Source organism: Pseudomonas sp. CCI4.2 (assembly GCF_034350045.1).
Lineage (GTDB): Bacteria > Pseudomonadota > Gammaproteobacteria > Pseudomonadales > Pseudomonadaceae > Aquipseudomonas.
Window position 1 is genome coordinate 1,615,558 of sequence record NZ_CP133781.1, and the last position, 229,476, is coordinate 1,845,033.

Annotated in this window: 214 protein-coding genes, 1 tRNA gene, 1 other RNA gene and 5 pseudogenes (1 of these 221 only partly in view); 109 read left to right on the top strand and 112 right to left on the bottom strand. The window is 56.4% G+C overall.

Annotated elements, in window-relative coordinates:
* The 4 genes in view from RHM65_RS07150 to lptM are tightly spaced (at most 13 nt apart) and all read right to left on the bottom strand, a layout consistent with a single transcriptional unit that may run on beyond the window.
* Positions 1–108, bottom strand: partial view of a DUF484 family protein gene (locus RHM65_RS07150; protein ID WP_322166630.1) — the start only. Its footprint begins 630 nt before the window's first position; 108 of the gene's 738 nt are visible here — the first part of the coding sequence; it begins with the start codon at positions 106–108; its stop codon lies off the left edge, out of view.
* 13 nt (positions 109–121) lie between these two features.
* Positions 122–952 (bottom strand): diaminopimelate epimerase, encoded by an 831-nt coding sequence (dapF, locus tag RHM65_RS07155; protein WP_322166629.1) that lies wholly within the window; start codon positions 950–952, stop codon positions 122–124.
* Positions 953–957: 5 nt separating this feature from the next.
* Positions 958–2,205: a diaminopimelate decarboxylase gene (gene lysA, locus RHM65_RS07160; protein ID WP_322184577.1), complete on the bottom strand. Its 1,248-nt coding sequence runs from the start codon at positions 2,203–2,205 to the stop codon at positions 958–960.
* 9 nt (positions 2,206–2,214) lie between these two features.
* Positions 2,215–2,370 carry an LPS translocon maturation chaperone LptM gene (gene lptM, locus RHM65_RS07165; RefSeq protein WP_322166627.1) on the bottom strand — a complete coding sequence of 52 codons (156 nt, stop codon included), beginning with the start codon at positions 2,368–2,370 and terminating at the stop codon, positions 2,215–2,217.
* Between the two features lie 237 nt (positions 2,371–2,607).
* On the opposite strand from lptM, the gene cyaY reads away from it, so the two are divergent.
* Both cyaY and RHM65_RS07175 read left to right on the top strand, forming a co-directional pair.
* Complete coding sequence (gene cyaY, locus RHM65_RS07170) at positions 2,608–2,940, top strand: iron donor protein CyaY (protein ID WP_322166626.1); 333 nt, start codon at positions 2,608–2,610, stop codon at positions 2,938–2,940.
* Between the two features lie 2 nt (positions 2,941–2,942).
* Positions 2,943–3,182 carry a DUF1289 domain-containing protein gene (locus RHM65_RS07175; protein ID WP_322166625.1) on the top strand — a complete coding sequence of 80 codons (240 nt, stop codon included), beginning with the start codon at positions 2,943–2,945 and terminating at the stop codon, positions 3,180–3,182.
* Positions 3,183–3,294: 112 nt separating this feature from the next.
* Here the strand turns inward: RHM65_RS07175 and RHM65_RS07180 are convergent, their stop codons facing one another.
* The 4 genes from RHM65_RS07180 to argH all read right to left on the bottom strand — a co-directional run bounded on the left by RHM65_RS07180 (position 3,295) and on the right by argH (position 8,602).
* A complete protein-coding gene (locus RHM65_RS07180; protein WP_322166624.1) occupies positions 3,295–6,144 on the bottom strand; it encodes a class I adenylate cyclase in 2,850 nt (949 codons plus the stop codon).
* 195 nt (positions 6,145–6,339) lie between these two features.
* Entirely contained in the window at positions 6,340–6,585 is a 246-nt protein-coding gene (locus tag RHM65_RS07185; protein WP_322166623.1) for a TIGR02647 family protein, read from the bottom strand.
* A gap of 210 nt (positions 6,586–6,795) precedes the next feature.
* Positions 6,796–7,083 (bottom strand): hypothetical protein, encoded by a 288-nt coding sequence (locus RHM65_RS07190; RefSeq protein WP_322166622.1) that lies wholly within the window; start codon positions 7,081–7,083, stop codon positions 6,796–6,798.
* 124 nt (positions 7,084–7,207) lie between these two features.
* On the bottom strand, positions 7,208–8,602 hold the full coding sequence (argH, locus tag RHM65_RS07195; RefSeq protein WP_322166621.1) for an argininosuccinate lyase: 1,395 nt from the start codon (positions 8,600–8,602) through the stop codon (positions 7,208–7,210).
* 142 nt (positions 8,603–8,744) lie between these two features.
* On the opposite strand from argH, the gene RHM65_RS07200 reads away from it, so the two are divergent.
* The 8 genes from RHM65_RS07200 (at position 8,745) to rsd (ending at position 16,318) form a co-directional block, all read left to right on the top strand.
* On the top strand, positions 8,745–9,827 hold the full coding sequence (locus RHM65_RS07200) for a sensor histidine kinase (RefSeq protein ID WP_322166620.1): 1,083 nt from the start codon (positions 8,745–8,747) through the stop codon (positions 9,825–9,827).
* A complete protein-coding gene (locus RHM65_RS07205; RefSeq protein ID WP_322166619.1) occupies positions 9,824–10,570 on the top strand; it encodes a LytTR family DNA-binding domain-containing protein in 747 nt (248 codons plus the stop codon). Before RHM65_RS07200 ends, RHM65_RS07205 begins: the two co-directional genes overlap by 4 nt.
* A 162-nt stretch (positions 10,571–10,732) precedes the next feature.
* On the top strand, positions 10,733–11,674 hold the full coding sequence (hemC, locus tag RHM65_RS07210) for a hydroxymethylbilane synthase (protein ID WP_322166618.1): 942 nt from the start codon (positions 10,733–10,735) through the stop codon (positions 11,672–11,674).
* A complete protein-coding gene (locus RHM65_RS07215) occupies positions 11,671–12,444 on the top strand; it encodes a uroporphyrinogen-III synthase (RefSeq protein WP_322184578.1) in 774 nt (257 codons plus the stop codon). Before hemC ends, RHM65_RS07215 begins: the two co-directional genes overlap by 4 nt.
* A gap of 69 nt (positions 12,445–12,513) precedes the next feature.
* Positions 12,514–13,635 (top strand): uroporphyrinogen-III C-methyltransferase, encoded by a 1,122-nt coding sequence (locus tag RHM65_RS07220; RefSeq protein WP_322184579.1) that lies wholly within the window; start codon positions 12,514–12,516, stop codon positions 13,633–13,635.
* Positions 13,632–14,870: a heme biosynthesis protein HemY gene (locus RHM65_RS07225; protein ID WP_322166614.1), complete on the top strand. Its 1,239-nt coding sequence runs from the start codon at positions 13,632–13,634 to the stop codon at positions 14,868–14,870. Before RHM65_RS07220 ends, RHM65_RS07225 begins: the two co-directional genes overlap by 4 nt.
* Before the next feature lie 246 nt (positions 14,871–15,116).
* Positions 15,117–15,629 (top strand): disulfide bond formation protein B, encoded by a 513-nt coding sequence (locus tag RHM65_RS07230; protein ID WP_322166613.1) that lies wholly within the window; start codon positions 15,117–15,119, stop codon positions 15,627–15,629.
* Between the two features lie 215 nt (positions 15,630–15,844).
* On the top strand, positions 15,845–16,318 hold the full coding sequence (gene rsd, locus RHM65_RS07235) for a sigma D regulator (RefSeq protein WP_322171268.1): 474 nt from the start codon (positions 15,845–15,847) through the stop codon (positions 16,316–16,318).
* 63 nt (positions 16,319–16,381) lie between these two features.
* On the opposite strand, the gene RHM65_RS07240 is transcribed toward rsd, so the two are convergent.
* Positions 16,382–17,059, bottom strand: coding sequence for an FKBP-type peptidyl-prolyl cis-trans isomerase (locus tag RHM65_RS07240; protein ID WP_322166612.1), 678 nt, complete (start codon positions 17,057–17,059; stop codon positions 16,382–16,384).
* A 215-nt stretch (positions 17,060–17,274) separates the two neighbouring features.
* Here RHM65_RS07240 and RHM65_RS07245 point away from each other — a divergent pair, with 215 nt between their 5' ends.
* A complete protein-coding gene (locus RHM65_RS07245) occupies positions 17,275–18,162 on the top strand; it encodes an AlgP family protein (RefSeq protein ID WP_322166611.1) in 888 nt (295 codons plus the stop codon).
* Here the strand turns inward: RHM65_RS07245 and RHM65_RS07250 are convergent.
* The gene (locus RHM65_RS07250; RefSeq protein ID WP_322171265.1) at positions 18,159–18,623 is read right to left on the bottom strand and encodes a TIGR02444 family protein; all 465 of its coding nucleotides are present in this window, start codon (positions 18,621–18,623) and stop codon (positions 18,159–18,161) included. The two genes, RHM65_RS07245 and RHM65_RS07250, sit on opposite strands and share 4 nt — an antisense overlap.
* A 46-nt stretch (positions 18,624–18,669) precedes the next feature.
* Between RHM65_RS07250 and RHM65_RS07255 the strand changes: the two genes are divergently transcribed.
* Together RHM65_RS07255 and RHM65_RS07260 are read left to right on the top strand one after the other, a co-directional pair.
* Entirely contained in the window at positions 18,670–20,583 is a 1,914-nt protein-coding gene (locus tag RHM65_RS07255; protein ID WP_322166610.1) for an ATP-binding cassette domain-containing protein, read from the top strand.
* Positions 20,584–20,610: 27 nt separating this feature from the next.
* Complete coding sequence (locus tag RHM65_RS07260; protein WP_322166609.1) at positions 20,611–21,243, top strand: LysE family transporter; 633 nt, start codon at positions 20,611–20,613, stop codon at positions 21,241–21,243.
* A 548-nt stretch (positions 21,244–21,791) separates the two neighbouring features.
* On the opposite strand, the gene RHM65_RS07265 is transcribed toward RHM65_RS07260, so the two are convergent.
* From RHM65_RS07265 to RHM65_RS07280, 4 genes are read right to left on the bottom strand one after another with little or no spacing between them, the layout of a single operon-like run.
* Complete coding sequence (locus RHM65_RS07265) at positions 21,792–22,532, bottom strand: penicillin-binding protein activator LpoB (protein ID WP_322166608.1); 741 nt, start codon at positions 22,530–22,532, stop codon at positions 21,792–21,794.
* Between the two features lie 3 nt (positions 22,533–22,535).
* Positions 22,536–23,126 carry a penicillin-binding protein activator LpoB gene (lpoB, locus tag RHM65_RS07270; protein ID WP_322166607.1) on the bottom strand — a complete coding sequence of 197 codons (591 nt, stop codon included), beginning with the start codon at positions 23,124–23,126 and terminating at the stop codon, positions 22,536–22,538.
* A gap of 44 nt (positions 23,127–23,170) precedes the next feature.
* On the bottom strand, positions 23,171–23,545 hold the full coding sequence (locus RHM65_RS07275; RefSeq protein WP_322166606.1) for a YcfL family protein: 375 nt from the start codon (positions 23,543–23,545) through the stop codon (positions 23,171–23,173).
* 13 nt (positions 23,546–23,558) lie between these two features.
* Complete coding sequence (locus RHM65_RS07280) at positions 23,559–24,950, bottom strand: hypothetical protein (RefSeq protein WP_322184580.1); 1,392 nt, start codon at positions 24,948–24,950, stop codon at positions 23,559–23,561.
* A 172-nt stretch (positions 24,951–25,122) separates the two neighbouring features.
* Between RHM65_RS07280 and RHM65_RS07285 the strand changes: the two genes are divergently transcribed.
* On the top strand, positions 25,123–25,578 hold the full coding sequence (locus RHM65_RS07285; RefSeq protein ID WP_322166604.1) for a YaiI/YqxD family protein: 456 nt from the start codon (positions 25,123–25,125) through the stop codon (positions 25,576–25,578).
* 69 nt (positions 25,579–25,647) lie between these two features.
* Here RHM65_RS07285 and elbB read toward each other — a convergent pair whose 3' ends face one another.
* Positions 25,648–26,328: an isoprenoid biosynthesis glyoxalase ElbB gene (gene elbB, locus RHM65_RS07290; protein ID WP_322166603.1), complete on the bottom strand. Its 681-nt coding sequence runs from the start codon at positions 26,326–26,328 to the stop codon at positions 25,648–25,650.
* Between the two features lie 167 nt (positions 26,329–26,495).
* Here elbB and RHM65_RS07295 point away from each other — a divergent pair, with 167 nt between their 5' ends.
* A complete protein-coding gene (locus RHM65_RS07295) occupies positions 26,496–27,743 on the top strand; it encodes a sterol desaturase family protein (protein WP_322184581.1) in 1,248 nt (415 codons plus the stop codon).
* Here the strand turns inward: RHM65_RS07295 and RHM65_RS07300 are convergent.
* A complete protein-coding gene (locus tag RHM65_RS07300) occupies positions 27,721–28,344 on the bottom strand; it encodes a DedA family protein (RefSeq protein WP_322171263.1) in 624 nt (207 codons plus the stop codon). The genes RHM65_RS07295 and RHM65_RS07300 overlap by 23 nt on opposite strands.
* Positions 28,345–28,550: 206 nt before the next feature.
* Between RHM65_RS07300 and hemB the strand changes: the two genes are divergently transcribed.
* Entirely contained in the window at positions 28,551–29,561 is a 1,011-nt protein-coding gene (hemB, locus tag RHM65_RS07305) for a porphobilinogen synthase (protein WP_322166601.1), read from the top strand.
* 17 nt (positions 29,562–29,578) lie between these two features.
* Positions 29,579–31,792 carry a polyphosphate kinase 1 gene (gene ppk1, locus RHM65_RS07310; RefSeq protein ID WP_322166600.1) on the top strand — a complete coding sequence of 738 codons (2,214 nt, stop codon included), beginning with the start codon at positions 29,579–29,581 and terminating at the stop codon, positions 31,790–31,792.
* Here the strand turns inward: ppk1 and ppx are convergent.
* The gene (gene ppx / locus RHM65_RS07315; protein ID WP_322166599.1) at positions 31,779–33,281 is read right to left on the bottom strand and encodes an exopolyphosphatase; all 1,503 of its coding nucleotides are present in this window, start codon (positions 33,279–33,281) and stop codon (positions 31,779–31,781) included. The genes ppk1 and ppx overlap by 14 nt on opposite strands.
* Positions 33,282–33,882: 601 nt before the next feature.
* Between ppx and RHM65_RS07320 the strand changes: the two genes are divergently transcribed.
* Genes RHM65_RS07320 through RHM65_RS07340 form a run of 5 tightly spaced genes read left to right on the top strand, consistent with a single transcriptional unit; the run spans position 33,883 to position 37,335 of the window.
* Entirely contained in the window at positions 33,883–35,043 is a 1,161-nt protein-coding gene (locus RHM65_RS07320) for a DUF2515 family protein (RefSeq protein WP_322166598.1), read from the top strand.
* Positions 35,040–35,636, top strand: coding sequence for a hypothetical protein (locus tag RHM65_RS07325; protein ID WP_322166597.1), 597 nt, complete (start codon positions 35,040–35,042; stop codon positions 35,634–35,636). Before RHM65_RS07320 ends, RHM65_RS07325 begins: the two co-directional genes overlap by 4 nt.
* Positions 35,633–36,337: a hypothetical protein gene (locus RHM65_RS07330; protein ID WP_322184582.1), complete on the top strand. Its 705-nt coding sequence runs from the start codon at positions 35,633–35,635 to the stop codon at positions 36,335–36,337. The genes RHM65_RS07325 and RHM65_RS07330 overlap by 4 nt, the downstream gene beginning before the upstream one ends.
* A 15-nt stretch (positions 36,338–36,352) precedes the next feature.
* Positions 36,353–36,859: an Hcp family type VI secretion system effector gene (locus tag RHM65_RS07335; RefSeq protein WP_322166595.1), complete on the top strand. Its 507-nt coding sequence runs from the start codon at positions 36,353–36,355 to the stop codon at positions 36,857–36,859.
* The gene (locus RHM65_RS07340) at positions 36,856–37,335 is read left to right on the top strand and encodes a hypothetical protein (protein ID WP_322184583.1); all 480 of its coding nucleotides are present in this window, start codon (positions 36,856–36,858) and stop codon (positions 37,333–37,335) included. The genes RHM65_RS07335 and RHM65_RS07340 overlap by 4 nt, the downstream gene beginning before the upstream one ends.
* Positions 37,336–37,404: 69 nt before the next feature.
* Here the strand turns inward: RHM65_RS07340 and RHM65_RS07345 are convergent, their stop codons facing one another.
* Genes RHM65_RS07345 through RHM65_RS07360 form a run of 4 tightly spaced genes read right to left on the bottom strand, consistent with a single transcriptional unit; the run spans position 37,405 to position 40,242 of the window.
* Positions 37,405–38,142, bottom strand: a complete 738-nt coding sequence (locus RHM65_RS07345; RefSeq protein ID WP_322184584.1) for an amino acid ABC transporter ATP-binding protein — start codon at positions 38,140–38,142, stop codon at positions 37,405–37,407.
* On the bottom strand, positions 38,129–38,779 hold the full coding sequence (locus RHM65_RS07350) for an amino acid ABC transporter permease (RefSeq protein ID WP_322171260.1): 651 nt from the start codon (positions 38,777–38,779) through the stop codon (positions 38,129–38,131). Before RHM65_RS07350 ends, RHM65_RS07345 begins: the two co-directional genes overlap by 14 nt.
* Positions 38,776–39,441, bottom strand: a complete 666-nt coding sequence (locus tag RHM65_RS07355; protein WP_322184585.1) for an amino acid ABC transporter permease — start codon at positions 39,439–39,441, stop codon at positions 38,776–38,778. Before RHM65_RS07355 ends, RHM65_RS07350 begins: the two co-directional genes overlap by 4 nt.
* Before the next feature lie 15 nt (positions 39,442–39,456).
* Positions 39,457–40,242 carry a transporter substrate-binding domain-containing protein gene (locus RHM65_RS07360; RefSeq protein ID WP_322166591.1) on the bottom strand — a complete coding sequence of 262 codons (786 nt, stop codon included), beginning with the start codon at positions 40,240–40,242 and terminating at the stop codon, positions 39,457–39,459.
* A 311-nt stretch (positions 40,243–40,553) separates the two neighbouring features.
* Between RHM65_RS07360 and trxA the strand changes: the two genes are divergently transcribed.
* The 5 genes from trxA to RHM65_RS07385 all read left to right on the top strand — a co-directional run bounded on the left by trxA (position 40,554) and on the right by RHM65_RS07385 (position 46,906).
* Positions 40,554–40,883, top strand: a complete 330-nt coding sequence (trxA, locus tag RHM65_RS07365; protein WP_322166590.1) for a thioredoxin TrxA — start codon at positions 40,554–40,556, stop codon at positions 40,881–40,883.
* 230 nt (positions 40,884–41,113) lie between these two features.
* Positions 41,114–42,373, top strand: coding sequence for a transcription termination factor Rho (rho, locus tag RHM65_RS07370; protein ID WP_322166589.1), 1,260 nt, complete (start codon positions 41,114–41,116; stop codon positions 42,371–42,373).
* 77 nt (positions 42,374–42,450) lie between these two features.
* Positions 42,451–44,409: an acyltransferase family protein gene (locus RHM65_RS07375; protein WP_322184586.1), complete on the top strand. Its 1,959-nt coding sequence runs from the start codon at positions 42,451–42,453 to the stop codon at positions 44,407–44,409.
* 62 nt (positions 44,410–44,471) lie between these two features.
* Entirely contained in the window at positions 44,472–45,938 is a 1,467-nt protein-coding gene (ubiD, locus tag RHM65_RS07380; protein WP_322184587.1) for a 4-hydroxy-3-polyprenylbenzoate decarboxylase, read from the top strand.
* Positions 45,938–46,906 carry a CDP-6-deoxy-delta-3,4-glucoseen reductase gene (locus RHM65_RS07385; protein ID WP_322166586.1) on the top strand — a complete coding sequence of 323 codons (969 nt, stop codon included), beginning with the start codon at positions 45,938–45,940 and terminating at the stop codon, positions 46,904–46,906. Before ubiD ends, RHM65_RS07385 begins: the two co-directional genes overlap by 1 nt.
* Positions 46,907–46,913: 7 nt before the next feature.
* On the opposite strand, the gene RHM65_RS07390 is transcribed toward RHM65_RS07385, so the two are convergent.
* Positions 46,914–47,402 (bottom strand): sn-glycerol-3-phosphate transporter, encoded by a 489-nt coding sequence (locus RHM65_RS07390; protein WP_322166585.1) that lies wholly within the window; start codon positions 47,400–47,402, stop codon positions 46,914–46,916.
* Positions 47,403–47,708: 306 nt separating this feature from the next.
* On the opposite strand from RHM65_RS07390, the gene RHM65_RS07395 reads away from it, so the two are divergent.
* Positions 47,709–48,389: a gamma-glutamylcyclotransferase gene (locus RHM65_RS07395; RefSeq protein WP_322166584.1), complete on the top strand. Its 681-nt coding sequence runs from the start codon at positions 47,709–47,711 to the stop codon at positions 48,387–48,389.
* A 58-nt stretch (positions 48,390–48,447) separates the two neighbouring features.
* On the opposite strand, the gene RHM65_RS07400 is transcribed toward RHM65_RS07395, so the two are convergent.
* Positions 48,448–49,425 carry an NADPH:quinone oxidoreductase family protein gene (locus RHM65_RS07400; protein WP_322184588.1) on the bottom strand — a complete coding sequence of 326 codons (978 nt, stop codon included), beginning with the start codon at positions 49,423–49,425 and terminating at the stop codon, positions 48,448–48,450.
* A gap of 131 nt (positions 49,426–49,556) precedes the next feature.
* Here RHM65_RS07400 and RHM65_RS07405 point away from each other — a divergent pair, with 131 nt between their 5' ends.
* Entirely contained in the window at positions 49,557–49,964 is a 408-nt protein-coding gene (locus RHM65_RS07405) for a flagellar basal body-associated protein FliL (protein ID WP_322166582.1), read from the top strand.
* A 9-nt stretch (positions 49,965–49,973) separates the two neighbouring features.
* Here RHM65_RS07405 and RHM65_RS07410 read toward each other — a convergent pair whose 3' ends face one another.
* The 5 genes from RHM65_RS07410 to RHM65_RS07430 form a co-directional block, all read right to left on the bottom strand.
* Positions 49,974–50,423 (bottom strand): EVE domain-containing protein, encoded by a 450-nt coding sequence (locus RHM65_RS07410; RefSeq protein WP_322166581.1) that lies wholly within the window; start codon positions 50,421–50,423, stop codon positions 49,974–49,976.
* Positions 50,424–50,801: 378 nt separating this feature from the next.
* A complete protein-coding gene (locus RHM65_RS07415) occupies positions 50,802–51,422 on the bottom strand; it encodes a 5-formyltetrahydrofolate cyclo-ligase (protein ID WP_322166580.1) in 621 nt (206 codons plus the stop codon).
* An 86-nt stretch (positions 51,423–51,508) separates the two neighbouring features.
* Positions 51,509–51,687, bottom strand: a non-coding RNA gene (gene ssrS / locus RHM65_RS07420) — 6S RNA.
* Between the two features lie 32 nt (positions 51,688–51,719).
* Complete coding sequence (locus RHM65_RS07425) at positions 51,720–52,037, bottom strand: cell division protein ZapA (RefSeq protein WP_322184589.1); 318 nt, start codon at positions 52,035–52,037, stop codon at positions 51,720–51,722.
* A complete protein-coding gene (locus tag RHM65_RS07430) occupies positions 52,034–52,243 on the bottom strand; it encodes a TIGR02449 family protein (RefSeq protein ID WP_322166578.1) in 210 nt (69 codons plus the stop codon). The genes RHM65_RS07425 and RHM65_RS07430 overlap by 4 nt, the downstream gene beginning before the upstream one ends.
* 182 nt (positions 52,244–52,425) lie before the next feature.
* On the opposite strand from RHM65_RS07430, the gene RHM65_RS07435 reads away from it, so the two are divergent.
* The 8 genes from RHM65_RS07435 to gcvH all read left to right on the top strand — a co-directional run bounded on the left by RHM65_RS07435 (position 52,426) and on the right by gcvH (position 61,541).
* A complete protein-coding gene (locus tag RHM65_RS07435; RefSeq protein ID WP_322166577.1) occupies positions 52,426–52,980 on the top strand; it encodes a YecA family protein in 555 nt (184 codons plus the stop codon).
* Between the two features lie 82 nt (positions 52,981–53,062).
* Positions 53,063–54,397, top strand: a complete 1,335-nt coding sequence (pepP, locus tag RHM65_RS07440; protein ID WP_322166576.1) for a Xaa-Pro aminopeptidase — start codon at positions 53,063–53,065, stop codon at positions 54,395–54,397.
* The gene (gene ubiH, locus RHM65_RS07445; protein WP_322166575.1) at positions 54,394–55,581 is read left to right on the top strand and encodes a 2-octaprenyl-6-methoxyphenyl hydroxylase; all 1,188 of its coding nucleotides are present in this window, start codon (positions 54,394–54,396) and stop codon (positions 55,579–55,581) included. Before pepP ends, ubiH begins: the two co-directional genes overlap by 4 nt.
* A gap of 52 nt (positions 55,582–55,633) precedes the next feature.
* Positions 55,634–56,854, top strand: a complete 1,221-nt coding sequence (locus RHM65_RS07450; RefSeq protein ID WP_322166574.1) for a 2-octaprenyl-3-methyl-6-methoxy-1,4-benzoquinol hydroxylase — start codon at positions 55,634–55,636, stop codon at positions 56,852–56,854.
* Between the two features lie 221 nt (positions 56,855–57,075).
* Positions 57,076–58,077 carry an extracellular solute-binding protein gene (locus RHM65_RS07455; RefSeq protein ID WP_322184590.1) on the top strand — a complete coding sequence of 334 codons (1,002 nt, stop codon included), beginning with the start codon at positions 57,076–57,078 and terminating at the stop codon, positions 58,075–58,077.
* A gap of 181 nt (positions 58,078–58,258) precedes the next feature.
* Positions 58,259–59,875 carry an iron ABC transporter permease gene (locus RHM65_RS07460; protein WP_322184591.1) on the top strand — a complete coding sequence of 539 codons (1,617 nt, stop codon included), beginning with the start codon at positions 58,259–58,261 and terminating at the stop codon, positions 59,873–59,875.
* A gap of 154 nt (positions 59,876–60,029) precedes the next feature.
* On the top strand, positions 60,030–61,112 hold the full coding sequence (gene gcvT / locus RHM65_RS07465; RefSeq protein ID WP_322166571.1) for a glycine cleavage system aminomethyltransferase GcvT: 1,083 nt from the start codon (positions 60,030–60,032) through the stop codon (positions 61,110–61,112).
* 45 nt (positions 61,113–61,157) lie between these two features.
* A complete protein-coding gene (gcvH, locus tag RHM65_RS07470; protein ID WP_322166570.1) occupies positions 61,158–61,541 on the top strand; it encodes a glycine cleavage system protein GcvH in 384 nt (127 codons plus the stop codon).
* A 75-nt stretch (positions 61,542–61,616) separates the two neighbouring features.
* Here the strand turns inward: gcvH and RHM65_RS07475 are convergent, their stop codons facing one another.
* The 5 genes from RHM65_RS07475 to RHM65_RS07495 form a co-directional block, all read right to left on the bottom strand.
* Complete coding sequence (locus RHM65_RS07475; protein ID WP_322166569.1) at positions 61,617–61,937, bottom strand: DUF2388 domain-containing protein; 321 nt, start codon at positions 61,935–61,937, stop codon at positions 61,617–61,619.
* 71 nt (positions 61,938–62,008) lie between these two features.
* Positions 62,009–62,458: an NfeD family protein gene (locus tag RHM65_RS07480; protein WP_322166568.1), complete on the bottom strand. Its 450-nt coding sequence runs from the start codon at positions 62,456–62,458 to the stop codon at positions 62,009–62,011.
* A gap of 9 nt (positions 62,459–62,467) precedes the next feature.
* Entirely contained in the window at positions 62,468–63,388 is a 921-nt protein-coding gene (locus tag RHM65_RS07485) for an SPFH domain-containing protein (RefSeq protein WP_322166567.1), read from the bottom strand.
* A 136-nt stretch (positions 63,389–63,524) separates the two neighbouring features.
* Positions 63,525–65,309, bottom strand: coding sequence for a GspE/PulE family protein (locus RHM65_RS07490; protein WP_322166566.1), 1,785 nt, complete (start codon positions 65,307–65,309; stop codon positions 63,525–63,527).
* Between the two features lie 116 nt (positions 65,310–65,425).
* Positions 65,426–65,773, bottom strand: a complete 348-nt coding sequence (locus RHM65_RS07495) for a hypothetical protein (protein ID WP_322166565.1) — start codon at positions 65,771–65,773, stop codon at positions 65,426–65,428.
* A 129-nt stretch (positions 65,774–65,902) separates the two neighbouring features.
* Here RHM65_RS07495 and RHM65_RS07500 point away from each other — a divergent pair, with 129 nt between their 5' ends.
* Complete coding sequence (locus RHM65_RS07500; protein WP_322166564.1) at positions 65,903–66,373, top strand: Lrp/AsnC family transcriptional regulator; 471 nt, start codon at positions 65,903–65,905, stop codon at positions 66,371–66,373.
* A 297-nt stretch (positions 66,374–66,670) separates the two neighbouring features.
* On the opposite strand, the gene RHM65_RS07505 is transcribed toward RHM65_RS07500, so the two are convergent.
* On the bottom strand, positions 66,671–68,038 hold the full coding sequence (locus RHM65_RS07505; RefSeq protein ID WP_322166563.1) for an inorganic triphosphatase: 1,368 nt from the start codon (positions 68,036–68,038) through the stop codon (positions 66,671–66,673).
* Between the two features lie 161 nt (positions 68,039–68,199).
* Here RHM65_RS07505 and argE point away from each other — a divergent pair, with 161 nt between their 5' ends.
* Positions 68,200–69,357, top strand: coding sequence for an acetylornithine deacetylase (argE, locus tag RHM65_RS07510; RefSeq protein WP_322184592.1), 1,158 nt, complete (start codon positions 68,200–68,202; stop codon positions 69,355–69,357).
* A gap of 131 nt (positions 69,358–69,488) precedes the next feature.
* Positions 69,489–70,787, top strand: a complete 1,299-nt coding sequence (gene argA, locus RHM65_RS07515) for an amino-acid N-acetyltransferase (RefSeq protein ID WP_322166562.1) — start codon at positions 69,489–69,491, stop codon at positions 70,785–70,787.
* Between the two features lie 93 nt (positions 70,788–70,880).
* Here argA and gshA read toward each other — a convergent pair whose 3' ends face one another.
* The 3 genes from gshA to RHM65_RS07530 all read right to left on the bottom strand — a co-directional run bounded on the left by gshA (position 70,881) and on the right by RHM65_RS07530 (position 75,375).
* A complete protein-coding gene (gshA, locus tag RHM65_RS07520) occupies positions 70,881–72,467 on the bottom strand; it encodes a glutamate--cysteine ligase (protein ID WP_322184593.1) in 1,587 nt (528 codons plus the stop codon).
* Between the two features lie 200 nt (positions 72,468–72,667).
* Positions 72,668–73,051, bottom strand: a complete 384-nt coding sequence (locus RHM65_RS07525) for a PaaI family thioesterase (RefSeq protein ID WP_322166560.1) — start codon at positions 73,049–73,051, stop codon at positions 72,668–72,670.
* Positions 73,051–75,375: a Tex family protein gene (locus tag RHM65_RS07530; RefSeq protein WP_322166558.1), complete on the bottom strand. Its 2,325-nt coding sequence runs from the start codon at positions 75,373–75,375 to the stop codon at positions 73,051–73,053. The genes RHM65_RS07525 and RHM65_RS07530 overlap by 1 nt, the downstream gene beginning before the upstream one ends.
* A 240-nt stretch (positions 75,376–75,615) precedes the next feature.
* Between RHM65_RS07530 and ompR the strand changes: the two genes are divergently transcribed.
* Both ompR and RHM65_RS07540 read left to right on the top strand, forming a co-directional pair.
* Entirely contained in the window at positions 75,616–76,356 is a 741-nt protein-coding gene (ompR, locus tag RHM65_RS07535) for a two-component system response regulator OmpR (RefSeq protein WP_322166557.1), read from the top strand.
* Positions 76,357–76,529: 173 nt separating this feature from the next.
* Positions 76,530–77,843 (top strand): ATP-binding protein, encoded by a 1,314-nt coding sequence (locus RHM65_RS07540; protein WP_322166556.1) that lies wholly within the window; start codon positions 76,530–76,532, stop codon positions 77,841–77,843.
* A gap of 125 nt (positions 77,844–77,968) precedes the next feature.
* On the opposite strand, the gene rimK is transcribed toward RHM65_RS07540, so the two are convergent.
* The 3 genes from rimK to RHM65_RS07555 are packed head-to-tail and all read right to left on the bottom strand — an operon-like array spanning position 77,969 to position 80,152.
* On the bottom strand, positions 77,969–78,874 hold the full coding sequence (gene rimK / locus RHM65_RS07545) for a 30S ribosomal protein S6--L-glutamate ligase (protein WP_297835389.1): 906 nt from the start codon (positions 78,872–78,874) through the stop codon (positions 77,969–77,971).
* Complete coding sequence (locus tag RHM65_RS07550) at positions 78,871–79,353, bottom strand: ATP-dependent zinc protease (protein WP_322166555.1); 483 nt, start codon at positions 79,351–79,353, stop codon at positions 78,871–78,873. The genes rimK and RHM65_RS07550 overlap by 4 nt, the downstream gene beginning before the upstream one ends.
* Positions 79,354–79,369: 16 nt before the next feature.
* On the bottom strand, positions 79,370–80,152 hold the full coding sequence (locus RHM65_RS07555; RefSeq protein ID WP_322184594.1) for an EAL domain-containing protein: 783 nt from the start codon (positions 80,150–80,152) through the stop codon (positions 79,370–79,372).
* A gap of 121 nt (positions 80,153–80,273) precedes the next feature.
* Between RHM65_RS07555 and RHM65_RS07560 the strand changes: the two genes are divergently transcribed.
* Positions 80,274–80,681, top strand: coding sequence for an RNA-binding S4 domain-containing protein (locus tag RHM65_RS07560; RefSeq protein WP_322166553.1), 408 nt, complete (start codon positions 80,274–80,276; stop codon positions 80,679–80,681).
* Here RHM65_RS07560 and RHM65_RS07565 read toward each other — a convergent pair.
* Positions 80,678–81,493, bottom strand: a complete 816-nt coding sequence (locus tag RHM65_RS07565; protein ID WP_322184595.1) for a phosphatase PAP2 family protein — start codon at positions 81,491–81,493, stop codon at positions 80,678–80,680. The genes RHM65_RS07560 and RHM65_RS07565 overlap by 4 nt on opposite strands.
* A gap of 109 nt (positions 81,494–81,602) precedes the next feature.
* Here RHM65_RS07565 and hslO point away from each other — a divergent pair, with 109 nt between their 5' ends.
* Both hslO and RHM65_RS07575 read left to right on the top strand, forming a co-directional pair.
* Positions 81,603–82,505 carry an Hsp33 family molecular chaperone HslO gene (gene hslO, locus RHM65_RS07570; protein ID WP_322166551.1) on the top strand — a complete coding sequence of 301 codons (903 nt, stop codon included), beginning with the start codon at positions 81,603–81,605 and terminating at the stop codon, positions 82,503–82,505.
* A 175-nt stretch (positions 82,506–82,680) separates the two neighbouring features.
* On the top strand, positions 82,681–84,225 hold the full coding sequence (locus RHM65_RS07575; protein ID WP_322184596.1) for a phosphoenolpyruvate carboxykinase: 1,545 nt from the start codon (positions 82,681–82,683) through the stop codon (positions 84,223–84,225).
* Between the two features lie 106 nt (positions 84,226–84,331).
* Here RHM65_RS07575 and RHM65_RS07580 read toward each other — a convergent pair whose 3' ends face one another.
* Together RHM65_RS07580 and RHM65_RS07585 are read right to left on the bottom strand one after the other, a co-directional pair.
* Complete coding sequence (locus tag RHM65_RS07580) at positions 84,332–85,462, bottom strand: hypothetical protein (RefSeq protein ID WP_322166549.1); 1,131 nt, start codon at positions 85,460–85,462, stop codon at positions 84,332–84,334.
* 209 nt (positions 85,463–85,671) lie between these two features.
* Positions 85,672–86,415, bottom strand: coding sequence for a hypothetical protein (locus RHM65_RS07585; protein WP_322166548.1), 744 nt, complete (start codon positions 86,413–86,415; stop codon positions 85,672–85,674).
* Positions 86,416–86,619: 204 nt separating this feature from the next.
* Here RHM65_RS07585 and RHM65_RS07590 point away from each other — a divergent pair, with 204 nt between their 5' ends.
* Together RHM65_RS07590 and RHM65_RS07595 are read left to right on the top strand one after the other, a co-directional pair.
* Entirely contained in the window at positions 86,620–88,554 is a 1,935-nt protein-coding gene (locus tag RHM65_RS07590; RefSeq protein ID WP_322184597.1) for a RecQ family ATP-dependent DNA helicase, read from the top strand.
* A gap of 31 nt (positions 88,555–88,585) precedes the next feature.
* Entirely contained in the window at positions 88,586–89,017 is a 432-nt protein-coding gene (locus RHM65_RS07595) for a thioesterase family protein (protein ID WP_322166546.1), read from the top strand.
* Positions 89,018–89,121: 104 nt separating this feature from the next.
* Here the strand turns inward: RHM65_RS07595 and RHM65_RS07600 are convergent, their stop codons facing one another.
* From RHM65_RS07600 to RHM65_RS07610, 3 genes are all read right to left on the bottom strand, one after another.
* A complete protein-coding gene (locus tag RHM65_RS07600) occupies positions 89,122–91,458 on the bottom strand; it encodes an FdhF/YdeP family oxidoreductase (RefSeq protein ID WP_322184598.1) in 2,337 nt (778 codons plus the stop codon).
* The gene (gene fdhD / locus RHM65_RS07605) at positions 91,455–92,294 is read right to left on the bottom strand and encodes a formate dehydrogenase accessory sulfurtransferase FdhD (protein ID WP_322166544.1); all 840 of its coding nucleotides are present in this window, start codon (positions 92,292–92,294) and stop codon (positions 91,455–91,457) included. The genes RHM65_RS07600 and fdhD overlap by 4 nt, the downstream gene beginning before the upstream one ends.
* 94 nt (positions 92,295–92,388) lie before the next feature.
* The gene (locus RHM65_RS07610; protein ID WP_322166543.1) at positions 92,389–93,276 is read right to left on the bottom strand and encodes a LysR family transcriptional regulator; all 888 of its coding nucleotides are present in this window, start codon (positions 93,274–93,276) and stop codon (positions 92,389–92,391) included.
* A gap of 162 nt (positions 93,277–93,438) precedes the next feature.
* Here RHM65_RS07610 and lysM point away from each other — a divergent pair, with 162 nt between their 5' ends.
* Complete coding sequence (gene lysM, locus RHM65_RS07615; RefSeq protein ID WP_322166542.1) at positions 93,439–93,885, top strand: peptidoglycan-binding protein LysM; 447 nt, start codon at positions 93,439–93,441, stop codon at positions 93,883–93,885.
* 147 nt (positions 93,886–94,032) lie between these two features.
* Here lysM and yrfG read toward each other — a convergent pair whose 3' ends face one another.
* A complete protein-coding gene (yrfG, locus tag RHM65_RS07620; RefSeq protein ID WP_322166541.1) occupies positions 94,033–94,695 on the bottom strand; it encodes a GMP/IMP nucleotidase in 663 nt (220 codons plus the stop codon).
* Positions 94,696–94,794: 99 nt separating this feature from the next.
* Between yrfG and nudE the strand changes: the two genes are divergently transcribed.
* Both nudE and cysQ read left to right on the top strand, forming a co-directional pair.
* Complete coding sequence (nudE, locus tag RHM65_RS07625; protein WP_322166540.1) at positions 94,795–95,361, top strand: ADP compounds hydrolase NudE; 567 nt, start codon at positions 94,795–94,797, stop codon at positions 95,359–95,361.
* Entirely contained in the window at positions 95,358–96,206 is an 849-nt protein-coding gene (gene cysQ, locus RHM65_RS07630; protein WP_322166539.1) for a 3'(2'),5'-bisphosphate nucleotidase CysQ, read from the top strand. Before nudE ends, cysQ begins: the two co-directional genes overlap by 4 nt.
* A gap of 55 nt (positions 96,207–96,261) precedes the next feature.
* Here cysQ and RHM65_RS07635 read toward each other — a convergent pair whose 3' ends face one another.
* Positions 96,262–97,425, bottom strand: a complete 1,164-nt coding sequence (locus tag RHM65_RS07635; RefSeq protein ID WP_322184599.1) for an MFS transporter — start codon at positions 97,423–97,425, stop codon at positions 96,262–96,264.
* A 225-nt stretch (positions 97,426–97,650) separates the two neighbouring features.
* Between RHM65_RS07635 and RHM65_RS07640 the strand changes: the two genes are divergently transcribed.
* The 3 genes from RHM65_RS07640 (at position 97,651) to RHM65_RS07650 (ending at position 99,426) form a co-directional block, all read left to right on the top strand.
* The gene (locus tag RHM65_RS07640) at positions 97,651–98,490 is read left to right on the top strand and encodes a DMT family transporter (RefSeq protein ID WP_322171257.1); all 840 of its coding nucleotides are present in this window, start codon (positions 97,651–97,653) and stop codon (positions 98,488–98,490) included.
* 10 nt (positions 98,491–98,500) lie between these two features.
* Positions 98,501–98,887: an MAPEG family protein gene (locus tag RHM65_RS07645; RefSeq protein ID WP_322166537.1), complete on the top strand. Its 387-nt coding sequence runs from the start codon at positions 98,501–98,503 to the stop codon at positions 98,885–98,887.
* An 86-nt stretch (positions 98,888–98,973) separates the two neighbouring features.
* Complete coding sequence (locus tag RHM65_RS07650) at positions 98,974–99,426, top strand: cytochrome c (RefSeq protein WP_322171254.1); 453 nt, start codon at positions 98,974–98,976, stop codon at positions 99,424–99,426.
* Positions 99,427–99,537: 111 nt separating this feature from the next.
* Here RHM65_RS07650 and RHM65_RS07655 read toward each other — a convergent pair whose 3' ends face one another.
* From RHM65_RS07655 to RHM65_RS07670, 4 genes are all read right to left on the bottom strand, one after another.
* Positions 99,538–99,948, bottom strand: coding sequence for a DUF1090 domain-containing protein (locus tag RHM65_RS07655; RefSeq protein WP_322184600.1), 411 nt, complete (start codon positions 99,946–99,948; stop codon positions 99,538–99,540).
* A 39-nt stretch (positions 99,949–99,987) separates the two neighbouring features.
* Positions 99,988–101,664 carry an NAD-dependent DNA ligase LigB gene (ligB, locus tag RHM65_RS07660; RefSeq protein ID WP_322184601.1) on the bottom strand — a complete coding sequence of 559 codons (1,677 nt, stop codon included), beginning with the start codon at positions 101,662–101,664 and terminating at the stop codon, positions 99,988–99,990.
* Positions 101,665–101,859: 195 nt separating this feature from the next.
* Complete coding sequence (gene metK / locus RHM65_RS07665; RefSeq protein ID WP_322166533.1) at positions 101,860–103,050, bottom strand: methionine adenosyltransferase; 1,191 nt, start codon at positions 103,048–103,050, stop codon at positions 101,860–101,862.
* Positions 103,047–104,066: a metalloregulator ArsR/SmtB family transcription factor gene (locus tag RHM65_RS07670; protein ID WP_322166532.1), complete on the bottom strand. Its 1,020-nt coding sequence runs from the start codon at positions 104,064–104,066 to the stop codon at positions 103,047–103,049. Before RHM65_RS07670 ends, metK begins: the two co-directional genes overlap by 4 nt.
* 245 nt (positions 104,067–104,311) lie before the next feature.
* Here RHM65_RS07670 and tkt point away from each other — a divergent pair, with 245 nt between their 5' ends.
* From tkt to fba, 7 genes are all read left to right on the top strand, one after another.
* The gene (gene tkt, locus RHM65_RS07675; protein ID WP_322184602.1) at positions 104,312–106,309 is read left to right on the top strand and encodes a transketolase; all 1,998 of its coding nucleotides are present in this window, start codon (positions 104,312–104,314) and stop codon (positions 106,307–106,309) included.
* 144 nt (positions 106,310–106,453) lie between these two features.
* Positions 106,454–107,509, top strand: a complete 1,056-nt coding sequence (gene epd, locus RHM65_RS07680; RefSeq protein WP_322184603.1) for an erythrose-4-phosphate dehydrogenase — start codon at positions 106,454–106,456, stop codon at positions 107,507–107,509.
* A 15-nt stretch (positions 107,510–107,524) separates the two neighbouring features.
* Complete coding sequence (locus RHM65_RS07685) at positions 107,525–108,688, top strand: phosphoglycerate kinase (RefSeq protein WP_322166529.1); 1,164 nt, start codon at positions 107,525–107,527, stop codon at positions 108,686–108,688.
* A gap of 29 nt (positions 108,689–108,717) precedes the next feature.
* Positions 108,718–108,942 carry a hypothetical protein gene (locus tag RHM65_RS07690; protein WP_322166528.1) on the top strand — a complete coding sequence of 75 codons (225 nt, stop codon included), beginning with the start codon at positions 108,718–108,720 and terminating at the stop codon, positions 108,940–108,942.
* Between the two features lie 98 nt (positions 108,943–109,040).
* Entirely contained in the window at positions 109,041–109,238 is a 198-nt protein-coding gene (locus RHM65_RS07695) for a hypothetical protein (protein WP_322166527.1), read from the top strand.
* Between the two features lie 53 nt (positions 109,239–109,291).
* On the top strand, positions 109,292–109,618 hold the full coding sequence (locus RHM65_RS07700) for an MliC family protein (RefSeq protein ID WP_322166526.1): 327 nt from the start codon (positions 109,292–109,294) through the stop codon (positions 109,616–109,618).
* A 125-nt stretch (positions 109,619–109,743) separates the two neighbouring features.
* The gene (gene fba / locus RHM65_RS07705; RefSeq protein ID WP_299828244.1) at positions 109,744–110,808 is read left to right on the top strand and encodes a class II fructose-bisphosphate aldolase; all 1,065 of its coding nucleotides are present in this window, start codon (positions 109,744–109,746) and stop codon (positions 110,806–110,808) included.
* A 63-nt stretch (positions 110,809–110,871) separates the two neighbouring features.
* Here fba and RHM65_RS07710 read toward each other — a convergent pair whose 3' ends face one another.
* The 4 genes from RHM65_RS07710 to choX all read right to left on the bottom strand — a co-directional run bounded on the left by RHM65_RS07710 (position 110,872) and on the right by choX (position 114,552).
* Positions 110,872–111,342, bottom strand: coding sequence for a thioesterase family protein (locus tag RHM65_RS07710; protein ID WP_322166525.1), 471 nt, complete (start codon positions 111,340–111,342; stop codon positions 110,872–110,874).
* Between the two features lie 154 nt (positions 111,343–111,496).
* Positions 111,497–112,462, bottom strand: a complete 966-nt coding sequence (locus tag RHM65_RS07715) for an L-carnitine dehydrogenase (protein ID WP_322166524.1) — start codon at positions 112,460–112,462, stop codon at positions 111,497–111,499.
* Between the two features lie 158 nt (positions 112,463–112,620).
* Positions 112,621–113,508 (bottom strand): 3-keto-5-aminohexanoate cleavage protein, encoded by an 888-nt coding sequence (locus RHM65_RS07720; protein ID WP_322166523.1) that lies wholly within the window; start codon positions 113,506–113,508, stop codon positions 112,621–112,623.
* Positions 113,509–113,604: 96 nt separating this feature from the next.
* A complete protein-coding gene (gene choX / locus RHM65_RS07725) occupies positions 113,605–114,552 on the bottom strand; it encodes a choline ABC transporter substrate-binding protein (RefSeq protein WP_322166522.1) in 948 nt (315 codons plus the stop codon).
* A 194-nt stretch (positions 114,553–114,746) separates the two neighbouring features.
* Between choX and RHM65_RS07730 the strand changes: the two genes are divergently transcribed.
* Positions 114,747–115,691 carry a GlxA family transcriptional regulator gene (locus RHM65_RS07730; protein ID WP_322184604.1) on the top strand — a complete coding sequence of 315 codons (945 nt, stop codon included), beginning with the start codon at positions 114,747–114,749 and terminating at the stop codon, positions 115,689–115,691.
* Positions 115,692–115,836: 145 nt separating this feature from the next.
* Here RHM65_RS07730 and rfbD read toward each other — a convergent pair whose 3' ends face one another.
* The 4 genes from rfbD to rfbB are packed head-to-tail and all read right to left on the bottom strand — an operon-like array spanning position 115,837 to position 119,223.
* Positions 115,837–116,730, bottom strand: a complete 894-nt coding sequence (rfbD, locus tag RHM65_RS07735; protein ID WP_322184605.1) for a dTDP-4-dehydrorhamnose reductase — start codon at positions 116,728–116,730, stop codon at positions 115,837–115,839.
* Complete coding sequence (gene rfbC, locus RHM65_RS07740; protein ID WP_322166519.1) at positions 116,727–117,272, bottom strand: dTDP-4-dehydrorhamnose 3,5-epimerase; 546 nt, start codon at positions 117,270–117,272, stop codon at positions 116,727–116,729. The genes rfbD and rfbC overlap by 4 nt, the downstream gene beginning before the upstream one ends.
* Positions 117,269–118,144 (bottom strand): glucose-1-phosphate thymidylyltransferase RfbA, encoded by an 876-nt coding sequence (gene rfbA / locus RHM65_RS07745; RefSeq protein WP_322166518.1) that lies wholly within the window; start codon positions 118,142–118,144, stop codon positions 117,269–117,271. The genes rfbC and rfbA overlap by 4 nt, the downstream gene beginning before the upstream one ends.
* On the bottom strand, positions 118,141–119,223 hold the full coding sequence (gene rfbB, locus RHM65_RS07750; protein WP_322184606.1) for a dTDP-glucose 4,6-dehydratase: 1,083 nt from the start codon (positions 119,221–119,223) through the stop codon (positions 118,141–118,143). Before rfbB ends, rfbA begins: the two co-directional genes overlap by 4 nt.
* A 311-nt stretch (positions 119,224–119,534) precedes the next feature.
* On the opposite strand from rfbB, the gene RHM65_RS07755 reads away from it, so the two are divergent.
* The 7 genes from RHM65_RS07755 (at position 119,535) to RHM65_RS07785 (ending at position 128,496) form a co-directional block, all read left to right on the top strand.
* Positions 119,535–122,447, top strand: coding sequence for an aminotransferase (locus tag RHM65_RS07755; RefSeq protein ID WP_322184607.1), 2,913 nt, complete (start codon positions 119,535–119,537; stop codon positions 122,445–122,447).
* 196 nt (positions 122,448–122,643) lie between these two features.
* The gene (gene aguB / locus RHM65_RS07760; RefSeq protein WP_322166515.1) at positions 122,644–123,522 is read left to right on the top strand and encodes an N-carbamoylputrescine amidase; all 879 of its coding nucleotides are present in this window, start codon (positions 122,644–122,646) and stop codon (positions 123,520–123,522) included.
* 5 nt (positions 123,523–123,527) lie between these two features.
* Positions 123,528–124,634, top strand: a complete 1,107-nt coding sequence (aguA, locus tag RHM65_RS07765; protein WP_322184608.1) for an agmatine deiminase — start codon at positions 123,528–123,530, stop codon at positions 124,632–124,634.
* Positions 124,635–124,776: 142 nt separating this feature from the next.
* The gene (locus tag RHM65_RS07770; RefSeq protein ID WP_322166513.1) at positions 124,777–124,980 is read left to right on the top strand and encodes a hypothetical protein; all 204 of its coding nucleotides are present in this window, start codon (positions 124,777–124,779) and stop codon (positions 124,978–124,980) included.
* 208 nt (positions 124,981–125,188) lie between these two features.
* Positions 125,189–126,460, top strand: a complete 1,272-nt coding sequence (locus RHM65_RS07775) for an OprD family porin (protein WP_322166512.1) — start codon at positions 125,189–125,191, stop codon at positions 126,458–126,460.
* 165 nt (positions 126,461–126,625) lie between these two features.
* Entirely contained in the window at positions 126,626–127,408 is a 783-nt protein-coding gene (locus RHM65_RS07780; protein ID WP_322166511.1) for a helix-turn-helix transcriptional regulator, read from the top strand.
* A gap of 128 nt (positions 127,409–127,536) precedes the next feature.
* Positions 127,537–128,496, top strand: a complete 960-nt coding sequence (locus RHM65_RS07785) for a zinc-binding alcohol dehydrogenase family protein (RefSeq protein WP_322166510.1) — start codon at positions 127,537–127,539, stop codon at positions 128,494–128,496.
* A gap of 65 nt (positions 128,497–128,561) precedes the next feature.
* Here RHM65_RS07785 and RHM65_RS07790 read toward each other — a convergent pair whose 3' ends face one another.
* The 5 genes from RHM65_RS07790 to RHM65_RS07810 form a co-directional block, all read right to left on the bottom strand.
* On the bottom strand, positions 128,562–129,035 hold the full coding sequence (locus RHM65_RS07790) for a DUF805 domain-containing protein (protein WP_322166509.1): 474 nt from the start codon (positions 129,033–129,035) through the stop codon (positions 128,562–128,564).
* Between the two features lie 120 nt (positions 129,036–129,155).
* Positions 129,156–130,208, bottom strand: coding sequence for an ABC transporter ATP-binding protein (locus RHM65_RS07795; protein WP_322166508.1), 1,053 nt, complete (start codon positions 130,206–130,208; stop codon positions 129,156–129,158).
* Entirely contained in the window at positions 130,205–131,707 is a 1,503-nt protein-coding gene (locus RHM65_RS07800; RefSeq protein ID WP_416194828.1) for an ABC transporter permease, read from the bottom strand. The genes RHM65_RS07795 and RHM65_RS07800 overlap by 4 nt, the downstream gene beginning before the upstream one ends.
* Before the next feature lie 130 nt (positions 131,708–131,837).
* Positions 131,838–132,854, bottom strand: a complete 1,017-nt coding sequence (locus RHM65_RS07805) for an iron ABC transporter substrate-binding protein (RefSeq protein WP_322166507.1) — start codon at positions 132,852–132,854, stop codon at positions 131,838–131,840.
* Between the two features lie 429 nt (positions 132,855–133,283).
* Positions 133,284–133,556: a hypothetical protein gene (locus tag RHM65_RS07810; protein ID WP_322166506.1), complete on the bottom strand. Its 273-nt coding sequence runs from the start codon at positions 133,554–133,556 to the stop codon at positions 133,284–133,286.
* Between the two features lie 294 nt (positions 133,557–133,850).
* Between RHM65_RS07810 and RHM65_RS07815 the strand changes: the two genes are divergently transcribed.
* The 5 genes from RHM65_RS07815 to RHM65_RS07835 all read left to right on the top strand — a co-directional run bounded on the left by RHM65_RS07815 (position 133,851) and on the right by RHM65_RS07835 (position 138,259).
* A complete protein-coding gene (locus RHM65_RS07815; protein WP_322184609.1) occupies positions 133,851–134,231 on the top strand; it encodes a hypothetical protein in 381 nt (126 codons plus the stop codon).
* A 218-nt stretch (positions 134,232–134,449) separates the two neighbouring features.
* Positions 134,450–134,791 (top strand): hypothetical protein, encoded by a 342-nt coding sequence (locus RHM65_RS07820; RefSeq protein WP_322184610.1) that lies wholly within the window; start codon positions 134,450–134,452, stop codon positions 134,789–134,791.
* A 566-nt stretch (positions 134,792–135,357) separates the two neighbouring features.
* Positions 135,358–135,597 (top strand): type II toxin-antitoxin system RelB/DinJ family antitoxin, encoded by a 240-nt coding sequence (locus RHM65_RS07825; RefSeq protein WP_322166503.1) that lies wholly within the window; start codon positions 135,358–135,360, stop codon positions 135,595–135,597.
* Positions 135,587–135,874 carry a type II toxin-antitoxin system RelE/ParE family toxin gene (locus tag RHM65_RS07830; protein ID WP_322166502.1) on the top strand — a complete coding sequence of 96 codons (288 nt, stop codon included), beginning with the start codon at positions 135,587–135,589 and terminating at the stop codon, positions 135,872–135,874. Before RHM65_RS07825 ends, RHM65_RS07830 begins: the two co-directional genes overlap by 11 nt.
* A gap of 858 nt (positions 135,875–136,732) precedes the next feature.
* Positions 136,733–138,259 carry a hypothetical protein gene (locus RHM65_RS07835; protein WP_322184611.1) on the top strand — a complete coding sequence of 509 codons (1,527 nt, stop codon included), beginning with the start codon at positions 136,733–136,735 and terminating at the stop codon, positions 138,257–138,259.
* Positions 138,260–138,373: 114 nt separating this feature from the next.
* Here the strand turns inward: RHM65_RS07835 and RHM65_RS25295 are convergent, their stop codons facing one another.
* Together RHM65_RS25295 and RHM65_RS07840 are read right to left on the bottom strand one after the other, a co-directional pair.
* Positions 138,374–138,598 carry a restriction endonuclease gene (locus RHM65_RS25295; RefSeq protein ID WP_369124689.1) on the bottom strand — a complete coding sequence of 75 codons (225 nt, stop codon included), beginning with the start codon at positions 138,596–138,598 and terminating at the stop codon, positions 138,374–138,376.
* A complete protein-coding gene (locus RHM65_RS07840) occupies positions 138,598–139,320 on the bottom strand; it encodes a restriction endonuclease (protein ID WP_322184612.1) in 723 nt (240 codons plus the stop codon). Before RHM65_RS07840 ends, RHM65_RS25295 begins: the two co-directional genes overlap by 1 nt.
* Positions 139,321–139,394: 74 nt before the next feature.
* On the opposite strand from RHM65_RS07840, the gene RHM65_RS07845 reads away from it, so the two are divergent.
* Positions 139,395–140,291 (top strand): hypothetical protein, encoded by an 897-nt coding sequence (locus tag RHM65_RS07845; protein ID WP_322166499.1) that lies wholly within the window; start codon positions 139,395–139,397, stop codon positions 140,289–140,291.
* A 9-nt stretch (positions 140,292–140,300) separates the two neighbouring features.
* On the opposite strand, the pseudogene RHM65_RS07850 reads toward RHM65_RS07845, so the two are convergent.
* A pseudogene (locus RHM65_RS07850) lies at positions 140,301–140,732 on the bottom strand (tyrosine-type recombinase/integrase); the annotation flags it as partial.
* Positions 140,729–140,908 (bottom strand): annotated as a pseudogene (locus tag RHM65_RS07855) (terminase); the annotation flags it as partial. The pseudogenes RHM65_RS07855 and RHM65_RS07850, both read right to left, overlap by 4 nt.
* A 7-nt stretch (positions 140,909–140,915) precedes the next feature.
* Here RHM65_RS07855 and RHM65_RS07860 point away from each other — a divergent pair.
* Both RHM65_RS07860 and RHM65_RS07865 read left to right on the top strand, forming a co-directional pair.
* Positions 140,916–141,107: pseudogene (locus RHM65_RS07860) on the top strand (tyrosine-type recombinase/integrase); the annotation flags it as partial.
* A gap of 555 nt (positions 141,108–141,662) precedes the next feature.
* A complete protein-coding gene (locus tag RHM65_RS07865; RefSeq protein WP_322184613.1) occupies positions 141,663–142,607 on the top strand; it encodes a hypothetical protein in 945 nt (314 codons plus the stop codon).
* Positions 142,608–143,652: 1,045 nt separating this feature from the next.
* Here RHM65_RS07865 and RHM65_RS07870 read toward each other — a convergent pair.
* The gene (locus RHM65_RS07870; protein ID WP_322184615.1) at positions 143,653–144,135 is read right to left on the bottom strand and encodes a helix-turn-helix transcriptional regulator; all 483 of its coding nucleotides are present in this window, start codon (positions 144,133–144,135) and stop codon (positions 143,653–143,655) included.
* Between the two features lie 68 nt (positions 144,136–144,203).
* Here RHM65_RS07870 and RHM65_RS07875 point away from each other — a divergent pair, with 68 nt between their 5' ends.
* Both RHM65_RS07875 and RHM65_RS07880 read left to right on the top strand, forming a co-directional pair.
* Complete coding sequence (locus tag RHM65_RS07875; RefSeq protein ID WP_322184617.1) at positions 144,204–144,596, top strand: hypothetical protein; 393 nt, start codon at positions 144,204–144,206, stop codon at positions 144,594–144,596.
* A gap of 190 nt (positions 144,597–144,786) precedes the next feature.
* Positions 144,787–145,290 (top strand): FxLYD domain-containing protein, encoded by a 504-nt coding sequence (locus RHM65_RS07880; protein WP_322184618.1) that lies wholly within the window; start codon positions 144,787–144,789, stop codon positions 145,288–145,290.
* Between the two features lie 72 nt (positions 145,291–145,362).
* On the opposite strand, the gene RHM65_RS07885 is transcribed toward RHM65_RS07880, so the two are convergent.
* Complete coding sequence (locus RHM65_RS07885) at positions 145,363–145,932, bottom strand: recombinase family protein (RefSeq protein WP_322184619.1); 570 nt, start codon at positions 145,930–145,932, stop codon at positions 145,363–145,365.
* Positions 145,933–146,118: 186 nt separating this feature from the next.
* On the opposite strand from RHM65_RS07885, the gene RHM65_RS07890 reads away from it, so the two are divergent.
* Positions 146,119–147,237 carry an HNH endonuclease gene (locus RHM65_RS07890; RefSeq protein ID WP_322184620.1) on the top strand — a complete coding sequence of 373 codons (1,119 nt, stop codon included), beginning with the start codon at positions 146,119–146,121 and terminating at the stop codon, positions 147,235–147,237.
* 258 nt (positions 147,238–147,495) lie between these two features.
* On the opposite strand, the gene RHM65_RS07895 is transcribed toward RHM65_RS07890, so the two are convergent.
* The 5 genes from RHM65_RS07895 to gbcA form a co-directional block, all read right to left on the bottom strand.
* Positions 147,496–149,454: a site-specific integrase gene (locus RHM65_RS07895; protein WP_322184621.1), complete on the bottom strand. Its 1,959-nt coding sequence runs from the start codon at positions 149,452–149,454 to the stop codon at positions 147,496–147,498.
* Between the two features lie 83 nt (positions 149,455–149,537).
* Positions 149,538–149,613: transfer RNA gene (locus tag RHM65_RS07900), tRNA-Thr, on the bottom strand.
* Positions 149,614–150,043: 430 nt separating this feature from the next.
* Positions 150,044–151,192 (bottom strand): methyltransferase, encoded by a 1,149-nt coding sequence (locus RHM65_RS07905; protein ID WP_416194737.1) that lies wholly within the window; start codon positions 151,190–151,192, stop codon positions 150,044–150,046.
* A 59-nt stretch (positions 151,193–151,251) separates the two neighbouring features.
* Positions 151,252–152,016, bottom strand: coding sequence for a transporter substrate-binding domain-containing protein (locus RHM65_RS07910; RefSeq protein ID WP_322184622.1), 765 nt, complete (start codon positions 152,014–152,016; stop codon positions 151,252–151,254).
* A gap of 524 nt (positions 152,017–152,540) precedes the next feature.
* Positions 152,541–153,839, bottom strand: coding sequence for a glycine-betaine demethylase subunit GbcA (gbcA, locus tag RHM65_RS07915; RefSeq protein WP_322184623.1), 1,299 nt, complete (start codon positions 153,837–153,839; stop codon positions 152,541–152,543).
* Positions 153,840–154,188: 349 nt separating this feature from the next.
* On the opposite strand from gbcA, the gene gbcB reads away from it, so the two are divergent.
* Entirely contained in the window at positions 154,189–155,289 is a 1,101-nt protein-coding gene (gene gbcB, locus RHM65_RS07920) for a glycine-betaine demethylase subunit GbcB (RefSeq protein WP_322184624.1), read from the top strand.
* A 98-nt stretch (positions 155,290–155,387) separates the two neighbouring features.
* Here the strand turns inward: gbcB and RHM65_RS07925 are convergent, their stop codons facing one another.
* Positions 155,388–157,013, bottom strand: coding sequence for a methyl-accepting chemotaxis protein (locus tag RHM65_RS07925; protein WP_322184626.1), 1,626 nt, complete (start codon positions 157,011–157,013; stop codon positions 155,388–155,390).
* 243 nt (positions 157,014–157,256) lie between these two features.
* Between RHM65_RS07925 and RHM65_RS07930 the strand changes: the two genes are divergently transcribed.
* Positions 157,257–157,490 carry a hypothetical protein gene (locus tag RHM65_RS07930; RefSeq protein WP_322166493.1) on the top strand — a complete coding sequence of 78 codons (234 nt, stop codon included), beginning with the start codon at positions 157,257–157,259 and terminating at the stop codon, positions 157,488–157,490.
* The gene (locus tag RHM65_RS07935) at positions 157,487–157,789 is read left to right on the top strand and encodes a cell division protein ZapA (RefSeq protein ID WP_322166492.1); all 303 of its coding nucleotides are present in this window, start codon (positions 157,487–157,489) and stop codon (positions 157,787–157,789) included. The genes RHM65_RS07930 and RHM65_RS07935 overlap by 4 nt, the downstream gene beginning before the upstream one ends.
* A gap of 133 nt (positions 157,790–157,922) precedes the next feature.
* Here the strand turns inward: RHM65_RS07935 and RHM65_RS07940 are convergent, their stop codons facing one another.
* On the bottom strand, positions 157,923–158,966 hold the full coding sequence (locus tag RHM65_RS07940) for a low specificity L-threonine aldolase (protein ID WP_322166491.1): 1,044 nt from the start codon (positions 158,964–158,966) through the stop codon (positions 157,923–157,925).
* A 94-nt stretch (positions 158,967–159,060) separates the two neighbouring features.
* Here RHM65_RS07940 and RHM65_RS07945 point away from each other — a divergent pair, with 94 nt between their 5' ends.
* The 8 genes from RHM65_RS07945 (at position 159,061) to fdhA (ending at position 169,564) form a co-directional block, all read left to right on the top strand.
* Positions 159,061–159,789, top strand: coding sequence for a TraX family protein (locus tag RHM65_RS07945; RefSeq protein ID WP_322166490.1), 729 nt, complete (start codon positions 159,061–159,063; stop codon positions 159,787–159,789).
* A 767-nt stretch (positions 159,790–160,556) separates the two neighbouring features.
* On the top strand, positions 160,557–161,810 hold the full coding sequence (gene glyA / locus RHM65_RS07950; protein WP_322184628.1) for a serine hydroxymethyltransferase: 1,254 nt from the start codon (positions 160,557–160,559) through the stop codon (positions 161,808–161,810).
* 15 nt (positions 161,811–161,825) lie between these two features.
* Positions 161,826–163,076: a sarcosine oxidase subunit beta family protein gene (locus RHM65_RS07955; RefSeq protein ID WP_299833178.1), complete on the top strand. Its 1,251-nt coding sequence runs from the start codon at positions 161,826–161,828 to the stop codon at positions 163,074–163,076.
* 14 nt (positions 163,077–163,090) lie between these two features.
* Positions 163,091–163,405, top strand: coding sequence for a sarcosine oxidase subunit delta (locus RHM65_RS07960; protein ID WP_322166486.1), 315 nt, complete (start codon positions 163,091–163,093; stop codon positions 163,403–163,405).
* Entirely contained in the window at positions 163,402–166,419 is a 3,018-nt protein-coding gene (locus RHM65_RS07965) for a sarcosine oxidase subunit alpha (RefSeq protein ID WP_322184631.1), read from the top strand. The genes RHM65_RS07960 and RHM65_RS07965 overlap by 4 nt, the downstream gene beginning before the upstream one ends.
* 192 nt (positions 166,420–166,611) lie before the next feature.
* Positions 166,612–167,244, top strand: coding sequence for a sarcosine oxidase subunit gamma (locus tag RHM65_RS07970; protein ID WP_322166484.1), 633 nt, complete (start codon positions 166,612–166,614; stop codon positions 167,242–167,244).
* Between the two features lie 116 nt (positions 167,245–167,360).
* Complete coding sequence (gene purU, locus RHM65_RS07975) at positions 167,361–168,218, top strand: formyltetrahydrofolate deformylase (protein ID WP_322166483.1); 858 nt, start codon at positions 167,361–167,363, stop codon at positions 168,216–168,218.
* A 146-nt stretch (positions 168,219–168,364) separates the two neighbouring features.
* Complete coding sequence (fdhA, locus tag RHM65_RS07980; RefSeq protein ID WP_322166482.1) at positions 168,365–169,564, top strand: formaldehyde dehydrogenase, glutathione-independent; 1,200 nt, start codon at positions 168,365–168,367, stop codon at positions 169,562–169,564.
* 80 nt (positions 169,565–169,644) lie between these two features.
* On the opposite strand, the gene RHM65_RS07985 is transcribed toward fdhA, so the two are convergent.
* The 3 genes from RHM65_RS07985 to RHM65_RS07995 all read right to left on the bottom strand — a co-directional run bounded on the left by RHM65_RS07985 (position 169,645) and on the right by RHM65_RS07995 (position 171,785).
* Complete coding sequence (locus RHM65_RS07985) at positions 169,645–170,319, bottom strand: anti-sigma factor domain-containing protein (RefSeq protein WP_322184633.1); 675 nt, start codon at positions 170,317–170,319, stop codon at positions 169,645–169,647.
* Positions 170,316–170,954, bottom strand: a complete 639-nt coding sequence (locus RHM65_RS07990) for a sigma-70 family RNA polymerase sigma factor (protein WP_416194826.1) — start codon at positions 170,952–170,954, stop codon at positions 170,316–170,318. The genes RHM65_RS07985 and RHM65_RS07990 overlap by 4 nt, the downstream gene beginning before the upstream one ends.
* A gap of 240 nt (positions 170,955–171,194) precedes the next feature.
* Positions 171,195–171,785: a fasciclin domain-containing protein gene (locus RHM65_RS07995; RefSeq protein ID WP_322166479.1), complete on the bottom strand. Its 591-nt coding sequence runs from the start codon at positions 171,783–171,785 to the stop codon at positions 171,195–171,197.
* 222 nt (positions 171,786–172,007) lie between these two features.
* On the opposite strand from RHM65_RS07995, the gene RHM65_RS08000 reads away from it, so the two are divergent.
* Both RHM65_RS08000 and RHM65_RS08005 read left to right on the top strand, forming a co-directional pair.
* The gene (locus tag RHM65_RS08000) at positions 172,008–172,538 is read left to right on the top strand and encodes a DUF2780 domain-containing protein (protein WP_322184635.1); all 531 of its coding nucleotides are present in this window, start codon (positions 172,008–172,010) and stop codon (positions 172,536–172,538) included.
* A gap of 144 nt (positions 172,539–172,682) precedes the next feature.
* On the top strand, positions 172,683–173,183 hold the full coding sequence (locus tag RHM65_RS08005; protein ID WP_322166477.1) for an ATP-dependent zinc protease: 501 nt from the start codon (positions 172,683–172,685) through the stop codon (positions 173,181–173,183).
* Positions 173,184–173,387: 204 nt separating this feature from the next.
* On the opposite strand, the gene RHM65_RS08010 is transcribed toward RHM65_RS08005, so the two are convergent.
* The 4 genes from RHM65_RS08010 to RHM65_RS08025 form a co-directional block, all read right to left on the bottom strand.
* Positions 173,388–174,017, bottom strand: coding sequence for a glutathione S-transferase family protein (locus tag RHM65_RS08010; protein ID WP_322184638.1), 630 nt, complete (start codon positions 174,015–174,017; stop codon positions 173,388–173,390).
* 81 nt (positions 174,018–174,098) lie between these two features.
* Complete coding sequence (locus RHM65_RS08015) at positions 174,099–174,647, bottom strand: hypothetical protein (RefSeq protein ID WP_322184640.1); 549 nt, start codon at positions 174,645–174,647, stop codon at positions 174,099–174,101.
* A gap of 515 nt (positions 174,648–175,162) precedes the next feature.
* Positions 175,163–175,831, bottom strand: coding sequence for a hypothetical protein (locus RHM65_RS08020; protein WP_322184642.1), 669 nt, complete (start codon positions 175,829–175,831; stop codon positions 175,163–175,165).
* Positions 175,828–176,505, bottom strand: a complete 678-nt coding sequence (locus RHM65_RS08025) for a hypothetical protein (protein ID WP_322184644.1) — start codon at positions 176,503–176,505, stop codon at positions 175,828–175,830. The genes RHM65_RS08020 and RHM65_RS08025 overlap by 4 nt, the downstream gene beginning before the upstream one ends.
* Before the next feature lie 232 nt (positions 176,506–176,737).
* Here RHM65_RS08025 and RHM65_RS08030 point away from each other — a divergent pair, with 232 nt between their 5' ends.
* Positions 176,738–177,730, top strand: coding sequence for an IS5 family transposase (locus tag RHM65_RS08030; RefSeq protein WP_322165339.1), 993 nt, complete (start codon positions 176,738–176,740; stop codon positions 177,728–177,730).
* 367 nt (positions 177,731–178,097) lie between these two features.
* On the opposite strand, the gene RHM65_RS08035 is transcribed toward RHM65_RS08030, so the two are convergent.
* The 11 genes and pseudogenes from RHM65_RS08035 to RHM65_RS08085 all read right to left on the bottom strand — a co-directional run.
* The gene (locus tag RHM65_RS08035; RefSeq protein WP_322184646.1) at positions 178,098–179,168 is read right to left on the bottom strand and encodes a hypothetical protein; all 1,071 of its coding nucleotides are present in this window, start codon (positions 179,166–179,168) and stop codon (positions 178,098–178,100) included.
* Positions 179,165–179,770, bottom strand: a complete 606-nt coding sequence (locus RHM65_RS08040) for a hypothetical protein (RefSeq protein WP_322184648.1) — start codon at positions 179,768–179,770, stop codon at positions 179,165–179,167. Before RHM65_RS08040 ends, RHM65_RS08035 begins: the two co-directional genes overlap by 4 nt.
* A gap of 458 nt (positions 179,771–180,228) precedes the next feature.
* The gene (locus tag RHM65_RS08045; RefSeq protein WP_322184650.1) at positions 180,229–180,897 is read right to left on the bottom strand and encodes a hypothetical protein; all 669 of its coding nucleotides are present in this window, start codon (positions 180,895–180,897) and stop codon (positions 180,229–180,231) included.
* Entirely contained in the window at positions 180,894–181,571 is a 678-nt protein-coding gene (locus RHM65_RS08050) for a hypothetical protein (protein WP_322184652.1), read from the bottom strand. Before RHM65_RS08050 ends, RHM65_RS08045 begins: the two co-directional genes overlap by 4 nt.
* Before the next feature lie 386 nt (positions 181,572–181,957).
* Complete coding sequence (locus tag RHM65_RS08055) at positions 181,958–185,653, bottom strand: hypothetical protein (RefSeq protein ID WP_322184654.1); 3,696 nt, start codon at positions 185,651–185,653, stop codon at positions 181,958–181,960.
* Position 185,654: 1 nt separating this feature from the next.
* Positions 185,655–186,206 (bottom strand): DUF4123 domain-containing protein, encoded by a 552-nt coding sequence (locus RHM65_RS08060; RefSeq protein ID WP_322184656.1) that lies wholly within the window; start codon positions 186,204–186,206, stop codon positions 185,655–185,657.
* A complete protein-coding gene (gene tssI, locus RHM65_RS08065) occupies positions 186,203–188,344 on the bottom strand; it encodes a type VI secretion system tip protein TssI/VgrG (protein WP_322184659.1) in 2,142 nt (713 codons plus the stop codon). Before tssI ends, RHM65_RS08060 begins: the two co-directional genes overlap by 4 nt.
* Before the next feature lie 177 nt (positions 188,345–188,521).
* Positions 188,522–188,719, bottom strand: a complete 198-nt coding sequence (locus tag RHM65_RS08070) for a hypothetical protein (protein ID WP_322166467.1) — start codon at positions 188,717–188,719, stop codon at positions 188,522–188,524.
* The gene (locus RHM65_RS08075) at positions 188,716–189,855 is read right to left on the bottom strand and encodes a PepSY domain-containing protein (protein WP_322166466.1); all 1,140 of its coding nucleotides are present in this window, start codon (positions 189,853–189,855) and stop codon (positions 188,716–188,718) included. The genes RHM65_RS08070 and RHM65_RS08075 overlap by 4 nt, the downstream gene beginning before the upstream one ends.
* Positions 189,856–189,929: 74 nt before the next feature.
* Positions 189,930–190,201: pseudogene (locus tag RHM65_RS08080) on the bottom strand (TonB-dependent siderophore receptor); the annotation flags it as partial.
* Between the two features lie 5 nt (positions 190,202–190,206).
* Positions 190,207–190,332: pseudogene (locus RHM65_RS08085) on the bottom strand (RNA polymerase subunit sigma); the annotation flags it as partial.
* 245 nt (positions 190,333–190,577) lie between these two features.
* On the opposite strand from RHM65_RS08085, the gene RHM65_RS08090 reads away from it, so the two are divergent.
* On the top strand, positions 190,578–192,806 hold the full coding sequence (locus RHM65_RS08090) for a TonB-dependent siderophore receptor (protein WP_322184661.1): 2,229 nt from the start codon (positions 190,578–190,580) through the stop codon (positions 192,804–192,806).
* A gap of 454 nt (positions 192,807–193,260) precedes the next feature.
* On the opposite strand, the gene RHM65_RS08095 is transcribed toward RHM65_RS08090, so the two are convergent.
* Positions 193,261–193,968 (bottom strand): 3'-5' exonuclease, encoded by a 708-nt coding sequence (locus RHM65_RS08095; protein WP_322166464.1) that lies wholly within the window; start codon positions 193,966–193,968, stop codon positions 193,261–193,263.
* Positions 193,965–195,899 (bottom strand): putative nucleotidyltransferase substrate binding domain-containing protein, encoded by a 1,935-nt coding sequence (locus RHM65_RS08100; protein ID WP_322184663.1) that lies wholly within the window; start codon positions 195,897–195,899, stop codon positions 193,965–193,967. The genes RHM65_RS08095 and RHM65_RS08100 overlap by 4 nt, the downstream gene beginning before the upstream one ends.
* Before the next feature lie 249 nt (positions 195,900–196,148).
* Here RHM65_RS08100 and RHM65_RS08105 point away from each other — a divergent pair, with 249 nt between their 5' ends.
* Complete coding sequence (locus RHM65_RS08105; RefSeq protein ID WP_322166462.1) at positions 196,149–196,595, top strand: response regulator; 447 nt, start codon at positions 196,149–196,151, stop codon at positions 196,593–196,595.
* 103 nt (positions 196,596–196,698) lie between these two features.
* Here the strand turns inward: RHM65_RS08105 and RHM65_RS08110 are convergent, their stop codons facing one another.
* On the bottom strand, positions 196,699–198,876 hold the full coding sequence (locus RHM65_RS08110; RefSeq protein WP_322184665.1) for a malate synthase G: 2,178 nt from the start codon (positions 198,874–198,876) through the stop codon (positions 196,699–196,701).
* A 312-nt stretch (positions 198,877–199,188) separates the two neighbouring features.
* On the opposite strand from RHM65_RS08110, the gene RHM65_RS08115 reads away from it, so the two are divergent.
* Positions 199,189–199,707 (top strand): glycine cleavage system protein R, encoded by a 519-nt coding sequence (locus RHM65_RS08115; protein ID WP_322184667.1) that lies wholly within the window; start codon positions 199,189–199,191, stop codon positions 199,705–199,707.
* 379 nt (positions 199,708–200,086) lie between these two features.
* Here RHM65_RS08115 and rarD read toward each other — a convergent pair whose 3' ends face one another.
* The 3 genes from rarD to RHM65_RS08130 all read right to left on the bottom strand — a co-directional run bounded on the left by rarD (position 200,087) and on the right by RHM65_RS08130 (position 202,936).
* Positions 200,087–200,986, bottom strand: coding sequence for an EamA family transporter RarD (gene rarD, locus RHM65_RS08120; RefSeq protein ID WP_322184669.1), 900 nt, complete (start codon positions 200,984–200,986; stop codon positions 200,087–200,089).
* A gap of 85 nt (positions 200,987–201,071) precedes the next feature.
* Positions 201,072–202,046, bottom strand: a complete 975-nt coding sequence (locus tag RHM65_RS08125; RefSeq protein WP_322184671.1) for a serine/threonine protein kinase — start codon at positions 202,044–202,046, stop codon at positions 201,072–201,074.
* Positions 202,047–202,201: 155 nt separating this feature from the next.
* On the bottom strand, positions 202,202–202,936 hold the full coding sequence (locus tag RHM65_RS08130) for a ComF family protein (RefSeq protein ID WP_322184674.1): 735 nt from the start codon (positions 202,934–202,936) through the stop codon (positions 202,202–202,204).
* Positions 202,937–203,036: 100 nt separating this feature from the next.
* Here RHM65_RS08130 and bioB point away from each other — a divergent pair, with 100 nt between their 5' ends.
* From bioB to RHM65_RS08180, 10 genes are all read left to right on the top strand, one after another.
* Positions 203,037–204,095 carry a biotin synthase BioB gene (gene bioB / locus RHM65_RS08135; protein ID WP_322184676.1) on the top strand — a complete coding sequence of 353 codons (1,059 nt, stop codon included), beginning with the start codon at positions 203,037–203,039 and terminating at the stop codon, positions 204,093–204,095.
* 121 nt (positions 204,096–204,216) lie between these two features.
* A complete protein-coding gene (bioF, locus tag RHM65_RS08140) occupies positions 204,217–205,407 on the top strand; it encodes an 8-amino-7-oxononanoate synthase (RefSeq protein ID WP_322184678.1) in 1,191 nt (396 codons plus the stop codon).
* A complete protein-coding gene (locus tag RHM65_RS08145; RefSeq protein ID WP_322184680.1) occupies positions 205,400–206,146 on the top strand; it encodes an alpha/beta fold hydrolase in 747 nt (248 codons plus the stop codon). Before bioF ends, RHM65_RS08145 begins: the two co-directional genes overlap by 8 nt.
* Complete coding sequence (gene bioC / locus RHM65_RS08150; protein ID WP_322184682.1) at positions 206,139–206,960, top strand: malonyl-ACP O-methyltransferase BioC; 822 nt, start codon at positions 206,139–206,141, stop codon at positions 206,958–206,960. Before RHM65_RS08145 ends, bioC begins: the two co-directional genes overlap by 8 nt.
* 15 nt (positions 206,961–206,975) lie before the next feature.
* Positions 206,976–207,656, top strand: coding sequence for a dethiobiotin synthase (gene bioD, locus RHM65_RS08155; protein ID WP_322166452.1), 681 nt, complete (start codon positions 206,976–206,978; stop codon positions 207,654–207,656).
* Between the two features lie 936 nt (positions 207,657–208,592).
* A complete protein-coding gene (locus RHM65_RS08160) occupies positions 208,593–208,928 on the top strand; it encodes a pyrroloquinoline quinone biosynthesis protein PqqE (RefSeq protein WP_322184684.1) in 336 nt (111 codons plus the stop codon).
* A 257-nt stretch (positions 208,929–209,185) separates the two neighbouring features.
* Positions 209,186–210,991 (top strand): phenylacyl-CoA dehydrogenase, encoded by a 1,806-nt coding sequence (locus RHM65_RS08165; RefSeq protein ID WP_322166450.1) that lies wholly within the window; start codon positions 209,186–209,188, stop codon positions 210,989–210,991.
* Between the two features lie 215 nt (positions 210,992–211,206).
* A complete protein-coding gene (locus tag RHM65_RS08170) occupies positions 211,207–212,496 on the top strand; it encodes a diguanylate cyclase (RefSeq protein ID WP_416194736.1) in 1,290 nt (429 codons plus the stop codon).
* Between the two features lie 89 nt (positions 212,497–212,585).
* Entirely contained in the window at positions 212,586–214,382 is a 1,797-nt protein-coding gene (locus RHM65_RS08175; protein ID WP_322166449.1) for an acyl-CoA dehydrogenase C-terminal domain-containing protein, read from the top strand.
* A 124-nt stretch (positions 214,383–214,506) separates the two neighbouring features.
* Positions 214,507–216,285 carry an acyl-CoA dehydrogenase C-terminal domain-containing protein gene (locus RHM65_RS08180; protein ID WP_322166448.1) on the top strand — a complete coding sequence of 593 codons (1,779 nt, stop codon included), beginning with the start codon at positions 214,507–214,509 and terminating at the stop codon, positions 216,283–216,285.
* A gap of 251 nt (positions 216,286–216,536) precedes the next feature.
* On the opposite strand, the gene RHM65_RS08185 is transcribed toward RHM65_RS08180, so the two are convergent.
* On the bottom strand, positions 216,537–217,454 hold the full coding sequence (locus tag RHM65_RS08185) for a LysR family transcriptional regulator (protein WP_322166447.1): 918 nt from the start codon (positions 217,452–217,454) through the stop codon (positions 216,537–216,539).
* Positions 217,455–217,557: 103 nt separating this feature from the next.
* Between RHM65_RS08185 and RHM65_RS08190 the strand changes: the two genes are divergently transcribed.
* From RHM65_RS08190 to RHM65_RS08200, 3 genes are all read left to right on the top strand, one after another.
* A complete protein-coding gene (locus RHM65_RS08190; protein WP_322166446.1) occupies positions 217,558–218,256 on the top strand; it encodes an MOSC domain-containing protein in 699 nt (232 codons plus the stop codon).
* Entirely contained in the window at positions 218,253–218,882 is a 630-nt protein-coding gene (locus RHM65_RS08195) for an aminotransferase class III-fold pyridoxal phosphate-dependent enzyme (RefSeq protein ID WP_322166445.1), read from the top strand. The genes RHM65_RS08190 and RHM65_RS08195 overlap by 4 nt, the downstream gene beginning before the upstream one ends.
* 84 nt (positions 218,883–218,966) lie before the next feature.
* Complete coding sequence (locus RHM65_RS08200) at positions 218,967–219,128, top strand: YqaE/Pmp3 family membrane protein (RefSeq protein ID WP_322166444.1); 162 nt, start codon at positions 218,967–218,969, stop codon at positions 219,126–219,128.
* 22 nt (positions 219,129–219,150) lie between these two features.
* On the opposite strand, the gene RHM65_RS08205 is transcribed toward RHM65_RS08200, so the two are convergent.
* The 9 genes from RHM65_RS08205 to RHM65_RS08245 form a co-directional block, all read right to left on the bottom strand.
* Positions 219,151–220,995, bottom strand: coding sequence for a S9 family peptidase (locus RHM65_RS08205; RefSeq protein WP_322166443.1), 1,845 nt, complete (start codon positions 220,993–220,995; stop codon positions 219,151–219,153).
* Complete coding sequence (pqqE, locus tag RHM65_RS08210) at positions 220,961–222,097, bottom strand: pyrroloquinoline quinone biosynthesis protein PqqE (protein WP_322171245.1); 1,137 nt, start codon at positions 222,095–222,097, stop codon at positions 220,961–220,963. Before pqqE ends, RHM65_RS08205 begins: the two co-directional genes overlap by 35 nt.
* A 7-nt stretch (positions 222,098–222,104) precedes the next feature.
* On the bottom strand, positions 222,105–222,380 hold the full coding sequence (gene pqqD / locus RHM65_RS08215) for a pyrroloquinoline quinone biosynthesis peptide chaperone PqqD (protein WP_322184686.1): 276 nt from the start codon (positions 222,378–222,380) through the stop codon (positions 222,105–222,107).
* Positions 222,377–223,132, bottom strand: a complete 756-nt coding sequence (gene pqqC / locus RHM65_RS08220) for a pyrroloquinoline-quinone synthase PqqC (protein ID WP_322166441.1) — start codon at positions 223,130–223,132, stop codon at positions 222,377–222,379. The genes pqqD and pqqC overlap by 4 nt, the downstream gene beginning before the upstream one ends.
* Before the next feature lie 8 nt (positions 223,133–223,140).
* Positions 223,141–224,052, bottom strand: a complete 912-nt coding sequence (gene pqqB / locus RHM65_RS08225; RefSeq protein ID WP_322166440.1) for a pyrroloquinoline quinone biosynthesis protein PqqB — start codon at positions 224,050–224,052, stop codon at positions 223,141–223,143.
* A gap of 56 nt (positions 224,053–224,108) precedes the next feature.
* Positions 224,109–224,183 carry a pyrroloquinoline quinone precursor peptide PqqA gene (pqqA, locus tag RHM65_RS08230; RefSeq protein WP_003422658.1) on the bottom strand — a complete coding sequence of 25 codons (75 nt, stop codon included), beginning with the start codon at positions 224,181–224,183 and terminating at the stop codon, positions 224,109–224,111.
* Between the two features lie 208 nt (positions 224,184–224,391).
* The gene (gene pqqF, locus RHM65_RS08235; RefSeq protein ID WP_322184688.1) at positions 224,392–226,725 is read right to left on the bottom strand and encodes a pyrroloquinoline quinone biosynthesis protein PqqF; all 2,334 of its coding nucleotides are present in this window, start codon (positions 226,723–226,725) and stop codon (positions 224,392–224,394) included.
* 65 nt (positions 226,726–226,790) lie between these two features.
* Positions 226,791–227,591: a carbon-nitrogen hydrolase family protein gene (locus RHM65_RS08240; RefSeq protein ID WP_322166438.1), complete on the bottom strand. Its 801-nt coding sequence runs from the start codon at positions 227,589–227,591 to the stop codon at positions 226,791–226,793.
* A gap of 11 nt (positions 227,592–227,602) precedes the next feature.
* Positions 227,603–229,282, bottom strand: coding sequence for a flavin monoamine oxidase family protein (locus RHM65_RS08245; RefSeq protein ID WP_322166437.1), 1,680 nt, complete (start codon positions 229,280–229,282; stop codon positions 227,603–227,605).
* Positions 229,283–229,476: the final 194 nt, after the last annotated feature.

Sequence of the window (229,476 nt, forward strand, 5' to 3'; positions counted from 1 at the left end):
GTGTTGACGCAAATATGCGGCGATGGCCTCCGCTTCAAGGGCTGGCGCTGCGGCTTCGGAAGAGGCTTTGCTGGGCTTTTCGGCTGAAATCTGAGGCTGATCGGTCATCGTATTTGCTCACTCATAGACGAACCTGTCCTTCATAAACCCGCACTGCCGGACCGGTCATCTTCACGGAGTGGCCTGGGCCATCCCATTCAATGGACAGGCGCCCGCCAGGCAGGTCGATCAACAGGGGCGAGTCCATCCAGCCCTGACTGATGGCCGCTACCGCTGCTGCGCAAGCGCCGGTTCCGCAGGCCTGGGTTTCCCCAGCACCCCGTTCCCAGACGCGTAATTGCGCGCGTTGGCGATCGACCACGTGCAAGAAGCCAACATTGACCCGGGCCGGGAAGCGCGGGTGATGTTCCAGCTTCGGCCCGAGTACGTGCACCGGAGCGTTATTGATGTCATCGACACGCAACACCGCGTGCGGATTGCCCATCGATACTGCGGCAAGCTCAACGATTTGACCATCGACTTCAACTGCATAGCTCAGCGCCTGCTCAGACGCCTGAAACGGAATCTGCTCTGGAATCAATTGGGGCGGCCCCATGTCGACACTGATCTGCCCGTCGCTACGGATATCCAGCTCAATGATCCCGCTTTTGGTTTCGACGCGAATCTGCCGTTTGGCGGTCAGCCGTTTGTCGAGCACGAAGCGGGCGAAACAACGCGCGCCGTTGCCGCATTGCTCGACCTCGGAACCGTCGGAATTGAAAATCCGGTAGCGAAAGTCCACCTCGGGATTGCTCGGCGCCTCGACCAGCAAAAGCTGATCGAAGCCGATCCCGGTGTGACGATCACCCCATTGTTTGGCGTGCTTGGGCAAGATGTGCGCGTGCTGACTGACAAGGTCCAAAACCATGAAGTCGTTGCCCAGGCCATGCATCTTGGTAAAACGCAGCAGCATGGGGGTTACTCCGGCAGCAGGCTTTCGCCGGCGAACAGCTCTGCAACGGTTTCGCGGCGGCGCACTTCAAAGGCTTCGCTGCCATCGACCAGTACTTCAGCGGTACGGCCACGGGTGTTGTAGTTTGAACTCATCACAAAACCGTAAGCGCCCGCCGAATGCACGGCCAGCAGATCGCCTTCGGCCAGCGCCAATTGGCGGCCCTTGGCCAGAAAGTCGCCGGTTTCGCAGATAGGTCCAACGATGTCGTAAGTGCGCGGCTGCGTATCGCGGGGGCGCACGGCCGTCACGTTCATCCAGGCTTGATACAGCGCCGGGCGGATCAAATCGTTCATCGCCGCATCGACAATGGCGAAATCCTTGTGCTCGGTGTGCTTGAGGTATTCCACTTGCGTTAGCAGCACGCCAGCGTTGGCCACGATAAAGCGACCGGGTTCGAACACCAGCCCCAAGTCGCGACCGTCAAGGCGCTCGCGCACGGCAGCAATGTATTCGCTGGCCAAGGGCGGCTCTTCGTCGCGATAACGAACACCCAGACCGCCGCCGAGATCGACGTGGTGCAGATGAATGCCGCAATCGCCGAGGCGATCGATCAGTGCCAGCAAGCGATCGAGCGCATCAATAAACGGTGGCAGGCTGGTCAGTTGCGAACCGATGTGACAATCGACGCCGATGATTTCAAGGTTTGGCAACTGCGCGGCGCGAAGGTAGACGTCTTCGGCGTCAGCGATGGCGATGCCGAATTTGTTTTCCTTGAGACCGGTGGAAATATACGGATGCGTGCCTGCATCGACGTCCGGATTGACGCGCAGCGATATGGGCGCGCGAACGCCCAGCTCGGCGGCGACGATTTGCAGACGTTCGAGTTCGTCAGTGGATTCAACGTTGAAGCAGTGCACGCCCACTTCCAGCGCACGACGCATGTCCTGGCGAGTTTTGCCGACGCCGGAAAACACGACTCTGTCGGGGCTGCCGCCGGCGGCCAATACACGTTCCAACTCACCAATGGACACGATGTCGAAACCAGCGCCAAGGCGCGCCAGGACATTGAGTACACCCAAGTTGGAGTTGGCTTTTACCGCGAAGCACACCAAGTGCGGCATGCCGCTTAATGCGTCGGTGTACGCGGTGTATTGCGCTTCGATGTGCGCACGGGAGTAAACGTAAGTCGGCGTGCCAAAGCGTTCGGCAATGGCAGACAACGCTACACCCTCCGCGAACAGCTCACCGTCGCGGTAGTTGAAGGCGTCCATGGGTGTTCCCTAGTAAGTAGAGTGCTTGTGCGATTGCGATGATTTGGCTTGATCATCAGGGTTTTGGCTGTCATCAGGCAGATACAATGGCCCTTTTTGACCACAGGCAGAGACGAGACAAGCAACCGCGAGGAGCGCAGCAAGGGACGAGATCAGGCGCTTCATGGCGAAATCCTTTGTAAAAGCATTAATTGCGCCCGAGTATACCGACCACCCAGCGCCTTGCCTATGTAGCGTACGACCCGTCCGACGGGGCTTCAAACGGGATCGCGGGGAATAGACTGGCGCGGTCGCGCTGTCGACCTAGCTGCCTGCTATTGGGCGGGTATGTTTTGCATTTGTCTCAAAGCGACCGTATCTTGCGTCGCTGCGCGTTGGTAGACACTTTCTGAGGTTCCCGTAATGAGTTTGACTGAAGCCCGCTTTCACGATCTGGTTGATGCCACCCAGCAAGCGCTGGAGGATATTTTCGATGAGAGCGATATGGATCTGGACCTGGAAGCCTCGGCGGGCGTGCTGACCGTGAAGTTTGAAAACGGTACGCAGCTCATCTTTAGCCGTCAGGAACCGCTGCGTCAGCTGTGGTTGGCAGCGAAATCCGGTGGTTTCCATTTCGACTACGACGAAGAAGAAAAGCGTTGGGCGTGCGATACCAGCGAAGAGTTGCTCAGTGAAATGCTCCATCGCCTGTGCTTGCAGCAGGGTGGTGTTGCGCTGGATTTCGACGAGATTTGATCGTGACCACGAGTAACCCAGCGCCGGTCAAACCGGCCAAGCCGCTGTTCAGCAACGTCAGCCCTGCCGTGCCGTCGCCGTGCATTAGCATTTGTCGCCTGGATGAGCAGAAAGTGTGCAGCGGTTGCTGGCGTCACGTGGAAGACATCCGCGAATGGCGCTCGGCGGACGACAATCGCCGCCGCCAGATCTGCGCGACGGCCGAGCAGCGCAAGTTGAACAGTGAGCAACGTTTCGAGTAGTCCAGATTTAGCGCCGGGCCGGTTTTCTGTGGGATGTGTAAGGTGCAAATTCAGCGCCGGGCTCTGTAGGAGCCAACGTGCTGGCGAAGCGTCTGCCGCAAACACAGGTTTCTCAAGCCGAATCCATCGCGTCGTTCAGCGAGCTTTCCAGGTCGGCCTTGTAGCGTAAAAACAAAATGCTCTGCCCGCGCACGTCGCCCAGCAGGCCGGAGAGGTCGAGGTCGGTGATGTAGCAGCGATAGCGTTCGCCTTCGCTGCGTTGTTGCAGGATTTGCTCGGCAACGACGGTGAATAACTGCTCGCCATACTCCAACTCGGAAAACTCTCGCTGGTTGCAATACAAGGTAACGCTCAACTGCCCCGGCGTGGCTTCTTCGATAATTGCTTGCACTTCATAGAACGGTTTGTCGGCGGGCGTCGCGGGCGCCGTGCGAGGTTCTATGCGTCGGGCGCGGCCGGGGCCGTTGGGCGATATCTGGTAGTACAACGTCTCCAGCGTTAAAGGCTCAAGCGGATTGTCCAGCGGTAGCAGCGCGCCGCGTCGATAGACCAAAGACTGGAAGAAGCGTTGTAACGGCAATAACAGGCAAGGCTCGTCAAAGTAGGGCAAGCGCTGGTGCCAAAGGGCGTTGTGTTCATCGAGCACATACAGATCAGCGTAGGGTTCGCTGATGCGGTAGAACACCTGAATGCACTCTGGCTGGCCGTGAGGCAGGATCAACGCCAAATCATGGTCGTTGAGCGCGTACGGGTCCACATGCAGCGGGCTGTAACTGGGCAGCTCTTCGCTCAAGTAATCGAGCAGCGCAGGAAGACTGGACAGCGGTACATGGTTGATCTGGCCGGGGACGATTTCCAGTACGTGGTACTGCTGCTGAACCTGAATCAGGTAACGGTGGTTCAAGCGTCGAGCCAACAACAATTGTGCGGTTTTCACCAGCTCTTCGACCCGAAGGGCAATGGCGGGCGCGCGGTTATGGCAGAAGCAACGCACCCGCACTCTCGGCTGCTGTGCTCCCTCGGGCAAGTTGCTGAGAACATTGCTTAGGCAGTCGAGCAGCGCGTGGGGCCCGTCATATCGACTGACCACTATTTCATTCCAGCTGTTAAGCGTGATCTGGTCGAAGGTCAGCACCAGGTTTTCGCGAACCCCGGCATAGCTCAGCGAGTCGGTGCGCTCGGTGGTCATCAGAATATTCAGGTCGCGATGATGCTTGAGCGGATCGATGCCGACATTGACCAGCAGCAAGACCTCGCTCGGCACGCTGGGGCGCAATAAATGCTCCTCGCTGACGAGGCCAAGGGGCAGGGGAATCGCCTGTTGCAGGCTGCCGATCAGGTTGAACAGCTCCAATTCGGTTAAATCGCTGGTGCCAGGGTGCAGTGCCAGGCGCGTGGTGTGGTCGATCACGTTGTTGCGGTGACACCACGTCAGCAATTCGAGCAATTCCCGGCTGCGCTTGATCGGTGAAAAGTGCTCACACTCGTGCGCGCCAAGGCTGCCGTTGTAGAGCGCCCACTGAGTTTTGCCGGGTTCACGTTTATTCGGCGATTGCACCAGGGTCAGTGTGTCTTCTGCCAAATCCGGTGCGATTCCTGGATTGATGAACTCAACTTTGCCGGCCTTGCGCTCGAACGCTGCATAAAGGCGTCGCCCGAGCACATTCAGGTCACGTTTGTTGATCAGGCTGACGGCTTTTTGCTTGCGGGCAAACTCGGTGAGGAATCGATAGCTGTGGTTCAGCTCGTTGACCAGCGCTCGGCGTTCGGTGGCGACTTGTCTCACTTTCCACTGGCTGCGGCTGTCGAGCAGCGCGAGCTGTCGTTCGTCCCACTTCCATTCCTTGGTCAGACGTTCCAGCAGCAAGCGCTGCCAACTGGTGGTGCGCTGTCGTGGCAAGCCGGTGAGTTTCTTGTTGACCTTCAAATAAAGGCTGCGTCGCACCAACTCCAGGCGCTCGGGCTCACATCGTGCGTTGAGGTATTCCTCAATGCGTCGGTAAACCATCATGTACGGGTCTAACTCATCAAGATTGAGCGTGTTGGCAAACACTGCGTGCTTGAAACGCAGGCTCAGGCACTGCACGTGCGGCTGCTCGCTGGCGTAGACCTCGGTCAGCAGAAGTTTCAGCACCGACTTGTAGGGCGATTCGATCCCTTTGAACAGTTGCCAGAGCCCCGCGCCGATGAACTCGCCGGGCGGGATGTGTGCCAGATGGCCAAGGTCGAGGATTTCATCCGCGCGAATGAACCGCTTGGAGATCAGCGTGTGGGTGTATGCGCTGTAATGGGGTTCTTCATAGATGGGCACCAACCACCACAGCGGCGTACGGCCAGCCAGCCAGATAGCGGTGCGGTAAAACTCATCCAACAGCAAATAATGCTGGGTAGTGCCGCAATCTTCCGAGCTCAGTTGCGCATCACGCTCGCCAAGCACAAAACGTTTGGGATCAATGAGAAAAAAATGCGCTTCGGCGCCTTGGCTAAGGGCCCAGGTTTCCAGCGCCTGGCATTTTTTTCGCAATTCGGCGATAGCATCCGGGCTCAGCTCCGAGTCGTGACAGACCCAGACATCCATATCACTCTGCTCGGCCTGGGCTAGTGTGCCGAGACTGCCCATCAAAAACAGGCCGTGAATCGGCTGCGGCAAATCACCGTGGCGTTGCTTGTAGGAAAAGGACCGGGTCAACCGTTGAGCTTCAGCCAGCGCCTGGGCGTTCGGGTCATAGCCGGAAACTCCAGCAGGTGTGCTGCCGGACACATAACCAGGCAACAGGGGATGGTTGACGTGGAAGAACAGCGGCAGCAGCGTCAATACCGCTTGTTGGCGCGTCGACAGACCTTCCATGGCCCGGCCCAGCCGCCCATCGTTGACGGTCAGAAAGCGGTTGCGCAGCTGGCTGAGAACCTTGCGGTCAATGCCTTCATTCAAGTCGGGGCGGATTTCAAAGGTACGCGTCATCGCAGCTAACCGGCGGGCGAGTTCAAAAGGAGTGTTCAAAGCGGCGAGCGCTGACATCCGACATCCCAGCACTTTTTAGCTGCGTGAATAATTGGCGCCAAAATAGTATCGGCAGCCAACGCAAAAAATGAAGGCCTGAAGGAATGGCTCGCGATACCTTTTGGAAGGTGAATTCCCGCGAGCCCGGCGAGAGTCTCAGGCAGTTTCGGTGACGTTGAGAATGGTCAGCAGTGATTGGGCATGCTCGGCAGCTTCAAGACCCAGACTGGTCAGGTAACCACCATCGAACTGAGTGATCAGCCCTTTATCGAACAAGCGCTGTGCGGCGGCGATCGCTTTGGGAGCTGCTATGTGATGGACTTTGAGGCCCTCAAGGGTATTGCCCAGATTGAACAGTGCGAGGATTTCCAGTTCGGCAACCAACTCAGGGGTATACGACATAGACACTCCAGACATTTCCAGTGATGCGCCGCTCTGGTGTTTGGGTCTGTCTTGAGTCAAGGCACAGGAACGAGCTGTCCTGCGCTTATTTGAGTTCTTGAGGACCCATAAAGCCGGCGTGGCGCGACAGCCCCGGGGGGTGATACGGCAGCGGGGCTTTTGCAGTGTAGACAGGGTGCAGAACTTTTGCAGCAGATCTTTAACCGGTTGTCATTTGGTCTCGGGAGGTAGCGTAGGAAGCGCTCGGAGTGCCTGTTCATACCATTCGGTATTGAAGGGCCGATCGTCTTCGAGCAGGGCATCAATTTCGACCGCTAGCACATGGGCCATCAATTGCAGAATCTCTTCACGCTCATAGCCCACCAACGTCAGCTTGTTGTAGGTCGCTTTGGCAGCCGGTGGGTTATCGCTTTCAATCTGGTTTTCGATGGCTTGGACCAAGGTCGACTCAGCAAACTCTTCTTCGTCGTCGTCAATAATGTCGGTTTTGTCGGTCATGCTGATTTCCTGAAAAAATAGCCACATACGGGCAACAACAATCGTCGGTAGGAGCGGTCTTGTTCGCGAAGCGGCGTACGTGATGCGACGCGGGCATCTTCGCCAACACGTTGGCTCTACAGGTTTAGCGGGAGGCCAGCAGTGCTTCGCCGCGAACCACTGCCGCTTTGACCTGCGTCGGCGCGGTGCCGCCGATGTGGTTGCGCGCGTTGACCGAGCCTTCGAGGGTCAGCACGGCGAACACATCCTGATCGATTTGATCGCTGAAGGTGCGCAGTTCTTCCAGGCTCATTTCGGCCAGGTCCTTGCCGCTTTCCACGCCATATTTCACCGCGTGGCCAACGATTTCGTGGCAGTCGCGAAACGGCAGGCCGCGACGCACCAGGTAATCGGCGAGGTCAGTGGCGGTGGAGAAACCACGTAAGGCCGCTTCGCGCATGATCGCGTGTTTGGGTTTGATCGCCGGAATCATGTCGGCAAACGCACGCAACGAATCGCGCAGGGTGTCGGCGGCGTCGAACAGCGGCTCCTTGTCTTCCTGATTGTCCTTGTTGTAGGCCAAAGGCTGGCCCTTCATCAAGGTCAGCAGGCCCATCAAGGCACCAAATACCCGGCCACTTTTGCCGCGTACCAGTTCTGGCACGTCAGGGTTTTTCTTTTGCGGCATGATCGAACTGCCTGTGCAGAAGCGATCTGGCAGGTCAATGAACTGAAACTGTGCGCTGGTCCACAACACCAGTTCTTCGGAGAAGCGCGACAAGTGCATCATCGCCACGCTGGCAGCCGAACAAAACTCGATGGCGAAGTCACGGTCGGAAACGCTGTCCAGTGAATTGCCGCCGACGGCATCAAAACCGAGCAGCTTGCACACAAGTTCACGATCAATCGGGTAAGTCGTACCCGCCAGTGCAGCGCTGCCCAGCGGCAAGCGATTGAGGCGTTTGCGGCAGTCGACCAGGCGTTCGTAATCGCGGCTGAGCATCTCGAACCACGCCAACATGTGGTGACCAAATGTCACCGGTTGCGCGGTTTGCAAGTGGGTGAAACCAGGCATGATGGTCTCGGCTTCGCGTTTAGCTTGCCCTAGCAGACCCTGCTGCAGGCGAGTGATCTCAGCCAGGATCAGGTCGATTTCATCGCGCAACCACAGGCGAATATCGGTCGCGACCTGGTCGTTACGGCTGCGTCCGGTGTGCAGCTTTTTGCCGGTGACGCCGATGCGGTCGGTCAAACGCGCTTCGATATTCATGTGCACATCTTCCAGATCGATGCGCCAGTCAAAGTTGCCGGCCTCGATTTCGGTCTGGATGTTGTTCAAGCCATCAATGATGGAGTCGCGTTCTGCGTCGGTCAGAACGCCGACGTGGGCCAGCATCGTTGCGTGGGCAATGGAGCCCATGATGTCGTGGCGATAGAGGCGTTGATCAAAAGTGACGGAGGCGGTGAAGCGGGCGACAAACGCGTCGACAGGTTCACTGAAGCGGCCGCCCCAGGACTGATTGGTCTTGTCGGTGCTCATGGATTCGCTCGATAGTCAGTTGTCTGGTATTTAAAAGTGGGAATGGCCGAGGTTGAGGCGGCGCTGGCGATAATAACAGGGTTGCTGTTTTTTTATTCCTGTGCAGCTTGCCGCTGAGTGTGGCGGCGCAGAGACTGAACCGATGCGAAATGAACGGTTGAAAACGGGTGCTGCACCAGTACCTGAAAAAGAATTTTTCTTGCCGGAACTGTGCGTGCCCCAAGCATTGTTGGTGCTGGTGGTACTGGCTGAGCTATTGGTCATGGTTCTGGTGTTGGTCGAGCCCATGGTTGCGGGGTTCAACTGGGTGCGACTGGCGCTGATTTCAATGTTTGTGCAGTGGATCGTTCTGCTTTCAGCCGCTGTGATGTGTGGTCTGCGTCCTTGGTTGGCGCGTTTGCCGGCAGGCGTCGCAGGTATGTTGTGTTGTGCATTGGTGGTGGGTTTGACCCTGGCATGCACGGCGGTGACAGAGTATTGCGAACTGGCAGGAACGGCGACGGTCGGAGTTAGGGTAGAGAGGTATTTTCGCTATGCGCTGATTGCGCTAATCATGTCGGCACTGATGTTGCGTTATTTTTATCTGCAGAGTCAGTGGCGCAAGCAGCAGCAAGCGGAATTGCGCGCCAGGATCGAATCACTGCAAGCTCGAATCCGGCCGCACTTTCTCTTCAATACGCTTAACAGTATCGCCAGCTTGGTCGCCAGCGACCCGATCAAGGCCGAGCAGGCGGTGTTGGATCTTTCCGATTTGTTTCGTGCGAGCCTCGCCAAACCTGGAAATCTTGTTACATGGCGTGACGAACTTGAATTGGCGAAACGTTATCTTTCGATTGAGCAATATCGTCTCGGCGAGCGTCTACAGTTGGACTGGGTGGTGAGTGCGATTCCGGACGACTTGCCAATTCCACAGCTAACCTTACAGCCGTTACTTGAAAACGCCTTGCTTTACGGCATTGCACCGAGGATTGAAGGCGGTGTAGTTCGGGTAGAAGCAACCTATAAAGAGGGGGAGTTCGTATTGTGCGTCAGCAATCCGTATGACGAAGTCGCCAAAAAGCAGACTTCCAACGGCACCCATCAGGCACTCGTGAACATTGGTGCGCGAATTGCGGCACTTTTTGGCCCGCGCGCCAGTCTGAGCGTGGAACGCCGTGACGGTCGTCACTTCACCTGTCTACGCTATCCTTGTGCGAGACTCACGCAGGAAGCCAAAGCAATATGAATGTCCTGATCGTTGATGACGAACCCCTGGCCCGTGAGCGACTGAGTCGCCTGGTCAGCGAACTCGAGGGCTACAGAGTCCTCGAACCCAGCGCTACCAATGGCGAAGAAGCCTTGGCGCTGATCGATAGCCTTAAACCGGATGTAGTGCTGCTCGATATCCGTATGCCGGGTCTGGACGGTCTGCAAGTCGCCGCAAAACTGTGCGAACGCGAGACGCCGCCCGCCGTAGTTTTCTGCACCGCCCACGACGAATTTGCGCTGGAGGCATTTCAGGTCAGCGCGGTGGGGTATTTGGTAAAACCGGTGCGCGCCGAGCATTTGCTTGAGGCGTTGAAGAAAGCTGAGCGTCCCAATCGCGTTCAACTGGCGGCCATGACCCGTCCTGCTGCTGAAACGGGCAGCGGTCCGCGCACCCATATCAGTGCACGGACCCGTAAGGGTATTGAGCTAATACCGCTGAATCAGGTGATATTTTTTATCGCCGATCACAAGTACGTGACCCTGCGCCATGAAGGCGGCGAGGTGCTGCTGGATGAGCCGCTCAAGGCGCTTGAAGATGAGTTCGGCGATCGATTTGTGCGCATCCATCGCAATGCGCTGGTCGCCCGCGATCGCATCGAGCGTCTGCAGCGTACGCCGTTGGGTCATTTTCAGCTGTTTCTGCGTGGTCTTAACGGCGACGCGCTGATCGTGAGCCGGCGCCATGTGGCAGGCGTGCGCAAAATGATGCAACAGCTATAGGTTTTGCGCGGGTTACACAATAAACCGTGTTGAGGCCTTGCCAACAAGTCGGCCCCTACAGAGGTTCGCATATCTGTAGGCGCTAACTTCTGAGCCAGGTCAGGCCCGCGAGTGCGCACAGCTGTTATTATCCGTCGCATCTATTCAAGTACGGATCGATCCATGTCCATTCGCGAAATTCGCATCGCTACCCGCAAAAGTGCGTTGGCCTTATGGCAGGCCGAATACGTCAAAGCCCGTCTGGAAGAATCCCATCCGGGATTGATCGTGACGTTGGTGCCCATGGTCAGCCGTGCTGACAAGTTGCTCGACTCGCCCTTGTCCAAAATTGGTGGCAAGGGATTGTTCGTCAAGGAGCTGGAAACAGCCATGCTTGAGGGCAACGCCGATATCGCCGTGCACTCGATGAAAGACGTTCCGATGGACTTCCCTGAGGGCCTGGGTCTGTTCTGCATCTGCGAGCGTGAAGATGCCCGCGACGCGTTTGTTTCCAACACCTTCGCCAGTCTGGATAGGTTGCCTGCGGGCAGCGTTGTCGGCACATCGAGCTTGCGTCGTCAGGCGCAACTGCTGTCACGACGGCCAGACCTGCAGATTCGTTTCCTGCGCGGTAACGTCAACACCCGCTTGGCAAAACTGGATGCGGGTGAGTACGACGCGATTATTCTTGCGGCGGCTGGCTTGATTCGATTGGGCTTTGAAGGGCGTATCACTGCGCCAATAAGTATCGAAGACGGATTACCGTCAGGTGGTCAAGGCGCGGTGGCAATCGAATGCCGCACGGCTGATAGCGAAATTCAAGCCTTGCTCGCGCCTCTCAATCACGCTGATACCTCGGTGCGGGTGACCGCAGAACGAGCGTTGAACAAGCACCTAAATGGGGGCTGCCAAGTGCCCATCGCCTGTTACGCGGTGCTGGAAGGTGAGCAGATCTGGCTGCGCGCAATGGTCGGCGATCCAGAAGGCGGCCTTCTTCTAAACGCGGATGCCCGCGGCCCTCGGGCTAACCCTGAAGCATTGGGTGTCCAGGTTGCCGAAGCGTTGTTGGCCCAAGGTGCACAAGCTATCTTGCAAAAAGTCTACGGCGAGGCGGGCGCAGAGTGACGGGTTGGCGACTGCTGCTGACGCGTCCCGCGCAGGAGTCAGCCGCGCTGGCGACTTTGCTGAGTGACGTTGGCGTCTATAGCAGCAGCCTGCCTTTGCTGGACATTGAACCGTTGGCACTCACCGGTGCGCAGCGCTCAATGATTTTCGATCTGGACCTCTATTCCGTTGTCATCGTCGTCAGCAAGCCGGCTGCACGTTTGGGTTTGGCGTTGATTGACGAAATATGGCCGCAACCGCCCATTCAGCAGTGGTTCACTGTCGGCGCTGCAACGGCGCATATTCTGCAAGACTATGGCCTGGACGTCGCCTATCCCGAGGGCGGTGATGACAGCGAAGCCTTGCTCGCATTGGCGCCGTTGCAGGAAGCCATGGCCTTGCCTGGCGCGCGGGTATTAATCCTGCGCGGCGAAGGTGGCCGGGAACTGCTGGCCGACCGATTACGTGCGCTAGGTGCCAGTGTCGATTATCTTCCCTTGTATCGGCGCACCTTACCCAATTACGCCGCGTCTGAGCTGCCACGCCGTATCGAAGCGGAACGCTTGAACGGTGTGGTGGTCAGCAGTGGACAGGGTTTTGAACACTTGCGCGTATTGGCGGGCGATGCTTGGTCGGATGTGGCACGGTTACCTTTGTTTGTACCGAGTCCCCGGGTCGCTGAATTGGCGTCAGCGGCGGGGGCTCAGACAGTTATTGATTGTCGCGGCGCTAATGCCGCGGCTTTGCTGGCGGCGTTACGGGCTCAGCCTGAACCTGCCCTCCAGGCGTAGCGATGATGACCTCATTCAGAGCAGCGTCGTCTTCGATGTGATGTGCGCCCTAATGCAAAGGATGGATACGTGAGCGAAACAGTCTTGCCCATAGAACAATTTGAACCGGTGATTGAAGCGTCTGCGCCAACCCCGAACACTCCCTCGAAAAACCGTGGCGGCGGTCTGGTGATCCTGGCGTTGCTGCTGGGTGTGGCTGGCATCGCCGTGGGTGGCTGGGGGGTGTGGCAGGTGCGCAGCCTCCAAGCAGGTCATCAGCAGCAGTTGACCCAATTACAGGACATAGGCACACAGACGCAAACGCTGAAACAGAGCGAGCAGCAATTGGCCACACGTCTGGCGCAATTACCACCTCCGACAGAGCTGGAAGAGCGTCGGCGTCTGGTTGCGCAGCTTCAGGGCGATCAGCAGCGATTGAGTGAGCGTCTGGAGACCGTGCTGGGTGCAAGCCGCCAGGATTGGCGATTGGCCGAGGCCGAGCATTTATTGCGTTTGGCCAGCCTGCGCTTGTCGGCGTTGCAGGATATCAACAGCGCGTTGGCCTTGGTTCAGGGTGCCGATCAGATTCTGCAAGAGCAGGACGACCCAGGTTCGTTTGCCGCCCGCGAGCAATTGGCTAAAAGTCTCGCCGCATTGCGCAGCGTTGAGCAACCGGATCGTACCGGACTGTTCTTGCAGCTGGGGGCCTTGCGGGATCAAGTTGCTCAGCTCAACACCTTGGCGCCGGAGTATCAGGACAAAGGTGAGTCATTGCTCGGCTTGACCGCTGCCGGTGACGCCACCGACAGCCATTGGGCCCAATGGTGGGATCAGATCTCCCATTACATCCGTATCGATTTCAATGCCGACAAAAACATCCGTCCGCTGTTGGCCGGGCAGAGCCTCACACAGGTTCGGCTGGCCTTGAGTCTGACGCTGGAACAGGCGCAATGGGCCGCGCTGAATGGCGAACCCAAGGTTTATGCCCAAGCCATCGGCGAGGCGCGCGATGTCCTGCAAAACAACTTCAACAAGGACAACCCACAAAGCAAAGTGCTCGATGAGCGTCTGCAAGCCCTGACAACGCAACCGGTGTCAGTGGTCACCCCTGATTTGGCGCAAAGCCTGAGTTCGGTGCAGGCCTACCTTGAGCGACGGCACCTCGCTGCAGACAAACCTGCCGCGCAAGCCAAGCAGGAGACCAGCCCATGAAACGTGTGTACCTGATCCTGTTTGCGGTGATCGTCGTCGCGGCGCTGATCGGAGTCGCCATTTCCGAGCACTCGGGCTACGTATTGATTGCCTATCAAAACTTCCGCTACGAATCGAGCCTGTGGGCGACGTTGGGTTTACTGCTGGTTATTTGGCTGGCGGTGTTTGCCGTTCGGGTTCTATTAAGCCTGGTAACAACCTCCAGTGGCGTGGTCAATCCATGGTCACGGCGCAACCGTAGTCGTCGAGTGCAGCAGGCTATTGAGCAAGGTCAATTGGACCTTGCTGAAGGCCGCTGGGCCAACGCGCACCGTCATTTGCAACGAGCGGCTGAAGCTGAGCGTCAACCGCTGCTGTACTACCTTGGCGCAGCGCGTGCGGCGAATGAACTCGGTCGCTACGAAGACTGTGACAGCCTGCTTGAGCGTGCACTGGAACGACAGCCACACGCCGAACTGGCCATTGCGTTAAGTCACGCGCAGTTGCAATTGGACCGTGGAGACAACGTCGGCGCTCGGGCGACGCTGGAAGCCATGCATGAGCGTCACCCTCATAACCCGCAGGTCTTGCGCCAACTGCAGCGGCTGTATCAGCAGCAAAGCGACTGGGCAGCGCTGATTCGGCTGATGCCTGAGTTGCGCAAAGACAAGGTGCTGCCGGCGGCAGACCTGGTTGAGCTGGAACGCCGGGCCTGGGGCGAAAACCTGACGCTCGCCGCGCATCGTGAGCAGGAAGGCGAAGCAGGACTCCAGTCGCTCAACAACGCCTGGAAGCAGCTTTCTTCCGCCCAACGGCAAGAGCCGCCCTTGGTGCTGGCTTATGCCGAGCAACTTCGCCAACTGGGCGCCGACGGCGAAGCAGAGGAAGTGTTGCGAGGGGCCGTCAAACGCGATTACAACAGCCACTTGGCGCGCTTCTACGGATTATTGCGCGGTAATGACCCTGCTCGGCAGTTACAAACTGCCGAAGGCTGGCTCAAGCAGCACCCTGCCGATCCGAGCCTGTTGTTGACACTCGGGCGTCTATGCCTGCAAAGCAGTTTGTGGGGTAAAGCACGGGATTATTTGGAAGACAGCTTACGCTTGCAGCGTAACCCTGAGGCGTGCGCTGAGTTGGCGAGACTCTTGGCGCAATTGGGCGAAACCGACCGCAGTAATGAATTGTTCCAGGAAGGTCTTGGGCTGCTTGATGAGCGTTTGCTGGCAAGGCCACTTCCCGTGTTGGCGAGGGCGTAACAGGTTCGCGGGTCTCATGAATGCGGCCCGCCACGTCCCGTGATGGCTAAGCTTATTACCCGATTTGTAGGACTGTTCCTATCGGTGAGTAGCCGAAAAGAACGGTTTCCTTTTTTCGCAATAAAGTCCTACCCGTCGCGTCATTAGGGCCCTACGGCATTGCAGACGTATCGGCCCGTTGCTGCCTTGAAACGTTCAGATGCTTTCTCTACCGTAGGTGCCCTCGCATTCTGTAACGGATCTGCCATGCAACTGGCCCGCTCGCGTCCCCTGTTTTTCCTGGCTTTCATCGCCTGTGCGTTTGTTATCTGTATGGCGCTGTATCTGGAGTATGAAGAGGGGCTAACACCCTGTGCTTTATGCATCCTGCAACGCATCTTTGTGGTCGCTTTCGGCATCATGTCGTTGGTTGCTTACTTGCATGCGCCTGGTCAGCTCGTTTGGCGGATTTACTCTTCGATGCTGCTGCTGTTTGCTCTGGCGGGCGCCGTGACGGCGGGACGTCAGGTGTGGTTGCAAACGCTGCCCCCTCAAGACTTATTGTCATGCGTGCCTGGTTTCGAATATTTGTTTGAAACGATGGCTGTCAACGAAGCCATATCGCGCCTTTTCATGGGCGGCATCAATTGCGATGAGGTCAGCTGGACGCTGCTTGAGATGAGTGTTCCCGAATGGAGTTTGCTGGCATTTGCCGGCTTGATTATGTTCGCGACCTATCAGTTGTTCCAGCGTGAGCCTGCCCGTCTGGACCCTGAATAATCGGATCTTCACGCCCGCCCGGATTAAACACTTGTATGAACTTTCTCTCCTGCGTACCTTGATGGGGTTGGTGTGCGGGCATAATCTGGTCCGCACGCGTTATCGGAAATATGCCGTTTTTGTAGCTTCATCAGGCCCGTCTCTTACCCAGAGGCGTACTAGAAGTCTGGGGAGCGGTGCAGAGCCGCATGACCCTGAAGGGAAGAGAGAACATCATGCTGGAAAGTTGCAAAAATGCTCAGGAGCGCTGGGGTGGGGTTCATAAGCTGATTGATCGCTGGCTTGAAGACCGCCAAAAGCTTGTACGTGACTACGACGCGCTCGGCGATACGCCGGTAGCTCTGGCCGCAGACCGCGAAGCCCTTCAAGACTTCTGCAGAGTGTTGGTCGATTACGTTTCGGCTGGGCATTTTGAAGTCTATGAACAATTGACCAGTGAAGCGAAAGCCTTCAATGATGAGCGCGGCCTGGACTTGGCCAAGCAAATCTACCCGCGAATCGACGTCATCACCGAGTTCGCGCTGGCCTTCAACGACCGCTGTGACAAAGGTGACTGCTCTGATGCTGATCTCGTTGCCGCAGAGTTCAAGAAGCTGGGCAACATGCTCCATGAACGCTTCGAACTCGAAGATTGCTTGATCGAAGTGCTGCACAATTCCCACAAAACGCCTGACGCTGCCCAGGCCTGATACCTGCAATTTCCGGGCGCGCTTCCTGCGCCCCGGATGTTGAAGGTCCGCCCGACGGATGTGTTATCGGGCAACGTCCAGCAATTCAATCTCGAATACCAGCGGTGTGTACGGGTCGATAAGATCACCCGCACCTTCGGCGCCATACGCTTGGGCGGACGGAATCACCAGTCGCCATTTCGCCCCCACCTGCATCCCCTGTAGAGCACTGGTCCAGCCAGCGATCACGCTGTCCAGGCGAAACCATTGTGGCTGAGTGTTTTGATCGAAGATGGTCCCATCAGGCAGTCGGCCCACGTAACGTACTTGCACACGATCCGATGCGGTGGGTTTCACCCCGGTGCCTGCCTTAAGCTCAGTCATCAACACGCCGTCTGCGAGTACCTGAACACCCGGTTTGGCTTTTTCGAGCGCCAGGAAACGCTGTTCAGTGCTCATAGCTGCTTCGCTTTGTGGCTCCGGCGCAGGCGCCTCTTCGGACTGCGTTACTGCGGCGTCGTGATCCCGGAGAATCTGTTCGATGCGTTCGTCTTTGAGCGCCAGCGGTTTGCCCTGATAGGCTTGCTGCAGGCCATCGATCAACGCCTGAATCTGCAGGTCAGGCACTTCCTGGCGAAGTCGCTGGCCGAGGCTCGCTCCGAGGCTATACGCGAGATCATGATCGCTCGCGGGAGCGGCAGTTTCGGCAGCTTGAGCGAGCGGTAGCAGAAGAAACAGAGACATTAATAGGTAGCGCGACATGGTCCACTCCAGCCTGGGGAGCGGCGATTATGCCAGCGCAGACGCCGTGACGCTGCCTCGCGTGAAAGGGAATTTCACGGAACTGTCATGGGTACTGCTCTCAATCAGTTCGGCGCTGTGCAAACGATGGCATGTTGTTGCTGTCAACATCACCTAGCGGCGTGTCATGCAGAGGTCTAGTATGAGCCCCAATCAAGCCAGCCAGGAGGTTAGTCATGTCGGCGAAAAAGAAGTCAGTAGAAGCCAAATTAGTACATACGCCGTTGCATTTGCTTCAACAGCTTTCGAACAGTCTGCTCGAACATTTGGAAAACGCCTGCTCCCAAGCAATGACCGAAGCTGAAAAAATGCTCGCGAAATTGGAAAAGCAGCGCGGCAAAGCCCAGGAAAAACTGCACAACGCCCGTATCAAGTTGCAAGATGCCGCCACTGCCGGAAAAGCCAAGGCACAAGCTAAAGCCAAGCAGGGCGTGTCCGAACTCGAAGAGCTGCTCGACGCGCTCAAGTCCCGTCAGACCGAAACCCGCACCTACATTCTGCAACTCAAGCGTGATGCTCAAGAAAGCCTGAAACTGGCCCAGGGCATCGGTCGTGTAAAAGACGCAGCGGGCAAGACATTGAGCCTGCGCGCAGCTAAGCCAGTGGCGGTTAAAGCCCCTGCTCCGGTTGTTGCCGCCAAGCCTGCTAAAGCGGCTGCCGCCAAAGTACCTGCTGCCAAGCCGGTGGCGAAAGCCGCTGTCGCCAAGCCTGCTGCGAAAGCCGCTTCGAAAGCGCCAGTTGCAGCAAGCGGTGCTAAGTCTGCGGTGACCAAAGCGCCGGCTAAAGCAGCTGTCGCCAAACCCGCTGCAAAACCTGCGGTTAAGCCGGCAGCAAAAGCGCCTGCTAAAGCACCGGTTAAAGTGGCTGCCGCCAAAGCCCCGGCCAAGTCCGCCGCAAAACCAGCCGCTAAACCTGCGCCAGTGAAAGCCGCCGCGAAATCGGCCGCCAAGCCAGCGGTTAAGCCGGCAACCCCGCCAGCCTCCACCGCCTCGACTGCAGCCGCTCCTGCGGCGTCAACTCCAGCGGTAACGGCAACGCCTGCTACCCCAACCAGCGCTTCTTAACGCTGGTCCACCGCGACGCGCAGCACCCGCAGCGCGTCGCGGTTTTCTCTGGCTGCGTCGGCGGCAAGCCCCTCCAGCCAAGCGACTAGATCCTCAGCAACACCCACTGGCCAACCCTGAGTCAGTATTTCCAGTCGCGCCAACAACGTGCGCTCGGCGTCCAGTTCCAGACCCTTTACCTGCTGCCGCAGGGCTCCCCATTCAGCATCATCGGCCGCCGCCATTCGCCATTGCGTGCGCAATGCCCTGAGCGGTTGCACCACCGCGTCGTGCCAAGGCGTGGCCAATTGTCTGATTTCGCTCAAACGCTCAACCGAGCAAATCACTCCGCGTTGCCCTAACCATGCGCCACATATCAGCGTGCAAACATTGGCCCCGCTGGCTTGCAGGCGCAAACAGGCCTGTTCAACGCCCGGTTGGGTATAGAGATTGAAGGTGAAACTCCACAGATCAGAAGGCATAGTCATCTACTTGTTTCGGACGAAGCTGGTAGACTCCGCCGCCATTATGATTCGACTTCAAAACCTAACTTTACAGCGTGGCCCGCAACGTCTGCTAGAAGACGCCGAGTTAACGCTGCACGCCGGCCATAAAGCCGGTTTGATCGGTGCCAATGGCGCCGGAAAATCCAGCCTGTTCGCTTTGATGCGGGGTGAATTGACCCCCGACTCTGGTGATTGCCTGCTGCCCGCCGATTGGCGCATCGCACACATGCGCCAGGAGATCGAGACCCTCGAACGCCTGGCGGTGGATTATGTGCTCGACGGGGACTTGCGTCTGCGTCAGGCACAAAGCGATTTGGCCGCCGCCGAGTTGGCTCAGGACGGCTCCGCTCAAGCACGGTTTCACGCCGAGCTGGACGCTGCCGATGGCTACACGGCTGACGCCCGCGCCCGCAAGTTGCTCGCCGGCCTGGGCTTCACCAACGAACAGATGGATCGACAGGTCGGAGACTTTTCCGGCGGCTGGCGGATGCGTCTGAACCTGGCCCAGGCACTGATGTGCCCATCGGACCTGTTGCTGCTCGATGAGCCCACCAACCACTTGGACCTCGATGCCATTCTTTGGCTTGAGGACTGGCTCAAGAGCTACACCGGCACCTTGCTGTTGATCTCCCACGACCGGGATTTCCTCGACGCAGTGGTTGATCACATCGCCCACGTCGAACAGAAAAAAATCATTCTCTATCGTGGCGGCTATAGCGCTTTCGAGCGCGCCCGAGCTGAACGTCTGGCCCAGCAGCAGCAGGCGTACGACAAGCAGCAAGTGGCACGCGCTCACATGGAGAAATTCATTGCGCGCTTCAGGGCCCAGGCGACCAAAGCTCGTCAGGCTCAAAGCCGGATGAAAGCCCTTGAACGCATGGAGGAGCTGTCGGCGGCCCACGTCGACTCGCCGTTTGACTTCACCTTCCGTGAGTCCGACAAAATCTCCAGTCCGCTGCTGGATATGTCCGATGCCCGTTTGGGTTATGGCGAAAGAGCCGTACTGGAAAAGGTCAAATTACAGCTGACACCGGGCGCCCGGATCGGTTTGCTGGGCCCCAACGGTGCGGGTAAATCGACCCTGATCAAAAACCTCGCCGGTGAGCTTGAGCCGTTAAGTGGTCGATTGGTTCGTGGCGAAAACCTGATCGTGGGCTATTTTGCCCAGCATCAGTTGGACTCCCTCGATTCCAAAGCTAGCCCATTGCTGCACTTGCAACGTATCGCGCCCACCGAGCGTGAACAGACCTTGCGTGACTTCCTCGGGGGTTTCGACTTCCGGGGGCCGCGCCTGGACGAGCCGGTATTGAATTTTTCCGGTGGCGAAAAAGCACGATTGGCCTTGGCGTTGATCGCCTGGGGCAAGCCGAACCTGCTGCTGCTCGACGAACCAACCAATCACTTGGACCTGGAAATGCGCCTGGCACTGACCATGGCCCTTCAAGAGTTCAGTGGCGCGGTGTTGGTGGTTTCTCACGACCGACACCTGCTCAAGAGCACCACCGACGACTTCTTGCTGGTGGCTGATGGTCTGGTGCAGACCTTCGACGGCGACCTTGAAGATTACGCTCGCTGGCTGGTGGACTATCGTCTGCGCAATGCACCGGTTAACAACACGCCGGTCAACCCTGATAAGACCGACAAAAAAGCCCAACGCCAACAAGCGGCGGCCTTGCGTCAACAGCTGGCGCCGCACAAGCGCGAGGCCGACAAGCTCGAACGCGACCTCGGTACGCTGCATGAAAAGTTGTCCACGGTCGAAGCGGGACTGGCCGATAGCACAAACTACGACGCGGCGAACAAAGATAAGCTGCGCGACTTGTTGGCGGATCAGGCAAAGCTGAAAATTCGCGAAGCAGAATTGGAAGAAACCTGGATGGAAGCGCTGGAACTGCTGGAAAGCATGCAAGCGGAGCTGGAAGCGCTATCCTCTTAGCCGCGTTCAAAATTCCCGAGGTGAGTGATGTTGCTTGAAACGTGGCTGGCGTTCTTCGCCGCTTGTTGGGTCATCAGCTTGTCTCCAGGTGCGGGCGCCATTGCGTCAATGTCTTGTGGTTTGCGTTACGGCTTTTGGCGCGGTTACTGGAACGCCCTCGGTCTGCAAGTCGCCTTGGTGCTGCAAATCGCGATTGTCGCCGCAGGGCTGGGCGCTGTTCTTGCCACGTCGGCGTTGGCGTTCAGTTTGATCAAATGGTTTGGCGTCTTTTACCTGGTGTACCTCGCCGTCAAACAATGGCGTGCGCTGGCGATGGACTTGGCTGCCGATGATGCAGTTCGCCCAATCGGTCGACCACTCAGTTTGGTGATGCGCGGATTTCTGGTGAACATCAGCAACCCGAAAGCGCTGGTATTCATGCTGGCTATCCTGCCGCAGTTCATCGACCCACTTCGGCCTTTGCTCGCGCAATACCTGATCATCGCCGTGACCATGGTCGCGGTGGATTTGACCGTCATGGCGGGGTATACCGGCTTGGCTTCGCGGGTATTAAGGTTGTTGCGCACGCCTAAACAACAACGCCGGATGAACCGCACCTTCGCCGGATTGTTCGTGGGCGCTGCGGCATTTTTGGCAACGATCCATCGCGCAACGGTTTGACCCGCTGACATGTGCGGGCGTCTGTAGCCGCCCGCGTGTTGGCGAAGGCCCTTCGGACCTATCGCAGCCGTCGGCAGCGCCTACGAATGTGCGAACAGCGACATCCGTGGGACCGAATTTATTCGGGAAGGCACCGGTTCAAACAGCGCAGCCTCCCGCTGAATATCGCAATCCCTGTAGGAGGGTCCGCCACGTCTTCGACGCTGCGCTGTCGCGCAGCAAACTGGTTGGCACTTTGTGTGGTTTGAGGTTGCAGCGTGTCAGGACAGAAGCCTTTCCGAATAAATTCGGTCCCACGGTTTTTGGCGCTGCACAGATTTCTGTAGGAGCTGCCGAAGGCTGCGATAGGTCCGAAGGACCTTCGCCAACAAGTTGGCTCTAGAGATAGTCGCCCGCTTATAGACCGCCTGTGAATTGAATATCAAATTGCGCAAAGAGGCCCCGTGAAACCATGCGGCCGAACGCAGGTGTTGCGCAGGGGAGTGACGAGGTAAGGATGCCGAGTAAGCCGTGCGCGGCCAGGGACGGCCGCTCACGGCGCCCAGAAATCAGCGCAATATCGTCGGCGCTTCATCCCGGGGCAAGTTGTTGCGTGGCGACGGCGTTTCGCTGCTGCCATTGAAGCCCATCAGTTGTTCTTTCAATTGCCGAGCAACGTCTAGGCCGATGGATTTCGATACGTCCCGGACCACATGCCCGCGATTAAGCGTGACGTGCTGGTCATAACCATTGACCAGTTTGGTGTCTTGACCTTCGCCCATGGCGGTGAAGGCCGAGGTGATCTCGAAGGTACGGGTGTTGATCAGGCTGAAGCTGCCCACCAATGTCAGCCCCAAGACCGCCGTATGGCTGTCGGTATTGGCCAGCGCGGAGATGTCCTGGCGGAAATCGATGTCGGACACCGTGCCAAATAGCACGAAATCTGCGCCTTTGAAGTTGCCGTTTTTGATCCGTTTGATCACGTCATAAACGTCTTCTTGGGACTTGGCGGTGTAGGGCGTGCCCTGAACCAGTTGGAACATCCCTGACTTCAAAATCTCGCCCTTGATGTCGCCGCTGAATTTCCGTAGCTCGCCCTGTTCGATGTAGCTGGTGCTGCTTTCGTACTCGTTGTAACTCGCCGAACCGCTGGCTTGATAGGCGTTGGCCTGGACATTGGTTTGCGCGGAAACGGTATGAATGTACTGCTCCACTCGCTGCTCGAACGCCAAATCAGTGACAGCGATTTTTGGGGCTGCCTGCACGCCAACGGCGCAGATCAAGCCGAGAATGCCAATCCATGCACGCATTGTTTAACGCTCCGTGGTTTTGCGGATTTCTTTTTCGTCCATCCATTCGGCCAAACCGCTGTCAACGTCGACCAATTGCAGGCTGAACTTATAAAACACGTCTTTGACGTCGCTGCTGCGTTTGACGATCGAGCTGATCGAGCCTTCCAAGCGGTATTTGGCGGCGACCATGTTCCCAGTCTTGTTGACCGTCGATGGCTTATACAAACCGCTCTGGTTTTGCAGCTTGAGCTGATCGACCTGGCTTTGCATGTCGGTGTTGTCGCTGGCGAAGCGGGCGGTACCGGTTTTCATCAGCTGGGTCTTGATCGATGTCGTGATCTCGCGGGTATCGATGTACTCGCTGGTTTTGTTCTTCACGTCGTACACCTGCACCACTGGGCGACCTTGCAGAACGCCGGACTGTGCCAAGGAACGGGTCATGCTTTCAGCGATGGTTTGCAGGTCGGTGGAGCCGAACTCGTTGGTCACCAACTCGACAGCCTTGGTGTCGCCGTAGCTGATGTTTTTCCCGCCGAGAACCGGAGAGTTAGAGGCGCAGCCGCCGATCAGCAACGCAGCAAGGGCAACCAGTGAAAAGCGTGCAAGAAGCATCGTAGGACTCTCTGGGGTGGATCGAGCTAATAGGGGTTCTTTGTTCAAGGCGTTTTCACTTCGATCCGGAAATCAGTGGCCCTGGGCACGGGGGCGATGCTGGTCAGGAAGCTGGTTTGCGAACCGTACAAGGTCAGGCTTTTCCAGGTTTCTTCATCGGCCACAGGGAAACCGTCGTTGCCCAGCCAGGCGAAGCGGTAATACAGCGTTGTGTTGCTGGAGCTGGTGTTGCTCAGCGCTGCTTTAACGGTAAGAAAACCGTTCTCGCGGGCGACGCGCATAGCGCCGACGTCGATGTCTTTCAGTTTGCCCATGGCCATTACTTTACTGGCGGCACTCCCCGGCGCTGGCGCAGGTGGCGGCGTGGCGCAACCGATCAGCAAAGCAGCAGCCATCAGGCCAAAAATCTTGATGCGCATACAGGCGCTCCTTTTAAGGTTGTTTGATGCTGGCCAGCGCTTGCGGCGTGTCTGTTGGGACGACGTGCGAGGCCAAGCCGCTGGTGTAAACCTGAGTGCCGATCACCCGGAGGGCGATGACCTGGTAGCGCTGATCGATTTTTATCTGTACTTGTCGGCCACCCTGAGCTGCCGGCAGGCTGATTTGGTGATCGCCCTGTTTCAGGCGCAAGCGCACCACTTGAGTGGTATCAGGCAAGGTGCGCCAGGTGCGGGTGTCCGCGCCTTCGGTTACGGCGGAGGCGATACCCAGTACCAGTCCCGCCATCGGGCTGGCTTTGTTCAATTGGGCTTGAGCAACGCTACGGCTAATGGCACGCACGGAAGTGCGCAGGATGATCCCAGGCATGTCGTCACGCAGCGCACGACGCGACATCGCGGCGGTGCTGTTGAGCAGCGTCAGATTGAGTGGTTGGCCATCGAGCCCAATTTGGCTGAACGCGGCGGTCGAAAGGTCCGGCTTGATGATCGGAAATGACAGAGCCGTGATCACCAGACCGTTGTTGATCGGCAAGGGTAGTGGGATACGGACCGAGTCGCGGGCTGGGGCGAATCCACTTTGCACTACGATCAGAACGTCGCTGTCGGTGCTGGCGGCGCTGTCGAGATTAAGCAGGGCTTGGTCGAGCAGCGCAGTATGAGGCCGCAGTTCGGCGGCTTGACGATAACCGGGTGCGGCGAGGCCTCGTTCTCCCAGTGCTTCGTAGACGTAGCCCGCCAGGTAATGACTGAATGCGCTCTGATAGCTGTTCTTCAGGCCGACAACGTCCGGCGCATTCAAGCTTTCTACCGGGTAGCCCTTAAGGTCTTTGAACTCGGTTTTGACGCCGCGCGCTTGGGCGTCTTGTTCACTCTTGGCGTATTCCTTGTCGCGCAACTCGGCGATCACGGCCTCACGTTCGTGGGTCTTCTTGATCTCAGTGCGGGCTGCATCGAAGTCGTTTTGGGCTAGCAGATTGAGCGCCATCTGAGTGGTCAACATGACTTTTTCGTAGTCGTAGCCTTCGTAACGGCGGACTTTGTCGTTGACCAAGTAGCTACCGAACTGGCTCAGGTACTTATCGGTATCGAGTTTGACCGACTCTTCCCAGGCGAACACCACACGGTCGGCTGCGTGCCAAGCCGTTTGACTGCCCGCTAGATCGCCCTTAGAACGCAGCAACTCGCCTTTTTCGAAGTAATACAACAAGTCTTTATCTTCGCCGGTGTTGTTCTTTTCCAGCGTCAAGAGCGCGCCATCAACGTTGCCGGTGGCCAGTTGTTGGTTGGTTTCTTTGAGTTCGGTGTCGTAGCTACGGAAGGCGGCGCAGCCAGCCAGTTGCATCATGGCGATTAACGCCAACGCAGTCTTTGCACGAAATGCCATGAGTTCTGTTCATCCCTGAAGGACAACCGGCATAGAAGTGCCGATTGGAAAAGACATTTTGGTGCGGGGCCGGAGTATAGGCTTCGGTGCTGGCAAAACAATGGCTTAATAACAGTATTGGTAATGCTTTTGGGTGCGGCACATACTCGCACTCTCCATTTGGAAGTACCGTATGCGCGTTTGGATAGATGCCGATGCCTGCCCTAGGCCAGCGAAAGATCAGGTCATCAAGTTCGCCTTGAAGCGTCAGTTTGAGGTGCTACTGGTGGCGGGGCAAAGCCAGATCAAGCCGAGTTACAGCTGCGTTAAATTGATCGTGGTCCCTAGCGGGCCGGACGCGGCAGACGATTATCTGGTCGAACACTCCGTGCCTGGAGATCTGGTGATCTGTAGCGACGTGCCGTTAGCGGATCGCCTGATCAAAAAGGGTGTCGCCGCGCTGGACCCTCGGGGTCGCGAGTTCGACCCGCAGAACATGGGCGACCGTCTGGCGGTACGAAATTTGTTCACCGACCTGCGTGATCAAGGCCAGATGAGCGGCGGCCCGGCACCCCATGGCGACCGCGAAAAACAGGCGTTTGCCAATGCGCTGGACAGGATACTTACTCGGTTGTCGAGACCTCTGTAAGAGCCAACTTGTCGGCGAAAGCGTGATGCGGTGAAACTGAAAAACACCGCTTCGCTAACAGATTGGCTCTTATAAAGTTGCGGTTTCTTCGCGGTCCTGCATCAGTTCAATCACCCGGTCGACCAATTTGTTAATGCCTGACGCCGCCTCACTGATTGACTGGGCGATCATGTAGGCCGGGGTGCTGACCAGTTTGCGTGCATGGTCTTCAACGATTTCGCCGACGGTGCATTCCTTGTGGTTGCCGCCCATTTTGCCGATAGCTTTGGCGGTTGCTGGATCGTTACCAACGGTGCAGGTAACGCCAGGGCCATAGATTTTCGCCGCTAGGGCAGGGGACACGCAGATCAACCCCACCGGCTTACGCGATTCGGCAAACGCTTCGGCCAGCATCAATAAGTCGGGATCAAGACTGCAATTAGCGCCTTCGACGGCGAAGTTGGACAGGTTCTTGGCGGCGCCGAAGCCACCCGGAATAATGAGTGCGTCAAACTCATCGGCGTCTGCTTCACGGATATCCTTGATCGCGCCACGGGCGATGCGGGCGGACTCGACGAGCACGTTACGCGACTCAGGCATTTCCTCCCCGGTCAGGTGATTGATTACGTGGTGCTGCGCGATGTTGGGGGCGAAACATTGCACCTCTACGCCGCGTTGGTCCAGCCGCAGGAGGGTAAGGACGCTCTCGTGGATCTCGGCTCCGTCCTGGACGCCGCAGCCCGAAAGAATAACCGCCACTTTTTTTTGCATGGGTTTGCTCCTGTTGAGGGCACCGATGGAGTCATCCATACGCCGACCGGTTGCTGAGTTGTCCGACAAGAATGTCGTTAAATGTCCACTAATTTGTCATTCGCTGCCATAGGGTTTTTGCCAAACCCGACCTAATCTTTGGTGATCGGTCCCATAAGTGCTACCCCATGAATTTCATTTTGTACGCCGTTCCATTCTTCTTTGTGTTGATCGCCGTGGAGCTGCTGACTGAACGTTGGCGCAAGGTGAATACCTATCGCCTGTCGGATTCCATCAACAGCCTGAGCACTGGCGTGTTGTCCACCACCACCGGATTGCTGACCAAAGGCGTCGGCTTGATGACGTACGCCTTTGCGCTCGATCACCTGGCGCTGTTGCGGCTTTCGCCAGACAGCGTTTGGGTGTGGGTCTTCGCGTTTGTGCTGTATGACCTCTGTTATTACTGGTTGCACCGAATGGGCCACGAGCGAAACGTGCTGTGGGCAGCGCATTGCGTTCATCACCAAAGCGAGGACTACAACCTCTCCACCGCATTGCGCCAGACCAGTACCGGTTTTCTGCTGAGCTGGATTTTCTACCTGCCGCTGGCACTGGTGGGCGTTCCCCTGCTGGTCTTTATCAGCGTAGCAGCGCTCAATTTGCTGTATCAATTCTGGGTCCACACTCGCCATATTCCGAAGTTGGGCTGGTTGGAATGGGTGGAATGGGTGTTCGTCACCCCCTCCAATCACCGCGCCCATCATGCACAGAACGCTATTTACATCGATCGCAATTACGGCGGAGTGTTCATTGTGTGGGACCGACTGTTTGGCTCGTTTCAGGAGGAATTGGACAGCAATCCGCCGATTTTCGGGGTAACTACGCCGCTGGCGAGCTGGAATCCGTTATGGGCCAATCTGCAGTTTTATGCGCAATTGGCTGCCGACGCACGGCGGACTGAACAAGGCTGGGACAAGCTGCGGATCTGGTTCATGCGCACCGGCTGGCGACCGGCGGATGTCGCTGCGAAATACCCGACAACCCAATCTGACTTGAGCCAATTCCGTAAATTCGAGATACCACTGAGCCCGTCGCAGCAGGTGTACATCGCTCTGCAATTCGTCGTTCATGCCGCGCTGGGCAGCTATTTGCTGAACATGGGCGACAGTTTGTCGGTACCTGCCTTGGTGTTGGGCTGGGTGTGGGTCGCGTTTGGTTTGTTTGTGTTGGGTGTTGCGCTGGAGAACCGGCCCTGGGCGATCAAGCTGGAATCTGCGCGGCTGGCACTGAACATCCCGCTGATGGGGTTAGCGCCGATGGTCGGGATGTGGTCGGTGAGTTCGTTGGGCTGGGTGGCGTTGCTGACTTATGTGTTGCTGAGCGCAATGGGGCTTTATTGCGCTCGTGGGCATTTCATTCGTCTGGCAGGTTCTTGACCTCGACCATTGCCGCGTCGCGCTTGGACGATTCCAATTCTCGGGCGATACGAGCGGCCTTGATCCGGCGTCGCAACCACAAGGCACCGCCGAGGATCAACAGAGCGCCTAACACCCACAGTTCGTACTTCTTTACGTTGCCCAGCAAACCTTCGAGCAATGCGCCAAAGTGATAAGCGGCGGCGCCCAATGCGGCGGCCCAGACGGCGGCACCCAGCCCATTGAGCAATAAATAACGTCCTGGCGGATAACCGGACAGACCGATAGCCACCGGCATCACGGTGCGCAGTCCATACACAAAGCGAAAACTCAGCACCCAGATGTCGGGGTGTTTGCGGATGTGCTCCAGTGCCTTGTCGCCCAATAGCTGCCAGCGAGGCTTGCGTGCCAGCAACTTGCGGCCGTGCTTGCGCCCCAGGAAATACCAAAGCTGATCGCCCGCGTAGCTGCCAAAGAAGGCAACCACCACCACCAGATTGATGTCCATGTATCCGCGGAACGCAAGGAAGCCGGCGAGGACAAGAATCGTCTCACCTTCAAAAAAGGTTCCTAGAAAGAGGGCAAAGTAGCCAAATTCCTGCAGTAGATGTTGGAGCATTATATGGATGCTAGCGAAATGAACGCGCAGCCTAACTCGCCGAAGCCATTCAGGAAAGTGTGGATATGTGTCTCAGCGTTAAGATTTCCTACAATAGTCATCGGCTGCGTCCCACGGTCGCAGGGTTGGCCATAGTTGTCACGCAGCGGTCATAATGGCCGCTTATAACTGTCACGCTTGCCCGCCAACGCGGGCTCAGGAGTCTTGCCGTGAGCTTTACCCCCGCCAGCCGCTTGTTTCCTTCCACTCGCCTGCGTCGTAATCGCCGCGACGATTTTTCTCGTCGCCTTGTCCGTGAAAACGTACTGACTGTCGACGATCTGATTCTTCCAGTGTTTGTACTCGACGGCGAAAACCGTCGCGAGACGATTGCGTCGATGCCGGGCGTCGAGCGTCTGAGCATTGATTTGCTGCTGATAGAAGCTCAAGCATGGGTGGCGCTGGGTATTCCCGCGCTGGCCTTGTTCCCGGTGACGCCGCCTGAGAAAAAGACCCTGGACGGTGCCGAGGCTTGGAATCCTGAAGGCATTGCTCAGCGCGCTACTCGTGCCCTGCGTGACCGCTTCCCCGAATTGGGCGTCATTACTGACGTTGCTCTGGACCCGTTTACCACGCATGGCCAAGACGGCATCCTGGATGAGCACGGCTACGTGCAGAACGACATCACTGTCGACGCCTTGGTCAAGCAAGCCTTGTCCCACGCCGCCGCCGGTGCGCAAGTGGTCGCGCCTTCGGACATGATGGACGGTCGGATTCAGGCCATCCGTGAAGCGTTGGAGTTGGCTGATCACGTTAACGTGCGGATCATGGCTTATTCAGCCAAGTACGCCAGCGCCTACTACGGTCCGTTTCGTGATGCGGTAGGTTCGGCACTGAATCTGGGCAAGGCCAATAAGGCGTCCTATCAAATGGACCCGGCCAACGGCAATGAAGCGCTGCACGAAGTGGCTGCTGACTTGTCTGAGGGGGCGGACATGGTCATGGTCAAGCCGGGCATGCCTTACCTGGATATTCTTTTCCGGGTGAAGGAGGAATTCAAAGTGCCGACCTTTGTTTATCAGGTCAGCGGTGAATACGCGATGCACATGGCGGCCATAAATAATGGCTGGCTGAGTGAGGGGGTGATACTGGAATCCCTCACCGCCTTTAAACGTGCAGGCGCTGACGGCATTCTTACGTATTTCGCCGTTCGTGCTGCTCAACTGCTAAAAGGGCAGTAGCCCAAACAGGAACACCCATGAATACCGAAGGACTCACCGAAGCAGCTGTTCAGATCGCCGTTCAGGAGACTCAGCCTGTGGTTGAGCCGAGCATTGAAGTGGTGCCGGTCCCCGATGCGGTACTACCCGTGCCAGTTGCGCATCCTGTCGTCCAGAATCTGGACGACAGCAGCCTGTATATCCACCGCGAACTGTCGCAATTGCAGTTCAACATTCGCGTGTTGGAACAGGCACTGGACGAGTCTTACCCATTGCTGGAACGGCTGAAATTTCTGCTGATTTTCTCCAGCAACCTCGATGAGTTCTTCGAAATTCGTGTCGCAGGCTTGAAGAAGCAAATCACCTTCGCCCGCGAACAAGCAGGCGCTGATGGTTTGCAACCGCACCAGGCCTTGGCGCGGATCAGCGAATTGGTACACGGTCACGTGGACCGCCAATACGCGATTCTTAACGATATTTTGTTGCCGGAACTGGAAAAACATCAGGTTCGCTTCATTCGTCGTCGTTACTGGACCGCCAAGCTTAAAGCCTGGGTCCGTCGCTATTTCCGTGACGAGATTGCACCGATCATCACCCCGATCGGCCTTGATCCGACACACCCGTTCCCGTTGCTGGTGAACAAAAGCCTGAACTTTATCGTTGAACTGGAGGGGGTTGATGCCTTTGGTCGCGACTCCGGTCTGGCGATTATTCCGGCGCCGCGCTTGCTCCCGCGCATTATCAAAGTGCCAGAGGATATCGGCGGCGCAGGGGATAACTATGTGTTCCTGTCGTCAATGATCCATGCGCATGCCGATGATTTGTTCCAGGGCATGAAGGTTAAGGGCTGCTATCAGTTCCGTCTGACTCGAAACGCTGACTTGGCCGTTGATACCGAAGATGTAGAAGATTTGGCCCGCGCGCTGCGTGGCGAGTTGTTCTCGCGTCGTTACGGTGATGCCGTCAGGTTGGAAGTGGCGGACACCTGCCCGAAACACTTGTCTGACTATTTGCTCAAACAGTTCAACCTGAGCGAAACCGAACTGTATCAAGTCAATGGACCGGTCAACCTCACGCGGTTGTTCAGCATTACCGGCCTGGACAGCCACCCCGAGCTGCAATACACGCCGTTCACCCCAGCCATTCCGAAGTTGCTGCAAAACAGCGAGAACATTTTCAACGTCATCAGCAAGCAGGATATTTTACTGCTGCATCCGTTTGAGTCCTTCACGCCTGTGGTGGATTTACTGCGCCAGGCAGCTAAAGACCCGCATGTGCTCGCGGTTAGACAAACCCTGTACCGCAGCGGCGCCAACTCCGAAATCGTCGATGCCTTGGTAGATGCTGCCCGTAACGGTAAAGAAGTCACGGTGGTGATCGAACTGCGTGCCCGGTTCGATGAAGAGTCCAACCTGCAACTGGCCAGCCGTCTCCAAGCGGCAGGTGCAGTGGTAATCTACGGCGTGGTCGGGTTCAAGACCCACGCCAAGATGATGCTGATTCTGCGCCGTGAGGCCGGTGAAATTGTGCGCTATGCGCATTTAGGGACCGGCAACTACCATGCGGGTAACGCTCGTTTGTATACCGATTACAGCCTGCTGACTTCCGACGACGCCCTGTGCGAAGACGTTGGCAAACTGTTCAGTCAGTTGATCGGCATGGGTAAAACATTGCGCATGAAGAAGCTGCTGCATGCGCCGTTTACCCTCAAGAAAGGCATGCTCGACATGATTGCCCGAGAAACGCAGTTCGCCCTCGATGGCAAGTCGGCGCACATCATTGCCAAATTCAACTCGCTGACCGACCCGAAGGTTATCCGTGCGTTGTACAAGGCGAGCCAATCGGGCGTGCGTATCGACTTAGTGGTTCGCGGCATGTGCTGTTTGCGGCCAGGCATCGCGGGTGTCTCGCACAACATTCAAGTGCGCTCGATCATCGGTCGCTTCCTGGAGCACACGCGGGTTTTCTACTTCCTCAATGGCGGTGAAGAGCAGATGTTCTTGTCGAGCGCCGACTGGATGGAGCGCAACCTCGACAAACGCGTCGAGACGTGCTTCCCGGTTGAGGGCAAAAAGTTGATTCTGCGGGTCAAGAAGGAGTTGGAGAGTTACCTGACGGATAACACCCACGCGTGGATTCTGCATTCAGACGGTCGCTACACACGTAGCACGCCGACCGGTAACCAGAACCCGCGCAGTGCTCAGGCGACGCTGTTGGAGCGCCTGAGCAACCCGGTACTCAGCGTACGCTGAAGACGATACCGACTCGGGCCAGCCACTCCGCTTCCAGCGCGAAGTCGGCCTGAGTCAGTTGGTTGTTTTCGAGCCAGCCGTCCGGGAACAGTACGTCTAGGCTCTGGTCGTTGGCGTGCAGCACCACCTGTGGCATCGTTTGGGTGCCACGGATGTGGTGGAACAGAATCGCAAAGCGCAACAACACGCACAGGCGAATCAGCTTGATGCCTTCCTCGCCAAAATCGGCAAACTTGTCCTTGGGAATATTCCGGCGGTGGCCTCGCACCAGCAGCGCCAGCATTTGCTGGTCTTCGCGGGAAAAACCGGCCAAATCCGAGTGCTCGATCAAGTAAGCACCGTGCTTGTGGTAATGATAGTGAGCGATGTCCAGGCCCACTTCATGGACCTTGGCGGCCCAGCGCAATAACTCGCGATACAGTTCATCTTCCAGCCCCCACGCCACGGCCACTTGTTCAAGTGAGTGCAACGCTTTAGCTTCAACGCGGGCCGCTTGTTCAAGATCGACGTGATAGCGCTCCATCAGCGAGCTGAGCGTACGCTCACGGACGTCCTCATGATGATGGCGGCCCATGAGGTCATAAAGTACGCCTTCACGCAGCGCGCCCTCACAGTGATCCATGCGGGTGAGTTCCAGTGCGTCGAAAATGGCCTCGAGAATCGCCAAACCTGCCGGGAAAATAGCCCGACGGTCGGGCTTGATGCCTTCGAAGTCGATTTTATCGACGTCACCCAGTTTAAACATTCGGCGTTTGAGCCAGGCCAAGCCTTCGGCATTTACTTCACCAGTGCCGTGGCCCCCGGCTTTAAGGGCCAGGCCGATCGCGCGGATGGTGCCAGACGAGCCAATGGCTTCATCCCAACTCAGGCGATGCAGTGCGTGTTCGATGCTCATGATCTCCAGACGCGCTGCGGTGTAAGCCTGTGCGTAGCGTGCTGGCGTGATTTTGCCGTCTTTGAAATACCGTTGGGTGAAGCTGACGCAGCCCATTTGCAGGCTTTCGCGCAGCAGCGGTTCGAAGCGCTGGCCGATGATGAATTCAGTGCTGCCGCCGCCGATATCAGCCACCAGCCTTTTGCCGGGCGCATCAGCCAGCGTGTGCGAGACGCCGAGGTAAATCAGGCGGGCCTCTTCACGCCCTGAGATCACCTCCACCGGGTGGCCGAGAATCTCTTCGGCCCGGCGAATGAACTCCACCCGATTACGTGCTTCACGCAGGGCGTTGGTGCCGACGATGCGGACGGCGCCGGGCTCCATGCCACTGATCAGCTGGGCAAACTGCTTGAGGCAGTCAAGGCCGCGCTGCATGGATTCTTCGGTGAGCTGACGTTCTTCAGTGATCCCTGCGGCCAACTGAACCTTCTCGCCGAGCCGCTCTAGAATGCGGATCTCGCCCAGGTTGGCTTTGGCCACGACCATGTGAAAGCTGTTGGAGCCCAAGTCGATGGCGGCGATCAAAGAATGATTTTTTCTAGGGGACAGCGGCATGATTAAAGAGTCTCGGTCGAAAACCCCGTCATCGTGCCACGATCCTTCCCCGCCGCCAACGCGAAGCGTCGTGTGGTGCCGTGTAGAAGCCAACTTGTTGGCGATAAATCAGGCAGCGCGGTTTTCCTGTACCGCGTTAATTCTCGAGCCAACCCGTTGGCTTTCCTTCAGGTAGCGCATAACCTATTGAATACAAACTAATTTTTTAGGAGCTGCCGCAGGCTGCGATAAGATTTTTCAGTGCCTACCATTTCGTGCCTGCCGACATTCTGTGTGGGAGTTGGCGCCAAGTCGTCGACAGCCGTGCTGTCGCGCTGCAAACACCGGGCATCTGTAGGCGCGCGCTTGCCCGCGATCGGCTGCGCCCGAAAAGAACTTCAGGTATGAAACCAAAAAAATTGTGCGGCAGACAGTTGCTCCTACAGCACCGTTTTTGCTGCGCGACGGACCACCGGTTTCGTGCATTTCCGATTTTTTTGCTTCTGCGATTTGTAGGATCTTGGCTGTAAGGCTTGTAGGGCGTTTCTGATTGCCCTTTTCGCCGGTTTTTTGCTGGGTTTTGGCTGATAGGGTGGCGAAATTCTAGCCAGGAGCCAGCCCCATGACCCAGTGTTTCAAAGACCACGAATGCGACACGCAGCTGTTGAACCACCCCACCAAACCGATCGAAGAGTGCGAGACGCACAGGATCGAGTTGTACGGGGTCATGCAGGACGTCGTTGACGTGCCGTTTTTGACTTGCTCGGGAATCTGGCGAGTCTTCCAGCGCGAAGCCGAAGAAATCGTCGCCCCCGGCGGCGTCCTGATCGCCGACCCCATCGAACGCAACCGCGTGATCAACGCCGCCTATGCCCGGTTGTGGCTGCACGACAACCGCTTTCAGTGGGCCGGGCTGGCAGCCTTTGCCTCCAAGCAAGTCGGTTGCGGGTTGTTGCATGCGGCCGATATGACTGACGTCATTCAAGCTGAGCGCGACGCCAGGCAGCGCTTGATCGACTCCAATGCGGCATCGAATCCCGGTTTCCTCGGGGCTCATATTTTCAACGATACGGATCAGCAGGCACTGGAGGATTACCGAGCCGCCCGCAGCAATAATCCCGTTCCCCTGGGCGACCTTGGCCTGGGCGGGGAACCCTCATCCTTGATGCAGCAACAGTTCCAGCACGTCTACGAAATGATGGCGCTGGGCAACACCACCTTGTTTCTGGATATCTTCCCATTGCATGCGTTTTACAAAAAGCGTGGGCTTGAGGAGCTAAGGACTTGTCTTAAAGAGCGGGCGGGGATTTATGGTCATCCGAAGTTTCCGGTGATGTGGTTGGTGGAGCAGGAAAGGCTTCGATTTGGGCGACCACATGATGAGATCCTTGAGGCCTTCAAGGCAATAGAAAAGGGAGATATTGCCGAGAGCGTGAGGCAATTAGCGGTACATGAGCAGCTCAATATCCTCCAGCCGACCATCTACGAAGACCCACAACTTAAACTGCTACTGCGCGGTAACCATGTCTCCTACGTGACCGGTTTTCCATCGGGGGTGGCTCAAGCGATTGAGCTGACCCTGGCGAGCCAATGCCAGCCGGTCGAGGATGGACGCACCCTCGAATTCAGCAGCAACCCGTTTGCAGACTTGTCAGCTTACGAGCAGCGCATAGCCTTCGTGATGCAAGCAGCGGAACGTTTCGATGAGATGCTGGGCGACGAAAATCGACCCTTGCTGGAACAGTCAATAAAAGATATCGCCGAAGGATCGGGTGTCCGATGAAACGGCGATATTGGTTTTGCCTGGCACTACTAGCGGTATGGGGAGCCAATGTCGCGCGGTCGTTGTACGAACGGGAGATCGCCCTGGTGATAGGTGGAACCTACGAAGACATGCGAAAGCTTTCGTCAGCCCGCTTTACTTCACCTTATCCCGGCGGGGGGATATGGCCGGCCGTACCACATTCCGACGTGCAATTACGATTCACCGACCCGCAATATGGATTTATTACTCCAAAGAGCGCTGAGCTTTTAGTTGTATTCAAGGACAACATTATTCAGAGTTTGGTTATATCTCCGCAGACCGAACCCTTGTTGCTCGATGATGCACTAAAAGTCGTGATGGATCTGGAAGCGCAATGGCGTCAGAGTGGTTGGGTGGGCAGTAACCAGGAAAAGAATCCAGACTTTGCCGATACACCTGAATGGCGCGCTAAGTTGCGCGATGTGAACAAGGGTGGAACCACTTATTGGCAGGCCGGTGAAAAGTATCAGGCCATGTTAGATATGGGGCGTTTCAAGTACGATAAATATCCTAACGAAGAGCGTTATAAGATAGTTCTAAATGTTGCCAAGCCTTGGTTGCCTTTCCCATGAGCTGGTGTCGTTGGGCCTTACTTATAGTTGTGGCGCTATTAGCCGCATACGTTTTGCGTTCATGGTACGAGCGAGAGATCGCCTTGGTGATAGGTGGAACCTACGAGGAGATGCGACAACAGTCGTCAGCCCGCTTTACTTCACCTTATCCCGGTGGGGGGATATGGCCGGCCGTACCACATTCCGACGTGCAATTACGATTCACCGACCCGCAATTTGGATTTATTACTCCAAAGAGCGCTGAACTTTTAGTTGTATTCAAGGACGACATTGTTCAGAGCCTAACTATACATCCGCACATTGAACCGTTATTGCTCGATGATGCATTGAAGGTTGTCTTGGAACTTCAGGACCAATGGCGACGCGGCGGGTGGATAGATAGAAATCACAAAAAATATCCACCCTTTGCCGACACGCCCCAATGGCGTGCTCGATTGCGCGATGCCAACAAGGGAGGCACAACTTATTGGTATGCCGGCGACAAGTATCAGGCCACGCTCACAGTGCATCGTTTTGAAGACCGCAAACACCCCGAAGAAGAGCGCTATAAGATCACCCTTGAAGTTGCCAAGCCTTGGACCCCTTACCCCTTACCCATGACTCGGCCTCATTGGCGCTACCTAATAGATTCAACTGAATTTGTCACAGTCAATTGGCAAGTTTCACCTCAACTAACCCAATCTAAAAATAAATCTGTCTAGCCAAGGAGTACCCCCATGTCCATGCCGACCTACTTAACCATTATCGGCGAAAAACAAAAATTGATTACTGGAGGCTGTTCGTCGTTAGAATCAATTGGCAATAACTACCAGCTCGGACGAGAAGATCAAATTCTTGTGGAGTCATTTGATCAACATTTTGGTCGTCCCCAAGGGGCGCAATCCGGCCATCGGGTTCATGGGCCTTTCATCATTACCAAGATGCTCGACAAGTCGACCCCGTTACTGTTCGAAGCGTGGCGCACGGGTGAAACACTTAGCCTATGCACATTGGATTGGTATCGAGTTTCACCCGGCGGCTTTCAAGAACACTATTTCACCATGGTATACACAGACGCCCTCATTACCGATATTCATATTTCAATGCCGCGTTGGCGCGATCCTGCAGTGGCTCATATCACTCCCTTGGAAACTGTTACGTTTACGTATCGGACCATCGCCTCGACTCATGAAACCTGTGGAACGATGGGTTCCGACTACTGGGATGAGGGGACTTCGGCATGAAGTTGGTGCATCGTCGCACACTCCAAATGGATGAGAAAAAATACGTCCATCCTCCCGCTGAAGCACTGGTGATAGTCAAAAGACTGTTAGCGGGGCATCGGGAAATCGAAGGTCTGGCCGAATTACGGCGCGCGTCGATGGTCTATCACGATCGTTATGTCTGGGAACAAGTCGAGCGCGGCGAGTGGGTGCTGACCAAGCCTGAGGCGCGCACGTTTGACTGGGGCGATTTCGAGCCGCACGCTCGCCATCAAAGAATGCTGGCAGCATTAGAGAATCCCCCACCGCAAATAATCCCCCCCAAATTGATATTTCGTCTGTTTGATACAGAAACAGAAGAATTTATTGTTAGCCAAAACTATTTTGGCGAATTTGAGGGGGAGTCAGGCCCGCGACGAGTCGATGCTCAAGGGTTTGGCACTTTCCCGGTGGCATCGAAAAGAGCGAGGCTGTCAGTGCTGTTAGGAAACCGCTAACAACGGCATGTTATTAGATGACATGGCCTGAGGGGATTGATTTATTTTCAGCGCTTCATCGAAGTTCACTCAGTCCCCGTGCTCTACCGAGCCAATAAAGTTAGCCAATTCCGGCGTACGTGGGTTAGCAAAAAGAATCTTCGGATCACCGGTTTCGTGAACCTTGCCCTCATGCATGAACACCAACTTATCGCCCACTTCCCGGGCAAAGCGCATTTCGTGGGTGACCATGATCAGGGTCATGCCGTCTTTGGCCAGTTGGCGCACGACGCTCAGCACTTCGTTGACCAGTTCGGGGTCGAGGGCGGAGGTGATTTCATCGCACAGCAGCACTTTGGGTGACATGGCCAACGCCCGAGCAATCGCCACGCGCTGTTGCTGACCGCCGGACAAGCGATCAGGGAAGGCATCGAATTTTTCCCCCAGCCCCACGCGCTCCAGCATCTGCCGCGCAAGGTGCGCCGCTTTGGCTTTGGGCACCTTCTGCACCACCTGCGGCGCGAGCATGACATTCTCGCCCACGCTCAAATGCGGGAACAGGTTGAATTGCTGAAACACCATGCCGACTTTCTGCCGCAAGCTGCGCAGGTCGGCGCGGGCGGCGTCGAGGTACTCGCCATCGACTTCAATGACGCCGTCGTTGATCGACTCCAGGCCATTGAGCGTGCGCAGCAAGGTGCTTTTACCCGAACCACTGCGGCCGATGATCGCCACCACCTGACCTTCTTCAACGGTTAGGTCGATACCTTTGAGCACATGGTGGTCGCCGTAGTATTTGTGCAGGGCGGAAATTCTAAGCAACGGCATGCAGTCTCCTTTCCAGATAGCGGGCACTGAGCGACAAGGGGTAACAGAGCAGGAAATAGCCGAGGGCGACGAAGCCATAGACCAAGAACGGTTGAAAGGTAGCGTTGGCTAGCATGCCGCCGGTTTTGGTCAGCTCCGTGAAGCCAATGATCGAGGTCACAGCGGTGCCTTTGATCACTTGCACCGAGAATCCAACGGTGGGTGCCACCGCAATGCGCAGGGCTTGGGGCAAAATCACGTAACGCAATTGCTCAAAAGGCGACAGCGCCAGGCTGGCAGAGGCCTCCCACTGACCATGAGCAATTGACTCAACACAGCCGCGCCAGATTTCAGCCAAATACGCGCTGGTAAACAGGGTCAGTGCCAGCGCGGCAGCGAACCAAGGCGAGATATCGATGCCCAGTAACGCGACACCGAAGAACACCAGAAACAGCTGCATCAGCAACGGCGTGCCCTGAAACAACTCGATGTACACCCGCGCCAGCCAGCGCGGCGCGCTCAACGTCGAAATCCGCAGGGTCATTACCAGCAACCCGATAACACCGCCGCCGACGAATGCCACCAGCGACAGCGCCACGGTCCATTGCAGGCCGATAAGCAAGTTGCGCACGACGTCCCAAAGGGTGAAATCCATCAGTTGCTCCTCGAAATGTAGCGTCGCCCGACCCACGCCAATAACTGGCGGATCAGTACGGCCATGCACAGGTAAATCAGCGTGGTGACGATGTACGTTTCGAACGCCCGGAAGTTGCGCGACTGGATGAAGTTGGCGGCGAAGCTCAACTCTTCGGTAGCGATCTGTGAGCAGACCGCCGAGCCCAGCATGACGATGATGATTTGGCTGGTCAGCGCGGGCCAGACTTTGCCCAACGCCGGAATCAACACCACATGACGAAACGCCTCGGCGCGACTCATGGCCAAAGCGGCCGCTGCTTCGAGTTGCCCCCTTGATACGGCCTGAATGCCAGCACGAATGATCTCGGTGGAGTACGCACCCAAGTTGACCACCATCGCCAACACGGCCGCTTCCCACTCTGAAATCTTCACCCCCAGCGACGGTAAGCCGAAGAAAATGAAGAACAGTTGCACCAGAAATGGCGTGTTACGGATCAGCTCGACGTACACGCCGAAAATCGATGAGTACGGGCGGATGTTCCACGCTCTGCACACCGCACCGACAATGCCAAGGCCAACCCCGAACAGCGTGCCGATGGCCGTCAGTTCCAAGGTGAATAAAGCCCCCCGCAGCAACAGGTTGGCGTTTTGCAGGACCGGCAGGAAATCGAAGTGATACGACATGGCGGGGGCTCCAGATCAGAAGCCAGCCGGCAGCGGTTGTTTGAGCCATAGCTGCGAGTTCTTTTCCAGCGCACCGTCGGCAAGGGCGGCCGTGAGGATCTCGTTAACCTTGGCCAGTAACTCCGGCTCGTTTTTGTTAACGCCCACATACACTGGCGAGTCCTTTAGCTTCACCTTCAACGCGGGAATGCGTTTCGGGTTGCGTTCGCTGATGGCGACCATGACCACGTTGCCGCTGGCGATCAGATCCACTTGGCCGGCGAGGTAGGCGGCGATGGTCGAGTTGTTGTCCTCGAAGCGCTTAATGGTCACGCCTTCCGGGGCCACGTTGGTCAGCTCGATGTCTTCAATCGCACCCCGGGTCACGCTGATGGTTTTGCCGGTCAAATCACTGAGTTCTTTGATGGGCGCATCGGGCGGGCCGAAGACAGCGAGATAGAAAGGCGCATAGGCACGGGAAAAATCGATGACTTTTTCGCGCTCAAGGTTCTTGCCTAGGCTTGAGATCACCACATCAACTTTGCCTGTGGTCAGAAACGGGATGCGGTTAGTGCTGTTGACCGGCGTTAATTGCAGCTTGACCTTCAATTGGTCAGCCAGCAGGTGTGCGGTGTCGATGTCCAGCCCGCGCGGCTGCATGTCTGGGCCGACCGAGCCGAAGGGTGGAAAGTCCTGAGGCACCGCCACCTTCAATACGCCTCGGGTCATCACGTCGTCCAGCCCATTAGCGTGAGCGGGCGCTTGGCCGAGCATCAGGCTCGCAAACAGAGCAGTGAGTAAGACGCTGTAGCACTTTTTCATAGGAAGACTCCGAGTCATACGAAAGGCATGTCTCTATCCAGTGCACAGTGCATGCCAGCGCTTTGCTACTCCAGCTTTCGGGGTCCAGGCGACCGGGTAGCTGCGTGCTGTGGCCTGTTAGCGCGCATGTCGCTCCGTTTTGGCGCACAGTTTTGCACTGACTTTGGGCCTGCTTTGATGCTTGATGGTGCCAAGTTATTGCCTGACTCATGCAGGACCATAGCAAGAGTCAATCAACCTCGGCTTCCTGAACCCGGTGAGTACCGCTATGATGGACCACGATTTTTAGCCTACGACCTCGGAGACTTTCCATGAGTAGCGATCTTATTAAACACGTCAGTGACGCCAGCTTCGAAGCAGAAGTCCTGAAGGCTGAAGGCGCGGTACTGGTTGATTACTGGGCTGAGTGGTGTGGCCCATGCAAAATGATTGCCCCGGTCCTGGACGAAATCGCCGAGACCTATAAAGGCAAGTTGACGATTGCCAAGTTGAACATCGACGAAAACCAGGAAACACCTGCCAAGCACGGCGTTCGCGGCATTCCGACCTTGATGTTGTTCAAGAACGGTAACGTCGAGGCCACCAAAGTGGGCGCTCTGTCGAAGTCGCAGCTGACTGCATTTCTCGACAGCAACATCTGAAGCACCTAAAGCCCCGCATACAGCGGGGTTTTTTATGTGGCCGGGACTAGACGCCCTGAAAGTCCAGTGTTACATTCGGCCCCGCAATGGTTTCTCCATTGCCCCCTGCTAGCCGTCGCCGACGCTTCTCCTTTCGAATTAGTACGCGATCCTGTCGCCTTCTCTGCGGCGCGGCCTCATTAAGCCAAAAGCTTAATTTCCCCTCCCATACATGATTACGTCATTCCTATATGAACCTGACTGAACTCAAGCAAAAGCCGATTACCGATCTGCTCGAAATGGCCGAACAGATGGGCATAGAAAATATGGCCCGTTCGCGCAAGCAGGATGTGATTTTTTCCCTGCTGAAAAAGCACGCCAAGAGTGGCGAGGAAATTTCCGGTGATGGCGTGCTGGAGATTCTCCAGGACGGCTTCGGTTTCCTCCGCTCTGCAGATGCCTCCTACCTTGCCGGTCCAGACGATATTTACGTCTCGCCGAGCCAGATCCGCCGTTTCAACCTGCGCACCGGCGACACCATAGTCGGCAAGATCCGTCCGCCTAAAGAAGGCGAGCGTTATTTCGCCCTGCTCAAGGTCGACACGATCAACTACGACCGTCCGGAAAACGCGAAGAACAAGATTCTTTTCGAAAACCTGACGCCGTTGTTCCCGACTATTCGGATGAAGATGGAAGTCGGTAACGGTTCGACTGAAGACCTTACCGGCCGGGTGATCGATCTTTGCGCCCCGATTGGTAAAGGCCAGCGTGGTCTGATCGTTGCGCCGCCGAAAGCCGGCAAAACCATCATGCTGCAGAACATCGCGGCGAACATCACGCGTAACAACCCGGAAGTCCATCTGATCGTTTTGCTGATCGATGAGCGTCCAGAAGAAGTAACCGAAATGCAGCGCACCGTGCGCGGCGAAGTGGTTGCTTCGACCTTCGACGAGCCACCAACCCGGCACGTACAGGTTGCCGAAATGGTGATCGAGAAGGCCAAGCGTTTGGTCGAACACAAAAAAGACGTGGTGATCCTGCTCGACTCCATCACCCGTCTGGCTCGTGCCTATAACACCGTGATCCCAAGCTCCGGCAAGGTACTCACGGGTGGTGTCGATGCTCACGCCCTGGAGAAGCCGAAACGTTTCTTCGGTGCTGCACGGAACATCGAAGAAGGCGGCTCGCTGACCATCATCGCTACCGCGCTGGTTGAAACCGGCTCGAAGATGGATGAAGTGATCTACGAAGAATTCAAAGGCACGGGCAACATGGAACTGCCGTTGGATCGTAAGATCGCTGAAAAACGCGTGTTCCCGGCCATCAACATCAACCGTTCCGGCACCCGCCGCGAAGAGTTGCTGACAGCTGATGACGAGCTGCAACGGATGTGGATTCTGCGCAAATTGCTGCACCCAATGGACGAAGTCGCGGCTATCGAATTCCTGATCGACAAGCTGAAGCAGACCAAGACCAACGACGAGTTCTTCCTGTCGATGAAGCGCAAATAAGCCGCTGATTCAACCCGGCTGAACCGTACAAAAAGAGTGGTGTCCTTAGGGACACCATTTTTTTTTGGAACACGGAAGTGAATTACATCCTTGGCAATCGTCGTGACATCGACGGATTACGGGCGCTGGCCGTCATCCCGGTCGTCTTGTTTCATTATGGATTCAACGGCTTCAGCGGCGGCTTTGTCGGCGTCGATGTGTTTTTTGTCATTTCAGGATTCCTGATTACCTCAATCATCTGCCGAGAGATCGAAGCCGGGCGGTTCAGTTTTTATGAGTTTTGGTCGCGGCGTGCCCGACGCATCATCCCGGCATTGAGTCTGGTGATGGGCGCCACGCTGTTAGTCGGTTGGTTGCTGCTGCCGCCTAACGATTATGCGCAGCTGGGTCGAACCGTTCGTTATCAGGCGATGTTCGCCTCCAACATTCTCTTCATGCGCCAAGACGGTTACTTCGATGCCGCCTCGGCCTTCAAGCCGTTACTGCACACCTGGTCACTGGCGGTCGAAGAGCAGTACTACATTTTCTTTCCGCTGCTGATGGTCCTGCTTACGCGTTACCTCCGGCGTTGGCGATGGGCATTGTTTGCGTTATTAGTGGGCTCGTTTTTGCTTAATGTCTGGACCGTAAATCGGCAACCCGACGTGGCGTTCTTTTTATTGCCGATGCGCGCGTGGGAGTTGTTGTGCGGGGCAATGCTGGCCGTGCTGCCGGTTTCGCAACGCAGTCTGCGCCCGTGGGTGTATCAGGCGGTGAGCGCGGCAGGGCTGGCGGCCGTGATGCTGGCAGTGTGTTGGCTGGACAAAAACACGCTATTTCCGGGGTGTGCGGCATTGCTTCCAGTCGTGGGCGCTACGGCCATGATTTGGGCTAATGGTCAGTCCCCAACATGGGTGGGGCGACTCCTGAGCATGCCGGCGCTGGTAGGCATTGGGTTGATCTCTTATTCACTGTACCTCTGGCATTGGCCGATTTTTGTCTACGCCAACGCGGCATCGGTCGACGGCCTGCAGTTCAATGAAGCCTGTTTGTGGGTGCTGCTCAGTTTCGTGTTGGCTTACCTGAGTTGGCGTTTTGTGGAACTTCCCTTCAGGCAAAAGCGTTTGGTGGCCGGTCGTGGGTCAGTTGTGGTTACTGCCGCTATTAGCATGTTGGTGCTGGCCATGGTTGGCCAAACGATACGTTGGAAGGATGGCGTACCTGAACGTTTGTCCGCGCAAGCCATGCGTTATGCCCAAGCGCGTCATTGGACCCAAGGACAGATGGCGTGCCTCATGCGCACGGAAAGTCCGGACTTAAACACGGTGTGCCGTTTTGGCGGGGCCGCCGACACTCCGCCGCTGCAATTGGTGTGGGGTGATAGCCATGCTGCCGCGTTGACCCCCGCGCTTCGGGCGGATGCAGAGCGTTATGGCATGCCGGTCTGGCTGGCCAGTCTGGCGGGTTGCCCGCCGATCATTGGTGCGAATGTTCGTCAGCAGTGCGAAGACTTCAATCAGCAGACGTTGGCGCTGGTCCGTCGCGAAAAGGTTCACGATGTGGTGTTGGCGGGTCGCTGGAGTCTTTACCTGTATGGCGAAGAGAACGGTGACCGAAAATACGTGGTGTTCCGCGCGGATAACCAGGGCAGTGCCGAGCAACACATGGCGGACGATCTGCGCAGCATGGTTGCCCGTTTACGCGAAACCGGTGCCAGGGTTTGGCTGTTCAAAGAGGTGCCGATGCAACGACCGGGCACCATCGGTCGCCTGAGCAGTCTAGCCATGATCGGTCGTTCGGCGTCGCTGGTGGGCCGCCCCGTCGCTGAATATAAAGCGCGAGAACAGTTCATCGACGGCGTGTTCGCGCAATTGAGCGCCGCCGACGCCCAAGTGCGGGTGCTCGATCCGTCCGCGCTGTTGTGCGCCGGGGGTATTTGTCGGGCCGAAGTAAACGGTGCGCCGTTGTACATGGACGAAAATCACCTGTCGGATCAGGGTGGCGAACGTATGAAGCCATTGTTCGAGACGATTTTCTTGAGCGAAAATGCCCGCTGACGTCGCCTATTCACGCTTCAGAGCAGGTAGGATGTGCGTCTATTTTAGGAATGGCCTGATCAATGAAATTCAAGGACCTTCGGGATTTCGTGCAGCAGCTTGAGCAGCGCGGAGAGTTGAAACGCATTAAGGTGCCCGTCTCGCCGGTGCTTGAGATGACCGAAATTTGCGACCGAACCTTGCGCAGCAAAGGTCCGGCCTTGCTCTTTGAAAACCCCATCGGTTATGACATTCCCGTACTCGGTAATCTGTTCGGTACGCCACAGCGCGTGGCCATGGGCATGGGCGCTGAGGCCGTCAGCGAACTGCGTGAAATCGGCAAGCTGCTGGCGTTTCTCAAAGAGCCGGAGCCGCCCAAAGGCCTGAAGGACGCGTGGTCCAAGCTGCCTATTTTTCGCAAAATCATCGCCATGGCGCCCAAGGTCGTCAAAGACGCGCCGTGCCAGGAACTGGTCATCGAAGGCGATGATGTCGACCTCGGTATGTTGCCGGTCCAGACGTGTTGGCCGGGCGATGTCGGTCCGCTGATCACCTGGGGCCTGACCGTCACCAAAGGTCCGAACAAGGACCGCCAAAACCTCGGTATTTATCGTCAGCAAGTGATTGGCCGCAACAAGGTCATCATGCGCTGGCTGAGCCACCGTGGCGGTGCGCTGGATTTCAGGGAGTGGTGCGAGAAGCACCCCGGCAAGCCGTTTCCGGTGGCCGTGGCGTTGGGCGCTGACCCGGCAACGATTCTCGGCGCAGTGACGCCGGTGCCTGACAGCTTGTCCGAATACGCATTTGCTGGCTTGCTGCGTGGTAATCGCACCGAGCTGATCAAATGCCGTGGCAACGACCTGCAAGTTCCGGCCAGCGCGGAAATCGTCCTCGAAGGCGTAATTCATCCCGGCGAGATGGCCGATGAAGGGCCGTACGGCGACCACACCGGGTATTACAATGAAGTCGACAGCTTCCCAGTGTTCACGGTCGAACGCATTACCCATCGAATCAAACCGATTTACCACAGCACCTACACCGGTCGGCCACCTGATGAGCCCGCTATCCTTGGTGTAGCGCTAAACGAAGTGTTCGTGCCCATCTTGCAAAAGCAGTTTCCAGAGATTACCGATTTCTACTTGCCGCCTGAAGGCTGTTCCTACCGCATGGCCATCGTGACCATCAAGAAACAGTATCCCGGCCACGCCAAGCGCGTAATGCTCGGCGTCTGGTCGTTTCTGCGACAGTTCATGTACACCAAGTTCGTTATTGTCACCGACGATGACATTAACGCTCGGGACTGGAACGATGTGGTCTGGGCCATTACCACGCGCATGGACCCCAAGCGCGACACGGTGATGATCGAAAATACGCCGATCGACTATCTCGATTTCGCCTCGCCAGTCTCCGGCTTGGGTTCGAAGATGGGTTTGGACGCAACACATAAATGGCCGGGTGAAACCACGCGCGAGTGGGGTCGGGTTATCGTCAAGGATGAAGCGGTGACACGCCGGATCGACGATATTTGGAATGAGTTAGGAATAGATTGATGCGTGTAACCTTGCAGCCGTCTGGTGCGGTACTGGAGATGTTGCCCGGCGAGCGAATACTCGACGCTGCACAACGTCTAGGCTATGACTGCCCGCAGAGTTGCCGCAATGGCAATTGCCATATTTGCTCTGCGTTGTTGGTCGAAGGTCGAGTCATGCAAGCGGGTGAGGAGCGTGATCATGGCGAGTTCTACACCTGCCTGGCCGAGCCGCTGGAAGACTGCGTAGTGATGTGGGATGGCGTGTTGGCGCGTAACGAATTGCCGTTGCGCAAGCTGGCCTGCCAAATTACCGAGTGCGTTGAGGTCGGTGGCGACGTCTGGCGCATCCGCCTCCGGGCGCCGGCCGGCAAGCCGCCGCGCTATCACGCCGGGCAGTATTTGATGATCGAACGCGAAAACGGCGAGAAATCGGCGTTTTCCATGGCTTCATCGCCTCACCGCGGGCGCGATCTTGAATTGCACGTCCTGGCCCGTGAAGCCAGTGCGTTGAGTCTTGTCGAACAGTTGCAGCGCAACAGCATGGTTAACGTCGAGCTGCCGTATGGCGATTCGCACCTGGCCGATTTGCCCAATGGCCCGCTGGTGCTGATCGCCGCCGGTACCGGCATGGGACAGATGCAAAGCTTGATTGAGCATTGCCGCGCCAAGGGTTTTCAACACCCGGTGCACCTCTACTGGGGCGTTCGACGCCCTGAAGAGTTCTATGAGATGCCCCACTGGGACGAGTGGAAACAGCTGCCTAACCTGTTTTTGCATAAAGTCGTCAGCGATTTATGCGGGTGGGAAGGGCGTTGCGGCATGCTGCATGAAGCGGTCAGCCAGGACATCAGCGATTTGTCGTCGGTGATTGTCTACGCCAGCGGCTCCCCGGCAATGGTTTACGCAACGCTCGACGCCTTGGTCAATGCCGGAATGGACGCGCACCAGATGCATGCCGACGTTTTTGCCTACGCGCCCAGAGGCTGATTCAGCCTCAGAAACGAACCCCCACGTTCACCATCGTCGCCGAAAATCCCAACAAAACCGCCTCGGCCGTGACAGGGCCGAGATGGACACCCACCGATGGGATAATCACCGGCGCAACGCCAAAGCGGTTGAACGGAATCTTGTCGCGGTATTCGCCCCGATAGCCATACATCAACCCTCCCGAAATTTTTACGTACACCGGGTAGTCATCGCTCTCAAAGCGCTTGCCGACATAACCGTAGGCTGATCGTTGGTCGTATGAGTTTCGAAACGTGGCGGCCCCGTACAGCAAGCCCGACCCCTCATTGCGTTCAAGCCCGATCAGTTGCTGCCGATTATTGTGTTCAGGGTCTGGGGAAAAGTGCCGGGTGTACACGCTGGTCTGAACGAGCCAAAAACCGTCGTCGTTGTTTTCGGTGGCTTCACTCGCGTCGATGGGTGCTAACGCCGCCAGCACTCCGGCTAATGCCCAGCGCTTGTATTTTCTAACGTTCATCGTTGTCCTCTGAGCATTTAATGCCAAGGGGCGGCTTTATACAGATCTGTCCTACGGCTTGGAAGGTGGGCGATGCCTACAAAATGTGTCGGAAATTTCCTATAAGGTTGAACGGTCACCGGCTATGCGAATTCGGTATTTAAGATCGACGGTCAAGGCTTCTAAGCTATAACGGTGACCGCTGCGCAAACTGCAGCGTCTTTGTGTTCACTACCGCCTGGAAGATCAGTGCCGGCAGTGGATTACAAATTGCATGAAATGCATCAGGTCAGCGACAACTGGCGTGGTAATGCCAGGGGGAAAGCAATGGGGAATGAACTCAACAGTTTGATCACGGCTGCCCACATCGGTCTGGAGCTCAGTTACCCACCGGTAATTGACCTCGGCCCGCAGTTAACGCGTGAACAACTGCTCAGCTCTATGCAAGACACCATGAAGCTGCATCAAGGTGGCCCTGTGTGGTTATTCGCTTATGGCTCGCTCATTTGGCGGCCGGAATGCTCCGCCGTAGAGCGTCAGCGCGGACGAGTGCACGGTTATCATCGCGGTTTGTACCTTTGGTCCCACGAACACCGTGGCACACCAGAACTTCCTGGCCTTGTGTTCGGCCTCGATCGCGGCGGCTCCTGCAGTGGGTTCGCCTATCGATTGCCCGAAGAATGCCTGCAAGAATCACTGCTCGCCCTTTGGCAGCGCGAGATGCCTTATCCCTCGTATCGACCTCACTGGCTAGGCTGCCGCCTTGAAGACGGCACGCGAGTTCAAGCCTTGGGCTTCGTACTCGAACGCCACCTCCCCAGCTACGCGGGTAATCTGCCCGACAGTGTCCTCAGCCAAGTCCTCGCCAGCGCCAGCGGCCGCAACGGCAGCACCCGCGACTACGTTGAACAAACCGCCACCTGCCTGCGCAGCCACGCCATGCCGGATCTGAATCTGGAAGCGAAGCTCAAACGAATGAATTCGGTCTCACAGGGTAGTGCAGGGTAATAGTTATGGCTTTGGACGCCCGAGCCGCCAACGCAGCGGCCCGGGCTCTTAATCCCCGTCATCTAACGCCAACAACTACCTTCCCAACCGCTTTCCTCTGCGCCAATGAATCAATCGCCTCACCCGCCTTTTCCAGTGGATATACCTGAGACACCAACGGCTTTAGGTTCCCTTGCGCATACCACGCAAATAACTGTTGGAAGTTAGCCGCATTATCCAGCGGCTGCCGTTGCGCAAAAGACCCCCAAAAAACCCCAACCACTGAAGCGCCTTTCAACAGCGCCAGGTTTACCGGCAGTTCAGGAATACGCCCGCTGGCGAACCCCACCACCAACAACCGGCCATTCCAGGCAATTGACCGCACCGCTTGGTCAAACAGATCCCCGCCCACCGGGTCGTAAATAACGTCAACGCCCAGCCCGTTGGTGAGGCGTTTGATCTCGTCTTTGAGATTAGTGTCGCTGTAGTTGATCAACTCATCGGCGCCGGCTGCTTTGGCTACGGCAAGTTTTTCCGCGCTGCTGGCGGCGGCGATGACTTTGGCGCCCATGGCTTTGCCGATTTCGACGGCGGCGAGGCCTACGCCGCCTGAGGCGCCAAGTACTAGCAGGGTTTCGCCGGGTTGCAGGTTGGCGCGCTGCTTGAGGGCGTGTATGGAGGTGCCGTAGGTCATGCTGAAACCAGCGGCGGTGATGTAGTCCATCGCGTCGGGGATGGGCAGGACGTTGTAGCCGGCTACGGCGATCTGTTCGGCGAAGCTGCCCCAGCCGGTCAACGCCATCACCCGGTCACCGACTTTCAGGTGGCTGACTTTTTCACCGACGGCCGAAATTACGCCCGATGCTTCGCCGCCCGGTGAAAAAGGGAAGGGCGGTTTGAACTGATATTTACCTTCGATGATCAGCGTGTCCGGGAAGTTGACCCCTGCCGCGTGTACATCTAGCACGATCTCGTTTTTCTTCGCTTCGGGGCTGGCGACGTCTTCCAGCACCAAGGTTTCGGCAGGGCCGAAGGCTTTGCACAGCACGGCTTTCATCGGACTATTCCTTTTATAGTTATGGCCGATAAGTGTAGATAGGCAGGTTTCTGGGTCAATCAGAATGCCGGAGCCAAATAAGCAGACATAAGTGCAGTAAGCTACGCAACAAATCGGATGAGGAGTGGACTGTGAAAGCGTGGATCATCATGTTGTTGGCTGTGGCGCTGCCCATTGTGGCATCGGCCGAAGAGTCTAAAGAAGGCGACGCCAGCAAAGTGGCCTATGTTTCCCTCAGCCCTGCGCTGGTGGGCAATTACGGCCTTGATGGCGGGCAAAAGCTGCACGTCTATAAAGCCGATATCGCGCTGCGGGTGACCGGTGCCGACGCGGAAAAAGCGGTCAGGCACAACGAACCACTGATCCGTAATCAACTGGTCGCGCTGTTTTCGCAGCAAACCGTAGACACCATGAACAACGTCGATGCGAAGGAAAAACTGCGTCAGGAAGCGCTGAAACAGACCCAGCAAGTCATGAGTGATGAAGAAGGTAAGCCGGTTGTTGAGGATTTGCTCTTCAACAACCTGATCATTCAGTAACGCTTCACATCAGAGCAGCGCCAGGATCGCTTGCCATTGTTCGGCGCTGACGGGCATGACGGAAAGTCGGGTAGCTTTTTGCACCAAGGGTAACTGTTCCAGCGCGCTCTGTTGCTTCAGATAACTGATTTTAAGCACCTGCGGGAACGCCTCGACGAAGCTGACGTTCACGGCGCTCCAGCGATTTTTTTTCTCGCTGGATTTAGCATCGAAATAAGCCCCGCCCGGATCCAGGGCCGTCGGGTCCGGGTAAGCGGCATCGACGATACGCCCGATACCGACAATTCCTGGTTGTGCGCAACTGGAGTGATAAAAGAAAAACTTGTCATCCGGCGCCATCGCCCGCATGAAGTTGCGCGCCTGATAATTGCGCACGCCGTCCCAGCGAGTTTCGCCCAGACGTTGGAGGTCTTTGATCGAGAGTTCTTCCGGCTCGGATTTCATCAGCCAGTAGGCCATGGGTGCTGCTCCTGAATCGGGGGTGAATAAAAGTGAGGTAATTTTATGACAAACCGACGGTCGGTTGAGGCCATCATTTGCGCGAAAGTCAAGTTTGTCGGAGAATGCGCGGGATTTTAAGCAACGCGTTGTTGCAGCGGCTTTAAAAACCGCGGCCAGTAACGCATTGATTTGCCCAAGGGGGGCAATCGATGAAACGCAAACCGGATATCTTGTGGATTTTAGCTTTCGTGTTCGGTTTGGGTGTAGTAACCACCGGCTACGCGCAGAGTCTGTGGACGAATAAGTCTGATGCACCTGTCGAAATTTCTCAGCAGCAACATCAAAAGCCACCGCGACACTGATTGATCTTCCAGACGCTGCAATCATGAGCAGCGTCTAGCCCCGTTCCTTATTGACTCCTTGATACCAGCGCTTATTGGTCACGGTGCCTTGCAAGGGCACGTCCCAACTGGCCTGCGCTATTTGATCGACCTTCTGACACTCGTGGGCCAACCCAAGCAAAACGGGCTTCTCCCAGGTTTTTCTGCGGGATTGATACGCCAGGCTACGGTCATAAAATCCACCGCCCATGCCCAATCGCCCACCCACATCGTCGAAACCCACCAACGGCATAAGAATCAAATCCAGCGCCCAAATAACTCGCTGCCGGGCGACGTTGATTCGTGGTTCGGGGATGCGGAAGCGGTTAGGCCGTAATTTTTCCCCTTGATGAACGCGCTGAAAAACCATCTTGGTGCGCGGCCAGGCGCTGAGCACAGGCAGATAGGTTTTCTTGCCGCGTCGTTGAGCTGCACGCAGCAGCAAGCGCGGATCGATTTCACCGTCGTTGGGGATATACAACGCTATGTGTCTGGCGCGGCGGAACAGTGGGTTTTGTGCGAGCTGGCGATACAAACCGCGAGCGGCTTGACGTTGCTGGCTGGGGTTCAAAGCGCGACGAGCTTTGCGCAACTGAGTACGCAGTTGTTGCCGCGAAAGTGGCGCGGGACTGGTCATTCAGGTAAATCCAGAGTCAAATTCGGCAGGGCGCCGAATCGGAAAGATCATCGCCAGACAGCAAGACTGGCCATGAATAAAAATAAAGACTCCCCGACGAACCGCTGTCGGTGTAGCCCTTGAACCCGAAAGTTCAAGGTGGAGATTGCAGGAGGACTTAAGGCTTTCCGTCAAGCGGACATGCACACCGTCCCCAACGTGCAACCCCCGTGGTTGTGCGTATCGGCTCAGGGACATGACCGACTGGCTAGCACTCCAGGGAGCGGTCGGAAGTATACCCGAAACCTTTCCGAAGAATCACTTTTGGGTGGGTTCCGGATCAGTGGCCAGCACTAGATCAACCCTTTCCAGCAGATCGCGCACTTGCTCGCGGGTCGACTCACTGGTCTGAACGTCAGGTAAATCCTGCTTATGCAGCAAGTCGTGGGTGATGTTCAGCGCAGCCATTACGGCGATCCGATCAGCCCCGATGACTTTGCCACTGCTGCGGATTTCACGCATCTTTCCATCCAGGTACTTCGCCGCACTGACCAAGTTGGTGCGCTCTTCCTGGGGGCAGATGATCGAGTATTCCTTGTCGAGAATCTGGACGGTTACGCTGTTATTTGAGCTCATGTGTCTTGCTCCAGGGCCTTGAGGCGCGAAATCATGGATTCCACCTTATGGCGGGCGATTTCGTTTTTTTCAATGAGATGAGCGCGTTCCTCGCGCCAGGATTTTTCCTGAGCTACTAAGAGTCCGTTTTGGCTTTTTAGTTGCTCGACACGCTTGATCAGCAGTTCCAGCCGAGCCATCAACGCTTGTAGATCGGTATCTTCCATTGTGTCCCACTGAATACTTTCTGATGAATGGCGCAGATGCAGACGCCTTGATAGTCGTTCAAAAGGGCTTGCCGGACAGTCTTGGCGTGTCCGCTGGTGCAATTGCTGGAAATAAATGAGCGCACGCCCTACGATACAAGGCCTCCATTCTAGACATTGCGCCGCTTGGCGCCTAGTTACCCATGCCCATTCAGAATTCTCCGTACAAAGCTTTCGCCGCCCTGCTTAATGCCGGTGGCCATCCCGTTTCTCCCGCTGAGCTGCATGGCCTTTTGCTGGGCCGCAGTTGTGCCGGCGCAGGTTTCGACATCGACGGCTGGATGGTCGATGCTAGCGAAGTCCTCGGCGCTGCACCGGAAGACAATATCCGCCAGGCGCTGATTGGCCTGCAAGAGATGGTCAAAGGCGAACTGACCAGTGATGACATGACCGTCGTGCTGTTGTTGCCGACTGACGATGCACCCTTGGGCGAGCGTGCCATCGCCCTCGGCCAATGGTGCCAGGGCTTTTTAGCCGGTTTCGGCCTTACTGCCCGCGACAATGCAATCAGCGCTGAAGCCATGGAAGTGCTTCAAGATCTTTCGGCTATCGCTCAGGTCCAGGATGCGCTGGAAGAATCCGAAGATGGCGAAGGAGACTACATGGAAGTGATGGAATACCTGCGTGTCGCGCCATTGCTTCTGTTCACCGAATGCAACAAGCCCGCTGCACCTGAACCAAAGCCTTCCTTGCACTGATCGCTCAATATTGGTGCTGGCCACTGTCGGCCTGTAGTCAGGCCTGCCGCGCACAGCACCCAAAAGGGGACTTCACCTGCTTATGACCCATATCCCGAAGTCGGATTACGCCCGGCGCCGCAAAGCCCTGATGGCGCAAATGGTCCCCAACAGCATCGCTATTTTGCCGGCTGCTGCGGTGGCTATTCGCAACCGCGATGTCGAGCATGTCTATCGCCAGGACAGCGACTTCCAGTACCTCAGCGGTTTTCCAGAGCCGCAAGCGGTCATCGTGCTGATACCCGGTCGTGAGTACGGCGAGTACGTGTTGTTCTGTCGCGAACGCAACCCGCAGCGTGAGCTGTGGGACGGTTTGCGCGCCGGACAAGAAGGCGCGATACGGGATTTCGGCGCCGATGATGCGTTTCCGATCAATGATATCGACGACATTCTTCCCGGCCTGATCGAAGGTCGTGATCGGGTCTACTCGGCCATGGGCAGCAACCCCGAGTTTGATCGCCATGTGATGGACTGGATCAACGTCATCCGCTCTAAAGCCAACATGGGCGCGCAGCCGCCGAACGAATTCGTTGCGCTGGATCATCTGCTGCATGACATGCGCCTGTATAAATCAGCCGCTGAAATTAAGGTCATGCGCAGCGCGGCCGAAATTTCCGCGCGCGCCCATGTTCGAGCCATGCAAGCCAGCCGTGCCGGTTTGCACGAGTTCAGCCTCGAAGCTGAGCTGGATTACGAGTTTCGCAAAGGCGGGGCGAAGATGCCGGCCTACGGTTCCATCGTCGCTTCAGGCCGCAATGCCTGCATCCTGCATTACCAGCAGAACGACGCGGTGCTCAAGGACGGTGACCTGGTGTTGATTGACGCGGGCTGTGAAATCGACTGCTACGCCAGTGACATCACCCGCACGTTTCCGGTCAGCGGCAGGTTTTCGCCCGAGCAAAAAGCGATCTACGAGTTGGTGCTCAAAGCCCAGGAAGCCGCGTTTGCAGCCATTGGGCCGAACAAACATTGGAACCAGGCGCACGAAGCTACGGTTCTAGTGATTACCACCGGCTTGGTCGAGTTGGGCTTGTTGCAGGGCGAGGTTGATGAGTTGATCATCAGCGAAGCCTATAAAGCGTTTTACATGCACCGTGCCGGTCATTGGCTCGGCATGGACGTACATGATGTTGGCGATTACAAAGTCGGCGGCGAATGGCGCGTTTTGGAAGTCGGCATGACGCTGACCGTGGAGCCGGGGATTTATATTGCCCCGGACAATCAGGGCGTCGCGAAGAAATGGCGAGGGATCGGTGTGCGGATCGAGGATGACGTGGTGGTGACCAAACAAGGCTGTGAAGTGCTTTCCAGTGGCGTGCCCAAGACGGTCGCGGCTATCGAGGCCTTGATGGCCGCTGCACGTGCCGAGGCCGCATGAGCCGGGTCAATATTGCAATCGTCGGCGGCGGTCTGGTCGGTGCAAGCTTGGCGTTGGCGCTGCAGGCCGGAGCAAAGGCCCGGGGCTGGAAGATCGTTCTGATCGAGCCCTTCGCCCCCGGTGACTCCTATCAGCCGAGCTACGACGCACGTTCGTCGGCGTTGTCTTTCGGTGCGCGAAAAATTTACGAGCGTTTAGGCCTTTGGCAGCACATCAGCCGCCGCGCTGAGCCGATCCTGCAAATCCTGGTGTCTGACCGTGGGCGCTTCGGCGCAGCTCGATTGTCGGCAATGGAAGAGGGCGTGCCGGCATTGGGTTACGTGGTGGAAAACGCCTGGTTGGGTCAATGCCTGTGGCAGGGCCTGGACAGCGACGTGATCAGTTGGCGCTGTCCGGCCGAGGTCAAGCGCATGCAACCCTTGGGCGATGGCTATCGACTTACCCTCGATGACGAAACCGAAGTGGAATGCGACCTGGCGATACTCGCCGATGGCGGCCGTTCGGGGCTGCGCGAGCAATTGGGGATCGGCGTCACTGAGCGGCCCTACAACCAGAGCGCGCTGATCGCCAACATCACGCCGAGTGAAGCCCATTGCGGGCAAGCATTCGAGCGCTTCACCGATGACGGCCCGATGGCGTTGTTGCCGTTGCCGGAGAACCGTTGCGCCTTGGTCTGGACCCGTACGGGGATGGACGCCGAGCGTCTGGCCGCACTGGATGAGCGCAGTTTTCTCAGTGAACTACAAAACGTGTTCGGCTATCGCTTGGGTGCGTTGCAGCAGGTAGGCGCACGGCATTTGTATCCGCTAAAGCTGGTTGAGGCGCAAGAGCAAGTCCGCCCGCATCTCGCGGTGTTGGGTAATGCCGCTCACAGCCTGCATCCGATTGCCGGGCAGGGCTTCAATTTGTCGTTGCGCGACGCCAATGCATTGGCCGAAGCGCTGCTGGCGAGCAAAAAACTGCCGGGTGATTTCGCCACGTTGCAGGCTTATCGTGAGTGCCAGCGGCTGGACCAGCTGTTGACCGTGGGCTTTTCCGATCAAGTCACGCGGCTGTTCGGCAGCGCTCAACCTATGGTGGGCGCGGGGCGCAACCTGGGCCTGCTGGGATTGGACCTGTTGCCACCCGCAAAAAGTTGGTTTGCCCGTCAAGCCATGGGGCTGGGAACTCGCCCCGATGTTTGATGCCCGAATTTCTACACCACGGCTCACGCGATTCGCGGGGATGATTTAAAGCATGGAAACACGCGCAGATCTGCTGATTGTCGGAGCTGGAATGGTCGGTAGCGCCCTGGCGCTGGCGTTGCAGGACAGCGGCCTGAATATTGTGCTGCTCGATGGCAGCCCGATGAGCGTCACGCCGTTCGATTCACAGTCGGCTTTTGAACCTCGGGTCAGTGCGTTGTCTGCTGCCAGTCAGCGCATTCTCGAACGCCTGAGTGTCTGGCAGGGCATGGTTGCGCGGCGCGTTAGCCCGTATGGCGAAATGCAGGTGTGGGACGGCAGCGGCACTGGACAAATCCATTTCTCGGCAGCCAGCGTGCACGCGGAGGTGCTCGGTCATATCGTCGAAAATCGCGTGGTTCAAGACGCGCTGCTGGAGCGACTGCACGACAGCGATATTGGCCTTCTGGCCAACGCGCGGTTGGAACAGATGCGTCGTTCCGGAGACGATTGGCTGCTGACACTGGCTGACGGGCGTACCTTGCGCGCGCCGTTGGTGATCGCGGCAGATGGAGCCAATTCCGCGGTACGTCGCCTGACAGGCTGCGCCACCCGTGAGTGGGATTATTTGCATCACGCCATTGTCACCAGCGTGCGCACGGCTGACACGCACCAGCAGACCGCCTGGCAGCGCTTCACCGATGAAGGGCCGCTGGCATTTCTGCCGTTGGAGCGCGAGGGCGAACATTGGTGCTCGATCGTTTGGTCCGTCACCCCGGCCGAAGCCGAACGCTTGATGGCGCTAAGCGATGAAGCGTTCTGTCGCTCGCTGGAAAAAGCGTTCGAAGGTCGTCTCGGTGAGGTGTTGAGTGCTGACCCACGGCTTTGCGTGCCGCTGCGCCAGCGGCATGCCAAACGCTACGTGGCTGAAGGCTTGGCGCTGATCGGCGATGCGGCGCACGTCATTCACCCGCTGGCCGGGCAGGGCGTCAATCTGGGCTTTCTTGATGCCGCCGTGTTGGCCGAAGTCCTGTTACATGCTGCCAGTCGGGGCGAGCGCTTGGCCGACGTGCGCGTTCTCAGCCGTTACGAGCGCCGACGCATGCCGCATAACCTGGCGCTGATGGCCGCAATGGAAGGGTTGGAGCGCTTGTTCCAGGCCGATCCACTGCCCCTGCGCTGGCTGCGCAACACCGGCCTGAAATGCGTTGATCGATTGCCAGAAGCCAAAGCCTTGTTTGTGCGTCAAGCACTGGGTTTGTCGGGTGATTTACCGGTATTAGCGCAGGTTTAATTGGGGACCACTGTGGGACCGAATTCATTCGGGAAAAATGCGGCACGGGCTATCAGGCATAGGGCGTGATGGCATTCGCGAATAAATTCGCTCCCACAAAGAAAACGTTGGATTCAATGATCTTGCGCAACATCCCGTAACGCCTCTGTTGTGAGTTTGGTTGAGATCGCAAATGGGATTCCCTACCCTTTCGCCTCAATTTTCCACACGAGGCCACGCCCATGCCAGTAAGCAAGCGTCTACTGACGGCCCTGATCCTAACTGTGCTCGCCAACACCGCCCAGGCCGCTGATGAGGTGGTGGTGTACTCATCGCGCATTGATGATCTGATCAAGCCGGTATTTGACGCGTACACCGCCGAAACCGGGGTCAAGATCAAATTCATCACCGACAAGGAAGCGCCGCTGATGCAGCGAATCAAGGCCGAAGGCGAAAACGCCACGGCTGATCTGCTGCTAACCGTCGATGCCGGTAACCTTTGGCAAGCCGAGCAAATGGGCATTCTTCAGCCGTTCACCTCGCCCGTAATCAACGCCAACATTCCCAAGCAATACCGATCTTCGACTCATAGCTGGACCGGCCTGAGCTTGCGCGCGCGCACCATCGCCTACTCGACAGACCGGGTCAAACCCGAGGACTTATCCACCTACGAAGCGTTGGCGGATAAAACCTGGGAAGGGCGGTTGTGTTTGCGCACGGCAAAGAAGGTTTACAACCAATCACTCACAGCGACTTTGATCGAAACCCACGGTGCCGAGCAAACCGAACAAATCCTCAAGGGCTGGGTTAACAACCTATCGACGGACGTGTTTTCAGACGACATCGCGGTGCTGGAGGCAATAAACGCCGGGCAGTGCGACGTCGGCATCGTCAACACTTACTATTACGGTCGCTTGCACCAACAAAACCCGAAACTGGCAGTGAAGCTGTTCTGGCCGAATCAGGCCGACCGTGGTGTTCACGTCAATTTGTCCGGGGTGGGGCTGACAAAGTACGCGCCGCATCCAGGCGCCGCCAAGGCGTTGGTGGTGTGGATGACAGAACCTGCCGCGCAGAAAATCTTTGCCGACATCAATCAAGAGTTCCCCGCCAATCCTGCCGTGGCACCCTCGGCAGAAGTTGCCAGTTGGGGCGCGTTCAAGGCTGACACCCTACCGGTGGAAGTGGCCGGAAAACGCCAGGCCGAGGCCATTCGCATGATGGATCGGGTGGGTTGGAATTGAGGCCAAATCTGTCATTTTTGCGGTGACTAATTCGCAGGCAAGCCTGCTCCCACAGATTTTGTAGCCATCCACTCTTTGTGTTACCGGCGCATACACTTGTGGAGCGGGCTTGCCTGCGAGGGCCGAGGACCATTCAGCATCCGTTTCACATTTCGCCCGTACCCTTAAGATAGAGAACCTCGTGGCCCATCCCGCCCAACGCCGTTGGTACCCGCTGGTCTTCGTCATTGCCGCGTTGGTGCTGTTACCACTGAGCGTGTTGCTATTGTCGTGGCAAACCATCGACCAGCAGATCTGGGCGCACCTCTGGGAGACCCAACTACCGCGCTTACTCGGCAACACGCTGAAACTGGTTGTGGGCGTAGGGCTTGGGGTCACGGTGCTTGGCGTCAGCCTCGCGTGGTTGACCAGCCTCTGCGAATTTCCCGGTCGTCGCTGGCTCGATTGGGCGTTGATGTTGCCGTTTGCAATTCCGGCTTACGTGCTGGCGTTTGTTTTCGTCGGGCTGCTCGATTTTGCCGGACCCGTGCAAACCTTGCTGCGTGAAGTGTTCGGCAACAGCCTGCGCTTACCCCGCGTGCGCTCAACGGGTGGGGTGATCGTCGTAATGGTGCTGGTGTTTTATCCCTACGTGTACCTGTTGGCGCGCACGGCGTTCCTCGCCCAAGGTAAAGGCTTGATGGAAGCCGCGCGGATTCTGGGTCAATCGCCGTGGCAAGCCTTTTGGCGCGTGGGGCTTCCGATGGCGCGTCCGGCAATTGGGGCGGGCGTAGCGCTGGCATTGATGGAAACGCTGGCCGACTTTGGCGCAGTGGCTGTGTTTAACTTCGACACCTTCACCACCGCCATCTACAAAACCTGGTACGGCTTCTTCAGCCTGCCCACCGCGGCACAGTTAGCGAGCTTGTTGCTGCTGGTGGTCATGCTGATTGTGTATGGCGAACGCCGTGCCCAAGGCGCCATTCGACCAAGCAATGAGCGCCCTCGAGTCAGCGCGCTGTATCACTTACGCGGTGTGAAAGCGCTGGCTGCCAGCGCCTGGTGCGGCTTGGTGTTCACCTGTGCGTTCGCCGTTCCGCTATTGCAGTTGATTGTTTGGTGCTGGCAGCGCGGCCGGTTCGACCTGGATGAGCGTTACGTCGGCCTGATCCTGCATACGTTGTACTTGGGGGGCATGGCGGCGCTGGTCATTGTCAGCGTCGCGATGATCCTTGCCTTCGCCCGGCGCCTGTCGCCTACTCCAGCCGTTCGTTTAGCCGTGAGTGTGGCCAATACCGGTTATGCGTTGCCGGGATCGGTGTTGGCCGTGTCGATCATGTTGGCTTTTAGCTACCTGGATCGTGCGTGGGTCATTCCGTTGTCGACAGCGTTGGGTGGTGCCGGCAAGCCAATGTTGATGGGCAGTCTGGCTGCGCTTCTGCTGGCCTATCTGGTGCGCTTCATTGCGGTGGCATATGGGCCGCTCGAAGGCAGTCTGGCGCGTATTCGACCCTCCCTGCCCGAGGCCGGGCGAAGTCTGGGCGTCAGCGGGCCGAGACTTTTTTTCAGGATCTATCTGCCGTTGTTGTTGCCCGGCGCACTCAGCGCAGGGTTGTTGGTGTTCGTCGATACACTCAAAGAGATGCCAGCAACGTTGCTTATGCGTCCATTTGGATGGGATACCTTGGCGGTAAGGATTTTCGAAATGACCAGCGAGGGCGAGTGGGCCCGGGCCGCGATGCCGGCATTAACACTGGTGATAGTGGGGCTTGTGCCAGTCATCGGGTTGATCAGACGTTCGGCCCGTCAGATCGGCTAGGTGCGGGTCTATCACCATGCGGCTACAATGCGCCGCAATCGGAGCGGTCTGTCAGACCAAACGGGTCGTTGAAACCTGGCGCAAGCCATATTTATAGGGCTTTGCCCGGGGTCACGCCTCTCCGCATCTTCGCCACGCCCGGAAGGAGAAACCCATGGGACAGCGTACGCCGCTCTTTGACATGCACCTCGCCCTCGGTGCCAAAATGGTCGATTTTGGCGGTTGGGACATGCCATTGCATTACGGTTCACAGGTCGAGGAGCATCACCAGGTGCGCCGCGATTGTGGGGTGTTTGACGTCTCCCACATGACGGTAATCGATATCACCGGAAGCCAGGCCAAGGCCTGGCTTCAACAGTTGCTGGCCAATGACGTTGGCCGCCTGCTGCTGCCAGGCCGTGCGCTTTACAGCGCGATGCTCAACCGCGACGGAGGGGTAATCGACGACATGATCGTCTACCTCACCGACACTGGTTACCGTCTGGTCGTCAATGCCGCTACGGGCGCAAAAGATCTGGCCTGGATGCGTGCGCATCTGTCTGACGTCGACGTGCAACTGATCGAGCGCGATGATTTAGCGATGCTGGCCATCCAAGGTCCTCACGCTCGACACAAGATTGCCGAACTGGTGACCGGTGAGCGTGGGGCATTGATCCAACAACTGCGGCCTTTCGAAGGGTGCAGCGAGGGCGACTGGTTCATCGCTCGAACCGGTTACACCGGCGAAGACGGGCTTGAAATCATTCTTCCGGTTGACCAAGCGTGCGGGTTTTTTAATGATTTGGTCGGCGCAGGCATTTCCCCCATCGGCTTGGGCGCACGCGACACGTTGCGTCTTGAGGCCGGCATGAACCTGTATGGCCAAGACATAGATGAACAGGTCTCGCCTCTGGCGGCCAACATGGCATGGACTGTTGCTTGGGAGCCCGCTGATCGCGACTTCATCGGCCGCAGCGCTCTGGAAACTGAGCGGGCCATTGGCGTGAAATCCAAGCTGGTCGGCCTAGTGCTGGAGGAGCGCGGCGTTTTGCGGGCGCATCAGGTTGTTCGAATCACAAAAATTGGCGAAGGTGAGATCACCAGTGGTAGTTTCTCGCCTACGCTAAGCAAGTCGATTGCATTGGCCCGTGTGCCGATGGCAACCGCCGACCGGGCTGAAGTCGAGATCCGCGGCAAGTGGTATCCGGTTCGCGTGGTGCAACCTAATTTCGTTCGTCATGGCAAAGCCTTGATTTAACTTCTCTGGCGGTTTTTCCGCTGACCTGATGTAGAGGATGACTATATGAGCAATATCCCCGCTGACCTGCGTTTCGCCGAGAGTCATGAATGGGCGCGCGTTGAAGCTGATGGCACCGTGACCGTTGGTATTTCTGACCATGCGCAAGAAGCGTTGGGCGATGTGGTATTCGTAGAGCTGCCAGAAATTGGCAAAGTCTTCACGGCAGGCGACGCTGCTGGTGTGGTCGAGTCCGTCAAGGCCGCATCCGACATCTACTCGCCGCTGTCTGGCGAAGTGGTCGAAGTTAACGAGAGCTTGGGCGGCGAGCCGGAGCTGTTGAATTCCGCTCCTTACACGTCGTGGATTTTCAAGCTCAAGCCAAGTAACACGGCCGAGCTGGATAAACTGCTGGATTCGGCTGCGTATAAAAGCGCTATCGGCGAATAACGATTTCCAGATGCAAAGAAAAAGCCTCGACTCGTCGAGGCTTTTTCTTGGGCGCAGCTAGGTGGCTGTATGGGGTTATTGCTCTGCGACCAAATTTTTTGCCAGGATCGCGTTGGCCAATTCCATGTCCGTCGCTTTCAAGCCAGGATTATCTGTACGTACCTGTTGCATGGCCGCTTCCAAAAACGGACCTCGAATACCGCCATCGCTGGCGACAAAACTGTCGGCATCGTCTTGGGCCGCTACGATCAATTTGCGGTCGTGTCTGAACGTGAGGTACGTGGAGCCGGTTGTAGCGCCTGACGAGATCACATCGTGCCAAAAGCCGTCGGCCATCGCCGACCCGACCGGGAGTGAGAGCAGAGCTAACGTGGCTACAGCAAACTTGAGACGCATGATGGGTAACTCCGACGTGGTTGTTCTGAAGTGTTGGATAGCCCAAGCCACGTTGGAGTTCCATAACCGCCTCAGGAAGCTGCTTCTACTTTTAAAACAGCCCCGTCTTGACTGACCACTCGCACTTGGGTGCCTACCGGCAAGTCAGGGCCGACCACCATCCACACCCCATCGTTTACCTTGATTTTGCCGCGACCACCGACGATTGCACTTTGAACGACAAAGGTGCGCCCGATCAATTCCTGACCGCGCATGTTCAACCCTGGTTGATCCGACACCCTGACCGCGCTGCGTTGCCGTTGCCACCAATACACCGCAGTCAGTACCGAGAGCACGGCAAACAACACAAATTGCAGCGTCCATGGCATCGCCGGAATCAGAAAACTAAGAACGCCCACGCCTGCTGCCGCGACGCCAATCCACAGCAAGTAGCCGCCGGCGCCAAAGACTTCAAGAATCAACAAGACAGTGCCTAGCCCCAGCCAATCCCAATACGATAGGTGTTGCAGGTAGTCCCACATGGTCACGCCTTAAACTTTTTTGCTTTCAAAGGTGGCTTTGACAATCTCGCCAATACCGCCCACCGCACCAATTACTTGGCTGGCTTCAAGCGGCATCAAGATCACTTTGCTGTTGTTGGCCGACGCCAGTTTACCCAGTGCATCAATGTACTTCTGCGCGACAAAATAGTTGATCGCTTGAACGTTGCCTGACGCAATGGCTTCGGACACCACTTGGGTCGCCCGCGCTTCTGCTTCTGCTTGACGCTCACGGGCTTCCGATTCAAGGAAGGCCGCTTGACGACCGCCTTCAGCTTCAAGGATTTGTGCCTGCTTCTTGCCTTCGGCAGTCAAAATGGCCGACGCCCGAAGCCCTTCCGCTTCGAGAATCTGCGCGCGCTTGATCCGCTCGGCTTTCATCTGGCCAGACATTGCAGCCATCAGGTCCGCTGGTGGGCTAATGTCTTTGATTTCGATGCGGGTGATCTTGATGCCCCATGGCGCGGTGGCTTCATCCACTGTGCGCAGGAGTTTTTCGTTGATGCCGTCGCGCTGGCTGAGCATGGCGTCGAGCTCCATCGAGCCCAGCACGGTGCGGATATTGGTTTGCAGCAGATTACGAATCGCGTGCTCGAGGTTGTTTACCTCATACGCGGCCTGCGCGGTATTGACCACTTGGAAGAAACACACCGCATCGATCTGCACCGTGGCGTTGTCAGCGGTGATGACTTCCTGTGGAGGGATATCGAGCACGCTTTCCATGACGTTGATCTTGCGGCCAATACGGTCCATCACCGGCACAATAATATTGAGGCCCGGCTTCAGCGTATTGGTGTAACGCCCGAAGCGCTCAACCGTCCATTGATAGCCCTGCGGTACAACCTTGAAGCCCATGAACACGATGGCGATGGCCAACGCGACGAAAAGCAAAAGCACACTACCGATTTGCATAACGGTTCCCTGTTTTGATGGTTGATGATCATTTAGGCAGAAATACAGGTTCAGAGGCGATTTAACTCAGCATAGATCTGCCACAAAATGTGGCAAAACCTTACCTTGGATACCTACCGGTGCGGGTGCCGCTGAATTATTTTTGCTCGCTCTGGGGGGTCACGCGTAACACCTCTTCCAGTGTGGTCAGGCCTGATGAAACCTTCTGCGCACCCGACAGGCGCAGGCTGCGCATGCCTTCCTTGAACGCCTGGCGGCGCATGGCAGTAAGGTCAAGATCAGCGGTAATCAGCGCTTTGACGTTATCGGACATCAGCATGATTTCGTAGACCCCGGCTCGACCGCGATAGCCCGTGTCGCGGCACTCCGCGCAACCCACGGCGCGATGGGCCCCGGTGGGTACGGGGGCTTGCCACGGTCGAGTGAGGGTTTGCCAATCGCTTTCTTCCAGTTCAATCGGTGCTTTGCAATGCGGGCACAAGGTGCGCACCAAGCGTTGGGCCATGACGCCAAGGATGGTCGCCTTGAGCAAATAATGCGGCACCCCTAGCTCAAGCAGACGGCTGATGGCGCTCGGTGCATCGTTGGTGTGCAGGGTCGACAGCACCAAGTGGCCGGTAAGCGCTGCCTGGATTGCCATTTCGGCGGTTTCGAGATCACGAATTTCGCCGATCATGATGATGTCCGGGTCCTGACGCATCAGGGCGCGAACGCCGCTGGCGAAGGTCAGGTCGATGTTGTACTGAACCTGCATCTGGTTGAAGGCAGGCTCGACCATCTCGATGGGGTCTTCGATGGTGCAGAGATTGACCTCTGAAGTTGCCAGCTTTTTCAACGTGGTATATAGCGTCGTCGTTTTGCCCGAGCCGGTGGGTCCGGTGACCAGAATAATGCCGTTGGGTTGTTGCGTCATGTCCTGCCAGCGGCGCAGGTCATCGCTGGAAAAACCCAACTGATCGAAGTTTTTCAGCAGCACTTCCGGGTCGAAAATCCGCATCACCATCTTTTCGCCAAAAGCCGTAGGCAGGGTCGACAACCGCAGTTCGACTTCGCCACCGTCCGGCGTGGTGGTCTTGACCCGGCCATCCTGCGGCTTACGTTTCTCGGCAACGTTCATCCGGCCCAGGCTCTTCAGGCGGCTGACGATGGCCATGGTCACCTGTGCCGGGAATTGATACACATTGTGCAACACGCCATCGATGCGGAAACGCACGGTGCCCTGCTCGCGACGCGGCTCGATGTGGATATCACTGGCGCGCTGCTGAAAAGCGTACTGGAACAACCAATCGACGATATTGACGATGTGTGCGTCATTGGCATCGGGCTCCTGATCGCTGGCGCCAAGCTTGAGCAACTGTTCGAAGTTGCCCATGTTGCTCAAACGTTGATCGGTGGCGTTGGCGCCGCTGACGGATTTCGCCAGCCGGAAAAACTCCACGGTTAGGCGCTGGATGTCCACCGGATTGGCGATGACGCGCTTGATGGGCAGCTTCAAGACGTGGGCCAGGTCCGCTTCCCAGGCACTGACGTAGGGCTGGGCGCTGGCGATGGTCACGGCATCGCGATCCACGGCCACGGCGAGAATCTTGTGCCGCTGAGCAAAGGCGTACGACATCAATGGCGTGACAGCCGCTACATTGATTTTCAGTGGGTCGATCCGCATGTACGGTTGCCCGGATTGCTGGGCGAGCCAAGCAGTCAGGGTTTCCAGATCAAGCTTTTTACCGGGGCGTTGCAAGTTATCGAATTGCTGGGCCGCGAGAAACTCCAGCGGATGCAGTTGAAGATTCATGGCAGTGCGTCGCAGTTTCACGGCGTCTTCTGCGCAATTCTGGTCGGTAAAACCTTGAGCAACCAAGTCGCGCAGCAGATCGTTTAGATCCAGCGGACGGTCTTGGGTCACTGAGGCGAGGACAGACATTCGGGCTCCTTGGGACAGTTCTGCTCTGACCGATTAACGGCTAGACAAGAGTAGTCCGCGGCGAGGCGCCTGCGATACCTGAACCGAGTGCAAAGGTTACGAAAGTTTGCCCTGAATCAACCAGCGGTCAGGGCTACACGCGCCGATACGCCGGTTTGACTCCCGGCGGGTTCTAATTCCACCGAGCAAACGTTAATCAAACTGCGCATTTTCTCGCCAATGACTTGAGCCCGATGCCACGTCAAACCGTCCAGCTGGAGTTCTATCATCAGCATGTGGTCTTGCTGCAGAACGCTGACTTGTTGCGGAATCAGGTATTGCATGGCGAACAAATTGAGCACTCGACACAGCAGGTCGGGTTCAGCCTCGGCAAGAATTTGATAGCGCGCACGAACGTGAGCGTTATGAGTTGCCCAGACATCAGGGCGTGACGGGGTCTGCGTGATGGATTCAACGTTGGACATGCTCATGCACTCCCGTTTAGGTTGAGAGAAATTTTTGCATGTAGGAAAAGAAATTTCTTTTCTATGATCGATCGAAATAGCTTTTAATCGAATGATTAATGCGAGCAATCGATAAATAGAGGATTAATTATGCAAAGTGAGTTGGATCTTTATGATCGGAAGATTCTGGCCTTGCTGCAGGAGGATGCTTCGCTCTCCAGTGCGCAAATCGCGGAGCAGGTGGGTTTATCGCAATCACCTTGCTGGCGGCGTATTCAAAGGCTGAAAGACGAAGGTGTAATCCGACGCCAAGTAACCCTCTTGGATCGCAAAAAAATTGGCCTGAATACGCAGATTTTCGCCGAAGTGAAACTCAACGCCCACGGCCGCTCCAACTTCACGGAGTTCACCGAAGCGATTCGCGGCTTTCCAGAGGTGTTGGAGTGTTACGTGTTGATGGGTTCAGTGGACTTTCTATTGAGAATAGTCACGCCGGACATCGAAGCCTACGAGCGTTTCTTTTTCGAAAAGCTGTCGCTCGTGCCGGGGATACAAGAGGTTAACTCGACCGTGGCCCTGTCAGAGATCAAGTCAACCACCAGCTTACCGATTTTGCGTTGATGCGCTGTTGATGTCGCCGCATAACCCATTGAATTAATGATATTTAAACGGTAGGTGACCAGGTTCAACTTTTCTGTGGGAGTTGGCTTGCCAACGAAAGCATCAATGCAGGCAACCTTAATTGCTGGTCGACATCAGCAGCGCGATTACCGCCCCCTTCGCAGGCAAGCCTGCTCCCACAGTATCTGCGGCTGCTTGATATCAACCGGGTCAATGAAATCCAAGAGTCGTACCAGCTTCGCTCCTACAGTTGTCCGGTGTTTGCGGCGCGACAGTGCGGCATCGCCTACTTGAATGTTAAAGGCGCAACAGCGTTTTCCATGCGCGGCTTTGGAATACCACTACGGTCTGTTGCACCCGAGCATCCAGCACTTCATCGCTGATCGGCTGATGGGCCAATAGCTCAAGCTTATTCAGTTCGCCATAAAGACGGTCCAATTCAGGCAAGTCCAGCGCGCCACGGGCCAAGTGCAGCCAGGCTTGGATGCGTTCGATGCGTGGCAGTTGCTCCGCCAAGTCTTCTGGCTGCTGTTGATAGCGGCCTAATTGCAGCGAAGTCGCTTCTTCCGCCAGAAGGCGTGGTGCCCAGTTGGCCAACTGCGCAGCGCCCTGGCGATTACCACGAGTGTTGCGGTCAGCGGTCCAGCTGCGGGCCAGCAACCAGCGCGAAGTGTTCAATGAGAACAAGCCCCAGCGGGTGTCTTGCAGCTCTTCAACAAATTGCTCGTGTGCGGCGTTACGCACATCTGGATCGTCCTGACCGGCTTGAACCAGTGGGCGCCAATCTTCCAGCAGCGCATCCAATGCAACGCGCATTTCATGCGTCGAGGTCCGGGGCGCGGCTTGACCGAGGCTCCCGGTCAATGCGCGCAATTCAGACAGCAACGCCACCCAGTCCTGCAACAACCGCCAGTGACCGTTGAAACGATATTGCTCCGCCAGACGCTGGCTGCTGCCGAGCAAGTGCCAAGCCAGCGCGGAGTAGGCGTCGTCCAGTGGCATTTCTGCGCTCAGTTCCGGCGCAGGCAAGCTCAGCGAATAACTGTCGGCATCGAACAGCCGATAACCGCGCTCGGCTTTGCTGATATCGCACGGCATCAGCGCCAGTGTGGCAGCCAATTCAGCGGCCAGCTCCAGCAGCGCGGCAGGTTCGCCTTCACGCAGTTCGAGTTCCAGTTCGCAGATTTCTTCCTGCTGCTTGCCCGCCACAACTTTGCCGAAGTCCAGTGCGGCTTCGATCACCACTTTAGCCTTGCCACGACCCCACGCGATTTCTGCGCGCTCGCGAATGAAGTCGGTGGTGAACAGTGGCTTGATAGTCTTCTTGTCCAGCTCGGCCAACTCTTGCGGCCAGCATTCGCCGTCGAGTTTCTTCAGGTCGAGCTTGGCTTTGGGAATGTCCCAGTTGTATTCATTGCGCTCAGACAGACCGGCAATGCTCTGGCCGCGCGTTTTCATGGTCTGAATAATTGCGTCGCCATCTTTGCGAATGCGCAAAGCCACTTTGGCGTTGGCCAGATCACGTTCTGCGGTGTCGAAATATTGGTTGAACAGCTCAAGCCGTTCCCAACCACTTTTGTTGCGTTTTTTCAGTAGTGGATGCTCGCGCAATGCAGCGAGGGTTTCGCGGCTGACGCGGAGTTTGATTTCAGTTTCTTTCTGCATGGCCGAAAATCCAAGCTAATCGCTAATAGCGGGAGTGCAGCCTTCAATTACGCGGCTGCCAAGGCCGAGCAGTGTACAGGACATGAGTAGTCACGGTTTATTAGTGGGGCGCGATAGCCCTATGATGGACAGAATGTCGCACCGCTTTTAGGAGACCCTGTATGCCCTTACCGACCATGAAAGAACAATTTGCCGCCCTGATCGCTACGCCTTCGGTGAGTTGCACCCAGCCCGCACTGGATCAGTCCAACCGCGCTGTGATCGATCTTCTGGCGACTTGGTTGGGCGACTTGGGGTTTGCCTGCGACATTCAGCAAGTTAGCCCCGGCAAGTTTAATTTGCTGGCGAGTTTCGGCAGTGGACCGGGTGGCCTGGTGTTGGCCGGGCACACTGACACCGTGCCGTTTGACGAGGCGTTGTGGAAAACCGATCCGCTGAAGCTCACCGAAGTCGATGGCCGTTGGGTGGGGCTGGGCAGTTGTGACATGAAAGGGTTTTTCGCACTGGTCATCGAAGCGATTCAGCCACTGCTGGATAAACCGTTCAAACAACCGTTGCTGGTTCTAGCCACTTGCGACGAAGAAAGCTCCATGGCGGGAGCGCGCGCATTGGCTGAGGCCGGTCGTCCGCTGGGCCGTGCGGCGGTGATTGGTGAGCCAACCGGGTTGAAGCCAATTCGTCTGCACAAAGGCGTGATGATGGAGCGTATTAATATTGTCGGGCGCAGCGGTCACTCCTCGGACCCAAGCCTGGGCCATAGCGCACTGGAGGCGATGTACGACGCCATCACCGAGTTGAAAGGCTTACGCCAACAATGGCAGCTCGACTATCGCAACCCGCAATTCAGCGTTCCGAGCCCGACCCTGAACTTCGGTTGCATCCACGGGGGCGACAACCCTAACCGCATTTGTGGTCAATGCTCTTTGGAATTCGACCTGCGGCCCTTGCCCGGCATGGACCCCCGCGTGCTGCGCGCCGCCATCCTGCAGAAGCTGCAACCGCTGGCCGAGCGGCATCAGGTACAGATCGACTACGCGCCGCTGTTTCCGGAAGCGCCGCCGTTCGAGCAAGACGCAGATGCGGAATTGGTGCGCGTGGCGGAGCGTTTAACCGGCCATAAGGCTGAAGCAGTAGCGTTTGGCACCGAAGCGCCTTATCTTCAGCGCCTTGGTTGCGAGACGCTGGTGCTAGGCCCAGGAGACATCGCCTGCGCTCACCAACCTGGTGAGCACTTAGAAATGTCACGCCTGGAGCCTACAGTGCTGTTACTGCGCCAGTTGGTTGAATACTATTGCCTCAATTCGGTGGCCACTCTGTGAGGCTGGCTACCGCCCAAAGACCAATAACGACAAGGAGAGTGCGCGTGTTGCCATGCCTGTTCCGACGATAACCACCACAAGGCAGTGTGTGTTCTTACGCTTTCGTCCAATTTTTACAGGCGCTTCACGTTATGCACGACTACGTTAACTGGCTTCGCCACGCTTCGCCGTACATCAATGCCCACCGCGATTGCACCTTTGTCGTCATGCTCCCCGGCGATGGGGTCGCGCACCCGAACTTCGGCAATATCGTTCATGACCTGGTGCTGTTGCACAGTTTGGGCGTGCGATTGGTACTGGTTCACGGATCGCGCCCGCAAATCGAAAGTCGCCTTGCGGCGCGCGGTCTGACGCCGCATTTTCATCGTGACTTACGCATTACCAATGCCGCGACGCTGGAGTGTGTCATCGACGCGGTTGGCCATCTGCGTATTGCCATTGAAGCCCGCCTGTCCATGGACCTGGCGGCGTCCCCGATGCAGGGCTCTCGACTGCGGGTGACCAGCGGGAATTTTGTCACCGCAAGGCCCTTTGGCGTGGTTGAAGGCGTGGATTACCACCACACTGGTGAAGTGCGCCGGGTGGACCGTAAAGGTATCAACCGCTTGCTCGACGAGCGCTCCATTGTGTTGCTGTCGCCGCTGGGCTATTCGCCAACGGGCGAGATTTTTAACATTGCCTGTGAAGACGTGGCCACTCGGGCGGCGATTGATCTGGGGGCTGACAAACTGCTGCTGTTCGGTGCCGAGCGCGGGCTGTTGGATGAGCAGGGCCGCTTGGTGCGAGAACTACGTCCGCAGCAGGTTCCCGCGCACATGCAGCGTTTGGGCAGCAACTATCAGGCTGAATTGTTGGAGGCGGCGGCTGAAGCCTGTCGCGGCGGGGTTGGCCGTAGCCATATCGTCAGTTATGTCGAAGACGGTGCGCTGCTGACGGAGCTGTTCACCCGTGACGGTGGCGGTACGTTGGTTGCGCAAGAGCAATTCGAGCAGGTGCGCGAGGCAGCGATTGAAGACGTCGGTGGTTTGCTCGACTTGATAAGTCCGCTGGAAGAGCAGGGGATTTTGGTCCGCCGTTCGCGGGAAGTGCTGGAACGCGAGATTGAGCAATTCAGCGTGGTTGAACGCGAAGGGTTAATCATTGCCTGTGCCGCGCTGTATCAGATCGCGGACTCAGACGCGGGCGAGCTGGCCTGTTTGGCGGTCAACCCAGAGTATCGCCATGGCGGTCGCGGCGATGTGCTGTTGGAGCGGATTGAATCACGTGCACGGGAGCAAGGTCTCAAAACCCTGTTTGTACTCACCACCCGCACAGCGCATTGGTTTCGAGAGCGCGGATTTGAGCCCAGCAGCGTTGATCGACTGCCCAGCGCCAGGGCATCGCTCTACAACTATCAGCGTAATTCGAAGATCTTCGAGAAGGCGTTGTAGTTATTGATCGTCGGTGAGGATGGAATCGCGCGGTTTACCTGATAAACCGCGCCGTTTGCGTCCCCATTAAACTCGGTCTCACACCCTCTTTGATCAGTTACTAATAGCCAAAATGCTCGCCTGATACGAACCGACGAAGGTATCGAAATCGACGGTTTCTTCGGTTTTTTCCAGTTCTGCCTGTGCGGCAATGGACGTGCGGGCCAACGTTTCGAAGTGGGCCTGATCTTCGGCGCTCAATGGTTCACTACGGAAGTACTCCGCGTGCGCCTGGCTTTGGCGGAACGAAAATGCCGTAAAGCCTTCCGAATGGCTGGTCATGCTCGCCAATACTTGGGCCGAAGGGGTCAGTGAAGCGTCATTGACCTTGGCTTGCTGGGCTGCAATTGATTGGGAGTGCTCTTCGCCGCCATGGCTTTGATCGAGCAGTTGCGCCAGTGGAGCAATTTTTTCCAACAACTCGCTTGCCCAGGCTTTCAGCTCGATGGTGCTGTCATTGCGGCGCAGTTCCAGACCCGGGCGACGACCGTCCTTGACCACCGTCAGGAAGTTCGACTCCGCATTGGTACATTCGTTAGCAGCCAACTGCGGGCTGTCTTGCAGTGCGCAATACAGCACAAACGCATCGATGAAGCGTGCTTGCTGCAAGTCGATACCCATCGGCAGGAACGGGTTGATGTCCAAGCAGCGGACCTCAACGTATTGCACGCCACGGGCCATCAGCGCCTGAATCGGCCGTTCGCCCGAATAGGTCACGCGTTTCGGACGGATGTTCGAGTAATACTCGTTTTCGATCTGCAGGATGTTGGTGTTGAGCTGGATCCACTCACCGTCCTTGCGGGTGCCGATCTCGACATACGGTGGATACGGCGTTGCCACCGCTTTACGCAGGCTGTTGATGTAGCTGCTCAAGTCGTTGTAGCACGGCGTCAGACCCGCTTGGGCGTTGCTCTGGTAACCCAGATCGCTCATGCGCAGGCTGGTGGCGTACGGCAAGAACAGCGTGTCAGGGTCCCATTGCTCCAACTGATGCGAATGACCACGCAAAAAGCCTGCGTCCAAGGCCGGCGAAGCGCCGAACAGGTACATCAGTAGCCAGCTGTAGCGGCGGAAGTTACGGATCAGGGCGATATAGGATGACGATTGGAAGTCGCGATCGCTGCCGACAAAGTCTTCGGCTTGCCGAAGCACGGGCCAGAGTTTTTCCGGCAGCGAAAAGTTGTAGTGAATGCCGGCGATACACTGCATGGCCTTGCCATATCGCAAGGCCAGGCCTTTGCGATAGACGTACTTGAGCTGACCGATGTTCGACGTGCCGTAGTAGGCAATCGGAATATCTTCTTCGGCCGGCAATGGGCACGGCATTGAAGGGCTCCACAGGTACTCGGCGCCGAGCTTGCTGTAAGCATAGCGATGGATCTTGTCCAAGCTGTCCAGCGTGTCAGCCGGGTCCGACAGCGCCGGAGTAATGAATTCCAGCAATGACTCGGAATAGTCCGTGGTGATTTGCTCGTTGGTCAGCGCGGCACCCAATGTTTCAGGGTGCGGGGTCTGTGCCAGTCGTGCCTGGTCCGTTACGCGCAGGCATTCACGCTCAATACCGTGCAGGCACTGCTCCAGTAAGGAGAGGTGAGTAGGCTCGCTAAGCAGAGCCAGGCGGCGGTTGAGAAGTTCGCTCAAGTTAGATTCCTTCACGCGTCAGTCGCCCCAATATGGGGGTGGAGATGACCGTCTACAAGGGTGAAGAGAAGAACTGGCGTCGTCGCCTAGTTATGGTTTGGACCGCCGAAGCCCTGTTGCACGATTTGGCCGCACAGCAGGCTGAAAATTCCGACTCTGTTTACGCAGTGTCGAAATTAACTCAAATCCACGCCCGAGAGCTAGATGACGGCGAACGTACCTTGTGCTTTAGCGATCAGTTTGTCGCCCTGGACCACTTCCGCTTCGACCACCAGCGTGCGTCTGCCGGCGTGCAGCACCTTGGCGATGCACAGCACCTCGCCTTCGGAAACCGAGCGCACATAGTTGATCTTGCATTCGATGGTGACGCTTTGCTGATCGAAACCGTGGGAACTGGAACACGCCAGTCCCATGGTGATATCGACCAGGCTGAAGATTGCTCCGCCGTGCATTACGTTGCCGCGATTGCGCAGGTGAGGTTCCAGCGGCAGCGCGACGTGCGCAATGCCGTCGTCCAGGCGAACCAGTCGACAGCCGAGCGTATTGAAAAATGCGCTTTGGGTAAGACCTTCCGGGATCTCCATCAACGCTTCTTCAACTGCTTGGCGTTGGCGAACAAAGACGCCATGGCGTGATTGACCGGGGCCACTGCGGCCGGGGCTTCTTTGCGCGATGTGCTCTGTTGTGAGCGTGCCGCTGAGCCTGGACGTGCGCCGCGTGCGCCATCAATTTTCTCGCCGGGGGTATCACCCATGCGCATCGACAGCCCGACGCGTTTGCGCGGGATATCAATTTCCATGACTTTGACCTTCACCACATCGCCTGCTTTCACCGCTTCACGTGGGTCTTTGATGAACTTCTCCGATAACGCCGAGATGTGCACCAAACCGTCCTGATGGACCCCGATATCGACGAATGCGCCAAAGTTGGTCACGTTGGTGACCACGCCTTCGAGGATCATGCCCAGCTGCAAGTCTTTGAGTTCTTCGACGCCTTCCTGGAACTCAGCGGTCTTGAACTCGGGTCGCGGGTCACGGCCTGGTTTTTCCAGTTCTTGCAGAATGTCGGTCACGGTAGGCAGGCCGAAGGTTTCGTCGGTGTACTTTTTCGGATCCAGACGCTTGAGGAAGCTGGCGTCTCCAATCAGCGACCGGATATCGCGGTCAGTTTCGGCGGCAATTCGCTTCACTAACGGATACGCTTCCGGGTGAACAGCGGAGGAATCCAGTGGATTTTCGCCGTTCATCACACGCAGGAAGCCAGCAGCTTGTTCGTAGGTCTTTTCGCCAAGCCGGCTGACTTTCTTCAGCGCGGCGCGGGTCTTGAACGCCCCGTTTTCATCGCGGTGGGCGACAATATTTTGTGCCAGCGTAAAGTTGAGGCCAGAAATACGCGCCAGCAAGGCCACCGACGCGGTGTTCACATCAACACCAACGGCATTCACGCAGTCCTCAACCACGGCATCCAGACCACGGGCAAGTTTCAGTTGCGACACATCGTGCTGGTACTGGCCGACACCGATGGATTTCGGATCAATTTTCACCAGTTCAGCCAACGGGTCTTGCAAGCGCCGGGCAATCGACACGGCGCCACGGATGGTCACGTCCAAGTCCGGGAATTCCTTGGCAGCCAGTTCTGAGGCTGAATACACCGAAGCGCCGGCTTCTGAGACCATCACTTTGGTCATTTTCAGGCCTGGGTATTTTTTGATCAGTTCGGCGGCCAGTTTGTCGGTTTCCCGGCTGGCGGTGCCGTTGCCAATGGCGATCAAATCCACGGCATGTTTGGCACACAGTGCGGCCAACACGGCAATGGTTTGATCCCACTGATTCTTGGGCACATGGGGATAAACCGTGGCGTAATCCAGTAACTTACCAGTGGCATCGACCACCGCCACCTTGCAGCCGGTGCGCAGGCCAGGGTCAAGGCCCAACGTGGCGCGAGGGCCGGCGGGTGCGGCCAGCAGCAAGTCATGCAAGTTGTGCGCGAACACGTTGATGGCTTCGGTTTCCGCGCCTTCGCGCAACTCACCCAGCAAATCGGTTTCCAGGTGGGTGTAGAGCTTGACCTTCCAGGTCCAGCGCACCACTTCGGCCAGCCATTTATCAGCAGGACGATTCTGGTTTTGCAGGCCGAAGCGTTCGCTGATCATCATTTCGCAGGGGTGCATGGCGCCCGGCAGTTCATCGCCGACCTTCAGCGAGGCGCTGAGAAAGCCTTCGTTACGCCCGCGAAAAATAGCCAAGGCACGGTGCGATGGCATGCTTTTCAGGGGTTCGTCGTGTTCGAAGTAATCGCGGAATTTCGCGCCTTCTTCTTCTTTGCCAGCCACCACGCGGGCGCTGATCACCGATTCCTGCTTGAGGAAGCTACGCAATTTGTCGAGCAAGTTGGCGTCTTCGGCGAAACGCTCCATCAGGATGTACTTGGCGCCTTCGAGCGCTGCTTTCACATCGGCGACGCCTTTTTCGGCGCTGACAAAGCGGGCGGCTTCGCCTTCAGGCGTCAGGCTTGGGTCGTTGAACAGGCCATCGGCCAATTCGCCGAGACCGGCCTCCAGGGCGATTTGTCCCTTGGTGCGGCGTTTTTGCTTGTAGGGTAAATACAAATCTTCGAGGCGGGTTTTGGTGTCAGCAAGTTTGATATCGCGCGCCAGCTCCGGGGTCAGCTTGCCTTGTTCTTCAATGCTGGCGAGGATGCTGATGCGTCGCTCGTCAAGTTCACGCAGGTAGCGTAGGCGCTCTTCCAGATGACGTAATTGAGTGTCATCGAGGCTGCCGGTCACTTCTTTGCGGTAGCGAGAGATGAAGGGCACCGTTGAGCCTTCATCGAGCAGAGCGACGGCCGCTGCGACCTGCTGTGGGCGTACGCCGAGTTCCTCGGCGATGCGGCTGTTGATGCTGTCCATAAAACCACCTGGCAAATTGTGAACAAAAATATACGACTGTTTACAAGCGGCGTCGGCCAGAGTTGCCTGACTTCGCGGCGGCGCATTATACCCGGCGATCTACGATTAGGGGGATTGGAGCCTTTAACGGGCGTCGTGAGCAGCCGTTGCTGGCGGCGCAGGAAAAATCTGCTAACAATGCTTACAGTACGTAACTCGGTGGCTACGCCATAATGCGCGCCGAGATCAAAGGAGCATCTAATGAGCAGCATTGCACAAACTGCTGAAGGGGAAAAAATCCTCATCGTTGACGACGACCCAGGGTTAAGCAGCCTGTTAGAGCGTTTTTTTACGAGCAAAGGTTATCGCGCGCGTGCTGTAGCGAACGTCGAGCAAATGGACCGCCTGCTGGCTCGAGAGGTTTTTCACCTGGTCGTACTGGATTTGATGTTGCCTGGCGAAGACGGGCTTTCTGCCTGCCGCCGCTTGCGCGCTGCCAACAATCAGGTTCCTATCATCATGCTCACTGCCAAGGGTGATGAGTTGAGTCGTATCCGCGGTCTGGAGTTGGGTGCTGACGATTACCTGTCCAAGCCATTCAACCCCGATGAACTGATGGCGCGGGTCAAAGCTGTGCTGCGTCGTCAGACTACGCCGGTGCCTGGCGCCCCTGGCAGTGAAGACGAGTCCGTCACCTTCGGTGACTACGAGCTGTCGCTGGCCACCCGCGAGCTCAAGCGCGGCGATGAAGTGCACATGCTGACCACGGGCGAATTCGCGGTGCTCAAGGCGTTGGTCATGCATGCCCGCGAGCCATTGACCCGCGACAAATTGATGAACCTGGCCCGTGGTCGCGAGTGGGATGCGCTGGAGCGCTCCATTGACGTGCAGATTTCACGCTTGCGTCGCCTGATCGAGCCGGATCCGTCCAAGCCTCGTTATATCCAGACAGTCTGGGGTGTGGGTTACGTATTCGTTCCCGATGGTGCTGGAAACAAGTGATCTGCATTTTGTAGGAGCGAGCTGCTCAGCACGCCGAATCCTCGCCCCAACAGTCGATAGCCCTCTTAAGGGCTATCGACTGTTTTGGTGCGTGCGTTCACGCAGTTGACGCCGTTCGCGATTCGCCATTTCTGCGAGCCTGGCTCGCACCTGCAAAGTGTGTAGCTACTGCCATGAAAACGCCGCTCTGGTTCCCGCAAAGTTTCTTCTCTCGCACCCTATGGCTGGTGCTAATTGTCGTGCTGTTTTCCAAGGCACTGACCCTGGTTTATCTACTGATGAACGAGGACGTTCTGGTCGACAGACAATACAGCCACGGTGTCGCGCTGACGTTACGTGCCTATTGGGCTGCTGATGAGCAAGACCGTGGGGCAATTGCCGAAGCTGCGGGGCTGATTCGCGTGGTGGGCGGCGGTGTGCCGGAGGGCGAACAACATTGGCCTTACAGTGAAATTTATCAACGGCAAATGCAGGCTGAGTTGGGTGCGGACACCGAGGTGCGCTTGCGGGTGCATGCGCCACCGGCGCTTTGGGTTCGAGCCCCGAGCCTGGGTGACGGTTGGCTGAAAGTACCGTTGTACCCGCATCCATTACGAGGCCAGAAGATCTGGAGCGTACTGGGTTGGTTCCTTGCCATTGGTTTGTTATCCACGGCATCGGCGTGGATTTTCGTCAGGCAACTTAATCAGCCGCTCAAGCGTTTGGTGTTTGCTGCCCGCCAGTTGGGCCAGGGGCGTAGCGTGCGTTTGCCGATCAGCGATACACCCAGTGAGATGGCCGAGGTCTACCGCGCGTTCAACCAGATGGCCGAAGACGTTGAGCAGGCGGGGCAGGAACGGGAGTTGATGTTGGCCGGGGTTTCTCACGACCTGCGAACACCCTTGACCCGTTTGCGGCTGTCGCTGGAGTTAATGACGGACGAAAACGAGCTGACGGAGGGAATGGTTCGCGATATCGAGGACATGGACGCGATTCTCGATCAGTTTCTGGCGTTCATTCGTGACGGACGCGACGAAAAAATCGAAGAAGTCGACTTAAGTGACTTGGTGCGGGAGGTGGTAGCCCCTTTCAATCATCCCACCGAGCAAATTCGTTTGTGCCTGGAACCGATCCCGCCATTTCCGCTACGCCGGGTTTCGCTTAAACGGCTGCTGAACAACTTGATTGGCAACGCGATGCATCACGCAGGTAATGGAATAGAAGTCGCCGCCTACGTATCGGGCGACGTCAATGCACCTTACGTTGTGCTGAGTGTGCTGGACCGCGGCATGGGCATCGATCCGTCAGAGTTGGAGGTCATCTTCAATCCCTTTATACGTGGCGACCGAGCGCGCAGCGGCAAAGGCACGGGTTTGGGACTGGCAATCGTCAAGCGAATCGCCGCTATGCACGGTGGCAACGTAGAGCTGCGAAATCGTTCAGGAGGTGGCCTTGAAGCCAGGGTGCGTCTGCCGCTGGGTCTGATGTTACCGAGGGACGCGGTTTAAGCTGAAGTGTGCAAATCGAAGTTTCTGTGGGACCGAATTCATTCGGGAAGCGGTCGGCGCGGTTGTCTGGGGCGCCGAGGTGTTGCTTTCCCGAATGAATCGGTCCCACAATTCCGGTGACCCTATCAACCCTTCCCTTTGGTCCGCGTCATGTGCGGGCCGCTGTTCTTCTCCAGGTACTCGATGATCATCCCTGCCACGTCTTTGTTGGTGGTGGTTTCGATGCCTTCCAGTCCCGGTGATGAGTTCACTTCCATAACCAGTGGACCGTGATTGGAGCGCAGTATATCTACGCCAGCGACGCTCAACCCCATCACTTTGGCCGCGCGAATGGCGGTCATACGTTCTTCGGGTGTGATCTTGATCAGGCTGGCGCTGCCGCCACGGTGCAGGTTCGAGCGAAACTCTCCCGGCTTGGCTTGGCGTTTCATCGAAGCGATCACTTTGTCACCCACGACAAAGCAGCGAATATCCGCGCCGCCTGCTTCCTTGATGTACTCCTGGACCATGATGTCTTGTTTAAGGCCCATGAACGCTTCGATCACCGATTCCGCCGCAGTGGCCGTTTCACACAGCACCACGCCAATGCCTTGGGTGCCCTCCAGGACCTTGATCACCAGTGGTGCGCCATTGACCATGCGGATCAAGTCCGGAATGTCATCGGGTGAGTGAGCAAACCCAGTGACGGGCAAACCAACACCTCGGCGTGAGAGCAATTGCAGCGAACGCAACTTGTCCCGCGAGCGCGCAATGGCCACTGACTCGTTGAGCGGAAATACGCCCATCATTTCAAACTGGCGCAGCACAGCGCAGCCATAAAACGTCACCGAAGCACCGATTCGCGGGATCACCGCATCGAAATCTTCCAGCGGCTTGCCGCGATAGTGGATCTGCGGCTTATGACTGGCGATGTTCATATATGCGCGCAGGGTGTCGATCACCACCATCTCATGGCCGCGGGCGGTACCGGCTTCGACCATACGACGTGTGGAATACAGACGCGGGTTACGCGACAGCACAGCGATCTTCATGCAACACCTGTGACAGAGATAATAGAGGCCGGAAATACCGGCTTTTCTTGAACGTATGTAATGCCCGGATTGACCACCAAATGGCCGTCGATCAAAGCTTTCGAGCCGAGTAGCAAGCGGTAGCGCATGGCTTGGCGGCAGGCCAATGTGAATTCCACCGGCCAGACCCGATCACCTAGCGCCAAGGTTGTGCGGATGACGTAACGAACCTGCGTGTGTCCGTTGGAGCTTTTTATGGTTTTCATGGCAACCAGCAGCGCTTCGCATCGGCGGTGGCGCAACTGAACCACTGTGCCGAGGTGCGCGTTGAAGCGTACCCATTTCTCGCCATCGCGTTCGAAGGGTTCGATCTCGGTCGCGTGCAGGCTGGATGTACTGGCCCCGGTATCAATTTTCGCGCGTAAGCCGGCCACGCCTAGAAGGGGCAGCGCCACCCACTCGCGAAGGCCAACGACCGTCAAATGATCAAATGTTTTCAAAGCGATTCCGTACGTTTCAAACTGCCTGCCAAGCGCCAGGGTTGATCTGGGCCAAGGCTTTGAATGCAGGCTTGGCGAACAAATAGCCCTGCATAAGGAATATCCCGCAGTCGGACAAAAAATCACGCTCTTCGACATGCTCGATGCCTTCGGCAATGACTGTAACGCCCAACTCTGCACACATTGTGACAACGCCTCGAACAATAGCCTGTCGAGGGCGATCCAGATGAATATCCCGAATCAGCGCCATGTCGAGTTTGATCAGGTCAGGCTGAAAGTCTGCCAGCAATGTCAGCCCGGAGTAACCCGCACCAAAGTCGTCAATGGCCGTCTTGAAGCCGAACTCGTGGTATTCACGCAGAATGTTGGTCAAATGGCGATTGTTATCTAAATACTCGCTTTCAACGGTTTCGAAAATCAGTTGGTTTAGCGGGAAATTGTGCGTTTTTGCTGCCTCAAGGGTGCTGCGAATACACAGTTCCGGGCGGTACACCGCGTTTGGCAAAAAGTTGATCGACAGGTGCTCACGCATCTTCAATCGCGCCGCGCCGGCTATCGCTTCAGTGCGGCAACGCTGGTCAAACCGGTAGCGGTTCTGCTCGTTGACTTGGCTCAAAATGGACATCGCCCCTTCGCCATGTATACCTCGCACTAGAGCTTCGTGGGCGAAGACTGAGCAATCACGCAGATCGACGATGGGTTGGTAGGCAAATGCAAAGTCGAAATCCAGCTCAGCGCTGTTTTGGCAGCCTTCGCATCCAACTTTAGGATGGGTCAGCGAAATCGGAAATTCAGTCACGTAGCACTCCTAGCGCCAAGGGGACCGTCAATGGGTTGAGCATTCTAGTCCGGGGATCGGTTTGACGCCTGCTATACGTCACGTAGTACAGTTCCGGTTGTCACTTTACTAAGGAGTTCTTATGGCACAAAAACAGGAAGAGGACGACAAAGTTCGGCTGGACAAATGGCTCTGGGCTGCGCGTTTTTTTAAAACACGAGCCTTGGCCAAGGCCGCGATTGAAAGCGGTAAGGTCCATTGGCGGGGCGAACGATGCAAGCCCGGCAAGGAGCCGCGTTTAGGGGACGAATACCAGATTCGAGCAGGGTTCGATGAGCGCTCGGTAGTGGTTCAAGCGTTATCGGCGGTACGGCGAGGTGCGCCTGAGGCGCACGCCCTGTACACCGAAACGCCGGAAAGCATCGTCAAACGTGAGCGCGCGGCAGCGTTGCGCAAGGCAGGTAGCCTCGGCATCACCACCGACGGGCGACCGACCAAGAAACAGCGTCGGCAGCTCCATCAGTTTCGCGGTTCAGGCAGTGATGATTAGCGGCCTCGGACGGTTGGAAACCTTACGACGCTCATGTGCTTGATCACCGGCAAAAAGCTCAACGGCTTGAACAGGGACTCCGTTACGCGAAGCAAGAAACGTGAGGCATGGGCGGCAAGAGGCGTGTAATAGCCCCAACCCAATGCCAGTGCGGCCATCGCAACGCCGCCAACGTAATCGTCCTGCCCCCAGTGAGCACCGGCGACCAAGCGCGGCATCATGAACAGGAATGCCAAGCCCCAGATGACCAAGCGTTGACCGTTGGTCCGGCTAAACAGGGTTATGAACAGTGCCCAGATCAGTAACACTGAGGCGTGATCGCCAGGGAAGCTTTGGTTCGAGCTGTCTTTCAAGTCCAGCGCTTCGGGCAGGTTGGGGAAAAAAGCGCTCATGCTGAGCGCACCTGGAAGCACCACGGACGGGCTACTGTGCTGCCAGCCCATGTGCTTGACACTTTTTTCAAAAATCGTACGAATGATCAGCAGCAAGATAAGGATCGCAAGAAAGCCAAAGAAGGCCTGACGGACGTGAATGGCTTCGAACACCCAGTCACCTTTGATCAGCAGCGTCAGTAAAATCAGGCCAACGATGATATCGAAGGGTCGCATACTGGCGACTGTCCAAATGTAGAGCCACACTGTGCTCTCGGCCAGCGGGTGATTCAGCAGATGAAAAAGCCACTCGTCAAATTGGGTGAAAACGGCGTGGCCAGTGGGCCATAGCCAAAAACACATCAGCGCCAGAGCGAGTAGATTGCACAACAGCAGTCGGCTGATGTTCCACCTGGCCTGGAAGAGATCGGAATTGTTCATAAAATGCGCCCCATTGGCATGCTTACGGCAGCAAAAAAATTGCTAGATGTCAGGCGGCGCTTTATAAGCGCTTGTCATTACTTTGTCATCACTTCAGATACCTTTCCTTATGCATGATTTTCCGGATATTGATTACACACAGCGTTTTATTTTTGATGAAAGCGACGTTCGCGGAGAGCTGGTGGCGCTTGAGCGCAGTTACGCCGAGGTGTTGGCTAAACATCCGTACCCAGAGCCCGTTGCACAATTGCTGGGCGAAATGCTCGCGGCTGCGGCGCTGCTGGTGGGCACGCTCAAATTTGATGGATTGCTGGTGCTGCAAGCCAATTCCAGCGGCGCGGTTCCAATGCTGATGGTCGAATGTTCCAGCGACCGCGAAATACGTGGCATCGCTCGCTACGAGGAAGACCAGATCGTACCGGGTGCCGGGCTGCGCGACTTGATGCCGGATGGCATTCTGACGTTGACCATCGATCCACGTCAGGGCAAGCGCTACCAAGGCGCCGTGGCGTTGGACGGTGCCGATTTGTCTGAAAGCCTAACGTCGTACTTTGCTTTGTCTGAGCAGTTGGGAACACGCTTCTGGCTCAATGCCGATGGCTCTCGGGCACGGGGCCTGTTGTTGCAGCAATTGCCTGCCGACCGTTTGACTGATCCCGAAGACCGCGATGCCAGCTGGCAACACGTGACTGCACTGGCTGGAACCCTGACGGCTGAAGAGTTGCTCAGCCTGGACAATGAAACTGTGCTGCATCGTTTGTTTCACGAAGACGCAGTGCGCATGTTCGACATCCAGCCGTTGCAATTTCGTTGCAGTTGCTCCCGCGAGCGTTCGGCCAACGCCTTAGTCAGCCTCGGTGTGGAGGATGCGCAGCAACTGGTGATCGAGCACAACGGTGCCATCGAAATCGACTGCCAGTTCTGCAATCAGCGCTACCTGTTCGATGCCACTGACGTGGCGCAGATATTTGCCGGCGGTGGTGTGGATTCGCCGTCTCATACGCGGCATTAAACCGGGCTAAATGTCCTGAAACGCCCGTAGGGCCGCGTTATCGCCGTTCTGACAGGAGGGTTCTACCTTTTTTAAGCAGTTCTGGCATAATCCGGCCCACTTTTTCCGCTGTAGTAGTGTCAGAGTTTCTACTACAAAATGTTTGGAGCACCGGCCTGGGCCGACGGGGAACCTCATGACGCAAGCTAATAATGCCGTATACACCGATCTCAGCATCGATGATCTGGTTAAAGAAGCCTTGAACCGCGGTGAAGGCGAGCTTTCCGATACCGGCGCGCTGGTCGTGGAAACAGGCCATCGCACGGGTCGTTCGCCGGTAGACCGTTATATCGTTGAAGAGCCAAGCACTCAGGCCGCTATTGCCTGGGGCCCGATCAACCGTAAATTCCCTGCTGACAAGTTTGATGCCCTGTGGAATCGCGTTGAAGCATTCCTCGGTGAGCGCGAGAGTTTCGTTTCCCACGTCCATGTAGGCTCTGATCCAGCGCACTACCTCGCTGTGAAAATGACTACTGGTACTGCCTGGCACAACCTGTTTGGGCGTTGCCTGTTCATCAATCCGGAACAGTACAACCCTGCCGCCAAAACTGAATGGCAAGTCATTAATGCCCCAGAGTTCGTCTGCGAACCTGAGCGCGACGGCACCAACTCTGACGGCACTGTGATCCTCAACTTTGCAGCCAAAAAAGTGCTGATCGCCGGCATGCGTTACGCCGGTGAAATGAAGAAGGCGTTGTTTTCGGTACAGAACTTCCTGCTGCCAGCGGTCGACGTGCTGCCAATGCACTGCGCTGCCAACATGGGCGAAGAGGGCGACGTCACGTTGTTCTTCGGCCTGTCCGGCACCGGCAAAACCACCCTGTCCGCTGATGAAAGCCGTTACCTCATTGGCGACGACGAACATGGCTGGGGCGTAGGGGTTGTGTTCAACATCGAAGGCGGTTGCTATGCCAAGTGCATCGACCTCTCCGAGAAGAACGAGCCTGTCATCTGGAAAGCTATTCAGCACGGCGCTGTGCTGGAAAACGTGATCATCGACCCGGTGACCAAGAAAGCCGACTACGCCGATGACAGCCTGACTCAAAACAGCCGCGCCGCGTACCCGCGTGAACTGATCGAGAAACGCGCACCGAAAAACCTCGGTGGCGAGCCGAATGCTGTGATCTTCCTTACCTGCGACCTGACCGGCGTATTGCCGCCAGTGTCGATCCTCAGCGAAGAACAAGCGGCCTACCACTTCTTGTCGGGCTACACCGCGTTGGTCGGCTCTACAGAAATGGGTTCAGGCAGCGGCATCAAGTCGACGTTCTCAACCTGCTTCGGTGCGCCGTTCTTCCCACGTCCAGCGGGCGAATACGCTGAATTGCTGATCAAGCGCATTCGCGGTTTCGGCTCGAAAGTTTACCTGGTTAACACCGGTTGGACCGGTGGCGGCTACGGCGTTGGCAAGCGCTTCAACATCCCGACTACGCGCGGTGTGATTGCGGCCATCCAAAGCGGTGCATTGATCGGCGCAGAAACCGAACACCTCGCTACCGTTAACCTCGACGTGCCGAAACTGGTACCGGGCGTAGACACAGGGCTGCTCAACCCACGCAACACCTGGGCGGACAAAGCGGCGTACGACGAAGCGGCTAAAGCATTGGCCGGATTGTTTGTTGAGAACTTCAAGAAGTTCGATGTAAGCGATGCGATTAAAGCAGCCGGTCCAAAAATATAGTTAGTGGTGATATCAAAAAAAACCGCCTTTAAAGGGCGGTTTTTTTTTGAAAAATTCGGGGTCTTTCAATGTCGCATATACAACATGTTTAGCGTGTCTAAACCAATCAATGTAGATCTTTGTACGTTTCATTGGTAGCGGAAAGGCTGCCAGCAAGGCCTTTGGCCGGTTTGAACTGGTCGCCTTCAATCGCGGTGAAGTGCACGCCGTGAGCCCCGAACGTGACATACCGTTGGTTCTTTTCCTGCTCGGTAATCGCGGTATAGGACTGTTTGCGCATCGCAACGTAATGCTGCTCGCCGCGAACGATAGCGTCGTGGAATTTAGCAATTTCGGCTGCGCCTAAGTTTAATTTTTTATTCTGATTCACCCCCCAGCGCGTTAAGCATGTTTCAGCGAAGTGCCTGACGATCCTCCCGGGCTCATGCAGCATCTTTGGTCCTTCCGAGCCATTCAGAGCCGCATTACCGACGAGCGTTGCGTGGCGGCCCGCCATTGGATAGATATGGACTCGAGTGGATGGGTGGGTCGTAGGGATCACGCAGGAGAAACCTTTGGATCGTTCATCCCTGGCGTAGAAGCCTACGTACTCCGCGACGTTGCTACCCAAGGTTACTTTTTCCCCTTGGAAATTGAGCGCTCCGGGCACTGGATCAACGGCAAAGATATTCACCTTGATATGCTTGAGCTGACTGTCCGCCAACATCGCGTTAGCAAGCATATGGCAGCTAACGCCGCCACGGCTCCAGCCAACCAAGTTCACCTGGGTGGGAATAATGCCGCCCTGTCGGAAGATTTTGATTATTTGCTCCTGAAGTTGTTGAGGCGTAAGTTTTCGGTCGCCATAGTTATATTTTCTCCATAAATAAGAGCCGGTGACTTGAACCTCTTCGATTGGAATACCGGCGGCTTTGAGGACTTTGTAGTTTGCGGCCGTCAGTTCAGTACGCTGCCAATCACATTTCCCTTTGATCAGGTGCGCCGCATGTAAGACGTTCTCATGCCAACCTTTGCCGAAGAGCGTGCCGGACAGCCCATATTCTTTGGACTTGGTAAACATGTCATCGGCTTGGAGGTTACCGCTTCCAGGCCCGTCAATAATTGTCCAATCGACAAACTCTCTACCCGCGTTGTTAGCGGCCAAGCTTGAAATCAGCTCGCCGTCCCAATAACTTTTATTGATGGTGTCGAAATTGGTCGACCCTGTGCCGCAAAAATAGACAGTAAAAATACTCATGGTGTTAGTCTCGCTGTGTGGATTGAAAGGCGAGAATAAACAATTTTAGTTGGTTGTCATGTTGAGGTTTATTGCCGGATGTTTTAATAAAAAATTGAAGTTAGTTGTTTAGTTAAGTCTGTAGGATTTAACGTCTTTACAGTGCGGTATAACCGATAGGCAATGCTGGATTCTGGCAGAATTTGGTGTTTTAAAGAGGCTTTTAGTGTTCAGCCCGCAGGGTTAAAAGTCCCTGCGGCCCCGCAATACCGCTGTTGTGTAGCCTTGCTCTGTGCTTCTCGGTCGCTGTCCGAGCGTTTGGTCCATTCGCGACATTGTTCCTTGAAGAACACCTGCGCCGCTTTGCGGCATTCGCGGTGTTCAACGGTCGCGCCAGGGAAGTTAAAACAGACGCTGTCGTCTTCAATATGGTTGTTGTAGACCTTCCACTGCGAGCGGTAGCGATTGCGGCCATCCCATTCGCGGAGGTTGGCAGTAACGATTTCTACTTTCACAGTTCGTTGTGGAGCGTTGTTGTGTTGCAGGTCGGCTCTGAAGCCCGCCATGTAACTTTGCGAGACCATGCCCTGCGCTGGCAAAGTAGTGTTTGGACGCTCGATAGGCGCAGGCGTAGGGTGCGCTTCGTTCATGGGGGTTGGTCGAGGCTCAGCCGCACTTTTAACGACGGCTACAGGCACGGCGTCTTCGAGAGGAGCCATTGTTTCAGCGGGCTCAGGTTCGGCAATCACGACGCTTTTGGTGGGTTTATTCGTATGAAATAGAGTAGCCAGTGCATAGGCAGCAAGGCCCAAGACGGCAAGAATGATAAGGTTACGACCCCGCGAGCCAGCCGATGCAGGGCGCACCACCTTGCGTTTGCCGAGGGGTGAGCCGAGCACGATGTCGAATTGCTCAGGATTTAAGCGTTGAATGTGTGTCAGACCATCATCTTCCGGTCGTTTTTGATCTTCCATGCTGCTTCCTTTGCGGTGTAGCCATAATGCTCTGGTGTATCGTGCGGGAAGGGTAAACCGGCCTATGCCATTTTGCCAGCATGGTGCGGTCAGAGAATGCGATGAAACTTCCCGAGACGATCCAAAAATCCCAAGCGCTATATGCACTTCACAGCTTAGGGTTATGGTCTGGCGCCTATCTGGCAGTCAATGGAGTGGCAGCGTATGCATGAGCGTCTTGAACACGTGTTTGGCTATTCGCATTTTCGGCCTGGGCAAGAGACTGCGATTGGAGCGGTGTTAGCCGGGCGTTCGGCGGCGGCGATTTTTCCAACGGGGTCGGGCAAGTCATTGTGCTATCAGCTACCCGCGCTGATGCTGCCTCACCTGACACTGGTGGTGTCGCCTCTGTTGGCGTTGATTCAGGATCAGTTAGCGTTCTTGCAGCGCCACGGCATTGCTGCAGCCAGTATCGATTCGGCACAAAGTCGTGACAGTACCGCGCAGGTTATGGCGCGAGCCCGATCCGGTGAACTCAAAATCCTCATGATTTCTGTGGAGCGTTTAAAGAACGAGCGCTTTCGACATTTCATCGAACAGGTGCCGATTTCGCTGTTGGTCATCGACGAAGCACACTGCATATCTGAGTGGGGCCATAACTTCCGGCCGGATTACCTCAAGCTTCCGGACTATCAACGCCAATTCAATATCCCGCAAGCGTTGTTGCTGACGGCTACCGCGACGCCGAATGTCATCGCCGATATGCAGGCCAAATTCGCCATCGCTCCGGAGGACGTGGTGACGACCGGGTTTTATCGCCCCAATCTCAACCTATTGGTTGAGCCGGCTATGGGTCGAGACAAGCGGAGACGATTGGTTGAGTGGTTGGGTTCGCGTGTGGGCCAGCCCACTATTGTTTATGTCACGTTACAGAAAACCGCTGAATACGTTGCTGAGCATTTGACTCAGAACGGCTTGGCGGCCAGTGCCTACCATGCCGGTCTGCCCCACGATAAGCGTGAGTCAATTCAGCGGCAATTCATGGGCGGGCGACTGAATTGCATCGTTGCCACCATCGCGTTTGGAATGGGGATCGACAAGAGCGATATCCGTAACGTCGTTCATTTCGATCTGCCGAAATCCATTGAAAACTACAGCCAGGAAATCGGCCGCGCAGGGCGAGATGGTGCGCCCTCGGACTGCTTGGTGCTGGCTAACCGTGACAGCTTGAACATCCTGGAGAATTTCGTTTACGGCGATACGCCGGAATACCTTGGCATTCGGCATGTCATCGATGAGTTACTGAATGCAGCCAACGACGGGCAGTGGGAGTTGCTACTGGGCCCCTTGGCTGATCAGAGCAATATTCGCCAACTGCCACTAAAGACCTTGCTGGTGCAACTTGAGCTGCGCGGCATCATTGCGCCACGCTTCGCTTATTTCGCTGAATACCGTTTCAAGTTTCTGATGGAGCCGAAGCTTCTGTTGCAACGTTTTGAAGGAGAGCGGCGTCAGTTTGTCGAAGCCATTATCGAGACCTCCTATCAGGCAAGAACCTGGGCCACGGTTAACTTTGAGGCCTTGTATCAGCAGCATCAGGCCGAGCGTGGGCGAGTGGTTACTGCGCTGGATTACTTTCAGGAAAAAGGCTGGATCGAGTTAGAAAGCAAGTTGATGACCGAGGTCTACAGCTTGCTCGATATGAATTTCGACCCCGACGCGCTGGGCCATGAGTTGCATGAGTATTTCAAACAGCATGAAACCACTGAAGTGGCGCGCATCCACGCCATGCTTGATCTGTTCGCCACCGAGCGGTGCCTGAGTCATCGGCTCGCTGAGTATTTCGGCGATCTCCAGGCGCCCGAGCAGTGCGGGCATTGTTCGGTGTGTCATGGAAATATAGCCCGACTGCCTTCGCCGCCCGCATTGCCTGCCCTGGCTGAACAAAGTTTCGATGACCTGTGCGCTGAGTTTCTGCGCCGGCATTTGGATTACACCGGCTACGATCCTAGTGCTGACTGCCTGACCCGATTCCTCTGCGGTATCAGCATGCCGCTGTTCACCAAACTCAAAGCGCGGGGGATCAAGGGATTTGCGGCGCTGGAAAATTACCCTTATGCGCAGGTACGGGAGTGGACGCGGGGCGCAATGATTGAATAAGGCTGCATTCTTCCATCACTAGAGTCTGCTTATGACCGAGCAAAACCCGCAACGCGCTGATTATCGTCATTTCCAGCCGATCACCACCCGCTGGCACGATAACGACATCTACGGGCATGTGAATAACGTGACCTATTACAGCTATTTCGACACGGCGGTGAATAGCTATTTGATCGAGCGTGGCGGTCTGACTATTCATGACGGTGACGTGGTGGGTTTTGTGGTCAGTTCGTCGTGTGATTATTTCGCGTCGATAGCTTTCCCGGACTTGATCGACGTCGGCCTGCGCGTTGGCAAGCTGGGTAATAGCTCGGTTCAGTATGAATTGGCGGTGTTCAAGGCAGGGGAAGACGAAGCCTGCGCGGCAGGGCGTTTCGTCCATGTGTTTGTGGATCGGGCATCGAATCGCCCGGTGCCGATCCCAGATAAGCTGCGCGAGGCGTTGGAGCAATTAGTCCTGTAGGAACCAACTTGTTGGCCGGGCGGCGTCACGGTATACACCGCCTCGCCAACAAGTTGGCTCCTACAAAGGGCGGTGTTTACAGCGCGATAGCGGGGCGTTTAATCCTACAAAATTCGGGCACTGGCGCTGGCTGTTTCCAGGCGGATGGCGACGAACTTGGACGTAGGCGTACTGCTGCCATCCCCGACACTTTCCAGGGGGACCAGCGGGTTCACTTCCGGGTAGTAAGCGGCGGCTTGCCCAGCTGGGATGTCGAACGCCAGCAGCGTGAAGCCTTTGACGCGACGCTCCAGGCCGTCATTCCAAATTGAAATCAGGTCAGCTTTTTGTCCCGGTTTAAAGCCCAGGCGAATGATGTCGGCTTCGTTGGCGAACAACACGTCACGCTGACCTTTGACCCCGCGATAACGGTCGTCCAATCCATAAATGGTGGTGTTGTACTGATCGTGGGAGCGCATCGATTGCATGATCAAGTCCGGAATCTGACCCGTCGCTCGAACGTTTTCATGCACCAGATCCACGGGCAGGACGTTGGCCCTGAAGTTCGCTCGGGCTGTTTTGGTGTTCCAACGTCGTTCACCTGCCGCGTTGCCAAGGTAGAAGCCGCCTGGATGCTTCACGCGCTCGTTGAAGTCTTTGAAGCCGGGAATCGTGTCGGCAATCAGGTCGCGAATTCGGCTGTAATCGGCAGTTAGCCATAACCAATCCACGGGTTTGGTACCCAGGGTTGCCGCCGCAATCCCTGCGATGATCGCGGGTTCCGAGCGCATCTGTTTCGACAGCGGCTGCAGTTGGCCATTTGACGCATGGACCATGCTGAACGAATCTTCAACGGTCACCGCTTGCGGGCCGTCAGCCTGAATATCGATGTCGGTACGGCCGAAGCACGGCAGGATCAACGCTTGTTTGCCGTGGGTCAGGTGGCTGCGGTTGAGCTTGGTGCTGATTTGCACGGTCAGGTCGCATTTGCCCAGCGCCTTAACGGTACGCGAACTGTCCGGGGTGGCTTGGGCGAAGTTGCCGCCCAGGCCGATAAATACTTTGGAGTGCCCATCAAGCATTGCGTGAATGGCTTCAACCACGTTGTGACCATTGGTACGCGGCATTTTGAACTGAAAGCGTTTTTCCAGCGCATCAAGGAACAGCGTCGGTGGACGCTCATTGATGCCCATGGTCCGGTCGCCTTGCACGTTGCTGTGGCCACGTACTGGGCACAGGCCGGCGCCCGGTTTGCCGATGTTGCCGCGCAGCAGCATCAGGTTGGCAATTTCCTGGATGGTTGGCACTGAGTGACGGTGCTGAGTGATACCCATCGCCCAGCACATGATGACTTTTGTGCCTTTTGCGTACATCCGGGCAGCCGTTTCGATGTCGGTTAACGGCAAGCCTGACTGCTGAACAATCTCTTCCCAGGACGTGTCATCGATGGACGCCAGGTAATCGAGCACACCGTCGGTGTGTTCGTTGAGGAAATCATGGTCGAAGACCGGTGGCGCGTTGGCCGCCTGAGCCTCACGCTCCCATTGCAGCAGGTACTTGGCCATTCCTCGCAGCAGTGCCATGTCGCCACCCAATGCCGGGCGCAAGTACGCGGTGCTGGTCGGTTCTGAACCGTTGCTGAGCATTTCCAGTGGGTGTTGTGGATGTTGGAAGCGTTCCAGACCACGCTCTTTCAGCGGGTTAACACACACCACTTGCGCGCCACGCAGGACCGCTTCACGCAGGGGTTCGAGCATGCGCGGGTGATTAGTACCGGGATTTTGCCCTAGGATAAAAATCGCATCAGCGTGTTCGAAGTCGGCGAAGGTTACGGTGCCTTTGCCTACGCCCACGCTCTGCGCCAAGGCGACGCCACTGGCTTCATGGCACATGTTCGAGCAGTCAGGAAAATTGTTGGTGCCGAAAGAACGTACGAACAGCTGATACAAATAGGCCGCCTCATTGCTGGCTCGGCCCGAGGTATAAAACTCGGCCATGTCCGGGCTCGGCAGATTGCGCAGGTGATGGCTGATCAAGGCGAAGGCGTTTTCCCAACTGATCGGTTTGTAACGATCGGTCTCGGCGTCGTAGCTCATGGGCTCGGTTAAGCGGCCTTGGTATTCAAGCCAGTAATCGCTTTGCTCGCGCAGGGCACTGACGCTGTAACGGGCGAAAAAGGAGGCGTCGACACGACGTTTGGTGGCTTCCCAGTTAACCGCTTTGGCGCCGTTCTCGCAGAACTTGACCATGCCGCTTTCCGGCGAGTCGCCCCACGCACAGCCGGGGCAGTCGAAGCCGCCGTTCTGGTTAGTCTTGAGCATCATGCGGATGTTCTTCAGCGCGTTATCGCTGGTGAGCCATGCTTGCGTCACGCTCATGAGCGCGCCCCAACCACCGGCCGGTCCTTTGTACGGCTTGTAGCGCTTGACCGGAACTTTGTCGGCTTGGTGATGACTGCTCACGCTTGATTCTCCATCGCAGGGCTAAATACACGCGGCGCGCTGTGCTGCGGCAGGTGAATTAAATTGAGGTTGTGTCGACGTGCCCATTGCACCGCGAGGCCAGTGGGCGAAGACAGGCTGACCAGCGTCTGAATGCCTGCTCGCAGCACTTTCTGGATCAACTCCAGGCTGCATCGGCTGGTGACAATGGCGAGTCCGCCGGTCATGGAAATGTTCTGGCGGATCAACGCGCCAATCAGTTTGTCGAGAGCGTTATGCCGGCCGATGTCTTCGCGGCCCAGCAACAGCTCGCCGTTGCTGTTCATGAACAAGGCCGCATGGACGGCGCCGCAATGCTGGCCCAAGGGTTGGAACGCGCCGATACGTTGACGCAGTCCTTCCAGCCAGACCGCCGGCGGCAAAGGCGCACCGGGCAGCACCGTGAGTTCCGGCAGGGCTTGTTCCACCGCTTCTACGCCGCACAGTCCGCAGCCACTGGTGCCGGCGAGTTGGCGTCGCTGTTGCTTGAGGTTCCAGAACGCACGGCTGGCGATTTCCACCTGCGCGTGCTGCGCTGAACCTGAACCGCTGAGCTTCACATCGTAGATTTCGTCAGGCGAGGCAATGATGCCGCTGCCCAGGCTGAATCCCACGATGAAGTCTTCCAGATCGCTCGGTGTGACCAGCATCACGGCCTGGCTAATGCCGTTGTAGGCGATGGCCAAAGCCACTTCTTCGGCGAGTTCGGTGCGAGCGGAGTCTTCGCGCTCAAGGTTCGAGTAGCTGTAGGACTGACTGGCGGCAGGCGCAGGCGAATGCAAAGCTAGCGCCGTGCTGACCGTGCGCTTGGAAGGCATGGGAAAGTACCGGCATATTATGTATGCCTTAGCCTATGCCCGCTGCTGAATGGCGTCTAATCGCTACTACCAATGCGTTGATAGATGGCGTCGATCAAGGCGCATCAAGAATGCTTTGATAAGTGGCAAAACACGCTTCGGCCAATGCTGACCGTGGTGCGCTGCGGCGCATGAGCAAACCCAGCCGCGCCAAGGTGTGCGCATTGGCAATCGGTTGTAGGCGTAAGTGTTGGGTCAGCGTTTCGAAGCCGCCTTCAAGGGGCATGATCGCGCAACAAAATCCGCCGTGCACCGCTTGCAGCAGTTGGTGCACTGCGTCGGTTTGCAACATCGGTAATGGGTTCAGGCCACGGCTGTGGAAATTGTGATCAATGGACTGACGAAAATGCATACCGCTGGTTAACAGGCCCAGCGGCAATTCGATCAAGCTTTCCCAGCTCAGGGGTTCATCGCCAAAGTTGAAATGCCGCTGGTCATACAACAGCCCCATACGGGTTTGCGCCAGAGACAAAGAATCAAAACGCTCGCTGTCCAGTCGTTCTAGGTACGACACGCCCAAATCGAGCTGATTGTTCGCCAGTTGCTCCAGTATTTGTTCGGAACTGAGTGACGACAATTCGAAGCGCAAATTTGGATGCAAGGTGTGCAGGCGCTGCATCAACACCATCGGATCGAAACTCGACAGCGGCACCACGCCCAGCCGCAGCGTCCCGACCAGATGCCCCCGGCACGCAGCGGCTTCGGCCTGTAACCCCTCATAAGCGGCCAATACCGTTCTGGCCCACGCGAGCACTCGTTCACCCGGCGCGGTAAAACCTTCAAAGCGCTGCCCCCGATTGACCAGCGGCAAGTCCAGCTCTTCTTCCAAGCTACGCAGGCGCATGGACAGGGTCGGCTGAGTGATGTGACACCGTGCCGCCGCTTGGCCGAAATGTCGGGTCTCGTCGAGGGCGATGAGGAATTTGAGCTGTTTGATGTCCATCTTCACTCCGATGCGTTTAGCAGGCGGCTGATTCTAGCGCGCTCTGGCTATCGGATGGGTGAACCGCAATTGGTCGGAACCCTCGGCTGACCCGTCTGTTCGAACTAAAGTTATCAACGCGGACATGACGTTCGTCCTTCTAAAAACGCAAGGAGAATAAGCATGAGTATTTTTAGTTTTCTGAAAGAAGCAGGAGAAAAGATTCTTGATGCAGTAACGCCAGGCAACGCGAATGCCGATGAAGTGCTAAAAAAACATATCGCTGACGTGGGCTTGGGTAACCCCAATATCCAGACCACCGTCGATGGCAGCACGGTAACAGCAACTGGCGAGGCGGCTAGCCAAGAGGAAAAAGAGAAGATTTTGGTGACGCTGGGTAATATTCAAGGAGTAGAAAAAGTCGATGACCAGATGACCCTCGCCGCCGGAGCAGCACCTACGACAGCATCGCGCTTCGAGACCGTACAGAAAGGCGACACACTCAGTGCCATCTCGAAAAGGGTGTATGGAGATGCCAACAAGTATCAAAAGATATTCGACGCCAATAAACCCATGCTCAAAGACGTAAACAAGATTTATCCGGGGCAATCGCTACGGATTCCTGAGTAATCTCTAGCTAAATGTAGGCGCGCGCTTGCCCGCGATGGAGCGCGAAGCGGTCCCAACCGACGACCCCATTGCAACTGAAAGAATCGAGTCGCGGGTTTACGACTGCTGCGCAGCCGATCGCTGGCAAGCGCGCTCCTACAGGACTGCTCAAAGCCCGACGATCAATTCCCGGTAATCCCCGACGGCGGAAAATTCTTCGGTGTCCTTCGGACCTTTATGGCTGTCGGGCTCGCTGACGGCCAGTAGGTGGGCAATGCCGAATCGCTGAGCGCTGCGCAGAATCGGCAGGGTATCGTCGATAAACAGGCTGCGGCTTGGCTCGAAGTCTATGTCGGCGTGTAGCGCGGCCCAGAACTGCGGGTTCTCTTTGGGGAAACCATAATCATGGGAGCTGATCATGCGTTCGAAGTAGGGCGCTAGCTGGACGCGCTCCATCTTTAATGACAGCGAATCGCGGTGCGCATTGGTGATCATGATCACCCGTTTGCCCGCAGCTTTGATCGCGGCCAGAAAGGTTTCAGCGTCAGGGCGCAGGGAAATCAAGTCGGCGGTTTCCAGCTTCAGGTCTCGCAGCGACAGCTTCAGCTCGGCGCTCCAGAAGTCCAGGCAGTACCAATTCAGCGTACCGGCATTCTTTTCGAACAGCGGCTGTATTTCCAGTTCGGCCATGGCTCGGCTGACCCCATGCAGGTCGGCATAGCGCTGTGGCAAGTGTTCCATCCAGAAATGGTTGTCGTAATGCAAGTCGAGCAAGGTGCCATCCATATCGAGCAGAACGGTATCAATGTCGCGCCAGGGTAAAGAAGGCATTTGAGATTCTCGTGCAGTGAATGAATAGCGTTGTCATTTCCGACACAGACAATCGGAAAAGCCACGGTATAGTACCCCGTCCACGCCAAGGAGCCCGTCATGCGCCAGAAACCCACCGTCCTCGCCCGCGAAATCGTCGCCAGTAGCCGTTTGTTCTGCGTTGAAGAGCTGCAACTGCGCTTTTCCAACGGGGTCGAGCGCACTTACGAGCGTCTGGTTAGCCGGGGCCCCGGATATGGCGCCGTGATGATCGTTGCGATGCTCGATTCCGACCACGCGGTGTTGATCGAGGAGTACTGCGGCGGGATCGACGAATACGAGCTTTCCCTGCCTAAAGGTCTGATCGAACCGGGTGAAGACATTTTGGCTGCCGCCAATCGCGAGCTAAAGGAAGAGGCGGGCTATGGCGCTCGCCAGCTTGAGCACTTGACCGAGCTGTCGTTGTCGCCCGGCTATATGAGTCAGAAAATTCAAGTGGTATTGGCCACTGACCTTTATGAAGAATCCTTGCCGGGAGACGAACCCGAGCCGATGCGGGTTGATCGCGTCAACTTGCGCGAGCTGTCCAGCTTGATCCAACACCCGCAATTCAGCGAAGGACGTGCCTTGGCCGCGCTGTACCTGGTGCGGGACTTGTTGACCCAGCGCGGGGACTTTCAGCCGTGACTAACGTGTTTTCTAACTTGCCCCATCCGTTGTTGGCGCCCGTTATAGAGATGGTGCGACGTGCCGGTGAAGTGATCCTGCCGCATTGGCGCGCGGACGTTGCAGTGGTCACCAAAGCTGATGAGTCACCGGTGACGGCGGCGGATTTGGCCGCTCATCACCTATTGGTCGCTGGCTTGCAGGCATTGGCGCCGGACATCCATGTGTTGTCCGAAGAAGACGCCGACATTCCTTTGAGCGAGCGTGCCACCTGGGAGCGTTGGTGGCTGGTCGATCCGTTGGATGGGACCAAGGAATTCATTTCTGGCAGCGAAGAGTTCACGGTCAATATCGCCCTGATTGAACGCGGCCGTGTGGTGTTTGGCGTAGTGTCGATGCCCACCAATAACCGCTGCTATTTTGGCGGTGCGGGTTTGGGAGCATGGCGCAGTGATGATGAACACCATCTGATGCCGATCAAGGTGCGTGAGGTACTGGCGGCAGACGAAGCGTTCACCGTTGTCGCCAGCCGTCGCCATACCAGCCCGGAGCAGGAGCGTTTGTTGGCCGGGTTGTCGCAAAGCCTGGGCGAGTTGCAACTGACGAATATCGGCAGCTCGTTGAAGTTTTGTTTGTTGGCCGAAGGCGCCGCCGATTGCTACCCGCGACTGGCGCCCACCTCGCAATGGGACACTGCGGCCGCTCAAGGGGTGCTTGAAGGCGCGGGCGGCGAAGTGCTCGACCTGTCCGGTGAAGTGTTCAGCTACCCGCCACGTGAATCGCTGCTGAACCCGTTTTTTCTGGCCTTGCCTGCTAAAGCAGCATGGCGCGGGAAACTGTTGGAGCTGGCCAAACAAAATCTGTAGATACCGTCTTGTTGGTGAAAGGCAGACTGTACAGTTTCTTTGGAGGCGCCGGCTATCAAACACCCACCGCCTGGGCATGACGCCGTTGCAGGTAGATGTAGAACAGCGCGGTCAGCACGGTCAGTACGGCGAGGGCAGCGCCGGTCCACGGCAAGTCGGCCAGGTTCGAGCCGCTGCCGACCACCAGGCCGCCGACCCAGGCGCCCGCCGCATTGCCGAGGTTAAAAGCACTTTGGTTGAGCGTCGACCCCAAGTTCGGGGCGTCACTGGCCTGATCGATAATCAGCAGCTGCAAGATCGGACACAGCGCGAACGCTACCACACCCCATATCAATAGAGTGATCGCGGCCGGAATCACCGAATGCGCGGTCTGGCTGAACAGCGCCACGACCAACACTACCGCCACTGACATTCCCACCAGCGAGGGCAACAAACGGCTATCAGCCAGCTTGCCGCCGAGCATGCTACCGCCGGTCAGCCCCAATCCAAACAGCAGCAGCATGAGGGTCACGCCGCGGGGGCCGACACCGGTCACGTCGTGCAGAATCGGCGCGATATAAGTGAAAACGCTGAACAGACTGGTCGACGCCAGCACGCTCATCGCCAATGCCAGCAACACAGTGGGTTTGCCCAGGACGCGAAACTCGATGGCTAGGTTGGTTTCTTCCATGGCGATGTGGTTCGGCAGCCAGATCATCTGCGCCACGACCGCCACCATGCCAATCGCCGAGACCGCCCAAAACGTTGATCGCCAGCCCGCGTATTGACCAAGTGCCGTGCCCAGCGGTACGCCCAAGACGTTAGCCAAGGTCAAGCCGGTGAACATCAGCGCAATGGCCTGCGCCCGTTTGTTCGGCGCGACCAAGCCGGCGGCCACTACCGAGCCGATGCCGAAAAAGGCACCGTGGCACAAGGCGGTAATGACCCGCGCAGCCATTAGCGCAGCGTAGGTCGGCGCCAGCGCACACAAAATATTGCCGAGGATGAACATCAGCGTCATGCCGAGCAAGGTGGCTTTGCGCGGCATGTTGGCAGTAGCGACCGCAAGGATCGGCCCGCCAAACACCACGCCAAGCGCGTAGCCGGTGATCAGCAATCCAGCGCGGGGAATGCTGACGTGCAGGTCGCCGGCGACATCGGGCAGCAATCCCATGATCACAAATTCAGTGGTGCCAATGCCGAATGCGGCAACGGCCAGTGCAAGCAAGGCGAGTGGCATGTGTCTATTTCCCGTGTGTAACCTTGACGCCTGAGCAAGCACACGCATGCGACCGGCTCACTCGATCAGGTGATCGACGAGTGCATAAACGCAGGCTTATTAGAATAGTTTGAGTGCGCAACTGGGTACGGCGTAATAGTGGTTAGTATATGCAGCAACTGAAATATGGCGAATCGAATCCTCAGCGGACGCTTTTCTATAACCCTGTTTAACAAGGAAGCCCCAGTGCTGGCAACGGCTCTAGTGTTAATTGCGGCAGTGCTGCATGCCACCTGGAATACCTTGATCAAGTTCAGCGGCGAGCGCCTTCTGGTCATCGCCAGCATGGACGCTGTGGGGCTGGTGTTCGCTGTGTTGATGGTGGCTTTTGTTACCCCACCCCCCCTTGAGGTCTGGCCGTGGCTGCTGGCCTCAGCGGCGTTCGAGCTGGTTTATCGGGCTCTGTTAATCAGGGCGTACCGGGTCGGAGATTTGGGCTTGGTCTATCCGTTGATGCGCGGGCTGTCGCCGTTGGTGGTGTTGGGGTTAACGCTGCTCTTTGCGGGGGAGCAACTGAGCGCCCAACAAATCCTCGGCATCTTGCTGATTCCGTGCGGCATGGTTTGCTTGCTGTGGCACGGTGGCGGTGGCGAACGGTTGCCTTGGTCGATGCTGCCGGTGGTTGGCTTGATTGGTCTGTGCATCGGTTGCTACACCTGGATCGATGGCCAAGCACTCAAGCGCGGCGCCGGTGCGCTGGATTATCTGGTGTGGTTGACGTTGATCAGTGCTTGGCCTTTTCCAGTGCTGGCGGTGTGCAACAAGCGCTCTGCGTTTACTGCGTTTTGGCGTGAGCAATGGCGGTTGGGGTTAAGCGTCGGGTTGTGCGTGTTGTTCAGTTACGCCCTGGTGCTATGGGCCATGCAAATTGGTTCGGTGGCGGAGGCGGCAGCCCTGCGCGAAGTCAGCGTGGTGTTGGTGGTGCTGTTAGGCATGCGTTACCTGAAAGAACCTTTTGGTCGGCCCCGACTCATAGCCTGTGGGCTAGTGTTGTCTGGGATGCTTTTAATGAAATTAAAACTATAAGGATGGACTCATGACCGTTGCTTTCTGGTGCGTATTTATCGCGATATTCCTGCCGTATTTATGCACAGGCGTCGCCAAATTCAGCGGCGGCCAATTTGGCGCTCGGCAGAACCACGACCCGCGCGCATTTTTAGAGAACTTACAAGGTTTCGCCAAGCGTGCGGATTCTGCGCAACGAAACAGCTTTGAAGTTACGCCAGCGTTTGCGGCAGCAGTGATCATTTCGCAGTACGTCGGGCACGCGCAGATGGTGACGATCAATGTGCTGGCGGTGTTATTCATCACCAGTCGTCTGCTGTACATCATTTGTTATCTGGCTGATTGGGCGCCCTTGCGGTCATTGTTCTGGGCCATCGGCATGGGAATCGTTGCTGCGCTTTTCTTTATTTCAGCCTAAATGACGAGCCGACTGCGGCAACGGTGCGCTTGGCCTTTGGCGATGAGCCGAGGATACTGGCGACCGTTTCCCTAGCTGAAGCCGTCATAACCTTGAAAAGACTTTCCGTAGTATTGCTGGCCTGCCTGACATTGAGCGCTTGCGGTGGTGTTGATCCGAACTCACCGTTGGGCCAGCGCAAGGCGATCTTCAAACAGATGTTGAAGACCAGCGAAAACCTGAGTGGCATGCTCAAAGGACGCGTCGTATTTGATGGTCAGCTGTTCACCGACGGCGCGATCAAGCTCGACAGTCTGTCCCATGAGCCATGGAAGCATTTCCCTTCGGTCAAGGAAGAGTCGTCGCACAGCAGCGCCAAGAATGACGTTTGGGAGAAACAGGCACGCTTTCAACAATTGGCTCGCTCGCTTGAATCAGCAACCGGTGAGTTGGTAATCGCCACCAATGCCAAGCCCTTCAGCGCCAGCAACCTCAATCCTGCGGTGCAGAAAGTGCAGGACGCCTGCGAGGCGTGCCATAAAGAGTTTCGCGATCACTAAGATCCACATCAATCCCCTTAGAACCAACATGTTGGCGGGCAAACCCGCGGTGTGACGGGTACGCCGCTTCGCCAACACGTTGGCTCCTACAGATGGTTGCGGCAAACGGGATCAATCGTCATCCGGCTCAATCTTCTCCAGCTCCGCATGGGCGTCCTTCAATTCCTGGCGGGCTTGGGCGAGCTTGTCTTTGCGTGTATTGATTTTGTCCGGGTCGCCCTTGCTCATCGCACGGTCCAAATCTGACTGACGACGGGCCACTTCGTGTTTGGCGTCCAACACTCTTGTTTCAAGCTGTTTGAGAAGCGAGGCGTCGGTGCAGTTAGCGGTAGCTTCGCTTAATGCTTTTTCCAGCCCGGCTTGCTGAGCGCTATTGCCGTTGGCTTTGGCCTGTTCAATCTGAGTACTGATGGCCTGACGCTTGGCGGCGCAACCGTTCAGTGGCGGCGCGTCGGCGGCCAATACGGGCACAGCCAACAAGCTGCACGCGGCGAATAGGAGCAGCGGTGACAAGCGTTTCATATGAACTCCCTTGGAAATATCCCTAAAAAAGCAATTGGCCTAAAAGCCGTCAATCCCATGATTTCGCAATTGTTCACTCAATGCCTGGACGTGCGGGTCGTTGAAAAAAGCAGTGAGCTGCGCAGCCCGCCCCGGACCGATGCCTGGCTCAGCTTGCCATTGGTCAGTGGTTCTCGTCGCCAACTGGCTCCATTGGTTGCCGAGATCAACGCTGGCGGTGGGCGGTAGACCGAGTGCTTTGAGCCAGCGATGAAACGGCTGTTGCCGGGCACTCTGAAGACTGGCGAGCAGTTTAGCGCTGCTGCGCTCACCAAAGCCGGGAATGTTAACAAGCTCTGTCGCATCAAGTGTCATCCAGTCGAGCAAGCCATCGATTCGTTTGGCGGCGAGCAGCGAGTTCCAGGTCCCAGGGCCAACACCAGTAAGTGCCAACCCGTTCTTGCCGCTAAGCCAGGCCAATCGGGCTTGAAACTGGCTTTCACAGCCGAGGGTTGGCTGCCAGCAACTCAGGGGGTGATAGTCGGCCGCCAGGGGAACGTTAAGTGCTGCACGATCAGTGTTGCGTGAGACCACGCTGTCCAGGCGCGGAATGGTTAATCCCGCGAGGCTGATCGAGATTTGATCGCCGGGGCGTATGTCCATTTGCTTCCAGCGTTGCAGTGAGCCGATGCTGATGCGTTTGATCTGTCGGTCGTCCAGCTTGACGGGTTCGAGGTCCAGCACGGGGGTAATTCGACCGCTTCGTCCGATAGTGAAATTAACCTTACGCACTTGCGCCAAGGCTTGAGCATAGGGATATTTCCAGGCTGCGATCCAGTAAGGCGCCTTGGCCTGCCAGCGTTGTGCGGGTGGCCGATGACTTTGGCGCATCACTACACCATCGCTGGCGAACGGCAGTGCCGTGCGGTACCAATGCTCGCGCCAGGCTTTTGCTTGGTCAAAATTGTTCAGCGGCTGGCTAAAGGCTGCACTGTCGCCCAAACCCATGGCGGTTAGTCCGGCCAATCGGTCGGGCAACGACGCGGGGCCGTTTGGCCAATCCCAAACGAACAGGCCCACATTCTGCGCTTCTGCGTCCTTGATGGTGGTGCGCGCCATCAGCCCGGCGACTTTGCTTCGCGCATTCAGGCTGCCAGCCTTGGCTTGCACATGATCGTGCAAACGCCAGTACAACTCGCCTTGCAGCACTACGTCTTTCGGAATCGGTAGATGGTTTGGTATTGCAGGCATCAGCCGTGCGTGTTGGGTCCAGTCCTGCCCCTTGAGTCCATTGCCGCGACTGATCGCTTGCTTGAGTTCGCCTTTCTCATAGATCAGCGTGACCGCCACACCGTCGACTTTTGGCTGAATCCACACATCCTTGCGGTTCATCAGCCAGCTTTGCACGGCGCTTTCGGTGGGCAGCTTATTCAGGCCTGTGTGCGGGATCGGGTGCGTGGTCGGTCCGCCTGCGGTTTTAAGCGGATCGTGATCGGAGGTGGACGCGAGGGTAAAGCACGTTCGCCACCGAGCCAGGCGTGCTTGAGATTGGTCGTAAAGTTCATCGGGTACCAACGAAACGCCAAGGCGGTGATAGCTGTCGTCCCACTGGCGAATCTGTTGCTGCAGGGTGGAAATCTCGTTTTCGGCTTTGGTGGCGGCCCAGTCCGGGCAAGGAGTGGCGTTGGCGGTCAGGCAGGTGAGGGTGAGCAGGCAGCCGGCAAATAAACGCAGCATCGAAGCATCCTTGCTTAAAAGGGTGCTGGGGAGGCTAGCTGCTGGGGCTCAGTGGTGGGGGTTTGAGTGGTTACGGGGTTTTACGGAGAAATCTTTTGCGCACCCTAAACATCATCAGGCCACACAGATGAAGTCATGTCCCAGACACAAAAAAGCCCCAGCCAACTCGCGTCGACTGGGGCTTTTTATCGAGTATTACAAACCGGCAGCCGCGCGCAGGGCGTCAGCGCGGTCGGTTTTTTCCCAAGTGAACGTGGTGAACGTGTCGTTGCCCACGGTTTTGGTTTCCGGCGTGCGACCAAAGTGGCCGTACGCTGCGGTTTCCTGATACATCGGGTGCAGCAGGTCGAGCATGGTGGTGATCGCGTAAGGGCGCAGGTCGAAATGCTCGCGGACCAGTTTAACGATCTTGTCGTCGCTGATCTTGCCGGTGCCGAAGGTGTTCAACGAGATCGACGTCGGTTGAGCAACACCAATGGCGTAGGAAACCTGAATCTCGCAACGCTCGGCCAAACCACCCGCAACGATATTCTTCGCTACATAACGGCCCGCATAGGCTGCCGAACGGTCAACCTTGGATGGGTCCTTACCGGAGAATGCGCCGCCGCCGTGACGGGCCATGCCGCCGTAGCTGTCGACGATGATCTTGCGACCGGTCAGACCGCAGTCACCCACTGGTCCGCCAATGATGAACTGGCCAGTCGGGTTGATGTGGTACTGGGTGTCTTTGTGTAGCAGGTGAGCAGGCAGCGCGTGCTTGACGATCAGTTCCATCACGCCTTCGCGCAGATCGGCGTAGGACACTTCTGGGTTGTGCTGAGTCGACAGTACTACCGCGTCAATCCCGACCACGATGCCGTTTTCATAGCGGCAGGTAACCTGGGATTTGGCGTCCGGGCGCAGCCAAGGCAGTAGGCCAGATTTACGGGCTTCGGCCTGGCGCTTGACCAATTGGTGCGAAAACGCGATGGGCGCAGGCATCAGCTCGTCGGTTTCGTTGCTGGCATAGCCAAACATCAGGCCCTGGTCGCCAGCGCCCTGATCTTCTGGCTTGGCACGGTCAACGCCTTGGTTGATGTCAGGAGACTGCTTGCCAATGATGTTCATCACGCCGCACGTCGCGCCGTCGAAGCCGACATCGGAGCTGTTATAGCCGATATCGAGAATCACGTTGCGGACGATGTCTTCGAGGTCGACCCAAGCAGAAGTGGTCACTTCACCAGCAATGATCGCTACGCCGGTTTTCACCAGTGTCTCGCAGGCCACGCGGGCAAACTTGTCTTCGGCAATAATGGCGTCCAGAACCGCATCGGAGATCTGGTCAGCAATTTTGTCCGGATGCCCTTCAGACACGGATTCGGAGGTGAAAAGGGAGTATTCGCTCATCTCGACGGATTTCCTGAATTGTACCGATTGTGAGTGTTTCCAGTCGGTCGCTGAAAGTGGCGAACCTGAATCTGGAAACCATTACGTAGGCCTACATAGAGGCTTTCCCCGGGAACCAGTCCCGCAGCGATGGCCCAACGGGCCAGATCATCCTGTTCAAAGCCCAACCAGAGATCGCCGCAGGCCTCCTTGGCCCAACTCTGGTTGTGGCTACACAACTCTGTCACTAACAAGCTACCGCCTGGTTTCACCAGATGGGCCAATTGTTTAAGGGCTTCGGCTGGCGCGGCGAAATGGTGAAGTACCATATTCAGTACCACGCAATCGGCGCGAACATCGGCGTTGCCCAAGGCGTCGGCCAGCTGTAACTCGACATTGCCCAGTGCCTCGCGCTCGCACACTTGACGGGCCAGCTCCAGCATCGCCGGACTGTTATCCAGTGCGGTGACATGGCGAAAACGCCGCGCCAGCTCGGGCAAGAATCCGCCGTCACCGGGACCGACTTCAACCGCGGTGGCATCGCTGCCAAAGCTGAGTTTGTCCAACAGAGACAACAGGCTGTCGCGGTACTGAGGCAAGCCGGCAATCAAGTCCTGCTGGGCGCGAAACTTTTCTGCGACCCGGGCAAAGAAATCCTGACTGGCGGCGGCGCGTTGTCGGTGCACCAAACTGATACGCGCCTGGACTTCGCCCGGCAAGGTCAAATCGTCAGCTTCGTCGAGCAACGCCGCGTGCAACCTGCCGCCCGGGAGACCGATGTGGGGCAGGGCGCGGCGGTAGTAAATCGCATTGCCTTCGCGGCGCGTGGCCACCAGCTCCGCTTGAGACAGCACCTTTAAATGGTGGCTCATGCCGGATTGGCCGATGGCAAAAATTTGCGCCAGCTCCAGAACACCGAATGAATCGTTGGCCAGGGCTCGCAGCACATTGAGTCGCAGCGGATCGCCCCCGGCTTTGCACAAGGCGGCCAGGTCGTCACTGTATTCATGGCGAATGGCAGGCACGCGTAAGTTCATAGGGCTGGCAGTCTAGAGAGCGACCGTTCAGCTCGCAAGTGCTATATCAAAAAGTTTTGATATTGGTCGATAGAAGGCGATTCACGACTAGCCTTTCGCCACGCCGCGCCTTTAGAGAGCCGCGAAGCCCGACAGAAGGGCTGAATTACAGGAAAAGCACGTTCTGTCATTGCCCCCAGGCAGTGCGTGAGGGAAAATGCTCACCTTTTTCCGATCCCATTCTTTTCAGCCCCAGGAGATCAGCGATGCCCAGCCGTCGTGAGCGTGCCAATGCCATTCGTGCCCTAAGCATGGATGCCGTGCAAAAAGCCAACAGCGGCCATCCCGGTGCCCCTATGGGCATGGCGGATATCGCCGAAGTGCTTTGGCGTGACTTCCTCAAGCACAACCCGAGCAACCCGTCGTTCGCCGACCGTGACCGCTTCATCATGTCCAACGGCCACGGTTCGATGCTGGTTTACTCGCTGCTGCACCTGACCGGTTATGACCTCTCGATTGATGACCTGAAGAATTTCCGTCAACTGCACAGCCGTACACCGGGCCATCCGGAATATGGCTACACCCCTGGCGTTGAAACCACCACCGGTCCACTGGGCCAAGGTCTGGCTAACGCCGTTGGTTTTGCCCTCGCCGAAAAAGTGCTGGCCGAACAGTTCAACCGTCCGGGCCACGACATCGTTGATCACCACACCTACGTGTTCTTGGGTGATGGCTGCATGATGGAAGGTATTTCCCACGAAGTCAGCTCGTTGGCCGGTACCTTGGGCCTGGGCAAGCTGATCGCGTTCTACGATGACAACGGCATCTCGATTGATGGCGAAGTTGAAGGCTGGTTCACCGACGACACGCCAAAGCGTTTCGAAGCCTACAACTGGCAAGTGATCCGTAACGTCGACGGTCACGATGCTGATGAAATCAAGATCGCTATCGAAACCGCTCGTAAAAGCGCTCAGCCAACGCTGATCTGCTGCAAGACCACCATCGGTTTCGGTTCGCCAAACAAGCAAGGCAAGGAAGATTGCCACGGTGCTCCACTGGGTGCCGAAGAAATCGCCTTGACCCGCGCCGCGCTGAAATGGAACTACGGTCCTTTCGAAATTCCGGCTGAAATCTATGCCGAATGGAGCGCCAAGGAATCCGGCTTGGCGGTTGAAGCCGAGTGGGATCAGCGGTTCGCTGCCTATGCTGGCGCCTTCCCTGAATTGGCCAATGAACTGATTCGTCGCATGAGCGGTGAGTTGCCGGCTGATTTTGCCGAGAAGTCCGCTGCTTACATCGCTGAAGTCAACGCCAAGGGCGAGACCATCGCCAGCCGTAAAGCCAGCCAGAATGCATTGAACGCGCTGGGCCCGTTGCTGCCTGAGTTCCTCGGCGGTTCGGCTGACCTGGCCGGTTCCAACCTGACCATCTGGAAAGGCTGCAAGAGCATCACCGGCGAAGACGCCAACGGTAACTACCTGCATTACGGCGTACGCGAGTTCGGCATGGGCGCCATGATGAACGGCATCGCGCTGCACGGCGGTTTCGTTCCATACGGCGCTACTTTCCTGATCTTCATGGAATACGCCCGTAACGCGGTGCGTATGTCGTCGTTAATGAAGAAGCGAGTGATCTACGTGTTCACCCACGACTCTATCGGTCTGGGCGAAGACGGCCCGACGCACCAGCCAATCGAGCAACTGACCAGCCTGCGCACCACGCCAAACCTCGACACTTGGCGCCCAGCCGATGCCGTTGAAACGGCAGTGGCCTGGAAATACGCCATTGAGCGTAACGACGGGCCATCGGCGATGATCTTCTCCCGTCAGAATCTGACGCACCAATCCCGCGATGCAACCCAGCTTGAAGACATCAAGAAGGGCGGTTACGTGCTGCGCGATTGCGTCGGCGAGCCGGAATTGATCTTGATTGCCACCGGTTCTGAAGTGGGTCTGGCGGTGGAGGCTTACGATCAACTGTCTGCCCAAGGTCGCAACGTGCGCGTGGTTTCCATGCCGTGCACCAGCGTCTTCGAAGCTCAGGACGCCATGTACAAACAAGCCGTGCTGCCGCTGCAAGTCAGCGCGCGTATCGCCATCGAAGCGGCTCACGCGGACTACTGGTACAAATACGTGGGCTTGGAAGGCCGTGTCATCGGCATGACCACCTTCGGCGAGTCGGCGCCCGCGCCAGCCTTGTTCGAGGAGTTCGGCTTCACCTTGGAAAACATCCTGGGCACGGCTGAAGAGCTGCTGGAAGACTAAACACGGTCTTACGGCATCGCCACACACCTGTGGGAGCAGGCTTGCCTGCGAATAGCTTGATGCGATACACCCAGATTTATCGCGTCGTCTAATTCGCAGGCAAGCCTGCTCCCACAGGTCCAATACCCGCCTGCGAGAATCCCCATGCCTCAGCCACAACCACGCCTCTACAAAGTTGCTCTCAACGGCTACGGTCGCATCGGTCGCTGTGTCTTGCGTGCGCTGTGTGAGCGAGGGGCGAAGGCTGGGTTTCAAGTGGTTGCCATCAACGACCTGGCCGACATGGCCAGTCTCGAATACCTCACGCGCTTCGATTCCACCCACGGCCGCTTTCCAGGCGAAGTGCGGGTCGAAGGCGATCGCCTGCACATCAACGATCACCGCATCAAAGTCCTGCGCAGCGCGATTCCGGAAGGCATCGACTGGGCCGGGCTGGGCGTTGATCTGGTGCTTGAATGCTCGGGCGCGTTTCACACGCGCGCCGATGGTCAGCGTTTTCTCGATGCCGGTGCGCCCCGCGTGCTGTTCTCACAGCCGATGGCCAGCGAAGCGGATGTCGACGCCACCATCGTCTACGGCATCAATCAGCAAAAACTGACCGGCAATGAATTGCTGGTGTCTGCGGCCTCCTGCACCACCAATTGCAGCGTGCCCTTGCTGCGCTTACTGGATGAGGCCCTCGGGCTGGAATACATCACGATCACCACGATTCATTCGGCGATGAATGACCAGCCAGTGATCGACGCCTATCACCACGAAGACCTGCGGCGCACGCGGTCGGCGTTTCAGTCGATTATCCCGGTGTCCACTGGTCTGGCGCGCGGCATCGAACGGCTGCTGCCGGAACTTGCCGGGCGAATTCAGGCCAAAGCTGTGCGTGTGCCGACCGTTAACGTCTCGTGCCTCGATATAACGATGCAAGTCGCGCGTGATACCGATGCCACCGAGATCAACCGGATCCTGCGCGAGGCCGCTACCAGCGGCCCGCTTAAAGGGCTGGTGGCGTACACCGAACTGCCGCATGCCAGTTGTGATTTTAACCATGACCCCCATTCGGCCATTGTCGATGCCAGCCAGACCCGCGTTTCCGGCCCCCGGCTGGTGAATTTGCTGGCTTGGTTCGATAACGAATGGGGTTTTGCCAATCGAATGCTCGACGTTGCGGATCACTATCTGAGCGCTGTGCATCACCCACAATAAAACAGGGATTGCCTCATGACCGTGTTGAAAATGACCGACCTCGACCTGCAAGGTAAGCGTGTACTGATCCGCGAAGACCTCAATGTCCCGGTGAAAGACGGCGCGGTAACCAGTGACGCGCGAATCGTGGCTTCTCTGCCGACCATCAAGTTGGCGCTGGAGAAGGGCGCCGCCGTCATGGTCTGCTCGCACCTGGGTCGTCCAACCGAAGGCGAATTTTCGGCTGAAAACAGTCTTAAGCCTGTCGCTGATTACCTGAGCAAAGCCTTGGGCCGTGAAGTACCGTTGGTGGCTGACTATCTGGACGGTTTCGAGATCAAGGCCGGCGACATCGTGCTGTTCGAAAACGTGCGCTTTAACAAGGGTGAGAAGAAAAACACCGACGAGCTGGCGCGCAAATACGCGGCCTTGTGCGATGTGTTCGTGATGGACGCTTTTGGCACCGCGCACCGCGCCGAAGGTTCGACCCACGGCGTCGCGAAGTTTGCCAAAGTGGCAGCGGCCGGTCCGTTGTTGGCCGCCGAGCTGGATGCCTTGGGCAAAGCCCTGAGCGCCCCGGCCCAACCAATGGCGGCCATTGTTGCCGGCTCCAAAGTCTCCACCAAGCTTGATGTGCTCAACAGCCTCAGCGCGATCTGCAATCAGCTGATCGTCGGTGGCGGGATTGCTAACACCTTCCTTGCGGCTGCCGGTTACAACGTGGGCAAATCGCTGTACGAGCCCGACTTGTTGGACACTGCGCGTGCCATTGCTGCCAAGGTCAGCGTGCCGTTGCCCACCGATGTAGTGGTCGCCAAGCAGTTCGCAGAAAGCGCAGTGGCAACGGTGAAACCGGTGGGCGAAGTCGCCGATGACGACATGATTCTCGACATTGGGCCGCAAACTGCCGCGCACTTTGCCGAGCTGTTGAAGACATCCAAGACTATTCTGTGGAACGGCCCAGTGGGCGTGTTCGAGTTCGATCAGTTCGGTGAAGGCACCAAAACCCTGGCCAAGGCCATTGCTGAAAGTTCGGCATTCTCCATCGCTGGCGGCGGTGACACGTTGGCGGCCATCGATAAATACGGCATAGCAGATCAAATCTCCTACATTTCTACCGGTGGTGGCGCGTTCCTTGAGTTTGTAGAAGGTAAAGTGCTGCCCGCCGTTGAAATGTTGGAGCAACGTGCCAAGGGCTGAAAAAATCAGCGTTGGTAGAGGGGAGCAACATGGTCAGGGGTTTACCGCTGTTTATCATCACCGGCCTAATGGTCGGCTGTGCCAGCGCACCGGAGGCCGATGAGGTTCCTGTTGCGCCTAAAGTGTTGCACATGAGTTGTTACCAGGCTGGCTGGCAAGCGGAAACGGTGCCGATCATTTACACACGTGGCGGTCAGGAAGCGCTGGACAAATACGACGCTGCGCCTAGAGGAACGGAGACAGGATGTCGTTAAAGACCCGTTTTTACGGGTTTGACGGCGGGGTTAGCAACGTTGGTGATTGGCGGTGGTCTTTGTAGGAGTGATTGCTTTTTAGAAGAAGGAGTTTCGCCATGAAAGTTGCTGTCATCACGCTGTTCGGTTGTATGGTATTGGCCGGTTGTAGCGGTTCGGGCTCGCACTCACGGGCCTGCGAGGTCTTAGTGCCCGCGCAGGTTACCGTCCCCACGACCCAAAATGATCAGCGGGTCGAGGAGCAAGCCACGGGTGAGCCGACCGATGATCGCAATCAAGAACAGAATTGCCCCTGATCGACCGAAGTGACTGGCATTTGTCAGGCTTCATGGGGCGACCAGGAGATGGAATGAAAGGCCTTATCGCCCTCGCGACACTTGCAGCACTTGGCGGTTGCGCCAGCATGAACCCGAAAGCGCCTGAATCGGACACCTGGACCAATTGGGTGTGTGACAGCAAGGCTGCGTTGCTCTGGCATTATGCCGACAGTGCAAAAAGTGAGATTGATCTTCGCCTGCTGGGCAGTGACAAGGTCTATCGTTTAAAGCCTGAGCCGGGCTCTTCAGGTGAGCTATACAGCGATGGAGTGCTGGCGTTTCACATTAAGGGTGATGAAGGCCTGGTTTACTGGGTTGCCACCAATGATTTGATCGGTCGCGGTTGCAAGGCGCTTTAAAGCGCGCCAGTTGCTTGAGGACCGAGTAAGTGCGCTTACGTGTAACATGCGCAAAAAATTGAACCGCAGCCGCCGATCAGGCAGGCCCGCACGAATTAACGACCCTACCGGGAGAGAGACCTAAAATGGCACTTATCAGCATGCGCCAGATGTTGGACCACGCGGCCGAATTCGGCTACGGCGTCCCCGCCTTCAACGTCAACAACCTGGAACAGATGCGCGCCATTATGGAAGCGGCTGACAAGACCAATTCCCCGGTGATCGTTCAGGCTTCGGCCGGCGCGCGTAAATACGCAGGCGCTCCGTTCCTGCGTCATTTGATCCTCGCGGCAATCGAAGAATTCCCGCACATCCCGGTGGTCATGCACCAGGACCACGGCACCAGCCCTGACATCTGCCAACGCTCCATCCAACTGGGCTTCAGCTCGGTAATGATGGACGGCTCACTGGCCGAAGACGGCAAGACCCCGACGGACTATGAGTACAACGTGCGCGTGACTCAGCAAACCGTGGCCATGGCTCACGCCTGTGGTGTTTCGGTTGAAGGCGAGTTGGGTTGCCTGGGTTCTCTGGAAACCGGCATGGCGGGCGAAGAAGACGGCGTTGGCGCAGAAGGCGTGCTTGATCACAGCCAACTGCTGACCGACCCGGAAGAAGCGGCTGACTTCGTGAAGAAGACCCAGGTCGATGCCCTGGCCATCGCCATCGGTACCAGCCACGGCGCATACAAGTTCACCAAACCGCCTACCGGCGACACCTTGGCGATTGATCGGATCAAGGCGATTCACGCGCGTATTCCGAACACTCACCTGGTCATGCACGGTTCGTCTTCAGTGCCGCAAGAGTGGCTGAAAATCATCAACGAATACGGCGGCGACATCAAAGAGACCTACGGCGTACCGGTTGAAGAAATCGTCGAAGGCATCAAATACGGCGTGCGCAAGGTCAACATCGACACCGACCTGCGTTTGGCCTCCACCGGCGCGATCCGTCGTTTGATGGCCACCAACCCGAGCGAATTTGACCCGCGTAAATTCTTCGGCGCGACCATCATTGCCATGCGCGACATCTGCATCGCCCGTTACGAAGCGTTCGGCACCGCTGGCAACGCCTCGAAAATCAAGCCCATCTCGCTGGAAAAGATGTACCAGCGTTACGCGGCTGGTGAGTTGAAGGCCAAGGTCAACTGAGTTCTGGTTGATTGAAAAAAAACCCGCAGCGATGCGGGTTTTTTTATGGCTCTTACAGGGCAATTAAGCGGGAAGGGCGATGACCCGGCCGATCCAGATCGGCGTTGGCAAGTCCTTCTGTTCTTCGGCCATGGCGTGCAGGGTCTTGAGCGCTGATTCGCTGAAAGGCGCCGAACGTGGCCCCGCCAATTCCACGTGCAATAGCATTTGTTCGTTGGCGGCCAACGCATCGTCACTGCCGGGTTTGTGCAGGCTGTGATAAAGGTGCACGCGCTTACGGTCGTGACCGACGATTTGCGTGCGGACTTCGACCTCTTCCCCGAGCTTTACCTCGTGCAGATAATTCAGATGGCACTCAAGCGTGAATAACGAGTGGCCGCTGTTTGCTCGGTTATCGCTGTCCAGACCCAAATGATCCATGAAGGCATCGGTGGCGTAGCTGAAGATCAACAGATAAAACGCATCACGCAGATGCCCGTTGTAATCGACCCAATCGGCGAGGATCGGGGTTTTGTAGGTGGTGAGTGTCGGCATGGTTCAAATCCCATCAGTCTGGAACAGGACACAAAACCTGTGGGAGCAGGCTTGCCTGCGACGGCTGACTCGATGGAGCCTGATCCACCGCCTTCGTCGGCAAGCCGACTCCCACAGGGTTAGTGCAATGTCGGATGATTTATCCCGGTCTGCATTAGTCGCTGAACGCCATCCCGTGCTTGGCTTTGGTGGCTTTCACCGCTTCTAGCACCGCCATTAGGCAATCATCGCGGTAGCGTTCAAGGGCTGCGATGCTGTGGTCGCCAAGCTGTTCGGTGGTGCCGTCGACCACATCGTCGATCAGCTTGTCGGTCAGTTCCGGTGCGGGCAAATAGGTCCACGGCAGTTTCAACGCCGGACCGAATTGAGCCATGAAGTGCCGCATCCCTGCATCGCCGCCTGCGAGTGTGTAGGTCAGGAACGTACCCATGAACGACCAGCGCAGACCGGCTCCAAACCGGATTGCATCATCGATCTCGCCAGTGGTGGCGACGCCATCGTTAACCAGGTGCAAGGCTTCACGCCACAGCGCTTCCAATAAACGGTCGGCAATGAAGCCGGGCACTTCTTTGCGCACGTGCAGCGGGCGCATGCCCAAGGATTTATAAACCGTGATGGCAGCTTGCACTGCTTCAGGCGACGTATGTTTGCCGCCGACTACTTCAACCAACGGTAGCAGGTAAACCGGGTTGAACGGATGACCGACGACGCAGCGCTCGGGGTGAGTAGCGCCTTCGTAGAAATCGCTCGGCAGCAGGCCGGAGGTACTAGAGCCGATCAAGGCGTTGGGTTTGGCTGCGGCACTGATTTTGGCGTGCAGCTCAAGTTTCAGGTCCAGACGTTCAGGCGCGCTTTCTTGAATGAAGTCGGCATCACGAACGCACGCTTCGATGGTCGCGACAAAGCGCAGACGGTCTTGCGAAGCGCCTTGTGCCAAGCCATTTTTCTCCAACGCGGGCCAGGCATTGGCCACGCGCTTACGCAATGCGGCTTCTGCGCCCGGCGCCGGGTCCCAAGCCACAACGTCCAAGCCGTGGGCCAATGCCCGGGAAACCCAGCCGCTGCCGATAACGCCACTGCCAAGGGCGGCAAAGGTTTTGATGTCGGTGATAAAAGTCATCGTCATGTTCCTGAAAGAATTCTGTATTCGAATGGTGAACATCCTGTGGGACCGAATTCATTCGGGAATCGGTTTTGCGGCACTGAAGATGCTGAACGTGCCGACCTATTCGCGAATGAATTCGCTCCCGCAGTGGGTCTGAGTCGTTATCGAAATAATCAGCCGCGCTTGGTCAGGCCCATTTTGACGCGGCCTTGCGCCGGGGTCATGACCCGGGCGCCCAGGCGGCTGAGGATTTCGGATGCGCGCTCAACCAATGCGCCGTTGCTGGCCAGTACGCCGCGATCCAACCAGATATTGTCTTCCAGGCCGACCCGTACGTTGCCGCCGAGCAACACCGCTTGGGCCGCCATCGGCATTTGCATGCGGCCAATCCCAAAGCCTGCCCACACGGCGTTTTCCGGCAAGTTATCGACCATGGCTTTCATGGTGGTGGTGTCGGCCGGTGCGCCCCATGGGATGCCTAGGCACAGCTGGAACAGCGGGTTATCCAGCAGACCTTCCTTGATCATCTGCTTGGCGAACCACAGGTGACCGGTGTCGAAAATTTCCAGCTCGGCTTTCACGCCCAGCTCTTGAATGCGTTTGGCGCCAGCGCGTAATTGGGCTGGGGTGGAGACGTAAATCGTGTCGCCATCGCCGAAGTTAAGGGTGCCGCAATCGAGGGTGCAAATTTCCGGTAGCAGCGCTTCAACGTGCGCCAGACGGGCTAGGGGACCAATCAAATCGGTGTTCGGGCCAAACTCCATCGGGTTTTCGCCAGCGCCGATTTCCAGGTCGCCGCCCATGCCCGCCGTGAGGTTGACGATGATGTCGATGTCGGCTTCGCGAATGCGCTCCATCACTTCGCGGTACAGCGCTACGTCGCGGCTGAACTTGCCGGTTTCCGGGTCGCGCACATGGCAATGAACCACGGTTGCACCGGCTTTGGCGGCTTCAACTGCAGCGGCAGCGATTTGTTTCGGGGTGATCGGGACAAGGTGGCTTCTCCCGGTCGTGTCGCCAGCACCGGTGAGTGCGCAGGTGATGATGACGTCATGGTTCATCTGAGAGTTCCTTACAGGCGGTTTTAAAAGTTTGAGGATGTTATTGCCCGATCCGCAGCCACCAAGGCGGCTGCGGTTCGGTAAAACAGGATCAGATCAAGGGTTGCTGGTCAGTTGCACATTGGCGGCAGCGTCTTTGCCGTCAAAAGTGGTCACCCCGGCGAGCCAGCGTTGCAGGTCTTGTGGGTGATCTTTGAGCCACTGTTTGGCCGACGCTGTGGCGTCTTTGTGGTCGAGTAGCGGTTGCATCATCCGGCTCTCGTCTTCGGCGGTGAACGTCAGATTAGTCAGCAGTTTGTTGACGTTCGGGCAGCGTTGGGCGTAGTCCGGCGCGGTCACGGTCCAGACCTTGGCTTCGCCTTCGTTCGGGCCTAATGCGTTTTCGCTACCGGTCAGGTAGGTCATCTTCTGGTTAACGTTCATTGGGTGCGGCGCCCAGCCGAAGAAGACAATAGCTTCGTTGCGGTTCACCGCGCGGGTGACCGCTGACAGCATTCCCGCTTCGCCTGATTCAACCAGCTGGAAGTCACCAAGCCCGAATTGGTTCTTGGCGATCATTTCCTTGATCTGGGTGTTGGCGCCTGAACCGGGCTCAATCCCGTAGATTTTTCCGCCCAGCTCTTTCTTGAATTTAGCGATGTCGGCGAAGGTTTTCAGGCCCTTGTCGGCCAAATAAGTCGGCACCGCCAATGTAGCGCGGGCGTCTTTAAGGCTCGGTGAAGGCAGTACGCGGATTTGATTAGCTTTCACAAACGGGCTAATGGTCTGGTTCATTATCGGGTCCCAGTAGCCCAGGAACATGTCCAGACGCTGGTCGCGGATACCGGCAAAAATGATTTGTTGTGAGGCGCTGGTCTGCTTGGTCTTGTAGCCCAGGCCGTCGAGCAACACTTGGGTCATGTTGCTGGTGGCCATGACGTCGGTCCAGTTAACCACCCCAAGACGTACGTTTTGGCATTCGGGCGCATCTGCTGCAAGGGCACTGCCGGCGATGAAGGTGCTGCTAGTGAGCGCCAGCAAACAGGTGCTGATCAGTCGTTTCATTGTGGTTTTCCTCGGCAGATTGTTGTTATAGGGATGGCCCGGCGTCTTTGCGCGCAGTGAGGCCACGTTACGCAGCCATGGCCCCGCAAAAACGCACAGCAGCGACTCACTCTTGCACAGCAGCGACCTGTCCTCTTGCTGTCCTGAGCCAACGGGCGTATGTGGTATTTACGCTGCCCCGATGAGTGCGCCCGATGTCACAGGATTACTACTTTTTGCTCATGCCCGGATTCTCGATCATGGGCTTTGTTTCGGCCGTTGAACCGCTGCGGGTGGCCAATCGTTTTGGTGGCGAGTTGTACCGCTGGCATGTGCTGAGCATCGATGGCGGAGCGGTGATCGCAAGCAACGGCATGTCGGTCAACGCCGACGCTGCGCTTGAACCGCTGAAAAAGGGCGCAACGCTCTGGGTGGTCGCAGGGTTCGAACCGCTGCAGTGTTGTACGCCCGCGTTGGAACACTGGCTGCGCCGACTCGATCACGACGGCGTGAGTTTGGGCGCCATCGACACCGGCAGTTTTGTCCTGGCCCAAGCGGGGCTGCTTGACGGCCATCGCCTGACCCTGCATTGGGAGGCGTTGGACGCGTTCAAAGAATCGTATCCACAGCTGGTGGTGACTCAGGAATTGTTCGAAGTCGACCGGCGCCGCATTACTTCGGCGGGCGGCACAGCGTCCATCGACATGATGCTCGACCTCATTGGCCAAGCCCACGGGCCGGAGCTGGCGATCAAAGTGTCAGAACAATTCGTGCTCGGCCGCATTCGCCCGCGCAAAGACCACCAACGCATGCAGATCGCGACGCGCTTCGGCGTCAATAACAAGAAGCTGGTGCAGGTCATCGGTGAAATGGAAACTCACACTGAACCGCCGCTCAGCACCTTGCAGTTGGCCGAAGGGATTCAAGTCACCCGTCGGCAGTTGGAGCGGTTGTTCCGGCTGCATTTGAACGACACGCCAAGCAACTTCTACCTCGGCCTGCGCCTGGAAAAAGCCCGCCAACTGCTACGCCAGACCAACATGAGCGTGCTAGAAATCAGCATCGCCTGCGGCTTCGAATCGCCGTCTTATTTTACCCGCAGCTATAAAGGGCGGTTTGTAAGGTGTCCGCGAGAGGATCGGCAGCGGTTGAAGGCTTAGCGAAAAATTAGAAGCGGTTGGACAGCGATTTATAATCAATCACAGGTTTAACTATAAATTACAGTCGTAAGATAATCGGATTTAGGCAGTGAACCCATCCATCGGCTTCAGGTTTCGTCGCCTCGCCTTATTTGCCTTATTTGCCTTAGCGTTGGCCCGCTAAGCACTCCAGCATCGCGCCGTGCCAATCGGGCATCGATACCTGCCATTCACGCTGTAAAAGGCTGCAATCGAGGCGAGAGTTTTGGGGGCGCTGGGCGGGGGTTGGATACGCGCTAGTGGGAATCGGTTCCAGCGTTGCGCACGGTTTGCCTTGCGCGATTAACTGCTCGCCAATCGCTTGGGCAAACCCGAACCAAGACGTTTCGCCAGCCGCTGTCAGGTGATAGGTGCCCCAAGCGCCGGCGTTTCCATCACGCCAACGATCAATCAACAACCGTGTGCTGTGGGCGATGGTGCCCGCCCAAGTCGGTGCACCGATCTGATCGGCCACAACGCGCAGCTCCGCACGCTCTTGCATCAGGCGTTGCATGGTCAGCAGGAAGTTACGTCCGTGCAGCGAATACACCCAGCTGGTGCGCAGGATCAGATGCTCACCACCGACGGCTGCGATGGCGCGCTCACCGACCAGCTTGCTTTTGCCGTAAACGCCCAGCGGATCGGGCACATCCTGTTCGGTATAGGGCGAGGCTTTTTTGCCGTCGAACACGTAGTCAGTGGAGTAGTGAATCAGCGGTATGCCGAGCTTTTTCGCTTCTTCAGCGAAAACGCCGGGGGCGGTGCCGTTGATGGCGAATGCCAGCTCCGGCTCGCTTTCAGCCTGATCGACTGCCGTATGGGCGGCGGCGTTAATGATCAGGTCTGGACGCCAAGCGTTTACCTGCGCGCGGATGGTTTCGGGATGGCCCAAGTCCAACTGATCGCGACCCAAGATCCGCAATTCGCCAAGACCGGCGAGGCTTTTTTGCAATTCACTTGAGACTTGGCCGTGCTGACCACTGATTAGAATTCTTAACGGTTCTAACGAAGACGTATTCATGGGAATACGTCCGCGTCTTTCAGGCTCTTGCCCAATTGATCCTTGGCCGACAAGGTTGGGGCGCTGGAGAGCTTCCAATCAATCCCTAAGTCAGGATCATCCCAACGGATACACCGCTCGCTGCTCGGTTGGTAATAATCAGTGGTTTTGTAAAGGAACTCGGCGTGATCACTTAGCACCACAAACCCATGGGCAAAGCCTTCGGGAATCCAGAGCTGGCGGTTGTTCTCTGCTGAAAGCAGAACCGTCGCCCAGCGTCCGAAGTTAGGCGAGCTGCGGCGTATGTCCACTGCAACGTCGAGCACTTCCCCAGCAGTTACTCGCACCAGTTTTCCTTGGGTGTGCTCTAACTGATAGTGCAGCCCTCGCAGCACGCCTTTTTGCGAGCGTGAATGATTGTCCTGAACGAACTCGGCTTTTACACCCGTGTCTTCTTCGAACGCTCGTGCGTTGAAGCTTTCATAGAAAAAACCGCGCTCGTCACCAAATACCTTTGGTTCAAGAATCAGGACGCCGGGTAACTCAGTGGCGACTACATTCATTGCGGTTCCTCAGCAAGCTTGAACAAGTATTGGCCGTAGCCGGTTTTGCCAAAAGCGTCGGCACGTTCAAGCAAATGTTCGCGGTCTATCCAGCCGTTCTGGTAAGCAATTTCTTCCAGGCAGGCAACCTTGAGACCTTGGCGGTGCTCAATGGTTTGAACATATTGCGAGGCTTCCAGCAGGCTGTCATGGGTGCCGGTATCCAGCCACGCAAAGCCCCGGCCGAAACGCTTGACGCGCAAGTCGCCACGTTCGAGGTAAGCGTTGTTGATGTCGGTGATTTCCAGCTCGCCGCGTGGCGACGGTTTTACCGCTTTGGCAATCTTGATGACGCTGTTGTCATAAAAATACAGACCCGTAACCGCGTAGGCGGATTTAGGGTGTTTCGGTTTCTCTTCGATGGACAGCGCGCGGCCCTGTTCATCGAAATCGACCACACCGAAACGCTCGGGATCTTTGACCCAATAACCGAAGACTGTCGCGCCTTCAGGGTGCTCGGCGGCGCTCTGCAATTGCTCGCTGAAATGCGCGCCGTGGAAGATATTGTCGCCCAAGATCAGGCAAACCGGATCTGTGCCAATGAATTCTTCGCCGATCAAGAAGGCTTGGGCCAAGCCCTCAGGCTTAGGCTGTTCAGCGTAGTGAAAATGCACGCCAAACTGGCTGCCATCACCCAGCAAGTTGCGATACTGCGGTAAGTCCGCCGGGGTAGAAATGACCAGAATTTCGCGGATGCCAGCCAGCATCAGCACCGAAATCGGATAATAGATCATGGGTTTGTCATAAACCGGCAACAGCTGTTTGGATACGCCGAGGGTGATGGGGTGCAGGCGCGTGCCTGAACCTCCTGCCAGTACGATGCCCTTCATCATGCGATTAGATCCTTGAGGTCAGTGAAGCCCAGTCGTTCACCTTGATAGCTGCCGTCTTGAACTCTGCGGCACCATTCTAGGTTATCCAAATACCATTGCACGGTTTTACGCAGACCTGATTCGAAGCTTTCTTCCGGGGTCCAGCCTAGCTCGCGCTCAATCTTTCCGGCGTCGATGGCGTAGCGCATGTCGTGGCCCGGACGGTCGGTCACGTACGTGATCAAGTCAGCGAAATGGGCCACGCCAGCAGGGCGCTCCGGCGCGAGCTCTTCCAGCAGTGCGCAGATGCCACGCACCACATCGATATTTTTCTGCTCATTGTGACCACCAATGTTGTAGGTCTCGCCAACCGCACCTTCGGTCACCACTTTGAACAGTGCACGGGCGTGGTCTTCAACGAACAACCAGTCACGCACTTGCAGGCCATTGCCGTACACCGGCAGCGGTTTTCCGGCCAAGGCGTTGAGGATGACCAGTGGAATCAGCTTTTCTGGAAAATGGAACGGGCCATAGTTGTTGGAGCAGTTGGTAATTACCACTGGCAAGCCATAGGTGCGGTGCCAGGCTCGAACCAAGTGGTCGGACGCCGCTTTACTGGCCGAATAGGGCGAGCTGGGTGCGTAGGGCGTGGTTTCGGTGAACAGATCGTCGACACCGTGCAGGTCGCCGTACACTTCATCGGTGGAAATATGATGGAAGCGAAACGCTGCACGTTCGGCTTCAGATAGTTTGCTCCAGTAAGACCGAGTGGCCTCAAGCAGGCTGTAGGTGCCGACGATGTTGGTCTGAATGAACTCCGACGGACCATCAATAGAACGGTCGACGTGGGATTCAGCTGCCAAATGCATGATTGCATCCGGTTTAAAGCGATTCAGTACAGACAGCACTTTGACTTGGTCAATGATGTCGGCCTGAACGAATTCGTAGCGGGTGTTGGTAACGATGCTTTGCAGCGATTCAAGATTGCCCGCGTAGGTCAGCTTGTCAAAATTGAGCACGTCATGATCAGTGTTCTCGATGAGGTGTCGGATGAGGGCGGAGCCGATGAAGCCGGCGCCTCCGGTAACAAGTATCTTCATGGAATTGCCTTCTTCCTTGGGTAGACGTTAAGCGGATGAAACACAGCTTGTAGACAGCGGGCGGCGTGTGCAAGTGCGATTGATCGAGAAACGCGGGGAAAGTGATGAATATAAATGATGAGGGTGGGCAAATGCGTCATAAAACCGCCGCGTCACGGGCTGTTATTCCTAACATTCTGATTTATCTGGTATGAATTTTATATTCTTCTATCGTGCGCATCGCCCAAGCATTGGGTCAAAAACCTCCCTCTTGCGCATTACCGCTTCAGCAGGCGATATAAGCAGCAAACAAAGCCCATGGATATTTCTGTATGCCGCTCGCCGCGCTTATTCGCCGATCCAGTCTGCCGTGCCCCGAGGTCAGTGCCGAACAGGCGGGACACTTGCTTGCTCGGCACTACGGATTGAGCGGAACCCTCAAAGAGCTGGGCAGCCAGCAAGACCGTAACTACCTACTCGACTGCGATACGGGGCGTTATGTCCTGAAAATTTGCCACGGTGACTATTTGCCGTTGGAGCTTCAGGCGCAGCATGCGGCGCTGGCCCATTTGGCTGCGGCGTCCGGGATTCGAGTGCCCCACGTGATCCCTGCGCGTGACGGCAACGAGTTATTGTCGGTTGAGGTCGGGGGCCAAGCGGTACATGTCCGCGTGCTTGAATTCATCGACGGCCAGTCCTTGGGGCACGTCTCACACTTGAGCAGCGATGTGGTGGTGGGTCTCGGTGAGCTGTGCGCCCGCGTCGATCGGGCGCTGGCAAACTTTCAGCATCCGGGGCTGGAGCGCACGCTGCAGTGGGACCCGCGACATGCCCAGGCCCTGATCAAGCATCTATTGCCGGTGATTAAAAACCCTGAAGAGCGGGATTTAATCGATCAGGTAACGAGGCAGGCACAGCGACGATTGCGACCGTTGTTGGTGAAGCTGCCGGTGCAGGCGGTTCATCTCGATATCACTGAATACAACGTGGTCTGGAAACGCGATGGGCAGCGTCAGTGGCAGCTAAAGGGGCTGATCGATTTTGGCGATGTGGTCACGACGTGGCGAGTGGCGGATTTGTCGGTGACCTGTGCGGCACTGTTGCAGCATGCCGACGGTGATCCGCTGTACATCCTCCCTGCGATTGAGGCTTATCAGGCAGTCAATCCGCTGCAATCAGAAGAGTTGCAGGCGCTGTGGCCATTGATCGTTTGCCGTGCTGCGATTCTGGTGTTGAGCAGTGAACAGCAAGCCAGCGTTGAACCGGGCAATAGCTATATACAGGCCAATCTCCACAGTGAGTGGGCCATTTTCGATCTGGCGACCTCGGTACCGCTTGAGTTGATGGAAGCGGCCATTTTGGAGGCTGTCGGCGTTGAGTTGCTTAACGCCGATATGCCGACGTTCCAGCCATTGCTGCCGAGTTTGAACGGGCGCGAATTCGCGAGAATCGATTTGGGCGTGCTCAGTCCGCATTTCGACGCCGGTAACTGGGAGCAGAGCGGCATCGATGAGCGACTGCTGACAGACTTAGGGATTAAGACCGGTTTGGCGGCCACTCGCTACGGCGAGTACCGGCTATCACGTACCAAGATTAATGCCTCCAAAGCTCCCGACACATTCGCTTTGCATGTCCAATTGCACTTACCGGTGGGGACTTCGGTGCATGCGCCGTTCGCCGGAACCGTGCGCTTGGCCGCCGACGCCGGTTTTTGGCTAGTAAACGACGAGATGACGGTGCGGCTGTGGGGGTTGGCCTCATCGATGGTTTCAGGCGCGACCGTGTGTGCAGGTCAGGCATTGGGCGAGGGCGGCGGTTCGTTGATGGTCCAACTGTGCCGTAGTGCCGAACTTAGCCCGCCGCTGTTTTGCGCTCCTGCCTGGGTTCCGGCATGGCGAGCGATGTGCCCTTCGCCCGCAGCACTGCTGGGTTTTGAGTGCGATGCGCCGCCGATTCCAGACGCCAGGGGACTGTTGGCGCGACGTGACGCCAGTTTCGCGCGCTCACAAAAGCACTATTACCAAGCGCCGCCACAGATCGAACGCGGCTGGCGCAATCACCTGATCGACATGCAGGGTCGGTCTTATCTGGACATGCTTAATAACGTTGCGGTGCTGGGCCACGGTCATCCGCGCATGGCTGCCGAGGCCGCTAAACAATGGTCATTACTGAACACTAATTCGCGTTTTCATTATGCCGCCATCGCTGAGTTTTCCGAGCGCTTGCTTGAGCTGGCGCCGGACGCCATGGACCGGGTATTTCTGGTTAACAGCGGCACTGAAGCGAATGATTTGGCGATTCGTCTGGCCTGGGCCTACAGCGGCGGACGCGACATGCTCAGCGTATTGGAGGCGTATCACGGTTGGTCGGTGGCGACGGATGCAATTTCCACCTCGATTGCCGACAACCCGCAAGCGCTGAGCACGCGGCCTGATTGGGTGCATCCGGTCACGGCGCCAAATACCTATCGGGGTGAGTTTCGAGGTGACGACAGCGCGTCGGACTACGTGCGCAGCGTTGAGCTCACCCTGGCCAAACTCGCCGAGCAAACACGTCAGGTCGCGGGCTTCATCTGCGAACCGGTGTACGGCAATGCGGGCGCAATCTCGCTGCCTCCGGGTTACTTGCAGCAGGTCTACGCCAAGGTTCGCGCGCAAGGCGGCGTGTGCATCGCTGACGAGGTACAGGTTGGGTACGGCCGTTTGGGTGATTTTTTTTGGGGTTTTGAAGAGCAGGGCGTGATCCCGGACATCATTACCATGGCCAAAGGCATGGGCAACGGTCATCCGTTAGGCGCGGTGATTACGCGCCGAGAGATCGCTGAAGCGCTGGAGGCTGAGGGTTATTTCTTTTCCTCTTCGGGCGGTAGCCCGGTCAGCTGTCGTATCGGGTTGGCTGTTCTCGACGTGATGGACAAGGAACAGCTGTGGGAGAACGCCAAGGTCGTCGGCGATCATTTTAAAAGCCGCCTCACAGCATTGATCGATAAACATCCATTGGTGGGGGCGGTGCACGGATCGGGGTTTTATTTGGGGGTAGAGTTGGTCCGCAATCGTGACACCCTCGAACCTGCCACCGAAGAAACGACTTACCTGTGTGAGCGGCTGCGTGAATTGGGGATATTCATGCAGCCTACGGGGGATTATTTGAACATCCTCAAGATCAAGCCGCCGATGTGTACCACTCGGGACAGCGTGGAATTCTTTGTTGAGACCGTGTCCAAGGTGTTGGATGAGCTGGGCTGACGCACTATCTGTAGGGGCCAGCAAGTTGGCTCCTACAGATGACAGATTTTTATCTGTTAAAAATGTGTTTTATTGTCGATTCACGATATTTATGACTTTATATGCCGATTTTTATCGGCTATAAAGTCTTCCATATTGTCACGGGCTGTTTGCTAAGGTGATGATCCCGTCATATTTTGCCCAGGAGGAATGTTCCATGAGCCGTATCGTTACCGTCGCCGCCACCCAGATGGCTTGTTCCTGGGACCTGGAAGCCAACATCGAGACCGCCGAAAAACTGGTACGCGACGCTGCGGCCAAGGGCGCGCAGATCATCCTGATTCAGGAGCTGTTCGAAGCCCCGTATTTTTGTCAGAAGCCGAACCCGGACTACTTGCAGCTGGCGACGCCGATGGAAGACAACGTCGCGATCAAGCACTTCCAGAAAATCGCCAAAGAATTGCAGGTCGTTTTGCCGATCAGCTTCTTTGAACTGGCTGGCCGCGCACGTTTTAACAGCGTCGTAATTCTCGACGCCGACGGCACCAACCTCGGGATTTACCGCAAAAGCCATATCCCGGACGGTCCTGGCTATCACGAAAAGTATTACTTCAATCCGGGCGACACTGGCTTCAAGGTCTGGCAGACCCGCTACGCGAAAATTGGCGTCGGTATTTGCTGGGATCAGTGGTTCCCGGAAACCGCCCGGTGCATGGCATTGCTTGGCGCCGACATTCTGTTTTACCCCACGGCCATCGGCAGCGAACCCCACGACAAAACCATCACGTCCCGGGATCACTGGCAGCGTGTGCAGCAGGGCCATGCCGGCGCGAACTTGATGCCGCTGGTCGCCAGCAACCGTATCGGCAATGAAGAGCAAGACGGCTACGACATCACCTTTTATGGCTCGTCGTTTATTGCCAACCAGTTCGGTGAGAAAGTCGCGGAACTCAATGAAACCGAAGAAGGGGTGATTGTTCACAGCTTCGATCTAGACGAGCTTGAACACATCCGCAGCGCATGGGGCACGTTCCGTGATCGTCGTCCTAACCTGTACGGCGCGATAAAAACCCTCGACGGTTCTTTGGAGTCCTGATCGCCATGACGACGCTGAAAAGTACCCCGCGCGCTGATGGCTTCTATATGCCCGCCGAATGGGCGCAGCAAACCCAGACCTGGATGATCTGGCCTGAGCGGCCGGACAACTGGCGTTTGGGCGGCAAGGCTGTCCAGCACGCGCACGTGGCCGTGGCCAAAGCCATCGCTCGTTTCGAGCCGGTGACCGTGGGCGTTTCAGCGGCGCAATACGACAACGCTCGTGCGCACCTCGATATGCCGAACATCCGCGTGGTGGAAATCAGCAACAACGATGCCTGGGTGCGCGACACCGGCCCCACCTTCGTCATCAACAACAAAGGTGAAGTGCGCGGCGTTGATTGGGATTTCAATGCTTGGGGCGGTTTTGATGGTGGGTTGTATGCGCCGTGGAACCTTGATGAGCAAGTCGCCACCAAGATTCTGGAAATCGAACGGTGTCCGCGTTACGAAACAGAGGGTTTCGTGCTTGAGGGTGGCTCGATCCATGTGGATGGAGAAGGCACGCTGATCACCACTGAGGAGTGCCTGCTCAACCGCAACCGTAATCCACACCTGTCTCGCGAACAGATCGAGAGCGTGCTGCAGGATCAGCTGTCGGTTGAGAAAATCATCTGGCTGCCAGAAGGTTTATACAACGACGAAACCGACGGTCATGTGGATAACTTCTGTTGCTTCGTGCAGCCTGGCGAAGTGTTACTTGCTTGGACGGATGACCCGAAAGATCTTAACTTCCTACGTTGCCAAGCGGCCATGGGCGTCCTGGAAAACAGCCGTGATGCGAAAGGCCGACCGTTGATCGTGCACAAAATGCCGATTCCCGGTCCGCTGTTTGCAACCGAGGAAGAATGCGCGGGTGTCGATCAGGTGCACGGTAGTCAGGAGCGCAACCCTTTGGTGCGTCTGGCCGGTTCATACGTCAACTTTCTAATCGTCAATGGCGGCCTGATTGCGCCACGGTTCGACGACCCGCTCGATGAAGTCGCGCGTGAAATCCTTCAGCAGTTGTTCCCCGAACATGAGGTGGTCATGGTGCCAGGCCGCGAACTGTTACTGGGCGGTGGCAATATCCACTGCTTGACCCAGCAGCAACCGGCGCCGCACAAAGTTTGAGTTGGTCTTGTTCTTGCTATCTAAAGCTCATCCGATGGTGGGCTTTTTTATTGGCGCCATTTTGATGGCTTGTATGGCCTTTAGCAGGGCTGTCACAAAGCACGGGTAAATTAGCTGCTCAAGGCTCAAGAGGTTGTCCAACATGAACGCAGGTATCGGGCAGCAGTCAGCTCGCAGTGTGTCTGCAAGTAGCGAATCGCCCCAGATGATGGCGGACTGGTTAAGGACAACCCAATCACCGCTGGTTCCAAAAATCGACTCTCGACAACTGCTCATGGCGCGCTATCCCATCGGGCTGATCAGCGACGCAGAGCTTGAGGCATTGATCCGGATTCTGGATCGCTAAAGGCTGCAAAAATTGACACCCTGGGCGACCCACCGCTAGGATTCGTCCCCCGCCTGTGGCCAGCCGCCATGTACGTAGCATCAGTAGTCCACTGCGATGATTTCGTGCGGGCCTTCCGAGTCTGTCTTTTTTGACTCGATGTAAAGGCCGCAAACTCCTGTTTGGCCTTGGCCACAGCGCGTGATCAACTCGTAATAAGGAAAACAAGATGTTGAAGCTACGTATTGGCATGGTCGCGTTTAGCGTCATGTGCGCCACTCAGGCAATGGCCAGTGGGCAAGATGACTCCAAGGGCTTTGTCGACGACAGCAGCCTGAACCTGGCGTTGCGCAACGCCTATATCAACCGTGATTACAAAGACGGCCAGCAAGACAAATCCGAGTGGGGCCAAGCGGCAACCGCTAACTTCGCGTCGGGTTTCACTCAAGGCACCATCGGCTTTGGTGTCGATGCTTTCGCTGAGTACGCCTTACGCCTTGACGGCGGAAAAGGCAGCAGCGGCGCGGGCGGTATCGACTTCTTCAAGAAAGACAGCAACGGCAATGCCGCTGACGATTTGTCTAAAGCTGGCGGCGCAATCAAGGCCCGCTTCTCTAACACCGTGATCAAGTACGGCGACCAGATGCCGGAACTGCCGGTGCTGAGTTACGACAACTCGCGTCTGCTGTCCGAGAGCTACACCGGCACGTTCATTACCTCCAAAGAAATCAACGGACTTGAGTTGAACGCGGGTCACTTCACGGCTGAGTCGCGTAAAAGCGCCGAAGGTCGTGACAGCGGTGACCTGAAGTCGATCAATGTCTATGGCGGTAGTTATAAGTTCACTGACGCGTTCAGCGCTGCGTTTTACGGCTCGAACGACGAAGACGTGTTGAAGAAGCAGTACATCAACCTGAACTACGTGTTTGCCATTGAGAAAGACCAGTCGCTGACGTTCGATTTCAACGGCTACAAAACCAAGCTGGACAAAGATTTCGCCGTCGATGACGCACGCGACAACAAAATCTGGAGCTTGGCCGCGACTTACGCTCGGGGCATCCACTCGTTCACCATCGCCCATCAGCGCAGCACGGGCGATACCGGTTACACGTACGGCGGCTATCGCAACGCGGGCGGCACGGGTGACGGTGGCAACTCCATCTACCTCGCTAACTCGTACTGGTCCGACTTCAACGGCAAAGACGAGCGCTCTTGGCAGTTGGGCTACGGCATCGACCTCGGTGGCCTTTTGCTGCCCGGCCTGACGTACCACACGGCCTATGTTCGCGGCACCAACATCGACGACGGCACCGGCCGAGGCAACGGCGAAGAGCGCGAAATCTACAGCCAATTGAAATACGTCGTGCAAAGCGGCCCGGCGAAAAACCTGTCAGTACGTTTGCGGAACTCGTTCTTGCGCGTCTCTGACAACGCCAGTGCCTACAACAGCGAAGGTAACGAAACCCGTGTCTTCGTGGACTATCCGATCAGCATTTTTTGATGTGTGAGTGAGTTAAACCAATCCCTGTAGGAGCCAACTTGTTGGCGAGGCAATGTCAGTCTCGCCAACAAGTTGGCTACTACAGTTGTTTGGCGTACGCCCCGCATTGGCTTCTCTGCCTGCCATCGCTACCATGCGCTGACCTCTCATTCGCCAGTCACCGCAATGGCCCTTGCTACGCCCCCTGATCTCAGTGACATCGCCGTGCCGGTGCAGCCGTTGGCGCGGACGTATCCGCGTGGTCTTTACATCGAGCCGCATGAGCATGTTTGGGGACAGGTGTTGTACGCGATGTCCGGGGTGATGTGGGTCGAAACTCCCAACGAAGCCTTGGTGGTGCCGCCGCAGCGCGCGGTCTGGTTGCCGCCGGGGGTGGTGCATGGAATTCGTGTGGTGTCGGACCTTGAGATGCGCAACATCTACCTGCGCCCAGCGATTGCCGCGACGCTGGAGAATACCGTGCAGGTCATCGAAGTCGGACGGCTGTTGCGTGAGCTGATCCTCAATTTGGTGGAGCAAGGCCCTGACCAACAAGGCCTTGATTACTACGAAGCCGTGGTTGGCCTTGCGCTGCTGGAGTTGCAGCGCGCCAAGCGGACGTTGCTGAAAATTCCCCTGCCGGACAGCTCTGATCGGCGCTTGATCAACCTGTGCCAGGCGGTCATGAGTTCACCATCGCTGGACGTCCCTTTCGAGCAACATGCTGAAAATGCTGGCGCCAGCGTGCGCACATTGGCTCGGTTGTTTCAGAGCGCGCTAGGCATGGGTTTCGCTGAATGGCGGCGACAGGTGCAACTGGCAACTGCGGTGGCCGAGCTGATTCAAGGCGTGCCGATTAGCGTGATTGCGCGTCAGCTAGGGTATTCGCCCAGTAGCTTTAGCGACATGTTTCGACGTGAACTCGGGGTCAGCCCATCTCAGTACCCAATCGGCGAGCGCATGGCATAGCGCCGGGCCGGCGCCTTTTTGGCAGAGATTCGAAAGCACTTGGCCGACAGGCTTTCAAGGCAATACCTACACTCTGGGATTCTCACCACAGTGGCGTCCTTTACGGGCGCTTGGTCCCCGGAGTCATCATGAAAGCCCTGCAATTTGCCAAGACCGGCGACCTTTCCGCCTTGCAGTACATAGATGTTCCCCAGCCCGTGCCTGCTGAAAACGAAGTGTTGGTCCAGGTAAAGGCTGCCGGGCTCAATCCCAGTGATGTGAAAAACGTCCTCGGTCGTTTTCCCTACACCACGATGCCGCGCATTCCCGGCCGTGACTTTGCGGGCGTCGTTATCGAAGGCCCGCAGGAAATGCTCGGCCAGGAAGTTTGGGGCACCGGCAAAGAACCGGGCTTCTTTCGCGACGGCTCCCACGCTGAATACCTGACCCTACCGGCCAAAGGCGTTGCGCCAAAACCTAAAGCCCTGAGTTTCGTTCAGGCCGCCAGCCTCGGCGTGCCATTGACCACTGCGTGGAACGCCCTAGAGCGCAGCCTCGTCGAGACTGGCACTCGGCTGTTAGTGATTGGTGCCAATGGCGCAGTAGGCAGCGCCGCCCTGGCGTTGGGTAAAGTTCTCGGCGCTCAAGTACTCGGTGCGGTGCGTCGACCTGAGCAGATCTGCGTACTGAAAGCCGACGGTTTCGACGCCATCCTCTTGGACAAACCTGAAGACCTCGGCGCCCAAGTCAACGCGGTCTTCCCCGGCGGTGCCGACGTCATCTTCGACACCACGGGTTTTTGGCTTCCTGCTGCCGTTGCTGCCTTGGCCACTTTAGGCCGTATAGCCATCATCGCGGCCCCGGTGGACGGTCAGGTGCAGATGCCGACCCTGGCGCTGTATCGCAAAGGTGGTTCAGTAGTGGGGATCAACACGCTGCTCTACGGAACTGAAGCCTGCGCCGGGATGCTCAATCAGTTCGGGCGGTTCTTTGATGAGGGCTTAATGCCGTTGCCTACCGGGATTTTTGAGTCGTCGTTGAGCGAAGGATTGGCACGGTATGAGGAAGTGAATAAGGGCGGTGCGGATAAGGTGGTGTTTGTGTTTTGAAGTAACTGAGCCAGAAACAAGGCCCCGTAGTTGGTGGGCCTTGTTCAGGTGTTTCGGGCTAAAGGTCAGGCAACCATCTTGCGACCTGGACCGAATCGATTGTTTTCCGGGTGTCCCGCCAACGCCAGGAAGACGATATTGACGAAAGGCAGAAGAATCCACCAGCCGCTTCGATCCGTGTCGTGAAGTCGGCGGACGGCAATTGCCAAACCGGGAATAAACAAGGCGAGGTCATAGAGGGTCGCCAATAACGGGGCATGTAAAAAACGTGCGACGACCATTACTGCGATGCTGATGATGATGTTCACCAAAATGAACATCCAATACTCTTGGCGAGTTGCTCGGCCGCTGAATACTGCGTATTGCTTTAGGCAGTCCAGATACCAATCAAAGAAGCCGCGTTTTCTGTCCGCAGCACTTATTTCAAGATTGGCTGTGCCAATGCTGTATGGATTCGCCTGCTGGGCGCCACAGTTTGGGCAGGCCAGTGCCGACGTGTGAATTTCCTTATTGCAGCCATGACAGCGCACCATGCTCATATACAACTCCTTTGTTGTTGACTGGCTAAAACAGGCCGCCACGATAGTGGCATATCAGCACATTCGCAATCGCGTGTTGCTCAATTCGATAATTTTCCTGATAACTGAGACGCCTACTATTTACCGAACCCCACCCAACACATGCCCACGTCCGACAACCCTAATCTCAACCGTGCTCCCCACCATCGGCGCATGAACGCTCAAGCTGCGAACTAACAATTCACGGGCGGGCGATGCCGTTTTCAGCCGGACCGTCAGCAGGCACGCATTGCCGCCAAAATCACTCTCGGTAACAACACCCAAACACCCTTCGCCTGATTCATGTGACGCCGACAGTTCAATCTGTTCCGGGCGCAGCATGATGCGCCCGGCACCTCGAAACGCGCTGTTCGCCACTGAAACCTGACCCAGTTCACACGTCGCCCATCCCCCTTCAACCGTGGCGGGCAATACCACCGCGTCGCCGAGAAAATGCGCGGTTTCTTCGTCGCGAGGGCGTAGGTAAAGGTCCATGGGTGCGCCGACCTGGATCAGCTTGCCTTGGCGCATGACCGCCAACTGGTTGGCGAAAGAGAGGGCTTCGGCCTGGTCGTGGGTCACGAGGATGGTGGTCACGCCTGCGTCCGACAGCAGCTTGGCGACGGCCTTGCGCATGGAGGCGCGCAGGCCCGTGTCGAGGGCGGAAAATGGTTCGTCCAGCAGCATCAATTTTGGTCGTTGGGCCAAGGCGCGAGCGAGGGCGACGCGTTGCTGTTGACCGCCGGATAATTCGTGGGGCCAGCGCGGCAGCATGCGGGTGTCGAGGGCAACCATGTGCATCAACTCGTGAATGCGCTGCTGTTTCGACGCGGCGTTACCGGGCAATCCGAAGCCGATGTTGGCGGCGACCGTCATGTGCGGAAACAGCGCGCCGTCCTGTGGGACGTAGCCGATCAAACGCTGATGAGCCGGCACTTCAATCGGGCCGTCCACCAGCGGAGTGCCGTTCAGCGTGATGCTGCCAGAGTCGGGAAACTCAAAGCCTGCAATCATCCTGAGCAGCGTGGTTTTACCGGAGCCGGAAGGGCCGACAATGGCGGTGCGGCTGCCTTCGGGCACCGACAAGCTGACGTTATCCACAGCCGGCAGCGAGCCAAAGGATTTGCTGACAGCGTTTAATTCAAGAGAGCTCATCGGCCTGCCGTGCGTTTGGATTGATAGTAAAGAAGCGCCGTCAACGGAAGCGACAGCAGGACCATGATCAGTGCGTACGGCGCCGCCGCCGCGTAGTCGATTTCGCTGGTCATGGCCCAAAAACCGGTCGCCAGTGTGCGCGTGCCGTTTGGTGCGAGCAGCAGGGTGGCGGTCAGTTCATTGGTGATGGCGAGAAACACCAGCGCGACGCCGGCGGCGGCACCGGGTGAGGCAAGGCGCAGGGTAATCACCCACAGCGCTTGAAGCGGTGAGCGGCCAAGACTGCGGGCCATGTTTTCCAACTCCACCGGTGCTTGCGCGATACCCGCGCGCAGGTTGACCAACGCCCTTGGCAAGAACATCAGCACGTAGGCCAGCAGTACGGTGATTGCCGTTTGATAAATCGGTCGGGCGAACTTGATGGTAACGGTCACCAACGCCAAGGCGACGACAATGCCGGGCAACGAACTGGTGATGTAATTGCAGCTTTCCAGCAGACGATGCAAGCGTCCCGGAGAGCGAACCGACAGCCATGCAATGGGGATTGCCGCGCAGGTGGTAAGGATCGCGCCGGTACTGGCCAGCACCAACGTTTGCTCCAGCGCCGGAAGAAGAGTGTCCATCCGCCATACGCCAGCGCCGCCAGCGATCAGCCATTTACCCAGCGTAATCAGTGGCACGCCCAGCGCTAGCGCAGTCGCCGCAATCGGCAACAGCAGCGCCAAGGCAGTGGTTTTGCGGTTCAGGGTGCAGATCCGTTGCGGACGCGCGCTGCCCGAGCCGACCCGCGCATAACGGGCCTTGCCACGGGTTGCCGATTCAAAAGTCAGCATCGCGAGGCAACACAGCGCTAACACGCCGGCCAGCATGTTTGCGGCAGGGCCGTTAAAGGATGACTGGAACTGATCGAAAATCGCCGTGGTGAAGGTGTCAAAACGCACCATGGCGTACAGACCGTATTCGGCCAGCAAGTGCAGCCCGACCAGTAATGACCCGCCCCAAATCGCCAGGCGTAGTTGCGGCAGTACGACGCGCAAGAACACCGCCCAGGGTTTTAAGCCCAGCGATTGCGCAACGTCCTCGATACCTGGATCCAGGCGTCGTAACGCCGCAGCAGCTGGCAGGTAAAGGAAAGGAAAATAGGCGATGACCGAAACCAATACCCCGGCAAACAGCCCGTGAATCGATGGCACGAGACTGACCCATGCGTAACTGTGTACAAACGCTGGCACGGCGAGGGGGGCGACCGCGAGTAAAGACCATGCGCGTCGAAAAGGCAGGTCGCTGCGCTCGGTCAACCACGCCAGCGCCACACCGAGCGCAACGCATAACGGCACCGTGAGCACGACCAGCAACACGGTATTAACCAGCAATTCACCGACTTTGGGTCGAAAGACCAGCTCCACGACAGTGGCCCAGCCGGTCTGGAAGGAAATGCCAACAACGAATCCGAGAGGCAACAAGGCCAACAATGAAACCAGAACAGACGCCACAACAATCCATGTAGCAGGACGGCCGACGGGTGAGCGGGGCCGTCCTTTATGGGCGCAGGCCGGAATGACGTTGAGAGTCACTCCGGCAACTTCCGACGCCTCGACTGCGACACTTGAAATGTGCTCCGCCATAACGTTACAGCAGCCCGGCTTTAGTCATCAGTTCAACCACTTTTTTGCTGTCGAGTTTGGACGCGTCAATGACGGGTGCATCCAGTTCGGCGAGCGGGGTCAGTTTGGCATTGGATTCTGCGCCTTTGCCCACGGCGTATTCAAACGACTTACCGTTTTTCAAAATGGCCTGACCGTCTTTGCCGGTGACCCACTTCAAGAAAGCCTGGGCTTCTTCTTTGTGTTTACTGGACGCCAGAACACCGCCGCCCGAGATGCTGACGAACGCGCCTGGGTCTTTGTGTTTGAAGTAGTACAGGCCGACTTTATTGCTGTTCTCACCGGTTTTCGATTGGTCCACCAGTGGGTAGTAGTGATAGATCAAGCCGCTGTCGACTTGACCGGCGTTCACTGCTTTCAGCACCGAGCCATTTCCACGGTACGCGGTGAAGTTGGTTTTCATCGCTTTCAACCAATCCAGCGTCGCTGCTTCGCCTTTCTGCTCAAGCAGGGCGCTGACGATGGCTTGGAAGTCTGCACCAGAAGGCGATGCCGCCCAACGGCCCTTCCAGCTTGGGTTTGCCAAATCAAGCAGCGACTTAGGCATGTCAGCTGCGGTCATTTTGTCTTTGTTGTACACGAAAACAGTCGAGCGAGCGGCGATGCCAATCCACTTGCCATGAGCTGGGCGGTAGGCCGAGTCCACTTGAGACAACGTGGTCGGCGCGATCGGCGCGAATAAGCCGGCGTTATCAACCATCACAATGGCCGGTGAGTTTTCGGTCAAGAACACATCAGCCGGGGAGACCGCACCTTCTTGAATAATCTGGTTGCCCAATTCACTGTCGTCGCCGTTGCGCACGGTCACTTTGATGCCGGTGTCGTGGGTGAAACCGTCAACCCACGCTTGGGTCAGGCTTTCGTGCTGGGCGTTGTAAACCGTGATGCCGTCAGCGCTTGGCGCGGCAAACACACTGCCGGCGGCCATTAAGGACGTCACCAGCAAGGCCAATTTGGCAAAAGAAGGGGTACGGGAATTCATCGTGAGGCAGCTCCGCAAAATTAGAAAAGCGCCTGTCGGGAGTTCCCTGTTTTCAGGCATGCTGATCATACAGCAATAAGAATTGCTTGCATTAACATCAGCGCTTGCATCTGAACACAGGTTTAGTGAAATTCGTGTTGGCCGGAACGCCATTGCGCCCTTGGCAATGTCCATTCAATTCTCGAGAGAACTTCTGCGGCCTGCATGTACAGACCATTCACGACGCCGGTCGCAATGGCGCAGATACCCCGGTAGAGGGCGGCTGGACTCAGGTTTGAGTCGTGTCTGCTTCCACGTCATACAGAGGTGACGAAAGTCAGATGAGCAAAACTCTGATAATGGGTGCGACCTGCCTGCTGGTTGAAGATCATGCCGACCGTATTGCAGCCCTAGGCATCTCATGCACAATGAGCATCCCAGGCCGGACATCTACCCCCGCGCAACCACCAGCGAAAACTCCCGCCCATCCACACATCGCACGTTCTTCCCTTCGATAAACGCCAGATCGCGACCATCGTGATCAACCAAGCGCCGGGGCAAGCACAGCACTAAAATTCCGATATCACCGCTCCAGTCCCGCCGCGGATCATGCTCAAGGTACGCGTAAACCTTTCGATCCTGAATGCGCCATATCGGATGCGCGTCGTCAGGGTTTTTAACGTCATAAACGGCATTCGGGTCGAACACAAAAGCGGCAGTCATAAAAAGCTCCATTCACAGTAATCAGCCTACTGCCGGAAGAAGCTGCCAACTGAAGTTTTCAATATGGAAATTCATTTAAAACGATCCGTACACAGGTTCAAATTAGTACAAAACCGTTCACTCATACTGCCGTTCGTCCTAACCCGTTACACATCTGTGCGCCGCTGAAACGGTTAGTCACGACCGTCGGTTTATCCGGGTTACAGTTCGTCCATCATCCGTTGACCATGACGAAAATCGGGCGCCAATATTTAGCTTAAAAATTCTCTGTCTGACTGCAGGAGAGATATAAATATGGCCAAGATCAAAGTTCTGGCAGGCGACTTCCTCCAAGGTGAGGGCGAGTACCAAGCCGGCGTCATCACCGTCGAAACCTCCCTCCATCCCTGGCCCGGAATCACGATTCCGATTTCATCCGTAAAATCCCTGGAAATCGCCACCACCGGATCAAACAAAAAGATAGAAGACGCCATTAGCCTCGGGCTGGCTGGCGCATTAGTGCTAGGCCCTTTCGGCGCAGCGGCGGGGGTAATTCTGGCAGGTGAGGAGACCGAGATTACGTTTTGGGTAACATTGAAGGATGGCAGAAAGTTGCTGGGGGCTACGGATGACAAGACTTATAGAGTGATTTCGCAGACGGCGAAGCGGCCCGATTATTTTGTCGGGGCGGAGTGACGGGGAGCAACCGGTCGGCGATGCCGTCTGAGGTTCACGTTGACAATGATGGGCAAAAGGGCGAGGTTATCCCGCGCCATCTGCCCTGTACGCATCTAGGGTATTCAGCAAAAAGCCCGGCCACTGAGTCGGGTTTTTTATTGTCGGAGTCATCCGTACGGGCGATGGCCAAATCTTAAGGTGGTGCTAAAACGCCTTCATCTGCGAGAGGGTAGCAAATGAGAGTGATATTCCTGTTGGCAGCCTTGTCGATTTCATTCGCCGTGCACGCAAGCGAAGTCAAAAACACTGATCCATGCAGCAGAAACAACAAGCTTATGACTGGCTTCATGAGGGCTAGGCAAGCCGGAATGCCCAAAGCCCGCGTTTACCAAGTCGTGGACAGTCAAGCGCAGGATCAGAAACTGAGACTTGAAACAAAAAAGATCGTGGACCTTGCTTACCGGCATCCGATTTATCCGACTCGCGAAGAGAAGCAAAATGCTCTTCGGGACGCTGTTGGACCCGTTATTTGCAGCGAACGCCTGCGTAATGACCGTCTACTTAAGTTGATTTTGTAACCTTCATAGATTGGCAATAACGTTCACCAATTGCGTCGGCATAAGCATATTAGGGAAATAGATCCCCAGGGTATCCCTCCATCCAAGAGCCTCGCCAAGTCGCGAGTCGCGGGTCGGGTTTTTGGTATCTGCCAAGTGCCGCCATTAAGATTGAAGGCTCTCCAGCGGGCGAAGCGCGGTTCGCTGGGGCGCGCGAATACATGCAGGGAAAAGCGATGCACACAAAAAAGGCCCACCTTGCGGTGAGCCATTCTAGTTACTGCGTATGATGCGGTACCAGACGAACGGTAGCTTGCGGCGAGGCTAGGTTTTCTGCGGATCTGGAATTCGCTGGAAAATTCGGCGTACCCCAACTAGTAACTATAAATAAATCAGCTAGTTATGGCTTTCAGTGGAATCGAATCGGGGACTGGTAAGCTGTGAGCATGTGCTGTGCTCGGTACGTAGAGCTGCGAGCGACACACGTAACCCTGTGAGTTGTGTAAAAACCAACCGTTTGTAGGCTTGCCCAAATGAGGTTTTTACCTCACTGTAAAGACTAATGTCATTACAGTGAGGGCCATCCCATGGCGTCCATCAATGTCCGTATCGACGACGACCTCAAAGCGCGTGCTTACCACGAGCTGGAAAAACTCGGCGTCACCCCTTCTGAGCTGATGCGCCAAGCCTTGCAGTACGTAGCAGAGCGCGGTCAGCTACCGTTCAAGCCCATCTTGATGACCGAGGACGATGAAGCCTTGATCGCAACGGTTCGCGAGCGGCTGGCTAATCCCCAGCGGGTTAAGGTTTCACTAGATGACCTATAGCCTCGAATTCGATGCGCGGGCGTTAAAGGAGTGGCACAAATTGGGGGATACCGTTCGCCAGCAACTCAAGAAGAAGCTGGCCACGATTCTGGTCAATCCGCGCATTGAATCCAACTGTCTACATGCCTTGCCTGACTGCTACAAGATCAAGCTGCGCAGCAGCGGCTATCGGCTGGTTTATCAAGTAATCGACCAAGAGGTCATGGTGTTCGTGGTGGCCGTCGATAAGCGCGAGCGTGAGCAGGTTTATCGCAAAGCGGCTGAGCGGTTAAGTTAGCGAGTACGCAACGTATAAGTGAAAAGCCCGCCGAGTCAGGCTGTGTGAAAATGCGAGCATGATTACGGGAGTGGGGCTCCGTAGCATTCAGTGGAACGCGATGGCGGCACCAGACGAACGGTAATTAGGTGCGGGGCTAGGTTTTCCGCGGGACTGGAATTCAATGGAAAATTTGGCGTACCCCAATCCGTAACCATAAATAAATCAGCTAGTTATGGACTTAAACGGATTCAAACTCGGGAGTTCCTTCCTGTGATGTGGATCCTTGATTCCTATCTCGAACGCAGATTTACAAGCTTAGGGTACGCGTATGCTGCTGTGCCAGGTGGAATCCTTACGGTAGATAGGTGTAATGGCATAATGATAACTTTTCGACTACTGGTGAGCTAATCAGTAGGCGGTGCTTTGTGGTTGGAGCCGAAAAAGGTCCAGCTCATCTAATAAAAATTTCAGCTTACTGGCCAGTAATATTGTTCGCATGTCGGAGTCATCAAAAGATATGTAACTGGCCGATGGAATGCGCTAGCCAAACTTGAGAAAGATATTTCAGCTGAGAAGGGACTCGTAGATACTTCATGAAAAGTACTGAAGATTTTTACTCAACAAAGCCTCGCGAACAAGTTGGTAGAGATACCTTCTTAAGATATAGGGCTCAGATACGAGCTGCCGCGCTCGCCGCCTTAGAGATTTTGGAGGGCGGTGAGGTTGATAGAATTTTTTGCGATTACCATGACGATTTCGTGATTGGAAAGAAGGTCTCTGGTAAGTCTAGGGTACCCAAGTAAGTTTCGAGATGACATACTCGAGAACTGTCTGTGTGCAGAGTTAGAATTTGAAATCAATAATTTTAACTATGTTGTGCGTCGTAATTTTAAACCGGGACTAGATGTTGTTTTAACCGATTTTGCAGGAGTTAAGCACGAATTTTCAAATGAGCTTGACTACTCTAAATATCTTTTTGAGTTGTTAGGGTTCGATATACCTACATTGGTCTCTAGTGATGAAAAAAAAGCAGCACAGCCGTACTTCTCCGCTTTGCTCCCTATCTATTATTTAGATCAGGAGGAGGGATATCGTAAGTATTATAGCCCTAGTGCTTCCTTTATAAAGGATCAGCTTTCCGAGTCTATTCGAATTATTTTGGGCGTGGCGCCGAAGAACGCATTTGATGCGAAGAAGAAACTGATTGACGCCAAGCGTGAACTCGAACAGCGCGATAAGCAAGTATATGCACTAAAAAAAGAATATGAGTCAGCAAAAGATGTCTACGGATCTATGGATCCGTTAGGAATAGATGTGGAACTCAAGTCTTTGTACCAAAGGCTTGAAGAGCTAAAAAGCGGTACTGCAGATAAAACTGCCTCCACAGACGCTATTGATGAACTGATTGGGTCGAATAACGAAACCATCCGGTCTCTAGATCGGGAGCTAGGAGATATCTCAAAGCGTGACCGCAGCTTTCAAAGAATTCATGCAGAGATTCAAACCGAAATCAATACATTGAGCCTGAATGAAGAAGCGAAAAGAGTATTTTCTTCTTTTGAGGAGATCTGCAACTCTGCTGGCTGTCAATTGTTTTCATTCAGCTCTGACTCTTACGGGAAAAATTTACTTTATTTAAAGGATCAGTTAAAAGATCTGGAGCGCAATGTTGACATCGGGCGTGGGAGGAGTGAGCAATTAAATCTGCGCCGGGGTGAGTTAGTAGCTCAGACTCAAAGCCTTACTGAACGACGAAATTCTTTGGTTAATACTTCAGATATAAAAGCGCTGGTTGAGGCTATTACCCAAATTACGTCGAGGATATTTGGTCTGGAGCAGGATAAAAAATCTTTAGAGTCGATCGAAGATATTTCAAATCGTTATGTTAGAGCTTTATCAGCTCAAGATGAAGCTATTAACCGAAGGGAAGAGCTCGAAAAAACTGGGCAAGGTAGTCCTCTCATCATCAGGTTTAGAAGTGTGCTGAGAGAGAATATGCTTAAGTGGATGGATATCCTAGATACAAATAATGTTTCTAGCGATATAAAATTTGAGGGGGATTTCGTACCAATTTTAGGCAACGAGAGATTAGCTCAGTTAGGTGGGAGTACTCGGCTCCGTGTGATTCTTGCGTATCATGCGGCGCTTCTGGAGTGTTTTGAGCTTTCTAAAAGAAGGAAAGTATCGTTCATCATCTTCGATACTCCAAAGCAACATGAAATGCATGGGGTTGATCTAGGACGCTATATTGATGCGCTTAAAGTGTTTTCACGTGCAACAGGTGTTCAGATTATAATATCCGGGACGGAATATCACTATGTTGGAGATGCTAGAGATAAAGATTGGGAACCTAAATTTCCTGGTTCTAAGCAGAAGATGTTCTTGACGACAGGGAGGGTGTGATACTTACAGGTGTTCGTGAATTTAAGAGTCTCGAAGTATTTATTGGATCTTAATATTGATGTATGGAGTGGATGTATTGGTATGCTGTATCTAATAGTATTTATGCTTGCCAGTTCATCCATACTTTTTCAACCATTCCTTCAGTTGTATGAAGTCTACCAAGCCTAGTTGGTGTTGAAATATTTTTGAAAATTTGATGGCGTCAGGAGAGAAATAGGATGATGTGATCATTATTCCAGCCGTGGCTCTATCGGCAGACATGGCGCCAACTAGTTCGCGTACAAGATTTACACCAACTGGATTGGTCGGTGCATATTTTTTGCACTCAACATAGTACATCAAATTTCTACGTCCATGTGGTTGGCAATAATTAGATCTTTTCCCCCATCTCTTGTTTTTTTTGTCAGCTTAACCTCGAAGCCTCGTTTGATCATTAGTTCGGCAACCATTTCTTCGAATTCTCGAGAGGTGCGTTTGTACATACCCTCCGGATTTTGCCTAACTCTCTCAAGTATCGTTTTGTTTACAAGCCGGATATCAGTAGACAGCTGAATGAGTTTTTCTGAATTGGTAGGAACTGCTAATTCAGAATCACTAAATCCACTCTTGTAGCTTATTCCTTGGTTTATAACTTCTGAGATCTCGCTCGAGTTATAGGCGTTGCTGTTTAAATATTGAGCGACTAATCTAAGTAGAAAGAGGTTTCCTTGAGTGAAAGCTGTGATTTTCGTTAATTCATTTTTTGGCATTCTCTCTGATAGGAACTCCAAGATAAACAAAATAGATTCGTTGGCGTGCAAAGATTCTAAATGTATATGCTCTCTCGGGGAGAAGCTCTCCAAAAAATCTTTGTATGCACCTACTGGTAAAAATTGCTTTTGGGGGTATTTTTGTATGAGCTGATTTATTTTTTCTTTTGAGCTTATAGTGTGGTCTAGACTAAGATCCTCAAGGATTACTAATGTGACGTTATTTTCTATGTCGGGAAATTTTTCATGGTGCAGAACAGTATAAATTATTTTAGTGTTTTTTATTATGTTTTCGTCAAGCCTTAGTAGCATAGCTTTCCACAGACTAGTTTTGCCGATGGAGTTGTTTCCTGAAAGGTGGTACCAGCGATTGCCGGAACAGGCTAATGCACCAAATGTTTCTTCTTATCGGTCTTGGCGAGCGTGGTGGTTCTGGGGTTCCAAAAATCTACAGCGGGTGGCGCAGCCAGCATTGGCGACCGCCAGCCCTTTATGAAAAGCCCGAGCCCGAGCAAACCCTTCTTGAGCTTCGCATGTTGGACTTGCTTCCTGAAGGGGTGGTGGAGCAGTTACGAGAGCGATTTGGGGTTCGTTTCGAGAGCTTGGAACATACTGCCAGGTTGATTTTGGCCACGGCCGCGATTGAGCGGGTGGTCAGCCATAATCGTCTCCTTGAGATTTGTGATACTCATGCTCATGACTTGAGCCAACTGCTTACGCGGTTGGTACGCGAGGGATTCCTTGTGCCCGACGGGCGCTCACGGGGCATGATTTATCACCTGCCAGGTGAGCAACTGCCTACGCCGGAGCAAGTGTTCGCAGGTCCGCTACAGAGCTCCGAACATTACGCCGGCAGCTCCGAACATAACAGGGCTAGCTCCGAACATAACGCAGGTAGCTCCGAACATAAGGTCGAGCTGGATATGCAGCGAAACGATGATGGCTGCTTGTTGAGCGATCATATTGACGCGCCGCTGATCGATGCTTTGGACAGGCTTGATGCAGGGTTTCGAGAAAAGCTCGAAATACTGGCTGAGGAGCCGCGCAATCGAGAGCGCATGCAAAAGGATCGTATGCAACAGGTGATTATCACCCTATGCAAGGAGCACTATCTGACGTTCAACGTGTTGGCTAATTTGGTAAAGCGCAGTCCAGATGCCCTCCGTCAGCAGTACCTGAATGGAATGGTGAAAAGTAGGCAGATTCAGTTGGCATTTCCGTCCAAGCCGACTCATGAAAGGCAGGCGTACAAAGCGTACGTTGGTGGGCAGGACGAGGAGTAGGCTAACGGCCTACTCCCTCAAGCGGCTTTTCGCCTTGAGCCGCGTGACGTTCGTCCCGGTCTGGTTTGCAAACTCGTGTGGAGTGACATGCTCCTGCCGGTTGGCCTCCAGATACCGGCTCCACCAGTTCATGATCAGCCTGCGCTCCTCGATGAACTCAGCCTTGTGAATGTAGGCGGCGCGGACGTTGTTGCGTTCCTTGTGACTCATCTGCCGTTCGATAGCTGTCTCGGACCACAGTCCTGATTCAATCAGCGCACTACAGGCCATCGAATGAAACCCATGCCCGCAGATTTCGGTTTTGGTGTCATAGCCCATTTTTCTGAGTGCGCTGTTCACCGGGTTTTCAGGCATGGGCTTCCAGGGCTTGGCATCGCCTGCAAACACCAGGTCGAATTTACCGGTGAGGACGTGGATCTGTTCAAGCAGGGCCACGGCTTTGAGTCCCGGTAGCGCTGCACATAGTCCCGGTATTTGGGCAGCAGCTCGTCCCGTTTCAGTCGCTGACGCGCCTCCATGGAGTTCAGGCCCGACAGGCGAGCGCAGTCCTCGGCGAGTGCCGAGATCATCAACGCCAAGTGTTTTTGTGCGTTAGCGGGACCAGACAGCGCGGTGTCAGGGGTGGCACACGTGTTGCGACATACCTTCGCAAGCCATTACCTGATGAATGGCGGAGACATCTTGACCCTACAGCGCGTCCTGGGGCACGCATCGTTGACCATGACGATGAAGTACGCACATTTCAGCCCTGGGCATTTGGCGGATGTTGTTTTGCTGAATCCACTCGCGATATCTAAAACTTCGCAGAAAGAATAATGGCGGATGGTCGGAATCGGACACAGGTCTGAAAGAGGTTATGGGGATCGGCCAGGCATTGATCAACCGACGCCTCTAATCTGGGGCGTCTACCAAGTGTGGACACTTTGTGGACGGTTAAGCGGAAACAAGCGTGGGTTTCTTAAACCCCAGAAACCAAAAAGCCCCGCGTAGCGGGGCTTTGAGATATGGTGCCGGCACCAAGAGTCGAACTCGGCACCAGCAGTCACGTAAATCATTGTTTTGGATGGGATTAGCCTGCTCATCGTAGCAGGTGTTTGTAGGAGCTGCGGAGCTCTGTTTTGAGTGCGAGATTTGCCCGTTGAATGGGTTCCCCAAACGACGACCTCCTAGGTTTGTATGGGCACGTTGGAGGCATTGGAGTCATCGTTCGGCGCACAATTCTGTGAATCCTTAGACTAAGGCGCCAGCGCCGCTCCAGGCGTTCAAATATTCAGATCCAACCACCAGCCGCACGAAAACTGCCACAGTCGAGCCACTTGAAGTCTTCGCACGATCTTTTATGCTCGACCAATCCTACTCTGAGCTTGCCCTATGAACTCGTCACCTCTCCCACTGGGCTTGCTAGACCTCAGTCTTTATCAAATTTCGCCGAGCATCGACTTCATGAAATTTTCCTGCGCGTTCATGAATTTTGAGCTGCCCTCCGGTCGACTCAAAAGAACTCTGGATTCGCAGGGGAAGCACATCTTTACGCTGCATGATCCCCGGCCGGAGGAGGTCCGCATCATTGCAGAAATGGCTCCAAACGCGGTTCTCGAAGAGCTGGAAGTGAGTCTGGATTTCCTTCCAAAAAACGGCCGCTCACTTGCCCTAGACGACCGGCATGGACGCTTGGAGCAAGTGCGCCAATGGTTGATAGGTCAGCTTTACCCGTGGGATGCGCCGGGAATTCAGGTTTCCAGCCGCGCATCCCAAGCCGCCAATAAGGTCGAGGCTCTATTCAACGGCGACGTTGAGCGCCGTCCTCATCCGCGAGAAACTCTTTATCTTGGGCACAAGGACGCCAAGTATGGCTCTATAGATCAACCGAATTTCGCGTTCATGCGGGTCTATCGAAAGGTCACAGATAACCGCCGAGCCCTTCCACCAAACAAGCATTGCTGTCGGATCGAGGTCAATCTTAACCAGCTAGGCTGTGCCTACTTTCAGATCCACCGTCCCGCAGACTTGCTGAATTTTAACTACCGCAAGCTCGGAAGCTATTTTCGGTTGATTCGCCCGCAGGCTAGGCCCGTCCTGTTGAGGAAGTTGAGGCGTTTACAGCCCAAGACGGCTGAGGTTCTGGAAGCAGCAAAGAACAAATTATTGCTCGAAAGGGTGGAGTCGGTGGGGGCCTATGTCGCTGGTTTTAATAGGTCGCTATTCATCACCAGTGACCGGGCAGCCAAACCTAATGAGCGCATTCAGCATGCGTTGAAAAGCTTGACCCGCACTTGGGGTCGCGCTTCCGTTGAAACCGGGACAATCGAAAAATAGATCATTGGGGAATAGCCCTTATGTTCAAGGGCTTTGTGGGGGCAGGTGCGCACCCGTATAACTGTTGCTTATTCATGCTCTTTTCAGTCATACCTCTACTCAGAATCGACATTGAAAGCGGCAGCCATTCTCCATGGGGAAAATCCCTGAATACCTCCCACGCTTGGAGTGAGTCGGGTTCAGATAAAATCGTCGAACCGCGACTCGTTCCCTTTCCGGGTGTGACCTTCGCTAGGGGCAGCAGGCGACCATCAGCAGCATGCCGCTAAACAAAGGATGTTAATAAAATATGAGAATGGATATGCCTATGAGATTCGCTGTTGTTTGCATGGCCATGCTTGCCCTCACTGGGTGCACAGATACCGGACCGATAAAAGTCGGCCCAGACACTTACACGATTTCCACCCGAGTTCCCTTTGGTGGACCTGCTTCCGCAAAGGGGCAAGCTCTACAAGAAGCAAACACGTTCTGTGAATCAAAGGGGAGAGAAATACTCCTCGACCATGTTCAAGCTAGCGAATGTGCATTACATGGCGGTTGCGGCGAAGCGGAGATTTTCTTCTACTGTCTAGCCGCCAATGATCCACAACTCAAGCGCCCAAGGTTCAGCACCGAACCGAACCAGAAAGTCGAGATTGACCAAAGATAGGGGATGGTGCCGCTGGAATTTATTGCCCCGGACGTTGGCGATATCTCTGACTTGAATCAGCGCTTAAAGGTGGGCATGCGCGCTGCTACAGCCCGTCATTAAGCGGGCTTGAAGGCTGCCGGTAGAGGTAGGGCTCAGCTCGCAGGGATCGTCCCGCCAGCGAGCTCAGGCGAAATCGCAGGTTGCGGCAGAATTCTGGAAGTAAACGAGAGGGGGCGTGCAAGGTTTTGGTAGTTGGGTCGAGCTAACGCTAGACCGGCTGTAGCCCGCATGGCACGGGGCATGTAGGGTTTCGAGTGAAACGTAACGCACTTTTTCGCTACACTAACGCGCCCTAAAAACGGCTATTTGAAAACTTACACATGCTGGTTAAACCTAGTCGAGCCGCTCCGGCTGCTATTTGTGTTTAGATGCGTGCGCCCAGCGCACCGCCGACACTATTCCAAGATTCCCTGCGTCGTTTGGTCGACGCCATTTGGCAATTGGCATTCTCTCGAGATACGCCAGCGCTTCCTCAAATGAGCCAAGACGAATTTCCGCGCCCTTATCTCCTACCCGGAATGTGCCATCTCTCGGGCTGGCTAGTCCTCGGTGGAAGAACGACCCATCTGATGCGTATGGCACGAGCTCTGAGGGTTCGCCTGAGCTTGCTGGCTGGACGATCTCGAAGAGAACTTGCGGATCTACGTCGAGAGCTTCAGCAAGCCCCTCAATCGCGTCAAGAGATGGGTTTCCTAGACCTCTCTCAAGTCGACTCATGTAACTGCGTGCGATCCCAGCATGATCTGCGAACGCTTCCTGGCTGAGGCCTGAGGCGACCCGGAGCTGTTTGATACGAAGCCCAAATCGTTGGCGTAGAGAAATAGTCATGATGGCCATTTGGCCTACTTGGTATACTCATCGGCCACGCTCCAGTCGTGCCATTTCAAACCTATCAAGGAGTAATCATGATCAGATCGGTTCAGGCTTTCCGATTGAAAGGACTCCAGTGCTTCTGCGCTATTACAATTTGGACAGCCGCGTCAGGTGTATGTTTTGCAGCAGATAAATTCCCTGTCCCAGAAGCGAGAGCTGAGCAGGCCAAGAATGCCGTCAAGGCCACTCTAAAAGACCCGGAAAGCGCACAGTTTCGCAATCTCTACACTAAAAGTTTCACCGGTAATCCACCACGTCCCAACCTTGCTGCATTGGTATCTGTATGTGGCGAGGTGAATGCCAAAAATAGCTATGGCGGCTATACAGGTTTCACCCGGTTCTATCAGGTAGCCCCCGGTGATGCTCCTGTCAAATGGGGGGCTGAGGATTGGGAGAACTCGTCGTTCGGCTTCGTTTGCGACTGATGCATCATCTTTCCCGCGGGCGGGCTATTGTCGTTTTCGAGGCATTGTGAGCCATCGCCGACATAGCCGTTTTCGAGAAAAAACGAAGCGGTAGGTAGAGCGCCAAACCACACGTCATGATCTAAGCAAATATGGTTACCATCATTAGCCATCTATGAATCATGGCGATTGCTTTATGGAAGGGAATACTATGGCAATGACAAAGTGTGCAGAATGCGGTAAAGAAGTAAGCAATCAAGCAAAGTTGTGCCCTAACTGCGGCGTGGAGATTAAAAAGAAAGCCTCTCCACTTAAAGTGATTGGTGTGATTTCTTTTTGCTTTTTTGTTGTAAGTTTGGTGGTGCAAAAATCGGGTCTCTCCGTTCCTAGCGTAGCCTATCCCACGGCGAGCTATACGCCGTCTACATCCTCCGCAGCTTCTAGCTACTCGTCGGAGCTCACAGCTAGCAATGAGAAGTTTAAGAGAGGGCAATACGGGGTATTGACCTACACCGGAGAAATTATTAATACCACGGGCAAGAAGTTATCGTATGTCCAAGTGGAGATTAATCTCTACGATAAAAACAAAGGGCAGATTGGAAGCACCTTAGCTAACGTCAACAACCTTGAACCGGGTGTCACTTGGTCATTTGAGGCGCCCGTAATTGAGGAGCGCACAAAGACAGCAAAGGTTGCCGGTATTACGTTTTTCTAATGTGTTTTGCCCGTAAATCGGGAAGCGCCTCATACGAGGCGTTTCCCTGCTGCTCATTTGATGCAGCGCTACTCACGTTGAGCTGTCACGTATCGCGCTGATTGTAGCTCTTGAAACCTTGTGGGTTCGCGCTAGGGAGCTGACGCTCGCGCCCTCTGATACGGCCTTTAAAATTTCAGATCGTTGCGCCTGTGCGAGCTTGGGCGGCCTGCCAAGTATCTTCCCTTCTGCCTTAGCGCGGGCCAATCCGGCTTGAGTCCTCTCGATCAAAAGATCCCTTTCCATTTCTGCCACAGCCGCCAGCATCGACAACAAAAGCTTGCCAGCCGGTGAGGTTAGGTCGGTTGAACCGAGCTGGTGGACGACTACCTTGATGTCTCTTTTCCCAAGATCCCGAACCGTCTGAAGCACATCGATAGCATCCCGACCCAGTCGGTCGAGTTTGGAAACCAACAAGGTTTCACCGTGACGAATCTTGGTCAGCAACTCCTTGAACGCAGGGCGCTGCGCAGATGCTGATTTGCCGCTGATGATGTCTGCGAACCAATAGTCGATTGCCCATCCAGCATTAGCGAGCTCCAGCCGCTGATTTTCCGTTTCCTGAAGGGAAGTTGATACGCGTCCGTATGCGAAGGTGGCCATCTGCTATTTTCTCCTGTAGGAATACGGTGTCGAAAATAGGATGGCCTGTCAGAAAAGCCAAGGCTATTTTCCTGACAGTTCGCCAGACTGCTTTTGAGGGCTGCCAGAAAACGGTCGTTTTATGGCATGTGAAATAATGATTTTTCTTCGTTTGGATTTTATCGGACGGCAGGATGGGTAGGACGAATGGCTCTATGTGCTCTTTGCGATGTGGAAATCACCGAAGAAAATGATTCAAGAGAACACATCATTCCAAACAGTATTGGCGGGCGAAAGAAAGTTAAAGGGTTTATATGTAACCCATGCAATAACCAAAGTGGCGGTCAATGGGATACAGAACTGGCCAGACAGCTAAACCCACTAAGCCTGATATTTCACATAAAAAGAGAACGTGGTCAACCGCCCTCTCAGACATTTGACACTACCAGTGGAGAGAAGCTCACCCTACATCATCAAGGTGGAATGTCTCCATCAAAACCAGAGTTTAAGGAGGAAATGCGGGATAACAAAACTGCTATTAGTATTATTGCAAGGGATGCAGAGGAGGCGAAAAGAATGCTGAGGGGTGTTAAGAAAAAGTATCCATCGGCAGACACGGATAAATTTTTGAATGACGCAGCAGTGGAATACCGATATTTAGATGGTATGTTGAAAATGAACTTAGAGTTCGGCGGACCTGAAGCAGGTAGGTCGGTGGTCAAAACGGTCCTTGCGTTAGCCTCTCATTCCGGGATTTCGCCCGGCATCTGCGAGCATGCGATTAGCTACCTAAGACATGACGGCGTGCCATGCTTCGGTTACTACTATGAACGTGATTTGTTAATTAATAGGCCTCCTAATGTGCCGTTACATTGCGTGGCAATATCAGGAGATCCTGAAACAGGATTGTTGTTAGGCTATCTGGAGTATTACGGAATTCGAAAAATGGTAGTTTGCCTTTCGGAAAAATACTCAGGCTCTAAAATTGCGGCTAGTTATTCATTCGATCCCACAACCGGCACAGAGCAAAAAACCGACGTAGATATCTCGCTAACTATTGAGGAGATTGCCGCTGCTTATAATTATGAGAAATGTGACTCCGGCTCAGTTGTAAACTGCTTCCACCAAGTGATGCCTCGCGCTTTAAAAGCATCTTTTGAGAGAGAACAAAACCGTGTGATTTCAGATGCTGTTAACTTTGCATTCAAAAACTGCGGAGCTGAAGAAGGCCAGGTCTTGACTGACGAGCAAGTGCGAGTGTTAACAGGTAAGCTTGCAGAGAAAATGGTTCCATATATTTTGAGTCAAATCAAAATAAATAAATGATCGGTATTCATGGGGCTGTAGTGGACGGTTCTAAATTTCATGTCTTGGTAGAAGATCAGTCAACGAGGCGGATGGATCCGTTGACTGCGCGTCGTCGTAGGCGTCTAGCGGCCAATTGTTGGTAGGTGGACTTCTCAGTCACCTTTAATCACAGAGAGCTTCAGCGAGCCTAGCCCGCCCCATTGCTATTGGCAGTAGTATCTTGCCGTCTAGGAGCGCAGAGTTCTTCTGCGCGGAGCATGCTTGATTACCAGTTACCTAAACTCTGGTTTGTTGTATAGCGATTTTCTCTTTTTGAAACAATGCATCGCGAATAGCATCAAGGCCATCCGCGACCATAAATCGTTTGATCGAAGGAAGCGCAAAGTCCAGCGGATCTACATATTGTTTTAATTTATCTGCGTCTCGATCTTTTCGATAGCGGTTCGCAGTTTCCGTGCTTCCTCTGACGTGGCCAGCGAGCTGAGCCTGAATCGCCGGCGGGGTATCGAGTTCGTCTAGTGCAGTAATAAATCCATGGCGGAACGAATGGAAGCTAAGCTTCCCATCGCGGGGTATCTTAAGTTTTTGTCCAAGAAAGCGTCCGTTGAACCAAGTTCCAGCCGGTTTTCCATAGCCTTTGATGGCGTCGTGGGCGAGTTCGGGAAATAGCCGGTCATAACCAGCGCTTACAAGAGCGGTTACATATTCGGGCAACCCGAGTTCAACTAAGTGTGGGTGCATGGGAACGGTCCGCTTGGAGTTTTTATTCTTGAGCGATTTCTCTGGAGCCTGCGTATTACCATTGGCGACGATTTTTTCTCCGGAAGCCTCTAATGTGATGTCGAAATAGTAAACTCCGGTATCGCTTATTTTAATGTCTTCCAAGTTCAGCTGTGCGATTTCGTTAAGCCGAGCTCCAGTATAGAGCCCAAGCAAAGGTAGCCAATAATGATGCGGCCTAAAGTGATGAAACCGCTCCTGCTTGTTCCGCTCACCGGTCCCTGTTGTGAACCAACTGACCGAAAAGATTTGTGTTAGATGTTCCCTCTCAAACCGTGAACGTTGGTCTTGGTCTCGTATTTCACTCCTCGGTCGCTCTAATATTTTCTTCGCGGGATTATGGGTGAGGATCATCTCATCCACAGCCCACGTAAACATGCTTGACAGCGCCTTCATGTAGTCGTCTACGCTAGTCGGTGATAGTCGGACCTCGTTGTTCTGCTCTGCCAATATTAGTAATTGGTTTGTGTCTTTTGTTCCGTGGCGCAGGCTGGCGGCATTCCGATCAGCGGGCATATTGTTTAGCTTCAGCGTGTATTCCCGAATCAACTCTCGGCTCAGCGTGCCGAGTAGTGGGTCGCTCATTAGCTCTACGAAAGTTCGGCAGTGACCCGCCATCTTCTTTTGTTGTCCCGGCCCCCAACGGACCTTCTTGCTATCGAGGAACATTTCCATCAATGACGACGTTACTTGCTTTGCCCTTTCTGGTCGGCAGCATTCAGGAGGTAGGGTTGCAGTGAAAGACGACGGCGACGGTTCCAAGACGCGAGGAAGAGCGGCTGCCGAGCTTAGGGCGGCTGACACCGGTCCACTTATCAGTCTCTCGGCCTGCACCTTTGATATCAATATTGTGCTTGCCGTGAGGCGGATGCCGGGTAGATCGAAAAAGGCAGTCGCTCGATTCAGGCCCGATACCCGAAAGACTGTTTCATCGCAAAAGCCGATATCTATGATGCTTAGAATTATTCTGCGGGTAGAGAACGGCTTTAAGAGGCGGTCAAAGGTATGCGGCTCTCCAACCTCCATCGCACTGTTGAGGATAAACTCGCTGGTCCCGCTTTCGCGTTCGACCTCGAAGAAATCGTGGACCAGAAAACCGGGTTGTGAGCTTGCCTCATAGACGAACAAAAGTTTGTTGATCAGCATTTCACGAAGCAAGAATCCGACATCTAGCCCGGATCCATTACTCAATTCGTTGATGCTGATAAGTCCCTTTCCGGTCAGCAGGGGGCCGATTTCAACAAGCTTTTTATTGTCCACTTCCAACTCGCTAAGACAAGAGTGCCAATGACACTGAAACCGGCATGCTACAGCCTTCGCTGTGCTCCGATCAGTGGTGCGGGTGGAAATATGGATTTCACGTTGCCCGATCTGATCGCGGTGGCGAGTCGGGACGATGATGCGAAGGACATAGATACCGCTTTGCCTGCGGTAGAGGTTGTCACGTTGAGACACGTTGTAGCCCTTTGTAGGACCTACGTGACCTATAAACAAAAAATCACCGAAATCCGTAAGGAAATCAGTGATTTATGTAGTAATGGTGCCGGCACCAAGAGTCGAACTCGGGACCTACTGATTACAAGTCAGTTGCTCTACCAACTGAGCTATACCGGCGTGATGGGCGCAGAGTATATCCAGTTTTTTAGGGTTGTAAACCCCTAGCTGACTGATTCGCATAGAAAAATACAGGATCGGCATTTTGCGTTTGGTTTTCACCCTGGATGTCCTGCGCGACGCCCATTCTTAAGCCCGTGGGGACCGAAATGGCTAGCGGCGAAGCGTCCGCTTTGTTCAAGCACGTCAGCACGAGGGCGCTATTCGGTTTAGCTCCAATCTTTATGCACAAGCGAAGTAAGAATTGACGCCAAAAACGGGTTATTTCCCCAGCCGGATTGGAACAGCCGCAACCTGCTGTTTTTGCGCGAATTTATTCGGCGGTCAAAATGTGGGCAGCAAAAAAATTAGCGAGCTAGCTATGTTTTTTTTCCAAAGGTCAAATTTTCATCAACAGAGTTATCCACAGGATGATGTGTTTAATTTCACCCTAGTGGCGTTCGGCGAGAAGCATCAGGTTGCGGGGGGTGATGCGGGTCTCGCAGAAAGTCCCAAGCTGCACAGCGTAGTCGCGATCTTGCAAATAGCCAGCGCGGTCGAGCACTAACCACAACTCCAGCGGTCGGCGAAACAATCCGCGAACCAGTTCAAGGTTGCGCACGTTGGCCAAGCGTTGCCATCCAGCCGCTTCCAACGCTGCCCAATCGTGCTGACCCACTGCCGGTAAATGCCTCAGTGCAGCCAGCTCGCGGCAGTAGTCGGAGAACGGCTTATCCAGCCACGCGACCGGCAGTGATGGCGTCGACAGGTAAGCATCGATGCCGCGCAGCTTTCGTTGAAGCAGGTCAAAGGCTAGGCGGCGGGCCATTGATGTGTCGCGCTGTCGGCGTACGCGCGCACCGGCGGTGACAGTTTCGCTGAGCGGAAGGCTCAGGTCCGCAAGGGAAAGACGCAACGCCGACGCCTTGCCCTGGGCTGACAGCGCTTGATATTCAGGGGTGCTGATGCGGTTGTAACAGCACGGCGCAATGGCGAGTTGCCCGCAACCGGCGTCGGCGGCGAGGCGCATCAGTTGCACGTGCAGGTCGCCACACGCGTGCAGGGCCACGGGCGTATGCCGACGGTGAACATGATCAGCGGCATCGGCGGCCAGGACGTTTTGTTGCCGATGCTCGGCATCGATCCCCAGCCGCTGGCTGAGTTGATGGCCAGCGTCCACCAGCAGCGGATCGTGTTCCAGGCAGGTCAACGCTTGGCCGCGATGTGCCAAGTGCCGTCCGAGATGGCCTTTGCCCGCGCACCAGTCGAGCCAATGCTCCGGGGCGTTTCGAAAACTCAGGGCGTCGGCGAACGCCTGGATCTGCTGCCACTTACGCCCCGGCACGTCGGCGCCGCTATGCGCTGGAACCGGAACCAGCGCGGTGGTCGGCAATTCGCCAATGTCGCCCAGCGCAATGGATTGAGCGGCCAGTTGTGCGAACGGGGCCGGGGCGAGGAGACGTTGTGGATGGTTGTGAGCGGCTTCGGCGTCTTCCAGTGAGCGCGAACGCAGCCATGCCGCCAACTCGGCGTGCTCAGACTCCCACGGCAGCTCGCGGTGAGTAAACGGACGTGGCCGCCAGAGGGTTTGATGGGCCACCAGAAAATCGTCAAGTTCGCGAAACCGCTTACGAATCTGGTCGCCCTGAAGTACGCCGATCAAAGAATGCTAAAGGGGAAATAGCGGTCGTTGATTTTCTTGTAGGTGCCGTCGTTGATGATGTCTTTCAGCGCGGCGTTCAATTGTTCGCGTAGCGGGTCGCCTTTGCGCACGGCAATGCCAATCTTGTCGTTATCGACGACGGGCGCGCCTTTGAACTCATAGGATGCCCCCGCTTCGCTTTTGAGCCATTCATAGCTGACGAATTTGTCCGCAAGCACGGCGTCCAGGTTGCCGGCACTCAGGTCGGCGTAGGCGTCTGCCTGGGTGTCATACAACGTGATGGTGGCACCAACGCCGAGGTTGTCGTTTAGCCAGACCGCCGCCACCGTACCGCGTGCGGCGCCGATGGTTTTGCCGTTCAGGGTGTCTTTGAGGGTGGTTTTTTCGATGTTCAATTCAGCGGCCTTGGGGCCGATGAATTGCAGCTTGTTGGAGTAATACGGGTCGGTGAAATCGACGAGTTGCTTGCGCTCCTCGGTGATCGACATCGACGACACCAAGAAATTGAACTGATCAGCGTTCAGAGCCGGAATGATGGCGTCCCAATCGGAAGTCACCACGTCGCACTCGACTTTCATTTTTGCGCACAGGGCATTGCCGATATCGACGTCAAAGCCCACGACCTGGCCGCTGGCGTCTTTGCTGTTGAAGGGTGGGTAGGCGGCCTGTACGCCCATTTTCATTTTGTCCGCAGCAACCGCACCGGTCGCGAACGCCAGCGTGGCGATGGCGGCCAGGAGGAACTTTTTGCAGGTCTTCATTCGGTTGCTCCGTGAGCGGTGGCCGGCGTTGGAATAGGCGCAACATTATCGTAAATGCGGGTTAGAGCGGCGTTATTGTTGATGGAAACCCCGTGTAAAAGTTGCGCAGGCGAGGGTTGCCTGCAAAACAACGGTCGGTATGGAAATACTTGCCCACAATCTCTGTTGGCGCTTCTGTGGATAACATGTTCACGGTCCTCTCTAGGCCACGTCCCATGTGGCTTAGCGTCGCATGATCAAAAAATGACCAATAGTGTTCCCTAACTATACTTTTGGATAAGTCACGGTTTTTCTTGAGTTTTTCCACAGGCAAAATCCTACTTGCCCACAATTGCTGTGGGTGGGTCTGTGGATAAGTTGTTGGCTAAAGGCTGCGGAGGGCGGCGGGGTTGGTGTTGGCGGGCAGTGGTTGATCTTTGATCAATACGGGACTCTGTAAGAGCCAACCTGTTGGCGAAGCCTCAAAGCTGACTCGCCGCGAAAAAATTTTCGCCAACACGTTGGTTCCTACAGAGTTTGTGGACTTACTCGTGATTAACCGCAACACCTTTCAAATACGGTGCGGGTGCTGCGCCGAGGTTCTCGAGCATCCGGGCGCTGTACCAGTCGATAAAGTTGATCACACCAAACTCATACGTTTGCGAGTACGGGCCTGGTTGGTAAGCGGTGGAGTTAATACCGCGTTGGTTTTCTTCGGCCAGACGACGGTCCTGGTCATTGGTGGCGTCCCAGACTTCGCGCATGCGTGCGACGTCGTAATCCTCGCCTTCTACTGCGTCTTTGTGGACCAGCCACTTGGTGGTGACCATGGTTTCCTGCGCGCCCAGTGGCCATACGGTAAAGACGATGATGTGATCGCCCATGCAGTGGTTCCACGAGTGCGGCAGGTGCAAGATGCGCATCGAGCCCAAGTCAGGATTCTGGATCCGGCCCATTAACTTTTTGCTGCCCTGTTTGCCGTCCAAGGTCATCGACACCGTGCCTTTGAGCAATGGCATGCGCACGATGCGGTTACGCAGGCCGAAGCTGGCGTGGGCGAAAGGAATCTTCTCGGCTTCCCACGCGGCGGCAGACGTAGCAACGTGATCCTTAAACGCTTGGTTGGCGCGCGGGTCGGTGACGTCGTCCCACTCCAGCAGGGTTTTCAGCAGCTCTGGGTGCGCCGCGTTGCAGTGGTAGCACTCGCGGTTGTTTTCCAGCACCAGTTTCCAGTTGGCCTTCTCCATCAAGGTGGTTTGCACCGCCACCTTGGTGTTCTCCATGTCATACGGTTCCATGTAATGAGTCAGCGTCTGCAGGAAGTCGTCAATAGCTGATGGCTTTTCAGCCAGGCTGATGAAGATATAACCGCCCGCTGTTTTCACGTGCACTGGCTTGAGGCCGTACTGCTTCATGTCGAAGTCGTCGCCCATTTCGGAGCCGGCGAACAACAGGCGCCCATCAAGCTCGTACGTCCACTGGTGGTATTGGCATACCAACTTGGCAACCTTGCCTTTTTCCGCGGTACACAAACGCGAGCCGCGGTGACGGCAGACGTTGTGAAACGCGTACACCTGCCCCTCAGCGCCACGAATCACGATGATCGGGTTCTTGCCGATCTGCAAAGTCAGGTAATTACCCTTGGTCGGGATCTCGCAGGTCATGCCCGCGATCAACCACTCTTTTTGAAAGATTTCCTGCATGTCGATTTCATAAAGCCGTTCATCGCTGTAGAAAGGCTGCGGTAGCGAAAACGTGCGTTCGCGGTTCTGCAGCATTTCGGCGGTGGCCTTACGTGCGGGTTCCAGCGGATCGCCCAAGCTCAAGGTTGCGGTGACGTCCATCTTTCAAGTCCTCATGACCGTTTTCGAGCGGTCGGCGAATAGGGCTAATACGGTTGTTTGTAGCAGTAGCACGCAGGGTGTCGGTACGATTGCCGCCCATGCTTTATGAATGGCGTTCTTACAGGTTTCTTATAAAAAAACTCACAAATTCTTAACGCCGAGTGTGCAGTCGGTCGCTGACTGATCCTTATCCATGGGCGACATGGCCGAATCCGTTTCCGACGCGCTAACCCCAGTCGTTGGGGGCTGGTTGCGATAAGTACGTCGATGTCGCAGATAGGTAAGTGGCCACACGGCGCCTTACGCAGAATCCGCACCATAAGGTCGACATTCGACCGTGGAGATAAGCATGTCCAACACTTTCCTTAATCCGGTAAATACCCAGACATGGGCTAATGGCCGCCACCCTGTGCGCGTCGTCAAGGTGATCCAGGAAACCTGGGACGTGCGAACCTTCTGCTTTATGGCTGATCAGCCGATCATGTTCTTTTTCAAGCCCGGTCAGTTCGTGACATTGGAGTTGGAGATAGACGGTGTGCCGGTGATGCGTTCCTACACCATTTCCAGCTCACCGTCGGTGCCCTACAGCTTCTCGATCACCATCAAGCGCGTGCCCGGCGGCAAGGTCTCCAATTACCTGCACGACACGCTGCACGAAGGTCAGGAGTTGGCAGTACACGGTCCGGTGGGGCTGTTCAATGCCATGGACTTCCCGAACCCGAAAATTCTTTACCTCAGCGGCGGGGTCGGTATTACCCCGGTGATGTCCATGGCCCGCTGGTTCTACGACACCAACGCCAATGTCGACATGGTCTTCGTCCACAGCGCCCGCACGCCGAAAGACATCATCTACCACCGTGAACTGGAACACATGGCGTCGCGGATCGACAACTTCAGCCTGCACCTGATTTGTGAAAAGCACGGTCTGGGCGAGCCGTGGGCCGGTTATCGCGGTTATTTGAACCAGAAGATGCTGGAATTGATGGTTCCTGACTTTCTGGATCGTGAAGTGTTCTGTTGCGGGCCTACGCCCTACATGAGCGCCGTCAAGCGACTGCTGGAAGCCAACGGCTTCAACATGGCTCAGTATCACGAAGAGTCATTCGGTGCGACGCCACCGGAAGCCCGTGCCGATGCGGTTGAGCAAGCCGAAATTGCCGCCGATGCGCCGGAACTCGATGTGGCGGACCTGCATCAGGTGGAATTCCTTTCGTCCGGCAAAAGCATTCGTGTTGCGCCAGGCGAAACCGTCCACGCCGCGGCTGCCAAACTCGGCCTGCTGATCCCGAAAGCCTGTGGCATGGGCATCTGCGGGACGTGCAAGGTAATGAAACTTGGCGGAGAAGTGGAAATGGAACACAACGGCGGTATCACCGACGAAGACGTGGCCGAAGGCTACATCTTGTCGTGCTGTAGCGTGCCAAAGGGCGATGTGCGGATCGATTTCTGATCGGAAGCACACCTCTGTAGGAGCCAACGTGTTGGCGAAGGCTTGATGCGGTTAAACATACTAAACCGCCTCGCCAACACGTTGGCTTCTACAGATTTTTACAGCCTGAAGCGCTGAACCATGCTGCTCAGGTCGATGGCCAGACGCGACAGCTCGCTGCTGGCGGAGCTGGTCTGGGTCGCACCGGTGGCCGATTGCACTGACAGGTCGCGGATGTTCACCAGATTACGGTCCACTTCGCGGGCGACTTGTGCCTGCTCTTCCGCCGCGCTGGCGATCACCAGGTTGCGCTCGTTAATCTGCACGATGGCGGCGTTGATGGTGTCCAGCGCCAGGCCTGCGCCTTTAGCGATGTTCAGCGTTGACTCGGCACGCTCGGTGCTGTTGCGCATGGAGTTCACCGCCTGCTCCGTACCGCCCTGAATGCTGCCGATCATCCGTTCGATTTCGCTGGTGGACTGCTGCGTGCGGTGCGCCAATGCGCGAACTTCGTCGGCTACTACCGCAAAACCACGACCGGCCTCACCGGCGCGTGCGGCTTCGATGGCGGCGTTGAGCGCCAGCAAATTGGTCTGGTCGGCCAAGCCGCGAATAACGTCCAGCACCTTGCCGATGTCACGGGATTCATTGGCCAGGTTGCCGATCAGTTCTGCGGTGCTTTGCACGTCGCCGCTCATGCGCTCGATAGCGCCCACGGTTTCCATGACCAATTCACGGCCATCGCTTGCCGACGTGGTGGCATCTTTCGAGGCGTCGGAGGTGCTGACGGCATTACGCGCGACTTCTTCCACGGCGGTGGTCATTTGGTTGACTGCCGTCGCCGCTTGTTCAATTTCTTTGTTTTGCTGTGCCAAACCCCGAGCGCTTTCATCGGTCACGGTGTTTAGCTCTTCTGCCGCCGACGCCAACTGGGTGGCGGAGCCTGAAATGTGGTTCAGCGTGTCCCGCAGTTTGGCCTGCATCTTTTGCATGGCTTTCAGCAGGCGACCGATTTCGTCACTGCCTTCAACCTTGATTTGACGCGTCAGATTACCTTCCGCGATGTCTTCGGCGACCAATAAAGCTTCCGAGACCGGGTGCGTAATGCTGTTGGTCAGCAGCCAGGCGAACAGTATCGTCAGGACAGTCGCGATGATGAGCAGCCCGACCACCATATTGAACGCCAGCGAATATTGATCGGCCCCTTCCTGATTGGCGGTGGCCATTTGCTGGGTATTGATATCAACCAGTTTCGTCAGCACGACGTTCATCTGGTCCGAGTTGTTTTGAAGGTCAACACTGAGCAGAACATTCAGTTCTTCGAGCTTGTCGGCCCGGCTCAGGGCTCGCATGCGGTCTTCAAGCTGGCGGTACTGAGAGACCAACTGCAGAAACTGGTTATAGATGCCTTGCTCTTCAGCGCCGTTGATCAGTTTTTCATAACTGGCTTGGGCTTCGGTGACCATCTGATCGCGTTTGGTCATCGAGTCTAAGATTTTATCTTGGGTGGCAGGATCGCGGTTTTGCGCCAGGCGATAAGACAGCACGCGCAAACGGACGCTGTGCTCAATCAGCTTGTCCAGGTTTCTGATACTGGGCAGGGTGTTGTGGGTGACGACCTCGCCCGCCACGCGGATTCTGCTCATTTGCGTCAGGGCGAAAACACCCAGGATCAGCATCAGTGCGCCGATCAAGGAAAACCCGAGAAATGCGCGCGGTGCGATATTGATATTTCGAAGGGACATAGGATTTCCAGGAGGCGCGCATTCCGCGCAGCGAGAGCAAATAGAGAGCAGCCTGTATCACCTATCGGACACAAGACTAAAGTCTTGAGGGTATTAACCGAGTATTTGTTGTCTTTCGAATAGGTCCGGCGATTCGCAGGAACCAGACCGCAAAAATGCAGTCAGTAACACTCGTTATGCGTATACGGTGGGGTAAGTTTTCTTTATCGTGTGCGCCCCTTGAAATTTGCTCGAGAAATCAAAATGTTGGAAGCATCCCTGAGTCAATTGGAACAACTGGTCGGTGACCTGGTGCAGCAGAATCAGGCACTACAAACTGCTAATTCGCAATTAAATGCAGCGCTGGCGCAAGTGAAGGATGAGAACGACAGTCTTCAATTGAATATGCTGGAGCAAGAAGAAAAACAGGGCGCAACTGCCGCCCGGATTCAGGCACTGGTTGACCGTGCCACCCGCGTTACCGCTGTCAGCGCATGAGTACCGACAGGGACGGGATCAAAGTCGTCTCGATTCTGGGCAACGATTATTCGATCAAAGCACCCATTGGAGAAGAGCAGACCCTGCTGGAAGCCGCCGTTATGCTCAAGCAAGCGCTGGCAGACACCAAGCGCAAATACCCGAGCTTGATCGGTGACAAGCTGCTGGTGCTGGCCGCGTTGAACCTGTGTTCGCAGCAAGTCGAACTCAAGCAGCGGCACAAAAAGGAACTCAACCGTTATCAAGAGCAAGTCAGCGCCACGGTTGAAGTGATTTCCAAGACCATTGCCCAAGGCTGAATCGAGCCGGTAGTGCGGTGCAACTCTGTGGGACCGAATTCATTCGGGAAGGAAACAACGCGGTGTTACCGACAGTCCGCGCCGCCCAATTCCCGAATAAATTCGGTCCCACAGAAAAGCCACCAATCTGCATTTATCCCGCCTGCATCACTAACCGAATGTCCGCCGCCAATTCACGTACGCGGTCTTCTTCGGTGTCCCACGAACACATGAACCTTGCGCCGCCGTCGCCTATAAACGTGTAGAAGCGCCAGCCCTTGTTGGTCAACGCCTTGATCGTCGGCTCTGACATCTGCAAGAACACGCCATTGGCCTGCACCGGGAACATCAATTCCACGCCGGGAATGTCTTTCACCAACTCCGCGAGCAGTTGCGCGCACTGGTTGGCATGACGCGCGTGTTTGAGCCATGCGTCGTTTTCCAGCAGGCCGACCCACGGAGCTGAAAGGAAGCGCATCTTCGACGCTAGCTGCCCGGCTTGTTTACAACGGTAGTCAAAGTCTTCAGCCAGCGTGTGGTTAAAAAACAGAATGGCTTCGCCCACCGCCATACCGTTTTTAGTCCCGCCAAAACACAGCACATCAATCCCGGCTTTCCACGTCAGCTCGGCAGGCGTGCAGTTAAGGAAGGCGCAGGCATTGGAAAACCGCGCGCCGTCCATGTGCAGGTGCAGACCGAGTTCTTTGCAGGTGGCGCTGATGGCCTTGAGTTCTTCGATTTGATAAACGCTGCCGACTTCAGTCGCTTGGGTCAATGTCACGACGCGGGGCTTGGGGTAGTGAATGTCCTGACGCTTGAGTGCGACTTCGCGAATCGATTCCGGGGTCAGCTTGCCGTTCTCGCTGCGGGCAGTCAGCAGCTTGGAACCGTTAGAGAAGAACTCCGGCGCGCCGCATTCGTCGGTTTCGACGTGGGCGGTTTCCGAGCAGATGACGCTGTGGTAACTCTGGCACAACGACGACAACGCCAGGGAGTTAGCGGCGGTGCCGTTAAAGGCGAAAAACACTTCGCAGTCGGTTTCGAACAATTGACGGAAATGATCCGACGCGCGAGCGGTCCACTCATCATCGCCGTACGCTCGTTGATGGCCGTGGTTGGCCTGTTCCATGGCAGCCCAGGCCTCGGGGCAAATCCCTGAGTAGTTGTCGCTGGCAAACTGCTGGCTTTTATCTGTCATGGCCGATTCCCTGTGATCGAAGATGGTGCGCACTTTAACGAAGATTGCGGGCTCAGGTCATGGGTTGTTCTGTTTAGCTGGACCCTGGAGTGTTATGAAGCTGTCGAAAACGGAGCCAAGAGACGCTGCGCTGGACCTTTTGAAGTGGCTGGCGATGCTGAGCATGGTGCTCGATCATCTGCGCTACTTGGGCTGGTCGCTGAACGTTCTGTATGTGCCCGGACGGATGGCCTTTGCGTTGTTTTGCCTGGCGATTGCCGTCAATCTTGCGCGTAAAGGTCCGGGGCAGGGCATGCAGTGGCGTTATTTGGGATGGATGGTGGTGTTTGCCTGTGTGGCGGAACTGCCCTATCGCCTGTACATGTCGGCTGATGCAACGACGTTGAGCGTGATGCCGACGTTGGCCGTAGGGCTGCTGGTGGCGCGGGGCTGGATTGATCGCACGGTTTCGGCGTCGGTGCTGGCAGGCTTGGCATTGCTGCTGGGGTGGGTTTTTCGCGAGCAGTTGATGTTCGGCTTTTATGGTGCACTGTTGCCGTTGTCGGTTTTATGGGTCCTGCACCGGCCTTGGTACGCCGCGCTGTTGCCGGGGGCGGTATGTCTGGCGAGCAATGCCTGGCCGGAAATGTTTGCCGGCGCCAGTTGGGGTGACCCGGTATCGATTGGCGGGATTATCGCGTGCTTATTTGCACCGCTGATGGGGCTGGCGATCTTGCGTTCCCACCCACCTATCGCGATTTGGCCCATGCGCCGCTGGGCATATGCGATCTATCCTGTGCATTTTTTAGTGTTATTGGCCGTGCGGCGACTAGCAGAGCTGTAGGTGGGGCCGCCGTACATTCTGTGGGAGCAGGCTTGCCTGCGAACAGACCCATCATCACGCCGTCGATTTCAGCCGGAAAACCTGGGTCGCGCGCAATGACGCTTTCGTTGGCAAGCCAACTCCCACGGGGTGATTTGGGTCCGCACGAGCTCAGCGATGGCCGAATGTGTGGGAGCAGGCTTGCCTGCGAAGAGGCCCATCATCACGCCGTCGATTTCAGCCGGAAAACCTGGGTCGCGCGCAATGACGCTTTCGTTGGCAAGCCAATTCCCACAGGGTGATTTGGGTCCGCACGAACTCAGCGATGGCCGAATGTGTGGGAGCAGGCTTGCCTGCGAACAGGCCCATCATCACGCCGCCGATTTCAGCCGAAAAACCTGGGTCGCGCGCAATGACGCTTTCGTTGGCAAGCCAACTCCCACGGGGGGCTTCGGCGGATCTGGAAGAGTAGGCACCTGATATTCATCGCAGTCTTCGGCAGTTCCTGCAGATTGGGACGTAGGAGCGAAAGTGTTCGCGATCGGCTGCGAAGCGGTCGTAAACCTTGAATTCAGCATTTGGGACCGCTTAGCGATCCATCGGGGGCAGGTGCCCCTACATCTTTAGTTGCCAATTATCTCTGCGCGCCAACTCATGTCGTAAACGCACCTTTGCGTGGCGTCCATAGGCATTTGGCCTGTCTGCGTCGGACCTACCATCGCATCCAAAGGGCGCTCTACAAGCCCTATCGATAAGCCAGGCGCAGCGCCGCCGCTGGGAGAACCGCGATGTTCAGCAAGCTAGACCAAATCCAAGGTTATGACGATGCACTGTTGGCAGCGATGAATGCCGAGGAGCAGCGCCAGGAAGACCATATTGAGCTGATCGCTTCGGAAAACTACACCAGCAAGCGTGTGATGGAAGCCCAAGGCAGCGGCCTGACCAACAAATACGCAGAAGGCTACCCCGGCAAGCGTTACTACGGCGGCTGTGAACACGTCGACAAAGTTGAGCTGCTGGCCATCGAACGCGCCAAGCAATTGTTCGGCGCCGATTACGCCAACGTTCAGCCGCACTCCGGTAGCCAGGCCAACGCCGCTGTTTATCTGGCCCTGTTGAATGCAGGCGATACCGTGCTGGGCATGAGCCTGGCCCACGGCGGTCACTTGACCCACGGCGCCAAAGTCAGCTTCTCCGGCAAACTGTATAACGCTGTGCAATACGGCATCGATACCACGACCGGCTTGATCGATTACGACGAAGTCGAGCGGATTGCGGTCGAAAGCAAACCGAAAATGATCATCGCAGGCTTCTCGGCCTACTCTAAAACCCTGGATTTCCCACGTTTCCGCGCCATCGCCGACAAAGTGGGCGCTTACCTGTTCGTTGACATGGCCCACGTGGCCGGTCTGGTGGCTGCGGGTCTGTACCCGAACCCGCTGCCGTACGCTGACGTCGTGACCACCACCACGCACAAAACCCTGCGCGGTCCACGTGGCGGTTTGATCCTGGCTAAAGCCAATGAAGAACTTGAGAAAAAATTCAACTCGGCGGTATTCCCAGGTGGCCAAGGCGGCCCGCTGATGCACGTCATCGCGGCCAAAGCCGTGTGCTTTAAAGAAGCCATGGAGCCCAGCTTCAAGGTCTATCAACAACAAGTGATCGACAACGCCCAAGCCATGGCGCAAGTGTTCATGGACCGTGGCTACGATGTCGTTTCCGACGGCACCGACAACCACCTGTTTTTGGTCAGCCTGATTCGTCAGGGCCTCACCGGTAAAGAAGCCGACGCAGCCTTGGGCCGCGCGCACATTACCGTGAACAAAAACTCGGTACCGAATGATCCACAATCGCCGTTCGTCACCTCAGGTCTTCGTATTGGCACCCCGGCGGTGACCACGCGCGGCTTCAAAGTGACCCAGTGCGTCGAGTTGGCCGGCTGGATTTGTGACATTCTCGACAACCTCGGCGATGCCGATGTCGAGGCCAATGTTGCCAGCCAGGTTGCAGCGCTGTGCACCGATTTCCCGGTTTATCGCTGAGTCAGGAGTAGATCCATGCAGCATTACTCAGGCTTCGGCCTCTTCAAGCACTCCCTCAGCCATCATGAAAACTGGCAGAAAATGTGGCGCACGCCGACCCCGAAAAAAGTCTACGACGTGGTTATCGTCGGCGGCGGCGGGCACGGTCTGGCCACGGCTTACTACCTGGCCAAAGAGCACGGCATTACTAACGTGGCTGTGGTCGAAAAAGGTTGGTTGGGTGGCGGCAACACCGCGCGCAACACCACCATCGTTCGCTCCAATTACTTGTGGGATGAATCGGCGCATTTGTACGAACACGCCATGAAGTTGTGGGAAGGTCTGTCGCAGGACATCAACTACAACGTGATGTTCTCCCAGCGCGGCGTCTACAACCTGTGCCACACCTTGCAAGACATGCGCGACTCGGAACGCCGAGTCAGCGCTAACCGTCTGAACGGCGTGGACGGCGAGTTGCTGAACCAGAAACAAGTCGCGGAAGAAATTCCTTACCTGGACTGCTCGAAAAACACCCGTTATCCGATCATCGGCGCCACCGTTCAGCGCCGTGGCGGCGTTGCCCGTCACGACGCCGTAGCCTGGGGTTTTGCCCGTGCCGCTGACGCCTTGGGTGTCGACCTGATTCAACAAACCGAAGTCATCGGTTTCCGTAAGGAAAACGGCGTGTGCATCGGCGTAGAAACCAACAAAGGCTTCATCGGCGCCAAGCGCGTCGGTGTGGTGACCGCCGGTAACTCCGGACACATGGCCAAACTCGCGGGCTTCCGCCTGCCAATCGAATCTCACCCGCTGCAAGCGTTGGTGTCTGAGCCGATCAAACCGATTATCGACAGCGTGATCATGTCCAACGCGGTTCACGGCTACATCAGCCAGTCCGACAAGGGTGACTTGGTGATCGGTGCCGGTATCGACGGTTGGGTTGGCTATGGTCAACGCGGTTCATACCCGGTGATCGAACACACGATTCAGGCCATCGTCGAGATGTTCCCGGTGTTGTCCCGTGTGCGCATGAACCGTCAGTGGGGCGGCATCGTCGATACCACGCCGGACGCTTGCCCGATCATTTCGAAAACCCCGGTGGGCAACATGTTTTTCAACTGCGGTTGGGGCACTGGTGGTTTCAAAGCCACGCCAGGTTCAGGCAACGTGTTCGCTGCCAGCCTCGCGAAAGGCGAAATGCACCCATTGGCAAAACCATTTTCCATCGACCGTTTCCATAACGGTGCGCTGATCGACGAACACGGCGCCGCGGCAGTCGCCCACTAACAGGAGAAATACCTATGTTGCACATCTTCTGTCCTCACTGTGGCGAACTGCGCTCTGAAGAGGAATTCCACGCCTCGGGCCAGGCTCATATCCCGCGTCCGTTGGACCCAAACACCTGCACCGATGCTGAGTGGGGCGATTACATGTTTTTCCGCGATAACCCACGCGGCTTACACCACGAGCTGTGGGATCACGTTGCCGGTTGCCGTCAGTACTTCAATGCGACCCGTGACACCGTGACCTACGAAATTCTCGAGACTTACCTGATCGGCGAGAAACCGCAGTTCACCGCTAAAGCGGCTACTCCGGTATTGGGAGACAAGGCATGAGCCAGAACAATCGCCTGCCTAACGGTGGCCGTATCGACCGTAGCAAGGTGCTGAACTTCACCTTCAACGGTCAGAGTTATCAGGGTTTCGAAGGCGACACACTGGCCGCAGCATTGCTGGCAAATGGCGTCGACATCGTTGGCCGTAGCTTCAAATATTCGCGTCCTCGCGGGATTTTCGCCGCCGGCTCCGAAGAGCCGAACGCGGTGTTGCAGATCGGTTCGACCGAAGCCACGCAAATCCCCAACGTGCGCGCCACACAACAAGCGCTGTACCAGGGTTTGGTCGCCACCAGCACCAACGGCTGGCCAAGCGTAAACACCGACGTGATGGGGATTCTCGGTAAAGTCGGCGGCAAGCTGATGCCGCCGGGCTTCTACTACAAAACCTTCATGTACCCGCAATCGTTCTGGATGACCTACGAGAAGTACATTCGTAAGGCCGCAGGTCTTGGCCGTTCGCCGACCGAAAACGACCCTGACACCTACGATGCGATGAACCATCATTGCGACGTGCTGATTGTGGGCGCGGGACCTGCCGGTCTGGCTGCTGCGTTGGCTGCCGGTCGCAGCGGCGCTCGGGTCATCCTCGCTGATGAACAGGAAGAATTCGGTGGCAGTCTGCTCGACAGCCGTGAAAGCCTGGATGGCAAACCCGCAGCCGAATGGGTCGCCACCGTACTGGCTGAGCTGAAAAGCCTGCCGGACGTGATCCTGTTGCCACGCGCCACCGTCAACGGCTACCACGACCATAACTTCCTGACCATTCACGAACGCTTGGCCGATCACCTCGGTGACCGTGCGCCCATCGGCCAAGTACGTCAGCGTATGCACCGGGTTCGCGCCAAACGCGTTGTGTTGGCGACCGGTACTCACGAGCGTCCACTGGTTTACGGCAACAACGACGTGCCGGGCAACATGCTGGCTGGCGCTGTTTCCACCTACGTGCGTCGTTACGGCGTGGCACCGGGCAAAAAACTGGTGCTGTCGACCAACAACGATTACGCCTACCGCGTTGCATTGGATTGGCTCGACGCCAGCCTGCAAGTGGTGGCCATCGCTGACGCCCGGAGCAATCCACGTGGCGCGTTGGTTGAAGAAGCACGGGCCAAAGGCATTCGGATTCTGACCTCCAGCGCCGTGATTGAAGTGCGTGGTACTAAGCGGGTGACTGCAGCGCGGATTGCCGCCATCGACGTCAAAGGCCATCGCGTGGCCAGCCCTGGCGAGTGGCTTGATTGCGACTTGGTCGGCAGCTCAGGTGGCTACAGCCCCATCGTGCACTTGGCCTCCCATTTGGGCGGCAAGCCGATCTGGCGTGAAGACATCCTCGGTTTCGTACCGGGCGAAGCACCGCAAAAACGCGTGTGCGTTGGCGGCATCAACGGCGTGTTCGGCTTGGCTGATGCCTTGGCCGATGGCTTTGAAGGCGGCGCTCGCGCAGCCAATGAAGCGGGCTTCAAGATCGTTGAAGGCACACTGCCCAAAGCGCTGACCCGGTTGGAAGAGCCGACACTGGCGCTGTTCCAGGTCCCGCATGAAAAAGCCACTGCACGGGCGCCGAAGCAATTCGTCGACCTGCAAAACGACGTCACCGCCGCCGCCATTGAACTGGCGACCCGCGAAGGCTTCGAGTCGGTTGAACACGTCAAACGCTACACCGCACTGGGTTTCGGTACCGACCAAGGCAAGCTCGGCAACGTAAACGGCCTGGCCATTGCGGCCCGCTCGTTGAACATGTCGATCACCGAAATGGGCACCACGATGTTCCGCCCGAACTACACCCCGGTGACCTTCGGCGCCATCGCCGGCCGTCACGCCGGCCACATCTTCGAGCCTGTTCGCTTCACCGCGCTGCACGCCTGGCACGTTAAAAATGGCGCCGAATTCGAAGACGTCGGTCAATGGAAGCGTCCGTGGTATTTCCCGAAAAACGGTGAAGACCTGCACGCAGCGGTTAGCCGTGAATGCAAGGCCGTGCGCGCCAGCGTTGGCCTGCTGGATGCGTCTACTCTGGGCAAAATCGACATTCAAGGACCGGATGCTCGTGAGTTTCTCAATCGCATCTACACTAACGCTTGGACCAAGCTCGACGTGGGCAAGGCGCGTTATGGACTGATGTGTAAAGAAGACGGCATGGTCTTCGACGACGGCGTTACCGCTTGCCTCGCCGATAACCACTTCCTGATGACCACCACCACCGGCGGCGCTGCACGCGTACTGCAATGGCTGGAAATCTATCAGCAGACCGAATGGCCAGACCTGAAGGTGTACTTCACGTCCGTAACTGACCATTGGGCAACCCTGACCTTGTCTGGCCCGAACAGCCGCAAGCTGCTCAGCGAAGTCACCGACATCGATCTGGAGAAGGACGCTTTCCCGTTCATGACCTGGAAAGAAGGCTTGGTCGGTGGCGTACCGGCTCGGGTGTTCCGTATCTCGTTCACCGGTGAGCTGTCTTACGAAGTAAACATCCAGGCCGACTACGCCATGGGCGTTCTGGAAAAAATCATCGAAGCGGGCAAGCAGTACAACCTGACCCCGTATGGCACCGAAACCATGCACGTGCTGCGGGCCGAGAAGGGTTTCATCATCGTCGGCCAAGACACCGACGGCTCGATGACCCCGGACGACTTGAACATGGGCTGGTGTGTGGGTCGGACCAAACCGTTCTCGTGGCTGGGCTGGCGTGGCATGAACCGCGAAGATTGCGTGCGTGATCAACGTAAGCAGTTGGTGGGGCTCAAGCCGATCGATCCGACCAAATGGCTGCCAGAAGGTGCGCAGTTGGTGTTCGACACTAAACAGTCGATCCCGATGACCATGGTTGGACACGTGACCTCGAGTTACACCAATGGCACGCTGGGTTATTCGTTTGCACTGGGTGTTGTGACCGGCGGCCTCAAACGCATGGGTGAAAGGGTGTTCGCACCGTTGGCCGATGGCAGCGTGATTGAAGCCGAAATTTGCTCCTCGGTGTTCTTCGATCCCAAAGGCGAACAGCAGAACGTTTGACGATTTCGGTGGGGCGGCTTGTCTGGGACACCTCGTGTCTGATTCGCAGGCAAGCCTGCTCCCACAGGATCGCAGGCATTCACACATGTTATGTCTGACACCACCTCTGTGGGAGCAGGCTTGCCTGCGAAGGGGCATTAGCCACAACACAGACGTCGTGTTCAACAGCGGAAAGTATTGAAAAGGTGCTCTATGACCACAGCCAACGTTTACCAACAACGGCCAACGACCGGTGAAAAAGCCGAGTCACCGTTGTTTCATGCCGACCTCGGCAGCCTGGTCGGCAAGGGTCGTAATAACCCTGGGGTGATCCTGCGCGAGAAAAAATTGCTGGGTCACCTGACCCTCCGTGGCGATGGCCACGACGCAGCGTTCGCCGCAGGCGTACACCAAGCTTTGGGTATGGAATTGCCGGGTCCGCTAAAAGTCGTTATCAGCGGCGAAAGCTCGCTGCAATGGCTGGGTCCAGATGAATGGCTGCTGATTGTTCCCGGCGGTGAAGAGCTGGGCGCTGAGCAGCGTCTGCGCGAAGCATTGGTCGGGCATCACATCGCCGTGATCAACGTCAGCGGTGGGCAAAGCTTGCTGGAACTCACTGGGCCGAAAGTTCGCGAACTGCTGATGAAATCCACCAGCTACGACGTGCACCCGAATAACTTCCCGGTGGGTAAAGCTGTAGGCACCGTGTTCGCCAAGTCGCAATTGGTGATTCGTCATACCGGCGAAGACACCTGGGAATTGGTCATCCGCCGCTCGTTCTCCGATTACTGGTGGATGTGGCTGCAAGATGCCAGCGCTGAGTATGGGTTGAGTATTCAAGGCTAATCACTGTAGGACCGAATTCATTCGGGAAGCGGGCAACTGGTTTGACTGATGCACCGCGGCGCTCCACTCCCGAATGAATTCGATCCCACGGGTCAATTGCAAACAAGGAACAGACAATGAGCCGCGCCCCCGACACATGGATTCTGACTGCCGACTGCCCGAGCGTTTTAGGCACGGTGGACGCGGTGACCCGCTATCTGTACGAGCAGAATTGCTACGTCACCGAGCACCACTCCTTCGATGACCGGCTGTCGAGCCGGTTCTTCATCCGCGTTGAGTTTCGCCAGCCGGATGGCTTCGATGAGGAAGCATTCCGCGCAGGGTTGGCCGCGCGGGGTGAGGCTTTCGGGATGGCGTTCGAACTGACGGCGCCGAACTATCGGCCCAAAGTGGTGATCATGGTTTCCAAGGCTGATCACTGCCTGAACGATCTGCTTTACCGTCAACGCATCGGGCAATTGTCAATGGACGTCGTTGCCGTAGTGTCCAACCATCCTGACCTGGAACCCTTGGCCCGCTGGCACGATGTGCCTTATCACCACTTCGCCCTCGATCCCCATGACAAGGCCGCGCAAGAGCGTCAGGTGTGGCGGGTGATTCAGGAAACAGGCGCCGAATTGGTGGTGCTCGCGCGTTACATGCAGGTGCTATCGCCTGAGCTGTGCCGTCGTCTCGACGGCTGGGCGATCAATATTCACCACTCGTTACTGCCCGGTTTCAAAGGCGCAAAACCGTACCATCAGGCTTACAACAAGGGCGTGAAACTGGTCGGTGCAACCGCGCATTACATCAACAACGACCTCGACGAAGGCCCGATCATTGCCCAGGGCGTCGAAGCGGTCGATCACAGCCACTATCCCGAAGACCTCATCGCCAAAGGCCGAGACGTCGAGGCCCAGACATTGGCCAAGGCAGTGGGTTATCACATCGAACGAAGGGTGTTTTTGAACGCCAATAGGACAGTAGTCTTGTAACACCGAGGTGGGGCCTTCGCAGGCAAACCTGCTCCTGTGGGAGCAGGCTTGCCTGCGAAGGCCGCGCCGCCTAAGTGTCATGAATGCGCTGTCAGGATTGGCAACGCATTTACACCGCTACATAACAACAATAGCGAGGTGAAAGCATGTCTGGTAATCGTGGTGTGGTGTATCTCGGCGGCGGCAAAGTCGAAGTACAAACAATCCCTTTCCCGAAAATGGAAAACCCGCAAGGCAAACGTATCGACCATGGTGTGATTTTGCGTGTGGTATCGACCAACATTTGCGGCTCAGACCAACACATGGTTCGCGGCCGGACCACGGCGCAGACTGGTCTGGTGCTGGGTCATGAAATCACTGGCGAAGTGATCGAAGCCGGTCGCGACGTTGAAAACCTCAAAGTCGGCGATTTGGTGTCGGTTCCGTTCAACGTGGCGTGTGGCCGTTGCCGCAGCTGTAAAGAACAGAACACTGGCGTGTGCCTGACCGTTAACCCGGCGCGTCCGGGCGGTGCTTACGGTTACGTCGACATGGGTGATTGGGTCGGAGGCCAAGCTGAGTTCGTGCTGGTGCCGTACGCCGATTTCAATCTGCTGAAACTGCCAGATCGCGACGCTGCGATGGAAAAAATCCGCGACCTGACGTGCTTGTCCGACATTCTGCCGACCGGTTATCACGGCGCAGTCACTGCCGGCGTTGGTCCGGGCAGCACGGTGTATGTCGCCGGTGCCGGTCCTGTCGGTCTGGCGGCTGCTGCCTCGGCGCGGTTGCTGGGTGCTGCGGTGGTAATCATCGGCGACGTGAACCCTATTCGCCTTATTCACGCCAAGGCTCAGGGCTTTGAAATCGCTGACCTGTCGTTGGACACTCCGCTGCACGAACAAATTGCCGCCCTGCTGGGCGAGCCTGAAGTGGATTGCGCCGTTGACGCCGTGGGCTTTGAAGCGCGGGGTCACGGTCATGCCGGTGCCAAACACGAAGCGCCAGCAACCGTACTGAACTCATTGATGGGCGTGGTTCGCGTTGCCGGCAAAATCGGTATTCCGGGCCTGTACGTGACGGAAGATCCAGGCGCTGTGGATGCCGCTGCAAAAATGGGCAGCCTGAGCATTCGTCTGGGCTTGGGTTGGGCTAAGTCTCACAGCTTCCACACTGGCCAAACTCCGGTCATGAAGTACAACCGCCAACTGATGCAAGCCATCATGTGGGACCGCATCAAAATCGCTGACATCGTGGGTGTTGAAGTCATCAGCCTCGACGAAGCCCCACGCGGTTACGGCGAGTTCGATGCAGGTGTACCGAAGAAATTCGTGATCGATCCGCACAAGCTGTTCAGCGCGGCGTAAGGTTTCACCGGTAACAAAAAGGGCGCCTGATGGCGCCCTTTTTTGTGCCCGCAGATCTCGCTTCCTTGACCTCACGGCTATCAAAGCCCCGCCAATGCCCCTTGATACAAGACCGGTCCGGTCGGTTGCCCGGTCGGCGAACCTCCGGTGGGTTCAAGACTGACCGCCAATGTGACTGGCTTACTCAGCAGTTGCTGTTGGCTTTCGCTCAAGTTAAGCCGACCTTTGACGTTAGCGGGCAAGACACCGAGGGAAACCGGTTTGCCGTCTGCCGGGATGGCCCATAGCTCAAGGCTGCGGCCCGGTTCAACGGAGGCCAACGCCAACGGCTCGATTTCCAGGTGTCGGTTGTAAGCATGAACACTGATCGCTGGTTGTTGGTTGGCGGCCGTCAAGGTGGCGTTGTACGTGAGGGTGTCGCGGTTGTAGAGCACACCGACAATGATCGCGACCATCAACGAACAGGCGATGGCCGCGATCCGCAGCCAACTCCAGAACGGGCGCTTCTCCGGCACGTGCAGCGTTTGCGGGTCGATTCGCGCCACGATGGCCTGCCAGACGTGTGCGGGCGCGGGCTGCTCGGGCAACGGATCAGTAAGGCTGGCAAGAGTGGTCTGCCAATTCCCCAATTCCGCACGTAACGCCGGATCCTCCAGCAGCAACTTTTCGAAACGAAGGCGCGCGGCGGTGGACATCAAACCGATGGCGTAGTCCGCAGCGAGGGCGCGCCGCAGTGCGGGTTGTTGATAATTCATGATTCAAGGCACCTGCGCAGGCGCTCCATGCCTCGGCGAATCCACGACTTAACCGAGCCAAGGGGCGCAGCTAATTGCGAGGCGAGATCAGCGTGGGACACTCCATGGAAATACGCCGTAATGATCGATTTGCGCTGCATCCCATCAAGGGTGTCCAGGCAGCGCTGCAACGCATTGGCATCGCGCTGGCTGTCGAGCTGTTCGTGAGCCGTCGGGCCTTCGTCTATCAGCGCGGCGGCCTGATCATCGGTCAACGGTACTTCCCGGTGTTTGCGCAACTGGTCGATCGCCATATTGCGGGTGATATTGACCATCCACGTCATCGGCGCCGACACATTAGAGTCGTAACGTGAGGCGTTATGCCAAATACGGACGAAGGCTTCTTGCAGGACCTCTTCAGCCAGGTCGTTGCGGTTCATGCAACGCAAGGCGACAGCGAATAAACGCCCGGAAGAACGGCGGTACAGGTTCTCAAAGGATCGGCGACTGCCCAGCGAGCATTCGGCCAATAGGTGCCTGAGTTCATCGGCATCGACAGAAGAAATAGTGGATCTCCAGACAAGATAAAGGTGCTGACCATGCTCTTTGGCAACTCCATGGCAGGGTAGTTCAGGCTTTTTCGCTGTTCCATTCACCTTAATGCTCACTTCATAGGAGAGTTTGCGCTGTGGTTTAGCATCCATGATCTGGGGAACGGGCCGCCACGTCTGCGACGCTGCACATCTAACAACAACTGTGGGAGCGCGCTTGCCCGCGATCGGCTGCGAAGCAGTCGTAAAACCAACGACTCAGTTCTTTCAGTTAAAACCGAGTGAATCCATTGGGACCGCTTCGCGATCCATCGCGGGCAAGCGCGCTCCTACAGAGTGGCGGCATCAGCTCTTCGGCATCAGCACTTTGTCGATGACGTGAATCACGCCATTGGACTGCATAACGTCGTAGGTGCTGATGTCGGCAACACCGCCTTTTTCATCCTTGATGATGATGTTGTGCGGGCCGTTCATCATCAGCCACAGCTTGCCGCCGCTGACGGTGGTCAATTCAGTTTTACCGCCACCGGCCTGGATACGCTTGCTCAGTTCATCCATGTCCAGGTTACCGGCAACTACGTGATAGGTCAGGATGTGGGCCAGCATGGCCTTGTTTTCAGGCTTGAGCAGGGTGTCTACCGTACCGGCGGGCAGCGCGGCAAACGCCGAGTTGACCGGGGCGAACACGGTGAACGGGCCTTTGCTTTTCAGCGTATCCACAAGGCCTGCGGCTTTCACGGCAGCGACCAAGGTGGTGTGGTCTGCAGAGTTAACGGCGTTGTCGACAATAGTTTTGCTGGGTGACATCCCCATACCGCCGACCATTACCATGTGCGACATATCAGCTGCTTGCACGGTTGAAAACATAAAACCGGTGGACAACGCCAGCGTCAGGAGGCTGGCAATCATTGGCGCCTTAATCGAAGTGCGTGTCATTGGGGTGTTCCTTATTGGTTAGAAAAAGTCGGCCAGAGCATCTGTCCGTGCTTGATATACGCAGCACCTGCCGTTGTGGATGCACGCCCATGAACTATATTTTTTTATGTTCCCAAGGAATGGAGCGTCGCTAACGCCCTGGGGAACAATTTTGGGACTGCTGCGGTCAAAACGGCAGTTTTCTACCGGCGATGACCGGGCATGAATCAAGGAGTTACATCGATGCAAATCAAACGCGCTGTTGCACTCGCTACCCTTATGACCGTGGTCGCGGCCCCGGTATTCGCCTTCAGCCTCAGTGACGTGGCTGGCGCTGTTTCCGGCTCCTCTGGGGTTAATCAGAACGCGGCCTCCACGCCTCAAGCGTCTGGTTTGCTCAGTACATTGGGCAGTCAATTGAACGTAACTCCGACGCAAGCGGTCGGCGGTACGGGCGCTTTGATGGGGTTAGCCAAAAACAAGTTGAGCGGCGGTGACTATTCATCGCTGACCAAGTCGGTTCCGGGCCTTGATCAACTTTCCGGTGCTGGCGCACTCAGCAGTCTGATGGGCAATGCGGGCGGTTCATCTGCTGCAGGCGCGTTGGGCAACGTCCAGAGCATGACCGACGTGAACTCGGCGTTCAGCAAGTTGGGCATCAGCGGCGATACCGCGAGCCAGTTTGCGCCCCTGATCCTGAAGTACCTGGGCGACCAAGGCACCAGCGGCACCGTGCTGAAGAGCCTGAGCAGTATCTGGGGTGTCGGAAGCTAGGGGGCAGCCAGTCGCTCTGTTTAACGCATCGCCGTGCACCGCGGCGATGCGGTCATTTACGAATGTTTCACGCAAAAATGTTTATGCTGGCGTCCATTAGCACTGGCGGCTTGCAGGCTTCATCCATTCTGAGGAACCCCCTACGTGAAATCGATCCTGGCCTTGTTGACTGTGCTCGCGCTGCCTGTGATGGCTTCAGAGCCAACGTTGTATGGTCGTTATGAGTACATCGGTGTGCCGGAAATCGGCGAAGTCTTCAAGGCCAAAATGGACACCGGTGCGCTGACGGCTTCGCTGTCGGCCAAAGATATCGAGCTGTTCAAGCGTGACGGCGAAGACTGGGTGCGTTTTCGCTTGGCCACTAAAGATGCCAGCGACAAGGTTTACGAACATAAAGTCTCGCGAATCAGCCGAATCAAAGGCCGCCTTGATGGTGACGATGAAGACGAGTTGGTCGATCCGGCCAAGCGCCCGGTTGTGGACCTTGAGCTGTGCCTGGGCAATTCCAAACGGACAGTAGAGGTCAATCTTGTAGACCGCAGCCACTTCAACTACCCACTGCTGATCGGCGCCAAAGCCCTGCGCGAGTTCGGCGCGGCGGTGAACCCGGCTCGGCGTTACACAGCGGATAAGCCTGATTGTTGAGGTGTAACGACACGCTCCGCAGTCTTTAGAGCCAACTTGTTGGCGAAGGTCCTTCAGCAGCTCATACAACTGTGTGCGTTGCCCGAGAAAACGGTGGGACCGAATTTATTCGGAAGGCTGCAGTCCTGACACGCTGCAACCTCAAGCCAAACGAAGTGCACCCCCAATTTGCTGCGCGGCAGTGCGGTCTAGCAGGTTGAGATTTTACGCAGGCGGTTGTGTGCTCAACATCGACGGCCGCGTGCTCACGTCGGCATACCAATTGGCCAAACGCGGGTAACTGCTGCGCCAGTTCAAATCAGGCTGACGGAAATCCAGATAACCCAACGCCGCTGCCACGCTGATGCTGGCGATATCGAACTGCGCGTTGAGTTCGGCAACCGCATCCTGCTCAAAATAGGCGAGGGTCCGCTGGATCTTTTCTGCCTGATTATCCAGCCACAAATCCCAGTGCTTTTCCGGGGGGCGCAAGAATGTTTCATAGCGAATCAACAGCGCTGCATCCAGCACTGCATCCGCCAGCGACGCCAAGGTCAAACGTCTCCAGCGCGCAGAGCCTTCACGGGGAATCAACGGGTTGCCAGTATGTTGATAATCGAAGTAATCAAGAATCACCCGACTGTCATCAATCACATTGCCGTCCGCCAAGCGCAACGCCGGCAGCTTGCCCGCCGGGTTTTCATCACAGAGGGCTGCATCCGGGCTTACTGGAGTGGGAAGGGTCTGCTGCAACGTCACCCGATCAAATTGCCCGGTCTCATGCAAAAAGATCAAAACCTTGCGGGCGAAGGGCGATGCCATGTTGTAGAACAGCGTGCAGCTGGGAGCGGGCATGGAAAATCCTCGGAAGAATCAGGTGAGTAGACTAGTCGGCGCTTTGCTGGGTGGCAATCTGGGCGAGTGGTCTGCCCGTAATTAATCTGCATACTCCACATACCGCGCCATCAAGTTCGGGCGCTGGAAGGTGTCGATTTGATCGATCTTGCCGCGCATGTCGTAGAGTTCTTGCTCGAAGGTAGCATCGTCCATATCGATCCAGAACCTTGGATTGCGGCGGGTTTTGCGGTCGTATTCAGCCGTTGCTGGGTCGAGATGTCGGTATTGTTCGTAGCGCGGCAGGTCTGGCAGCGGGCGGCTGGTGTCCATGTAGTTTTGTAAAAAGTCCCATAACGCGCAGCACAACTGACCTTCACCGGGAGCGAATAAGGGCCGGAAGTTGATGACGATATCGCGGTAGCGATGGGCGATGTACAGCACATTCATCGACAAGCCTTGGCGGTCCGGGATGGTCGCGATGTAGGCGTCGAACTCATAAAACGGGGCGGTGAGTTCACCGATGGTGCCGTTCTTTTTGTATTCGCCGTTGTTGTCGTAATCGAAGAGAGTGACCAGGCCGGTGCGGCGGTTGATTTCCCAGATGGGGCCTCGGGAGGGTTTGACCCAGAGTTTAGGGAAATAGCGCATGACTATTGAAGCGAGTGCCCAGCAGAAAAGAGGGACGCCTAATAACCAAGAATAAAATCCGAGAATTAGATCATCTGCTAAGTCACCCCAAGACTCTTTAAGTGAAAAACCCGCAACAGTAAATGCAAATAAGCTTGGTAGGATTAAGAACCAGAAAGACCCTTTTCCGAATATGAGTAAGTATGCCCAGAACTGTGATCTATTAGACCACAAAGAAAATCTGAAACTTTCATGATCATGTCGGTCATGAAAGTCTACATGTTCATATGGAGCCGGAATGTAAGTGCCCAACTTTTGCTTTTCTTCACGCTCTTTGTTCATTTCCTCCTGAAATCGCAAGCTGCTGGGTTTGCGCCGAATTAGAAAGTCATCCAGCGCAACTTCTTGGGTTAGCCCCCATGGGAGGCGAAATTTAGCAAAGCGCCGTATCCACGAGCGTTCTGCCGAAGGTGGTTGTTTGGGCATCCGGTCAGAGCGGTATGCGGTGACGGCGTAATAGGACGAATTTATTGCAGTCATTGGTCGTCCTGCGCTTTATGGGTGGTTTCATCTGCCCAGAACGGTTGTTCGATTTCTTTGAAGTTGGGTGCGGCGTGGGCTGCGCCGAAAGGGGTTGGGTCTCTGGGCTTCGGTGCGGGAAATACCCAGGATGAACTGCCATCGCTTAGTGTCAGTTGGGCACGGACTTGCCATTGTGTGTGAACCGACACGGTGTCGTTTGAGCGTGAAACTTCAACCAGCGTTTCCCAAGGTGTTTGCAAGAATATTTCCATTCCATCGGGCTTCGGCCGGTACGCCTTAGGCTTGGCCTCGGGAAATAGGTGGGTTTCTTCGCGAGGCGGCCCATCAAAGCGAACGCGGGATCGGCGAACTTTCAGCAGCGCACACGAGGCTTTGGTGCTGAGGTCGCCCAGTCCGGTCAATAGGCCGGGCAGGTTGCTCTCGACTCGGATGCGCGTATCGGATGCGCGTATATCCATGGGCACCGGATTAAAGCTCTCGATGCAGGCCGGGAGGCAGTATTCGGGGTTGGCTTCAACAGTGATGCGGATGTTGGCAAACAGGCTGACCAAGTAGTAGAACGCATTTTCCGGGGCTTGCAGATGGGGCGCTTGGTCACTGTTAGGGCCGAAGGGCCCCGCACTAAGCCAAGCACTAATCCACATGGCATTCGAGGGACTCAATCCACATACTCCACATACCGCGCCATCAAGTTCGGGCGCTGGAAGGTGTCGATCTGATCGATCTTGCCGCGCATGTCGTAGAGTGCTTGCTTGAATGCGGCATCGTCCATATCGATCCAAAACCTTGGGTCGCGGCCGATTTTGCGGTCGTATTCAGCCGTTGTTGGATCGAGGTGGCGGTATTGTTCATAGCGCGGCAAGTCCGGTAGCGGCCGGCTGGTGTCCATGTAGTTTTGTAAAAAGTCCCATAACGCGCAGCACAACTGACCTTCGCCGGGTGCCAGCAAAGGACGAAAGTTAATCACGATGTCGCGGTAGCGGTGGGCGATATACAGCACGTTCGTCACTAAGCCTTGGCGGTCCGGGATGGTGGCGATGTAGGCGTCGAACTCGTAAAACGGCGCAGTGAGTTCACCGATGGTGCCGTTCTTTTTGTATTCGCCGTTGTTGTCGTAATCGAAGAGTGTGACGAGACCGGTACGGCGGTTAATTTCCCAGATGGGGCCTCGGGAGGGTTTGACCCAGAGGTGGGGGAGGAAGCGAATGACTAGGGCGGCGATTGCCCAGCAGAAAAGTTGCGGCAGTAGAAGTACATGCGCTGATGCTTCGAATAACGAAACTAATGCGTCTAGATAGGGGTGTCTAGATTTAGTGGCACCAGCGAAGATAGTCATTAAATACACGGGAAGTACGATAATAAATCCCCACTTTCCGAATAGGTTTAGATAGATCCAAAACTGAGATCTTTTTGACCACAACGAAAACCTGAAGCGCTCATGATCATGCCGGTCATGGAAGTCCACGTGTTCGTATGGCGCTGGTACATAAGTACCTAAGGAAACTCTGAAAAAGGTTTTCAAATCTGGTGAAATGTCCCCCATCACATGAGCCGAGCGGTTGCCCCCCATGAAGCAAATTTCTTTCGCCGATGCCGAGTACGCCGGTAAACGTAAGCGAACCCGCCGTGAGATTTTCCTGAGCGAGATGGACAAGGTCGTCCCCTGGAAGGGGTTGATCGCTTTGATCGAGCCGCATTATCCAAAAGGCGAAGGGGGCCGCCCGGCGTATCCCTTGATGGCCATGTTGCGTGTGCACCTGATGCAGAACTGGTTCGGCTATAGCGATCCAGCAATGGAAGAGTCTCTTTATGAGACCACGATTCTGCGCCAGTTCGCGGGGTTGAATCTGGAACGCATTCCCGACGAAACCACGATTCTCAACTTCCGTCGCCTGCTGGAGAAAAACCATCTTGCCGGGGGAATCCTGGAGGTCATTAATGGCTACCTGGGAGACCGAGGTTTGATGCTTCGTCAGGGCACAATTGTTGATGCCACGATCATTCATGCGCCGACGTCGACCAAGAATAAAGAGGGTAAACGCGACCCCGAAATGCATCAGACCAAGAAAGGTAATCAATATTTTTTCGGGATGAAAGCGCACATCGGAGTAGACGCTGATACGGGTCTGACGCACAGCGTGGTGGGCACGGCAGCCAATGTCGCGGACGTCACTCAAGTCGATCAGTTGCTGCACGGCGAAGAGACCCATCTCTGTGGCGACGCGGGCTACACCGGCGTAGAAAAGCGGCTTGAACATGAGGGGCGCGAGATGATCTGGTCGATCTCCGCCAGGCCCAGCAGCCGCCGCAAACATGGAGAAAAAAGCGTCATTGGCCGTGCGTTGCGCAAGATTGAATACGCCAAATCGCAAACTCGGGCCAAGGTTGAGCACCCGTTTCGGGTGATCAAGCGCCAGTTTGGTTACACCAAGGTGCGGTTTCGCGGGTTGGTAAAGAACACGGCGCAGTTGGTGACACTGTTTGCACTGTCGAATCTGTGGATGGCGCGCCGACATTTGATGGAGCCTATAGGACAGGTGCGTCCGCAGTATGGAAATTAAGGGTTAATAAGTGCTTAAAACCGGCTTATTCATCAATAAAAGCCGATATTTTCGAAATTTCAGTGAAGTACTTTCTTTCGGAGCGCTTGACGCCCGATTTGCCAGAAAAAGAAGGTCTTATTTCAGACCTTCCCTAAAGCCACCTTTTCCTTTTTTTCCTGCAAGCCTTTTTCTACCCGTCGGAGATCCTCAGGTGACGCCTCTGTCAAAAAATCATCGGGTGCGACTTGTTGAGTTAGTCCCCACGGCAAACGCACCTTGGAAAAGCGCCGTATCCATGAGCGCTCTGCCGAAGGTGGTTGGTTGGGAATCCGATTAGAGCGATAAGCGGTGGCGGCGTAATAAGTCGTTTCCAAAGCACAGGATTTCAATCGACATACTCCACATGCCGCGCCATCAGGTTCGGGCGCTGGAAGGTGTCGATCTGATCGATCTTGCCGCGCATGTCGTAGAGTTCTTGCTTGAAGGTAGCATCGTCCATATCGATCCAGAACCTTGGATTGCGGCGGGTTTTGCGGTCGTATTCAGCTGTTGTTGGGTCGAGGTGTCGGTATTGTTCGTAGCGCGGTAAGTCTGGCAGCGGGCGGCTGGTGTCCATGTAGTTCTGCAGAAAATCCCACAGGGCGCAGCACAGCTGGCCTTCGCCGGGAGCGAATAAGGGGCGGAAGTTGATGACGATATCGCGGTAGCGATGGGCGATGTAAAGCACGTTAGTCACTAAACCCTGACGATCCGGGATGGTGGCGATGTAAGCATCGAACTCATAAAACGGCGCAGTGAGTTCACCGATGGTGCCGTTCTTTTTGTATTCGCCGTTGTTGTCGTAATCGAAAAGGGTGACAAGGCCGGTGCGACGGTTGATTTCCCAGATGGGGCCTCGGGAGGGTTTGACCCAGAGGTGGGGGAGGAAGCGAATGACTAATGAGCCGAGAACCCAGCAAAGAAGAGGAGCGCCTACCCATATAGAAAATATTTGAAGGCTATCTTCTGTTATTTGCTGCCATGTATCACTGCTTGCATATAGCGCCATGAAATAAGTCATAACAGATACTACTAATGCTAGATAAAATAGCGCCCGACCTCCTCCGGTTAAATATATCCAAAAATGTGATCGTTTAGACCATAACGAAAGCCTAAAGCGTTCTTGATCGTGCCTATCATGGAAGTCCACGTGCTCGTATGGCGCTGGTACATAAGTACCTAAAACCAACTTTTCTTTTTTCTCCTGCAAACCTTTTTCTACCCGTCGGAGATCCTCAGGTGACGCCTCTGTCAAAAAATCATCGGGTGCGACTTGTTGAGTTAGTCCCCACGGCAAACGCACCTTGGAAAAGCGCCGTATCCATGAACGCTCAGCAGATGGTTTTTGCTTGGGAATCCGATCTGAGCGATAAGCCGTATCGGCGTAGTAAGTCGTTTCCAAAGCGCAGAATTTCAATCCACATACTCCACATACCGCGCCATCAGGTTCGGGCGCTGGAAGGTGTCGATTTGATCGATCTTGCCGCGCATGTCGTAGAGTTCTTGCTCGAAGGTAGCATCGTCCATATCGATCCAGAACCTTGGATTGCGGCGGGTTTTGCGGTCGTATTCAGCCGTTGCTGGGTCGAGATGTCGGTATTGTTCGTAGCGCGGCAGGTCTGGCAGCGGGCGGCTGGTGTCCATGTAGTTTTGTAAAAAGTCCCATAACGCGCAGCACAACTGACCTTCACCGGGAGCGAATAAGGGCCGGAAGTTGATGACGATATCGCGGTAGCGATGGGCGATGTACAGCACATTCATCGACAAGCCTTGGCGGTCCGGGATGGTCGCGATGTAGGCGTCGAACTCATAAAACGGGGCGGTGAGTTCACCGATGGTGCCGTTCTTTTTGTATTCGCCGTTGTTGTCGTAATCGAAAAGGGTGACCAGGCCGGTGCGGCGGTTGATTTCCCAGATGGGGCCTCGGGAGGGTTTGACCCAGAGTTTAGGAATGTAATTGATTACGACCGAACTTACCCCCCAGGCAATGCTAAGGGGGGCTACGCTTATATACGCCATATCCCATATCCCGCTGAAAAAACTTATGAGCGAGGCAGAATTAGATTTGGTTTCGGCAAAAATACACACCAAAACAATAAGCGGCGATAGCATTATCGCCCCCCACTTTCCGAACAGTAGCGTGTATATCCAAAATTGTGATTGTTTTGACCATAACGAAAACCTGAAACGTTCGTGATCATGCCTGTCATGAAAGTCCACATGTTCATATGGAGCCGGAATGTAGGTGCCCAATTTTTGCTTTTCTTCACGCTCTTTGTTCATTTCCTCCTGAAATCGCAAGCTGCTGGGTTTGCGCCGAATTAAAAAGTCATCAGGCGCGACTTCTTGCGCCGACCCCCACGGCAAACGCATTTTTGCGAAGCGCCGTATCCATGGGCGCTCTGCTGAAGGTGGTTGTTTGGAAATACGGTCAGAGCGGTAAGCCGTGTCTGCGTAGTAATGCGAATCAAGGCCGTTCATTTTTCACCCAGCGCTTTATGGGTAGTTTCATCTGCCCAAAAAGGTTGTTCGACCTCTTTGAAGTTGGGTGCGGCGTGGGCTGCGCCGAAAGGGGTTGGGTCTCTGGGCTTCGGTGCGGGAAATACCCAGGATGAACTGCCATCGCTTAGTGTCAGTTGGGCACGGACTTGCCATTGTGTGTGAACCGACACGGTGTCGTTTGAGCGTGAAACTTCAACCAGCGTTTCCCAAGGTGTTTGCAAGAATATTTCCATTCCATCGGGCTTCGGCCGGTACGCCTTAGGCTTGGCCTCGGGAAATAGGTGGGTTTCTTCGCGAGGCGGCCCATCCAAGCGAACGCGGGATCGGCGAACTTTAAGCAGCGCACACGAGGCTTTGGTGCTGAGGTCGCCCAGTCCGGTCAATAGGCCGGGCAGGTTGCTCTCGATTCGGATGCGCGTATCGGATGCGCGTATATCCATGGGCACCGGATTAAAGCTCTCGATGCAGGCCGGCAGGCAGTATTCGGGGTTGGCTTCAACAGTGATGCGGATGTTGGCAAACAGGCTGACCAAGTAGTAGAACGCATTTTCCGGGGCTTGCAGATGGGGCGCTTGGTCACTGTTAGGGCCGAAGGGCCCCGCACTAAGCCAAGCACTAATCCACATGGCATTCGAGGGACTCAATCCACATACTCCACATACCGCGCCATCAAGTTCGGGCGCTGGAAGGTGTCGATCTGATCGATCTTGCCGCGCATGTCGTAGAGTGCTTGCTTGAATGCGGCATCGTCCATATCGATCCAAAACCTTGGGTCGCGGCCGATTTTGCGGTCGTATTCAGCTGTTGTTGGGTCGAGGTGTCGGTATTGTTCGTAGCGCGGTAAGTCTGGCAGCGGGCGGCTGGTGTCCATGTAGTTCTGCAGAAAATCCCACAGGGCGCAGCACAGCTGGCCTTCGCCGGGAGCGAATAAGGGGCGGAAGTTGATGACGATATCGCGGTAGCGGTGGGCGATGTACAGCACATTCATCGACAAGCCTTGGCGGTCCGGGATGGTCGCGATGTAGGCGTCGAACTCGTAAAACGGTGCGGTGAGTTCACCGATGGTGCCGTTCTTTTTGTACTCGCCGTTGTTGTTGTAATCGAAGAGAGTGACAAGACCGGTGCGGCGATTGATTTCCCAGATGGGGCCTCGGGAGGGTTTGACCCAGAGGTGGGGGAGGAAGCGGATGACTAGGGCTGCGATTGCCCAGCAGAAAAGTTGCGGCAGTAGAAGTACATGCGCTGATGCTTCGAATAACGAAACTAATGCGTCTAGATAGGGTTGTCTAGATTTAGTGGCACCAGCGAAGATAGTCATTAAATACACGGGAAGTATGATAATGAATCCCCACTTTCCGAATAGGTTTAGATAGATCCAAAACTGAGATCTTTTTGACCACAACGAAAACCTGAAGCGCTCATGATCATGCCGGTCATGGAAGTCCACGTGTTCATATGGGGCCGGAATATAAGTGCCCGATTTTTGCTTTTCCTCCCGCTCCTTATTCATATCCTCCTGAAATCGTAAAGTGCTGGGTTTAAGCCGAAGCAGAAAGTCATCGGGTGCGATTTTCTGGGTAAACCCCCACGGCAAGCGCACCTTGGAAAAGCGCCGTATCCACGAACGCTCAGATGATGGTTGTTGCTTGGGGATGCAATCTGCTCGATACGCTGTCGCCGCATAGTAAGGCGAGTTGAGCGACTTCATTTGTCGCCCCTTGCCTTATGGGTGGTTTCATCTGCCCAGTAGAGTTGTCCAACTTCCTTGAAGTTAGGTGCTGCGTGGGTGGAATTGAAGGGCGTCGGGTCTTTAGGCTTTGGCGCCGGGAATACCCACGACGAATCGCCATCGCTTAATGTCAATTGTGCACGGACTTGCCATTCGATATGCGCCGAGACTGCATCGTTAGAGCGAGCTGTTTCGGCGTACCTCTCCCACGGTGTCACGATGAATATTTCTAAGCCGTTAATTGTCCGCCGATACGTAATAGGTTTGGTCTCGGGATATAGCTGGGTTTCTACGCGAGGGGAGCCATCAAAGCGAGTCTGGAATCGACGGACCATCATCAGCGCACACGATGCTTTGGTGCTGAGGTCGCCAGGTCCCGTCAGGAGGCCGGGCAAGTTACTTTCTATTCGAATGCGCGTGTCTGCTTCACGCACATATTTGGGTACCGGATTGTAGTGTTCGCTGTAGGCGGGGACGGTGTATTCCGGGTTGCGTTCAACGGTGATACGAATGTCGGCGATTAGGCTGACGAGGTAGTAGAAGGCCGGTTCCGGCGATTGGAGATGGGGTGCGCGATTGGCATTTGGACCGAAGGGGCCTGCGCTTAACCAGTCTTCGATGGGGGTCGAAGTCAGCCAGTACACCAGCCCTACCCCGATGCTGACAAATATTAGGGTAATCCAGCCCAAGGGGCCCATGCCTAAGAGAGTAGATCCTCCGACCATCATCGTGCTTGCGATGCCGGTCAGGCCGCCCGCGGCCATAAGCAGGTGGCCCCACTTGGCATCATCGCCCCATTGATGGGCATACCACGCGTCGTAAAGATTGAGGCCGACGAAAACCGATCCAACCACCATTTGAGCTATCAATCGGGCAGAGAACTCTTTTACTAAATACTCACTCAACGAACCGAGTACTCGTTTCGCGGTAGTCTCTGGAATTGTAAACAACACTTTTCGAGCCGTTGCGAGAATGGGTTGGCTACCTGCTAACTTTACAGTTAACGCCTCCATAGCGATTAATAAATCCAATCCCGCTCCGGCTGCGCCACCTACAGCCCTCAACTGTCCCTTTTCTCGCTCGACGGCATCCCACGCTACCCACTCATTCCTCAAATTCCAAACCTCCAACATCCCCACCATCGCGGCAAACGGTGTGGAGTTCAGCGCCTTGTACATCCACTCGCTCTTCAATGCCTGTTGGTGTTTAACCGCCTGCTGAATCGCATTGCCCCTGACCTTTTCTTGTTCGGCCATATTCTCCTGCCACGCCGCATTTACTCGTTGGTTCACGCTACTAACCAGCTGGGCAACCCGATGCTCGCGGGGCATGGCAATGACGATCGTGTTGGGGCGTAGGTCGCCGCCGTTGCGATAGTGCTGAGGTTCAACCATCGATATGTCGGACGCGGATCGATAGTCAAGGCTCGGCCTGCGCAGGCGCTCCGGGATTTCCGGCAGGTCGGTCAAGCCAAAGATGTACAGATTCTTGTTTCTGGCCTCTTGATGGGTGAGGAAGTGCAGGGCACCGAAACCACCCGGCAGCATGCTGCGCAATTGCGCCACGGCTCGCTTTTGCTGCGTCAGGTTTACTACTGGGGCTGGGGATGTGGTCGATATTGGAATATTTCGTGCTGCCTGCACCGCGCGCTCTGCGGTATCCACCGAGCCTTGCAGGTTTTCAAAAAGATTTCCCAGCGCGGCGGCCGCTGCTTTTAGGGTGCCGGTGAAGGTGTTGTTGAGGCTGCCGCTTTCCACCAAACCGGCCAGTAAATAAGCGTCGAGCGTATTGAGTTGCTTCGGGTCAATGACCTCACAACTGACAGCGGCCAGCAGTGCATTGGGCCGAAACAGCCCATCGCCACCGTTGATGTCTGGGACGGCGGATTGAACATAGGGTGCGTTCGTATCCTGGGACTCAAGCGCTGGCCATAACATCCGATGCAGCGGATGGGTTTCATCGTTGGCAATGTGTTGAATTAGCCGTTGTCCGTCGCTGGGGTCTGAGCCGCTTTTACTCAGACCCGTCACGGCGTCGCCGACCTCACCATTGACTGCCAGGGGGTCGGTCTGAGAGGGCCGGGTCGCCAAGCTGGCAAACAGTTGACTGACAAAATGCAGCGCGGCGACATAATCGAAGCCTTCCAAGCTCAGGTGATCGGCAAGGGTCTGTTGGGTTCGTCGGGTTGTCAGGCATTCGCTCAGCAGTGCCTGGCTCATCTCCAGCGACCGCCAGAGCTGCTGGCGTTCACCGCTGGCGGTGAACCGATTGACGTCGATCCGACCTTGAAGCTTCAGTGCATTGAGCTGTTTATGCAGCGGATTGGTACCGCCGCCCAAGGTGCTTGGTACGACCAGTTGTTGCACCAGCAAGGCACTGGCGTGATGCGCGTGGCGGCTGGCGCGGGCGGCGCAAAGTTGCAGCAGGTTCTGTTGATCATTGACCCGGGTGTGCAGGTGGCGCAGCCGATAATGTGAGTCTTGCAGCATAACGCCGTACAGATTGCGTTGGCGTGCGCGGTGCAGCACGTCCGGGGCTTCTGGCTGTTCGTGCCAGAGCTCGTCGCCAAGCTGCGGCGTACACAGTTCTCCTATCCAATGCGCCCACGCGCCGGTTTCAAGGGGCGTCGCTTGGTAGGCCGTCTCGCCGCGCTCAGAGCGGGTGACGTGGGCATGCGCTTCGCTCAGCGCCCGAACCGGAAACTGTCCACTCAAGTCGCACAGATAACGGGCCGGTTGGTCCAGCAGCCACTCATAACCTGGCTGGCGTGCTCGTTGTGGCGCGACCCTGCTGACTGGAAATGCGTGAGTGTCGTAATTTAGCCAACTGACGTGAGCATCGGCGGCGGCTTGAGGGCGCACTTTATCGTGAGCGTTAAGTGCACCAAATGCCTCAAGCATTGCAGTGCCATCAGGTTTGTTGTGAAAAAGCCGTTCGAACGTGGCAAGAGAACTTCGCAGGTTCGGGCTTTGGCAGCGTTGTCTGCGCAGCGCCGAGTCGTTCTCCAGACAGCGCAATCGCGGACCGGACAATTGGATTTCGCTGAAGCACAGTTGGGGCGCTACCGGCAGGTTATTCCAGCTAGACGGCAGCCAGATATCTTCCAGTGCTTGCCCGGTCGCGAGCCGTGAACGGGGTTCGATTTCGTCCCCCATGCGGTATTCATTGAAATCGACGTCGTGGTAGGTGGTCCGTTCATCGTCGACCCGCACTTCCAGCTCGCGCCACACTCGACCGTTGAGGAACACGTAGATGAAACCAGCGCGGCACAACACCGGGGTGCCGTTATCGTGGGTGCTGTTGACACCGGGCAGCGCGACGAAGGGCACGACCGGGACGATCTGATTCCATTGACCGTCGAACTGACGCGGGGTGATCGAGACTTCAGGGAGCGGCACCCGAATCGGTGCGCCGTCGACGCTGGCGATCTCTAGCCACAAGCGGTGTTTGAAGGTGTTGGACCAGGCCCAGACATGCAAGGCGCTGTTCAGTAAGTACTCGCCGGTTAAGGTTTCAGGGCGGTCCGAATCAGTCAGGGCATCCAGTCGTTTCAAACTGTCGTGCTCATAAAACGCCAACCGCTGGGTATCTGGATGGCCGTTGCCGGTGACCTGCACGATCAGCTTGTTGACTTCGCAGCAAGGGCCGCTGCTCAGTGTGCTCTGCGTCATGTCAGGACTCCTGTCCGTTGGAAATCGTTGATTGAAGTGGCTGATTGAGTGATCGGCTTTGCTCGACGCTGATCGATAACAAAGAGGGGGTGCCGGTCGGGAGCCATGAAGCTGCATGGGGGGTGTTGCGGGTTTGCCATTCAGTCGCGTCGGCCGAGTACCAATGCACGCGGTCAATCGGGCCAAGCCAGCTGGCAATATTTTCCTCGGTACAGGCTGAAAAGAGCCGTTCTGCAACAGCGGGATTCCAGTAGCGCAGCATCCCGGTGCGGGTCTGATCAAAGCGGACGATGAGGATGTGTCGCAAGTGTGCAAGCAACGCTTCGCAAGAATGCTCGCTTTCGATAATCAGCCCCGGCCAGTCACCAGGCGCCAGTCGTACTGAGCGCGAGAGCGCCTGTCCACTGTCGTCCGCGACTAACAACGGACTAAATTCCACGTATGCAGCCATCTCTGTCGATGCAAATAGCGGCGTAAATTCCGGATGGTCGACGTGCTGAAAAAGCTCGGCCAGCAGCGATTTTCTAGGTTCCAGCAGCATCCAGATGCTCATGCGTGCGCCCCCTTGCTCATGGCCTCTCGGCAAGGACAATCTGAAAGCGGGCAGTCCATAGGCGTGCCGTTTTTAGGCTTTTGGCACAATTCGATAATCGTGTCGTTGCCAGAAAGCTTCTGCTGAACAGCCGGATCGGTCTGAACGACTGGGGCGAGCATTTCAGCCTCCAGCCCATCAACACCGGCCGGTGCCAGCGGCATTGCGGGCATACCCGGCAGCGGCGCACCTCCCAGCAAGATCGGTACGCTGGAAAATATCCCCGCAGGCGTAATAACCAGATGTTGCCCACCCGCCGCCAAGGTCAGGGTGACGCCAGCGTTGACGATGAAGTTCGCGCTGGATTTGTAGTGCACGTCTTGCCCGGCTTCGATCACCAAGGCGCCGGTCACGCGGGTATGACTGGACCCCGCCACCTGCAAATGACTCCCCGCCGATAACTGCACCTTGCGGTCGCCCGTGATGGCTTGATGGTGCTCAGCTTCTAGCACTGAAACGCTGTTGCCCTTGACCGTTTCCAGCCGCTGACCGCGCACCTCAAGACGGCTGTCGTTCTGGATCAGTTGTTCCATGTCGCGCTGGGCACGCAGGTAGACCCGTTCAGCGCCATCGCGATCTTCAAAAGAGACTTCGTTGAAGCCCTGGCTGGCCTTGGAGCTGCGACTGCGGAACACGCTTTTGGTCTTGTTCGCCGGTAACTCATACGGCACCGGATTCAGACTGTTCGGCAAACAGCCCATGACCATCGGCCGGTCCGCGTCGCCTTCCAGGTAGGAAATCAACACTTCCATGCCGACCCGAGGCAAGGTCACGGCGCCATGACTGTTGCCCGCCCAACTCGACGCCACCCGCACCCAGCAACTGCTGGTGTCGTCGTTGAGTTCGCGGCGATCCCAGTGAAACTTGACCTTCACCCGACCGAATTTATCGCAGTGAATTTCTTCGCCTTCCGGGCCAGTGACCTTGGCGGTTTGGGTGCTGTGAATCAGCGGTTTGGGGTGCCTCAAGGCGGGGCGAAACTGGATCGTTTCCGGGATGGCGGTGAAGGAGTTCCGATAACCCTGAGCGATTTTTCCGGCGGCGACCAGAGCGTCAGCGCCCAATTCTTCCAACACCTGCGGCTGCCGCCCTTCGTGCTTGATCGAAATCAGCACCCACGGGTTATTCCATTTCAGCTGCGGATGGTCTTCCAGCTGGATCACCGTCCCGCTGCGCAACACCGGGTGATCGCTGCCGCCGTCGGCCAGTTGGAAATCCGTGCGGTGCCGTTCCAGGTCTCGGTTGGATAATCGTCTGCCGTGATCGTCCTCCAGAAAGCGGCCGGGATACACGTAATGCTCAAGCTTGGGATCGACATGCAGGGCCTCACCCCTTTGGACTTGGGCTGGGGTCGCCTGCGGACTTCTAACGCTTTCCAGCAAATAACCGGCTTTCTGAAAATCATAATCGCGATGCACCACGTGGCTGGTGCGTGCCGCCAGGCGCACGCCGAAGGACTGAATCGAATAGTCCTCGGGCACCATGCCGTTCAACGGTTTGAACGGCAGCGCCAACCGCGCCGCGTGGGGAAACATTATTTCGTCATCGGCGAAAATCAACCGATGGCCGTCAGCCGAATGCTCAAAACGGTAAAACCAGCCGTCTTCTTCGCACAGCCGATTGACGAAGTGCAGGTCGCTTTCGTCGTACTGCACGCAATAGTCACGGACCGGAGCGCGGGTCACGCCACTGTCGAATTGCACGTCCAGGCCGTCAAACAGGCCGTGCTCTTTCAGCACTTCAAGAATGATCGCCGGCACGCTCATCTGCTGGAACGAGCGGCGGTGGCTGCTGTGTTCCAAGTACGCGAGAGAGGGTTTGAGCACCGCGACGTAGTGGGTCAGCCGGGCGTTGGAATCGCTTTTGTGGATGGAGTGAATATGCCCGTGAATGCCTTCGCCGTCCGGGCCAAAACCAAGGAAAGCCGCCTTGTGCAGCAGGTCCGACAGCTCAATACCAGACGACCGACTGACCAGTTCGACGGTGATGGCGTAAGGCGTGCTGACGGCTTCCGCGCCATCAAACGCGAGCACTTGCAAAGAAGGATTTTCAAGACCTTTCACACTCAGCGTGAAGGTTGGGACGGCGGCCTGAGGCATTGGCAGATTCTCCGCATCAAAAGATGCGGCAACTTTGCGAGGCGATGTCGGCGATGTATATCGGGCGCATCCCACAGTTGGTGTAGGACGCCTCCGGTCATCTTGTAGGTGGTTGCCCACGCTTAACGTTCGGGGGCTAAGACAACCCTATTAAGCCGAAACCCAAGTACTGGATTTCTAGCGCGAGCGAACCTTCCCATACCGGGAAAACAACCCTCGTACACTCAACACCGCCGGAATCCCCATCCCGACCCACGACAACATGTCCCACGCCCCGTTGCCGAGCAACGCAGCAAAAAGCCCCGCCGCCATCAGTAAACCCATCCAGATCGGGTGCGCAAACACGCTCCAGTTGCTCGTACGTTTAGCCTTCATCGGGCAGTCTCCGCCTGAGACGTGTCGACACGAACCAAGGTCGTAGCCCGGCGTCGAACCCACCACAGGTACACGCCGCTGCCGAGGACGATGATGGTCAGCACATCCAGCACGGCCCACAACACTTTCATCGGCATGCCGCCGTAGTCGCCGAAGTGCAGCGGTTGGGACATGAGGAGGGCGTCCATGTACCACGGGCGGTCGACGATGGCGGTGACGTGCAAGTCGCAGGCGTCGATCAGCACCGGGGTCAACAGGTGCGATGTCAGGTGGCTGGCGCCTTTCATGAACACCGCGTAGTGGTGTTCGCTGGAAAAACGAGTGCCGGGGAACGCAATGAAATCTGCTTGCATGCCGGGAACAGCCGCTTCGGCGATGTCCAGCAAGCGGGTGGCGGGCGCGCGACTCAGCAAGGGCGGGGCGTCGCGGTAGGGCGCGATCATGGCGGCCAGGCTGTCGTTGCGCCATGCGGTGATCACCAGGTCGGCACAGGCGTTGAACACGCCCGTCACTCCGACCACCAATGCCCAGGTCAGGGTGACGACGCCAATCAGGTTATGCAGGTCGAGCCAGCGCACGCGGCTGGATTTGTTCTGGCGCACGCTGGCAAATTTCAAGCGGCGCATGAACGGCGCATACAGCACCACGCCCGAGACAATGGCGGCGATGAACATCAACCCCATCGCGCCGAGAAACAGCATGCCCCACGGGCCTGCGTACATGTCGGTGTGCAGGCGCAGCATGATCATCATGAAGCCGCCGTTGGCCGAGGCTTTTTCGAAGGCTTCGCCGGTGCGGGCATCGAGCACAAAGGTGTGGGACGCGTTCGGTTCAGTCCCGGCGGTGGTGGCCATGATCGCGGTCACGGCGTTAGGGGTGTCATCGTCCCAGCCAAAATATTGCAAGACTTCGCCCGGGCGATGCGCTTCGGCGGCGAGGACCAGCTGTTGCAGACTCAGCGACGGCGTATTGGCCGGCATCTGTTTGAATTCGGGGGTGTTGCCTAATAAATGATCAATTTCATGGTGAAAAATCAGTGGCAACCCGGTGACTGCCAGCATCAGCAGAAACACGGTGCAGATCAGGCTGGTCCAGGTGTGGACGGTAGACCAGCGGCGGATGGTTTGGCTTTTCATGTTTTTTCCAAAAGCGAAGAGCCACTGCCTTAAGTGGCCCTGTTTTACGCGCTCGGTTTAAAGCCCGAGGATCGTTACCACTTGTAGTTGAGGCTGGTCAGCACGTTGCGTTGGTCGCCGTAGTAACACCACGTGCCATCGCAGGTCGACAGGTGATCTTTGTTAAACACAGTGTTTGCGTTGACTGCCACCGAGACGCCTTGAGGCTGTTGTTCAAACGGCCGAGGTCGCAATGCACCGCAGCGTCGTAGAGGGTGTACGAGCTGACGTGGGCGTTGGAGGTATTGGCAGCGTTGCCGAAGGTGTCGCCGACATAACGCACGCCAGCGCCCATGCCGAAGCCATCGAAATTTGGCTTAAATCTTCGGCGCGATGGGGGCAGGCGATGTTGTGCTTCAGCCTAGACAGCAGCCAGCTTCGATGATCGCGATACAGCGTGCTGACACGCTCGGTATGACGGCTTTGGACTGGCGACACGTACGGCCCCGGATGATAACTCTAATACTAACGAGAATATTTCGCGATTGTGTCAGAGCGCGGTGTGGGAAGCAATTAGCGCTCATCGGAGGGTCTTGCAGGGGGTTAAGTATTACAAAATGTTTGCAAGAGATAATGATAGAACTTATCATTCTCATTACTGTCCCGCTCACGCTGCTCAGTCATTCTCACTGCTCGTCGTCCTCTCCCCTAAATGCTCAACGGCCCCTCCCTCAGGATCGACCATGCTCACTCCCGCTCAACCAGGCTTTCCCTTGCGCCCGACCTTACTTGCCTTGCTCTGCTCGCTAACGATCAGTGCTCAAGGTGCGACTACCGACAAGACGCAGGATGCGGGCACTACTCAAGGGAGCGGCGCAGTTGTGTTGGGTGACGTAAACATTGATGCGCAGGCCACTGCGCCGACGACCGACCTCCCTGCGGTGTATGCAGGCGGGCAAGTCGCCCGTGGCGCGCAATTGGGTGTTTTGGGTAACCAGGACATCATGGACGTCCCGTTCAGCACGACGTCCTACACCGAAAAACTGATCCGCGACCAGCAAGCCGAAACAGTGGGCGACGTTCTGTTGAACGACTCATCGGTTCGTCAGGCCAGCGGCTATGCCAACCAGGCGCAGGTGTTCGTGATTCGTGGTTTACCGCTGAACTCCGACGACATCTCTTACAACGGTTTGTATGGCGTGCTGCCGCGTCAGATCATCTCCACCGATGCGCTAGAGCGCGTAGAAGTGTTCAAAGGCCCCAACGCGTTTATCAATGGCGTAACCCCGACCGGCTCCGGTATCGGCGGCGGTGTGAACTTGCAACCTAAACGCGCGGACGATGTTCCGTTGCGCCGCCTGAGCACGGACATCAGCTCTGACGGTCGGATTGGCGAACACTTGGATTTGGGTCAGCGCTTTGGTGAGGGCAATCAATTTGGCGCACGGGTGAATTTGGCGCAGCGCGAAGGCGACACCGCCATCGACGACGAAAGCAATCGCGCCAAACTGTTCTCCATTGGCCTGGATTATCGCGGCGACGCACTGCGTGTCTCCGGCGACTTCGCCTACCAGAGCGAGCGCGTCAACGGAGGCCGAAACACAGTGTTTCTGGGCACTGCGACCCATATACCTGACGCCCCTTCGTCCACCACCAATTACAACCCTAAATGGGGTTACACCGAGATCCAAGACACCTTCGGCATGATGCGCGCCGAATACGACTTGAACGATAACTGGACGGCGTACGCCGCAGCCGGCCAGAAACATACCCGTGAAACGGGGGACTACTCTTCGGTCACCTTGATTGGCAACAACGGCAATGCCAAGGTCACCGGGTCGTTCATCCCGCACATCGAAGACAACACCAGTGCCATGGCTGGCTTGAACGGTGCGTTTCAGACCGGCTCTGTTAGCCACAAGCTCAACTTCGGCCTGGCAGGCATCTGGACTTCACAGCGCAGCGCCTACAATTTTGACCTGACGGCACACGCCACCAATATCTATGACCCGGTTAATCCACCTGAGCCAGTGGGCAACTTCGCCGGAGGCGATCTGGGCGATCCAAATGTTGTTGGCAAAACCATCGTTCGCAGTGGTGCGGTGTCCGACACGTTGGGCTTTATCGATGATCGGGTACTGCTGACGCTTGGCGTGCGCCGCCAAGAGCTGATCGTAGAAGGTTATAGCTACGGCGACAGCAGTCGCACAGCGTTCTACGATGAATCGATTACCACGCCGGTTTACGGGATTGTGATCAAGCCGTGGGAGCATGTGTCCCTCTATGCCAACCATATCGAAGGGTTGGCGCAAGGGCCTACTGCGCCGACATCGGCAGGTGGGGCGAAGGTTATCAATGGCACCCAAGTATTCGCCCCGGCACGTTCGAAACAGACGGAAGCGGGCGTAAAACTGGACATGGGCACCTATGGGGCAAGCCTGGGTGTTTACCGAATCTCCCAGCCGAGCGCCGGTTATTCTCAACTGGTTAACCCCACTACCGCTGTCTATGTTCATGACGGTGAGCAGATCAACAAAGGGGTTGAGCTGAATGTGTTCGGCGAGCCGATTGAAGGGCTGCGTTTGCTCACCGGTTTGACGCGCATGGAAACCGAGTTGCAGGACACTCAGGGCGGGACCAACGACGGCCATCGCGCCATCGGTGTTCCAACCTTCCAGTTCAACGCCTCAGTTGATTGGGACGTGCCTGGTTTGCAGGGTGTTTCCCTGAACGGGCTGATGCTGCGCACTGGCGGTCAATACGCCGATGCGGCCAACAACCTCAGCCTACCGACATGGAACCGCTTCGATGTTGGTGCTCGTTACAACTTCAAAGTCGATCAGCGTGATGTCACCGTACGTGCCACTGTCGAGAACGTTGCGAACAAGGATTACTGGGCTTCAGCACTGGGTGGCTACCTGACCCAAGGCGACCCGCGTCTGGTGAAGTTGTCGGGCTCAATCGATTTCTGATAACGCGACATCGCAGCTCAGAACTCTGTAGGGACCAACAATTTGGCTCCTGCAGGAGTTGTCGAAGGCTGCGATAAGACTTTCCGTGCCTACCCTTTCCTGTCTGCCGAAGTCTCCTCCGTTGGCTTGCCAACGAAAGCGTCATTGCAGGCGACCCAAATTTCAGGTCGACCTCAGCGGCTCAGCGGCTCGATGACGGGCCTCTTCGCAGGCAAGCCTGCTCCCACAGAAATCTACGGCTGCTTGCTAGCAACGGGTATCAGTAAAATCCAAGCGCCGTACCGGCTTCGCAGCCGTCGGCAGCTCCTACAAAATGTGTGCATTGCTCGAAAAACTGTGGGGCCGAATTCATTCGGGAAGGCTTCATTCCTGACACGCTGCAGCCTCAAACTAAACAAAGTGCCACCCAGTTTGTATGGATTGCCCAGAGACAAATTTGAAAGCGGCGGGAAGGTCAGAACGAATGTGACTGCTGGCGACGGCGCCAGTGGCAGAGGCTTTGTTCCAGGCGCGCTGAACTGTCTATTTGCTGCTTGCGGGCATGGCTGAACAGGATCAGTGCCAATTCGGCAGTGACCAAGGCGTCGGCGCTGGCATGATGGCGCTCGTCCGCGTGCAAGCCAAAAAACGCGGTCCAGTCATCAAGGCCGGCGTGTCGAATATTTGCGTTAGGAAACAGCATCGGTGCCATCTGCGCCACGTCGAAAAAGCGGTGCTGTAAGCGATACCCAAGGCTGTCTTTCAACGCACGACTCAGCATGTGTTGGTCGAACGAAGCGTGAAAAGCCATCAGCGGACTGTTGCCGACAAATTCCATCAGGTCCAACAAGGCATCCACCGGTTCGCTGCCAGCGGCAATGGCGCTGGGGCCCAAACCATGCAACAACACGCTGGGGCTGAGTTTGTGATCCGGGCGCAGCAGCGTGCGTTCGAATTGTTGGCCAAAGTCGATGCCACCGTCCTCGATCACCACCGCGCCGATGGATAACACCACGTCACGGTTAAGGTTCAGGCCACTGGTTTCCAGGTCAAGCACCACCCATCGCTGTTGACGCAAGGGGTCGTCATTGACGGACGCGCAGGTCGCCAGATTGTCCAGGCGCTGCTGTTGGCGGGCGTCGAGGGTGGGTCTAGCACTGCGTAACCAGGCGAATAAATTCATAACTGATAGCGCAATGTCAGGCTGCTTTGCAGGCGTTGAGCCTGACGCAGTGACTCGCGCAAAATACGCCGATCCAAGTGGTTGAGAATGTCCGGGTCGACGCGATTTGAATAGGGCAGGTTTTGTCGACTTTGCAATTGGTGTTGCTGCATCCGGGTTTGCTGAATGAAATGGTACGCCTCTTCATAAGCGGCGCCGTCCAGCGGCTCGATAACTTCTTTGTCGACCAACTGGCGCAAGCGTTCAAGGGTGTTGTTGGCTTCAACGCCATTGGCCAGGGCGAGCAGGCGTGCGCCATCAACAAACGGCGTCAGGCCCTGGACTTTCAAGTCCAACGTGGCTTTTTCGCCGCCTTTGCGAGCGAGTACAAAATCTCGAAAGCGCCCGACTGGCGGCCGCTGACGAAGCGCGTTATCGGCCATCATGCGTTGAAACAATCGGTTGTCAGCCACTTGGTCGAGAATCCCGCGCCGCAGTTGATCAACGCTGCGCTCATCGCCCCACACCACCCGCAAATCAAAGTAGATGCTGGAAGCCAGAAGATTTTCCGGCGTGGCTTCTCGAATGAAGGCAGCAAAACGTCGCGACCATTCCAAGCGCGACAGGCACAAGTCGGGGTTGCCGGCCATGATGTTGCCTTTGCACAGGGTAAATCCGCACTGCGCCAAACTTTGATTGATCTGTTGCGCCAAGGGCAGCAACTTCGCCCGGATGGCCGCGGCTTCGGCTGCGTCATTGGCCTCGAACAAGATGCCGTTGTCCTGATCGGTATACAGCGTTTGCTCGCGGCGACCTTCGCTGCCAAAACACAGCCAGCTGAATGGAATACCGGGGTCGCCTTTTTCCAACACCGTCAGTTCGATGACCCGGCACACCGTATGGTCGTTGAGCAGGGTGATGATCTGGGTAATCTGCGTCGACGAAGCACCGTGGGCCAGCATCCGATCGACCAGTTGCACAATTTCGCCGCGCAGGTTGGCCAGGCTTTCAATTTTCGTCGCGCTGCGAATGGTCCGCGCCAAATGAACCAGGTCCACGCGCTGCAAAGAAAACAAATCGCGTTCGGACACCACGCCACACAGACGCTGGTCTTTCACCAGACAGACATGAGCGATATGCCGTTCGGTCATCGCGATAGCGGCATCAAATGCGCTGGCATCGGGGCTGAGAAAAAATGGTTTCTGAATCATGTTTTTTTCGATGGGCAAACCGAAGTCTCCCGTGCCATCGGCCACGACCTGGCGCAGGTCGCGCAGGGTGAAAATGCCCAGCGGCGCCTTGCGCTCATCGACGATCACAATGCTGCCGACCTGTTGCTCATGCATCAGCTTGACCGCTTCGCGCAACGGAGTGTCCGGGCTGCAGGTCACGGGGTGACGCATCGCCAGTTCGCCGAGGCGAGTATTCAACGAATACTGAGTGCCGAGTGCTTCTGCGGCGCGTTGCTGGACTTGTTGGTTGACCTGCTCCAGCAGGCTGCTGACACCCCGTAAGGCGAAGTCACGAAACTCGCTGGAGAGCGCGAACAGTTTGATGAACGCTAATTTGTTCAACTGCAGGCAAAAGGTGTCTTCGGCCGCGAGATGTTCGGTGCGCGTGGCGCGTTCGCCCAGCAGCGCAGCCAGCGGAAAACACTCTCCGGTGGAAATTTCGAACGTGGTCTCGGTTTCGCTTTTCGCAGGGTGCGTACGTTCGCCCACGACTCGGCCGGTTTTGACGATGTAAAAATGTTCTACCGGGCCGTCGGCAGGTTTGATGATGCATTCGTCGGCCGCGTAAAAACGCAGTTGGCACTGTTCGACCAGATACGCGAGGTGCGCGTTTTCCATCTGGTTGAAAGGTGGGAACTTTTGCAGGAATTGAATAGTGCCGTGTATGTTTTGCAGCACCGCTGTCTTGCCTGCCTGATTGAAAGCATCTGCCTTACGCATGACCATGACCGCTTATGTAGAACAATTTTTAGAGTCGGTTTTCGAGAGTCATGGTCGGCCGCTAACGAGAAAGTGCCCATTGGACGTAAGTCTAGGATCGCGTTAATGAACTAGAGTGAAAATACCCGACTCAAGTGCTCGGATTTTCGCGTGAGTTTTGCGCGAGGATCAGGTACAAAGCCGACGAAGCGTACAGCGCATGATGTTTGATTCGCTGTCCTACCAGTGTGGGGAATCAATGAGACCTGTATGACTGAGCTTGACCTGTTAAGTGATGAAGAGCGCGAAGCGATCAACGACGCGATGCAAACGTCCGATCCGCTTGAGCAACAACGAGTACTTATCGTCGATGACAATAAAGACGCACGAGAGCTGTTGGCCGAATTTCTCAGTTCGAATGGCGTCAGTTGCATCACGGCTTCAGATTGCGTTTCGGCAATGAGTTTGCTTGAGCACCGCAGGTCCATCGGGCTATTGATCACTGACTTGCGCATGGCACCGTGCAACGGTTTGGATCTGATTCGTCAAGTGCGGGAATCGCCGATGGCAGCCTTGCCCATCATCATCGTATCGGGCGATGCCGAGGTTGAAGACGCTATTGAGGCGATGCATTTGAGCGTGGTGGATTTTTTGCTAAAGCCGATTGATACCCAGCGGGTGCTGGAACTGGTCCGGCGGGAGTTGAGGATCAGTTGAAAGGTTTCGCGAATGAATTCGCCCCCACAGAAATCTCAGTGGGAGCGAATTCATTCGCGAATGCAGCACCTCGGGATCACGATAGACCGCGAGGGTCGTTTACCTACAGCCCGTTTTTTGCCTTGAACTCACGACGTCGACGGTGCAGCACGGGTTCGGTGTAGCCGTTGGGTTGTTTAGTCCCCTCGATCACCAATTCAAGCGCCGCCTGGAACGCAATGTTGCTGTCGAAATCCGGCGCCAGCGGGCGGTACAGCGGGTCGTTGGCATTCTGCCGGTCGACTACCGGTGCCATGCGCTTGAGGCTTTCGACCACCTGGGTTTCGTTGACCACACCATGGCGCAACCAGTTGGCGATGTGCTGGCTGGAAATCCGTAGCGTGGCGCGGTCTTCCATCAGGCCAATGTCGTTGATGTCCGGCACCTTCGAGCAACCAACGCCCTGATCGATCCAGCGCACCACGTAACCCAAGATGCCCTGAGCGTTGTTGTCCAGTTCGTTCTGGATCTCTTCGGGCGTCCAGTCAGTGTTCGGCGCCAACGGAATGGTCAGGATGTCGTCGACCGAAGCGGGAGCGCGTTTGGCCAATTCGGCCTGGCGGGCGAACACATCGACTTTGTGATAGTGCAACGCGTGCAGCGCAGCAGCCGTTGGCGAAGGCACCCACGCCGTGTTTGCACCCGCCAGTGGGTGAGCAATTTTCTGCTCAAGCATCGCGGCCATCAGATCAGGCATGGCCCACATGCCCTTACCGATTTGCGCACGGCCTTGCAGGCCGCAGCTCAAGCCGATATCGACATTTGAGTTTTCGTAGGCGCTGATCCACTTCTCGGCTTTCATCTGTGCTTTGCGCACAACCGGGCCTGCTTCCATGGACGTATGAATTTCATCGCCCGTGCGATCAAGGAAACCGGTATTGATGAACACCACGCGCTCACTCGCAGCCTTGATACAGGCCTTAAGGTTGACCGTGGTGCGGCGCTCTTCGTCCATGATCCCGACTTTGAGCGTGTTGCGCGGCAGGTTCAGCACGTCTTCAACGCGACCAAACAGCTCGTTAGTGAACGCTGCTTCTTGCGGGCCGTGCATTTTCGGTTTAACGATATAGACCGAGCCCGTGCGGCTGTTGGTGCGCTGGCTTTTGCCGTTGAGGCTGTGGATAGCGGCCAGGCTGGTAAGCAAGCCGTCGAGAATCCCTTCTGGGACTTCGTTGCCGTCCTTGTCGAGAATCGCGTCGATGGTCATCAGGTGACCGACGTTGCGGATGAACAACAATGAACGGCCATGCAGGCTGACCTCGCCACCGTTGGGTGTGGTGTAGGTTCGGTCGGCGTTCATGGTGCGGGTGAAAGTTTCGCCGCCTTTTGATACTTGCTCGGCCAAGTCGCCTTTCATCAGGCCCAGCCAGTTGCGGTACACCACGACTTTGTCGTCAGCATCGACAGCGGCAATAGAATCTTCGCAGTCCATGATGGTGGTCAGCGCGGCTTCCATCAGCACGTCTTTGACGCCCGCCGCATCGGTCTTGCCGACGGGGCTGTCGGCGTCGATCTGGATCTCGAAATGCAGGCCGTTGTGTTTAAGCACAAGGGTGGTGGGCGCCGACGCTTCGCCATGAAAGCCGATCAATTGCGCGTCGTCAGCCAGGCCAGAATTGCTCCCGCCCTTAAGGGCGACGACCAGCTTGCCGTCAATCACCTTATAGCCGGTTGAGTCGACGTGAGAGCCCGCAGCCAATGGCGCGGCTTCGTTGAGGAAGGCGCGGGCGAATGCGATGACCTTGTCGCCGCGAACTTTGTTGTAGCCCTTGGTTTTTTCCGCGCCATCGGCTTCGCTGATGGCGTCGGTGCCGTACAAAGCGTCGTACAACGAACCCCAACGTGCGTTGGAGGCGTTGAGTGCGAAGCGCGCGTTCATGACCGGGACCACTAACTGTGGACCCGCCATGCGGGCAACTTCATCGTCGACGTTTTGCGTGGTGATCTGGAAATCCGCTGCTTCTGGCAACAGGTAACCTATTTCTTGCAGGAAGGCTTTATAAGCCGCTGCGTTGTGGGCAGCGCCTGCTTGGGATTGGTGCCAGGCATCGATCTGCGCCTGGAAATCGTCACGTTTGGCGAGTAGGGCTTTGTTCTTCGGCGCAAGCTCGTTGATGAGCTTTTCGGTGCCGGTCCAGAACGTGGCGGCATCAAGGCCGGTTCCTGGGATGGCTTCGTTATTGACGAAGTCCAACAGGACTTTGGCGACCTGAAGGCCACCGACTTGAACGTGTTCAGTCATTGCTTGCCTCACTCTGCTCAGCGGTTAGCTTTTCATCGATCAAACGTTATGTAGTGCGCGCTGCGGCATACTACATGAAGCATTGGGTTGTGAAAATCTGGCTAATAACGTCATTGGGCGACCCACAATTAAGTGCCGGTCACTAGGGGAACAAGATGTTCTCAAAAATAACGAGGATTGTTCCAGATAATTCTTAAAACGGTACACGATTAGTTTCACCCTGCTGGGTATGCCACGTGCCTATACTGATCCGACCCCCCAGCGGTTTGCATCTATCACCGTGTGGGCGCCTTCAGAATAAGAGGATTGACCGTGGATCATCTCGTCATCACCGTATTTGCCCCGGATCAGCCGGGCCAGGTTGAACGCATCGCCGAGTGCATCGCTGGGCATGGTGGTAATTGGCTGGAAAGCCGGATGTCACGTTTAGCTGGGCAATTTGCCGGGGTAGTCAGAGTCGGCGTGCCTGCCGAATCCCACGATGCAATGCTGGACGCCTTACAAGCCTTGTCGGCTCACGGCATTCGGGTGCTGGTCGCTCAAAGTGAAATCGAGCAGTCCTGCGTCTGGAAACCTATTGCGATGGAGTTGGTGGGTAACGACCGCCCCGGCATCGTCCGTGACATTACTCGGGTGTTGGCAGAGCAAGGCGTCAACCTTGAGCGATTGGTCACCAGCGTGAGCCCGGCACCCATGAGCAGCGAGTTGCTGTTCCATGCCGAAGCGATTCTAGGTGTGCCGCTGACGTTGTCGCTGGAAGTGCTGCAAAAGCGCTTGGAAACCTTGGCAGACGATCTGATGGTAGAGCTGGTGCTGAAAACCGAAAAATAAAGACGCGGCCTTTCAGGCACATCGATGTTTGACCTGTGGGAGCGCGCTTGCCCGCGATGGAGCGCGAAGCGTTCCCAATTGCCGAGGCTATTTCAGCTGAAGAACTGAGCTGTTCGATTGACGACTGCTGCGCAGCCGATCGCGGGCAAGCGCGCTCAAGCGGAAAAGGTTATCCACGTTATACCTGCACCTGCCTGTGGATAACCTGGGGAGACAGTGCTGCGGGCCATGTGGGTAAAGGCTTGCTGGCAAACGATCAAAAAACCAACAGTTTCAATAGGTTGTGCACAAATAGGTTGAACGAGGCTGTGGATAACCTCTGGAGAGATTGCTGTAAGCCACGGGCGACGTGGCTTACAGCAAGTTGTGCGTTTTTTGATCAGTTGTTCTGTAGCGCGCTTCGTCGAGACCTCAGCCAGATATCGACGCTGTAGACCGCCAATCCCGCCCAAATAAACGCAAACGCGAGCAACGTGGTGCTCGAAAGTTGTTCACCGTAAACCATCACGGCTAACGCCAATACCAACGTGGGGGCTACGTATTGCAGGAAGCCCAGTGTGGTGTAAGGCAAATGCCGCGCGGCAGCGTTGAAGCAAATCAGCGGCATGACCGTTATCGGCCCGGCAGCGGCCAACCACCAGGCTTCGGAGGTGGTCCAAAAGCTGGCTTGCGCGCTGGCGGCTGCCGGGTTGAACAACATCCAGCCCATGGCCAGTGGCACCAACAACCAGGTTTCCACCACCAACCCCGGCAATGCGGCGACTGGCGCCTGTTTACGGATCAGCCCGTAGAAGGCAAAACTCAACGCCAGCACCAGCGAAACCCACGGCAGACTACCGACTTGCCACACTTGCTGGGCAACGCCCACCGCCGCCAGACCTACTGCCATCCACTGCAAGGGACGCAAGCGTTCGCGCAACAGCAGCATGCCCAGCAACACATTGACCAGCGGGTTGATGTAGTAGCCGAGACTGGCTTCAAGCATCCGCCCGTTATTCACCGCCCACACGTAGGTCAGCCAGTTGATTGCGATCAGGCTTCCGCTCAACGTGAGGATGGCCAAACGACCTGGGTTGTCGCGCAGCTCACGCCACCAACCGGGATGTTTCCACACCATCAGCAGCAACGAGCCGCACAACGCTGACCACAGCACCCGATGGACAATAATCTCCACTGACGGGACGGCGGCGATGGCTTTGAAATAAAGCGGGAACAAGCCCCAAGTGATGTAGGCGGTGAGGCCAAGAATGTACCCGCGACGCGGGTTAACGGCGTGCATGCATGTTCCTTACGCAGCGAATGATCAGGCGAAGTTTCTTTAAGCGAGCGCCGTTGCTCAGAGGCTGCGGCGCTTGGGTCGAGGGCTAAAACAGCTTTAGTGGTTCTTCGTTGAGTGCCGACAATTGTTCGCGCAATGCCAGCACTTGATCGCCCCAGTAACGCTCGGTACCGAACCACGGAAAGCTGTGCGGGAAGGCCGGGTCGTCCCAGCGCCGGGCGAGCCATGCGCTGTAGTGCATCAGGCGTAGGGCGCGCAGCGGTTCGATCAACGCCAGTTCGCGGGGATTGAAGTCGTGGAATTCGCTGTAGCCGTCCATCAACTCGGACAACTGGCTCAAGCATTCCTGACGATCACCGGCGAGCATCATCCAAATGTCTTGGGCCGCAGGACCCATGCGGCAGTCATCAAGGTCGACGATGTGGAACATTTCATCCCGGGCCATCATGTTGCCGGGGTGGCAGTCGCCGTGCATGCGGATATTTTTATGCGGCGTGGCGGCGTAAACGTCTTCGACGCGCTTGAGCAAGTCGCGGGCGACTGACTCATACGCCGGCAACAAACTGCGCGGAATACAGTTGTTTTCCAGCAGAAAGGCCAATGAGTCGTGGCCGAAATTTTTAACACCAAGCACTTGGCGGTGCTCAAACGGCTTGGTGGCGCCTACCGCATGCAGGCGACCGAGCAGTTGCCCGAGGCGATACAGTTGATCCAGATTTCCCGGCTCTGGCGCCCGACCGCCACGGCGTGGGAACAAGGTGAAACGAAAGCCGGCATGTTCGTGCAGGGTTTCGCCGTTGTGTACGAGGGGGGCAACCACTGGCACATCAACTTCAGCCAGCTCAAAGGTGAAGCTGTGTTCTTCGAGAATGGCTTCATTGGTCCAGCGTTGCGGCCGGTAGAACTTGGCGATCAGCGGCTCGCCGTCTTCGATGCCGACTTGATACACACGGTTTTCGTAACTGTTGAGCGCAAGGATGCGGGCGTCGCTGAGAAAGCCAATGCTTTCGACAGCATCGAGCACCAAGTCAGGCGTGAGTGTTGCAAACGGGTGGGCCATGCTTACTCCTGCGCGCAGCAGGCTGCCGCGTCGGGCCCGATATGTTAGCGCAATGAGGCTGCGCCTGACACATTCGCTGATTTGCCCGAGGCTGCAGGAGCCAACGTGTTGGCGAAGAAGTCAGCCCCGCAAACAGTTTGGGACTTGGCCATGCATCAGTCCTGAGGCTTTGGCGTTCGCGCGAGGCAATAAATATCCACCCGCCTTGCTCCCCCGTCCATGAGCAAGCGCGACAGGGCGTTCACCGTTGCGCCGGTGGTTAACACATCGTCCACCACCGCAAAATGTTTGCCCTCTATCTGTGCTCCGGGACGGATGGCAAACGCTTTGCGCAAATTGCTTTGACGGGCTTTGGCGTCCAATCCTTGCTGCGCTGGGGTTTCCAGTACCCGAAGCAACAAACGCTCGTCGGATGCCAAGTCCAGTTGCGTGCCTAGCCAGCGGGTCAGCATCTCGGCTTGGTTATAACCTCGCTGCCGTAGTCGTTTACTCGCAAGCGGCACCGGCAGCAGACAATCCGGGCGCGCAAGGCCCTCAGCAAAGCGGTGTTGCAGAGCTTGCCCGAGCAACTGCGCAAGCAGCCGACCCATGGGCCATTTGGCTTGATGTTTAAAGCGTGTGACCAGGCTGTCGATGGGGAAGTCGTAACCCCACGGCACCACGACTTCGCTGAACGCAGGCGGCTGTCGCTGGCATTGACCGCACGTCAGGCCTGCCATTGGCATAGGCAGCGCACAACGTTCACAGCTGTCTCCAAGCCAAGGCAGGTCAGTTTCACAGCCGGTACAGATAGGAAATAACGCGTCTGTGGTCTCGTCGCACAATAAACATGTTTGTTTGTTTTTTAACCAGATGTAAACCTGATGCGTGCTCTGTGGTTGACAGCGCATGGCTCTTCCTTAAATATGCCGAACATCCGTGTAGTCCGAATGACCGTGTGTTCTAACCGCGCTCATTCGCGCAAGCCAAGAACAAACAAGGAGCCGCCCAATGAGCGCCAGCATCACCGCCACTCTGCGTCACGACTGGACTTTAGCCGAGGTCAGAGCGCTGTTCTTACAGCCATTCAATGACCTGTTGTTTCAGGCGCAGACCGTGCACCGTGCTCATTTCGACGCCAACCGGGTTCAGGTGTCGACGCTGCTCTCGATCAAAACCGGGGCCTGCCCGGAAGATTGCAAATACTGCCCGCAGTCCGGCCACTACAACACCGGGCTGGAGAAAGAGAAGCTGCTGGAAGTGCAGAAAGTCCTGGAAGAGGCCGCACGCGCTAAATCCATCGGCTCCACGCGTTTCTGCATGGGCGCGGCCTGGAAGCATCCGTCTGCCAAAGACATGCCGTATGTGCTGGAAATGGTGAAAGGCGTTAAAGCCATGGGCCTTGAAACCTGCATGACCTTGGGGCGTCTCGATCAGGATCAAACCGCCGCACTGGCCACCGCAGGGTTGGATTACTACAACCACAACCTCGACACCTCGCCAGAGTTCTACGGCAGCATCATTACCACCCGCACCTATAGCGAGCGTCTGCAGACCTTGGCCTATGTGCGTGAGTCGGGGATGAAGATCTGTTCCGGCGGGATTCTGGGCATGGGTGAAAGCCTTGATGACCGTGCCGGGCTGCTGATGCAACTGGCGAACCTGGCGGAGCATCCGGAATCGGTGCCGATCAACATGTTGGTCAAGGTGGCCGGTACACCGCTGGAAAACGCCGAAGACATCGACCCGTTCGACTTCATTCGGATGCTGGCGGTGGCGCGCATCATGATGCCGCAGTCCCACGTGCGCCTGTCCGCTGGCCGCGAAGCGATGAATGAACAGATGCAAGCGCTGGCGTTCTTCGCCGGTGCCAATTCAATTTTCTATGGCGACAAGTTGCTGACCACTGCCAACCCACAAGCCGACAAGGACATGCAGCTGTTCTCGCGTCTGGGCATCCTTCCGGAAGCCGGGGTGGAACATTCAGACGAAGTGCATCAGGCCGCTATCGAGCAGGCGTTGATCGAGCAAAAGAGCAGCGAAATGTTTTACGACGCTACTGCGGTCTGATTTTGCCTTTACCTCTGTAGGAGCCAACGTTGGCGAGGCGGCGTGTCTGATACGCCGCGCAAGGCCTTCGCCAACACGTTGGCTCCTACAGGAACGCTACCCAAACACCCATGAGGCCTGCATGTCTTTCGATCTCCGCACGCGTCTGGCTGTTCGTCGCGCTGAACAGCTTTACCGTCATCGTCCATTGCTGCAAAGCCCCCAAGGCCCTGAAGTGGTGGTCGATGGTCAGCCGCTGTTGGCGTTCTGTAACAACGACTACCTCGGCTTGGCCAATCACCCTGAAGTCATTGCCGCGTGGCAAGCCGGCGCGGATCGCTGGGGTGTGGGCGGCGGCGCTTCGCACTTGGTGATCGGCCACAGCAGCCCGCACCACGAACTTGAAGAGGCCTTGGCCGACTTGACCGGTCGTCCTCGTGCGTTGCTGTTTTCCAACGGCTACATGGCCAACCTTGGTGCGGTCACGGCGCTGGTCGGGAAGGGTGATTCGGTCATCGAAGACCGACTAAATCATGCTTCTTTACTGGACGCTGGTTTGCTCAGCGGCGCACGGTTTTCTCGCTATCTGCACAACGACGCCAACAGCCTCGACTCACGTTTAGAGAAGGCCAGCGGCAATACGTTGGTGGTCACCGATGGCGTGTTTAGCATGGACGGCGATTTGGCTAACCTGCCAGCGCTGGCCCAGGCGGCAAAAGCTAAAGGCGCCTGGCTGATGGTGGATGACGCCCACGGATTTGGCCCGCTGGGCGCCAACGGCGCCGGGGCTGTCGAGCATTTTGGCTTGAGCATAGAAGACGTACCGGTATTGGTCGGCACGCTGGGTAAAGCCTTTGGCACGGCGGGCGCTTTCGTCGCGGGCAGCGAAGAGCTGATCGAAACCCTGATCCAGTTCGCCCGGCCCTACATTTACACTACTAGCCAACCGCCTGCGCTGGCCTGCGCCACGCTAAAAAGCCTTGAAATTCTGCGCAGCGAACATTGGCGTCGCGAGCACCTGCAACGTCTGATTCAGCAGTTCCGCCAAGGAGCCCAACAGATCGGTCTGCAACTGGTGGACAGCTTCACGCCGATTCAGCCAATCCTTATCGGTGACAGTGGACGCGCTTTACGCCTGTCGCAGATGTTGCGTGATCGTGGCCTGCTGGTGACCGCTATTCGCCCGCCAACCGTCCCTGCCGGCGGTGCGCGTTTACGTGTCACCTTGTCCGCCGCCCACAGCGAAGCGCAAGTGCAGCTATTGTTGAATGCATTGGCGCAGTGTTATCCGCTGCTCGGTGAACACGAATTGGTGGAAGCGGACCATGCGTGATCGTCTGATTTTGCTACCAGGCTGGGGTTTAGGGATCTCACCGTTAGAGCCGTTGGCCGCTGCGTTGCGCGGTCTCGACGAGCATTTGCGGGTAGAAATCGAACCGTTGCCCGATGTCCAATTGTCGGCTTTCGGCGACATCGAGCTGAGCGAAGTGCTTGATGAACTCGATGCCACATTGCCCGACAATGCTTGGCTCGGGGGCTGGTCTTTAGGTGGGATGTTGGCGACGGAACTGGCCGCGCGTCGTGCCGATCGTTGCTGTGGTCTGCTGACGTTCGCCAGTAACAGCTCCTTCGTTTCTCGTAGCGACTGGCCCCATGCGATGTCGCCCGAGGCATTCGATGCGTTTCTCGCCGGGTGCTCGGTTGATCCGCAGGGCACACTAAAACGTTTCAGCCTGCTGTGCGTTCAAGGCGCCGAAGACCCTCGTGGTTTGGCCCGGTTGTTAAACGCTGCCGCACCGCACACTTCGCCCGACGCGCTGCTGCATGGCTTGAAATTGTTGGCACAACTCGATACCCGTAAAGCGCTGCAAGCCTATCGCGGGCCCCAACTGCATCTGTTTGCGGGGCTTGATGCGCTGGTGCCGGCCGAGGCTGCAAGCGATCTACTGAGTGTGCTGCCCGATGTGGAAATCGGCTTGATCGAACAGGCCAGCCACGCGTTCATTCTGGAAAACCCACACGGTGTTGCTGCGGCAATCCAGGCGTTTTTACACGAGTCCGGTGATGACTGATTTGTCCTTCTTCAAAAAAACCAGCGTCGAGACCGGCGCGTTGCCCGACAAGCGTCAGGTAGCGGCGTCTTTTTCCCGCGCCGCCGCCAGTTACGACAGCGTGGCCGAGTTACAACGCGCGGTCGGAAGCGAACTGCTGGCACGTTTGCCCGCTGAATTGAAACCGTCGCGCTGGTTAGACCTTGGCAGCGGCACGGGTTATTTCAGCCGCATTCTGGCGCAAACGTTCGACGGGAGCGAAGGCGTTGCCCTGGATATCGCCGAAGGCATGCTGCGCCATGCGCGTCCTTTGGGTGGTGCCCAGCATTTTGTAACGGGCGATGCCGAGCAAATACCGCTGGCAGACCACTCTTGCGGATTGATTTTTTCCAGCCTGGCTGTCCAGTGGTGTGAAAATTTCGGCGCGGTGCTCAGCGAAGCGCGGCGTGTATTGGAACCGGGCGGCGTGATGGTGTTTGCCAGTTTATGCGTCGGTACGTTGTATGAATTGCGCGAGAGTTGGCAGGCGGTAGACGGAATGATCCACGTCAATCGCTTCCGTCAATTCGACGATTACCGCCAGCTTTGTAACGCCAGTGGGTTGCGGGTTCGCAGTATCGACGTGCAACCCCATGTGCTGCATTACCCGGATGTCCGCAGCCTGACCCATGAATTAAAAGCCTTGGGCGCACACAACCTAAATCCTGGCCGGCCCGGCGGTTTGACCGGTCGTGCGCGCATAATGGGGCTGATCGACGCTTACGAACGGTTTCGCCATAGCGAAGGGCTGCCGGCCACTTACCAAGTGGTCTACGCGGTGTTGGAAAAACCATGAAGGGCAGGCACTGAGATGAGCAGTTCTTACTTCATCACGGGCACCGATACGGACGTCGGCAAGACCACAATTGCAGTCGGGCTGCTGCATGCGGCCCGACAGGCCGGCTTAAGCACGGCGGCGGGTAAACCAGTCGCTTCCGACTGCGTTGCCGGACCGGATGGCTTGCGCAACAGCGACGCGTTGGCGCTGATGGCGGAGTGTTCGGTGAAGCTGACGTACAACGAAGTCAATCCAATAGCGTTTGAACCCGCCATTGCCCCGCACCTTGCTGCGCGAGAAGCGGGTGTCGCGCTGACCGTTCAATCGCTACTTGAACCCATGCGCAACGTGCTGAATAAAAGCGCGGACTTCACCCTGATCGAAGGTGCTGGAGGCTGGCGAGTACCGCTGGCTGACCAGGCCAACCTGTCCGACCTTGCGGTGGCGTTGCAACTGCCGGTGATTCTGGTGGTTGGGGTCCGTTTGGGCTGCATCAACCATGCGCTGCTGACCGCCGAAGCCATCGCCCGGGACGGTTTGCAGTTGGCGGGGTGGGTGGCCAACATCATTGACGGCAAGACGTCGCGTCTGGAAGAGAATCTTGCCACCTTGGCCGAACGCCTGCCCGCGCCCTGTTTGGGCCGGGTGCCACGATTGAAGAAACCGACGGCGGAAGCAGTGGCGGAGTTTCTGCATTTGGAGTTGTTGGATTAGTAAGCGTTGTCGTGGCACGACTCTGTAGGAGGGTCCGCCACGTCTTCGACAGCCGCGCTGTCGCGCAGCAAACTGGTTGGCACTTTGTGTGGTTTGAGGTTGCAGCGTGTCAGGACTGAAGCCTTCCCGAATAAATTCGGTCCCACGGTTTTTCGCGCAATGCACACATTTGTAGACGCTGCCGAAGGCTGCGACAAGGGCCGAAGGACCTTCGCCAACAAGTTGGTATCTACAGATGGCCGCCTCCCTGTAGATCGCCAGTGAATTGAATATCGAATTGCGGAAAGAGGCCCCGTGAAACCATGCGGCCGAACGCAGGTGTTGCGCAGGGGGTAACGAGGCAAGGATGCCGAGTAAGCCGTGCGCGGCCAGGGACGGCCGCTCACGGCGACCCCCGGAGCGACGCCGGAGTGAGGGAAGACCGAGCCTAAGCGAGGGCCCGCATGGTGGGGCGAGCGTTTTGGGTTACCTTTTTGGCGTTCCGCGTTTGAAAAAGGTGACTCGCTGTAAAAGCGAAACCATAAGCTCAGCAACCACAAAGGCCGGATATATACGCCAACCCCAGCGCCAACCCATTGTTTTAAAAAGACTAAAAACTAGTTTGATAAGAGAGCCAACTTGTTGGCGAAAGTCCTTCGGACCTATCGCAGTCTTCGGCAGCTCTTACAGAAACGTGTGCATTGTTCAAGAATCTGTGGGAGCGAATTCATTCGCGAATGGGTTGACTCGGTGTGTCAGGTCTACCGCTTCCCGAATAAATTCGGTCCCACACAGTGAAATGCACAGTCATCCAGCCTCTCGCCAACACGCGGGCTCTAAGGTGGCTGTCTGTTCTAACTATCACCCGGCCAATTGCCATTAGTCTTTTTGTCGGGTCTTTTGCGGCTTGGTCTGCTTCAATGACTCGTGTTCGTTATATGAACTGAGGTTCATGCCATGCAAATTTCCAGCAACAGTGCTTTTGTGTCCGGGGTTACCCTGATTCAGGCCGGGCTCGCACGCCTTGACCACGCGGCTACACAGATTGCCGACGCCAGTGTCTCCAACGACTCATCCAGCAGCGTATCCACCAGTACCGGTGATTCTTCCGCGAAGAGTCAATCGTCGAACCAGCAAGTCGAGCGCCTGCATTCTGTTGATCGCAGTCAGCAAACTGACTTGGCGGGCAGCGCGGTGGAGCTTTCTCTGGCTAAAATCCAGTCCGAGCTGGGTGTAAAAGTGGCTAAAGCTTCTGACGAAGTGCTCGGCACCTTGATCGACACCCACGCCTGATTTCTGCCTGATCGGTGTGCAACGTCGCACCTTGATTCCCTTTCAATCCCCGCCTCTGCCTAGCGCTCAACTAAACTTCATCTGCTAAAAAGCGTGCTCTGTGCCATGGCTGCGGTGTTCGCGTGGGCGTTGTAGAGTGCTTGACGATGAACGGCGCGTGCGCTGCGCTTGACAAGGTTTAGGCGTAAACGTATGTTTCAAACAACTGTTTGATCGACCGATCATTCGCTCCAGGATTCTCAGCAGAGGTTATCGCTATGCCTGACTACAAGGCCCCCTTGCGTGATATTCGCTTCGTTCGTGACGAGTTGCTCGGCTACGAAGCGCATTATCAAAGCCTGCCGGCTTGCCAGGACGCTACTCCAGACATGGTTGACGCCATTCTTGAAGAAGGCGCCAAGTTTTGTGAGCAGGTGTTGGCACCGTTGAACCGTGTCGGCGACTCTGAAGGCTGCACCTGGAGCGAGTCCGGCGTGAAAACCCCGACGGGCTTCAAGCAGGCTTACCAGCAATTCGTGGAAGGCGGCTGGCCTAGCTTGGCGCACGACGTGGCGCATGGCGGTCAAGGCCTGCCAGAGTCACTCGGCCTGGCTGTCAGTGAAATGGTCGGCGAAGCCAACTGGTCGTGGGGCATGTACCCCGGCCTGTCGCACGGCGCGATGAACACCATTTCCGAGCACGGTACTGAAGAACAGCAACAGGCTTACCTGACCAAGCTGGTTTCGGGCGAATGGACCGGCACCATGTGCCTGACCGAATCGCACTGCGGTACCGACTTGGGCATGCTGCGCACCAAGGCCGAACCGCAAGCTGACGGCTCCTACAAAGTGACCGGCACCAAGATCTTCATTTCTGCTGGTGAACACGACATGGCCGACAACATCGTCCATATCGTGCTGGCCCGCCTGCCGGATGCACCGGCTGGCACTAAAGGTATCTCGCTGTTCATCGTGCCGAAGTTCATGCCAAACGCTGACGGTAGCGTTGGCGCTCGCAATGCGGTCAGCTGCGGTTCCCTGGAACACAAAATGGGTATCCACGGTAACGCAACGTGCGTGATGAACTTCGATGCAGCCACGGGCTTCTTGATCGGCGCGCCGAACAAAGGCCTGAACTGCATGTTCACTTTCATGAACACCGCGCGTTTGGGAACTGCACTTCAGGGCCTTGCCCACGCCGAGATCGGCTTTCAGGGTGGCTTGAAATATGCCCGTGATCGCTTGCAGATGCGTTCGCTGACTGGCCCGAAAGCGCCTGAGAAAGCGGCAGACCCGATCATTGTTCACCCTGATGTACGCCGCATGCTGTTGACCATGAAAGCCTTCGCCGAAGGCAACCGTGCAATGGTTTACTTCACTGCCAAGCTGGTCGACATCGTTAAATACGGTCAAGACGCTGAGCAGAAGAAGCAAGCTGACGGCCTGCTGGCGTTCATGACGCCGATCGCCAAAGCTTTCATGACTGAAGTGGGCTTCGAAGCGGCTAACCATGGCGTGCAAATCTACGGCGGCCACGGGTTTATTGCTGAGTGGGGCATGGAGCAGAACGTCCGCGACAGCCGTATTTCGATGCTGTACGAGGGCACCACCGGTATCCAGGCGCTGGACCTGTTGGGCCGCAAAGTGTTGATGACTCAAGGCGAAGCGCTGAAAGGCTTCACCAAGATCGTCCACAAGTTCTGCCAGACCAACGAAGGCAATGAAGCGGTTAAAGAGTTCGTCGAACCCTTGGCTGCGCTGAATAAAGAATGGGGCGAGTTGACCATGAAGGTCGGTATGGCCGCTATGAAAGACCGTGAAGAAGTCGGTGCCGCTTCGGTGGATTACCTGATGTACTCCGGTTATGCCTGCCTGGCTTATTTCTGGGCTGACATGGCGCGATTGGCTGCTGAAAAACTGGCTGCCGGTACCACCGAAGAAGCGTTCTACACGGCCAAGCTGCAAACAGCGCGCTTCTACTTCCAGCGCATCTTGCCGCGCACTCGCACTCACGTGGTGACCATGTTGTCGGGCGCGAATAACTTGATGGACATGAAAGAAGAGAACTTCGCGCTGGGTTACTAAAACCCGCGTCACTTCTAAAAAGCCGCTTCCCATGTTGGGACGCGGCTTTTTTTGTGCCTGACGGTTAAGCGTCTGGGCGGGCCCTACCATCAACTTCTTGGGTTTGCGGCCGTTAAAGAGGATTAGTCACGTATTTGAGCCATTTGAGTGCTTAACTGAAACGGCACAGGCACAATGCCATGTATCGTTTCATGTCGGGCAGGAGCCATCCCCTTTTGCAGCTTCTTTCGGGCGTACGTTTCAGTCATTTTCTTCCCTCGCTGCTGTTGCTGTTGGCGGGGCTCGCGGCCGCGTATGTAAAAGACCTGAATGTCTTCTTCACCTCGCTATTCAATGTCCTGCCGACATTGGTGCTGCTGTTGGGCGGAGCGTATTGCGCGGTTTATCGTCGCCAGCGCGAGCTGTTTTTGATGATCACCGTATACACCGCCTACTTTCTGCTCGATACCCAAACCGACTATTACCGCGATTACGGCAAAGTGCGTGAAGACGCCGCTGTGGTTTTCCATCTCTGCTGCCTGTTGCTGCCATTGCTCTATGGCTTGTTCGCAGGATGGGAGGAACGCACGCATTTGTTCCGTGACATGATTGCCCGGTTTGCCGTGTTACTTGCCTTCGGCAGTGTCGCACTGGCGCTGGAACAAAGCTTCCCCAAGGCGCTACTGAATTGGCTGGCAGAGATCCGCTGGCCAGCCTTGCACGGCAATTGGATGAGCTTGATTCAGCTGGCTTATCCGGTTTTCTTTCTCAGCTTCCTGTTGTTGATCGTGCAGTACGTACGCAAACCTCGGCCGTTGCACGCGGCGCAAATCGTCGGTTTGATTGGCCTGTTTTGGGCACTGCCGAAAACCTTCATTCTGCCGTTCACCCTGAACATCATGTGCAGTCAGGTGATGCTGATGATTGCGGCCGCAGTTGCTCATGAAGCGTATCAAATGGCGTTCCGCGATGAGTTGACCGGGCTGCCGGGACGCCGCGCACTTAATGAGCGTCTGCAACGGTTGGGGCGCAATTACGTGCTGGCCATGGGCGACGTTGACCACTTCAAAAAATTCAACGACACCCACGGGCACGATGTTGGCGATCAAGTGCTGCGACTGGTGGCGAGCAAGCTGTCAAAAGTGACCGGCGGCGGTCGAGCTTACCGGTATGGCGGCGAAGAATTCGCGCTGGTATTTGCCGGGCAGACGCTGGAGGAGTGTATGCCGCATCTGGAAATGGTCCGCGAGTCCATCGCCATCTACAGCATTCAACTGCGCAATCAGGATCGCCCGAATGACGACCAGCAAGGGCGCCAGCGCAGAAGCGGCGCACGGGCCTCAAGTGTGTCGGTCACTATCAGCATCGGCGTCGCCGAGCGGCAGATGGAACAACGTACGCCCGAGGAAGTGCTCAAGTCAGCCGACGAAGCGCTTTACAGTGCCAAGGGCGCAGGGCGAAATTGCGTGGTCGCCCATGGTAAGAATCGTCGCGGTGCAGTGCGCATGGCCGGCGCTGCCAGTTAAGTTATGAGCCTGTATTCAGCGTCTGGACTGTGATTGTTCGGGCCGTCTTCGCGCAGTAGGTTGGGTCATCTGCTGCCGGAGAAACGACCATGCCTGAGTACAAAGCCCCCCTGCGCGACATGCGCTTCTTGATCGACAACGTTTTCGACTTTCCTGCCCATTACCAAGCGCTCGGTGCCCATGACGCCAGTCCAGACATGGTCAGTGCGATCTTGGAAGAAGGCGCCAAATTCTGCGAGCAAGTGCTGTCGCCACTGAACCGTTCCGGTGATGAGGAAGGCTGTCATTTCGATAATGGCGTCGTCACCACGCCCAAGGGTTTCAAAGCAGCGTTTGCGCAATACGTCGAAGGCGGCTGGCACGGCCTCGCGGCGGACCCGGCCTATGGCGGACAAGGTTTGCCGCTGTCGTTGGGGCTGGTCATCAGCGAAATGATCGCCTCCAGCAACACCTCGTGGGGCATGTACCCAGGGCTGACCCACGGCGCGATGTCGGCCATTCATACCCACGGCACCGAAGACCAGAAGCAGACGTACCTGACCAAACTCACCGAAGGCGAATGGACCGGCACCATGTGCCTGACCGAAGCCCATTGCGGTACCGACCTTGGGATCATCAAAACCCGCGCAGTGCCGCAAGCCGATGGCAGCTACGGCATTTCGGGCAGCAAGATTTTCATTTCTGCTGGCGAGCACGACATGAGCCAGAACATCGTCCATTTGGTCTTGGCCAAACTGCCGGATGCGCCGGCTGGAACCCGAGGCATCTCGCTGTTTATCGTGCCCAAGTTTCTACCTGATGCGGCGGGCAATGCCGGCCAGCGCAACGGTGTGTCGTGTGGCTCCATCGAACACAAGATGGGCATCAAGGCTTCAGCGACCTGCGTGATCAACTTCGATAACGCCACCGGTTACCTGATTGGCGAGGCCAACAAGGGCCTCAATTGCATGTTCACCATGATGAATCACGCACGCCTGGGCACCGGCATGCAGGGTTTGTGTCTGGGCGAAGCCAGTTTTCAGGGCGCAATCAAATACGCTAATGAGCGCCTTCAAATGCGTTCACTGACGGGTCCCAAGGCGCCGGACAAGGTGGCTGACCCGATCATCGTTCACCCCGATGTGCGTCGCATGTTGCTGACCATGAAAGCCTTCAACGAAGGCAATCGCGCATTGACCTACTTCACCGCGCAGATGCTCGACACCGTTCACATGAGCAGTGACGCGGGTCAACGCGAAGAGGCGGAAAACCTCTTGGCGTTCCTCACGCCGATCTGCAAGGCATTCATGACCGAAACGGGTCTGGAGGTGACCAACCTCGGGATGCAGGTTTTTGGCGGGCACGGTTTTATTCGTGAGTGGGGTATGGAGCAATTAGTGCGTGACTGCCGTATCGCGCCGATTTATGAAGGCACCAACGGCATCCAGGCGCTGGATTTACTTGGCCGCAAAGTACTGGGTAGCCAAGGTAAGTTGCTGCGAGGCTTTACCAAAATCGTGCATAAGTTTTGTGAAGCCAATGCCCAGCATCCGCAGCTCAAGGGGTTCGTCAGTCAGCTTGATGCCTTGAATAAGCAATGGGGTGAACTGACTACTAAGATCGGCATGGCCGCGATGAAAAACCCTGACGAAGTGGGCGCGGCGGCGTTGGATTACCTGATGTACAGCGGCTACATCATTCTCGGGTACCTGTGGTTGCGCATGGCGTTGGTCGCTCAAGCCCAATTGGAGGATGGCAGCGGCGATTCGGCGTATTGCCAAGGCAAACTGGCCACGTGTGAGTTCTATTTCAAGCGCCTGCTGCCGCGCACCACCGCGCATCAGGCAGCCATTGAGGCGGGCAGTGATTGCCTGATGCAGTTGCCTGCAGAGATGTTCGCGCTGTAGCGAATTTCTAAATCTTACCGTGACTATAAATATGTTTATAGTCACGTACTGACCCTATGTGTCGCAAATGATGTTCGGGTACACTCGGAATCTTCGTTCTACGACTCAATTTCCGAGGTTTGCCATGGCTGACTATAAAGCGCCCCTGCGCGATATGCGTTTCGTCCTCAATGAGGTTTTTGAGGTGGCCAAACTCTGGGCTCAACTGCCGGCGCTGGCCGAAACAGTCGATGCCCAGACCGTAGAGGCAATCCTCGAAGAGGCGGGCAAAGTCACCAGTAAGAGCATCGCCCCGCTCAGCCGTAGCGCCGATGAAGAAGGGTGCCATTGGAGCGATGGCGTCGTCACCACACCGGCAGGTTTCCCACAGGCTTACCAGACCTATGCCGACGGCGGTTGGGTTGGCGTGGGCGGCGATCCCGAGTTTGGCGGGATGGGCATGCCCAAGGCTGTTTCGGCTCAAGTCGAGGAAATGATCAACTCCTCCAGCCTGGCATTTGGCTTGTACCCCATGCTGACCTCCGGCGCCTGTGTGTCGATCAACACCCACGCCAGCGAAGCGTTGAAGGCAACCTATTTGCCCAACATGTACTCTGGCCTTTGGGCGGGCTCCATGTGCTTGACTGAATCCCACGCCGGCACCGACCTGGGGATTATTCGCACCAGGGCCGAACCGCAAACCGATGGTTCTTACAAAGTCAGCGGCACCAAGATTTTTATCACCGGTGGCGAGCACGACCTGACCGAAAACATTATTCACCTGGTACTGGCGAAACTCCCGGATGCGCCTGCGGGACCGAAGGGTATTTCGCTGTTCCTGGTGCCCAAGTTTATGGTCAATGCCGATGGCAGTCTGGGCGCGCGCAACCCGGTCACCTGTGGGTCCATCGAACACAAAATGGGCATCCAGGCATCGGCAACCTGCGTCATGAACTTCGACGAGGCGGTAGGTTATCTGGTTGGCGAACCCAACCGTGGCTTGGCTGCGATGTTCACCATGATGAACTACGAGCGTCTGGGGGTGGGCATCCAGGGTCTGGCGTCTGGCGAGCGCTCGTATCAGAACGCTATCGAATACGCGCGGGATCGTTTGCAAAGCCGTTCGCCGACCGGGCCGCAGGCCAAGGACAAAGTGGCCGATCCGATCATCGTTCACCCAGACGTGCGTCGCATGCTGTTGACCATGAAAGCGTCCAACGAAGGCGGTCGCGCGTTTTCCACCTACGTGGCGATGCAACTGGACACTGCGAAATTCAGTGAAGACCCGACCGCGCGTAAACGGGCCGACGATCTAGTCGCGCTGCTGACGCCTGTCGCCAAAGCGTTTCTCACCGATCTTGGACTGGAAACCACGGTGCATGGTCAGCAGATATTCGGCGGCCACGGGTACATTCGGGAGTGGGGTCAGGAGCAACTGGTCCGCGACGTGCGGATCACTCAGATCTACGAAGGCACCAACGGCATTCAAGCGCTGGATTTGGTTGGGCGCAAAATCGTCGGGAATGGCGGTGCGTACTACGCGTTGTTCGCCGATGAGATTCGCCAATTCACGGCCACGGCTGGCAAGGAGATGGCTGAGTTCACTGGGCCGTTAAACGCAGCGCTCGACAATCTTGACGAACTGACGGCGTGGGTATTGGATCGATCCAGGACCGACGCCAATGAAATCGGCGCTGCCTCCGTTGAGTACTTGCATGCGTTTGGCTACACCGCTTATGCGTACATGTGGGCGCTCATGGCCCGGGCGGCACTGGGTAAGGAATCCCAAGAAGACTTTTACGCCAGCAAGCTGGGCACCGCACGCTTCTACTTCGCACGGCTACTGCCGCGCATCCACTCGTTGAGTGCATCGGTCAAAGCGGGTAGCGAGTCGTTGTTCTTGCTGGATGCTTCTCAGTTCTAAAGGGTGTGGGACCGGTCCGACGTCATGTAAGCATATGCTTACATGACGTGCTGCCGTTTGACCCTATCGCTTGGCTGGGTCCATGGTTAATCTACTTAACAGGGACGTAGCGCAGGAAGCGCAAAAAACACAACATGGACACGTAGGGATGCCTGCCAGGATGGTGGGGCGAAAAGGATGTCAGGGAAACAGTCTGCAAAACCCCGCTTCGGCGGGGTTTTCTTTTTGTGCGCGATTTAACCTGGCGTGCGTCAGGTGATAACGTCCAGCGCTCCTGGCACACCCGGACGACCCGCGCTTTTGTCCTCTAAAAGCGTCCGTAACAGTTCCAGCGCCGGTTGATGCCGTTGCGCATCGCGATACACCAGCCCGACCTTGAGCGGCACGCGCGGCTCGGTCAGCGGTTTCCACAATAACGAACTGCTCCCCTGAACCCGCTGCACCCGCCCTGGCAATACCGTTGCTAGCGACGTATTGAGCAAACTGTCGAGTATGCCGGCCATACTGTTGAGTTCCGCTTGCACGTGGGGGCGACGCCCGAGGTTGGCCAACTGCGCCTGCCAGATCTGCCGCACCTGATACTCTTCTCCCAATAACAGCATCGGTAGCTCCGCTGCCTGACTGACCGACACCTTCTTAAATTCGCGCAGTGGATGATCGACCGGAACCACCAGTTGCAGTTCGTCTTCGTACAGCACCAAGCTGTGCAGGCCGGGTTGATGGGCGGGCAAAAAGCTGATGCCGATATCCAGCGCGCCATTGAGCAAACGCCGTTCAATCTCTAGCCCGGACAATTCGTAGATGTGCACCACCAGATGCGGCTGCGCCTTGCGCAGTTGCTCCAGTAACTGCGGCACCAGATACAGCACGGTCTGCAGTACGCCAATCGCCAGCGTTCGGACCGACTGTCCGCGGAAATTACGCAGCGCATCGCGAGCCTGTTGCATGCCGTCGAGCAGTGGCAGTGCGTGGTTGTACAGCGTATGAGCGGCCAAAGTCGGCAACAGACGTTTGCTAGTACGTTCAAACAGGCTGACATCCAGGCTGTGTTCGAGCTGACGAATCTGCTGCGAAAGCGCAGGTTGCGACAGCGACAGGCGCTCTGCGGCGCGTCCAACATGGCCTTCTTCATACACCGCGACAAAATAACGCAGCTGTCGAAAATCCATAAGTAAATCTTATCGAAAGTGTTACTAAAACGAAATGGCCTCGGGCCATGGTGAGGGCTTAGTCTAGCCTTATTCCTCAAGGCTTACAGGCCCAGAAATAGTAATGAACAGCATATGTGTCGACGGTGTTTACATAGGGAAAGCGAAAAACCTCGACCACGGATTGGTAACTGACATCGATAAGCAGCGACTGGAACGTCGCACCTGGCTCTGGCCGCAAGGCTTGGGCAGCGACGAACACGGTGATCCGCGCTTTCACACCGGTCCAGAACGCGCTCTGCACCATTACCCTGCTGAACATTACGCTTACTGGCGCAAGCTTTACCCGAACATCGATTGGAGTGCGCCAGCGTTCGGCGAAAACCTTTCGACCCACGGCATTACCGAAGAGCACGCCTGTTTGGGTGACATCTTTCGTTGGGGCGGCGCGTTGGTACAGATCAGTCAGCCACGCTCTCCTTGCTATCGCCTGACCCATCGCTGGGGCCTGGAAAATATGCCACAAGAGGCTCAAGACACTGGCCGTTGCGGCTGGTTTTACCGCGTACTCAAACCCGGTTTCGTCAGCGACAGTGATCCCTTCGAGCTGGTACAGCGGAGCTATCCCGGCTTGACCGTGGCGTGGGCCTTGCGCACTTTTTACACTGAGCCGCTGGAGCATGCCGGGTTGAAGAAGCTGGTGGATTGCCCAGCGCTGTCGTCGCGCTGGCGTGACATAGCGATCAAGCGTTTGCGCACCGGTCGGGTTGAAGACTGGTCAGAGCGCTTGCTTGGTCTGCCGCTGGAAGGGCTGCGCGCATGAGCCTGTTCCAATTGCTGTTCAATCGCCGCGGGGTGGTCGCGCCGGCCCCGTCTGCCGGCTCGGAGCGGGATATTAGCGACGATGACGCAGGCCCAAGCCTCACTGAGCTGCTACGCCGGAGTACGAGCAACGATCAGGTCCACCTCGTCGACACGGGTGCTCAGGCCAGAGAAGTGGCCATCGGCTTGACCCGGAAATGGGGTCAGCAACATCGGCACGGTGCGGTGGGTATCGTCTCTACGTGCGACGACTCTGTGAGTGCTTCGCTCAATGATCTGGCGGCGTTGCATGCCGCAGTGGATTCCCGGACGGTCGCCATCGTCCTTGAGCCCCGCCTTAGTCGCGATGCTGACATGGCGGCGACCTTCACGTATTTCCAAGGTGTGGCGCAGCTGTGCCGCGAGTTGAAAATCCTGCTGATCCTCGACGAAACCCGTACCGGTCTAGGTCGTTACGAGACGTTGCTGTGTGAGGACCGTTACGCCATTCGGGCCGATATTGTGGTGCTGAGCAGTGTTTCAGAAGGTGGTAGGAAAGGCGCGGCGGTTTTGTCACGCGGTACTCGTGTGGCTGACAAGCATTCTCCAGCATCCGTACCGCAACATTGGGGCGCTGTTGCGGCTTGAAGACGACTGCGTTGAACCCTGTGACTGGCCACAGGTCGATTAGCTGAGTGGCTGACCAAGCCAACCTAATCGGGAGTCGTGTTTATGGATATCATCCGCATCATCATCGCCATCTTGCTGCCACCGCTGGGCGTGTTCCTACAAGTCGGCTTCGCCGGTGCCTTTTGGTTGAATATCCTGCTTACACTGCTGGGCTACTTCCCCGGCGTCATCCACGCGGTGTACATCATCGCCAAGCGCGATTGATGGTGTGGATTTACCGACCTGGTCAAATAAAACTGTGCTCTTTGCTGTCTATCACCCGCCGATAGAAATTGCATTCTTGTTCCAGCGCATGGGCTTGATTATTGGCTTTGCGAAAGCCGTGGCGTTCATCCGGGTAGAAGTGGCCCTCAGCGGCAATGCCGTTGTCGAGCAGTGCTTTGAGCATGTCACGGGTTTGCGTCGGCACGACCACCGCGTCCAGTTCACCTTGGAAGAAGATAACCGGCACTGTGATTTGGTTGGCATGCAGTAGCGGTGTGCGGGCCTTATAACGCTCGGCGTCTTTATCGGGATCGCCGATCAGCCAGTCCAGGTAATCACCTTCGAATTTATGCGTGGCCCGCGCCAACGCGATGGGGTCGCTGACGCCATACAAACTGGCGCCGCCGCGAAATACCTGGTGGTAGGCCAGCGCGCACAAGGCGGTATAGCCGCCCGCGCTGCCTCCGCGAATGAAGGCTTGATCCGGGTTTATCAACTTACGCTCGGCCAAGTAAGCCACCACCGAGCAGGCGTCCTCTACGTCGACATCGCCCCAGTTCAGATGCAAGGCTTGGCGATAAGCGCGGCCATATCCGGTGCTGCCCCGGTAGTTGAGATCGGCAACGGCGAATCCGCGCTGGCTCCAATACTGAATGCGTGGGTCCAGCACCGGATAACACGCCGAGGTTGGGCCTCCGTGGATAAACACCACCAACGGCGGCACCTCCACTCCATTCATCGCGGGATAAAAGAAACCGTGTGCTTCGCCGCTTCCACTGGGATAACGCAGGGCCCGTGGGCGGGTGATGCGTTCCGCTGGGAGCGGCGCAATGCCACCGGCCAGTAGTTGAACCTGATGATTCTGCCGATCAATAACGAGGATGGCTGACGGACTGACCGCCGAGGCCGCGACGCAATAGATGAACTGATCGTCCACTGCCAAGCTACGAAAGCGGCTGTAGTCTCCGGTGAAATCCTCTGTCGAGCCGTCGGCAGCGCGAAGAGCAAGTTGCCCAAAGCCTTCTTCGGACCAAGTTGCCAAATAACTGTGCTCTGCAAGCGGTAACCACGTGCTGCCGCCCAATTGCCACGGCGCAGGTGAATGATCCGCCACAGCAGCGGGAAGCGCAGTCAGGCCATTGGGTGTTTCGACCCAGGGTTGCCAAAATCCGCCGCGATCCGTCAGGCAAAACAGCTGTCCTTTTGCGTCAAAGCACGGTTGCAGCACTGACTCTTCGGCGCCCATTCCGGCGACACATCGCGCTTTAGCCCACTGTCCATCAGCTTGACGTTCAGCGCACATCAATTGGGTTGAGGTCCACGGCTGATGCGGGCGCTGCCACTCGATCCAGGCCAAGCGCTGACCATCTGGACTGAGCGTGGGTGCGGCGTAAAAATCGGCGCCTTCAACCAGCAATTGGCGTTGACCGTTCAGTGCATCGAACGCCACCAAGCGGTGAACGTCGCCCTCTTCTTCGACGGCATATACCCGACCTTGGGCGAACCGCAGGTCACCGTAGTGTCGGTTGCCGTGGCTAAGCAGTTTAGGTGTCGGGGCATCGAATTCTTGGCGATACAGCTGTTGATCTGCTTCGTTGACGAACAAAACGGCATCGTCGCTCAAACAAAACGAACCTCCGCCGTACTCATAAACCCGGCTGCGCACGCTGAAGCCCTCAGGGGTCAGACATTGCGCACGGCCTAGATGCCAGCGCCAGACTCTTGAGGCTGCGTCTTCGGGGCGGTATTCGTTCCAGAACAAGCCCGCCGCATTGACGGCCAATTCTGCGAAATCGACGCCCGCAGCAACGGCCTGGGCGGCGCTAAAGGGTTCAGGATTTGATGATAAGCCGGGAGTTGCGTTCATTACGGAAGGCCAACTGCTCAATGGTTTGGGTAGCATACTCGGCTTCTTCGCGGGCCTGAGTAATGATCCCGTGATGGGGAGACTTCCCACAAACCGGATCGGCATTGCTCGCATCGCCGGTCAACATAAACGCCTGACAGCGGCAGCCACCGAAGTCTTTTTCCTTCTCGTCGCAGGAGCGGCAGGGTTCGGGCATCCAGGCATAACCGCGAAAACGATTGAAGCCGAACGAGTCGTACCAGATGTGCTGCATGCTGTGCTCGCGCACATTGGGAAACTGAATCGGTAACTGTCGCGCGCCATGGCAGGGCAGGGCGGTACCGTCTGGGGTCACGGTCAAAAACACACTGCCCCAGCCGTTCATGCAGCCTTTCGGGCGTTCTTCGTAATAATCCGGGGTGACGAAAATCAGTTTGCATGGATGGTCTTCGGCGGCGAGCTTCGCCCGGTATTCATTGGTGACACGTTCGGCGCGCACCAGTTGGTCGCGGGTCGGCAGCAGGCCCTCGCGATTGAGTTTCGCCCAGCCGTAGAACTGACAGGTGGCCAGCTCAACGAAGTCCGCTTCCAGTGCGATGCACAGCTCGATGATGCGGTCGATTTTGTCGATGTTGTGCCGATGGGTGACGAAGTTCAGCACCATCGGGTAACCATGGGCTTTCACTGCCCGGGCCATTTCCAGCTTTTGCGCGAAGGCCTTTTTCGACCCCGCGAGCATGTTGTTCACTTGCTCGTCACTGGCTTGGAAACTGATCTGGATATGGTCCAGCCCGGCTTTTTTGAAATCGATGATTTTCTGTTCGGTGAGGCCGATACCCGATGTGATCAGGTTGGTGTAGAAACCGAGTCGCCGCGCTTGGGCAATCAGCTCGGCCAGGTCTTGGCGCACCAAGGGCTCGCCGCCGGAAAAACCGATTTGCGCCGCGCCCATTTCCCGGGCTTCACGCATCACCTTGAACCACTGTTCAGTGGTTAGCTCCTGACCTTGCGCCGCGAAATCCAGCGGGTTAGAGCAGTACGGGCATTGCAGCGGACAACGGTAAGTCAGCTCGGCCAGCAGCCATAACGGCAAGCCGGTTTCGGGTGTCGGCGCAATCCGCACAGAGGTGTCAGGCAAGTTCGATCCAGCGTTCAGCACGGGCGACCTCCATAAACTGCTCGACGTCGGCACCGAGCTCTGGAAAGCCAGGAAACAATTGATCCAGCGCGCCGATGATCGCCTCGACATTTCGCTCGCCATCGATCAGGCCACCAATGGCGCTGGCACTCTCGTTGAGCTTGATCATGCCTTCCGGGTACAGCAATACGTGGCCGTTTTGCGCCGGTTCAAACTGGTAGCGATAACCCTGGCGCCAGCGCGGAATCAGATGTCGATTAAAGCTCACAGGGCGATCCCCTTATGCCAGACGCGTTGATCGGTAACGCTATGGTACGGCGGACGGTTCAGTTCGTAGGCCATGCTCATGGCATCGAGCATGCTCCACAGAATGTCCAATTTGAACTGAAGAATTTCCAGCATTCGCTGCTGGCCTTCGTAGGTGGTGTAGTGCTGCAAGGTGATGGTCAGACCATGCTCGACATCACGTCGCGCCTGACTCAGACGAGTACGGAAATACTCGTAGCCAGTGGGGTCGATCCACGGATAGTGCTGCGGCCAACTGTCCAGGCGCGATTGGTGAATCTGCGGCGCGAACAATTCGGTCAATGAGCTGCTCGCGGCTTCCTGCCAATTAGCGCGGCGGGCGAAGTTGACGTAAGCATCGACGGCAAATCGCACACCGGGCAGCACCAATTCCTGCGAGCGCAATTGGTCTGGGTCCAGGCCTACCGCTTGCCCCAAACGTAGCCACGCTTCGATGCCGCCGTCTTCACCGGGGGCGCCATCGTGGTCGAGCAGACGTTGAATCCACTCCCGGCGAATTTCACGGTCCGGGCAGTTGGCCAAAATCGCGGCGTCTTTTAACGGGATATTGACCTGGTAATAGAAGCGGTTGGCGACCCAGCCCTGAATCTGTTCACGGGTTGCACGGCCTTCGTACATCGCCACATGAAACGGGTGATGGATGTGGTAATAGGCACCCTTGGCGCGCAGGGCGGCCTCGAACTCAGCGGGTGACAATGCAGTGGCGTCGCTCATGCAGGCTCCTAAAGCTCGATACTCATGCCGTCGTAGGCAACTTCAACGTTACGGCGGACCAACTCAGCGCGCTCCGGGGAGTCTTCATCCAGGATCGGGTTGGTGTTGTTGATGTGAATAAGCACTTTGCGTTGGTCGGGCAATTGCTCCAACACCTCAAGCATCCCGCCGGGACCGCTTTGCGCCATATGGCCCATCTCACGCCCGGTGCGGGTGCCGACGCCGCGACGTTGCATTTCATCGTCGTTCCACATCGTGCCGTCCACCAACAGACAGTCGGCAGCGGCCATTTGCTGCATCAGGGCTCCATCGACTTTACCCAACCCCGGCGCATAGAACAGCGTGCCGCCGGTTTTCAGGTCTTCGACGATCAAGCCAATGTTGTCGCCGGGGTGCGGATCGAAACGGTGCGGCGAATACGGCGGCGCTGCGCTACTTAAAGGGAATGGCGTAAAGCGCAGGTTTGGGCAGGCCGGGATGACAAAGCTGCCTTCCAGTGCGATGCGGTTCCAACTTAGGCCGCCGTTCCAGTGGGTCAGCATCGGAAATAACGGAAAACCGCTGCTCAGGTCTTCGTGAACCATGTCGGTACACCACACTTGATGCGGGCAGCCTTCGCGCAAGCTGAGCAGGCCAGTGGTGTGGTCGATCTGGCTGTCCATCAAAATGATCGCGCTGATGCCTGTGTCCCGCAGGGCCCGGCCCGGTTGCATCGGCTTAAAGTCCTGCAATTGTGCGCGGATATCGGGGGAGGCGTTGCACAACACCCAATGCACGCCGTCATCGGACAGGGCAATGGACGATTGGGTGCGCGCTTGAGCCCGCAGACTACCGTCGCGAAAGCCCGCGCAGTTAGCGCAGTTGCAGTTCCACTGAGGGAAACCGCCGCCAGCCGCAGAACCTAGAATCTGTATGAACATTTACGCTCCATGAATAAAAACGCCCCGGCGAACCGAGGCGTTGCACCGCGTCAGAATCAACGGCTTGCGAAGTACATGGTGACTTCGAAACCGATACGCAGATCAGTGTAAGCAGGTTTAGTCCACGACATAGGAGACTCCTTCCAGGCATATACAGCGGTTGATGACCCACATTAGTCACTCGCCAAGCGAAGACGTTCAGATGGTTAGGCAGCTATCTTAATAAAAGCGTGTTTAATCTGCGCCGTCATCCTCGATAAACGCCGTTGCGAGATCGGTAATTATAGGTCCGCCTGGCACTCTCGGCTTTCGCCATAACCCCGATTCGGCGGATGTCTCCTACAGGAAGGGTGTTTGCAGCGCGATTTGGCGATTGCTTAGGTATAGCCAGCCGTCGGCGGCCCCTACTAACCGACAAATGGCGGTGAGCAGTTCGTGCTTTTCAAGGCGAAGAAGCGCGGTTTGCAGCTGTTCTGGGTAACGGGCGCCATGCCCGGCCATGTGCGCTTGCCAGAGCCATTCGCTGGCTTGAAGGGGGTCCATGGTGGCGATGTCGAACTGGGCGGCCAACGCTTGGCGCTGGGACGTCAAATCCGCGGCTTGGATTAATGCGGGTAGGCGCCTGATGAATGCTTGTAGATGACCCACGATTTCTTCCGTAGACGCACTGGGCGACTGCACCCCAAACAACCAACCTGCTTGGCCAGCGATTTGTCGCAGGCCGCTGAATACCGCATAGCCCAATTGTAATTCCACTCGCAGCCGTTGATAGAAGGGCGCTTGCCCGAGGTGCGCCAACAGCCGCCACGCCGCTTCATCCTCCACGCGCTGACTAGGCGCTGGGCAGAATAAAAGCACAGCAGTTTCGCAAGCGTCAGATACACCGTTCACTCGGTGCATACCGTGGGTAACGTTAGCGGCCTTAAGGAGTTGATCAACGGCTCCACCCGGCATCCTTCGCAGTTCAACGTTCAGTGCGACTTTGGTTTCTTCGGATAAGCCGACGGAAAACGTCGTCCATCGCGCGCCAGCCAAAATCGTCGACACGTCGTTGTTATCGTTGTCGACCCAATCTACCGCGCTCAAACAGGCCTCCGGCAGCCGCTTGAGCAACTGGCGGATTGGAATCAACGCAGGCTCAGGACGAAGTTGCCCCAAGCGCGCCAAGGTTTCAGGCTTGGGCACGGTCAGCACATCCAGGGCGTGCCGGATGACAAGAGGCATGGGTGCCGAAGTGCCGCTTAGCTTGAGTTGCCAAAAGCGGCCGTATTGGCTGAAGGCGAGATCGACGCCCGCCTGTTGTGCCGCTGTGATGACTGAGCGCAGGTTGTCGTTGAGCATCTGCCACAGCCTAGAATGCGCCGAGGTCAATCGCCAACGCAGGAAAACCGCACCCTGCGCGCCATCGCCAATGTCGGCGCGCAAAAAAGGATTGGGCGCAGGCAGGCGCCAAGCGATGTGCTGAGTGCTCAAGTTATCCACAGCCAGGGGATGAAGCAGGTACGCGGGCTGTAATTGGGCGAGCAGTGATTTCAATGTGTCTGGCGAGGGATTTGAGCGGTTGTTGAAGCACTGCGCCATCGCCAGCGCACCACCGGCCGCCCGTCGTCGATCTTGCAGCAGCGCGTATTGCTCATACAGTTTCGGATCGCCACTGTTGGATTCGAAAAACCCCAGCCAGTCAAAAAACAATTCAGCGACAACGCCGCGTTGGTGAACGCCGTTTTCGGTTAGCGTGAACTCGATACCCAGCAGCAGCTGATCTTCAAAACTGTACAGCGACTCGACCTTGAGCGAGTCGATCACGTCGCGTTCGCGCAGCTCGAATAGCAATCCGCCGGGTTGTGGGTCGGTCAGCCCTGTCTGGAAATATCTCAACGCTTCGAGACCCGACTCAGGCAGGTTTTCACACGCAAAAATCAAGTTCAGCCGGCGCGGGTCGGTAATGGGCTGCGCAGTGGGTGCTGTTTCCAACAAGGGCGGCGGGGGCGTTTGAGCAGACCTTTCTCCGCTGACAAAGATGCTGCCATAGCCAGTTGCCAACGCCCTCAGGTCATCCAATGATTGCGGACCCGTAAGGCTCAAGATCATTTGTCCGGAGTGATAAAAGTGCCGATAAAAGTCCTGCAACGCCTGCTGAAAAGCCTGGCGCGGCACGGGAAGGCTGTAGCGATTTCCTGCATGAAATGCCCGCAACGGATGACGCGCTGACAGCGGTTGCAGCAATGTCGTTTGATATCGGGCTTCGGTGTCCTGCGACCAGGCGATGAACTCTGCATGCAGCACTTCGCGTTCCCGTCGTTGATCGGCTAACGCAAGGCGCGGGTGGCTGAGCATCTCGCACAGGCGCTCCACGCCTTGGGCGAACACCGACTGTGGCAGCTCGAAAAAAAAGTCTGTGGTACGTTCCCGGGTGCTGGCGTTCACCAGCCCACCATGACGCTGAACGAAGGCCATCAAACTGTCGTCGGCGGGAAAACGCTCTGTGCCCAGGAAAAACAAATGCTCGAGAAAGTGCGCCAGCCCCGGCCATTGCGTCGGTACATCATGACTGCCCGCCGCTACCCGCAACGCCGCCGCACAGCGTTTTAATCGTGGCGCATGGCGAAGCACCACGTGTAACCCGTTGGGCAACGTCAGGTGTTCGACATCGGGAGTTGTGAGCGCAGGCATTCAGGCTTCCGGCGTTTTAGCGAGGCAAGCCAACATGCTAGCGGAAATGTTTCGGCTTAGGACAATCAGCCGCGACTCAACACGGTGTACAACCCTGGACGTCGATCACTGAAGTAGGTGTTGATGGCTCGGGAATCGTTCAACAACTGGCGGTCCAGCACGCCGATGATCAACGCTTCATCTTCTGCGGCCTGAGCAATTCGACAGCCATCCGGGGCCGCAATGCTGCTCAGACCGCAGTAATGAATAGCGCCCTCACTGCCGCAATAATTGGCGTATGCGACGTAGCATTGGTTTTCAAACGCACGAGCGCGCACCGTGACTTCAGCTACAAAGTCGTACGGTTTCATGTTGGCGGTCGGCACCACGATCAAATCAGCACCGGCCAAGGCCAGGCGTCGAGTGTTTTCCGGGAATTCCAGGTCATAGCAGATCAACAACCCGAGACGCCAGCCGTTCAGCTCGACCACCGGAAAGTCATCCCCACCCACCGCAAACATCGACGTGTCCAAGTCACCGTAAAGATGGGTCTTACGGTAGTGACACAGACTTCTTCCCTGCGCGTCGATCAACTGCACCGCGTTGTAAATCTGCCCATGGCTAGACCGCTCAGGGTAGCCGTACACAATCGCGATGCCGGTTTCTTGTGCAATCGCCATGATCTGCTGCGCCGACTCGCCGTCACGGGCTTGGGCCAAGGAAAATGCCGCTTGGGCGCCGATGTTGTAACCGGTCAGAAACATCTCTGGCAATACAAGCAAATCTGCGCCTTGGGCCGCTGCTTGCGACGCTTTCAGTGCCAGGCGCGCAAGGTTGCCGCTGACATCCAGCGGCAGCGGCGGGCATTGGTACAAGGCAATGTGCATGAAGGTGTTCCTCAGTCTGCCAACGCGATAGGACCAATGTCGTTGAACACATCGCCAGGCCCTGGGTTCTCGGGATGAGTGCTGCCACCGAAGTGCTTCATGATGCCCCACACTGCATTCAGCGACGTCTGTACCGCGCCTTCGACCCACGCGGGGGTCCATGAGACGTCATCGCCGGCGATGAAAATCCCGCGCTGTTCGTCGGGCATGTCCTGCTGCATAAAGTGCGCAAACATCCGTTGGTTATAGCGGTAGTGGCCGGGCAGGGCGCCTTTGAAGGCCCCCAGGAAATGCGGATCGGCTTCCCACGACACGGTGATCGGTTCGCCGATGATTCGCGAAGCGATATCCACCTTCGGATAGATTTTCTTCAGGGCATCAAGGGCCAGCTTCACGCGTTTCTCTACCGGGTGCGGCAGCATCTTCAACGCGTCGCTCATCCACGAGTAGGACAGGCAAATAACGCCCGGCTGGTCGTCGCCGTTATCAAACAGATAGGTGCCACGGGTCAGGCGGTCAGTGAGGGTCATGCTCATCAGGTCGCGGCCAGTTTCCGGGTCTTTGTCTTTCCAGAATGGGCGGTCGACCATGACGAAAGTCTTCGACGATTGCATGTAGCGCGTGCGGTCCAGGGCCATCCACATTTTCTGTGAAAACAGCGATTCTTCGCATTCAATCTGGGTGGTCAAAAGCCAGCTTTGGCAGGTGGTCAGCACGGCGGCGTAATGCAGGGTGTGGCCCCACGTGTCGGTGACTTCGAAACGCCCATCGTCGGCGCGGGCAATACGCTTCACCCCGGAACGCGGAGCGCCGCGGTGCAGCGACGCCAGGCTGGTACCTTCCGGCCAATGGACGCAACGCTCCGGCACATGACGCCAGATGCCCAGTGGCACCTGTTCCACGCCGCCAACGATCAGGTGCTGATGATCGTCGCAGTTGGTCATGACCACGCGGAAGATTTCCAGCATCGAGTTAGGGAAGTCCGAGTCCCAGCCGCCGGTACCGAAGCCTACCTGGCCGAACACTTCACGGTGGGTGAAGGACAGTTTGGCGAAGGCTTTGGAGGTGGCGACGAAATCGTAAAACGTCCGGTCGTCCCACAGTGGAACCAGCGTATTCCACAGGCTTTTAAGGCGTGGGACGTCACGGTCACGGATGGCTTGCTGGATCTCGGCGAATTGCGAGCCAGCTTCCAACGCATCGGCCCACGCGTCAGCGACTTCTTGGAACAGTGCAGGAAGATCCGACAGTTTTTGTGCGTAGTAGGTGGTGCCTTCCAGGTCGATCACCGTGCTGCCGGACGCGGCAGTCAGCGGGTTCGGGAAGGGTTTTGATTCCAGACCGAGTTTGTCGACGTAGTGATAGAACGCGGTAGAGGACACTGGAAAACGCATGCCGCCCAGCTCGGCGACAATGCCGTTGGTGCCAGCAAAGGCCTGCGAGCGCAGCCGCCCGCCCATTTTCGACGCTTCGTAAATAACCGGTTTGAAGCCCAGCTTCATTAGCTCGTAGGCTGCAACCAACCCCGCGATGCCCGCGCCAACCACCGCCACTTCCGCGCCATGATGCTCTGCCGGAATACTGCCCAGCCCAGCCGGGTGCTCGATCCAGTCGTCAAACGCGAAAGGAAAGTCCGGACCGAACATGGTGATGGGTTTTTTACCGTCTGCAGGATGGCGATTATTGTTCATGACTGACCTTGCTCGGCGGGAACACAAAAGAGGACAGTTTAGATAAGAGTGAACGCGTTAATAAGACGCAAAGTGTTGTCGTTTTAGATGAATATGCTGCGTTATGACGAACAGGGTGGTCATATTGCAATCCTGTAGAAGCTAACGTGTTGGCGAGGTGGCCTGGCGGGGGTGTGCAGTCTTGATGCCTCGCC

Coding starts and splice junctions, on each gene's coding strand:
- RHM65_RS07180 (WP_322166624.1), bottom strand. CDS start 6,144: ATGACGCGTACCTTTGAAATCCGCCCCGACTTGAATGAAGGCATTGAC.
- RHM65_RS07260 (WP_322166609.1), top strand. CDS start 20,611: ATGTTGCTTGAAACGTGGCTGGCGTTCTTCGCCGCTTGTTGGGTCATC.
- RHM65_RS08075 (WP_322166466.1), bottom strand. CDS start 189,855: ATGAAAAGCCAAACCATCCGCCGCTGGTCTACCGTCCACACCTGGACC.
- argA (WP_322166562.1), top strand. CDS start 69,489: ATGCACGACTACGTTAACTGGCTTCGCCACGCTTCGCCGTACATCAAT.
- RHM65_RS07385 (WP_322166586.1), top strand. CDS start 45,938: ATGCGTGTAACCTTGCAGCCGTCTGGTGCGGTACTGGAGATGTTGCCC.
- RHM65_RS08160 (WP_322184684.1), top strand. CDS start 208,593: ATGCAAATTTCCAGCAACAGTGCTTTTGTGTCCGGGGTTACCCTGATT.
- rfbB (WP_322184606.1), bottom strand. CDS start 119,223: ATGAAGATACTTGTTACCGGAGGCGCCGGCTTCATCGGCTCCGCCCTC.
- metK (WP_322166533.1), bottom strand. CDS start 103,050: ATGAGCGAATACTCCCTTTTCACCTCCGAATCCGTGTCTGAAGGGCAT.
- RHM65_RS07540 (WP_322166556.1), top strand. CDS start 76,530: ATGAAAACGCCGCTCTGGTTCCCGCAAAGTTTCTTCTCTCGCACCCTA.
- RHM65_RS07780 (WP_322166511.1), top strand. CDS start 126,626: ATGGCCCTTGCTACGCCCCCTGATCTCAGTGACATCGCCGTGCCGGTG.
- RHM65_RS07435 (WP_322166577.1), top strand. CDS start 52,426: ATGCCCATTCAGAATTCTCCGTACAAAGCTTTCGCCGCCCTGCTTAAT.
- RHM65_RS07655 (WP_322184600.1), bottom strand. CDS start 99,948: ATGAAACGCTTGTCACCGCTGCTCCTATTCGCCGCGTGCAGCTTGTTG.
- RHM65_RS07840 (WP_322184612.1), bottom strand. CDS start 139,320: ATGCTACTAAGGCTTGACGAAAACATAATAAAAAACACTAAAATAATT.
- RHM65_RS07280 (WP_322184580.1), bottom strand. CDS start 24,950: ATGGCATTTCGTGCAAAGACTGCGTTGGCGTTAATCGCCATGATGCAA.
- epd (WP_322184603.1), top strand. CDS start 106,454: ATGCCTCAGCCACAACCACGCCTCTACAAAGTTGCTCTCAACGGCTAC.
- RHM65_RS08105 (WP_322166462.1), top strand. CDS start 196,149: ATGACTGAGCTTGACCTGTTAAGTGATGAAGAGCGCGAAGCGATCAAC.
- lysA (WP_322184577.1), bottom strand. CDS start 2,205: ATGGACGCCTTCAACTACCGCGACGGTGAGCTGTTCGCGGAGGGTGTA.
- RHM65_RS08040 (WP_322184648.1), bottom strand. CDS start 179,770: ATGGCGTATATAAGCGTAGCCCCCCTTAGCATTGCCTGGGGGGTAAGT.
- RHM65_RS08095 (WP_322166464.1), bottom strand. CDS start 193,968: ATGAATTTATTCGCCTGGTTACGCAGTGCTAGACCCACCCTCGACGCC.
- RHM65_RS08165 (WP_322166450.1), top strand. CDS start 209,186: ATGCCTGACTACAAGGCCCCCTTGCGTGATATTCGCTTCGTTCGTGAC.
- RHM65_RS07885 (WP_322184619.1), bottom strand. CDS start 145,932: ATGGCCACCTTCGCATACGGACGCGTATCAACTTCCCTTCAGGAAACG.
- RHM65_RS07295 (WP_322184581.1), top strand. CDS start 26,496: ATGAATTTCATTTTGTACGCCGTTCCATTCTTCTTTGTGTTGATCGCC.
- RHM65_RS07825 (WP_322166503.1), top strand. CDS start 135,358: ATGGCGTCCATCAATGTCCGTATCGACGACGACCTCAAAGCGCGTGCT.
- RHM65_RS07955 (WP_299833178.1), top strand. CDS start 161,826: ATGCAGCATTACTCAGGCTTCGGCCTCTTCAAGCACTCCCTCAGCCAT.
- RHM65_RS07285 (WP_322166604.1), top strand. CDS start 25,123: ATGCGCGTTTGGATAGATGCCGATGCCTGCCCTAGGCCAGCGAAAGAT.
- RHM65_RS08090 (WP_322184661.1), top strand. CDS start 190,578: ATGCTCACTCCCGCTCAACCAGGCTTTCCCTTGCGCCCGACCTTACTT.
- RHM65_RS08195 (WP_322166445.1), top strand. CDS start 218,253: ATGAGCCTGTTCCAATTGCTGTTCAATCGCCGCGGGGTGGTCGCGCCG.
- aguA (WP_322184608.1), top strand. CDS start 123,528: ATGACGACGCTGAAAAGTACCCCGCGCGCTGATGGCTTCTATATGCCC.
- RHM65_RS07995 (WP_322166479.1), bottom strand. CDS start 171,785: ATGACACGCACTTCGATTAAGGCGCCAATGATTGCCAGCCTCCTGACG.
- yrfG (WP_322166541.1), bottom strand. CDS start 94,695: ATGCCTTCTTTACCCTGGCGCGACATTGATACCGTTCTGCTCGATATG.
- fdhA (WP_322166482.1), top strand. CDS start 168,365: ATGTCTGGTAATCGTGGTGTGGTGTATCTCGGCGGCGGCAAAGTCGAA.
- RHM65_RS07565 (WP_322184595.1), bottom strand. CDS start 81,493: ATGAACAATTCCGATCTCTTCCAGGCCAGGTGGAACATCAGCCGACTG.
- RHM65_RS07475 (WP_322166569.1), bottom strand. CDS start 61,937: ATGCGTCTCAAGTTTGCTGTAGCCACGTTAGCTCTGCTCTCACTCCCG.
- RHM65_RS07635 (WP_322184599.1), bottom strand. CDS start 97,425: ATGCCACTCGCCTTGCTTGCACTGGCCGTTGCCGCATTCGGCATTGGC.
- RHM65_RS07720 (WP_322166523.1), bottom strand. CDS start 113,508: ATGAACCATGACGTCATCATCACCTGCGCACTCACCGGTGCTGGCGAC.
- RHM65_RS07695 (WP_322166527.1), top strand. CDS start 109,041: ATGAAAGTTGCTGTCATCACGCTGTTCGGTTGTATGGTATTGGCCGGT.
- ubiH (WP_322166575.1), top strand. CDS start 54,394: ATGAGCCGGGTCAATATTGCAATCGTCGGCGGCGGTCTGGTCGGTGCA.
- RHM65_RS08015 (WP_322184640.1), bottom strand. CDS start 174,647: ATGCGCTATTTCCCTAAACTCTGGGTCAAACCCTCCCGAGGCCCCATC.
- RHM65_RS07870 (WP_322184615.1), bottom strand. CDS start 144,135: ATGGCCATCATGACTATTTCTCTACGCCAACGATTTGGGCTTCGTATC.
- RHM65_RS08185 (WP_322166447.1), bottom strand. CDS start 217,454: ATGGATTTTCGACAGCTGCGTTATTTTGTCGCGGTGTATGAAGAAGGC.
- RHM65_RS07845 (WP_322166499.1), top strand. CDS start 139,395: ATGCACCAAATGTTTCTTCTTATCGGTCTTGGCGAGCGTGGTGGTTCT.
- RHM65_RS07230 (WP_322166613.1), top strand. CDS start 15,117: ATGCAACTGGCCCGCTCGCGTCCCCTGTTTTTCCTGGCTTTCATCGCC.
- RHM65_RS07880 (WP_322184618.1), top strand. CDS start 144,787: ATGGCAATGACAAAGTGTGCAGAATGCGGTAAAGAAGTAAGCAATCAA.
- choX (WP_322166522.1), bottom strand. CDS start 114,552: ATGAAACGACTGATCAGCACCTGTTTGCTGGCGCTCACTAGCAGCACC.
- RHM65_RS08200 (WP_322166444.1), top strand. CDS start 218,967: ATGGATATCATCCGCATCATCATCGCCATCTTGCTGCCACCGCTGGGC.
- argE (WP_322184592.1), top strand. CDS start 68,200: ATGCCCTTACCGACCATGAAAGAACAATTTGCCGCCCTGATCGCTACG.
- ompR (WP_322166557.1), top strand. CDS start 75,616: ATGAGCAGCATTGCACAAACTGCTGAAGGGGAAAAAATCCTCATCGTT.
- RHM65_RS07865 (WP_322184613.1), top strand. CDS start 141,663: ATGAACTCGTCACCTCTCCCACTGGGCTTGCTAGACCTCAGTCTTTAT.
- RHM65_RS08110 (WP_322184665.1), bottom strand. CDS start 198,876: ATGACTGAACACGTTCAAGTCGGTGGCCTTCAGGTCGCCAAAGTCCTG.
- RHM65_RS07830 (WP_322166502.1), top strand. CDS start 135,587: ATGACCTATAGCCTCGAATTCGATGCGCGGGCGTTAAAGGAGTGGCAC.
- RHM65_RS07500 (WP_322166564.1), top strand. CDS start 65,903: ATGCAAAGTGAGTTGGATCTTTATGATCGGAAGATTCTGGCCTTGCTG.
- RHM65_RS07730 (WP_322184604.1), top strand. CDS start 114,747: ATGTCACAGGATTACTACTTTTTGCTCATGCCCGGATTCTCGATCATG.
- glyA (WP_322184628.1), top strand. CDS start 160,557: ATGTTCAGCAAGCTAGACCAAATCCAAGGTTATGACGATGCACTGTTG.
- RHM65_RS07185 (WP_322166623.1), bottom strand. CDS start 6,585: ATGTCGTATACCCCTGAGTTGGTTGCCGAACTGGAAATCCTCGCACTG.
- RHM65_RS07965 (WP_322184631.1), top strand. CDS start 163,402: ATGAGCCAGAACAATCGCCTGCCTAACGGTGGCCGTATCGACCGTAGC.
- RHM65_RS07325 (WP_322166597.1), top strand. CDS start 35,040: ATGAAACGGCGATATTGGTTTTGCCTGGCACTACTAGCGGTATGGGGA.
- RHM65_RS07360 (WP_322166591.1), bottom strand. CDS start 40,242: ATGAAAAAGTGCTACAGCGTCTTACTCACTGCTCTGTTTGCGAGCCTG.
- RHM65_RS08000 (WP_322184635.1), top strand. CDS start 172,008: ATGCAAATCAAACGCGCTGTTGCACTCGCTACCCTTATGACCGTGGTC.
- trxA (WP_322166590.1), top strand. CDS start 40,554: ATGAGTAGCGATCTTATTAAACACGTCAGTGACGCCAGCTTCGAAGCA.
- RHM65_RS07770 (WP_322166513.1), top strand. CDS start 124,777: ATGAACGCAGGTATCGGGCAGCAGTCAGCTCGCAGTGTGTCTGCAAGT.
- tkt (WP_322184602.1), top strand. CDS start 104,312: ATGCCCAGCCGTCGTGAGCGTGCCAATGCCATTCGTGCCCTAAGCATG.
- RHM65_RS07645 (WP_322166537.1), top strand. CDS start 98,501: ATGACCGTTGCTTTCTGGTGCGTATTTATCGCGATATTCCTGCCGTAT.
- fdhD (WP_322166544.1), bottom strand. CDS start 92,294: ATGCCTTCCAAGCGCACGGTCAGCACGGCGCTAGCTTTGCATTCGCCT.
- RHM65_RS07410 (WP_322166581.1), bottom strand. CDS start 50,423: ATGGCCTACTGGCTGATGAAATCCGAGCCGGAAGAACTCTCGATCAAA.
- RHM65_RS07930 (WP_322166493.1), top strand. CDS start 157,257: ATGTTGGAAGCATCCCTGAGTCAATTGGAACAACTGGTCGGTGACCTG.
- gbcB (WP_322184624.1), top strand. CDS start 154,189: ATGTCCAACACTTTCCTTAATCCGGTAAATACCCAGACATGGGCTAAT.
- RHM65_RS07610 (WP_322166543.1), bottom strand. CDS start 93,276: ATGGACATCAAACAGCTCAAATTCCTCATCGCCCTCGACGAGACCCGA.
- RHM65_RS07560 (WP_322166553.1), top strand. CDS start 80,274: ATGGCACAAAAACAGGAAGAGGACGACAAAGTTCGGCTGGACAAATGG.
- RHM65_RS07425 (WP_322184589.1), bottom strand. CDS start 52,037: ATGAGCTCAAATAACAGCGTAACCGTCCAGATTCTCGACAAGGAATAC.
- RHM65_RS07710 (WP_322166525.1), bottom strand. CDS start 111,342: ATGCCGACACTCACCACCTACAAAACCCCGATCCTCGCCGATTGGGTC.
- RHM65_RS08240 (WP_322166438.1), bottom strand. CDS start 227,591: ATGCACATTGCCTTGTACCAATGCCCGCCGCTGCCGCTGGATGTCAGC.
- rsd (WP_322171268.1), top strand. CDS start 15,845: ATGCTGGAAAGTTGCAAAAATGCTCAGGAGCGCTGGGGTGGGGTTCAT.
- RHM65_RS07320 (WP_322166598.1), top strand. CDS start 33,883: ATGACCCAGTGTTTCAAAGACCACGAATGCGACACGCAGCTGTTGAAC.
- gcvT (WP_322166571.1), top strand. CDS start 60,030: ATGGGACAGCGTACGCCGCTCTTTGACATGCACCTCGCCCTCGGTGCC.
- RHM65_RS07715 (WP_322166524.1), bottom strand. CDS start 112,462: ATGACTTTTATCACCGACATCAAAACCTTTGCCGCCCTTGGCAGTGGC.
- pqqC (WP_322166441.1), bottom strand. CDS start 223,132: ATGAGCGACGCCACTGCATTGTCACCCGCTGAGTTCGAGGCCGCCCTG.
- bioB (WP_322184676.1), top strand. CDS start 203,037: ATGAGCGCCAGCATCACCGCCACTCTGCGTCACGACTGGACTTTAGCC.
- RHM65_RS07815 (WP_322184609.1), top strand. CDS start 133,851: ATGGCCAAGATCAAAGTTCTGGCAGGCGACTTCCTCCAAGGTGAGGGC.
- RHM65_RS07355 (WP_322184585.1), bottom strand. CDS start 39,441: ATGTCGTATCACTTCGATTTCCTGCCGGTCCTGCAAAACGCCAACCTG.
- RHM65_RS07480 (WP_322166568.1), bottom strand. CDS start 62,458: ATGTGGGACTACCTGCAACACCTATCGTATTGGGATTGGCTGGGGCTA.
- gcvH (WP_322166570.1), top strand. CDS start 61,158: ATGAGCAATATCCCCGCTGACCTGCGTTTCGCCGAGAGTCATGAATGG.
- RHM65_RS07505 (WP_322166563.1), bottom strand. CDS start 68,038: ATGCAGAAAGAAACTGAAATCAAACTCCGCGTCAGCCGCGAAACCCTC.
- RHM65_RS07330 (WP_322184582.1), top strand. CDS start 35,633: ATGAGCTGGTGTCGTTGGGCCTTACTTATAGTTGTGGCGCTATTAGCC.
- RHM65_RS08190 (WP_322166446.1), top strand. CDS start 217,558: ATGAACAGCATATGTGTCGACGGTGTTTACATAGGGAAAGCGAAAAAC.
- RHM65_RS07225 (WP_322166614.1), top strand. CDS start 13,632: ATGAAACGTGTGTACCTGATCCTGTTTGCGGTGATCGTCGTCGCGGCG.
- RHM65_RS08055 (WP_322184654.1), bottom strand. CDS start 185,653: ATGACGCAGAGCACACTGAGCAGCGGCCCTTGCTGCGAAGTCAACAAG.
- rho (WP_322166589.1), top strand. CDS start 41,114: ATGAACCTGACTGAACTCAAGCAAAAGCCGATTACCGATCTGCTCGAA.
- rfbD (WP_322184605.1), bottom strand. CDS start 116,730: ATGAATACGTCTTCGTTAGAACCGTTAAGAATTCTAATCAGTGGTCAG.
- RHM65_RS07485 (WP_322166567.1), bottom strand. CDS start 63,388: ATGCAAATCGGTAGTGTGCTTTTGCTTTTCGTCGCGTTGGCCATCGCC.
- hemC (WP_322166618.1), top strand. CDS start 10,733: ATGTCCATTCGCGAAATTCGCATCGCTACCCGCAAAAGTGCGTTGGCC.
- gbcA (WP_322184623.1), bottom strand. CDS start 153,839: ATGGACGTCACCGCAACCTTGAGCTTGGGCGATCCGCTGGAACCCGCA.
- RHM65_RS07580 (WP_322166549.1), bottom strand. CDS start 85,462: ATGAGTATTTTTACTGTCTATTTTTGCGGCACAGGGTCGACCAATTTC.
- RHM65_RS07795 (WP_322166508.1), bottom strand. CDS start 130,208: ATGAGCTCTCTTGAATTAAACGCTGTCAGCAAATCCTTTGGCTCGCTG.
- RHM65_RS08030 (WP_322165339.1), top strand. CDS start 176,738: ATGAAGCAAATTTCTTTCGCCGATGCCGAGTACGCCGGTAAACGTAAG.
- RHM65_RS07335 (WP_322166595.1), top strand. CDS start 36,353: ATGTCCATGCCGACCTACTTAACCATTATCGGCGAAAAACAAAAATTG.
- RHM65_RS07590 (WP_322184597.1), top strand. CDS start 86,620: ATGCATGAGCGTCTTGAACACGTGTTTGGCTATTCGCATTTTCGGCCT.
- RHM65_RS07250 (WP_322171265.1), bottom strand. CDS start 18,623: ATGCCTTCTGATCTGTGGAGTTTCACCTTCAATCTCTATACCCAACCG.
- pqqF (WP_322184688.1), bottom strand. CDS start 226,725: ATGCCTGCGCTCACAACTCCCGATGTCGAACACCTGACGTTGCCCAAC.
- rarD (WP_322184669.1), bottom strand. CDS start 200,986: ATGCACGCCGTTAACCCGCGTCGCGGGTACATTCTTGGCCTCACCGCC.
- RHM65_RS08025 (WP_322184644.1), bottom strand. CDS start 176,505: ATGACTATCTTCGCTGGTGCCACTAAATCTAGACACCCCTATCTAGAC.
- RHM65_RS07890 (WP_322184620.1), top strand. CDS start 146,119: ATGGCTCTATGTGCTCTTTGCGATGTGGAAATCACCGAAGAAAATGAT.
- RHM65_RS07205 (WP_322166619.1), top strand. CDS start 9,824: ATGAATGTCCTGATCGTTGATGACGAACCCCTGGCCCGTGAGCGACTG.
- RHM65_RS08130 (WP_322184674.1), bottom strand. CDS start 202,936: ATGCGCTGTCAACCACAGAGCACGCATCAGGTTTACATCTGGTTAAAA.
- RHM65_RS07790 (WP_322166509.1), bottom strand. CDS start 129,035: ATGAGCATGGTGCGCTGTCATGGCTGCAATAAGGAAATTCACACGTCG.
- RHM65_RS07775 (WP_322166512.1), top strand. CDS start 125,189: ATGTTGAAGCTACGTATTGGCATGGTCGCGTTTAGCGTCATGTGCGCC.
- RHM65_RS07875 (WP_322184617.1), top strand. CDS start 144,204: ATGATCAGATCGGTTCAGGCTTTCCGATTGAAAGGACTCCAGTGCTTC.
- RHM65_RS08050 (WP_322184652.1), bottom strand. CDS start 181,571: ATGACTATCTTCGCTGGTGCCACTAAATCTAGACAACCCTATCTAGAC.
- RHM65_RS07810 (WP_322166506.1), bottom strand. CDS start 133,556: ATGACTGCCGCTTTTGTGTTCGACCCGAATGCCGTTTATGACGTTAAA.
- RHM65_RS07805 (WP_322166507.1), bottom strand. CDS start 132,854: ATGAATTCCCGTACCCCTTCTTTTGCCAAATTGGCCTTGCTGGTGACG.
- RHM65_RS07685 (WP_322166529.1), top strand. CDS start 107,525: ATGACCGTGTTGAAAATGACCGACCTCGACCTGCAAGGTAAGCGTGTA.
- ppk1 (WP_322166600.1), top strand. CDS start 29,579: ATGAATACCGAAGGACTCACCGAAGCAGCTGTTCAGATCGCCGTTCAG.
- RHM65_RS08070 (WP_322166467.1), bottom strand. CDS start 188,719: ATGAAGGCTAAACGTACGAGCAACTGGAGCGTGTTTGCGCACCCGATC.
- RHM65_RS07245 (WP_322166611.1), top strand. CDS start 17,275: ATGTCGGCGAAAAAGAAGTCAGTAGAAGCCAAATTAGTACATACGCCG.
- lysM (WP_322166542.1), top strand. CDS start 93,439: ATGAGTATTTTTAGTTTTCTGAAAGAAGCAGGAGAAAAGATTCTTGAT.
- RHM65_RS25295 (WP_369124689.1), bottom strand. CDS start 138,598: ATGTACTATGTTGAGTGCAAAAAATATGCACCGACCAATCCAGTTGGT.
- rfbC (WP_322166519.1), bottom strand. CDS start 117,272: ATGAATGTAGTCGCCACTGAGTTACCCGGCGTCCTGATTCTTGAACCA.
- RHM65_RS07400 (WP_322184588.1), bottom strand. CDS start 49,425: ATGAAAGCCGTGCTGTGCAAAGCCTTCGGCCCTGCCGAAACCTTGGTG.
- RHM65_RS07575 (WP_322184596.1), top strand. CDS start 82,681: ATGACGCAAGCTAATAATGCCGTATACACCGATCTCAGCATCGATGAT.
- RHM65_RS07935 (WP_322166492.1), top strand. CDS start 157,487: ATGAGTACCGACAGGGACGGGATCAAAGTCGTCTCGATTCTGGGCAAC.
- RHM65_RS07200 (WP_322166620.1), top strand. CDS start 8,745: ATGCGAAATGAACGGTTGAAAACGGGTGCTGCACCAGTACCTGAAAAA.
- RHM65_RS07700 (WP_322166526.1), top strand. CDS start 109,292: ATGAAAGGCCTTATCGCCCTCGCGACACTTGCAGCACTTGGCGGTTGC.
- nudE (WP_322166540.1), top strand. CDS start 94,795: ATGCGCCAGAAACCCACCGTCCTCGCCCGCGAAATCGTCGCCAGTAGC.
- aguB (WP_322166515.1), top strand. CDS start 122,644: ATGAGCCGTATCGTTACCGTCGCCGCCACCCAGATGGCTTGTTCCTGG.
- fba (WP_299828244.1), top strand. CDS start 109,744: ATGGCACTTATCAGCATGCGCCAGATGTTGGACCACGCGGCCGAATTC.
- RHM65_RS07390 (WP_322166585.1), bottom strand. CDS start 47,402: ATGAACGTTAGAAAATACAAGCGCTGGGCATTAGCCGGAGTGCTGGCG.
- RHM65_RS07455 (WP_322184590.1), top strand. CDS start 57,076: ATGCCAGTAAGCAAGCGTCTACTGACGGCCCTGATCCTAACTGTGCTC.
- lptM (WP_322166627.1), bottom strand. CDS start 2,370: ATGAAGCGCCTGATCTCGTCCCTTGCTGCGCTCCTCGCGGTTGCTTGT.
- RHM65_RS08100 (WP_322184663.1), bottom strand. CDS start 195,899: ATGCGTAAGGCAGATGCTTTCAATCAGGCAGGCAAGACAGCGGTGCTG.
- RHM65_RS08125 (WP_322184671.1), bottom strand. CDS start 202,046: ATGGCCCACCCGTTTGCAACACTCACGCCTGACTTGGTGCTCGATGCT.
- RHM65_RS07395 (WP_322166584.1), top strand. CDS start 47,709: ATGGGGAATGAACTCAACAGTTTGATCACGGCTGCCCACATCGGTCTG.
- RHM65_RS07910 (WP_322184622.1), bottom strand. CDS start 152,016: ATGAAGACCTGCAAAAAGTTCCTCCTGGCCGCCATCGCCACGCTGGCG.
- RHM65_RS07240 (WP_322166612.1), bottom strand. CDS start 17,059: ATGTCGCGCTACCTATTAATGTCTCTGTTTCTTCTGCTACCGCTCGCT.
- bioF (WP_322184678.1), top strand. CDS start 204,217: ATGTCTTTCGATCTCCGCACGCGTCTGGCTGTTCGTCGCGCTGAACAG.
- RHM65_RS08245 (WP_322166437.1), bottom strand. CDS start 229,282: ATGAACAATAATCGCCATCCTGCAGACGGTAAAAAACCCATCACCATG.
- RHM65_RS08145 (WP_322184680.1), top strand. CDS start 205,400: ATGCGTGATCGTCTGATTTTGCTACCAGGCTGGGGTTTAGGGATCTCA.
- bioC (WP_322184682.1), top strand. CDS start 206,139: ATGACTGATTTGTCCTTCTTCAAAAAAACCAGCGTCGAGACCGGCGCG.
- cyaY (WP_322166626.1), top strand. CDS start 2,608: ATGAGTTTGACTGAAGCCCGCTTTCACGATCTGGTTGATGCCACCCAG.
- RHM65_RS07415 (WP_322166580.1), bottom strand. CDS start 51,422: ATGACCAGTCCCGCGCCACTTTCGCGGCAACAACTGCGTACTCAGTTG.
- bioD (WP_322166452.1), top strand. CDS start 206,976: ATGAGCAGTTCTTACTTCATCACGGGCACCGATACGGACGTCGGCAAG.
- lpoB (WP_322166607.1), bottom strand. CDS start 23,126: ATGCTTCTTGCACGCTTTTCACTGGTTGCCCTTGCTGCGTTGCTGATC.
- RHM65_RS07985 (WP_322184633.1), bottom strand. CDS start 170,319: ATGAATTATCAACAACCCGCACTGCGGCGCGCCCTCGCTGCGGACTAC.
- RHM65_RS07190 (WP_322166622.1), bottom strand. CDS start 7,083: ATGACCGACAAAACCGACATTATTGACGACGACGAAGAAGAGTTTGCT.
- RHM65_RS07595 (WP_322166546.1), top strand. CDS start 88,586: ATGACCGAGCAAAACCCGCAACGCGCTGATTATCGTCATTTCCAGCCG.
- ligB (WP_322184601.1), bottom strand. CDS start 101,664: ATGCTGCGTTTATTTGCCGGCTGCCTGCTCACCCTCACCTGCCTGACC.
- RHM65_RS07340 (WP_322184583.1), top strand. CDS start 36,856: ATGAAGTTGGTGCATCGTCGCACACTCCAAATGGATGAGAAAAAATAC.
- RHM65_RS08205 (WP_322166443.1), bottom strand. CDS start 220,995: ATGAACGCAACTCCCGGCTTATCATCAAATCCTGAACCCTTTAGCGCC.
- RHM65_RS08180 (WP_322166448.1), top strand. CDS start 214,507: ATGGCTGACTATAAAGCGCCCCTGCGCGATATGCGTTTCGTCCTCAAT.
- dapF (WP_322166629.1), bottom strand. CDS start 952: ATGCTGCTGCGTTTTACCAAGATGCATGGCCTGGGCAACGACTTCATG.
- RHM65_RS07495 (WP_322166565.1), bottom strand. CDS start 65,773: ATGTCCAACGTTGAATCCATCACGCAGACCCCGTCACGCCCTGATGTC.
- RHM65_RS07275 (WP_322166606.1), bottom strand. CDS start 23,545: ATGCGCATCAAGATTTTTGGCCTGATGGCTGCTGCTTTGCTGATCGGT.
- RHM65_RS07945 (WP_322166490.1), top strand. CDS start 159,061: ATGAAGCTGTCGAAAACGGAGCCAAGAGACGCTGCGCTGGACCTTTTG.
- RHM65_RS07690 (WP_322166528.1), top strand. CDS start 108,718: ATGGTCAGGGGTTTACCGCTGTTTATCATCACCGGCCTAATGGTCGGC.
- elbB (WP_322166603.1), bottom strand. CDS start 26,328: ATGCAAAAAAAAGTGGCGGTTATTCTTTCGGGCTGCGGCGTCCAGGAC.
- rfbA (WP_322166518.1), bottom strand. CDS start 118,144: ATGATGAAGGGCATCGTACTGGCAGGAGGTTCAGGCACGCGCCTGCAC.
- RHM65_RS07925 (WP_322184626.1), bottom strand. CDS start 157,013: ATGTCCCTTCGAAATATCAATATCGCACCGCGCGCATTTCTCGGGTTT.
- rimK (WP_297835389.1), bottom strand. CDS start 78,874: ATGAAGATCGCTGTGCTGTCGCGTAACCCGCGTCTGTATTCCACACGT.
- RHM65_RS07785 (WP_322166510.1), top strand. CDS start 127,537: ATGAAAGCCCTGCAATTTGCCAAGACCGGCGACCTTTCCGCCTTGCAG.
- RHM65_RS08175 (WP_322166449.1), top strand. CDS start 212,586: ATGCCTGAGTACAAAGCCCCCCTGCGCGACATGCGCTTCTTGATCGAC.
- RHM65_RS07430 (WP_322166578.1), bottom strand. CDS start 52,243: ATGGAAGATACCGATCTACAAGCGTTGATGGCTCGGCTGGAACTGCTG.
- RHM65_RS07960 (WP_322166486.1), top strand. CDS start 163,091: ATGTTGCACATCTTCTGTCCTCACTGTGGCGAACTGCGCTCTGAAGAG.
- RHM65_RS08010 (WP_322184638.1), bottom strand. CDS start 174,017: ATGCCCGCTCCCAGCTGCACGCTGTTCTACAACATGGCATCGCCCTTC.
- hslO (WP_322166551.1), top strand. CDS start 81,603: ATGCATGATTTTCCGGATATTGATTACACACAGCGTTTTATTTTTGAT.
- ubiD (WP_322184587.1), top strand. CDS start 44,472: ATGAAATTCAAGGACCTTCGGGATTTCGTGCAGCAGCTTGAGCAGCGC.
- RHM65_RS07670 (WP_322166532.1), bottom strand. CDS start 104,066: ATGAACTTACGCGTGCCTGCCATTCGCCATGAATACAGTGACGACCTG.
- RHM65_RS07265 (WP_322166608.1), bottom strand. CDS start 22,532: ATGCGTGCATGGATTGGCATTCTCGGCTTGATCTGCGCCGTTGGCGTG.
- argH (WP_322166621.1), bottom strand. CDS start 8,602: ATGAGCACCGACAAGACCAATCAGTCCTGGGGCGGCCGCTTCAGTGAA.
- RHM65_RS07255 (WP_322166610.1), top strand. CDS start 18,670: ATGATTCGACTTCAAAACCTAACTTTACAGCGTGGCCCGCAACGTCTG.
- RHM65_RS07490 (WP_322166566.1), bottom strand. CDS start 65,309: ATGTCTGTCCTCGCCTCAGTGACCCAAGACCGTCCGCTGGATCTAAAC.
- RHM65_RS07345 (WP_322184584.1), bottom strand. CDS start 38,142: ATGCCGTTGCTTAGAATTTCCGCCCTGCACAAATACTACGGCGACCAC.
- RHM65_RS07530 (WP_322166558.1), bottom strand. CDS start 75,375: ATGGACAGCATCAACAGCCGCATCGCCGAGGAACTCGGCGTACGCCCA.
- RHM65_RS07820 (WP_322184610.1), top strand. CDS start 134,450: ATGAGAGTGATATTCCTGTTGGCAGCCTTGTCGATTTCATTCGCCGTG.
- RHM65_RS07755 (WP_322184607.1), top strand. CDS start 119,535: ATGCCGCTCGCCGCGCTTATTCGCCGATCCAGTCTGCCGTGCCCCGAG.
- RHM65_RS08060 (WP_322184656.1), bottom strand. CDS start 186,206: ATGAGCATCTGGATGCTGCTGGAACCTAGAAAATCGCTGCTGGCCGAG.
- RHM65_RS07525 (WP_322166560.1), bottom strand. CDS start 73,051: ATGGAGATCCCGGAAGGTCTTACCCAAAGCGCATTTTTCAATACGCTC.
- RHM65_RS07940 (WP_322166491.1), bottom strand. CDS start 158,966: ATGACAGATAAAAGCCAGCAGTTTGCCAGCGACAACTACTCAGGGATT.
- pqqB (WP_322166440.1), bottom strand. CDS start 224,052: ATGTTCATACAGATTCTAGGTTCTGCGGCTGGCGGCGGTTTCCCTCAG.
- pepP (WP_322166576.1), top strand. CDS start 53,063: ATGACCCATATCCCGAAGTCGGATTACGCCCGGCGCCGCAAAGCCCTG.
- RHM65_RS07585 (WP_322166548.1), bottom strand. CDS start 86,415: ATGGAAGATCAAAAACGACCGGAAGATGATGGTCTGACACACATTCAA.
- tssI (WP_322184659.1), bottom strand. CDS start 188,344: ATGCCTCAGGCCGCCGTCCCAACCTTCACGCTGAGTGTGAAAGGTCTT.
- purU (WP_322166483.1), top strand. CDS start 167,361: ATGAGCCGCGCCCCCGACACATGGATTCTGACTGCCGACTGCCCGAGC.
- RHM65_RS07970 (WP_322166484.1), top strand. CDS start 166,612: ATGACCACAGCCAACGTTTACCAACAACGGCCAACGACCGGTGAAAAA.
- RHM65_RS07450 (WP_322166574.1), top strand. CDS start 55,634: ATGGAAACACGCGCAGATCTGCTGATTGTCGGAGCTGGAATGGTCGGT.
- ppx (WP_322166599.1), bottom strand. CDS start 33,281: ATGCCGCTGTCCCCTAGAAAAAATCATTCTTTGATCGCCGCCATCGAC.